This window comes from Streptomyces sp. DSM 116795 (assembly GCF_055792905.1).
The window spans coordinates 570,278-797,912 of sequence record NZ_CM147707.1 but is presented as its reverse complement, the minus strand read 5'-3'; the positions used below and the strand labels follow the sequence as shown (position 1 = coordinate 797,912).

Sequence of the window (227,635 nt, the reverse complement as noted above, 5' to 3'; positions counted from 1 at the left end):
GCAGCATCCCGCCGGCGGCGGACCCGGTGCGGAAAGCCGAGACGACGATCGCCAGGAACGGCGCGATCGTGCAGCCGAGCGAGGCGACGGCGTACGCACCCCCGAAGAGCGCCATGGACGGAACGGAACGGGTGACGCCGGGCGCGCGGCGGACCTTGGGAAGCAGCGTGGGCAGTTCACGCCCTGCCAGCAGCCACCCGCCGGCCCCCGCGAGCAGCAGCCCGAAGACCACCGTGAACCACGGCAGGTGCTGCTGCACCTGGCTCGCCACGGGGGCGACCACCAGACCGAAGACCCCGAAGACGGCAGCGAATCCCAGCGTCATGGCGGCGGTCGCCGCCAGCGCGCGCCCCACGGCGGCGCCCCGCGAAGGCGAATCGTCGCCCAGCACGAGCAGCGACAGATAGGCAGGCAGAAGCGCGAAGCCACAGGGATTCACCGCCGCGAGCATGCCCGCGGTCAGCGCCAGCGCGAAGGGCAGATCGGCCATGGGGCGTCGGGCGGTTCAGCCGGCGAGCCCGGCCACCTGCTTGGTCAGCTGGTCGGGACCGGTCGCCACTCCCGAATGGACCGTCTTGCCGTTCTTGTCGAGCATGACGTACGAACTCTGCTGCGAGATGCCGAACTTCTTCCAGACGGCACCCTTCTGGTCGTTGAGGTGGGGGAAGTTGCCGACCTTCTGCGCCTTGACGAAGTTGCGTATCGGGTCGGTCTTGTCCAGCCCGGCCACGCCGACGAAGTTGACCTTGCCCTTGTACTTGTCGGCGAGCTTCGCCGTCTGCGCCGCCTGGCCCTGGCACGTCCCGCACCACGGCGCCCAGAACCACAGCACCGACGGCTTGTCCGCCAGCGACGAGCCCTTGAACGCCTTGCCGTCGAGCGTCTGGCTCGCGAACTGCAGCTTCGCGGGGGCGCCGTCCGGTGCCTTCTCTCCCGGGGCGACGCCCTCCGGGGCGCCTTCGCCCTTGCCCTTGTCCTCCTCCGGCGCCTTCCCGGCGCCGTCCGCCGATCCCTTGTCCGCGGGCTTGGGGGACGCGGAGCCTCCGTCGTCCATGCCGCAGCCGGCAACGGACAGGGAGCTCGCCACGAGCAGGGCGGTGAGGGCCACACGGGTTCGACCGGCACGCATCATCTGAATCCTCTGGTGATGAATCGGGCTCATCACGCTAGGAGGTCCCGCACGGCGACGGACGGTCTTTAGCGGCAGCTGACTAATCCGGCCGGGGCGCCGCGCCCCCCGGAGGTCGCCGGCTACATGTCGTCGGGGAGCAGCCGGAATGCGGAGTGGCCCGTCAAGGGGCGCACCATCCGGAAGTGACGGTGATCGAGCGTCAGCAGGGAGTCCGTGTGGTATTCGGCCGCCATCACCATGTTCATGGTGGCCGTCAGACCGATCTGCGGGTAACGGCGCATCGTGACCAGCGCCGTGGAGAGGTGATGCTCGGTCTCCGGCACGGCATAGCGTCGCACCGCGGCGCGGTCACGGACATGGGCCAGCGCGCCTTGCGCCGCATCCGGGCCGATGCGCGTGCTGATCAGGTAGTCGAGTTCGGCCAGCACGAACGGCGTGACCACGAGATGGGATGCCGCCGCAACGGCCTTGCGGCACGCGCCGTGTTCGGGTGCGCTTCCGTCGAAGTGGGCGTACAGGCCCGAGGTGTCGGCGATCAGAACGGTCACGCGCCGAACCCTTCCAGATAGCTTCCGCGCCCGGCTGACCAGTCCACGGCGGAGCCGCTGTAGAAGACCGGGGCGTCCTCGTCATCTCCCATGGGGTCCGTCGGGTACGCGGCGACGGTCTCGGTCATGACGGGGGACAGTATGGCGACCGGCCGGCCGTTCTTGGTCACCGTGACGCGCTCACCGCCCTCGGCGGCGGCGAGGATTCTCGAGGCGTTCTGATTGAACTCACGCGCGGTGGTCTCCATGTACTACAACTTACTACGCCTGCGTGCCGGGCGGTAATCGATCTCTTGATCAACCGTAAGTACGGGGCCGAGCACAGAGGGTGATCCGCATATATTGCTGCGATGAGCCCCGAATCTGCCGATACGGTCACTTTGTCCCTGTGCGGTGACGTCATGCTCGGCCGCGGTGTCGATCAGATCCTTCCGCATCCGGGCGCTCCGGAGCTGCACGAGGGCTTCATGCGGGACGCGCGGGCCTACGTCGAGCTGGTGGAGGCCGTCAGCGGGAAGATCCCCGCGCCCGTGGAGCCCGCCTGGCCGTGGGGCGATGCCCTGGAGGTGCTGGACGAGGCCGCACCCGACGTGCGGGTGATCAACCTCGAAACCAGCGTCACCCGGCACAGCGGTTTCGACCCGCACAAGGGCGTTCACTACCGGATGACCCCCGGCAACCTCGGCTGCCTGAGCGCCGCACGGCCCGACGTGTGCGTACTGGCGAACAACCACGTGCTGGACTTCGGGCGGCCCGGCCTCGAGGAGACGCTGGACGCACTCGCGGAGGCGGGCCTGCGGACCGCCGGAGCGGGACGGGACGCGGACGAGGCGTGCGCTCCCGCGGTGGTCCCGGTCGGCGGACGGCGGCGAGTGCTCGTCGTCTCCATGGGGACGCCCTCCAGCGGCATCCCGCCGGAGTGGGCCGCGAGGCCGGACCGTTCCGGAGTGAACTTCCTGGCCCTGCCCACCCAGGCCGAAGCTGCCCAAGTCTCCTCCCGCATGCGGGAGTCGCGGCGCATCGGGGACGTCGTCGTCGCGTCGGTGCACTGGGGCTCCAACTGGGGTTACGGCGTGCCCGGTGACCAGAGGGCCTTCGCGCACGCGCTCATCGACGGCGGCGGCGTCGACGTCGTCCACGGGCACTCCTCGCACCACCCGCGCCCCGTCGAGGTGTACCGGGGCAAGCTCGTGCTCTACGGCTGCGGCGACTTCGTCGACGACTACGAGGGCGTCGAGGGTCACGAGGAGTACCGCGACGATCTTCGGCTGCTCTATCTCGTCTCCGTCGAGGCGGACACGGGTCGCCTGGCGGCCCTGCACATGGCGCCCTTCCAGTCGCGGCAGATGCGGCTGCGGCATGCGGCACCGCAGGACGCGGAGTGGCTGCGCGGTGTACTCGACCGCGTCAGCCGCGAGTTCGGCGTACGGGTCGAGAACGGCGAGAACGGCATGCTCACCCTCCGGGCGGTGGAGCAGCGCCACCCCGATGCGGCGGGCGGTCGCCCCGCCCACCCCTGACAGCGCGCTCACCACTCCGCGAACGCGCCGTCCCCGTGCCGCCAGACCGGGTTGTGCCAGCTCTCCGCCGAGCCGTCCGCCGCGCGTACGGCCTTCTCGTCGATCTCGACACCCAGCCCCGGCCCGGTCGGCCGCAGCAGATGTCCCTCCTCGAAGCGGAAGACGGACCGATCGGCGACGTAGTCGAGCAGTTCGGCCCCCTTGTTGTAGTGGATGCCGATGGACTGCTCCTGTATGAGGAAGTTCGGGGTGCAGAAGGCGAGTTGCAGGGACGCGGCGAGCGCGAGCGGACCCAGCGGGCAGTGCGGTGCGACCGACACGTCGAAGGTCTCGGCGAGCGTCGCGATGCGGCGGCACTCCGAAATGCCGCCCGCGTGCGAGAGGTCGGGCTGGAGCACGGCTGCTCCCGCCTGCAGCGCGGGCAGCACGTCCGTACGGGAGAAGAGCCGCTCGCCGGTGGCGACCGGCAGGGACGTCGCGTCGGTCACCCTCGCCAGAAGGTGCGTGTACTCGGGCAGTACGGGCTCTTCCACGAACATGGGCGCGTAAGGCTCCAGCACCCCGGCCGCCCTGACCGCGCCCGCGGTCGAGAAGCGGCCGTGGAAGTCGATCGCGAAGTCCCGCCCGGGGCCGAGGGCTTCACGTGCGGCCTCCGCCCTCGCCGCCACCTCGTTCAGCTCGGAGACGGTGGGAAGCCGGCTCATCCTGCCCGAGGCGTTCATCTTCACCGCGGTGAACCCGGCGTCCACCTGGGCGGCGACCTGGTCACGCACGGCGGCCGGCTCGTCGCCGCCCACCCAGCTGTAGGCGCGTGCACGCTCCCGCACCGGACCGCCAAGCAGCCGGTGCACGGGAGCGTCGAGCGCCTTGCCCGCGATGTCCCACAGCGCCTGGTCGATGCCGGCGACGGCGCTGGAGAGGACGGGTCCGCCGCGGTAGAAGGATCCCTTCGTCATGAGCTGCCACAGGTCCTCGATGCGCGAGGGGTCCGCGCCGACGAGGAACTGGTCGGCGAGCTCCTGCACGGCCGTACGCACGCTGTCGGCACGGCCCTCCACCACGGGCTCGCCCCAGCCGACGAGACCGTCGTCCGTCTCGATGCGGCAGAAGAGCCAGCGCGGCGGCACGGCGAAGGTCTCGACTCGGGTGATCTTCAAGTGGTGCTCCAGGTGGATCAGTTCGGGCTCAGGGCAGCCGGTGCGGAGGGTTCTGCGCCACTCACCCCTTCACGCTTCCCTCGGTGAGGCCGGTCCTCCAGTAGCGCTGGAGCACCAGCATCGCGATGGCCAGCGGGATGACGGAGAGGAAGGCGCCTCCGACGGTGTACTGGACGAGTTCGGGCACCCGGTCCGCTGCGGTCTGCCAGGTGGTCAGGCCCAGCGTGATCGGGTACTTACGGTCGTCGGAGAGCATGACCAGCGGCAGGAAGTAGTTGTTCCAGATGCCCACGAACTGGAAGAGGAAGACCGTCACCAGGGCGGGCGACATGATGCGCAGCACCAGTCCGAAGAAGATCCGCCCCTCGCGTGCCCCGTCCACCCGCGCCGCCTCCAGCAACGTGTCGTCGACCGCCGACGCGGCGAAGATGCGGCAGAGGTAGACGCCGAAGGGGCTGACGAGGCTGGGGATCAGCACCGCCCAGTAGGTGTTGACCAGGCCGATCTTGTTGAACATCAGGTAGAGCGGCAGAGCCAGCGCGGTGTGCGGCAGCAGCACACCCGCGAGCACGGCCTTGAACGCTGCTTCCCGGCCCCGGAAGCGGTACTTGGCGAGGGCGAAGCCCGCCGCGGCCGCGAGCAGAGTGGCGAGCGCGGCGCCGACTCCCGCGTACAGCAGCGAGTTCAGCACCCACTGCAGATAGATGTTTCCGTCGTAGGTGAGGATCTGTGTGATGTTGTGCAGCAACTGCGGGCTGTCGAACCAGAGTCCGGTGCTGCCGTAGAGGTTCGCCGTGCTCTTCGTCGCGGCCACGACCAGCCAGTAGACCGGCAGCAGGAAGTAGCCGGCGGCGATCGCGAGCGAGGCGACGAGCAGGATGCGCCCAGGCGACGGCATGCGGCGCGGCGCGGCCGGTGCCGCGGTCGCGGGGGAGGGCGGCCGTGCGGCCGGGACCGGTTCACTCGTGGTCGTCGCGCTCATCGCCCACTCCTCTCCTTGCGGGTGACGAAACTGAGGAAGCCGAACGACAACGCGCATGCGACAAGGGCGAGAATCACGGACTTCGCCGCGGCCAGATAGATGTTGGCGTTCGCGAAAGCGTCGTTGTAGGCACTGAGGTTGGGCGTGAAGCTGGCGGTCACCGCGGGCGCCAGCAGCCTGACCACGAGCGGCTCCGCGAACAGCTGCATCGTGCCGATGATGGAGAAGACGCAGGTGAGGACGAGTGCCGGGCGCACCAGCGGAATCTTGATCCGCAGCGCCGTCTGCCACGGTCCCGCTCCGTCGATCTTCGCCGCCTCGTACAGCTCCTGCGGTATGGACTTCAGCTGAGCGATGATGATCAGCATGTTGTAGCCGGCGAACTCCCAGACGACGATGTTCGCGATCGACCACAGCACGTTGTCGTAACCGAGGAAGTCGGGCGCGGCGCCGCCGAGCACCTCGGTGATGGGGCTGATCCCCGGCACGTACAGAAATCCCCACAGGATGGTCGCGATGACGCCGGGGATGCCGTACGGCATGAAGTACGAGGCGCGCAGCAGCCCTGCCCAGCGGTTCGAGACCTGGTCCAGCAGCAGCGCCAGCGTCAGTGCGAGCACCAGCATCACGGGCACCTGGACGATGCCGAAGAGCAGCACCCGCCCGAAGCTGTCGACGAAGTCGTCCTGCTGGAGGGCGAGGGTGTAGTTCTCCAGGCCGCCGAAGCCCACGCTCGGCGCGCCCAGGCCGAGCGGGCCGTGCCGTTCGACCTTGAGCAGGCTCTGGTAGACGGCGTAGCCGATCGGCAGGACGAAGGTGAAGACGAAGAGCGCGAGGAACGGACCGAGGAAGAGCCAGGCGGAGCGGTCGGGCCGCGAGGAACGCCGGGTGCCGCCGCGTACGGACATGCCGCCGGAGTTCCCGGTGTCTTTGGAGGAGGCAGCGGCGGCAGTGGCGTCCCTCCCGGCTGCCGGTTCGGCCTGTGTCGCCATCATGCGCTCCTCACCTTGAGCCCCTTGGCCTTCAAGTCGTCGACGACGCGGCCCTGTACGTCGCGCAGCGCGTCCATGAGGCTGACCTTCCCGGCGGCGGCGCGTCCGAAGGCGTCCTTGATGTGCTCGAAGGACTGGACAGTGGTCGGGGCCCACTTCCAGGAGGTGTCGACGCGGCGGTCGGAGGTCTGGAACACCTCGTTGTAGCGCTGGCCGCCGAAGAACGGATCAGGCTTGCCGAGTGCCGTCTCGTCCAGGTCTACGTTGGCGGCCGGCCATCCGTAACCGGCCTTGACCAGAAGGTCGATGCTCTTGGGGTCGGTGTTGAGCCAGTGCGCGAATTCGATGGCTTCGGCGGGGTGGCGGGTGCCCTGGAGTATCGCGGTGGACGAACCTCCCCAGTTGGCGGAGGCGGTCTGCCCCGCCTCCCACTGCGGAAGCTCCGTAACGCGCCATTTGCCTTTCGTGCCGGGGGCGTTGCCGCGCAGCAGCGCGTCTCCCCACTGCGCCGCGAGCCAGCTCACCAGCTGCCCGGACTGCACGGCCTTGTACCAGACGCTCTGCGTGTCCGGCATGACCGCGAGCAGCCCGTCCCGCAGCAATCCGTCCCAGAAGTCGGCGACTTCGAGCGATGCCTTGCTGTCGATGTCGACGATCCAGGTGTCGCCCTCGGAGCGGATCCACTGCGCGCCGCGCTGCCAGGGGAACGCGGCGTACCACTGGGCGTTGTTGGGCGGGAAGGCACAGATGTGGGCGCCGCCGCCGCGCTTGTTGACCTTGAGCGCGGCGGTGCGGAACTCGTCCCAGGTGCGCGGCACTTCGATGTCCCAGCGCTCGAAGAGGTCCTTGCGGTAGTAGTGGGCCATGGGCCCCGAGGCCTGCGGCATCGCGTGGACCCGGCCGCCGAAGACGCCCTGGTTCCACTGCCAGTCGACGTAGTCGTCCTTGAGCTTGTCGGCGCCGTGCTCGCTCAGGTTCGTCAGCCCGTTGACCAGCATGAATTCGGGCAGTGCGTAGTACTCGATCTGCGCCAGGTCCGGCGGGCTGCCGGCCTTCAGCGACGCATGCATCTTCTGGTAGCCGCCCTGGGTGTTGGCGGGCACGATCTGCACCTGTACGTGGATGTCGGGATGCGTCTTGTTCCACAGGGCGACCGCCTTCTGCAGCGGCACCCACGTCCAGAAGACGAGCTCGACCTTGCGGCCGTCCCTGCGCGGTGCCTGCTCGGTGAGCCGTGCGGCGCCGGCCGACTCGCCGCAGGCAGCGAGCGCGGGAGTCGCGGCAGCGGCGGCGCCCCAGGAGAGGACCTTCCTACGGACCGGCATCTGACCTCCTTGTGAGGGAGTCCCCCGGACCGGAGGTCCAGGGAGGGGGTCCCCCAGGCCGGAGGCCGAGGGGGACTGTCGGGCTCTCAGCGCTCCATGACCGCGACGCCGCGCGGCGGAAGCGACACGGAGGTGACCGCGCCGGAGCCCGGGCTCAGGCGGTCACGCATCGGTTCCAGCAGTTCGACGACGGCAGAGCCGTCGCCGTGGTTGAGCAGGAACAGGAAGCTGTGCTCGTCGTCCTCGCGGACCGTGGCCTGGACGCGGTCGGGCAGTCCGGGCAGCACGGGGCCCACCCCAGCCGACTGCCGCACGTGGTCCAGCAGACGGCGCATGGCCGCGTGTTCGAGGCGCGTGCCGGCATACCAGGCGGTGCCGCGGCCGTAGCCGTGCCGGGTGACGGCGGGACGTCCCGCCAACTCGCCGGCGCCGAAGACCGCCACGGCCTCCGCGCCCTCCAACTCCACCGCCTCCGACCACAGATCACCCTCGGCGCCCCGCTCCTCGACGGGCCCGCCCGGCGCCACACCCTCGACGGGCACGCTCTCGCCCTCGTCCAGCGGCCAGAACTCCTCGACGCGCAGACCGAGCAACTGCCGCAGCGGCGCCGGGTATCCGCCCTGGTGGACGCGGTCGCGCTCGTCGACGATGCCGGAGAAGAACGAGACGAGCAGGTGCCCGCCGTCCTCCACGTACTCCGCCAGCCGGCGGGCGTCGTCCTCACGGAGCAGATAGAGATTCGGGACGACGACGAGCTTGTAGCCGGACAGTTCACTCGCCGGCGGAATGATGTCGCAGGCCACGCCCGCATCGAAGAGCGCACGGTGGTGAGCGCGGTTGATCAGCGTCTGGTCGAGGGCGGTCGAGGGATGCGAGTCGAGTTCCAGCGCCCACCAGCTGTTCCAGTCCGTCAGCAGCGCCGCCTCCGCGCGTGAGCGGGTGCCCGCGATCTCCGGTACGGAGGCGAACTCGCGCCCGAGCCCGCTCACTTCGCGGAAGATGCGGGTGTCCGTGCCGCCGTGCGGCAGCATCGCGGAGTGGAACTTCTCGGCGCCGCCCAGCGACTGCCGCCACTGGAAATACATGATCGCGTCGGCGCCCTGCGCGACCGCCTGCCAGCTCCACAGCCGCATCGCACCGGGGGGCTTCGGGCTGTTGCGCGGACGCCAGTTCACCGCGCTGGGCGCCTGCTCCAGCAGCATCCACGGCTGCCCGCCGCGAGCCGAGCGCATGAGGTCGAAGTTGAACGCGGCGCCGAGGTGCGTGTCCGGATCGTAGGGGTCCTGGTAGAAGTCCAGGGACATCACGTCCTGGTGGCGTGCCCACTCGAAGGCGTCCACCGGCTTGTGGTGCGGCATCAGATTCGTCGTCACCCGTACGTCCGGGGTGAGACGGCGCAGCACGGCCAGCTCGGCGAGATAGCACTGGCGCAGCGCGTCGTCGCTGAAGCGCAGGTAGTCCAGCTGCTGGGAGGGGTTGGCGAACGTGGGCGCGAGGCGCGGCGGCAGCACTTCCTCGAAGGAGTCGTAGCGCTGCGACCAGAAGGCGGTGTTCCAGGCGTCGTTGAGGACGTCGACGGTGCCGTAGCGCTCGCGCAGCCAGCGGCGGAAGTCCGCGGCCGAGACGTCGCAGAAGCACTGGCGGATATGGCAGCCGTACTCGTTGCCGACGTGCCACACCTCAAGGGCCGGGTGCTGTGCGTAGCGGGTCGCGACCTGTTCGGCGAGCCGGGTGGCGTACTCGCGGTAGACGGGGCTGGAGGGGCAGTAGTGCTGCCTGCTGCCGGGCCACTTGCGGCGGCCGTCCTCGGTCTCGGGAAGGATCTCCGGGTGCATCCGCGACAGCCACGGCGGCGGCGACGCGGTCATCGTCGCCAGGCACACGCGGAGACCCGCCTGCGCGAGGTTGTCCATGACGCGGTCGAACCACCCGAAGTCCCATTCGCCGGGGCGCGGTTCGACCCTTGCCCACGCGAAGACCCCTGCCGTCACCAGGGTGACCCCGGCCTCCTTCATCAGCAGGGTGTCCTCGGCCCACACCTCCTCGGGCCACTGTTCGGGGTAGTAGTCGCCGCCGAAGTGGATCCGCCTGTCCGGCCCTTCAGGCCTGTCTGCCCTCATGCTGCTGCGCACCTTCGCCTCTCGGGTCGGTCGCTCTCGGACGCCAAGCGTGGTCAATCCATTAATTATGAATTAACGTAAGTGCAGCTCGGGTGGCGGTCAACCCTCCGGGCGACGGTCCGTACCGGAGGAGGGAGGAGCGCCATGACAGGTCCGACGACCGGGCCCACGACCGAGCCTGCGGACGAGTCCGCGGCCGGGGGCGGGGCCGAGGCGGGGACCCGTGCCGAGGCAGGGACTGAGGCCGCGTCCGCGGGAGCCGCGGGCCGCTTCCGCGGCCGCACCGCCGTCGTGACCGGCTCCGCCACGGGCATCGGCGCCGCCACCGCTCGCCGCCTGGCCGCGGAGGGCGCCGCCGTCGTCGTCGCCGACGTCGACGAGGCGCGGGGCGCACGGGTCGCGAAGGAGATACGCGAAGCCGGCGGCGACGCGGTCTTCGTGCAGGCGGACGTGGCGTCGCAGGAGGCGTGGGGGCGCATCCTCGAATCCGCCCGCGCCTACGGGCCCGTCGGCGTCCTGGTCAGCAACGCCGTGAAGGTGGAGGTCGCCCCCGCGCACGAGACGTCGCCCGACTCGTGGAACCGGCAGATCTCCGTCGGGCTCACCGCCGCTTTCCTCGGCGTACGCGCCTGCCTCGAAGATCTGCGTGCCGAGCGCGGAGCCGTCGTCCTCGTCTCCTCCGTACACGCGCACCGCGGAATTCCCGGCCATCCCGCGTACGCCGCCGCGAAGGGCGGACTGCTCTCCCTCTGCGGCCAGTTGACCGTCGAGTACGGGCCGCAGGTGCGGTTCAACACCGTGCTCCCGGGCCCGGTCCTCACCGGGCTGTGGGACCGCGTGCCGGAGGAGGAGCGGGCGGCCAGCGTCGCGGAGACCGCCGCCCGCCGGTTCGGCACGCCGGAGGAGGTCGCCTCCGCGGTCGCGTACCTTGCTTCGCCGGAGGCGTCGTACGTCACCGGCGCGAGCCTCCTCGTCGACGGGGGGTGGAGCGTCATGAAGTCCTCGGCATGAAGTCCCATTCATGGCAGGCATGACAGAAGTCCCTTTCGTGACAGGGGAGTCGGGGAGCCGGGCCCCGAAGCGGGGGACTGGGGGGAGCGGGGGACGACCAACGGGAGAGAGAGAAGGGTCAGGGCAATGTCCGGTTATGCGCGCCGCGGGGTACACGGCCAGACCGTCGAGACCATCGCGCACCGCGTGCTGAGCGGCCGTATCGGCGAGGGGGACACGCTCGACCTGGGCGCGCTTCAGACCGAACTCGGCGTCAGCCTCACCGCGTTGCGCGAGTCGCTGAAGGTGCTCGCCGCCAAGGGCATGGTCGACGCCCGGCAGAAGCGGGGCACGTTCGTACGGCCGCGCGCCGACTGGCACTTCCTCGACGCGGACGTGCTCCGCTGGCAGTTCGAGTCCGCGGAAGGTCCGGCCGCAGGCGCCGGCAACCCCCTGCTGCGGGACCTGGGCGAGGTGCGCGGCATCGTCGAACCGGCCGCGGTACGGCTCGCCGCGGAGCGCCGCACCGAGGCGGACCTGGCGGCACTGGACGACGCGCTGGAGGCGATGGCGCGGGCCTCGGAGGTCGGCGACGAGGCCGTCGACGCCGACCTCGCCTTCCACCGGGCCCTGCTCGCGGCATCGCACAACGAGATGCTGGAGCGCATGGAGATGGTCATCGCCACGGGCCTCGCCCACCGCGACCGGCTCGTCCACGCCTCCGGCCACCGGCCGCAGAATCCCGTGCCGAGCCACGGCGCCGTCCTCGACGCCGTACGGGCGCAGGACCCCGACGCTGCGGAGGCGGCCATGCGGGCCCTCCTGGAGCAGTCGGCCCGCGACCTGGAGGAGATCCGGAGAGCGGGGCGCACGGGCTGATCCGAGGCAGTACGAAGGGGTGGGGCATCCTGCCTTGTGGCCTTCCAATCACCGTTACGCTTATGGGAGTTGGGAGTTGGTCCACGCGGGGGCGCAAGTGGCGATCGGGGGACGTCCGCAGTGACAGTGCCAGAGGTAAGAGTCGAAACGGTTGCTCTCGATGCGGCCGGTTCCCGGCAAATCGGCACAAGAACACGTGCCTCCGAGTTGCTCGGCGAACGAGCGGCCGAGGTGCAGGAGGCCATCCTTCAGGCTTCCGCCCTCGCCCAGCAGTCGCTGTCCCGCGTGCCGCAGCGTGACGGATGGCGCGTCTCCAGCGCGGAGGTCGTCTTCGGGCTCACTCTCGGAGCTGAGGCCGGCGTAATCCTCTCCAAGGCGTCGGCGGAGGCGTCGTTCGAAGTCACCCTCACCGTGGAACGGGCTCCGGCAACACCATGACGCGCACCGGCTATTGGGTGGATCTCTACCAGTCGCGACGGCGCCTGGGTGCCGGGTTCCTGCTCACACGCCGGTACGTGCTCACCGCGCTGCATTGCCTACGAGGGCTGGACCCTCTTGACGACGCGGTGGAGATCGACGTCGTGGGGGAGCGCAGCGTGCGCGGTCATGTCTGCCGACGAGCGAAGGAGGCCGACCTGGCCCTGATCGAGATCGCCGAAGCACATGACGTCCCGCTGCCCTTGCCGGCAGCGGGAATCGCCAAGCGCGGAGACCGGTGGTCGGGTCCGTACCAGCCTGCCCCCGGGGATGCCAGGCTCACCGGAAGCGTCGACTATGGCGGAACCCGTCACACCTGCGAAGGCGGAGGCGTGATCGAGGCCCTGCAGCTGACCGCGGACCAGCATCTCGGCGACTATTCCGGCTATTCCGGAGGGCCGGTGGAACGCGGCTCCGATGAGCGTGAACCGACCGTCCTCGGCATCCTGTTGGAGCAGGTGCTCGACAGGCACTCCACCGAGCAGCGTGCGGCCAACGTACTCATCGCCGCGACGATCGCCGATGCCCTGCGGCGCTTCGACCAATTCGACGTCAGCCATCTCATCGACGTCATCCGGCCTCCCTCGCAGAACCACGACTCACCCGCCCGCCGGTGGGGAAGTCCGGAGACGGAGAGGTCGGAGCGCATAGCGGAGGGAGAATCGCTGCTGGTCGCCCTGCGGCAATGGTCAGAGCGCGGGCTCATCGACGCCACGCAGGCCGCCGAACTCCAGTCGCGTGTGGCGCAGCGAGTGATCGACGGCGAACTGGGGGGCGGCGGCCGTGCTTGAGTCGTGGGCAGAGGTCATCGTCTGTGCCGAGAACGCCGCATGCGGAGACGAAGCATCGCGCTCACGGCTCAAGACGCAGGCCTGCGCGTTCGTCGACCGGACCGAGACCGTGCTCGACCAGGAGACGCCCGGTCGCCTCGCCTACTTCGTCCCGCTGCTGGAGGCGGCGGGGCTCCAGAACGTCGCCCACGACGTCACGAACGTGCTGACGCGGTGGACCTTGGAGGGTCATCCCGTACCCCGGGCCCAACGCGCCGCTCTCAGTAACAAGTTGCTCATTCTGCTGGTCGACCGCGGTGACCTGGACACGGCACTGCGCATGCACCCGCTGACCACGCTGCCCACCGAGTCCGGGCCGTCCGATCGCGCCGACCGGGCCCGAGCCCTGGCCAACCACGCGGCGATCATGATGCGAATGGGCAACTCGGCCTCGGCCTACGATCTCGCAGACGCAGCCAGGTCCGAAGCCGGATCGATGGAGAACGGCACTCAGGAAGCACTGGAGACACAACTTCTGGCGCTCTCCGTGCAGTTGGAGGGGATCAACAGCCATCGGGCAGGGGCTGACTCGGATGTCGATTCGCTGGTGGACGAACTGGAGACCGTTGCCCGTCGCTTGGTCGCCTTGCTGGGGAACGAGCATCCACTGTCTCTGTCGGCGCTGATCACCCTCGCTTCGGCGGAACTCGAATCGGCACGAGTGGCTGACGCGACGGATCGCATGGAGCGTGCGACGGAAGTGCTCGCCATCGCGGCACAAAAGGCCTCCGCGAGGTACGGCCGGCGGCATCCGCAGGCTCGCGCCGCCTTCGCCGGCCTCGCATATGCGGAGTTCCAAACGGCGAGCCACGCAGGTACATCGGCCGGGCGCGCTCAGCACGCGGCAGACCTGCTCAGGACAGCAGCCTCGGAATTCCCGCTTCCGGGCCTGCCGGCGAATGTCACCGGACCTCGCACCCACCGGACACCGCTCAAGCAGGAGACCTCGGCCGCAGGGCCCGCCGCAGCCAGCTCGTCGAAGCTGCGCTTCTCCGTGCTCGGCCCTGTCCGGGTCTGGCGTGGTGATCAGGAGCTCAGCATGGGCTCGCCGCAGCAGCGAGCGGCCCTCGCCACTCTCCTGCTCAGAGGCGGGCATGTGGACGTCGAGGAGTTGAGCGACGCGCTCTGGGGCGACGACCCCCCTGACCAGGCCGCGGCCGCGTTGCGCACGTACACCAGCCGGATCCGGAAGGCACTGGGCAGTGACGCCGACCTCCTGGTGAGGGAGTCCGGCGGCTACGCGATCCGCAGGAACGGCGATGCCACTCTCGATCTCGACGTCGTCCTCGATCTTGCGGCGCGCGCCGAGAGGTCGGAAAGCACGGATCAGGCCCGCGCGCTCTACGACGCGGCGCTGAAGCACTGGGACGGCACAGCGCTGGCGCATGTTCCAGGTCCGTACGCGGAGGCGCAGCGTGCCAGGCTCACCGAGTGGCGGCTGAGTCTGGAGGAGCGCAGACTCGACCTCGACCTTCAGGCAGGCAGGTACGCGGAGGCCGTCTCAGAGCTGACCCACCTGACCGTCGCCCACCCGCTGAGGGAGCGGCTGCGCGAGATGCTGATGCTCGCCCTGTACCGCAGCGGCCGTCAGGCTGAAGCCCTCGCCGTCTACGCCGACACCCGGCGGCTTCTGGCCGATGAACTCGGCATCGACCCGCGCCCGGAGCTGAGCGACCTCCATCAGCGCATCCTGACGGCCGACGAAAGTCTCAACCACGGTCCTGACGAATCCACCGATGCCGACGTAGTACGCAGGCCGGCTCAACTGCCCGGGAGCGTCTTCGACTTCACCGGACGAGAGATGTTCGTCGAGGAGCTGGTGCGGCAGCTCGCCGAACCGGACTGCACTGTGACCGCCATTTCCGCGAATGCAGGCGTCGGCAAGACCACCTTGGCCGTACACGTGGCGAATGCGGCCGCCGAGTACTTCCCTGACGGTCAGCTCTACGTCGATCTTCAAGGGGCCGGGCCATCGGCTGCGGACCCGGGTGCGGTGCTGGGCGCCTTTCTGCGGTCGTTGGGCACCGCTGACGCCTCGGTACCGGACGGAGTGGCTGAACGCGCCGCCCTGTTCCGTTCGCTTCTCACGGGCAGGCGGGTCCTGATTCTCCTGGACAACGCCAGGGACGCCGCACAGGTACGCCCGCTGCTGCCGCCTGAAGGCAGCGTGGCACTGGTCACCAGCAGGACTCGCATGGTCGATCTGGCGGGTGCCTATCTGCTCGACCTGGACGTCATGAGTCCGGACGAGGCCATGACATTGTTCATGCGGATCGTGGGTGAGGAACGCGTTCTGAACGAACGGAAGGCGGCCATGGACGTCGTGGGCGTCTGCGGATTCCTGCCGCTGGCCATCCGTATCGCCGCGGCCCGGCTGGCAGCACGGCGTACCTGGACCGTGTCCGTGCTCGCCTCGAAGCTCGCTGACGGCCGGCGTCGCCTTGATGAACTCCAGGCCGGTGACCAGGCCATCAAGGCCACGTTCGAGCTCGGTTACGGACAGCTCGACCCGGAGCAGGCACGGGCTTTCCGACTGCTGGGTCTCGCCGACGGCCCCGATATCTCCTTGGACGCGGCAGCCGCCGTGCTCGACCTCTCTCCGGATACGACGGAATTCCTTCTCGAATCACTTGTCGACACTTCTCTGCTCGAATCCGCAGCACCCGGCCGCTACCGATTCCACGACCTGGTCCGGCTCTTCGCCCGGGCCTGCGCTGAACGCGACCAGCAACCGGAGAGTGCCCGGGAGGCGGCACTCTCCCGCCTGCTCGATTTCTACCTCGCGACGGCTGCGCAGGTGTACCGGTTGCAAAGGCCTCAAGAACGGCTCGTCAATCACCTCGAACCCACCACGGACACCGGCCTCGCCTTCACCGGTCAGAGCGCCGCCATCGACTGGCTCTTCACCGAGTCGGCCTGCTTCCTCTCCTGCATCCGCCAACTCGCCTCCGGTGCGACGCTGCGCCGGGCAGCCGACCTGTTGATGATCGCCAGCGACATCGTGGACGCGGGCTTCGGCACGAGTCAGTACGAGCAGGCCGCGGAGGCGGTCAAAGAGGGCGCGCAAGCGGCAGGAGACGTTCATGCGGAGGCTCGTGCTCGCTCCGTATTGTCGACGCTTTACATGAGGGCGGGCTTCTTCGGCCGCGCCGAAGCAGAAGCGCGCACGGCGGGCAATCTGGGGGCTGCCTCCGAGGATCCTGTTTCCTCCGCCTACGCGGCGAACAATCGTGGAATCATCGCCGATTTCCAGGGCAGGCATGCCGATGCGGAAGAATTCCTGGAACAGGCTCTTTCCTTGTTCCGCGAAAACAGCTATCAGCTCTCCGAAGCCGCGGCCCTGTGCGATCTTTCCCTGGTTCACGTCAGCCTGGACCGTGCCGACGGGGCGATGACGCTCGCAGAGGAAGCCCTGGCCGTCTTCCGGCGTTTTCCCGGCACAAGTGCGGCCAAGGGCCTCTACACGCTCGGCGTCGCTCTCACAGCGAACGGGGCATTGGAAGAGGCACAGCAGCAGCTGTCGGATGCGCTGGAGATGTTCCGCAGGAGCCGCCAGTCGCGATGGGAAGGCATGGTCCACTTCCGTCTTGCCGAAGTACACCTCGGGCAGGGCCGGTCCGCCGAAGCCGCCGGCCAGGCCGAACAGGCGCTGGCGATGCGTGGGATCGGTGGCGACTGGCACCGGGGAACCGTCCTGGTGACCCTTGGAAAGGCACTGCACGCCCTGGCGCAGCCGGGCCGCGCCAAGGCCTGCTGGCAGGAGGCACTCGCCATCTTCGAGGAACTGGCGACTCCGGAAGTCGCCGACGTCAGGCAGCTGTTGGCACGGAGCGAAGACAACGCCGTGGCCTAGGAGGTCCGACGGCGGCCGGTTCGCGCGCCTTGATGATCAACGCCTCGCCGAAGCGCGCCGGTTCGGGCGAGCAGGCGATCGTCAGTGCCGTGGCCACGAGGGCGAGGGCCAGGGTGGTGGTGCCGGTCGAGGAGCTAGCTCAGCAGCAGCGATGCGGCGGCCAGTTCACCCCGGCCCGTTCTCCGGCCCGCTCCCAGGGGGAACTCCCAGCGCGAGCACCGCCGTGTCGTCGACCAGGCCCTCGCCGAAGGCGTTCAGCAGCTCGGTCATGGCTGTGACGGTGACTCCGGCGGTGCAGGGCGCCAGAACGTCGGCGTAGCCGAGCAGCGCGTCGTCGCCGTAACGCTCGCCCGCGTCGGTGGCGGTGTGGGCCTCGGTGAGTCCGTCGGTGTAGAGGAGCAGGGTGTCTCCGACGGTCAGACGCACGGTGGCGGTGGCGACTCGCGGTTCCGCCAGCACGCCGACCAACTGGCCGCCCAGGGTCGGGATGTACGCCGCGGACCCTGAGCTGCGCAGCAACAGGGCGTTGGGATGTCCGCCGCTGGCCAGCGTGACGCGGAACGCTTTGCCTTCCTGCTTGAGCACGCCGAAGAGCACGGTGCAGAAACGGGGGTCGTGCTCGTAATCGGCCGTGTTCAGCACGGTGTTGAGGTTGCCGATCACCGCCCTGGGCTCGGGGTTGTAGACGGCCGCGGCCCGCAGCGTGTAGCGGGCGAGTGAGGCCAGCACCGCGGCAGGAGCTCCCTTGCCGCACACGTCGCCGATGAACAGCCCCCACGTATCGGCCGTGAGCGGGAACAAGTCGTAGAAGTCTCCGCTGACTTCGTCGGGGGAGGCGATGTGGTAGTGCGCTGTGACCTCCAGCCCTGGAGGAGATGCCAGGGCCGGTGGCACCAGGGTCTGCTGCAGCGTGCTGACCAGGTGCTGGGAGTGTTCGCGTTCGCGTTCGGCCTTCTCGCGGGCGCGCAGCAGTTCGGTCTCGTACGAGCGGCGGTCGCGCGCGTCGTTGACGGTGGTGCGGATCAGCTGCGGCTGTCCGGTGCTGTCCGTCTTGACGGCCGAGGTGACGAGGACGGGCAGCCGGGATCCGTCCGCGGTTCTCAACTCCAGGGCGATGCTGCTGACTTCATGCTGAAGGTGGAGGAGCGGGGCGAAGTGCGTCTCGTGGTACAGCTTCCCGCCGATCGTCAGCAGATCGGCGAAGCGCATACGGCCGATGACCTCGTCGGGTGAGCGGCCCAGCCAGTCCAGAAGCGTGCGGTTGGCCTTGACGATCTTCCCGTCCATCAGGGTGGAGAGATATCCGCACGGTGCGTTCTCGTAGAGGTCCTCCGGGTTGTCGTCCAGCAGTTCGGCGTGCGGGACATGCCCGGGTGCACCGCTGTCGGCGGGAGTGCGGCGCGCTCCCGGGGACTGTGGCCCTCCGCGTCCTGTCCCGGACATCATCACTCCCGTGCCGCGAACCCGCCGATCGCCTCGGCGGTGGCCTCCGGAGCGCTCAACTGCGGGCAGTGGCCCACCGCGTCGAGGGTCACCAGCTCGCTGCCGGGGATCGACTCATGCACGAACGCGCCGACCTCCCGTGGCGCGATCACATCCTGAGCGACCTCGATCACCCGGGTGGGTACGGTCACACGGCGCAGATCGGCGCGGTTGTCGGAGAGGAAGGTCGCGCGGGCGAACACCCTCGCGATGGCGGGGTCGATCCGGCAGAAGCTGTTGGTCAGCTCCTCGGTCAGTTCGGGGCGCTCCGGGTTTCCCATGACCACCGGAGCCAACGACTCCGACCAGCCCAGGTAGTTGCTGTCCAGCGACTCCAGCAGTTCGTCGATGTCCTCGGCGCTGAACCCGCCGCGGTAGCCCACGTCGTCGATGTAGCGCGGCGACGGCGTGAGCAGGACGAGCTTCTCGCACAGCTCGGGCTCCGACGCGGCGGCCAGTACGCCGAAGACGGCACTCACCGAGTGTCCGACGAGTACGAGGGGCCCGAGGGCGAGTTCGTGGCAGATCTCGAGGATGTCCTCCGCGTACGAGTCGAGCGAGGAGTACCGCTCGGCGCTCCACGCCGAGAGATCCGACTGGCCCGTCCCCACATGGTCGAACTGCACGATCTTGAAATCCCCGGCCAGCCGGGGCGTCACGAGCCGCCACATGTTCTGGTCGCAGCCGAACCCGTTCGACAGCATGATCACACGTCCGTCCTCCCGGCCAGTGATCACCACGTTGTTCCTGCTCACTACATCCATAACGCCTCCATTGTCCTACTAAGTCCTGTATGAGGCACAGGTGTGAGGCACAGGCTCTGCGCAGCGAGTGATCAACTCTCGCGCGGGGTTGATGAACGGGGCCGGACCAGATATGCATGAGTCATGCATGACGCCAATCGCACGGCCAACCTCCTCGGCGCCACCGCGCTCGCCGTGACCGACCTGACCCTCAGCGGAGCGACCGGCGCCGCCGGCACCAGCGCGAGCGGCGCGGCCGCGCTGGTGGTGCTCTCCGCCGCACCCGGTCTGAGCGTGACCGAACTGGGCCGCCGCGTCGGCCTGTCCCAGCCCGCCGCGGCCCGCATGGTCGACTCGCTCGAATCGGGCGGGCTTGTCGAGCGACGCCAGGGCCCCGGCCGCTGGGTCTCCGTGACGCCGACCGCCGCCGGCACCCGCACCGCCCGGACGCTGCTCGCCGCACGCGGCGCCCCGCTCAGCGGAATCGTGGACGTACTGGAGGAGGAGGAACGGGAGACGCTGGACGGCCTCCTCGCCAAACTGCTCAGCCGCCTCCATGGAGAGGTCGGCAACGCGGAGCTGCTGTGCCGACTCTGCGACCGCGCCGGATGTGTACGGGACGGCGCTGTCTGCCCCGTCGGACAGGCCGAGCGTGACGAGCAGAGCGGGAGGACCGGCAGCGGTGAGGGTGCCGGACCGCGCGGCAGCTGATGGGCCCGCTCCTCGCGCTCGGCTCCGCCGTCCTCTACGGCGTCGCCGACTTCACCGGCGGCCTGCTCGCGCGCCGCGCCGGCTTCGCCCTGGTCGCGCTCGCCGGACAGGCAGGGGGCCTGCTCCTCACCCTGGGGGCGGTGCCGCTGCTGCCGGACGCTGCGCCGGCCGCCGCCGATCTCGCGTGGGGTGCGCTCTCCGGGGTCGGAACCGGTCTCGGCATGGTCCTCCTCTACCGAGGGATGAGCCGCGGTGCGATGAGCGTCGTAGTGCCGGTCAGCGCGGTGGGAGGCCTGGCCCTGCCCGTACTGGCAGGCGTCGTACTCCTCGGGGACCGCCCGTCGGCGCTGTCCTGGCTGGGCGTGGTGGCCGCCGTGCCGGCCCTCTGGCTCGTGTCACGCAACGGTCCCGTGCACTCCGCATCGCCCGCCGCCAGGGGCGCGTCCCTGGACGGACTGGCCGCCGGCGCCGGGATCGCCCTGCAGTACGCGGCGCTCGCCCAGGCCGGTCAGGCATCCGGGATCTGGCCCGTCACCGCGGGGCGTCTCACCGCCATGGCCGTGATCCTGCCGGCCGCGCTGCCGGCGCTGCTGCGGGCCCTGCGCGGGGGGCGGCACCCCGAGCGGCGGACGCCGTCGGCACCGCGAACGCCGTCGGCACCGCGAACGCCGTCGGCACCGTGGACCCCGCCGGAGCCGCGGCTGCGTCCCGCACCGCGGCTGCGTCCCGCGCTGCGGACGCCGCCTGCCCTGCGGACGGTACTGCCGCCGCGGCACGCGGCCGGGGCCGCCGTCACAGGCATGGCGGCGGCGCTCGCTCTCGTGCTCTACCTCCTGGCCACCAGGGAGCAGATCCTCACCGTCGCCGTGGTGCTCTCCTCGCTCTACCCGGCGATCCCCGTGCTCCTCGGACTCACTGTCCTGCGTGAACGCCCCACCCGGCTGCAGGCCACAGGGCTGCTCGGCGCCGCCGCGGCCACCGGGCTGCTCACGGCGGGCTAGGGGGCCGGGGAAGACGGCGCTGCTTTGCGGACACGCCCTTGAGAGCCGCGCAACACCGGCCGCCACGTGTCGTACCGCCGTACAGGGGAACCCCGCGCACCGGAAGCTAGTGCCGTGACTGGCAATGTTCGCCCGTCAGGGAGCGTCGTCCGGTGCGTGCGATCGCAAGGCGGCCGGAAGTCCTTGTAGCGGAGCTACCAGGGCTTTTGGCCAACGCAGCGAGCGTGCGTGCAGGGCGGCGCGACAGGGCGAAGCTTGCCGGGAGGGGCACCGGATGCAGCCGACACAGCGTGGCCCGGCCATGTCGGGTCAGCGGGACGGATACCTATGACCAGCGGGTACATGGGTCCCGAGGACTTCGGCAGGGACCCGTTCGGAGAGTTCATCGCGCGCTTTCTGGGGGGCGCCGCCTCGTCCGGCGGCAGCGGCAGCCGGGACCCCCGCTACTACGACTTCCTCCGGCTGATGAGCGAGCCGGCCAGGCAACTCGTCTCGGAAGCGGCCTCGTACGCGGCACAACACGGCAGCAGCGACCTCGACACCGAGCATCTGCTGCGCGCGGCGCTCACCACCGAACCGACCCGCACGATGATCACCAGGGCCGGTGCCGACGCCGACGCGCTCGCGGAGAACATCGACCGGGACGTCGGAGAGGGCACGCCCCGCAAGTCCATATCCGTCAGCCCCGCCGTCAAGCGGGCCCTGCTGGACGCCCACGACATCGCCCGTACCCGCGGCGCTTCCTACATCGGCAGCGAGCACGTACTCATCGCGCTGGCCGCGAACCGCGACTCCACGGCCGGACAGATACTCGGCGCTGCCCACTTCGACCCGCGCTCGGCATCCTCCGGCTCCCTCCCCGGCCACCCGGGCCACCCCGGTCAGGGCGCCCCTGGCTACCCGGGCGCGCAGGGCCCCGGCCCCGAGGGACCGCCCGGCCGCGGACCGCAGGGCAAGCCGCGCACCGACACACCCACCGTCGACAAGTACGGCACCGACCTGACGGAGATGGCACGGGACGGCCGCATCGACCCCGTGATCGGCAGGGACGACGAGATCGAGCAGACGATCGAGATCCTCGCCCGGCGCGGCAAGAACAACCCCGTCCTCATCGGCGAGGCGGGCGTCGGCAAGACGGCAATCGTGGAAGGCCTGGCACAGCGCATCACGGAGGGGGACGTCCCGGACAACCTGCTGGGCCGGCGCGTCGTCCAGCTCGATGTCTCCGGCGTCGTCGCCGGCACCCGTTACAGGGGCGACTTCGAGGAGCGCCTCAGCAACATCATCGACGAGATCCGCGAGCACTCCAGCGAGCTGATCGTCTTCATCGACGAACTGCACAACGTCGTGGGCGCCGGCGGAGGCGGCACCGAAGGAGGCTCGATGGACGCGAGCAACATGCTCAAACCGCCGCTCTCCCGCGGCGAGTTGCACGTCATCGGCGCCACCACGCTGGAGGAGCACCGCCGTCACATCGAGAAGGACGCGGCGCTCGCCCGGCGCTTCCAGCCCGTTCTCATCCCGGAGCCGAGCGTGCCCGACGCGGTGGAGATCCTGCGCGGCCTGCGCGACCGCTACGAGGCGCATCACCAGGTGCGCTACACCGGTGACGCGCTCATCGCGGCCGTCGAGCTCTCCGACCGCTATCTGACGGGGCGCTATCTGCCGGACAAGGCCATCGACCTCCTCGACCAGGCGGGCGCCCGCGTACGGCTGCGCACCGCGACCCGCGGCACCGACGTGCGGGCCCTGGAGCGCGAGGCCGAACAGATCAGCCGCGACAAGGACCAGGCCGTGGCCGCCGAGGACTACGAGCGCGCCACGCAGCTGCGCGACCGCCTCGCCGAGGTGGAGAAGGAGATTACCCGGGACGAACACCGGCACCAGCCCAACGGCCGCATCGCCGAGGTCACCGTCGAGGACATCGCCGACATCGTCTCCCGTCAGACGGGCATCCCGGTCAGCAACCTCACCCAGGAGGAGAAGGAACGTCTGCTGGGCATGGAGGACCGGCTGCGAGAGCGCGTCATCGGCCAGGACGAAGCCGTCTCCGCCGTCTCGGATGCCGTGCTGCGGTCCCGTGCCGGTCTCTCCAGCCCGTCGAAGCCCATCGGCAGCTTCCTCTTCCTCGGCCCCACCGGCGTCGGCAAGACCGAACTGGCCCGCGCACTCGCGGAGTCGCTCTTCGGCACCGACGACCGCATGGTGCGGCTCGACATGAGCGAGTACCAGGAGCGGCACACCGTCAGCCGGCTCGTCGGCGCCCCTCCCGGTTACGTCGGGCACGAGGACGCGGGCCAGCTGACGGAGACCGTGCGCCGCAACCCGTACTCGCTGCTGCTCCTGGACGAGATCGAGAAGGCGCACGCCGACGTCTTCAACATCCTGCTCCAGGTGCTCGACGACGGCCGGCTGACGGACTCCCAGGGCCGGACCGTCGACTTCACCAACACGGTCATCGTGATGACCAGCAATCTCGGCTCCGAGGCCATCACGGGACGCGGCGCCGTCGTCGGCTTCGGCAGCGGTGACGAGGAGGACGAGGAGGAGGCACGCAGGGAGCGCGTGATGCGCCCGCTGCGCGAGCACTTCCGGCCGGAGTTCCTCAACCGCATCGACGAGATCGTCATCTTCCGCCAGCTCACCGACGAACAGCTGCGCACCATCACCGACATGATGCTCGACGAGACCAGGCACCGGGTGCACTCACAGGACCTGGCCATCGAGTTCGCCCCCGCCGCCGTCGACTGGCTGCTCCAGCGCGGCTACCAACCGGAGTACGGGGCACGGCCGTTGCGCCGCACCATCCAGCGCGAGGTGGACAACCAGCTCTCGCGGATGCTGCTCAGCGGTGAACTGAAGCCGCACACAAGGCTGATGGCTGACGTGGACGGCGGTGAGCTGGTCTTCCGTACGGAGGAGGACGCCGGAGCGGGCTCCGGGGGAGAGGGTGAGGGGTGAGGGGTGAACTGACCGTAAGGGGGCAAACGGCACCGCAACGGCCCGAGTCGAGGAGGCGATGATGCCGCTGACATTCCGCAGGAGCTTCCGGATACTGCCGGGCGTGCGGCTGAACATCAACCGCAGGTCGTGGTCCGTGACCACGGGCGGCAGGTGGGGGCCCCGCCGCACATTCGGCTCCACCGGCCGCCGCACGACGTCGGTGGATCTGCCGGGCCCGTTCGGCTACCGGCACACCAGCGCCCGTAGCAGCCGCCGGCACAGCAGGAGCGGACTCAGCAGCGAGCTGATAAGGCTGCTCAGGGGCGGCAGCGGGCACCGCGGCCGCGGCATGTGAGGCGGGCGTCCCCGGGAGTCAGCCGCCGGACGCCAGGCCCCGGACGGCGGCCATGGACCTCACGAGCGGCGCTTCGCGCCGGGGACCTCGCCGGTCTCCGTGACGATGCGCACGATCTCGCGCAGCTTGGTGTTCCGGTCTTGTGAGCTCTTCTTCAGCACGGCGAACGCCTGGTCCTCGTCGAGCTTGTACCGCTCCATCACGATCCCGATGGCCTCGCCGATGTTGTGCCGGGTCTCCATCGCGACGTGCAGCTGTGCGTGCGTACGGGCGCTGGAGAAGGCGACCGCGCTGTGCGACGCCAGCAGCCAGCCGACGTGCTCGGAGCGCTTGGTGAAGGCGTTCGGCGTGGACGAGTAGAGGTCGAGGGCGCCGAGGTTGTCGTCCTCGGTGTAGAGCAGGAAGCCCATCATGCTTCCGACGCCCAGCTCCCGTGCGTGGGGCGCGTAGCGCGGCCACCGCTTCACCGTCTCGGTCATGTCCGCGACGCGGTAGACCTCCTTCGGCGTACGGGCGGCGTCGAAGCAGGGGCCCTCGCCCAGCTCGCCCTGGATCCGGTCCGAGGCGCGTACCAGGTCGCTGGTCGTGGCGAGCGTCCTGACCTGCTTGTTCTCCACGGACATCACGCCGGCGGCCTCGCACCCGTCGACAAGCTCCACCGCGTGTTCCACGACACGGTCCAGCGTCTTCTGTACGGAGTCCTGAGCGAGGAGATCGCGGGCCATGCGCGCCAGACCTGTGGCGAATTCTTCCAGCTCATCGGCCGACATGCCCGTTCCTCCACCACTCGTCACCCGCAGGACAATACCGAGGCTCATCGCCTGGTGCACTGCCGGCCCTGAGCCCGGACTCCGGGCCCGCCCTCCGTTGGGCCGGCCCAGGGGCCCGGCCCCGGACCTGGCCCCGGGCCCGGCCCACGGGCTACTTGAGCAGTCGCGACATGCGGCGGTCCGCGAGCGGTTTGCCGCCGGTCTGGCAGGTCGGGCAGTACTGCAGGGAGGAGTCGCTGAAGGAGACCTCCCGGACGGTGTCGCCGCACACGGGGCACGGCTTGCCCGTACGGCCGTGCACACGCAGCCCCGTCTTCTTCTCAGACTTCAGTTCCCCGGCCGCCAGCCCGCGCGAGCGTTCGACGGCCTCGCGCAGGGTGGCCCGGAGCGCCTCGTACAGCCCGGTGATCTCCTCCTCGGAGAGCTCACCGGCGATCTTGAACGGTGAGAGGCGTGCGGCGTGGAGGATCTCGTCCGAGTAGGCGTTGCCGACACCGGCGATCACGCTCTGGTCGCGCAGCAGGCCCTTGATCCGGTGGCGTTCACCCCGTACGAGACCGGCGAAGACCTCCGCGGTGAACTCGTCGGCGAGCGGGTCGGGCCCCAGCCGTGCGACGCCCGGCACCTCCGAGGGATCGTGCACGCAGTAGACCGCGAGGCGTTTGCGGGTGCCGGCCTCGGTGAGGTCGAATCCGCCGTCGCTCCGGCCGCCCTCCTCGGACGCGGTCAGCGAGAGCCGGAGAGCCAGCGGGCCCTTGCCCGGGCGGGGCGGTGCCGGCGGAAACGACTCGCGCCAGCGCAGCCAGCCCGCCCGGGCGAGGTGGACGACCAGATGGAGACCGCCAGCCTTGAGGTCGAGGAACTTCCCGTGCCGGTACACACCCGTGAAGATCTGCCCCTCCAGCGCCGCCGGCTGCGGCTCGTACGTCTTGAGGACGCTGATGGCCAGCGGCGTGACGCGTTCCACCGTGCGCCCTGTGAGGCGGTCGTCGAGGAAGTCACGCAGCGCCTCGACCTCTGGCAGTTCCGGCATCTCTCCTCCGCTCCCGCCGGACCGGCACGCGGCCGGCCCGGCCGCGCTCAGCTCAGCTTGGCGGTCAGGGTGATGGTCGTGCCCGAAAGGGCCTGGGAGACGGGGCAGTTGGCCTTGGCCTCCTCGGCGGCGGCGGTGAAGGCGGCCTCGTCGACGCCCGGCACCTCGCCCTGCACCGTGATGTGGATGCCCGTGATCCCGGTCCCCGGCTGGAACGTCACATCCGCCTGGGTGTTGAGCCGGGTGGGCGGGGTGCCCGCGGAGTTGAGCCCGTTGGACAGCGCCATCGAGAAGCAGCTGGAGTGCGCAGCAGCGATCAGCTCCTCCGGGCTGGTCCTTCCGTTCGGCTCCTCGGCGCGTGAGGCCCAGGTGACGGCCTGCGTGCCGATTCCGGAGGAGTCGAAGGTGACCTCACCCGACCCCTGCTTCAGGTCCCCGTTCCACACCGTGTGAGCTGTGCGTGTCGTCGCCATGGTCGTACTCCTCCGTCGTGCGGTCGTCTCTACCAGTGTGACGGGTGCCCCGCGGCGCACCCGCACCGATCCTCCGCCCCCGGGCGCCGCCGCTACGGGGGCGACGCGCCGGAGCGCGCCGCCGGGCGCGCCCGCACCGTGACCCGGAGCGACCGATCGGCGCCCCACAGCGGGCCGTTCGGGGTACGGTGCGCCGCGTTACGGGTATCGGAACGGATGAGCGAAGCGCGGCCGGACTGCAGAAGGAGTCAAAGTGATCAAAGGCGTCGACGTCTCGTCGTACCAGCCGTCGGACTACAGCACGAAGGGTCTCGACTTCGTCTTCATCAAGATCACGGAGGGTACGTCGTACACGAACCCGAAGTGGGTCGACCAGCGTCAGACGGCGCGCGACGCCGAACTGGTCACCGGCTTCTACCACTTCGGGCGCGCCGGAAGCATGAAGGCGCAGGCGGACTACTTCATGTCGAAGATCAACCTGGTCAAGGGCGACATGCTCGTACTGGACTGGGAGGACTCCGCCGTCACCAACGCCGAGAAGGACGACTGGATCAAGTACGTGCAGAAGGAGCGCCCCCACACCAGGGTGCTGCTGTACTGCAACGTCAACTTCTGGCTCAACCACGACACGACGTCCTTCGCCGGCGACGGCCTGTGGATAGCCCACTACAACGGCAAGCCGGGCAAGCCCGGCATCGAACACCCGTGGCGCTTCCACCAGTACACGGACGACCCGATCGACACGAACCTCGGGAACTTCGACAGCCGCTCCGATCTGCGCAAGTGGACGCACAAGGAGCCGTAGCCGAGGGGAAGTTGAGCCCCCGGCCCGTCCCGTCCGGGATGAGCCCGGTATCGCATGCACCCGCGCGCGACAGCGGGTCCGAATGCGGATAACCTCCCGGCATGCCGGAAGCCAACATAAGCCCGCCGACCGATGACGAGACGACCGGACCCGAGGACGGAGCCGAGACCCGACCCGAGGGCGGCGCAGAGGAGCCCGGGGCCGGGCCCGCGCCGGGGGAGGAGCCGTCGGAGCAGGGCGTCCCGGCCGCCCGCACGGGCCTTACGCCGCGGCAGGCGCGCAGGGTCCGCATCATCGTCTCCGGCGTCGTCATGGCGGCCGTGGCGGTCGCGCTCGTCGTACGGCTGGGCAGCGCGCCCTCCGTGCTCACCATGGGCTTCTACGGCATAGCGCTCATACTCTCCGGCACCGCCATCGTGCTCAGCCGCCGTGGCCGCACCCGGGTCGCCACCGGAGTGCTGGTGCTGGGATTCGCGGCGGTGGCGCTGGCCGAGTGGCTGCTGGCGTCCGTCCAGTGAGCCGGCTGTGGCGGCCACTGCAGGTAATAGGCTGACTTCATGAGTGACGAGCTGCCCGAGGTGCGCGCTTCGGACGCGGAGCGAGAGCGGGTCGCCGAGGTGCTGCGTGACGCGCTGGCCGAGGGGCGGCTCGGCATGGAGGAGTTCCAGGAGCGTCTCGACAGCACCTACCAGGCCCGTACGCGCGGGGAGTTGGTCCCTCTCGTACGCGATCTTCCGCACCACGCCGGCGGGGACGCGGACGGGGCGGGCGCCTCCGCGGGCAGCCTGACGGACGTCGCCGGTGCGGAGGGTTCACCCGCTCCGTCGCCCGGCAGGCGGCGGCGCTGGGCGGAGCGGATCGGCGGAAGAGCCACCTCGCGCTGGGGCCTCGGCGTCATGGGCGGGTTCGGACGCAAGGGGGAGTGGACGGTGCCGCGTACCTTCACCGGCGTCGGCATCATGGGCGGCGGCGAACTGGACCTGCGGGAGGCCCGCTTCGAGGACCGGGACGTCGTCATCCGCTGCTTCGCGCTGATGGGCGGCTTCAGCGTCACCGTGCCGCCCGGACTGGGGGTCGAGGTGCGCGGCGTGGGCATCATGGGCGGATTCGACTCCTCGGCCTCGGGGTTCGGGGACCCCGACGCACCACGCGTGGTGATCACCGGTCTCACGATGATGGGCGGCGTCGGCGTCGTGCGGAAGCTTCCGCGGGCGGAGAAGCTGCAGTTGCGTGCCGAGCGGCGTGAACGGCGCGAGCTGGAGCGCCGTCAGCGCAAGGACGAGCGTGAACGCAGGAGCGGGCACGGGGACTTCGGCGGCCACGGGGGCAACGGAGGACACGGGGGCCACGGGGGACGCCGGGACGGTGGGGAGCACGGCGGGAAGTCCCTCTAGGGCGGCGGTGCTTGCCACCGGACGGGCTGACGCCGAGGCACCCAGGCCTCGGGGTGCATCAGGTGCGCGACTGCGGGCGTACGGGCGTGCCGATGGGCCGGCCGGTGGGCGGACCGTTCGTCCGGCAGCGGTTCACCACCAGGCGGCGGGATCCGCGCCCGGCACGCCGGGCGGTCGTGACCAGTCGGCAGGTGAACCTTCGTAGCCGACCGGCGGCAGCACATAGCGCAGCCGTCCGATCGGGCTGTCGGTCTCGGCCAGCCAGGCGGCGGGGTCGGCGGGACCGAGGGCTGCGGCCCCGGTGGCAGGCGGGCCGTCCGGCTGCGGACCGGATGTGTGCTGCGAGGTCAGCCCGTTGACGAGCCAGTCCGCGGTCTGGGCGAGCGCGAGCTGTACGAGCCGCGCACCGCACCGGCCACGCCGCTGCTCGGTGAGTGCCCGCATGACGGCGGCCGCGAGGAGATAACCGGTGCCGTGATCGAGGGCCTGCGCCGGAAGGGCCCCGGGCCTCTCCTCGCCTGCCTCGTCCTGCTGCCTCTCCGCGTGGGCGATGCCGCTCGCCGCCTGTACGAGGCTGTCGAAACCGCGCCTTCTGTGCCAAGGGCCGCACGCGCCCCACGCGCTGATCTGGCCCACGACCACTCCCGGCCGCCGGTCGGCCAGCGACTCCGGGGCGAGCCCGAAGCGGTCCAGCGCACCCGGGCGGTAGCCGGTGACGACGACGTCCGCCGCCGACAGCAACTCCTCGAAGGCCGCCTGACCGGAGCGTGAGGAGAGGTCGAGGAGTGCGGAACGCTTGCCCGCGGCCGTGGCCGCGTGCGTGTCCGGGTCCTCAGGGAGGTGCGGGGAGTCGATGCGGAGCACGTCCGCGCCGAAGAGCGCGAGGGTGCGGGTGGCGACGGGGCCTGCGAGGACCCGGGTGAGGTCCAGTACGCGAACCCCGTGCAGCGGGCCGTTTCCCGCCGGCTCTGGCAGCCTGCGGGGGAACGCCTGGTCCATGCGTGCGGTGGTGAGCAGCGGACGGCGCGCCGCCTGGGCGCCCTGCGAGTGGGCCGCCCACTCCTGAGGCGTACGGACGGCGACGGCGAGGCCGCCCGACGCGTGGACCGTCTCTTCGACCTCGGCGGCGTCGCGCCGGGCCAGTTCCGCGGCGACGGTCTCCACCAGAGCGGCGTCGTCGCCGTCCTCCGCGACGCCGAGGGCGGAGAGCAGCCGGGCGCGGTGGTGCGGGTAGTTCGCGTGGGTGCGCAGCCAGCCTTCCGTGGTGCGCCAGAAACGGGACAGGGGGGCGAACGTCACCGGCTCGCGTCCGTCCGTCCTCAGATGCCGCTCGCTGGTGAAGGCGGTGGCGACCGCCCCGTCGTCCACGTTCACGGACGGAACAGCGTGGCCGGTGCCGGCGCGGGTGCCGGTGCCGGTGCCGTTGACGGCATCGCTGACGGCCCCGTCGGAACGTACGGAGGACAGTTCGGCCGCGGCCAGCGAGCACACCGCCACCGAGGCGCGGGCCAGCTCCCGTACCGGCAGCCGCGCCGGCAGGACCGCGCGCGGCGTGCAGGAGATCCGTTCCAGCAGTGCGCTGTCGCCGCCGAGGGCCGCCCAGGCGTGTTCGGTGCCCGGGAGAGCGGCACTGGGGCCGGTCTCCCCGGTCTGTGCCGGGGCCGCGTCCGCGCTCAGTGGCTCATCGCGCAAGTGGTCGGACGTCCCGGCCGGGGCTGCGGTGCCGACTGCCGCTGATGAAGATCGTTCCATGCTGGGCATTCTGGCACTGGCCGTGCGATGTCCGGCGGCCAACGGACTCGAAGGACGGCCGCGTCGCACGCCACGACGTACGTGATCTCCTGGCGGGGCACCGGCACCACCACCGGCACTGGCACCGGCAGCCTCACTGGGCACGGGGCGCTAGCCCGCGCGCCCGGCGCTGCCGGTGCATCCGCGGGTCCCGGGTGGTCGTCAGCTGTCCGGCACGGGGGGCGAGGCCGTCACCACGCGCATGCCCAGATCGGCGAACTCCTGCCGTGCGGCCTCGTCCATGTCCGTGTCCGTGACGAGGGTGCCGAAGACGTCCGCGCCGCCGACGCGGGCGAAGCAGCGCAGGCCCAGCTTGGTGGAGTCCGCGACCACCACGGCACGGGCCGCCCGCTCGGCCATGAGCCTGTTCGTCGTGGCCTCGGCCTCGTCGTGGACGGTGCCGCCCCACTGCGCGTCGATGCCGTTCACACCGATGAAGGCGAAGTCCAGCGTGAGCTGACGCAGCACCATCTCGCTGAAGGGACCGGTGAGTTCGAAGGAACGGGAGTGGGCCACACCGCCCGTCAGGACGATCTTGATCTGCGGGCGGACCGCCAACTCGTTCGCGATGTTCAGCGAGTTGGTGACGATGGTCAGCCGGGCGCGGGGACCCGCTTCCGCGAGCTCCGGTCTGGTGGCCAGTGCCCGGGCGATCTCCGTCGTCGTCGTGCCCCCGCTGAGGCCCACGACGTCGCCGGGCCCGACCATGCCCGCCGCGGCCTCCGCGACGGCGTGCTTCTGCGCGGAATGGTGGCCGTGCTTGTAGCGGATCGGCAGGTCGTAGGTGACGGAGCTGAGGACCGCACCGCCGCGGGTGCGCTTGAGCAACTGCTGCTCGGCCAGGGCGTCCATGTCGCGGCGCATGGTCGCCGCCGACACCTCAAGTGACGTAGCGGCCTCCTCCACATCGAGACGCCCCCGCTCACCCAGCAGCTCCAGCAGGGCGTTCATGCGCTCGTGCCGCTTCATGACGCCGGCGTCCCGAGAAGGCGCAGCAGCCGTTCCGCCTCCCGCGACACGGCCTCGCGGGCGGGCCCCACGTACTTGCGGGAGTCGATGAGCGACGGACTCTCCGCGAGTGTCCTGCGCACCTCGTCGGTGAACACCGACACAAGGTGGGTCGAGATATTGATCTTCGTCATGCCGGCGGCGACGGCCGCACGCAGCTCCTCGTCGGGCACCCCCGAGGAACCGTGCAGAACCAGCGGCACGGGAAGCCGCTCGCGCAGTGCCCGGATCAGTTCCTTGTCGAGCACGGCCGTACGCTCCCGCATGGCGTGCGAGGAGCCCACCGCGACGGCGAGGGCGTCCACCCGGGTGTCCTGCACGAAGGCGAGCGCCTCCTCCGGATCCGTACGCGCACCGGGTGCGTGCACTCCGTCCTTGCCGCCCACCTCTCCCAACTCGGCCTCGACGTAGACCTGTTCGCGGTGGCACCAGCCGGTCAGTTCCGCGGTCGTGGCGACGTTCTCCTCGTACGGGAGAGCGGACGCGTCGATCATCACCGAGCGCACCCCCGCACCGACGCCCTCCCGCAGCAGGGCGGGATCGGTGACGTGGTCCAGGTGCACGGAGACGCCCGCGCCGGAGGCGTCGGCGAGCGCGAGAGTGGCGTGCAGCAAGGGCAGCAGACTCCCGTGATACCGGACGCAGTTCTCGCTGATCTGGAGGATGAGCGGAACGCCTGCGCGCTCCGCCGCGGCGACGAGGGCCTCGGCCGTCTCCAGATGCAGCACGTTGAAGGCAGGCGCACCGACGCCCGCCGTGCGTGCCGCATCGAGGACCGACGCGGTGGGGACAAGTGGCATGTTGCGACCTCCGTTGAGGCGGGCGAGGCGGGAAGGCCAGGCTGGGAGAACAGGGCCGGCGGGGCGGGCCGTCAGGGGGCGTCCAGCATGACCGAGCGGCTCAGGCTGCGCGGTGCGTCGGGATCGAGGCCGCGGGCCCGTGCCCGGGCCAGCGCCACGCGCTGCACCAGCACCAACTCGGCGAGCGGATCGCGCCCTTCGTGGTGCACGAACATGCCGCCCGTGCGCGCCACTTCCTGCTCCAGACCCTCCGGCGACGGCCCGAACAGCCATGTCACGCGCCCGGGAGCCGCGATGGATATCGGCCCGTGCCGGTACTCCATGGCCGGATAGGACTCGGTCCAGGACTGCGACGCCTCCCGCATCTTCAGCGCGGCCTCGTGAGCGAGCCCGACCGTCCAGCCGCTGCCCAGGAATGTGAACTGTCCGGCGTCCACCCACTCCGCCCGTACTTCGGCGGCCAGCGCCTCCTCGGCGTCCCGAACAGGCCCCGCTATGTCCTCGCCGAGATGCGCCCGGAGCAGAGCGAGCGCACTCGTGGCGAACCGCGTCTGCACGACGGACCGTTCGTCGGCGAAGGGCAGGGCGACCGTCTCGTCGGAGACAGCGGTGACCGGAGTGTCCGGGTCGCCGATGACGGTCACCGTGGGGATGCGCCCCCGTACCTCCTCCAGCAGGCGGAGGACTTCCGTGGTGGTGCCGGAGCGGGTGATGGCCAGCACCCGGTCGTAGCCCCGGCCGGCGTCGAGCCGCGCCTCGGATGCCGCGAACGCGTCCGTCACACCGAGCCCCGCGCTCTCCCGCAGGGAGGCGTACGCCTGAGCCATGAACCACGACGTGCCGCATCCGACGACTGCCACCCGCTCCCCGGAACGGGGCAGGGGGGCCGCCGCCTGCTGCGCGGCCGAGCGCCACGTCTCCGGCTGGCTGCGCAACTCACGCTCCATGTATGTGGTTTCGCTCATCGGACTCATCGGACCCCACCTCTCCGTGCCTCTCCGGCACCGCTGTCGGTCGGCTGCTCGGCTCGACCCGCGCTCGACGAGTGCGAAGCCGGCCTGAGAGAGCCGCCTGCGCCAGGCAATCTGCTCCAGGTCGACCCGGCGCCTTATGCACAAAGCTGCTCTTTCTCACCGCATTGCAATCAGTATTGCGCAGCCAGTCCAGGTGGCGCCATCGCACGTACGAGTGAGGAGCCATGCCCGCCCTCGACGCCCCTGCTGCTCCTGGGAAGGCCCGGTGCGGCGGATGTGGGCACGGTCCTGCGGGCCGCGCCTCCGTGTGGTGCATGCCACGGCGCGGCCGGTCTCCCGTCCCGCCGCCCGGGCTTGTGGAATGGGCCGGCCCTCCATAGCATCCTTGGTGTTACATCAGTTGTGTCAAACGGTCTGAGGACGGGCGATGACATCAGCCGCGTCGTACGGCGAGGGCCCGCTTCGCGGCGTACGCGTCGTGGAACTGGCCGGGATCGGCCCCGGGCCCTTCGCCGCCATGCTGCTCGGCGACCTGGGCGCGGACGTCGTACGCGTCGACCGCCCCGGCGGTGCCGCCCTGGGCATAGACCCGGCACGCGACGTCACCAACCGGAACAAGCGTTCCGTCACGCTGGACCTGAAGGACCCGGACGGCATTGCGACCGCCCTGGACATGGTCGAGCGCGCCGACGTCCTCGTCGAAGGCAACCGCCCCGGCGTCGCCGAACGGCTCGGTGTCGGCCCCGGCCCCTGCATGGAGCGCAATCCCGCGCTCGTCTACGCCCGGATGACCGGCTGGGGCCAGGACGGCCCGCTCGCCCAGCGCGCCGGACACGACATCGGCTACATCGCCCTCACCGGAGCCCTCGGGATGACCGGCCCCGCCGAAGGGCCCCCGTACGCCGCCGCCAACCTGCTGGGGGACTACGCCGGAGGTTCGCTCTATCTGGTGATCGGCGTCCTGGCCGCCCTGCAGCACGCACGCACCCCGGGCGGACGTGGCCAGGTCGTCGACGCCGCCATCGTCGACGGCACGAGCCACCTCACGGCCATGATCCACGGAATGCTCGCCGCAGGCGCCTGGCAGGACAAGCGGGGGGCGAACCTGCTGGACGGCGGCGCGCCCTTCTACGGCACGTACGAGACAGCCGACGGCGGCTTCATGGCCGTGGGCGCCCTGGAGCCGCAGTTCTACCGGGAGTTCACGAGGCTGCTCGGCATCGAGGACGAGGCGCCGGGACGCGAGGACCCGGCCGCCTGGGGCGAGTTGCGCGCCGTCGTCGCCGAGCGTTTCAAGGCTCGTACGAGGGACGAGTGGGACGAGGTCTTCCGCGACTCGGACGCCTGCGTCGCCCCGGTGCTCTCGCTGCGGGAGGCTCCCCGGCATCCCCATCTGGACGCCCGCGGGACCTTCGTCGAGCACGGCGGCATCACCCAGCCCGCGCCCGCGCCGCGCTTCTCCGCGACCCCCGCCGCCGTCACGCGCCCGCCCGCGCTGCCCGGCGCGGACGCCGCCGAGGTGGCCCGTGACTGGCAGCTGCCCGCACTCGCCGGGGCCGCACGTGCCGGTTCCGCCCACTCTGCAGACACCGCCCGCTCCGCCGACCCCGCCAAGGACAGTGACGCATGAAGATCGCGACGCCCCTCCAGTACGCCGACAACCCCCGCACGGCAGCCGAAGAGGTCGTGAAGCTGGAGGCCGCCGGCCTCGACGCGGTGTGGGTCGCCGAGGCGTACGGCTTCGACTCGCCAACCGTGATGGGCTACATCGCCGCACGCACCGAGCGCCTGCTCATCGGCGCAGGCATCCTCAACGTCTACTCCCGCACCCCCGCGCTCATCGCCCAGACCGGCGCCGGTCTCGACGTCCTCTCCGCGGGGCGCGCCCTGCTGGGCCTCGGTGCCTCCGGGCCGCAGGTCGTCGAGGGCTGGCACGGCAGGGCGTACGACAAGCCGCTGGGCCGCACCCGCGAGACCGTTGAACTGTGCCGGCGCATCTGGCGACGGGAGGTCATCGACCACCACGGCATCACCGACATGCCGCTTCCCGCCGAGAAGGGCGGCAAGCTCGGCAAGCCGCTGAAGTTCCTGAACCGCCCGCAGCGGGCGGAGATCCCGCTCTACATCGCCTCCCTCGGCCCTGCGAACGTCCGTATGACCGCGGAGATCGCCGACGGCTGGCTGCCGCATCTCTTCGTTCCCGAGAAGGCCAAGCAGGTGTGGGGCACCGCGCTGGCGGAGGGCACCGCGTTGCGCGCGCCGGAGCGCGGCCCGCTGGAGATCTCCGCCGGCACGCTTCTGGCCGTCGGCGAGGACGCGGCGGCGGTACGGGAGCACGTGCGCCCCCTCATCGCGCTCTACATCGGCGGCATGGGGGCCAAGGGGAAGAACTTCTACAACGACGTGGCCCGGGCGTACGGTTATGAAGAGGCGGCCGAGAAGGTGCAGGACCTCTACCTCGCGGGGAAGAAGAGGGAGGCGGAGGCCGCGGTTCCCGCCGAGTTCTGCGAGCTGGTCTCCCTCTGCGGCCCCGAGGGATATGTGCGTGAGCGCATCGAGGCGTTCCGCGAGGCCGGGGTGACGATGCTCAACGTCACGCCGGTCGGGCCCGACCCGGCCAAGCTGATCGAAAAGGTCAAGGGCTGGCTCTGACCCGGCCGCCGGCAGGCGGCGGCGCGGGGGTGGTCAGTCGCCGCCCCGCGCCACGACGCGGACAGGCGAGACGCGAAGCCCGAAGGGGAGCACCGACCACATGAAGCGCCAGATCTTCACCGAGGACCACGAAGCGTTCCGGCAGACCGTCCGCACCTTCCTCGCCAAGGAGGTGGAGCCGCACTACGAGCAGTGGGAGAAGGACGGCATCGTCTCCCGCGACGCGTGGCTGGCCGCCGGCCGTCAGGGCCTCCTCGGGCTCGCCGTCCCCGAGGAGTACGGAGGTGGCGGCACCGGTGACTTCCGCTACGCAGCCGTGCTCGGCGAGGAGTTCGCGCGCGCGGGCGCCGCCGGCATCGCCGTGGGGCTGCACAACGACATCATCGGCCCGTATCTGACGTCTCTCGCCACCGGCGAGCAGAAGCGCCGCTGGCTCCCCGGCTTCTGCTCCGGCGAGATCATCACGGCCATCGCGATGACCGAGCCCGGCGCCGGCTCCGACCTCCAGGGCATCCGCACCACCGCCGAGGACGCGGGCGACCACTGGGTGCTGAACGGCTCCAAGACCTTCATCTCGAACGGAATCCTCGCCGACCTGGTGATCGTCGTCGCCCGTACGAAGCCCGAGGGCGGCGCCAAGGGCCTGAGCCTCCTCGTCGTGGAGCGCGGCATGCCCGGGTTCGAGCGCGGCCGGAATCTCGACAAGATCGGGCAGAAGTCGCAGGACACCGCCGAGCTCTTCTTCAATGACGTGCACGTGCCGAAGGAGAACCTGCTCGGCGAGCTGCACGGCGCCTTCTTCCATCTGATGACCAATCTCGCCCAGGAGCGGCTGGCCATCGCCGTCGGCGCCATCGCCGGAGCCGAGGAGATCCTGCGGCAGACGACCGGGTACGTGAAGGAGCGGGAGGCGTTCGGCCGGCCGCTCGCCAGACTCCAGCACGTGCGTTTCGAGATCGCCGAGCTCGCCACGGAGTGCGCCGTCACCCGCGCCTTCCTCGACCGCTGCGTCGAGGACCACGCGAAGGGCGAACTGGACGCCGCACACGCCTCCATGGCCAAGTGGTGGGCTACGGAACTGCAGAAGCGCGTCACGGACCGCTGTCTCCAACTGCACGGCGGCTACGGCTACATGAACGAATTCCCCGTCGCCCGTGCCTACACCGACGGACGCATCCAGACCATCTACGGCGGCACGACCGAGATCATGAAAGAGATCATCGGCCGTTCGATCCTCGACTGAACCGACCCCGACCCGTCCGACCCCGTACGCACCGAAAGGCTGCCGATCTTGAGCACCGAAGCCTATCTCTACGAAGCCGTCCGCACCCCGCGCGGCCGCGGCAAGGCCAACGGCGCCCTGCACGGGACCAAGCCCATCGACCTCGTCGTCGGCCTGATCCACGAACTGCGCCGCCGCTTCCCCGACCTGGACCCGGGCGCGATCGACGACATCGTGCTCGGAGTCGTCAGCCCTCTGGGCGACCAGGGCTCCGACATCGCCAAGACCGCGGCGATCGCCGCCGGACTCCCCGACACCGTCGCCGGAGTCCAGGAGAACCGCTTCTGTGCCTCGGGCCTCGAAGCGGTCAACCTCGCGGCGATGAAGGTCCGTTCGGGATGGGAGGACCTCGTACTCGCCGGCGGCGTCGAGTCGATGTCCCGCGTGCCGATGGGCTCCGACGGAGGCGCCTGGGCCATGGACCCGATGACGAGCCTGGACACGGGCTTCGTGCCGCAGGGCATCGGCGCCGACCTCATCGCCACCATCGAGGGCTACTCCCGGCGTGACGTGGACGAGTACGCCGCACGCTCGCAGGAGCTGGCCACCGAGGCGTGGAAGGACGGCCGCTTCGACCGCTCCGTCGTCCCCGTCGTGGACCGCAACGGCCTCACCGTCCTCGACCGCGACGAGCACATCCGGCCGGGCACCACCGTCGACTCACTCTCCGGGCTCAAGCCGTCGTTCAAGGACATCGGCGAGATGGGCGGCTTCGACGCGGTGGCGCTGCAGAAGTACCACTGGGTGGAGGAGATCGACCACGTCCACCACGCGGGCAACTCCTCCGGCATCGTCGACGGCAGCGCCCTCGTCGCCGTCGGCAACGCGGAGGTCGGCGAGCGCTTCGGGCTGCGGCCGCGCGCACGCATCGTCTCCGCCGCCGTCTCCGGCGCCGACCCGACCATCATGCTCACCGGTCCGGCGCCCGCCTCGCGCAAGGCGCTGGCGAAGGCCGGGCTGACGGCCGCCGACATGGACCTGGTCGAGATGAACGAGGCGTTCGCCGCGGTGGTGCTGCGCTTCGCCCGCGACATGGAACTGCCGCTGGAGAAGGTCAACGTCAACGGCGGCGCCATCGCCATGGGCCACCCGCTGGGAGCGACGGGGGCGATGCTGCTGGGCACCCTCGTCGACGAGTTGGAGCGGCGCGACCAGCGCTACGGCCTGGCCACCCTGTGCGTCGGCGGAGGCATGGGAAGCGCCACCGTCGTCGAACGGCTCTGAACCAAACGGCTCTGAACCACGGGCCCGTCGGGGCCTGCCCCGTCTCCGGCGCCTGCCGCGCCTCCACCGCACCGCTTCACGTACGGAGAGAAAACCCACGATGTTTGAGCCCACGACGTCCACGACCATCCGCTGGGAGCAGGACGAGACCGGCGTCGTCACCCTCGTGCTGGACGACCCGGACCAGTCCGCCAACACCATGAACGCCGCCTTCAGGGTCTCGCTCGGTGCCGTCGCCGACCGCCTGGAGCGGGAGAACGAGGCGGGCAACGTCCGCGGCGTCATCTTCACCTCGGCGAAGAAGACCTTCTTCGCCGGCGGCGACCTCCACGACCTCATCAGCGCCCGCCCCGAGGACGCCGAGCAGGTCTTCGAGTCGAGCATGCAGATGAAGCGGGACCTGCGCCGCATCGAGACCCTCGGCAAGCCCGTCGTCGCCGCCATCAACGGCGCGGCGCTCGGCGGCGGTTTCGAGATCGCGCTCGCCTGCCACCACCGCGTCGCCCTCGATGTGAAGGGTTCCAAGATCGGCTGTCCGGAGGCCACGCTCGGTCTGCTCCCGGCGGGCGGCGGCGTGACCCGTACGGTCCGTCTCCTGGGAATCGCCGACGCGCTGCTGAACGTGCTGCTCCAGGGCCAGCAGTACTTCCCGGCCAAGGCCAAGGAGAAGGGCCTCGTGCACGAGGTCGTGGACAGCGAGGAGGCCATGCTGGCCGCCGCCCGCGCCTTCATCGACGGCAACCCGGAGTCAGCGCAGCCGTGGGACGTCAAGGGCTACAAGATCCCCGGCGGCACTCCCTCGAATCCGAAGTTCGCCGCCAACCTGCCTGCTTTCCCGGCCAACTTGAGGAAACAGACCGGCGGCGCGCCCTACCCCGCGCAGCACAACATCCTGGCCGCCGCCGTCGAGGGCGCCCAAGTCGACTTCGAGCTCGCCCAGGTCATCGAGGCCCGCTACTTCGTCGAGCTGGTCACCGGGCAGATCTCGAAGAACATGATCCAGGCGTTCTTCTTCGACATGCAAGCGGTCAACGCCGGACGCAGCCGTCCCAAGGGCATCGAGACCCGCCCCGTACGGAAGGTCGCGGTCCTCGGCGCCGGCATGATGGGCGCCGGCATCGCCTATTCCTGCGCCAAGGCCGGCATCGACGTCGTGCTCAAGGACGTGTCTCTCGAAGCCGCCGAGAAGGGCAAGAGCTACTCCGAGGGCCTGCTGGAGAAGGCGCTGAAGCGCGGACGTACGACGGAGGCGAAGCGGGACGAGCTGCTCGCCCGGATCACACCCGCCGCCGACCCGCAGGCGGTCGCGGGCTGCGACGCCGTCATCGAGGCCGTCTTCGAGGACCCGGCGCTCAAGCACAAGGTCTTCCAGGAGATCCAGGACGTCGTCGAGCCCGACGCCCTGCTGTGCTCCAACACTTCCACGCTGCCCATCACCGCACTCGCCGAAGGAGTCGAGCGCCAGGGCGACTTCATCGGGCTGCACTTCTTCTCGCCCGTCGACAAGATGCCGCTGGTGGAGATCATCAAGGGCCGCGCGACTGGGGACGAGGCGCTGGCACGCGCCTTCGACCTGGTGCAGCAGATCAAGAAGACCCCGATCGTCGTCAACGACTCCCGGGGGTTCTTCACCTCCCGCGTCATCGGCCACTTCATCAACGAGGGCGTCGCGCTCGTCGGCGAGGGCGTGGAGCCCGCCACCGTCGAGCAGGCCGCAGCCCAGGCCGGCTATCCCGCCAAGGTGCTCTCCCTCATGGACGAGCTGACGCTGACCCTGCCACGCAAGATCCGCGAGGAGACCCGCCGCGGCCTGGAGGCCGAGGGAACCGAGTGGAAGGCACACCCGGCGGACGCGGTCATCGACAGGATGGTCGACGAGTTCGGACGCACGGGCCGCAGCGGCGGCGCGGGTTTCTACGACTACGGCGAGGACGGCAAGCGCGGCAAGCTCTGGCCGGGCCTGCGCGAGCACTTCAAGAAGGAGGCCGACCCCGGCATCCCCTTCGAGGACATGCAGGAGCGGATGCTCTTCGCCGAGGCGCTGGACACCGTCCGGCTCTTCGAGGAGGGCGTGCTGACCTCCGTCGCCGACGCCAACATCGGCTCCATCATGGGCATCGGCTTCCCGCCGTGGACGGGCGGCGTGATCCAGTACATCAACGGATACGAGGGCGGCACGGCCGGCTTCGCAGCACGGGCCGGCGAACTCCAGGAGCGCTACGGCGACCGCTTCGCCGTGCCCGGCCTGCTCGCGGATAAGGCCGCCAGGGGCGAGACCTTCAAGGACTGACCCACGGCACCCCCTACTCGGAGGACTGCGGGGAGCGCCCGTTCGGGAACGAGCCCCGCAGTTCCTCCTTCAGCGAGCGCTGGAAGGCGGTCATCAGCGCCTGCACGACCATCGGCTGCATATGGGCCGACAGGGACTTCATCCGCTCGACCTGCTCCGGGTCGGTCTCACGCGCACGGTAGGGCTGCCACACCTCGTCCTTGAAGAGGCGGCTGAGCTCCCGGGCCGCCGCACGCGCGTGCTCCAGCATCGCCTCGCGTGCGGCCAGGATCGTCTCCTGCGACAGCGGCATGTCCAGCAGCCGGACGCCCAGATGCAGCAGCGCGGGATCGACCAGGAAGCGGCCGGGGTCGTCGGTGGTCTCCAGAACGCCCATCGCCGTCAGCCGCTCCAGATCGTCGCCCGTCAGCTCGCGCCCCACGCGCCGCTCCAGCACCTCGCGGGTGGCCTCGTCGACGGTGTCCGGCATCCAGGAGGCGACCATCGCGCGGTGGATGGCCAGATCGTTCGGGTCCGTGTCCTCCGGCAGGCGCCGCAGATAGCGCTCGATCGCCGACAGCGTCATGCCCTGGTTCTGCAGCTCCTCGATCAGGGCGAGCCGGGAGAGGTGGGCCGGGCCGTAGCGGCCGATCCTGCGCGGGCCGATGGTGGGCGGCGGCAGGAGACCGCGGGTGCTGTAGAAGCGGACCGTACGGACCGTGACGCCCGCCCGTGCGGCGAGCTGGTCCACGGTCAGGCTGTCCGTGCCGTCCTGGCCGCCCGGCTGCTGCTGCTCCATGCGCGTTCTCCCTGACACCGTCCGCTGAACTCGTTCAACAGTATTGCTGTCTCACCAGTCTTGTACTGCAATGCTCCAGTGGGAAATCCCGCACCGAGGAGCCGGTACGAGAGGCCCGGTGTGTGCCTGGCACAGCCGCACCCAGTCCGGAGGCCCGCCATGACCACCGTCCTGCGACTCCCAGCAGCCGACCCGGCCGAACTCACCGTCCCCGCCCTGCTGTTGCGCAACGAAGAAGATCACGGCGGTCTGCCCGCGCTCTCCTGGCAGCAGCAGAGTGAGAGTGAGGAGAGCCACTGGGCCACTCTGACCTGGACCGAGGTGCGCGAGCGCATCGCCCGGCTCGCCGCCGGCCTCGCCGCGCTCGGCGTCGAGCGCGGCGAGCACGTCCTGATGATGATGGGCAACCGCCCCGAGCACTGGCTGACCGACCTCGCCCTCGTCCATCTCGGTGCAGTCCCCGTCTCCGTCTACGGCACCGCCGCGCCCGCCCAGATCGCCCACATCGTCGAGCACAGCCGTGCCCGGCTCGCCGTGGTCGAGGGAGCGGACGAGGTGCTCATGTGGCAGCCGCTCATGGACCGCCTCGTCGTCGTGGAAGCGGACGCCGCAGCCGGGCACATCCCATTCGCCGAGGTGGAGCGCCCATACGACGCGGAGGTCTTCGAGCGCACGTGGCGGGCCGTGCGCGCCACCGACCCGGTGACCGTCGTCTACACCTCCGGCACCACCGGCGACCCGAAGGGCGTCGTCATCTCGCACCGCAACGTCGTCCTCAACGGTCTCGCGCTCGACGACGTCGTCGAACTGCCCGACCACGTCGAGCACATCTCCTATCTGCCGTTCGCCCACATCGCCGAGCGGATGCTCGGCATCTATCTGCCGGTGCACCGCGCCTCGCACGTCCACCTGTGCGCTGATCCCACCCAAGTCGCCGCGACGGCACGGGAGTTGCACCCGGTCCAGTTCTTCGGGGTGCCGCGGGTGTGGGAGAAGCTGGCCGCGTCCGTACGGGCGGCGCTCGCGCAGCTCCCCGAGGAGCGGCGACGGGCCGTGGAAGAGGCCGGCGACATCGGCCGGGAGTACGTCGCCCACCTCGAACGGGGGGAGGAGGTCCCGGCCGGGCCGGCCGCCTCCTACGAACGGGCCCGGAAGGAGATCCTGCAGCCGCTCCTGACCGCGGCGGGCTTCGACCGGCTGGTGTGGACGGCGAGCGCGTCGGCGCCCATGCCGCAGGACGTCGTCCGGTTCTGGGCGGGATTCGGCATCGTGATTATGGACGCCTGGGGGCTGACCGAGACGGTGGGCGCCGCAACCGCCAACAAACCGGCGGCGTTCCGGCTCGGCTCCGTCGGCAGGCCGATCGACGGCGTCGAGCTGCGCGTCGCGGAGGACGGCGAGATCGAGCTGCGCGGCCCCACCGTCTTCGAGGGGTATCTGCGCCCCGACGGTTCCGTGGAGTCCGCGACGGACGCCGACGGCTGGTTCGCGACGGGCGACATCGGACGGGTCGACGAGGACGGCTTCCTGTGGATCACGGACCGCAAGAAGGAAATGATCGTGACCTCGACGGGGAAGAACGTCTCACCCGCCCTGGTCGAGAACGCGCTCAAGGAACACCCGCTCATCGGCCAGGCGTTCGTGCACGGTGAAGGGCGTTCGTATCTCGTGGCCCTGCTGGTGCTGGACGCCGAAATGGCACCGGCCTGGGCGCAGGCCAACGGCATCGACGCCGCGCCCGCTGGGCTGCCCTTCCATCCCGCGGTCCTGGCCGAGACCGACCGCGCCGTCGCGGCGGCCAACGCCCGCCTCAACCGCACGGAACAGGTCAAGCGCCATCAGCTGCTCGGCGAGGAATGGGGGCCGCAGACCGGTGAGTTGACGCCGTCGCTCAAGCTGCGCCGCAGGGCCGTACGCGAGAAGTACGGGCAACTCATCGAGGAGCTGTACGACGGTCGGGGCGGACGGACGTCCGAGGACTGAGGCGCCGCTCGGTCACCGGCCGCCGCCCACGGCGGAGGTGGGAGTGAAGGTGACGGGCAGCGCCTCCAGACCGCGCAGGAACGGGGAGGGCCGCCACGCCAACTCCTCCTCGGGCACGGCCAGATCGACGTCCGGCAGCCTGTCCAGCAGCACCTCGATGCCCGTACGGGCGATGCCCTCGGCGATCTCCTGAGCGGGGTACGGGCAGCGGTGCGAGCCGTGCCCGAAGGAGAAGAAGGCGCTGTTGCCGCCGGTGAAGGAGTGCTGGTCGGGACGGATCTGAGGATCCGCGTTGGCGGCGGCGAAGCTGAGGACGAGCAGGTCGCCGCTCTGGATGCGCTTGCCGCCGAGCTGGGTGTCGCGGGTGGTCCAGCGGCCGGCGATGTTCTGCGTGGGCGTCTCCTCCCACAGCACCTCGTTCATGGCCTCGCCGACGCTGGCCCTGCCTCCGCCGAGGGAGGCGGCGAAGCGGTCGTCGGTCAGCATCAGCCGCAACGAGTTGCCGATCCAGTCCGCGGAGGGCTGATGGCCCGCGATGATGTTGACCATCATGTCCTCGAGGATCTCCTCCGAGGAGAACTCGCCCGAGCTCGGGTGCGTCTGCATCCGCGTGGCGACGTCGCCGGCGGGGGCGATCGCCCGCGAGCGCAGCAGCGATCCCATGGCGTGCTGGATGTGCTGCCTGCCCTCCAGGGCGCCCTCGCCGCCGTCGACGACCGCGTTGATCCGGGGGAGGAGCGTCGCCGCGTCCTCGTCGGAGAAGCCGAAGAGCCGGGCCAGCACGAGGGCCGGGAGCTTCTTGGCGTACTCGGCGACGAGGTCGGCCTCGGCACGTCCGCAGAAGGCGTCGATGAGTTCGTCCGCGTGCTGCTCGGAGTGGTGGCGCAGCTCGAAGGGGTCGACGTCGCGGAGCGCGTCGCTGACCAGGGCCGAGCGGCGCTCGTGGCGGTCGCCCTCCTCGTAGAGGATCGAGGGCTGCCTGCCGACCATCGGCGTCAGCGGCCAGTCGTGCGGTATCCGGTCCCACATGTTCCAGACGGACGAATCGCGGGTGAAGAGCCCCGGGTTGCCGGTGATCTGGTGCAGTTCGCGGTAGCCCAGCACCAGCCACGCGGGGATGTCGCCGATGAGGGTGACGGGGGCGATCGGGCCGTGCTGTTCGCGCATGTCGCGGTAGAGCTGTCCGCGGTCCTCGGAGATGAAGCGGGGCCCGAACATGGCGACGGCGTCGGGGTCCACGGGGCAGCCCGGCGGCGGTGCGGTCCGCCGTGCGTCCGGGTCTCCGGGCTCGGGGGACTCGTCCGGGTCGGACTGCGGGTGCGGCGTGGTCACGTAGCGCTCTCCCGGGCGGAGGAGGACAGGGCGTACAGGTGGTTGACGAGGGTGATCAGCACTTCCTTGCTGGACTCGCGGGAACGGGCGTCGCATTCGATCAGCGGGATGCCGTCGGGCAGGTCGAGGGCCTCGCGCACGTCCTCGGCCGAGTAGTGCGGACCGCCGAAGTCGTTGCGGGCCACGATGAAGGGCATGCCGTGCTGTTCCAGACGGTCGATCGCGTACCAGGAGTCCACGAGTCTGCGCGTGTCCACGAGGACGACGGCGCCGAGCGTGCCGGTGAAGAGCCGGTCCCACAGGAACCAGAAGCGTTCCTGGCCCGGCGCTCCGAACAGGTACAGCACCGTACGGTCGTTGAGGCTGATGCGCCCGAAGTCGAAGGCGATCGTGGTCGTCGTCTTGCTGGGTACGTCGTCGGCGTCGTCGACGCCCTCGCCCGCCCGCGTCATCGTCTCCTCGGTGTTGAGCGGACGGATGTCGCTGACGGAGCGGACCATCGTGGTCTTGCCGACGCCGAAACCGCCGACGATGACGATCTTGAGGCCGTTGTCGGCGGTGCTGCGCAGTGGCGGGCGGGTTCCGGTCAGATCAGAGGTTGCGGAGTCCAACGAGCACCTGCTTCAGGATTTCTGGATCGGGGAGTTGATCCGCGGATGTGGCCGTACGCGGATGACGGGCGGTGATCCGGCCTGCGGCGTGCAGGTCGCCGAGCAGGATCCGGACGATGCTCACGGGCAGCCCGAGGTCGGAGGCGATCTCGACCACCGCCGTCGGCGACCGGCAGATCCGCAGGATGGAGGCGTGTTCCGACTGCATCCCAGGGGTCGGCTCGGACTCGCTGACCACCAGCGTTACCAGGTCGAAGGCGTCGGTGCCGGACCGGCTGCGCCCACCCGTCACGGTGTACAGCCGGTCCGGGTCGTCGTCCCGGCCCGGCCGTTTCATGCGGGGTCTCTGGTCTCGTCCTGCTGCCTGGGCGGCGTGGTGAGGTACTCGCTCAGCTGCTCGACGAGTTCGTTCATGTTGTGGCCGATGAGGCCCACGTCCGAGTCCTCGGTCGCCACCACCGCGAGGTGGGCGCCGGAGCCCGCCTCGACGACGAAGAGGATGCCGCCGTAGAACTCGGCCATCGCCTGGCGCACGCCTCCGCTGCCGTTGCCGAACTCCACGGACGCGCCGTGGGAGAGGCTCTGGATGCCTGCGGAGATGGCGGCCAGCTGGTCGGCCTGGTCCATGTCGAGTTCGGAGGAGCTGCACAACTTGAGTCCGTCGCGGGAGAGCACCAGAGCGTGCCGTGCGCCCGGTGTCCGCCGCAGCAGACTCTCCAGCAGCCAGTCGAGCTTGCCGTCGGTGATCATTCGGTGTTGTCCTCCGGGCGGGACGAGGAGGGGGAGGGGGACACGGAAGAAGCGTCGTCGTCGGGTTTCTCTTCCTGGGCGGACGAACCGCCCTGCACGGCGCGGCGGAAGGCTCCGAACCGCGATCCCGACTGCGCGGCCGTTCTGGCCGCCTCTGCCGTACTGCCCGCTTGGGACGACGCGTTGCGCTGCTGGGCTGCGGCGAGCGTCTGTCCGCGTCGCCGCTTGGGCAGGCCGCTGGGGCCGGACTCCGCGACGGATGCGTGCTCGGGGGACGGTTCGGCGGCGGTGTGCGCGGAGGAGAGGTCCGCGCTGTCCTGGCCGGCCGTCTCGTTCACCGCGGCGGGCGCCGTGCGCCTGCGCCGCGGCAGTTCGCCCGTACCGTGCGGTTCCCGGGAGGACAGGGACGCCGCGTCGCCGTCTCGGGACCGGGCCACCGGTTCGGACGGCTGCGGCCCGGAAGCAGCGGAGGGCGCGGGTGCGCGGGCGGGTACAGACCGCGGTGCCGGGCCTGTACCGCTCTCGCGGGCCTGGGCTGGGGCCGGGCTCTCGGTCTCCCGCGCGGGCCGGGTGATCAGCGTCTGCGGAATCCTCAGCAGCACCCCCGTGCCTCCGTGCGCGGACGGACGGAACGAGACCGAGAGGCTGTGCTTGTGGGCCAGCCGCCCCACCACGGCGAGGCCGAGCCGCGTACCGGAGAGGTTGGTCAGGTCCAGGGACTCCGAGGAGACGGCCTGCTGGGCGCGTTCCAGGGCGACTTCACCCATGACGAGCCCGCCGTCCTCGACGGTGATGATGACGCCGGCCGACGCCTCCTCCACGTACACGTGCACTTCGGAGGTCGGCGGCGAGAAGTTGGCGGCGTTGTCCATGAGTTCGGCCAGCGCGTGCATCACGCCCTCGGCTGCGTGACCGGCGACGGCCAGTTCGCACGAGGAGTGCAGCCGGATGCGCTGATAGCCGCTGATGCGCCCCATCGCGCCCCGCAGGATGCTCTCCATCACGATGGGCTTGGCCCAGCGACGCCCGGTGCGGGCCCCGGTCAGCACGGCGATGGAGTCCGCGAGGCGTCCTGTCTGCGCCGTGCGGTGGTCCAGGTGCAGCAGGTCGCCGAGGACCTCCTCGTCGGAGTACCTGTGCTCCATCTCCCGCAGGTCCGCCGCCATGCTCGTGGCCAGCGCCTGTACGCGGCCCGCCGCGTTGGCGCACGCGGCCATCGCGGCGGCGCGCATTCCCTCGCCGCGGTGCACCTCGTTGGCCAGCGAGTGCAGTACGCGCTGGTGGGTGCTGTTCGCGACCGTCGGTACCGCGGCGAGTGCGGTCTGCGCGGAGGCGCCGGAGCGGAGCCGTTCCACCAGGATCGGGACGATGACGTCCGCGAAGTGCGCGGCGACCGCCCGCTCGGCCTCGGCGTCGGCGTTCTGCTGCTTGATGACGGCGCGCAGCCCGCGCGCTACGAGGATGCCGCGGGTGGCGAAGGCCACCGCGATGCTCAGCACGAGCGCGACCGAGCCGCTGCCCCAGGCGATGCCCGGGCGTATGGACTGCGGTGCCGCGTAGACGGCTATCAGACAGGCGGGGCCCGTGACGAGGACGGCTATCAGCAGGGCGAGAGCAGTGCCCGTACCCGCTCTGGGCTTCTTCGGCGGCTGCCCGGATCCTTGGGCGGCGGCGCCGTTGGCGGAGCGTTTGGGCGGTTGGGAGGTCTGGGGGGTCATCAATCAGGGTCCTTGTGGACAGGTCCGGGCAGACAGGTCGGGGAGCCGCGACAGTCCGGTCAGCGCCGCACCAATATAGGGGAGTCGCCGATCATTTAAAGCCGCAGGCCGAAAACATCTGATCAATCGCTCACCTACATCCGACTGTTCAGATCTGCCGGTACCGCAGGACCGTCCCGGGCGCCGGGCCGGTTCCCGAAAGTCCTGCCGATGATGTCCCGTTGGATCTCGATTGTGCCGCGCCGAACAGTGAATACCACGGCTGTACGCAAATGGCGTTCCATGTCGTTTTCGATCGCATAGCCATGACCGCCCATCATTCGCATGCCTTCTGGGCGGCGTGCCTGGCCAGTTCAGTGGTCCTCAGTCTGGCCATGGAAGCGCCCCGTGGGAAGAGCTCGTTCCGCTCGGTGTCGCAATGTGCCGCGGTGCCCGTACCGGAAGGTGCGTACACCCCAATTCGGTTGCCGGAACGGCCAGTCGGTGACGCGGGGTCCGGAAGGAACGGACAGGCCGCCAGGACTGCCCGCGCGCCGTTATCCATCCGGCTTTCGTATCCGAGAGTGCCGCCGGAATCACCCGTGGTGAACGGGGCACGGCCGGCAGGGGAAAGAGCCGCCGGGCCGACCGGCATTTCAGGCGCCGCTGTCGGTGGGGCCGTGCGGCGCCGCCCTCACATGCGTGCGTGGAAACGGCGAGCCAGCTCGACCATGCGGGAGGCCTTCGCGCGCGGGGTGGCGTACGACGTCAGATCCGCGAGCGGCGCGAAGCGCCGTACCGTGATCGCGTGCGGCGCCGCGAAGCTGCGCAGCCCTTCCGCGCCGTGCACCCGGCCGTATCCGGATTCGCCCGAGCCCCCGAAGGGCAGCGACGGGATCGCGGCGAAGCCGAGCACCGACCCCACCGACACGACGCCCGCGCGCAGCCTCGTCGCGGCCTCCTCCCCGGCCCGCCTGGAGCCGGTGAAGACGGCGGCGCCGAGCGCGTACGGGGAGGCGTTGGCGCGTTCGACGGCCTCGTCCAGGTCGCGCACCGGGTTCACCGCGACGAGCGGACCGAAGGTCTCCTCCAGCATGACGGCCGAGTCCTCCGGCACGTCCGCCAGCACGACCGGGTGCACGTACGGCGCACGCACCGACTCCGGCCCGCCGAGCAGCACGCGGGCACCCGCCGCGAGAGCCTCCTTCAGGTGGTGCTCGACCTTCCCGGGCTGCGAAGGGAGCGTCAGCGGACCGTAGTCGGGGTCCTGGCTGCCGGCCGCGGGCCCGGTCTCGGCCGGCTCCGTCTCCGCGGGCCGTGTCCCCGCCGGCCCTGTCCCCGGCGGCCTTGTCTGATCCGGCCCTGTGACGACCTGCTTCGCCCGCCGCACGATGCGCTCGCACAGGTCCTCGTGCACGGACGCCGCCGCGTACACCCGCTCCACGCCCGCGCAGGTCTGGCCCGCGTTCGACATGGCGCCCCACACGATGGCCTCCGCCGCCTGGTCCAGGCCCGCGTCGTCGAGGTCGCCGCCGACCAGTACCGCGTCCTTGCCGCCGCCTTCGGCCACCAGCGGAGTCAGGGACTCCGCGCAGGCGGCCGCGACCTTGCGCGCCGTGCCGGGCGACCCGGTGAAGGCCACCTTGTCCACGCCGGAGCGCACCAGCGCCTCTCCGGTAGGGCCCCGCCCCGTCACGGTGCGGAGCAGATCCGCGTGTTCAGGCAGCGTCTCGGCCCAGATACGCGAGAGCAGGACGCCCACGCCGGGCGTGAGTTCGGACGGTTTGAAGACCACGCCGTTGCCTGCCGCCAGCGCGTAGCCGATCGAGCCCATGGGTGTGTAGACGGGGTAGTTCCACGGACCGATCACGCCGGCCACGCCGAGCGGGCGGTATGCAAGCAGCGCCCGCTGATGTGCGGAGAGCAGCCCGGGGGCGACCCTGCGGCGGCCCAGCACGCGCCGGGCGTGACGGGCCGCCCAGTCAAGATGGATGACGGCCAGCAGCACCTCGCTGCGGGCGTCGTGGTCCGGCTTGCCGGTCTCGGCCGCGACGACCTCGGCGATCTCGCCGGTACGGGTGGCCAGCGCGCGCTTGTACGTGAGCAGAGCCGCCCGGCGCCCGTTCCAGCCCGCCCTCGCCCAGCCCTTGGCCGCCTCGCGGGCGCGGCGGACCGCCGCTGACACCTCCGCGGGGCCGTGCACCGGATATTCGGCGAGCTCTGCCCCGGTGGCGGGCGAAAGGGAGGCGAAACGTCCGGTATTGGTCATCGGCTTCCTCGGGTGGGAGGGGTGCGGGCGGTCGGTTCTGCACGGGCGGGGCGGCCCGGACCGCCGAGTGCGTGAGGCAGCCGGCGAAGGCGCACAGCGGCGCAGGCTACCAGCGGGGTGGCGCGGCAAGTGCCGTCGGCGACACGGCAGTTGACCCGTGCATGCCCGCCCGTCGTGTCTGGTCCGCTCGTGGAGCCCGTCCCGCTCGTGCCGCCAGGTCCGCCCGTCCCCGTCCCCGAGCCAGGCCCCACACCGGCCCGGCGGGGGAGCGGGCCGCGCACGCGGACACCGCTGGGAGCATCATGAACGGGATGAGCAGGAAAGAGCGCGACAGCAGCGACAGCAGCGAGAGCACCGGGACCACCCGCAGCGGTGCACCCACCCGGCCGCCCCGCGACGAGCCGGAGCCGCCCGAGCCGGGCGGGATGCTCTGGGATCTCGCGGGCGAGATCCGGATGCTGCTGACACTGCCGCCGGCCCTGGCCATGCAGGTGGCGCACCCCGCCGTCAGCGCCGGAGTCGACGAGTACTCCGTCTTCCGTACGGATCCCTGGGGCCGTGCCGAGCGCTCCCTGGCCAGCGTGCAGCTCTGGGTGTACGGCGGTGCCGGAGCCGCCGAGGAGGGACGGCGGCTGCGCGGCCTGCACCGCGGAATCGAGGGTGTCGACGCGCACGGCCGCGAGTACCACGCCCTGACCCCGGCCAACTACTCCTGGGTGCACGCCACGGGCTTCCCCGTCTACCGGCACGCGCAGCACTACCTCGGCAGCCGCCCGTACACGGACGCCGAGGAGCGGCAGCTGTACTCGGAGTGGCTCCAGGTGGGGCGCGTCCTCGGGCTGCGGGACCGGGACATGCCGCAGACGGTCCAGGAGTTCTGGCCGTACTACCGGCGGATGCTCTCCGAAGAGATCGAGAAGACCCTGGTGGTGGAGGAGTTGACCGACGTCGGGCGCCCGCTGCCGCCGCCCGACCGCGGGCCGCGCCCCGTACGCGCGGCGCTGCGGCTGCTGTGGCCCGTGCTGCGGCCCGCGTTCGCCCGTTTCCAGCGCTTCGTGACCATCGGGCTGATGCCGCCGGACGCGCGCGAGGCCATCGGTCTGCCCTGGACGCGGCGGCAGGAGCGGCGGCTGGTGCTGCTGGGGCGGGTGGTGCGAACTGTGGTGCCGATGCTGCCGGAGCGGCTCCGGTTCCTGCCCGCGGCGTACAGGGCCCGCAAGGCGTACCGCGCAGGGCTCAGGGGCTGACGGCGGCCCGCGCGCCCGGACCCGCCGCGACCCGCCTGGAGCCCCCTGGAACCCGGCGGGCCTCACCAGGACGAGGCGAAGAGGGGAGGCGGGTGAATTCCGCGGCGGCCCGGGCCGCAAGGCGGCGTGGCGGGAGCGGCCCGGCCCGGCGCTCTCGGCACAGTGACCGGCACCGAGTCCCCGACAAGGAGCTGCCATGCCCGAGGTAACTGAGAGGTACGAACCCGGCGTCCCGTGCTGGGTCGATCTGATGGTCCCCGACCAGCAGGCGGCCCTCGACTTCTACAAGGATCTCTTCGGATGGCAGGGCGAGGTCGGGCCGCCGGAGAACGGCGGCTACTCGGTCTGCACCCTGCACGGCAAGCCCGTCGCGGGCATCATGACGGCGATGGGCCAGGACGACCAGCCCATGCCACCGCCCGCGTGGACGATGTATCTCGCGACGGAGGACGCCGACGCGGCCGCGCACCGCATCACGGACAGCGGAGGCACCGTGATGGTGCCGGTGATGGACGTGATGGACCTCGGACGGATGGCCGTCGCGACGGACCCCGCGGGGGCCGTCTTCGGCCTGTGGCAGGCGAAGGACTTCATCGGCGCGCAGATGGTCAACGAGCACGGCGCCGTTATCTGGAGCGAGCTCAACACCGCGGGCATGGACGCCGCCAAGTCCTTCTACCGCAGCCTCGGCATCGAGACCAGGCCGATGGAGGGCGCCCCCGGCTACCACGCGCTCAGCGTGGGCGGCCGTACGGTCGGCGGTGCGCAGGGCTTGGAGAACTCGCCCCCGGGGACGCCTTCGCACTGGATGACGTACTTCGCGGTCGACGACACCGACAGCACGGTCGACGCCCTCGTCCGGGCGGACGGTTCGGTGCTCGTGCCGCCGTTCGACATGATGGCGGGCCGGATGGCCGTAGTTCAGGACCCGCAGGGTGCGGCGTTCGCGCTCATCAAGCCCGTACCGGTGGACGGAGCCTGAGCCGCACCGGCGCACAGCCGCGCGGCCGCACTGCCGGCTGAACACCACATGGCCCGGTCCCTGGGGCGGACGCGCTCCGGGGACCGGGCCTGTGTGTTCCCGCGTGTGTTCCGGCTTGCTTTCGGCGTGTGTTCCGGGCTCAGTGGTGGCGGTGGGCGCCGTGAACGGCCTGGAGTTCCTTCCACGACTCCGGGCGTTCCCGCTTGCCGCCGGCGGCTGCCGTGCCGCCGCCGAGAGCCGGCTTCCCGGGCTTCGAAGCCGTGCGGAGCCACGTGTCGAAGAGTGACCGGAGGGACTTGCCGGAGACCTTCTCGGCGTACTTCACGAACTGCCCGACGCGCGCGTTTCCGCCCTCGTGCTCGGCGGGCCAGCCCTTGAGGATCTTGAAGAAGTCCTTGTCGCCGGTCTTGTTGCGCAGCGCCTGCAGCGCCATCGCGCCCCGGTCGTAGACCGCGCCGTGGAACTGGTTCTTCGCGCCGGGGTCGGCCGGCTTGACCTTCCAGAACTCGTCGTCGGCCGGGTAGGAGTCGTAGACCTCGTCGGCGATCTCCTGTGCGGTGCCCTCGCCCTCCTTCTCCGACCACAGCCATGACGCGTACGTGGCGAAGCCCTCGTTGAGCCAGATGTCCCGCCAGTTGCGCACCGAGACGCTGTCCCCGTACCACTGGTGCGCCAGCTCGTGCACGACGACGGAGACGTCCGTGCCGGACTTGAAGCGCTCGTTGCCGTAGAACGGCCGGGTCTGCGTCTCCAGCGCGAAGCCCGCGCCGGTGGCGGGCACATAGCCGCCGACGGAGCTGAAGGGGTATTCGCCGAGGACGCCCTCCAGCCAGTCGGTGATCTCGGCCGTGCGCTCGATGCTGGCCCGCGCCGAACCGTCCTCGCCGCCCAGTTCCCTGCTGTAGGCATTGACGACGGGGATGCCGCCCTCGGTGCGGCTCTTGGTGACGTCGAACTTCCCCACGGCCAGTGTCGCCAGATACGTGGCCTGGGGCTCCCCGGAACGCCAGTTGGAGCGGACCCAGCCGTCGCCGGCCGGCTCCTCGGAGACCAGGTCGCCGTTGCTGAGGCTCTTGTAGCCCTTCGGGGCCGCGACGCTGATGTCGAACGTCGCCTTGTCGCTGGGGTGGTCGTTGCTCGGGTACCACCACCAGGCCGACTCGGGCTCGCCCGCCGCGACTCCGCCGTCCGGTGTGCGCTGCCAGGCCGTGTAACCGCCGACCTCCACCTCGGAGGGCACGCCCGAGTAGCGCACGACGACGCTGAAGTCCTCACCCTCGGCGAGCGGTTCGGCCGGGGTGACCCGAAGTTCGTGGGCGCCGGCCGTGGACACCTTCGCCTTGCGGCCGTTGACGTGCACCTCCTTCACATCGAGCGCGAAGTCCAGGTTGAAGCGGCTCAGGTCCTGGGTGGCCCTGGCGAGGACGGTCGCGGTGCCGCTCAACTCGTCCGTCTTCGGCTGGTACTTGAGCCTCAGGTCGTAGTGGGAGGCGTTATAGCCGCCGTTGCCGTAGTCCGGGTAGTAGGAGTCGCCCACGCCGGGTGCGCCCGGCGATGGTCCCGCGCCGGCGGCCGAGGCCGGAACCGTCAGCGTGAGGGCGGCCACCACCGCACCCGAAACGATGAGTCTTTGACGCACGAGTCCTCCAACTCCCTTGGCGCAGCGCCGAGATGGCGCGGTGCGATGCGACGCGAGTGCTCGAAAGGGTATGTACTCCGGTCGTCCGCCGTATCTGTTTCGTATGCATCTACACATGAATGCCATGCGGTTGCATCACGCGGCCCACCGCCGGATCGCGTACCAGGTGCCGCGTACCGCCTGCCGAACCGTGCGTCGCGTGCGTCAGCCGTCAGCCGCCAGCCGTCAGCAGCCCGCAGCCCGCTCTCCGCCGTCCCCGCTCTTCCCTGCCGGGCCGAGGAGCCGCACCGCCTCCAGCGCGCAGCCCCACGAGACCGTGACGCCCGCACCGCCGTGACCGTAGTTGTGCACGCACGGCGTGCCGTCCGGCAGCGTCTCCGTCTCCAGCCGTACCCGCGGCCGGTACGGGCGCAGACCCACCCGCACCTCGAGGATCCGCGCCTCGGCGAGCGCGGGGTGCACACGGGCGCAACGCTCCACGATGGCACGGGTCGTGGCGGGATCGGGTTCGGTCTCCTCCGCGCCCTCGTCGGCCGTGCCGCCCAGCAGCAGGCCGTACGGCTGCGGCAGCACGTACGTGGTCTCCGAGGACCCCGCCTCGGACGAGAGGAACCACTCCTCGACGCCCGGGTTCTCCACGACCACGATCTGCCCCCGCACCGGCTGCATCTCGCGGTCGCCGGCCAGCTCGCGCGCGCCCAGGCCGCTGCAGTCGACCACCGCCGACGCCTGCGCCGACGCCTCGCCGAGCGAGCCGATCGCGCGCTGCTCCCAGCTGCCGCCCGCAGCCGTCAACCGCCCCCGCAGATAAGGGAGATACGTCAGCATGTCGACAATGGGAGTGCGCGGCGGCGACCCGATCAGCGAGATCCACTCCGGCGGCACCGAGGCGGCCGCGCCGCCCTCCAGGGTGCCCCGCACCAGTCGCACCCCCGTGTGCGCCGGCTGTTCGGCGAGCCAGGCGAAGTTGCGGAAGGAACGCACCGCCCACTCAAGGGCCTTCTCCTGGGGCTCGATGCGGTAGGGCCAGCACAGCCCGCCGGAAACCCCCGAGGCCGTGTCCGCGTCCCGGTCCCGGCTCCACGCCCGTACGTTCAGGCCGCGCTCGGCGAGGAGCACGGCCGTCGTCAGTCCGCTCACCCCGCCGCCGACGACGATCACTTCATCCATGGAGCGACGTTATCCCGCGGCGCCGGCGGGCATTCTCCGGCGGGAAGAGTTCCCCGGAGGCGTGCTCGCGTACACGTACCTGCCGCAAAACACTCACGTCCTGCACATCCCTGTGAAGAACTCTTACGCGGCACACATGCAGCGGGCAGAATCCACGGCATGTCCCGTGCAGCCGCCACCGAACTCCTCGACAGCCTTGAGCCGCTCGCGTACCCGCAGCGCACACGGCTGGTCGCCGCCCACGCACGGGCCGTCGGCGATGAGGAGCTGACGGGGCTTCTGCACGGGCTGGAAGAGTACGGGATGTACGGGAAGCGGATCGCGATGATCGCCGCATGCGCCGCCCGCGACACCGACTATCTCTCCGCCCGGCTCGCGCACCCCGACCCCTTCGTCCGCGGCCACGCCCAGCGCGCCGCCCGCGCACGTTCCGCCGCCGTCAGCGACGACGCGCTGTGGGTGGCGCTGCACGACGCGCCGTCGGCCGTGCGCGCCCAGCTGACGCGCACCATCGTCCGCGGCCGCCGCACCGAACTCGCGGACGGTCTCATCGACGCCGTCCGCGCCCGCTGGGGCGACCCGGAGGCCGCCCGGCTGCTGCCGGGCTGCGGACCGGAGACCGTGACGCGGCTGCTGCCCGCCCTCTTCCACGCCGTCACCGCCTGGCGTTCGCTCGCGTCCCGCCACCCGGACCTCCTGCTGGCGGAGGCGGGACGGCAGCTCGAAGACCTGCCGCACGTACTGCGCGAGCAGTGGTGGCGGCGCTACGGCGCGGGCGTCGCCCGCATCTGCGTCAACCGGCCCCGGCGCGTGCTGGACCTGCTGGAGCAGTACCGCGAAGGGGGCCTGCTCACCCCGGAGTTCCTGCCGCACCTGGTACGGCTCGTCTCGGCCGACGCGGGGCGCGCCCTGCGGCTGCTGCTGCGTCCCGGGCAGGTCGCCGAGCTGCGCGAACTCGGCCTGCCCGTACAGGTGTTGAGGCGGCTGGTGCACACCGACCCGTCCGGGCTGGAGGATCTCGGACGGGTCTTCAGCGGCCGTCCCGACCGCTTCGCCCAACTGCTGCGCGCGCTTCCGCCGGGCCGCCGCGCCGAGTTCTACGACATGGTGACCGACGCCGAGGAACGCGCACACGGAGTCCTCCACGAGGACGTGCTCTCAGCGCTTCCGCACAGCCGCCGCGAGGAGGAGGCGCGGCGGATGGCCCAGCAGGCGCGCGCACGCGGAGCGCACTGGTCCACCGTGCTCGCCGCCCTGGCCCACCTGCCCGACGAGTCGGCGTACGCGGAGGTCACCGCCGCCACGCGCCGGCCCTCACCCGAGGACAGGGCGCGTGCCTGGCCGATGCTGATCCGGCAGGCCGCGCACACCGCCGACCGGCACGGCGGCAACAGGACCGTGGTGACGGCTCTCGTCGCAGACATGGCGCGGCTGCGTGACGAGCACGAGTCCGTACGGGCGGCGGCGCTCACCGCCCTCGCGGAACTGCCGGCGCGGCTCTTCGAGGACGAAGCCGTCGACCACCTGGACCGGGTCGCGGGCGACGCCGTAGGGGCACCGGGCTCCTCGCAGGAGAGCCGTGCCGCACTGGGCCGCCTCGCCCGTTCGCTGCTGCGCGAACACGTCGCCGGCAGCCGGCAGGGCCTGGTCGGCTGGGCGCTGCGCACGACCGTGCGGCTCTCCGGCAACACCGACGGAGCGGATCTCGGGCAGCTCGACCGGCGGCTCCCGCACGGTCAGGAGCACGCCGTCCACGAAGCGCTGCGGTACTGGCTGGAGGCGGGCGCCGAGAACGACGACCACGGACTCACGTTCGCGCTCGCACGTGCCGTCGGCCGGCGCGCCGCAGGCATGCCCGAACTGCAGCAACTGCTCTGGCAGGCCGTTCAGTTCGGCAGCGAGTCCACCGCCCGCACCGCGGTCGCCCTGTGGATGGACGATCCGGCGACCCGGGCGGCGAGAGCCGAGCAGGTGCTCGCGGTGGACGCATCCGCGGCGCTCCTCCCCAGCGTCTCGCGGACGATCACGACGCGGCGCACCGATCTGCTCGACCCCGTACTGGACGTCACTCCGCCCTACGGCCGGTTCCTCAGCAAGGAGAGCCGCCGCCCTCAGCCGCCCGTCGGGCGTTGCGCCGCGCGCTGGCTGCCCCGCCAGCAGCGGGCCGCCGCAAGCCTGCTGGCGCAGGAGGCGGACGACGACGGCAGCGAGATGCACGTCCGGCGCGAGGCGCTGCGGCAGCTCGCCACGATCCCCTGCGAGGGCGCGAGAGAGCTGCGGCTGTGGGCCAACGACCCCGTCGAGGCGGAGTCCGAGCTCGCCGACACGGCGCTGGCCGCGACGGCGCGTACCGACCGCCCCGACGAAGCGCTGCCCTTGCTGCTGGAGCACGTGCGCGACGGCCGCGCCCGCGTGGCCGTCCCGGCGCTGGCACGCGCGTTCCGCCACACGGACCCCTGGCGGCTCTCCGACGTACTGCACCGCCTGCTGCTGCCGCCGTCTCCTTCTCAGGCGACCGAGAAGGCGACCGCGAAGGAGACGGAGAAGGAGACGGAGGGGGCGGCGGGCGCCGCGGCCGCGGGCGGGAGCGACCGGAACGGCCAGGGCGCGGCGGAGCCGGTCGCCGGCCGCAAGGCGACGGTACGGATGGCCGCCGACTGCCTCCCGCTCGCCGAGGCGGCGGAGCTGCTGCTGAAGGTCTACTCCCTCCAGGGCCAGCACCCGGAGGTCAAGGGGGTCTGCGTCGAGTGCGCACCCCGGCTGCTCGACGACGACCGGGCCTGGGAGCTCGTCGAGTCGGCGGCGCAGGGAGTGCCCGCACTGCGGCACGCGCTGCTGCGCGTACGTCCCCTCGGACTGCCCGAGCGGCACCGGGAGAGGTACGCACGGCTGGTCTCCGGCCTGTGCCACGCGGACGACCGGGGCGTCACCGAGGCCGTCTACTCCTCGCTCGCCGACTGGGCACTGTGGGCGCCGGACGCGGCGGCCGTGCTCTCCACAGCCGTCACCGACCTCGGCAACCGCGGAACCTGGCGGCAGGCCGCCGAAGGACTGGTCGAGCTGGTCATCACGCTGCCGGGTACAGGCCGCGCCTTCGAGCAGGTGCTGTCCGGACTCATCGCGGCGGACTCCGCGCCGGACACCCCGGACGCCCGCGCCGACCGCGACCGCCCGGCCAGGCGCCGTGTCGAGCACATCGCCCTGACTCTCGGCGACTGCGCCCGCCGGCGGCGCATCGCCCGCCGCCTCGCCGGACGTACAGGCGTACTCCTCGCCGGACACGAGGAGTTCGTACCGCTGGCGGCCCGTCTGCTCTGCTCCGCCGTGACCCTGGAGAGCGACGCCGAGACCCTCGGCAGGCAGCTGCGCGGCATCGCCGGTCTGCACAGCCACCGGCCGGGGCTGGCGTGGCGCACCGCGGGCGAACTGCGCCGCTCGCTCGTGCCCGTACAGCGGCCGGCCGAGACCAGGGAACGGCTGCTGCCCGTCGCGCAGGACCTCGTCGCCGACGGTGGTACGGCGACAGGGCTGTTGGCCGTGACGCTGGCCGCCGCGGTCAACCCGGCGAGCGGCTGGCCCGAGCCGTGGCGTGAACTCCTGCGCTCGGTACGCCGCCACGAGGCGCCCGACGTACGGGCGGCGGCGCTGGAACTGGCCACGGACCCGGGGGAGTGACCGACCCGAGGGAGTGAGGGCCCGGGAGTGACCTGCGCGGCGCGCAGCACGCGGCGGACACCGGGCCGCACCGAACCCGCCGCAACGGTCCGCCCTGCACCAACTCGCCCCTCCCCGCCCGGCACCGCTCCGTCCGGCACTAACCGCCCCGCCCCGCCCCGCCTGCCGGGAAACTCATGCGACCCTCCGGCGGAATGCCCGTAGCATCGGCGGCCATGTCCGCCACTCTCGTCGCCAAGTCCCTCGCGGCCGGGCACGGTGACCGTCCGCTCTTCTCCGGCCTGGATCTCGTCGTCTCCCCGGGAGAGGTGGTGGGCCTCGTCGGGGTGAACGGCGCCGGCAAGTCCACGCTGCTGCGGATCCTGGCGGGCCTGGCGAAGCCGGAGGCGGGCAGCGTCGCACTCACACCGCCGACCGCGACCGTGGGGCACCTTCCGCAGGAGCCGGAGCGCAGGCCCGGCGAGACCGTCCGTGCGTTCCTGGAACGCCGCACCGGGGTGGCAGCTGCCCAGACCGCCCTCGACACGAGCACGCGCGCCCTGGAGGAGAACCGGCCCGGCGCCGCGGACGACTACGCCCTCGCGCTGGAGCGGTGGCTGGCCCTCGGCGCCGCCGACCTGTCCGAAAGAGCGGCCGAAGTCACCGCCCGGCTGGGCCTCGACGTGACCCTGGACCGGCCGGTGGCCTCTCTCTCCGGGGGACAGGCGGCCCGTACGTCCCTCGCGTCCCTGCTGCTCAGCCGCTACGACGTCTTCCTGCTGGACGAGCCGACGAACGACCTGGACCTGGACGGGCTGCACACTCTGGAGACCTTCGTCTCAGGGCTGCGCGCCGCCACCGTCCTCGTCAGCCACGACCGCGAGTTCCTGTCCCGGACGGTGGACACCGTGCTCGAACTCGACCTGGCACAGCAGCTCGTGGGCCGGTACGGCGGCGGATACGAGAGCTATCTGGCGGAGCGCGCCCGCGCCCGCAGACATGCACGTGAGGAGTACGAGGAGTACGCAAGGACCCGTGCGGGTCTGGAGGACAGGGCACGGAAGCAGCGCGGCTGGATGGACAAGGGCGTGCGCAACGCCCGCCGGAAGATGCCCGACAACGACAAGACCGTACGGAACGCCCGCATCGAGGCGACCGAGAAGCAGGCCGCCAAGGCGCGGCAGACCGACCGGATGATCGAACGGCTGGATGCCGACGCCGTCGAAGAGCCCCGCAAGGAGTGGCAGCTGCGCATGGAGATCGCGTCGGCACCGCGCTCCGGATCGGTCGTCGCCACCCTGCGCGGCGCCGAAGTGCGCCGCGGTGCCTTCCGGTTGGGGCCCGTGGACCTGCAGATCGACTGGCGCGACCGGGTCGCCGTCACCGGGCCCAACGGCGCCGGCAAGTCGACGCTGCTCGCCGCGCTGCTGGGCAGGACCGGACTCGACGCCGGGACCGCCTCCTCGGGCTCCGGCGTCGTGGTCGGCGAGGTCGACCAGGCACGGCGGCTCTTCCACGGCGAGGAGAGCCTGGTGGACGCCTTCCGGGACGCCACGTCGATGGAACCGCAGGAAGTACGCACGCTGCTCGCGAAGTTCGGTCTCTCGGCCCGCCATGTGCTGCGCCGCGCCGTGACCCTCTCACCCGGCGAGCGGACCCGTGCCGCGCTGGCGCTCCTCCAGGGGCGCAGCGTGAACCTTCTGGTGCTGGACGAGCCCACGAACCATCTCGACCTTCCGGCGATCGAGCAACTGGAGTCGGCTCTGGCCGACTACGAGGGCACGCTGCTGCTCGTCACCCACGACCGCCGGATGCTGGACGCCGTGCACACGACGCGGCACATCGAGGTGGTCGACGGCCGTGTGAAGGAACTTCAGCACCGGTAGCAGCCTGGGGCCACACCGTCGTGCGGTTTCGGTTGACGTCGACACACCATCAACTTGCTTACGCCGCAGCCGAATTGGACCCGAGGCCTCGACCGAGGCTCCAGGAGGCCGGGCAGCGCCGACCGCGGCCGGACCGCCGCGGATTCCCGCAGGGCGGCCCGGCCGCGTGCGCTCAGCGCTTCTTGCCGTCCCCGCCCAGCAGGCCGGCCCGGCGCAGCGCGTCCGCCATCTCGCTGTTGGCGGGGGCCGCGTCGCGGCGCTGCTGCCTGCCGGCACCGTTGCGGCCGCCACCCTGGTTGCCGCCGCTGCCGCTGCCGCTGCCGCTGCCGCTGCTGCCGCCGCCGCTCTGCTTCCTGGCGCCCTGGCGGCCGCCGCCCTGGTTCCCACCACTCTGCTTGCCGGCGCCCTGCCGCGGGCGCGGCGACCGCTCCGCACCGCCCTGACGCCGGCCGCCCTCCGCGCCCCCGGAGCCCTGCCCGGAGGTGTCGTCGTCGAGACGCATCGTCAGCGAGATCCGCTTCCGCGCGGCGTCGACCTCGCGGACCTTGACCTTCACGATGTCGCCGGGCTTGGCGACGTCCCGCGGGTCCTTCACGTACGTCTTCGACATCGCGGAGACATGGACGAGCCCGTCCTGGTGCACGCCGACGTCCACGAAGGCGCCGAAGGCCGCGACGTTGGTGACCACGCCCTCCAGGACCATTCCCGTCTCGAGATCCGTGAGCTTCTCGACGCCCTCCTTGAACTCCGCGGTCCTGAAGGCGGGACGCGGGTCACGGCCGGGCTTCTCCAGCTCCCGCAGGATGTCCGTGACGGTCGGCAGGCCGAACGTCTCGTCCACGAACTCCTTCGCGTCCAGGGAGTGCAGCACCGCCGTGTTGCCCACGAGCGTGGAGACGTCCGTGCCGGAGGCGCGCACCATCGTACGGACGACCGGGTAGGACTCGGGGTGCACGCTGGAGGCGTCCAGCGGGTCCTCGCCGTCGCGGATGCGCAGGAAGCCCGCGCACTGCTCGTAGGCCTTCGGGCCCAGCCTGGCCACGTCCTTCAGCTCGCGGCGGCTCTTGAAGGGGCCGTTGCCGTCACGGTGGGCGACGATGTTCTCCGCGAGCACCGTGCCGATGCCGGAGACGCGCGAAAGCAGGGGAGCGGAGGCGGTGTTGACGTCGACGCCGACGCCGTTGACGCAGTCCTCCACCACGGCGTCCAGCGAGCGCGACAGCTTCACCTCGGACAGATCGTGCTGATACTGGCCGACGCCGATCGACTTCGGGTCGATCTTGACCAGTTCCGCGAGCGGGTCCTGGAGCCGGCGTGCGATGGAGACCGCGCCGCGCAACGAGACGTCCAGTTCGGGCAGTTCCTGCGAGGCGAAGGCCGAGGCGGAGTAGACGGAGGCGCCCGCCTCCGAGACCGTGACCTTCGTCAGCTTCAACTCGGGCTGCTTGGAGATGAGTTCACCCGCCAGCTTGTCCGTCTCCCGGGAGGCCGTGCCGTTGCCGATGGCGATCAGCTCGACGGAGTGCTCGCGCGCCAGCGCCGCCAGCTTCGCCAGGGACTCCTCCCACTGCTTCTGCGGCGCGTGCGGATAGACGGTGTCCGTGGCGGCGACCTTTCCGGTCGCGTCGATGACGGCGACCTTCACGCCCGTACGCAGGCCGGGGTCGAGGCCGAGTGTGGAGCGTGTGCCGGCGGGAGCGGCGAGCAGCAGGTCACGCAGGTTCGACGCGAAGACCCCGACGGCCTCGTCCTCGGCCGCCGTCCGCAGCCGCAGCCGCAGGTCAAGGCCGAGCCGTACGAGGATGCGGGTGCGCCACGCCCAGCGCACGGTCTCCGCGAGCCAGGTGTCGGCGGGCCGGCCCTCGTCCCGTACCCCGAAGTGGTGGGCGATCGCGCTCTCGTACGCGCCCGGCGTACCGGGCGCGCCCTGCGCGGACTCCTCCTCCGGCTCCAGGGCGAGGTCGAGGATCTCCTCCTTCTCGCCGCGGAGCATGGCGAGCACCCGGTGCGAGGGCAGCTCGGTGAAGGCCTCCGCGTAGTCGAAGTAGTCCTTGAACTTCGCGCCCTGGTCCTCCTTGCCCTCCCGCACCCTGGCGGTGAGGCGGCCCCGCAGCCACATGCGTTCGCGCAGCTCGCCGATGAGGTCGGCGTCCTCGCTGAAGCGTTCGGCGAGGATCGCGCGGGCGCCCTCCAGCGCCGCGGCGGCGTCCTCGACGCCCTTCTCGGAGTCGACGAACGCGGCGGCCGCGGCCTCCGGTTGCACACCCGGGTCGGCCAGCAGCCCCTCGGCGAGCGGTTCCAGGCCGGCCTCGCGCGCGATCTGTGCCTTGGTGCGGCGCTTGGGCTTGAACGGCAGATAGATGTCCTCCAGACGCGCCTTCGTCTCGGCCGTCCGGATCTGCTGCTCCAGCTTCGGTTCGAGCTTGCCCTGCGACCGTACGGATTCGAGGACCGCCTCGCGCCGCTCCTCCAGCTCCCGCAGATAGCGCAGGCGTTCCTCCAGGGAGCGCAGCTGCGCGTCGTCGAGCATCTCGGTCGCTTCCTTGCGGTAGCGCGCGATGAACGGCACGGTCGACCCGCCGTCGAGCAGCTCGACGGCGGCCTTGACCTGGCGCTCCCGTACGCCGAGTTCCTCGGCGATCCTGCCTTCGATGGTCGTCGTCACGATGGTTGGTCCGCCTTCTTGGTGCTGGGTGTCCCCGGTGAGCCTGCATTGTGGCAGGTGGCACCCTCAGGCGGAGGCACGGACCGGGCCCGCGCACGGAAAGCTCCGCGCGCGGGCCCGGTCCGCCTGTCGTCTCCCGTCGTCACGGCGGGGTCGATACGGGGGCTTGGGGGTGTCCGGCGGATCCTCGCGGGCTCGCGACGCCCGGCACCGCACCTCTCCCCCGCTTCGCGGGTGGGGGTCCCCCCCAGCGGGGCGAGGGGGAGTGCCCCCAGCGTTGTCGGGCTCGTCCGAATACTCCCGCCCTGGGCTTCGCCATGGGGAACCCCAGCCCTCCGGCATGGGGAACCCCAGTATGAGAACGACCCTCCGCCTTGCGATGCGTCCCCTGGGCCTGCGGCCCGGGGAGGCCCCATGCACCGGACTCCCCCTGGCTTCGCCGGGAGGTGCCCCCCAGCTCGCTGATCCACGAAGATCCGCCGGACACCCCTAGACCCTCCGGCCTGCCCGCGATGCGCCGCCGAACAGGCGCGCCAGCAGGCGGAACGGCAGGGTCACTACGGTTGCGATGGCGCCCGCGATCATGCGGAGGCCGTCTGCGATTGCTCGGAACATGCAAGCCGGGTAGCCGTGGACGGCATCGGCAAACCGGCTGCGGCCCGTGAGCCGTGTGTGTGCCGCCGCGCCAACCGGTCCCCGGATCTCAGTCCTTGCCGAACAGGTCCTCGGGGAAGGCGCCCGCCTGCGCGGCCGACGCGGCGAAGCGCCCGGCCAGTTCGGTGAGCCGTGCGACACCCGCCTCCCCGAGGTGTTCGTACGGGCCGCCGTCCAGGCGGTCGGTGCTGTACTCCAGTTCCTTGCGCAACGCCGTGCCGTCCTCGGTGAGTTCGCCGTCGGCGTCCACCAATCCACGCTTCCGCAGCCGCTCCTGGGCCGCCGCCCAGTCCTGCTGGTTGTAACCGCGAGTGGCCAGCACCCACTTGGGTGCCATGCCGCGCCCGCTCGCGGTGTGGCTGACCAGCGCCTCCAGCGGGTCCAGGCCCTCCGAGAGCAGTACGGCTATGTGCGCGTCGCCGCGGTGCTCACGCAGCAGCGTGGCCGCGTGCCAGTACGCGAGATGCGGCGCTTCCGGTACGGGCAGGTCGGCGTTGGCGGCGTAGAGCGGGCGGCCCGGCCGTGTGCACGCCTCGGCGGCCTTCAGCGCGAGCTGAGCGGCCTCGGTCATCTCCGGTGAGGAGACGACCTCGTCGCCGAGCAGCTCGCGCAGCATCGAATCGACCGCTCGCAGCCGCGCGGCGAGCACCGTGGCGGGGGAGGCGGACTCCCACACCGCCGGCACGAAGCGTGCGACGAGCGTATGGCTGAAGTTGTAGAAGGTGGCCGTGACCGTGCCGGCGCTCGCCGCACCCAGGGGCGCGGCACGTCCGGCGAGGTAGACGGCGCTGGGGTCCTCGATGCCGTAAGGGGCGAGCTCCTTGCCCAGCGCGGGCGAGAAGTAGACGGCCGAGTGGAGCGGGTTGACCATGTTGTGGCACCGCCGGGCGGCGCGTTCCGGGAGAGACGTCATGCCACCACGTTACCCAGAGGTAATAGCAGTGTCCCGAGTGCTCCCGCACCGTCTCACGGAGACCAGCGGAAGCGCGGAGCACGCCGTTCCATGAACGCGGCCGCTCCCTCCGCCGCCTCGCCGCTCTCGGCGGCCACGCGCCGCCAGTGTTCGCTGCGGGACGGGTCGGGCGCCGGGCCGCTGAACTCCTTGGCGGCCGCCTGAGTCAGCTGCGAGCGCTCCACCAGCGTGCGCGTGAAGGCCGCGACCCGCTCCTGCAGGCTCTCCCGTGGGTGCACCTCGTCCACGAGCCCGGTGCGCAGCGCCCGGTCGGCATCGACCAACTCCCCGGAGAAGAGCAGGTACTTGGCCGTCGCCGGCCCCACGAGCCGCACCAGCCGCTGCGTGGACGAGACCGGGTAGACGATGCCCAGCTTCGCCGGGGTGACCCCGAACAGCGCGCCCTGTGCGGCGAACCGCAGATCGCAGGCGGCGGCCAGCTGGGCGCCGCCTCCCACGCAGTGGCCGTCCACGACGGCCAGCGTCGGCTTGGGGAAGGCGCTCAGCGCCTCCTCGGCCGCCACGGCCAGCCCTTGCGAGGACTCCACGGAGTCACGCAGCGTGGAGATGTCGGCGCCCGCGCAGAAGGTGTTCTCCGCGCCCGTGACGACGAGAACGCGGACGGACGCGTCGTCCGCGAGCCCCGCCAGCAGCCCCGGCAGCTCGCGCCACATGGCCTCGGTCATCGCATTGCGCTTGGCCGGGTTGTGCAGGACGAGGGTCGTCACGCCGTCGGCGTGCTCGGTGAGCAGCGCCGGCTGATGTGCTTGGCGGGCTTGCCGCGCGGCCCGGGTCCGCTGTGCGGGTCGTGCTCGTTCCATGTACGGATCGTAGCCGGGCCATGGTCATCGGCTGGCGCCACGTGGATGCAAGCTCTGTCACCGAGCCGTCCCTGGCGTAAGTCTTCTGTCAAATGCCATCGATAAGTGCCGACTTGCGGTCAGTGGGCCGGACCAGGCCTCTGGCATACCAACACTCGATGCACGTACATCTGCAAGTGCACCGGCATGCAAGAACATTCGGAGGAGAGGGGTGCGGGAGATGGAGAGCCGCGGGAGTGGTCCGCCCGGGCCGGGCGGAGTGTCCCCGGTCGCGCTGCCCGTGCAGGAACGGGACGAAGCTCGTACCCGCGAGGGGACCTGGCGGTTCACGGCTTCCGCGCTGGACTCCTCGGTGCCTCAACTGCGGCACGCGGTGCGGGATCTCGTCCGGCGCCAGGGCGCCGTGCCGGACGAGATCCTGCAGAACCTGCTGCTCATCCTCTCCGAACTGGCCACCAACGCGGTACGGCACGCGGCCCTTCTCTCACCCGAGATCGGAGTCGAGGTGCGGCTGCAGGGCGGATGGCTGCGCATCGCCGTCGAGGACAGCCATCCCTACAGACCCAAGGCCCTGGACGCCGACCCGGATCAGGAGCACATCGGCGGAAGAGGGCTGCTGCTGGTCAAGATGATCACAACCGAGTCGGGTGGGGTCTGCGACGTCGAACAGACCGGGACGGGAGGGAAGGTGATCTGGGCGGCCCTGCCGCTGCCGGTCGTCAGCGGCGCGCTTCCGCCGATGGTCACCAGCCGGCCGCCGCTCCCGTGACCTCGCCGATCGCGGGACGTGCCGCGTCGAGCACCGTCATGAACCAGGCGGAGAACGCCCCTTCGGCGTGCCGCCGCGCCAGCTCACCGGAGGTGACGAAGGCCGTCTCGGCGATCTCCTCGGGGTCGGGGCGCAGTTCGTCGCGTACGAGCCCGGCGAAGAGGTGGTTGTACTCCTGTTCCACCAGTCCCGAGTCGGGGTCGGGGTGGTTGTAGCGGACCGTGCCCGCCTCCCGCAGAAGTGCGGGCGCCACGCCCAGTTCCTCGTTCACGCGCCGCGCCGCGGCGGCGAACGGCGCCTCACCCGGAAAGGGATGGCCGCAGCAGGTGTTGGACCAGACACCGGGGGAGTGGTACTTGCCGAGTGCGCGGCGCTGCAGCAGCAGCCGTCCCGAATCGTCGAAGAGGAAGACGGAGAACGCGCGGTGCAGTCGGCCCGGTGCCACGTGCGCGGAGAGCTTCTCCGCAGTACCGACCGTGGTGCCGTCCTCGTCGACCAGTTCGAGCATGATCGGTGCCGCTGCGCTGTCCACCATGTTGACCCTTCTGTCGGGGCTGTACGCCGTCCCTCGTACGCCGTCCGCCCGGCCGCAATGTGCCCCAGTCTGCCGCAGATCAGTGGCACAACTTCGCTTCGTGGGCAGCATGTCCGCGCGGCTCCAGCTGGAACGTGCAGTGCTCCACGTCGAAATGGTCACCGAGGCAGAGCTGGAGGTCGTGCAGCACCCGTTCCTGTCCCACGGAGTCCAGGGTCTGCTGGGTGACCACCACGTGCGCCGAGAGCACCGGCATTCCCGAAGTGATCGTCCACACATGCAGGTCGTGCAGCCCCACCACGCCGTCCACGGCGAGGATGTGCTCGCGCACCTCGGCCATGTCCACATCCCGCGGGGCCGATTCCAGCAGTACGTCCAGCGCCTCGCGGGCCAGCCGGAGCGTGCGCGGGACGATCATCGCGCCGATGACGAGCGAGGCGACGGGGTCCGCGGCCTGCCAGCCCGTCGTCGCGACGACCAGGGCGGAGAGCAGCACGGCCAGCGAGCCCAGCGCGTCCGCCAGCACTTCCAGGAAGGCGCCCCGCACATTGAGGCTCTCGCGCTGGCCGCGCAGCAGCAGCGAGAGCGAAATGACGTTCGCCACAAGGCCGATGGCGCCGAAGACCGCGGTCAGAGCGCCGTCGGTGCCGGCCGGTTCGATGAAGCGCTCGACCGCCTCGAAGAGGATGTAGCCGCCGACCCCGAGCAGCAGCAGGCAGTTGGCCAGGGCGGCGAGGATCTCGGCGCGGGCGAGCCCGAAGGTGCGCCGTTCGCTCGCGGGCTTGTTGGCGAAGTGGATCGCGAGCAGCGCCATGCCGAGCCCGAGCGCGTCCGTGGCCATGTGCCCGGCGTCCGCCAGCAGCGCGAGCGAATCGGCGAGCAGCCCGCCGGTGATCTGCGTGACCAGCACGCCGAGCGTGATGAACAGCGCGACACGCAGCCGCTTGCGGTACGCCGCGGCAGCCGTGCCGCCCGCCGCCGGAGCGGGCCCTCCGTGAGCGTGCCCAGCGCCCATCGCTGCGAGCCTCCGCGTCCTCGGTCCCTGCGCCACGCGCCTGTCGGTGGCAAGTGAACTACGCCCGACGGGCGGGTGCAACGCGACGCTGAACACCGTTGTCATGTGCTGTGACCTGGGATTTCCGTCCGAGGTCAGGAGTAAGGGAGGCCGGGCGGGCACCGTGCCTGCTACGGCGGTGCCGCCGGGCCGGCGAGCGCCTGCCTGGTCAGCGCGCGCCGGGATGGCGCAGGCACCAGCCCTCCCAGGCGGACGCGATCATCTCCCGCACGCTCTGCCGGGCCGTCCAGCCCAGCTCCTTCTCCGCGAGCGCCGCCGAGGCGACCACGCGTGCCGGGTCGCCGGGCCGCCTCGGAGCGACCCTTGCGGCAGGGTCGCCCTTCCCCGTGACCTCGGCGACGAGGTCCGCCATCTCTCGTACGGACAGACCCCTGCCCGTACCGATGTTCACGGTGAGGTCGGCGCCGGCGTCGCCCGCCGGTGCGGAGAGCCGGCGTGCGGCGGCCAGATGCGCCTCCGCCAGGTCCTGTACGTGGATGTAGTCGCGCACGCAGGTGCCGTCGGGCGTCGGATAGTCGTCACCGAAGATCAGCGGCGCCTCGCCGCGGGTCAGGGCGTCGAAGAACATCGGCACGATGTTGAAGACGCCGGTGTCCGCCAGCCGCGGCTCGGCGGCGCCCGCGACGTTGAAGTAGCGCAGACAGGCCGTGGCGATGCCGGCGGCCCGGCCCGTGGAGCGCACGAGCCACTCACCGGTGAGCTTCGTCTCACCGTAGGGATTCATCGGCACGCACGGCGTCTCCTCGGTGACGAGGTCGACGTCCGGGGTGCCGTAGACGGCGGCGGAGGAGGAGAAGACGAAGCGGCGCACGCCTGCCGCGACCACGGCCTCCAGGAGCACCGTCAGCCCGTGCACGTTCTCACGGTAGTAGCGCAGGGGCTGCTCGACGGACTCGCCGACCTGCTTGCGGGCGGCGAGATGCACCACGCCCGTGACCTCGTGCTCGGCGAACGTACGGTCCAGCAGCGCCCTGTTCAGGACCGATCCCCGCACCAGGGCCGGGTCAGGCCCCGGCCCTGGCGTGCCCTCCAGACGCTCCGGCACCCCCGCCGAGAGATCGTCCAGGACGACCACCCGCTCCCCGGCCTCGACCATCGTCCGCGCCACGTGCGCCCCGATGTAGCCCGCCCCACCTGTGATCAACCACGTCATATCGGCAGCCTATCCGCCGCCGCGCAGCGCCCGTACGGGCGCGGAACCCGCTGTGCCCCCCCGGCTGAGCGGGCGGAGCGCTGCGGTCCTCCGACGCCGTCACCCGAACGAGGCGGGCGGGCCGTCCCGCCCTCGTCCCCGGCCGTCGGCCGAGGTCCGGGCCCCCCTGGGCCCGGCCCTCGGCGGGGGGATGCCACGGGGCCCCGGGTCCGTGGCCGTCTCCGCGACCGGGGCGGCGCCGAAGTGCGACCGGGCCGGCAGGCCGGGGCCGGGGGCCAGGGGCCCGGGCCGATCCCGGGCGCCGCGGGCCCGTGACCGGCAGCCGGTCACCGCATTTGTCGCACCGTCCAAGATCGACCATGCTGTGCCGCGGCAGTGCAACGCCCACGGGGTGAACGCGCGATGAAAGCCCGCCCGTTCGATCCGATAGCCTCTGCCGACGCGCCGCCCGCCACCGTACGGGCCAGGCGCACCCTGCCCGCTGCCCGGCCGGCCCCGGCCGCAGAACGCGCTGTGCCGGCGCCGCCGTGCCGGCGTCCAAGGAGTGAGTTCGACTGTCGACCGCCATCCTCACCGGTCCGCCGGTCGCGGGGTCGCCGCTGGAGAGCGACCTGCGGTCGCTGGGGTTCGACGTGCGCGTCGTGGCGGAGGCCGGCCAGGTCCCGGCGGAGGTCGCGGCCGTCCCCGCCGGTACCGGAGTGGCTCTCGTCGACCCGCACTTCGTCGGCCACGTCCACAGCCTGCGGCTCGCGCTGACCGATCCCCGCTTCGCGGCGGGAGCGGTCACCGGGGCGCTGTCCGTACGGGCAGAGGCGCGCGGCGCGCTCACCCGCGCCCTGCACGAGGCGGATTCCGCGAGCCCGGCCCGCACCCCCGAGGTGGCCACCGCCCGTACCGCTGACGACGAGGGCGCCGCCGTCACCGCACCGCCCCGCACCCTGCCGGACGCCGTGGCCGAGGCGCTGGCGGCGGACGGTCTCGACGTGCACCACCCCGAGCTGGGCCCGCTCGTCGCGTCCGTCCCCACGGACGACGAGGCCCGCGCCGCAGCCCGCGACGCCGTCGGCGGTGTGGATGACGAAGCGGTGCGCCTTCGCAACGCGGTGAAGCCTCGGGACGGCTTCTTCACCACCTTCTGCGTCAGCCCGTACTCCCGTTACATCGCCCGCTGGTGCGCCCGCCGTGGCCTGACCCCGAACCAGGTCACCACCGCGTCCCTGGTGACCGCGCTGATCGCCGCCGCTTGTGCCGCCACCGGCACGCGAGGCGGCTTCGTCGCGGCAGGCGTGCTGCTGATCGCGTCCTTCGTGCTGGACGCCACCGACGGACAGCTCGCCCGCTACGACCTGCAGTACTCGACCCTCGGCGCGTGGCTCGACGCCACCTTCGACCGGGCCAAGGAGTACGCCTACTACGCGGGCCTCGCCCTGGGTGCCTCCCGCGGCGGGGACGACGTATGGGCGCTCGCGCTCGGCGCGATGGTGCTGCAGACCGTCCGGCACGTCGTCGACTTCTCCTTCAACGAGGCCAACCACGACGCCGCCGCGAACACCAGCCCCACCGCGGCTCTTTCCAGCAGGCTCGACAGCGTCGGCTGGACGGTGTGGCTGCGCCGCATGATCGTGCTCCCTATCGGCGAACGCTGGGCGCTCATCGCGGTGCTGACCGCGTGCACCACACCCCGCATCACCCTCGTCGTGCTCCTCGTCGGCTGCGCGCTGGCCGCCTGCTACACCACGGCGGGCCGCGTGCTCCGTTCGCTGACCCGGAAGGCGCACCGGACCGACCGCGCCGCCCGTGCGCTGGCCGACCTCGCCGACAGCGGCCCGCTCGCGGCGGGTTTCGCGGACCTGGCCCGCCGCGTCCGCATCCGCCTGCCCGGATACGGGCCGCCCGCCGTCGCCTTCCTCGGTACGGCCGTGCTCCTCGCCACCGCGCTGTGGACGCCGCAGGGCAGCGTCTGGCCCTTCCTCGCCGCCCTCGTCTACGCGCTGACCTCGGGCTTCGCCGTCGCCGGGCCGCTGCGTGGGCCGCTGGACTGGCTCGCGCCGCCCTTCTTCCGTACCGCCGAATACGTGCTCGTGCTCGTCCTCGCGGTACGCGCGGAACAATCGGGGGTGAACGGCGCGCTGCCCGCCGCTTTCGGGCTGGTGGCGGCGGTCGCCTACCATCACTACGACACGGTGTACCGCATCCGCGGCGGCACCGGCGCGCCTCCCAGCTGGCTTGTCCGTGCGACCGGGGGGCACGAAGGACGAGCTCTGGTGGTCGCTCTCGCCTCGGCCCTCTGGGCGGCCGGCGAAGGCCGCGCCGACCAGGGCCCAGGTCTGACAGGTTTCACCATCGCGCTGACCACGCTCGCCGTGGCCATCGCGGCAGTGGTGCTCATCGAGAGCATCCGCTTCTGGGTGTCCTCCAAAGCACCCGCCGTACACGACGAAACAGGAGAACCCGCATGATCGGCCTCGTGCTGGCCGCCGGCGCCGGACGGCGTCTGCGCCCCTACACCGACACCCTCCCCAAGGCCCTCGTGCCGGTAGGCCCCGAAGGTGACGAGGAGTCCCAGACCGTCCTCGACATCGCCCTCGCCAACTTCGCCGCCGTCGGCCTCACCGACGTGGCCGTCGTCGTCGGCTACCGCAAGGAGGCCGTGTACGAGCGCAAGGAGGCCCTGGAGAAGAAGCACGGGGTCAAGCTCACCCTCGTCGACAACGACAAGGCCGAGGAGTGGAACAACGCCTACTCCCTCTGGTGCGCCCGTGACGTCATCAAGCAGGGCGCCCTGCTTGCCAACGGCGACACCGTCCACCCCGTCTCCGTCGAGAAGACCCTCCTCGACGCCCGCGGCGCCGGCAAGAAGATCATCCTCGCCCTCGACACGGTCAAGCCGCTGGACGAGGAGGAGATGAAGGTCGTCACCGACCCCGAGAAGGGCGTCCAGCAGATCACCAAGCTGATGGACCCGGCCACGGCGAACGGCGAGTACATCGGCCTGACCCTGATCGAGCCGGAGGCCGCCGAGGAGCTGGCCGACGCCCTGAAGACCACCTTCGAGCGCGACCCGCAGCTCTACTACGAGGACGGCTACCAGGAGCTGGTCAACCGCGGCTTCAAGGTCGACGTCGCCCCCATCGGCGACGTGAAGTGGGTCGAGATCGACAACCACGACGACCTCGCCAAGGGCCGGGGGATCGCATGCCAGTACTGACCCGCCTCATTCCGTCGCCCGTCGTCGTCGACATCAGCCGCGGCGCCCTGGACGACCTGGCGGGCCTGCTGGCCGATCAGCGGATCTCCTCCAACGGCAGGCTCGCCTTCGCCATCAGCGGTGGCTCGGGCGCGGCTCTGCGCGAGCGCTTCGCCCCCGCCCTCCCCAGCGCGTCCTGGTACGAGGTCGGCGGCGGCACCATCGACGACGCCATCAAGCTCGCGGACGCCATGAAGTCCGGGCGCTACGACGCCGTCGTCGGCCTGGGCGGCGGCAAGATCATCGACTGTGCGAAGTTCGCCGCGGCGCGCATCGGCCTGCCGCTGGTCGCCGTGGCCACCAACCTCAGCCACGACGGCCTGTGTTCGCCCGTCGCGACCCTCGACAACGACGCGGGGCGAGGCTCGTACGGCGTGCCCAACCCGATCGCCGTCGTCATCGACCTCGACGTCATCAGGGAGGCCCCGGCCCGGTTCGTACGCTCCGGGATCGGCGACGCCATCTCCAACATCTCCGCCGTACGTGACTGGGAACTGGCCCACACCGTGCGCGGCGAGGACATCGACGGCCTGGCCGCCGCCATGGCCCGCCAGGCGGGGGAGGCCGTGCTGCGCCACCCCGGCGGCGTCGGTGACGACGACTTCCTCCAAGTGCTCGCCGAGGGGCTGGTGATGACCGGCATCTCGATGTCCGTCGCCGGCGACAGCCGCCCGGCGTCGGGTGCGTGCCACGAGATCAACCACGCCTTCGATCTGCTCTACCCCAAGCGCGCGGCCAGCCACGGCGAACAGTGCGGTCTCGGGGCGGCGTTCGCCACGTTCCTGCGCGGCGACCGGGAGATGTCGATGCTGATGGTCCAGGTGCTCAAGCGCCACGGACTGCCCGTATTGCCTCACGAAATCGGCTTCGACGAGGACGAGTTCGTGAAAGTGGTCGAATACGCCCCGGAGACCCGGCCCGGGCGCTACACCATTCTGGAGCACCTCGACCTGTCCGCCGACCAGATCAGGGACGCATACCGCGACTATGCACAAGCCATCAGTAGCTGAACTCCGTCCGGTCGTTCATCCGGAGGGCGTGAAGGACCGGCGCAGCGGTGAGCACTGGGCCGGGCGGCTCTATATGCGCGAGGTCTCCCTGCGCATGGACCGGCACCTGGTGAATACGCGGGTCACGCCCAATCAGCTCACCTACCTGATGACTGTGGCCGCTTTCCTCGCCGCCCCGGCCCTGCTGGTGCCGGGGATCGGCGGGGCGGTGCTCGGCGTGGTGATGGTTCAGCTCTATCTGCTGCTCGACTGCGTGGACGGCGAACTGGCCCGCTGGAAGCAGCAGTACTCGCTCGGCGGGGTGTACCTGGACCGGGTCGGCGCCTACGTGTGCGACGCCGCCGTGCTGGTGGGTTTCGGCCTGCGCGCCGCCGACCTGTGGGGCGCAGGCCGGGTGGACTGGCTGTGGGCCTTTCTGGGCACCCTCGCCGCGCTCGGCGCCGTACTGATCAAGGCCGAGACCGACCTGGTGGCCGTGGCCCGCCACCAGAGCGGGCTGCCGCCCGTGAAGGAGTCCGCGAGCGAGCCGCGCTCGTCCGGTGTGGCGCTGGCCCGGAGGGCCGCCGCGGCGCTGAAGTTCCACCGGCTGATACTCGGGATCGAGGCGTCGCTGCTGATCCTGGCAGCCGCGGTCGTCGACACGATCGCCGGGGGCCTCTTCTTCACCAGACTCGGGGTCGCCGTGCTCGCCGGGATCGCCGTCGTCCAGACGCTGCTGCATCTGGTGTCCATCCTCGCCTCCAGCAGGCTCAAGTGACGGAGGGAGCCGCCACCATGCCGCAGCAGAGCCCGGAGCGCTCCGCGCAGACACCGAGGCTCGGCGCCGTCGTCCTCACGATGGGCAACCGCCCCGAGGAACTGCGGGCGCTGCTCGACTCCGTCGCCAAGCAGGACGGCGAGCCGGTCGAGACCGTCGTGGTGGGTAACGGCGCACCGCTGCCCGCGTTGCCGGAAGGTGTACGGACGGTCGAGCTTCCGGAAAATCTCGGCATCCCCGGAGGCCGCAACGTCGGCATCGAGGCCTTCGGCCCCTCCGGCGCCGAAGTCGACGCGCTGCTCTTCCTCGACGACGACGGACTGCTGCCGGCCACCGGCACCGCCGAGCTCGTACGGGAGGCCTTCGCCGCCGACCCGTCGCTGGGCATCATCAGCTTCCGCATCGCCGACCCGGAGACCGGCGAGACGCAGCGCCGTCATGTTCCCAGGCTGCGCGCCGCGGACCCGATGCGTTCCTCCCGGGTCACGACCTTCCTCGGCGGCGCCAACGCCGTACGTACGAAGGTCATCGCCGAAGTGGGCGGACTGCCCGACGAGTTCTTCTACGCGCACGAGGAGACGGACCTGGCCTGGCGGGCCCTGGACGCCGGCTGGTCGATCGACTACCGGGCCGACATGGTGCTGCACCACCCCACCACCGCGCCCAGCCGGCATGCGGTCTACCACCGCATGGTCGCCCGCAACCGCGTCTGGCTCGCCCGCCGGAACCTGCCGGTCCTGCTCATCCCCGTCTACCTCGGCGTCTGGCTGCTCCTCACGCTCGCCCGCCGCCCCTCACGCCCGGCACTGCGCGCGTGGCTCGGCGGCTTCAGGGAGGGGTGGACCAAACCGTGCGGCGCCCGCAGACCGATGCGGTGGCGTACGGTGTGGCGGCTGACCCGACTAGGTCGCCCGCCCGTGATCTGACAAGCTCGTCTCCAGCAGCACAATTTCTTCCAGTTCACCTGCGCGTGTGAGGACGAAAGTTTCCAACGTGACCGAGACAACGCACGGCGGTGCGGTGGGCGTGAAGCCCCCGCCCACCCCGGACGACCGTCTGTCCCCGGCCGATCTCGCGGCGAAATACGGCCTGTCGGTGAGCGGGGCGCGCCCCTCGCTGGCGGAGTACGTGAGGCAGTTGTGGGCGCGGCGCCACTTCGTCCTCGCCTTCTCGCGGGCGAAGCTCACAGCCCAGTACAGCCAGGCGAAACTGGGGCAGCTGTGGCAGGTCGTGACGCCGCTGCTGAACGCCGCCGTCTACTACTTCATCTTCGGCGTGATCATGGGCGGGCGGAACGGCATTCCGGGCGGGCAGGGCAACTACGTCCCGTTCCTGGTGACCGGCGTCTTCGTCTTCACCTTCACCCAGACCTCGGTGCTCAACGGCGTCCGTGCGATCTCGGGCAATCTGGGCCTGGTCCGCGCGCTGCACTTCCCGCGGGCCTCCCTGCCGATCTCCATCTCGCTGCAGCAGCTTCAGCAGCTGCTGTATTCGATGCTGGTGCTGGTGGTCATCCTCATCGGCTTCGGGCACTTCCCCGCCTGGTCATGGCTGTTGATCTTCCCGGCGCTCGCCTGCCAGTTCCTCTTCAACACCGGCCTGGCCCTGGTCATGGCGAGGCTGGGCAGCAAGACCCCGGACCTGGCACAGCTGATGCCGTTCATCACGCGGACCTGGCTGTACGCCTCGGGCGTGATGTTCTTCCTGCCGTACCAGCTCTCGAAGATCGACGCCCCGGTCTGGGCGGTCGACCTGCTGCAGGCCAACCCGGCAGCCGTGTACATGGACCTGATCCGTTTCGCTTTCATCGACGGCTACCCGGCGTCCTCCCTTCCGCCGCACGTCTGGGCCCTGGCGCTGGGCTGGGGGCTGTTGATCGGCATCGGCGGATTTGTTTTCTTCTGGAAGTCGGAGGAGCGTTATGGCCGTGGCTGAGGACACCCAGGAGGAGACGAAGACGGTCCAGCAGCAGGCGGGAGCGCCTGCCGAGCAGCAACCGTGGATTCCGACCGTCATCGCCGAGGACCTGCACATCGTCTACCGCGTCTACGGCGGCGCGAAGGGCAAGGGCAGCGCCACAGCGGCTCTGAACCGCATGATCCGCCGCAAGCCGGGCGGCGGCAGCGTGCGCGAGGTCCATGCGGTCAAGGGCGTCAGCTTCACCGCATACCGCGGCCAGGCCGTCGGCCTGATCGGCTCCAACGGTTCGGGCAAGTCGACGCTGCTGCGCGCCATCGCCGGTCTGCTGCCGGCCGAGAGCGGCCGCGTCTACACCAACGGGCAGCCGTCGCTGCTGGGCGTCAACGCGGCGCTGATGAACGATCTGACCGGCGAACGCAACGTCGTCCTCGGCGGACTGGCCATGGGCATGTCGCGTGACGAGATCGCCGAGCGCTACCAGGGAATCGTCGACTTCTCCGGCATCAACGAGAAGGGCGACTTCATCACGTTGCCGATGCGCACGTACTCGTCCGGCATGTCGGCCCGGCTGCGCTTCTCCATCGCCGCCGCCAAGGACCACGACGTGCTGATGATCGACGAGGCGCTGGCGACGGGCGACAAGAAGTTCCAGCGGCGCTCGGAGCAGCGCGTCCGCGAACTGCGCGAGGAGGCGGGCACGGTCTTCCTCGTGAGCCACAACAACAAGTCGATCCGCGACACCTGCGAGCGGACGCTGTGGCTGGAGAAGGGCGAGCTGGTGCACGACGGTCCGACGGACGAAGTGCTCAAGGAGTACGAGAAGTTCACGGGCAAATAGCAGACCGGCTCGCCCGCGGACAGACACATACGAAGCAGCGGCCGGCCCGGAGTCTCCCTCCGGGCCGGCCGCTGCCGCTCGTCCGAGTCGGACCGCTGCGCGTCAGACCCCCGCGGGCGTCCGCTCCCGTTCCTCCTCCGGCTCGGCCCGGGGCGCCGACTCCTCCAGGCCGACCTTGCGGTGCAGCTTCCGCAGCGCCCGCGGCGCGTACCAGGCGCCGCGGCCCAGCAGCCGCATCGCGGCGGGTACGAGCACTCCCCGTACGGCGACCGCGTCGATGAGGATCGCCAGTCCGCTGCCCAGCCCGAACATCTGCAGGAAGCTGATCTCGCTGGTCGCGAAGGCGAAGAAGCTCACCGCCAGCAGCCCGGCCGCCATCGTCACGATGCGTCCGGTCCGCGAGAGCCCGCGGGTGACGGCCTCCACGTTGGGCGCTCCCTCGTCGTGCAGCTCCTTGATGCGGCTGGTGACGAAGACCTCGTAGTCCATGGACAGCCCGAAGACGATGCAGAACATCAGCACCGTCATCGAGGTGTCCATCGGCATCTCCGTGAAGCCGAGGACGGACGAGAGATGCCCGTCCTGGAAGATCCACACCATCGCCCCGATCGACGCCGTAAGGCTCACCGTGTTCAGCGCGAGCGCCCGCAGCGGCTGGACGACGCTCCCGGTGAAGAGGAAGAGCAGCACGAACGTCGTGCCGACGACCATGCCGATCGCGCCCGGCAGCCGGTCCCCGATCGAGGCCTTGGTGTCCACGAGCTGTGCGTCGCGCCCGCCCACCAGCGCCTCACCGGTGCCGGGAGCGGTCAGGCCGCGGATGCTGCGCACCGTGTCCTGCCGCTCCTCCGTCCCGGCCCCGGTCTCCGGCGTGACGGTCAGGAGCTGCGCGTCCGGTTTGCCGAGCGGGGCCTGCCCACGTCCGGCCGGGGCCGCCTTCCCGTCGGTGTAGACGCCGCTGCTCGCCTGGACGCGGGCCACCCCGTCGAGGCGTGAGACGCGCTCCGCGTACGCGTCGAGCTCGTCCTCGGGCGCTCCGGCGGTGGTGACGATCTGGAGGGCGTCGGTGGAGCCGCCGGGAAAGTCCTTCTCCAGCGCCGTGCTGACCTGCCTGCTCTGCGCGTCCTCGGGCAGCACGCGCTCGTCCGGCATCCCGAAGCGGGCGCCCAGCAGCGGGCTCGCGGCGAGCAGCAGCACCGCCAGCACGGGCAGCGCGGTGAGTACGGGGCGGCGCATGACCGTACGGGCGATCCGTCCCCATACGGGTGCGTCGGGACGCCGCACGGCGTCGGCCCACGGCAGCCGTCCCTTGTTCACACGGTGCCCGAGCACAGCCAGCAGGGCAGGCACGACGATCAGCGCCGCGAGCGCCGCGACGGCGACTACCCCGATCCCGGCGTACGCGAAGGAGCGCAGGAAGAACGGCGGGAAGAGCAGCAGCGCGGCCAGCGCCGCGACGACCGTGGCCGCGGAGAAGGCGATGGTGCGTCCCGCCGTCGTCACGGTCGTGCGCAGGGCGTCCCCGACGTCGTCGCCCGCCGATAGCCGTTCACGGAAGCGGCTGACGATGAGCAGCCCGTAGTCGATGCCGAGGCCGAGCCCGAGCGCGGTGGTGAGGTTGACGGCGAAGACCGACACGTCGGTGACGCTGCCCAGGACGAACAGCTCGGCGAAGGTGCCCAGAATCGCGATCAGCCCGATGGCCAGCGGCAGCAGCGCCGCGACGAAACTGCCGAAGGCGATGACGAGCAGCACGAGCGTCAGGGGCACCGCGATGGCTTCCGCGACCGCCAGATCCGCGGACACCTGCCCGGAGATGTCGTTGTTGAGCGCCGCGCTGCCGCCCGCCCGCACATCGACGGGACCCTTGTCGCCGCTCCACTTGTCGGTGATCTCCTCGGCGTGATCGGCGACGTCGGTGCTGTCGCCCCGTACGTGCGCCAGCACGAGCGCCTGCGAGCCGTCACGGGAGGTCAACGCGGAGCCGCCGGCGTCCCAGTAGGAGGAGACACCGGAGATCTCCGGCTCCCCCTTCAGCTCCTTCGTCAGCTTCCGGCCCGCGTCGCCCACCGCGGCCGAGTCCAGGTCTCCGCCGTCCGCGCGCACCAGCAGCACGAGGTTGTCCTCGCCGCCGAACTTCTCCTCGATGAGGGTCTGTGCGCGGCTCGAAGGCGCGTCCGGGTCCTCGAAGCCGCCGGCCTGCAGCTTGCCGAAGGCGCCGAAACCGATGGCCCCCATGGCCACCACGGTGATCAGGCTGAGCAGGAGCAGCGCCCGTGGCCGGTGCAGGGCCAGCTCCGCGATTCGTCTTAGCACTGTCTTCGTCCCCCCATGAGACATCGATGCGCCGATGTTTACGGCGTCAACATAGACTCTCACAGGGGATGTTAATAGTGTCAACATCGGGCAGGATGAAAGCATGGCGGACATGGACGGCAGGACCGGTTCGAGTGCGCCCCGCACGGCCAAGGGCCCGGGGGAGGAGCGGAGCGATCGGCGCGGCAGCCGGACCGGCGGCGCCAAGGGCGCCTACCACCACGGCGACCTGCGCAACGCCCTGATCGAGGCGGCCACCGACCTCGCCCGCGAGGGCGGCCCCGAATCCGTGGTGCTGCGCGCCGCCGCACGACGTGTCGGCGTCTCACCGACGGCCGCCTACCGCCACTTCGCCGGCCAGGCGGAACTGCTCCACGCGGTCAAGGAGCTGGGCCAGGAGCGCCTGGCCCGCAGCATGGAGGCGGGCGGCCGCGCCGACCCCGGTGCCGTCTCCGGCAGCGGCCCCGAGGCGGCCGAGGCGCGAATGCGGGCGCTGGGTCACGGCTACCTCGCCTTCGCGCTCGCCGAGCCGGGTCTCTACCGGGTCGCCTTCTGCCGCGACGCGCTCCACCTGAACCTGTTCGACGGCGCCGTCGACCCGGACGGCGGCGCCGGTTCGTGGGAATTCCGCTCCTTCGAGATCCTCATCCAGGCCCTGGACGCCCTCGTCGAGCAGGGCCGTATGCCGGTGGAGCGGCGCACGGGGGCGGAGATCACGGCCTGGTCGACCGTCCACGGGCTGGCCATGCTCCTCCTGGACGGCCCTCTGGTGCACCTGTCACCCGAAGAGATCCACGCGGTGGCCGAGCGCACGTTCGACGTTCTCATCGCGGGACTCGCCGCGCCGCCCGCGCCGCACTGACGCGCCGCCGCCGGGCGTGAAGGGGTCCTGCCGGGCCGGATTCGCCCTCTCCTTCAGTGTTCTCGAGCCGTATTCAGGACCGCCACGGGCCGCCCGCCCGCCGCCGTGCCGGAGCGGCGTGTCCGAAATAGGATGTTTTCGCCCAGCGGTGTAGAAACGGAGATGTGACGGCAATGGCTTCTGGCAGCACGTGGTGAGCGCGGAGGCGGACGCGCATGCGCGTGCCGTCCTCGCCAAGGCCACGCGGGAGAATTTCCCAGTGGCGCCCGGATTCCTGCCGCGCGAATGGCGTTACGACCTGATGGCCGTGTACGGCTACGCCCGGCTCGTCGACGACATCGGCGACGGCGACCTCGCCCCCGGCGGCCTCGACGCGAAATACCTCGGACTCGGTCCCGCATGGGGGAGCGAACCCGGTGCGGACCGCCTCGCCATGCTCGACGCGTTCGAGGCCGACCTGCGCGGCCTCTTCGAAGACGCCAGTCCCGCCCCCGGTCACCCGCTGCTGCGGGCGCTCGCGCCCACCGTGCGCCGCCGCCGGCTCACGCCCGAACCGTTCCTGGCGCTCATCGAGGCCAACCGCCAGGACCAGAAGGTCCGCCGGTACGCCGACCACACCGAACTGCTCGAATACTGCGAGCTGTCGGCCAACCCCGTGGGCCACCTCGTCCTCGCCATCACCGGGACCGCCACCCCTGACCGGATCCGGTACTCGGACGACGTGTGCACCGCGCTCCAGATCGTCGAACACCTCCAGGACGTCGCCGAGGACCTGAGCCGCGACCGGATCTACCTCCCCGCCGCGGACATGGCCCGCTTCCACGTCACCGAAACCGACCTCGCCGCTCCGAGCGCCAACGCGTCGGTCCGTGCGCTGCTGGCCTTCGAAGCCGAACGGGCCCGGGAGCTGCTCTCGGCGGGAGACCCCCTCGTGGCCAGCGTCCGAGGACGTCTCAGGCTGCTGCTCGCAGGCTTCACCGGCGGTGGACGCGCCGTCCTCCGTGCCATCGGCCGTGCCGGATACGACGTACTCCCAGGACCTCCCCGGGCCACCACGCGCGGGCTGCTGCGCGAGGTGGCCGCAACCCTGCGACGAGAGGGGTGAGTGGACCGTGGACAGAGCCCGGCCCGTACCGTACGTGCCGCCGTCGGTGGCCGCCGCGTACGACTACTGCGAGTCCGTCACGGGCCAGCAGGCCCGCAATTTCGCCTACGGAATCCGGCTGCTGCCGACCGGGAAACGCCGGGCGATGTCCGCGCTCTACGCCTTCTCACGGCGCGTCGACGACATCGGCGACGGCCCTCTCGAACAGTCCGTCAAGGTGGCCCGGCTCGAAGAGACCAGGGAGCTGCTCGGCCGTATCCGGGACGGTGCGATCGACCAGGACGACACGGACCCCGTCGCGGTCGCCCTCAGCGACGCCGCCCGCTGCTACCCCGTCCCGATGGACGGGCTCGACGAGCTGATCGACGGCGTGCTGCTGGACGTACACGGCACCACTTACGGCAGCTGGGAGGAACTGGAGGTCTACTGCCGGTGTGTGGCCGGTGCGATCGGCCGCCTCTCGCTCGGGGTGTTCGGCACTCTGCCCGGCGTGCGTGACGCCGTCCGCGCCTCCGAATACGCCGACACCCTCGGACTGGCTCTCCAACTCACCAATATCCTCAGGGATCTTCGGGAAGACGCTGATCACGGACGTACGTATCTGCCTGCGGAGGATCTTGAAAAATTCGGCTGCTCCGCTGACTTCCGAAGTGACGATGCCCAGCCCGGTAGCGACTTCCACGGGCTCGTGCACCATGAAGTTCAGCGCGCCCGCGCCCTGTTCGCGCAGGGATACCGGCTGTTGCCGCTGCTCGACCGCAGGTCGGGTGCGTGTGTCGCCGCGATGGCCGGGATCTACCAGCGTCTGCTGGAACGTATCGCCGCCGACCCCCACGCGGTGCTGCGCGAGCGCGTCTCGCTGCCGAGCAGGCAGAAGGCGTACGTCGCCGTGCGCGGGCTCACCGGCATCGACGCCCGGCACGCTGCGAGGCGGAGCGCACGCACATGACCAGGGCTGACACCGGCCGCACGGCCGCTCGTGGCGACAGCGGCAGGAGCCGTGCCGCCGTCGTGGTCGGCGGCGGCATCGCCGGGGTCACCGCCGCGCTCCGGCTGGCCGACGCCGGCGTGCGCACGACTCTCCTCGAATCGCGCCCGCGCCTCGGCGGCCTGGCGTTCTCCTTCCGCCGCGACTCCCCGGCCGGGGCGCTCTCCGTCGACAACGGGCAGCATGTGCACCTGCGTTGCTGTGACGCCTACACCTGGTTCCTGCGGCGGATCGGCGGAGCGGGACTCGCACCGCTGCAACGCCGTCTCGATGTGCCCGTACTCGATGTGGCCCCCGCGCGGCCCCGGTTGAGCAGGCTGCGCCGCAACTCGCTGCCCGTACCGCTGCACTTGGCCGCCGGCCTGGCGAACTACCGCCATCTGACGCCTGTGGAGAGAGGGCTCGCCGCGCGCGCGGCGCTCGCCCTGCAGCGGCTCGACCCGGCCGATCCGGCCCTGGACGACGTCGACTTCGCGACCTGGCTGCACGCACAGGGCCAGAGCGGCCGTGCCATCCGTGCGCTCTGGGACCTGGTGGGCGCCGCCACGCTCAACGCCCGTGCCCCGCATGCCTCGTTGGGCCTCGCGGTGAAGGTCTTCCGGACGGGCCTGCTCTCCGCGCCGGGCGCCGCCGACATCGGGGTCTCCCGCGTACCGCTGGGGCATCTGCACGACACGCTCGCCCGCGAGGCCCTGCGGGCAGCCGGCGTACGGACCCTGACCCAGGCCAGGGCCCGCGCGCTCACCGCGGCACCCGGCGGCGGCTGGCACGTCTCCGCCGAGCACGGACAGACGACCACCGAGGAACACCGCGCCGACGCGGTCGTGCTCGCCGTGCCCCAACGCGAGGCACACGGTCTGCTGCCCGAAGGGGCGCTGCCCGCGCCCGGCAGGCTTCTGGAGATCGGCACCGCCCCGATCCTCAACCTCCACGTGGTCTACGACCGCCGCGTGCTGCGCCGTCCCTTCTTCGCCGCGCTCGGAACGCCAATCCAGTGGGTCTTCGACCGTACGGGCCCCTCCGGGCTCGGCCGTGGCCAGTACCTCGCGGTCTCACAGTCGGCGGCGCACGGGGAGATCGACCGGCCCGTCGCGGAGCTCCGGGAGCGCTATCTCCCGGAGCTCGAACGCCTGCTGCCCGCTGCACGAACCGCTCAGGTGGTCGACTTCTTCGTCACCCGCGAGCGCACCGCCACCTTCGATCCGCGCCCCGGCGTCGGCCGGCTGCGGCCCGCGGCCCGTACCGGGGCGCCCGGTGTCTGCCTCGCCGGAGCTTGGACCGATACTGGCTGGCCGGCGACCATGGAGAGCGCCGTACGGAGTGGAGCGACCGCCGCCAGGGAAGCCCTCACTGTCATGGGCCGCCCGTACGACAATGATCCGGTGCCCGGCACCACACGAAAGGGCGGTGGCATGAGCAGCGCCGACGCAGGCGGCACGTCCGAGGGCAGCAGACGGACGGCACAGCAGGATTCCCCCACACCACCACCGCGAGCAGCGGTACCCGCACGACCGGCACAGAACGCAGAGGAGACCCCGTGACAACGGCGAACCAGCACACCGTCGTCGACAACACGAGCGTCAGCGCTCTGCTGGAACGCGGCCGCAGGCTCGCGACTCCCATGCTGCGTGCCGCGGTCGACCGCCTTGCTCCACCGATGGACACCGTCGCCGCGTATCACTTCGGGTGGATCGACGAGGACGGGCGCCCCTCGGAGGCGTCCGGCGGCAAGGCCGTACGCCCCTCGCTGGCTCTGCTCTCGGCCGAGGTCACCGGAGCCGCACCGGAGACGGGCCTGCCCGGCGCCGTCGCCGTGGAGCTGGTGCACAACTTCTCGCTGCTGCACGACGACCTGATGGACGGCGACGAGCAGCGGCGCCACCGCGACACCGTGTGGAAGGTGCACGGCCCGGCCCAGGCGATCCTCGTCGGCGACGCGCTCTTCGCCCTCGCCAACGAAATACTGCTGGAGCCCGGCACGCCCGAAGCCGGCCGCGCGACGCGGCGGCTCACGCGGGCCACCCGCAAGCTCATCGACGGACAGGCGCAGGACATCTCCTACGAACACCGTGAGCAGGTCACGGTCGAGGAGTGCCTGGAGATGGAGGGCAACAAGACCGGCGCGCTGCTGGCCTGCGCCGTCTCCATCGGCGCCGTGCTCGGCGGCGCCGACGACCGCACCGCCGACGCCCTGGAGTCCTACGGCTACCACCTGGGCCTCGCCTTCCAGGCCGTCGACGACGTGCTGGGCATCTGGGGCGATCCCGGAGCCACGGGCAAGCAGGCCTGGAGCGACCTGAGGCAGCGTAAGAAGTCCCTCCCCGTGGTCGCCGCTCTCGCCTCTCCCGACCCGGCCGCCACACGCCTGGCCGACCTGATGCGGGCGGACGCGACGAAGAGCCAGGCGGAGTTCGAGGACTTCGACGAGGCCGAGTTCGCCACGCGTGCCGCGCTGATCGAGGAGGCGGGCGGCCGCGAGTGGACGTCCGCAGAGGCGCAGCGGCAGCACACGACCGCTCTCGCCGCCCTCGAACCCGTCGACATGCCCGCCCACGTGCGCGATCAGCTGACGGCCCTGGCCGACTTCGTCGTCGTACGACAGCGATGACCACCTGCCCCGGCGCTCACCGCGTCGCCGGACCTTCCCGAAGGGACTGAGATGACAGCGACGACGGACAGTGGCGCCGGGGCAGCCGCAACCGCCGAGGCGGGGAGCGCCGGGAGCCTCGCCGAGCGCGCGGAGCACACGGCCGCCCTCGCCGTGGAGAACCTGCTCGCCAGGCAGGACGCGGCCGGCTGGTGGAAGGGCGACCTGGAGACCAACGTCACCATGGACGCCGAGGACCTGCTGCTGCGCGAGTTCCTCGGCGTCCGCGACGAGACCACCACGCGGGAGGCGGCCCGCTTCGTGCGCTCGCAGCAGCGGGCGGACGGCACCTGGGCTACCTTCCACGGCGGGCCGGGCGACCTCTCGACCACCATCGAGGCGTACATCGCGCTCCGGCTCGCCGGTGACGCCCCGCAGGCACCGCACATGGAGCGGGCCTCGGCGTGGGTGCGCGAGCAGGGCGGTGTCGCCTCCAGCCGGGTCTTCACCCGCATCTGGCTGGCGCTCTTCGGCTGGTGGCGCTGGGCGGACCTGCCCGAGATGCCGCCGGAGATGATCTGGTTCCCGAAGTGGTTCCCGCTCAACATCTACGACTTCGGCTGCTGGGCCCGGCAGACGATCGTGCCGCTCACCGTCGTGTGCGCGAAGCGCCCCGTACGGGCGGCGCCGTTCCCGCTCGACGAACTGCACCGGGACCCGGCGTGCCCGAACCCTCCCCGCGGAATGGCCCCCGCAGCCAGCTGGGAGGGCTTCTTCCAGCGCCTGGACCGCACTCTGCACGCCTACCGCAAGATCGCCTCCCGCTCACTGCGCGCAGCGGCGCTGCGCAGCGCCGCGCGCTGGATCATCGAGCGGCAGGAGAACGACGGCTGCTGGGGAGGCATCCAGCCGCCCGCCGTGTACTCGCTGATCGCGCTGCGCCTCCTCGGCTACGACCTGGACCACCCGGTCATGCGCGCCGGACTGGCGTCCCTGGACCGCTACACGGTCCGGTACGAGGGCCGCCGCGAAGACCCGGACGCGGAAGACGCACCCGACGTCGGGGACGGTGCGGTGCGGATGGTCGAGGCCTGCCAGTCACCGGTGTGGGACACCTGCCTGGCCACCATCGCCCTCGCCGACGCGGGCCTGGCTCCCGACCATCCCGCGCTGCTCAAGGCAGCCGACTGGATGCTCGGCGAACAGGTGCTGCGGCGGGGCGACTGGTCGGTACGCAAGCCTCAACTGCCGCCGGGCGGCTGGGCGTTCGAGTTCCACAACGACAACTACCCCGACACCGACGACACCGCCGAGGTCGTCCTCGCGCTGCGCCGCGTACGCCACCACGATCAGCAGCGCGTGGACACCGCCGTACGCAGGGCCGTGCGCTGGGGCCTGGGCATGCAGTCCAGGAACGGCGCCTGGGGCGCCTTCGACGCCGACAACGACAGCGCCTTCCCCAACCGGCTGCCGTTCTGCGACTTCGGCGAGGTCATCGACCCGCCCTCCGCGGACGTCACCGCCCACATGGTGGAGATGCTCGCTGCCGAGGGGCGGCACGACGACCCCCGAGTGCGCAGAGCGGTCTCCTGGCTGCTGTCCGAACAGGAAGCCGGCGGCGCCTGGTTCGGCCGCTGGGGCGTCAACTACATCTACGGCACGGGCTCCGTGGTGCCTGCGCTGGTCGCCGCGGGTGTGTCCGCCTCCCATCCGGCCGTCCGCCGCGCCGTGAGCTGGCTGGAGAGCGTCCAGAACGGTGACGGCGGCTGGGGCGAGGACCTGCGTTCCTACCGCCCGGGCCATGAGCGCGAGTGGGCCGGACGCGGCACCTCCACCGCCTCGCAGACCGGCTGGGCCCTGCTCGCGCTGCTCGCGGCGGGGGAGCGGGAGTCCATGTCGGTGGAGCAGGGGATCAGCTGGCTCGTACGTACGCAGCGGGAGGACGGCTCCTGGGACGAGCCGCACTTCACCGGCACCGGCTTCCCCTGGGACTTCTCCATCAACTACCACCTCTACCGGCAGGTCTTCCCGCTCACCGCACTCGGCCGGTATCTGCACGGCACGGGTGCCGCTTCCGGGCGGCAGGAAGAGAGATGACGGTCTCCGGTGACCGCGGTCCCCTGCTGATCGCCTGCGCTCTGGGCATCGAACGGCTCGCGCTGCGGCGCTTCGGCGACGCCCCGGACGGGGCGGACGGGCGGGTCACCGTGGTGCGCACCGGGATGGGGGCGCAGGCGGCGGAACGCGCGGTCGCACGGGCGCTGCGCGACGAGCGGGAGGCCGGCAGCACCGCGGTCGTCGCCACGGGGTTCTGCGCCGGGCTTCTCCCCGGCATGCACCCCGGCGACCTCGTCGTGGCCGACGAGACGCGGGACGCCGACGGGCGTACGGAATGCACGGGGACGAAGCTGCTGGCCGACGCCCTGCGCCCGTACGGAACCGTGCACGTCGGACCGCTCGCAGGCTCCGCGCACATCGTGCACGGGCCCGCACGTGCCGCGCTGCACAGCACGACCGCGGCCGTGGCCGCCGACATGGAGTCGGCCGCCACGCTGCGCACCGCCAAGCTCCCTCTTCGAGGCGGGGCGACGGACGGGCCGGAGCGGAAGCGTCCCGTTGCGGCCGTACGAGTGGTGGTCGACGCCCCAGGACATGAACTGATCCGTCCCGGGACACTGCGAGGTGGAATATCGGCATTCCGCGTACTCCGCGGCGTTATGCCCGCATTCCTCGAATGGCACCGATCCTTGCTGCTCCCCTGGAGGTGAGCGAGTCATGGCCATGCCTCTGCGTCAGACCGTCCGAATCGGCACCTACCTCTTCCAGCAGAAGCTGCGAGGCCGCGAGAAGTTCCCGTTGATCGTGGAGCTGGAGCCACTGTTCGCGTGCAACCTGAAGTGCGAGGGGTGCGGGAAGATCCAGCACCCCGCCGGCGTCCTCAAGCAGCGGATGCCGGTCGCTCAGGCGGTCGGGGCGGTGACCGAGTCTGGCGCGCCGATGGTCTCCATCGCCGGGGGTGAGCCGTTGATGCACCCCCAGATCGGGGAGATCGTCCGCCAGCTCGTGGCGAAGAAGAAGTACGTCTTCCTGTGCACGAACGCCATGCTGCTGCGCAAGAAGCTGGAGGAGTTCACGCCGTCCCCCTACTTCGCCTTCGCGGTGCACATCGACGGACTGCGCGAGCGGCACGACGAGTCGGTGGCGAAGGAAGGTGTCTTCGACGAGGCGGTGGAGGCGATGAAGGAGGCCAAGCGGCTCGGATTCCGCGTCACCACCAACTCGACGTTCTTCAACACGGACACGCCTCAGACCGTCATCGAGGTCCTCGACTTCCTGAACGACGAGCTGCGGGTGGACGAGATGATGGTCTCGCCCGCCTACGCATACGAAAAGGCCCCGGACCAGGAGCACTTCCTCGGTGTGGAGCAGACCCGTGAGCTGTTCCGCAAGGCCTTCGGCGGGGGCAACAGGCGCCGCTGGCGCCTGAATCACAGCCCGCTCTTCCTCGACTTCCTCGAAGGCAAGGCCGACTTCCAGTGCACGGCCTGGGCGATCCCCAACTACTCCCTCTTCGGCTGGCAGCGGCCCTGCTACCTGATGAGCGACGGATACGTGCCCACGTACAAGGAACTCGTCGAGGAGACCGACTGGGAGGCGTACGGGCGCGGACGCGACCCCCGCTGCGCCAACTGCATGGCGCACTGCGGATACGAGCCGACCGCCGTGCTGGCCACGATGGGCTCGCTCAAGGAGTCGCTGCGTGCGGCCCGGGACACCGTACGCGCCTGAGCGAGGCCCGTATCCCTGCGGCCGCCCCGCGCCGGGCCGCACACCACGACGAGGAATCCGACACCGAGAAGGGGGCCGGGGGATGAGCGACTTCGACCTCAACGAGCTGCTGGCGGAACGCGGAGCCGAACGGTACGAGCTGCACGCAAGGCACCTGAACCACCAGCAGCCGCGGATGCTGCAGACCATCGGCTTCGACAAGGTCTACGAACGTGCCGAGGGCGCTCATCTCTTCGACGCCGAGGGACGCGACTACCTCGACATGCTCGCCGGCTTCGGCGTGATGGGAGTCGGGCGCCATCACCCCGTCGTGCGGCAGGCCCTGCACGACGTTCTCGAAGCGCAGCTCGCGGATCTCACCCGCTTCGACTGCCCTCCGCTGCCGGGGCTGCTCGCCGAACGGCTGCTCGCGCACGCGCCGGGCATGGAGCGTGTCTACTTCGGCAACAGCGGTACGGAGGCCGTCGAGACGGCTCTGAAGTTCGCCCGGTGCGCCACCGGACGGCGGCGGATCCTCTACTGCGACCACGCCTTCCACGGGCTCACCACAGGATCTCTGTCAGTCAACGGGGAGAACTCCTTCCGGCGCGGGTTCGGGCCGCTGCTGCCGGACACGGCCGTGCCGCTGGGCGATCTGGCGGCTCTGGAGCGGGAGTTGAGAAGCGGCGAGGTGGCGGCGCTCATCGTCGAGCCGATCCAGGGCAAGGGTGTGCACCCCACGCCGCCCGGCTTTCTGACCGCCGCCCGCGAACTGCTGCACCGGCACGGCGCGTTGCTGATCGCGGACGAGGTGCAGACGGGACTGGGGCGCACCGGCGACTTCTTCGCCTACCAGCACGAGGCGGATGTCCAGCCGGACCTGGTGTGTGTGGCCAAGGCGCTGTCCGGCGGCTATGTGCCGGTGAGCGCCACGCTCGGCAAGGAATGGATCTTCAAGAAGGTCTACTCGTCGATGGACCGGGTGCAGGTCCACTCGGCGAGCTTCGGTGCCAACGCGCAGGCGATGGCGGCCGGGCTGGCGACGCTGGCCGTACTGGAGAACGAGGACCTCACCGCGAGGGCCCGCCGCATCGGGGACGTGCTGCGCGGCAGACTCGCGGCCCTCGTAGGGGACTACGAGATGCTCAAAGAGGTGCGCGGACGCGGACTGATGATCGGCATCGAGTTCGGCAGGCCCAAGTCCCTCGGTCTGCGCGGTCGTTGGACGATGCTCCAGGCGGCCCGCAAGGGACTGTTCGCCCAGATGGTGGTCGTGCCGCTGCTGCAGCGGCACCGCATCCTCACGCAGGTCTCCGGCGACGAGCTCGAAGTCATCAAGCTCACGCCGCCGTTGGTGATCGGGGAGCCGGAGGCGGAGCGTTTCGTCAGCGCGTTCAAGGAGATCATGGACGAGGCGCACGACGGCGGGGGCCTGATGTGGGAGTTCGGCCGCAATCTCATCAAGCAGGCGGCGGCGAACCGCTGAGGAAGCCCGCAGGCGGTACCGCTCTCCGTAGGGACCGCCGTTCGAAAGGTGCCGGCGTCCGTACTTCCGTCAGCCGTCCTCCAGGAGCCTCTCCCGCAGGCGCTCGCGCGTGGCCGTCTCCAGGCCGAGCCCCTGCGTGAGGTACGCCTCGACGCCGCCCCACGTCTCCTCGATGGTGGTCATGGCGGCCGTGAGATAGGCGGTGCGCGCGTCGAAGAGCGGGGAGAGCAGCTCGGCCACCTCGGGGGACATGCCGCCCTGCGAACCGCGGTGCATCTTGTAACGGCGGTGGGGCGAGTTGGACTGCAGATAGTCGTCCTCGATCGCCTCCTGCTCCACGCCGAGCGCCATCAGGGTCACCGCGACCGACAGGCCGGCGCGGTCCTTACCCGCGGCACAGTGCATCAGGGCAGGCACGCTGTCCTCCGCGAGGGCGTGCAGGACCCTGCTGTGCTCGGCGGTGCGGTTCTTGATCATCGAACGGTACGAGGCGATCATGCGGGCCGCGCCCTGGCCGTCCGCGAGGACCGTCCGCAGCTGCTCCAGCTCGCCGTCGCGCACCATCTTCCAGAACTCCGCGCCGTCCGCGGGGTCGGACAGCGGGATGTTCACGTTGCGTACGCCCGGGAGCTCCACATCGGGGCCCTCAAGGGCCTGGTCGGCGGAGTTGCGGAAGTCGAAGACCGTGTGAAGTCCGAGGCGGCCGAGGAAGGCCGTGTCGTCCTCCGTCGCATGGGCGAGGTGGCCGCTGCGGAAGAGCACTCCGTGCCGCAGCCGGCGTCCGTCCGCCGTCGGTACTCCGCCGACGTCGCGGAAGTTGCGAACTCCGGTCAACGTGGGTTCGGTGGACTGCTGGCTCACGGATGCTCCTCGTCTGTAGCGACAGCCGGTGCCCGACCCGACGATACGACATGGGGCGGGGGTGACCGGTCGGGCGACGGCGAGGGATGGCTCACGGTGGCCGGCCGTTCGCGGTGCGTGCCGGCACCTTTTGTGATCTGCGGCGCCGAGTGCGCCGTCAGGGACGAATTCCGGCCCCATATCCGGAGTTGTGAGCGCGATGGGCGGCCAGGGGTGGCGCGGCGCGGGCGCGTGGCGGGCACGGCGGGGACGAGCCGCGAATATGCCTGCGTCAGCCGGAGGACACCGACCCCGCGCATTCCCGTATGTACCGTTCGACCGAATCGGGCCGCCGGCGAACAGGAGAACGCATTCCGTTTGTGAAACGGTTCATGGCCGCCTCGTCAGCGCGGCGCGAGTGACGGGCCGGCGGCCTCAACTCGTTTTCCACGGTGGCGAATTCGCAGGTCAGTGGGGTGATGCTGCGAACTCGGCGACGAGCGGGCCGAGTTGCCGCTCGCCGATGGGCTCCCACGTGACGAGGCCGGGTGGGTGGCGAAGAGTAACTGGGGGGCTGCGTAAGGGAGTTACGATCACACCGCGTGCCCGCACGTCCACGCTTGCGATCTTCACTCTTTAGGGGCTGGCGGAGGGTGGCGAATATGTCATCCGCGTCCGCGATGAGTGGTTGTGAGCATTAGCGTGGCCGTGGCGCTGCCAGAGCTGACGCGCGCTGTGCTCGTGCTTCGAAGAAGCCCACCAGCAGACTTCAAGTCAACCGAGGAATCCGATGCCTGAACCCCCGAGCCATGCGGTGCAGACAGGAAGGGGAACATCCGGTCCCGCACTCTCCTCAGGGCCCCGCCCCGGCAACGCCCCCCTTCCGGTCGCCACTCCGGGAGCAGTCGGCACCGCCCCGCAAGGAGCGCCGGCAGCTCCGGCGCCCGCGGTGACGGGGGCGGGCGGCTCCCGGCGACGGCACGGCCGTGTCCCGGCCCGGCAGAGCGCGGGCGACGCCGCACTCAGACGCCGCATGGTGCGCCTCGCCGTGATCCCCGCAGGCGTGATCGCCGTGGCCGCCGCCGCGGTGATCGCGTACGTGATGAGCGTCGAGGGCAGCGCGGACGCCTCGGGGGCACCCGCGCAGGGCACCGACGGCGTCGTGCTGTGGAGCATCCTCGGCGCGGCACTCCTGCTCGTCTGCGGCGTCATCTTCGGCGCAGCTCACTCCGCCACCGCCCAGGCCCGCCGTGCCCTCGACCGCCAGACCGTGCTGCGCCGGTCCGTGGCACGCGGACAGTCCGAGATCCGCGCCCTGCTCGGCAGCCTCGAACAGGGCGAGCGCCCGCGCCCCCGTCCCCGCCCGGCACTGCCGGAACCGGGCGCGCAGGCAGACGCGTTCGAGCTGCTCACCAATGAACTGGCCCATGCCCAGCACGCCGCAGAGACGGCCGTGACCGAGGCCGTGGCCCTCGTACGCAGCACCGCCAGCGGCAGCGAGGAGAAGGTCGAGGTCTTCGTCAACCTCGCCCGCCGTCTGCAGTCCCTCGTCCACCGGGAGATCGAGCTCCTGGACGAGCTGGAGAACGAGGTCGAGGACCCGGACCTGCTCAAGGGGCTCTTCCACGTCGACCACCTCGCCACCCGCATCCGCCGGCACGCGGAGAACCTCGCCGTTCTGGGCGGTGCCGTCTCCCGCCGCCAGTGGAGCCGTCCGGTCACCATGACCGAGGTGCTGCGCTCCTCCATCGCCGAGGTCGAGCAGTATCCGCGGGTCAAGCTCGTACCGCCGATCGAGGGCACTCTGCGCGGCCACGCCGTCGCCGACGTCATCCACCTGCTCGCCGAACTCGTCGAGAACGCCACGGTGTTCTCCGCTCCGCAGACCCAGGTGCTGCTCCGTGCGCAGCATGTGACGGCGGGTCTGGCCATCGAGGTCGAGGACCGCGGCCTGGGCATGCCCGCCGCCGAGCAGAACCGCATGAACGCGGTGCTCTCCGACCCCGAACGGATCGATGTCGGGGAGCTGCTGCAGGACGGGCGGATCGGGCTGTTCGTGGTCTCGGCGCTCGCGCAGCGGCACGGCATCGTCGTACAGCTGCAGAGCAACATCTACGGCGGTATCCAGGCCGTACTGGTGCTGCCCCGTGAGGTGCTCGGCGACGAGCCGGGAGCGGCAGAACGCTCGGGCGCCGCCGTCGGCAAGGCGGCGAACGGCGTGCACGGGGCGGCCGGTGCCAACGGAGCCGCCGTCGGCGCGGACCCCGCCGGTGCGACCCCGGCCGTAGTCGGTGCCCGGATGCCGCGCGTGCGGACGGAGAGCACGGAGCACCCGGAGCAGCAGCCGGCAGGCGCTCCGGAGACCGCGGGTGCGATTCCCGCACAGGCCCGGCCCGAGCCCGAGGCGCCGGCCCACAGGTCAGGGCACCACGGCGGGTCCTCGTACGAGCAGCAGCCGCACTCCCATGCCCGGCCGCAGGCGCAGCCCCAGCCGCAGTCGCGGCCCCAGCCCCAGTCGCAGCCCCAGCCTCAGGCGCATGGCTCTCCGCCCTCGCCTCCCGTGGCGCAGCCCGGTGCGCAGCCGCACCCTCAGACGCTCCCGCGGCGATCCGTACCGGCCGCCGGGGCGCACAACGGCGAGCGCCCCGAACTGCCCAGGCGCCGCCGCCAGGAGCACCTCGTGCCCGAACTGCGCGAGGCGCCCGCCGCACGCGGCGGCGAATCCGGGGAGGCCGGCTGGGACGAGGCGTCACAGGGCCACGACCCCGGCCTGCTCGCCGCATTCCGGCGCGGAACCAGCCTCGCCGAGGACTCCGACGGCACGACCGAAGGCACAGGGCCTGGTGCAGGCACAGGCACAGGCACAGGAACAGGCACAGGTCCTGGCACAGACACCGACGCCCCCCACCCCGCCAACTAGGGCTTCGCCGGTGCGTTTTCCGCGATCCTCCGGCCTTCGGCACGGGCGTCCCCACCCGCCCGCCGGTACGGCGGATCGGACGTCCCCGAGCCCGCGGCCCCACGCACCACACGCCGCGGGACCGACCCCAAGATTCCGACGGACCGGGCCCGGCAGGGCCATGGTCCCGCCCGCTCTCTGCGGTTCCCGCCCTGAAGGAGAAGAACGCGATCATGGTGAGCGAAGCCCCCATCGGCCACACGGCAGACCTCTCCTGGCTGCTGACCGGACTCGTCCAGCGCGTGCCCCACACGCGCAGCGCACTCCTGCTGTCCTCCGACGGACTCGTAAAGGCCGCACACGGCCTGGAGACCGACACAGCCGACCACATGGCTGCGCTCGCCTCCGGCCTGTACTCGCTGGCGCGCAGCGCCGGGGTGCGCTTCGGCGACGGCGGTGAGGTGCGCCAGGTGGTCGTGGAACTCGACACCTCGCTGCTCTTCGTCTCGACCGCCGGGCAGGGCGCCTGCCTCGCCGTGCTTGCCGGGCGCGACGCCGACGCCGCCGTTCTCGGATACGAGATGGCGATGCTGGTGAAGAGCGTCCGCCCGTATCTAGGTACTCCAGCGCGACAGCCGGCCGGTCACTGAGGCGGCCGGATGAGACAGGAGCCGTTAGAAGGCCCGTGGCTCGACGACGACGCCGGGCGGCTGATCCGCCCGTACACCGTCAGCAACGGACGCACGAAACCCTCGGCCAAGTTCGACCTGCTGACCCTGGTGATGGCCACCGGCGACCGGCCGCAAAGCTACCTGGGACCGGACCACAGCCATGTGCTGAAGCTGTGCGGCGGTCCGGTCTCGGTGGCGGAGATCGCCGCACAGATAGCCCAGCCCGCAGTGGTCACCAAGGTGCTGCTGTCCGACCTGGTGGACTGCGGAGCAATCACTTCGCGTGCCCCGGGACGGGTGCCGCTGGGAAACGACCCGACCGATCGAGACCTCCTGGAGGCGGTGCTGGATGGGCTCCGTAGACGACTCTGACCTGAGCCGTGCCGATCCGTTCCCTACCGCGCTGAAGATCCTCGTCGCCGGCGGCTTCGGCGTCGGTAAGACGACGTTCGTCGGTGCGGTGAGCGAGATCGAGCCGCTGAGTACCGAGGAGCTGCTGACTCAGGTCAGCGCCGCGACAGACAGCCTGGAGGGTGTCGAGGACAAGGCCACCACGACCGTGGCCATGGACTTCGGACGCATCACCCTCAGCGCTTCGCACATGCTCTATCTCTTCGGGACGCCGGGCCAGGAGCGCTTCTGGTTCATGTGGAACGAGCTCTCCGAGGGCGCGCTGGGTGCCGTGGTGCTCGCCGACACCCGGCGTCTCGAACACTGCTTCGCCGCCGTGGACTTCTTCGAACGGCGCGGGATCACCTTCATCGTCGCGGTGAACGAGTTCGACAACTCCTACCGCTACGAGCCGGACGAAGTGCGCGCCGCGATCGATCTCAAACCCGATGTGCCGGTGGTGCTGTGCGACGCCCGGCATGCGAGTTCCGGCACGCAGGCTCTCGTCTCCCTTGTCCAGCATCTGATCAACACGAGGAGCTCCCATGGCACCGATGTCGTTTGACCCCACCAGCCATCTGCTGCTGACGCCCGAGGACACCGAGGCTCCCAACAGGGTCGTGCGGCTGCGGGAGTTGGGCCTCGGCGAGGCGCCCGTCCCCGAGTTCGACGACTTCGCCCGTCATCTCGCGCGGGTCACCGGCGCTCCGTACGCCATGGTCAATTTCATCGAGGAGGACCAGCAGTACTTCGCGGGGCTGTACGCGCCCGGTGCCGACCAGGCCGTCGAGCTGGACCCCTCGTCGAACGCGGGCGCGTCCGTCGGCCGCGTGATGGCGCGCGACCACGGCTACTGCCCGCACGTCATCGTGCGGCGCAAGGCGCTTGTGCTGGAGGACGTCTGCGACTACCCGCGCTTCGCCGGGAACCCCGTCGTCGACGAGATCGGTATCCGCTCCTACCTCGGGGCCCCTCTGATAGACCGCACGGGCATGGCTCTCGGCACGGTGTGCGTGGTCGACCAGGAGCCCCGGCCGTGGGGACGGCAGGGGCTGGAGACGATCAAGTCGATGGCAGCGGACCTGGTGGAGCAGATCCACCGGCGGGAGCACCAGGGGCCCTGACTCGGGCAAGGCCCCTGGCGGACCGGGCGCGGACGGGCCCGCCGCGGTCCGCGGTGACGGCTCCGGCTCGGGCTCCGGTTCCGGCTCCCACCGCTCCTCCTGGTCAGCCGGCGGGTTCGGGTTCGAGACGTACGAGTTCGCTCAGCCGCTGGGACCAGGAGCCCTTGGCCGTGCCGAGGGCGAACTCGCCCAGGCGCAGCCGCTGGACGTCGGAGGTGCCGGCCGGAGCGAAGATGTGGTGCGCGTCGCGCAGATAGCGCTCCACGGGCCGGTCGGTGAAGAGCCCGCATGCCGCGTGGATCTCCATGGCGTCGCGTGCGGAGTCCAGCGCGTACTCCACGTTGACCAGCTTGGCGTTCATCAACTCCGCGTCGCAGGGCTGGCCTTGGTCGAGAAGGTGCACGGCGTGGTATGCGGCGAGACGTGCCGTCATCAGCCGCGACTGCATCTGGCCGAGCTTCAGCTTGATGGAACCGAGCTCGCCGAGCGGAGCTCCGTAGCGTTGCCGTTCGGCGCAGAACGCCGACGTCTCGTCGAGAATCGCCTGATGGATGCCGAGCGAGACGGCCGTGAGATTCGCGCGCCCGTACAGGACGCTGGAGGAGTAGGCCACGGCGAGGCCGTCCCCCTCGCCGCCCAGCCGGTTGGCCGCGGGCACCCGGCAGTTGTCGAAGGCCAGCTCGCCGAAGCTGAAGCCGTGGAGCCCCATGGCGGGCCGCTGGCGGCCGAGCGAGAAGCCGGGTGTGTCCGGTTCGACGAGGAAGGCTGTGAGGCCCTTGGAGCCCGGGCCGGTGCGGACCACGACGCCGTGCAGATCCCCGACGTGGGAGTTGCCGACGTAGACCTTGCTGCCGTTGAGGATGTAGTCGTCGCCGTCCCGGACGGCGGAGGATGTCATTCCGAGTACGTGGCCGCCCGACTCGGGTTCTGTCACCGCGATGGTCGGGAGGCAGTCGCCTGAGGCAATTGCCGGTAGCCACGTCTTCTTTTGCTCTTCGTTGCCGAAGTGAATGATCTTTGCGACGCCGAGCTGTGACGCCTGCACCATGGCGCCCATCGCGCCGCTCACCCTGGACAGTTCCTCGATCACCACGGTCTTGCCGAGATGACCGACGCCCATGCCTCCGTATCCGGGTGGCACGGTCGCTCCGATCCACCCCTGACGGGCGATCAGACGGGACAGTCCGACGGATGCCGAGCGGGTGGCTTCCATCTCGGCTATTCGGGGTGTGACCTCGGTCTTCGCGAACTCCCGGACCGCCGCGCGCAATGCCTCGTGGCGTTGGTCCGTGAAGTAGCGTCCCATGACGAGCCCTTCTCCGCGGGTGGCTCCGCTTCCGGTTGGGCGGAGGTCGTGCATCGGCAGCTGACCCGCCCCTGGCATAGGCCGACCGCATTATCCTCCACTGTTGCAGCGCCAGTTCAAGATCGCCCAGCCTATTTGGCCGAAAGCCTCCCTCTTGCAATCTCAACTGGCCTGTGCGGAGGGGTGTATGACGCCGGCGGCGAGCCGGCGCATGCGGGGACACCCCACCAGCACTACCCACTGGCATAGCACCGTTACCGCTTGCGGTCAGCAATTCCCGGCGATTGGCGGCAAGTCGACACCGGGGGAACCAAAACGGATTCGTGACGATGCGCTGCCGCTCGTCGACGTGTGTACCGGTATGGGCAGGGCTGATGGCGCTGTGCGGAGGCTCGGGACTCCGGCACGGACTCCACACCGACCGGCGCGCGCGGCGCACGTGCGACCCCAGGACGACAGCGAGCGCCGTTCAGGGGCCGGGAAGTACGCTCCCACCGCTGCACGGTGGCCTGAACTTTGCGATGACTACGGTTCGTACGCCGTGGATGAGACAGCCCGGCCGGCACACGCTGTACGCGCTCTCACCCCGGGGCGGTGACCTTCACGCCGAACGCGCCCGGCCAGTACGGTGACTCTCTGCGAGGAGCGAACAGGCCATGCGAGGAGGCGGACACGTGAGCGGCGTACGGCAGGACCACACGACGGCAGCCGACGGCACCCGGATCGCCACCTACACATGGCACCCCGACGACGCGGAGGGCGCGGGCCGTATGCCGCGCGCCCTGGTCCAGATCGCCCACGGCGCCGCCGAACACGCCCAGCGCTACGACCGGTTCGCCCGCTTCCTCGGCCGCTACGGCTACACCGTCGTCGCCTCCGACCACCGCGGCCACGGTGCCACCGCCGAGCACACGGGCGGCTACGGCGTGGTCGGCGAGAGCGGCTGGCGCGCCACAGTCGACGACCTGAAGACCGTAGGCGACCGCGTACGGGCCGAACTCCCCGAGGCCACGCCGTTCGTCTTCTTCGGGCACAGCATGGGCTCACAGCTCGCCCGCGACTACGTACAGGAGTACGGCGAGGGGGTGGCCGGGCTCATTCTCTCCGGCACCTTCCGCTCCCTGCCCGGCTGCGAGACGGAGACGGCCGTCCGGCAGCTGGAGGGCGAGATCGACAAGGGCGGCCGGGAGGCCGTCTCGGACTTCGTGCCCGATCTGTTCAGCTCGTTCAACGACCCCTACAGCCACCGCACCGGCTTCGAATGGCTCTCCCGCGACGAGGACGAAGTCGACGTCTATGCCGGCGACGAGCGCTGCGGCTTCGCCTTCAGCGCGGGGCTCTCCCTGGACTGGGTGACCGGCAGCCGCAAGATCAACGATCCCGCGCAGCTCGGACGTATCCCGCGCGACCTGCCGGTGCACATCGCCGTCGGCGACCAGGACCCCTGCAACCAGGGCATGACGCTCGTCTACGAACTCCTGGAGGACTTCCGTTACTTGGGGATGCGCGAGCTGGACTGGCGGGCGTACGCGGACGCGCGCCACGAGATCCTCAACGAGACGAATCGCGACGAGGTCCACACCGATCTGCTGCAATGGCTCAACGCGCACGTGTGAGGCGTGCCGAGCGTGCGCGCGGGAGCGGAGAGGGAGCAGGGGAGATGACGGACGGGGAGAGCGGCAGAGCCGGGGCGGTAACCGCCGCCGACGTCCGCGAGGTGGCCCTGTCGATGCCCGGTACGACGGAGAAACTCGCCTGGGGACAGCCGACGTTCCGCGTCGACGGCAAGATCTTCGCCTCGCTCGGCGACGACGACACCACCATCGGCGTGAAGTGCCCGAGGGAGGAACGGGCCGAACTGATCGCCGCCGAGGCCGGGAAGTTCTTCATCAAGCCCGGTCACGACGACAACTACGACTTTCTGCGGGTACGCCTGGCGGCACTCGACGACGTCGGCGAACTGCGGGCGATCCTGCTCGACTCCTGGCGGCAGGCGGCTCCCAAGCGGCTCGGCGGCTGAGAGAGAAGCGTTAGCCCGGCGGCTGGGCGGGCGGACCGCGCGCACCCTGGTTCCAGGGGCCAGCTCAGGCCAGATCGCGGGCGGTCAGGCCGGGTTGGGTCAGGTCGGGCGCGGCCAAGTCGGGTTGGGCCAAGTCGGGTTGGGCCAGGTCAGGGAATGACGGCGAAGCCCTGCTGGAAGCTGGACGCCGGACCGGGACGTGCGTAGTACCAGCCCTGCGCGGTGTCGCAGCCGAGGTCCCGCAGCTTCGACGCCTGGTGCTCAGTCTCCACGCCCTCCACGGTCACGGCGAGCCCGAGCGCGTGAGCGAGCGTCACGATGCCCTCGACGAAGGTGACGTCGGCCGGGTCCGCCGGGTGCTGCTGAAGCCCCTGGGTGAAGGAGCGGTCCAGTTTCAGTGTGGTGGCCGGCAGCCGGCGGAGATTGGCGAGGTTGGAGTAGCCGGTGCCGAAGTCGTCCAGCGCGATCTCGACGCCCAGCTCCGCGAGTTGGCGCAGCGGCTTCAGCTCGTCCTCGTCGGCGCCGATCAGCGCGCTCTCCGTCACCTCCAGGCAGAGCGAGGAGGGCGCCATGCCGGCCGCCTCCAGAACGGCCACCGTGTCCGGCACCAGATCGGGGTGGTGGAGCTGGCGCGGGGACAGGTTCACATTCACCCGCAGCGGCCTGCAGCCGTCGTCCGCTGTGCCGTTGCCCGCGCTCTTGCTCTTGCCCTTGCCCTTCCCTTTGCCTCCGCCGTTCTTCGAGGTGGCGCTGCGCTCCTCGTGCCAGGCGCACGCCTGCCGTACCGCCTGCTCCATCACCCAGCGTCCCAACGGGACGATGAGACCGGTGTGTTCGGCCAGCGGGATGAAGCGGTCCGGGCCGAGCAGGCCGTGCACGGGGTGCTTCCAGCGCACCAGGGCCTCGGCGCCGTCCACGTGACCGTCGCTCATGCGGATCAGGGGCTGGTACTCCAGGAAGAACTCGTCCCGCTCCAGCGCCGCCGGCAGCCGGTTGGTCAGGCTGTGCCGGTCTATGGCACGCGCGTCCGAGTCCGGGTCGGCCAGCTCGTACCGGTTGCCGCCGGCGTCCTTGGCCCGGTACATGGTGATGTCGGCGCTGCGCATGACCTCTTCGGGGCGCAACTCGCCGCTCGGGCCCTCGACGATGCCGATGCTCGCCCGTACGGACAGCTCACGCCCGTCGATGCCGATGGGCGTCGCCAGGGCCGCCAGCACCTGGCGGGCGAGTTCGGTGACGTCCTCCGGGCCGGACGGGTCGGTGACCAGGGCCGCGAACTCGTCGCCGCCGATACGGGCCACGAGGTGACCGGAGCCGGCGGTGCAGGACTGGAGGCGTTCGGCGACGGAGATCAGCAACTGGTCGCCGACGGCGTGCCCCAGGCTGTCGTTGACCGCCTTGAAGCCGTCGATGTCTAGATAGCACAGCCCGAACCGCTTCACGTCGCCGCTGGCCGACAGCAGCCGGTCGAGCCGCTCCGCGAACAGGGTGCGGTTGGGCAGCCCCGTCAGCTCGTCGTGCGTCGCCTCGTAGCGCAGGCGCAGATGCAGCAAACGGCGCTCGGTGATGTCCTCGAGCAGCGCGAGCTGGTAGCGCGGTTCGCCGTCGGCGTCGCGAAGGAGCGAGACGGTCAGGTTGGTCCACAGCACCGTGCCGTCGGGGCGCTGGTACGGCTTCTCCACGCGGAAGTGGTCGCGCTCGCCGCGCACCAACTGGCGGTGCATGCGCCACACTTGAGGAGCGTCGTCCGGGTGCACCCACTCGTTTACGTTCCGCCGGCGCATCTCCTCCTCGGAGCGGCCGAACATCCGGGCGAGCGCCTCGTTGGCGTCCCGGATGCGGCCGTCCATGTCGGCGATGGAGATACCGATGGTGGCGCTGTTGAAGACGGCTCGGAAGCGGGTCTCGCTGGCGTGCAGGGCCTCCTCCACGGCCGTCTGCGCGGCGAGAGCCGCCCGGGAGAGGGATTCCTGCTCGCTGAGGGTGCGGTCGCGCAGCGCCTGCGTGAAGCCCGCGGCGATGGAGTGCTGGAGGCGGGAGCAGCGGGCGCGGGCCTCGTCGACGTCGAGTGTGGTGCTCTCCGGGTCGCGTCCGTAGAGCACCAGATAGGAGTCGATGACGCCGAGCAGATGCGGCAGCGCGTCCGGGCTGGTGCAGTGGGCGTCCACGAGAGCCGAACCGACCTCACGGCCCACCGCGGGCGAGAAGGGGTGGGCGTGGAGCGCGTCGCAGAGCCGCACGGCCAACGGGTAGAGGTAGTCCTCCAGTTCGGCCCGCGTCATCGAGGTCTGCGTCGCCGGGTAGACGGCGCGGCTCCAGATGGTCGCGAAGCGCCGTAGTCCGTCCTTCTCGAGCCCTTCGGGCTCGTGCGGCCCGGAACTCACCCGACGCTTCCCGCCTTGCGGCCCACTCCCGCGTAGCCGCTCAGGAGGAGGGGGTCTTCTGTCTCGGGCATGTCCTCGGGGCGCCAGCGGGGCAGCGGAACCACTCCAGGTTCGACGATGTCGAAGCCGTCGAAGAACTGCTTGATCTCCGAGCGGCTGCGCGTGATCAACGGTGAACTCGTCTGTCTGTAGACGTCGCGGACGCCGGAGCCGACGCTGCGCATGGGGCCCTCGTCGGCCGAACTGTGCGACACCACAAGGAGACTGCCCGGTGCGAGCTCGTCACTGATCTCTCTGACGGTCTTCCAGGGATCGTCCTTGTCCTCGACGAAGTGCAGCAGCGCCACGAGCAGCAGGGCGACGGGCCGCTCGAAGTCGAGGAGCCGTTCGACTTCGGCGCTGTAGAGGATGTCCTGCGGGGAGCGGAAGTCCGCCGAGACGACGTCCGCGCCGACGTTGCCCTCGAGTACGGCGCGGCTGTGGGCGACGGCCACGGGGTCGTTGTCGACGTAGATCACGCGGGCCGAGGCGTCGGCGGATTGGGCGACTTCGTGGACGTTGCCGAAGGTGGGGATGCCCGAGCCGATGTCGAGGAACTGGGTGACGCCTTCGCCCGTCGCATAGCGGATTGCGCGGCGCATGAAGGCACGATTCGCCTGGATGATTTTCGGCAACCCCGGCCAGGCTTCGATGGCGCGCTTTCCGGCCTCGCGGTCCACCTCGAAGTTGTGCGAGCCGCCCAGATAGTAGTCGTACATCCGGGACACGCTCGGCACCGTCAGGTCTATGCCCTGCGGGGCCCAGGCAGGACGCTCCATCTGGGTCTCCAGCTCGTTCAGCTCCACGGCGGCTTGCCGTTGGGTCATGAGGCTACTGACAGGTGCGGGGCAGTTGGAAGGAATCGGTAACTCTACGGCTGGATCTTGTCCGCTGGTGCGGGAGTTTCCGGGGCATAGCACCCTGGCAAGTCACCCCCGGCCGGATGAGGACCCCGAGAACAGGACGAACTGGACGCCCCTGCCCCGGCGTTGGCCACCGATCGTCCGGCGGCGCGGGATGCGACGCGCGGATGCATGGCACCGTAACCCTCTTCGGCGGGTGAGCGCTGGGGAACGGGAGACCTTCGGTGCGAATTCCGTACGAGTCGGCAGGTGCGGCGTGATCCGTGTGTTCCGTGTAATCCCGCGCGAGGGGTGCACAGGGACGCACAGGGTGCGCAGGGGTGCACAGACCGGCCGGGGGCGGCGCCAACCGGGCGTGCTCCGGGGCCAGTTCGGGGTCGCCTGTCCGGAAGCGCCTGCCTGGAGCCCCCTGTCCGGAGTCGTGCAGGCGGCATCCGGTGAACACCCGGACGCGCGGTGGCCGGCGGTTCACCGGGTGCCGCCCCGGGTGGCGCCGTTTCCGCGGCCCCGGCGGTGGCACCCGGAAGCCGTGGCGGCGATCCCGCCGGGGGCCGCCACGGGCGGCGAGAGGGAGGCCGATCATGAACTGCTACGACTGTCTGACGCGGCAGGAGACCAGCGTCGCGGTGGCGGTCTGCAGCCGGTGCGGAGCGGGTCTGTGCCTGGACCATGCGCATGTGGCGCCGCAGACCGTCCACGAGGCCGCAGGTACGGGCAGGTCCACGCACACACCCGACGCACGGCGGCTCACCTGCGGCGTGTGCCACGAGGCCGAGATCTGAGCGGAGCTGCCCGGACCAGGGCACCCGCGCACCCGGGAGCCCTCGTCCGCGGTCCCGGACCGGCGCACAGGCGCACACTGGAAGTGGCAAACCCGACAGCGGGAAGAGGCGAGAGAGATGACGCTTCGCCGTCCCGGACGGCGGGCCGACGCACGGCGTCACGAGCCGCAGGGCGACGAGTCTCAGGGCCACGAGTCTCAGGGCCAGGAGTCGCCGCGCCCTGAACCGCCGCGCCCGGAGCCGCCGCAGCCCTTCGAGCGCTACTGGTCACGTACGGGCACCGAACCCGTCACCGCCCGTAGCGCGATGGGCGTGCGCCTGATACTCGCGGTGCTCTTCACGCCCGTCTTCCTGGCCGGAACCGCGCTGTTCTGGTTCTGGATGACTCAGACGGGCCCTGGTGATGTGCCGGGTGTGGACTCCCTGCGCAGCCTCACCGCGATCTGTGCGGGCCTGTCGCTGTTCGCTCTGACCGACCTGATCGTCGTGCTGCGCCGCAGGCGCAAGCGGCGGCCGACGCCCTCCCGATGAGGCACCGCATGCTGCGCACCGACGTTTTCCGCAGGCCCACACGGGTACCGCCGGGTGGCATGACTGAGGACGAAGGCCACGACCCGGGGGCGGAGCCGGAGGACGAGGGGATCCCCGACCTCCAGGACGACGGTCTGCCGGAGTCGGAGCTTGCCAGCGACCCCCAGCGGGCGTCCGTGCCGGGGGACGAGCCCGTGGCCGTCGAGAGCTACGGCACGACCTTCTCCGAACAGGTCGCAGGCGAGTCCCTGGACGATCACCTCGCCGAGGAGGAACCCGACGTCGGTGACGAGGCCGCGGAGGAGCCCGCCGATGAGCCGGCCGGGCAGTTGAGCGACGATCCGCTGTCGTGGCGGGCCGCCAACCAGGACACCTTCTCCACGGCCTCACCGGCGCAGGGGCTGTCGGGGGAGGAGGCGGCCATGCACGTCGCGGAGGACGACGAGCTCGAACTCGGCCTGGAACTGGAGAACATCGAGGAGGCCGCGGAGGGCACCGACCGGCGTGCCGCCCGTCCGGCCGGACCGCAGCAGGTCGACCTGGACACCGACGAGGACCAGTGACGTGACGGGTTCAGTGACGTGACGGGTTCAGTGACGTGACGGGTTCAGTGACGTGACGGGGTCTGTGACGCGACGGGGTCTGTGACGCGATGAGGAGCGGTGACTCCGGCGGCGGCAGCGGTGCCCGGTCTCCGTCACAGGCGCACGCCGCGCCCCCGGAGATAGCCGAGCGGGTCGATGTCGGTGCCGTACCCGGGGCCCGTACGGATCTCGAAGTGCAGATGCGGGCCCGTGGCGTTGCCCGTCGAGCCGGAGCGGCCCAGGCGCTGGCCGGGCGTGACGTTCTGGCCCGCGCGTACGGAGATCGCCGACAGGTGCCCGTACTGGCTGTACCGGCCGTCACGGTGCCGCAGTACGACCTCGTAGCCGTACGCGTCGGCCCAGCCCGCGGAGACGACCTTAGCGGCTGACACGGCTTTCACGGTGGTGCCCGTGGGGACGGGGAAGTCCACGCCGGTGTGGTGCCCGGACGACCAACTGCTCCCGGCGGCGCGGTACGCGGTGCCGGGACCGACGCCGCTGACCGGGGCCGACGCCGCGGTGGAGGCGGGCTTGCGGGCCGGCGCCGCGGCCTTCTGCTCCTTCTTATGTCCGGTCTTGGCGTCCGGCTTGCGTTCCGTCCTGCGGTCCGCGTGGTGTTCGGCTCCCGCCTTCTTCCGTTCCTCCGCCTTGTCGCCGGACTCCGCACCGGACTTGGGCCCGGACTTCGCTCCGGGCTTCGCTCCGGACTTTGCCCCGGCCCCGGCTCCGTTCCCCGGCTTGCCCGTACGCTGCTCGCCCTCCAGCTCCAGCCGCTGCCCGGGAAGGATGAGATCCGGGTCGCCGCCGACGGTCTTACGGTTGCGCTCGTACAGGCCCGGCCAGCCGCCCTTCACGCCGTGTTCGCCGGCGATGGAGGAGAGGCTGTCACCGCTCACGACCTCATAGGTCGTCGCCTTCTTCGAACGGTCCGCTCTTGCCCTTTCGGCTCTCTCCGCTCTCTCGGCCCGCTCCGCCTGCGCCGCGCGCCGCTCGCGCTCCGCGGTCTCGTTCTCCGCGTTCTGGTTCTCCGCGCGCCGCTCCGTGTCAGCCGCCGCCCGCGCCGCCTTCGGCTGTGCCCCTCCGCGTGGCTGTGCTCCTTCGCGTGACTGCGCTTCTTCGCGTGAAAGGCCGCTCCGCGGGCCGCAGTTCGGCCACGCCTTGGGGCCCTGACCCGCCAGCACCTTCTCCGCCACGGCTATCTGCTGGCCCTTCGTGGCCAGGTCGGCGCGGGCGGCGTAGGCGGTCCCGCCGTACGCCTCCCAGGTGCTCTGTGAGAACTGCAGGCCGCCGAAGTAGCCGTTGCCCGTGTTGATTTCCCAGTTGCCGCTGCTCTCGCACGCGGCGACCTTCTGCCAGGTGTCCGCCGGGGCGGCGTGTACGAACTGCGCCCCGACCAGGGGTAACGCGACGCCCGCACCGCCCGCGGTGACCTTGAGCGACGTACGGGAGAGCGTGCCGGTGCGGTTGCGGCGGTGACGTCCGCGAGCCATGGCGGGACCTCCGGTCAAGTGGGCACCCCGTCAAGGGAGTTACGGAGCGTCAGTGAAGTTACGGAGCGCGCCCACGATACGTTCGGCGCCCAGAAGGTCACAAGGGGTCACGACAAGTCGCACAGAGGCACTTCGTCCGTACCGAGCCGGACATGCCCGGCGCACGAGCGGTCAGGAACCGAAGCCGCGGTCACGCACCAGGCGGTTCACGGCGCGGTCGGCGAAGCCCTCTTCCAGGTAGACCTCGCAGACCAGGGCGCCTGTGCCGGACAGGTCGTGCTCCACCTCGTACAGACTGATCTCGGCTCCGTCGGCCAGCAGGAACGCGTGCTCGTAGACGGTGCACCACACCTGCCACTCGTGCGCCACCACCTGCGGCCTCGGTACGGGCAGGATCTCGTGGCCCTGCGCCGTCTCCAGCAGGCGTGCGACGTGCTCGCCCGGGCGGTCGGCGTTCTCGGCCCGCCGCAGCAGCCGGCGCGCGTGATCGGGGGAGTCGGCCTCGCTGTAGGTGCGGCGGCCGAAGGGATGGTCCGCCGTCAGCAGAAGCTCGAAGGGGACCTCGCGCCCGCCCCGCCGCCTGCCCCGCGGGCCGCGCGCCGCGGCCCGGTGCGCCTGCTGCACACGGTGCTCGGAGCGTACGAGGGCCTCTTCGCTCTCGTACACCTCATGCAGCACGTCGCCGCCGGCAGCGCCGTCGGCGGTGCCGGTGCCGCTGTCGTAGCTCAGCTCCCACAGCGACAGCAGCTCGCCGTCCGGCAGCAGGAAGACGTGACGGTGGCTGCTGCACCGCAGACTCGGAGCCGGTGCCTTGCGCTGCCGCCAGCCGTGCAGCTCGACGTGGCACACCACGGCGTCCGCGACCCGGGCGAGTACGGCGTCGGAGACGTCGAACGGATTCCGGGCCCGCGCCAGCAGTTCACGCACATGCACAGCAGGCGTCGGCACTGCTTCCATGCCCATGACGGAGCCCCTCCCCGGCCTATACCAAATGGCGACCCCCGCAGGCACACACCGTAGTCCTGAGGGCACGCTCGCGGGAGCGGATTCGATGGAATTCCGGTGCCGGAAGCGGAACTTCTGCGGTTCGGTCCTGTGTGATTCGTTTGAAGGCGGGTACCGCGGGCCTGAGAGCTCCTCGGGGTGGAGGGAGGCCGCCACCATGCAGTTCCGCGACCGCCGGGAGGCCGGCAAGGCCCTCGCCGAGAAGCTGACCGGGCAGCAGCGCGACGGACGACTGCCCGATCCCGTAGTCCTCGCTCTGCCGCGCGGCGGTGTGCCCGTCGCCGACGAGATCGCCCGCGTGCTGGGCGCCCCGCTGGACGTCGTCGTCGCCCGCAAGATCGGCGCTCCCTTCCAGCCGGAGCTGGGGGTGGGCGCGGTCGCGGGCGACGCTCCGCCCGTCTACGACCCCGGGCTGCTGCGGCAGTTGGGCCTGAGCGAGCGTGATCTCGCACCGACGGCCGAGCGCGAGCACGCCGAGTTGAAGCGGCGTGAAGAGGCATACAGGCGCGGCCGCGGCCGGCTCGACCTCTCGGGCCGGTCCGCCGTCGTGGTCGACGACGGCGTCGCCACCGGCTCGACCGCGCGTGCCGCGCTGCGCGCCGTACGGGAGGCCGGGCCGCTGCGCACCGTTCTGGCCGCTCCCGTGTGCTCACGGGAGGCGCTGGAGCAGCTGTCCGGGGACGCCGACGAGATCGTCTGCGCGTACGTGCCGCCCGCCTTCGGCGCGGTCGGCTTCTGGTACGAGGACTTCCCGCAGCTGAGCGACGAGGAGGTGCTGGGCATCCTGCACGTCACGAAGTGACGAAGCAGAATCCCGGCACCCCCGGAACGCTCGGGCCGCCCGCCGCCGGTTACGGCCGCAGGACCACCTTCACCGCGCCGTCCGCCTTCTTCTGGAACATCTCGTACGCCTCGGGCGCCTGCGCGAGCGGCAGGTGGTGGGTGGCGAAGTCGTCCACGCCCAGCACGTCCTCGTCCGAGAGCAGCGGCAGGATGTCCGGCACCCAGCGCTTGACGTTGGCCTGCCCCATGCGCAGCTGGATCTGCTTGTCGAAGAGCGTCAGCATCGGGAGCGGGTCGGCGGCGCCTCCGTACACACCGGAGAGCGAGATCGTCCCGCCCCGGCGCACGATGTCGATCGCCTGCTGGAAGGCCGAGAGCCGGTCCACCCCGGCCTTGGCGACGGCCTTCTCCGCCAGCTTCCCCGGCAGCATGCCGCCCACTGTCTGGACGAGCTTGCCCGCGACGTTGCCGTGCGCCTCCATGCCGACGGCGTCGATGACGGCGTCCGTGCCGCGGCCGTACGTCATCTCCCGTACCGCCTCGCCGATGTCGTCGTGCTCGGTGACGTCCAGCACCTCCGCTCCGCGGGCACGCGCCCGCGCGAGCCGCTCGGGCACCAGGTCGATGCCGATGACCTGACGGGCGCCGCGGTGCAGCGCGATGCGGCACGCCATGTCGCCGATCGGGCCGAGCCCGATGACGGCGAGGGTGCCGTCCTTGGGCACGTCCGCGTACTCCACGGCCTGCCAGGCGGTGGGCAGTACGTCGGAGAGGAAGAGGAAGCGGTCGTCCTGCGGTCCCTCGGGGACCTTGACGGGCCCGTACTGGGCCTGCGGAACGCGCAGATACTCGGCCTGCGCGCCGGGGACCGCGCCGTAGAGCTTGGTGTAGCCGAAGAGCGCCGCGCCCATGCCGTGCTCACGCACCTGCGTCGTCTCGCACTGCGTCTGCAGGCCCTGATCGCACATGAAGCAGTTCCCGCAGGAGATCTGGAAGGGAACCACAACGCGGTCGCCGGGCTTCAGGCCCTGCACCTTGGTGCCGACCTCTTCGATGACGCCGATCGGCTCGTGCCCGAGGATGTCCCCGGGTGTCATCAGCGGTGTCAGGACTTCGTAGAGATGCAGGTCGGAGCCGCAGAGTCCGCTCGACGTGACCCGGATGACCGCATCGGTCGGCTCCCGTACGGCGGGGTCGGCCACATCGATGACCTGTACGTCCCGCTTGCCCTGCCAGACGGCTGCCTTCATTCGTCATCACCTCCATGGGAGGCCGCCCGGGTGCCCGTGGCGCCGCCGCCGGACACGTACGCGGGCGGGGAATCGCGCCGTCACGCGTGACCCGCGCGGCGCCGGGAATCACAGCAGGGTCGAACGGCCCGACGGCGACGACTGCGCGACGGGGAGGACTGCCCGACGGCGACGACGGCGACGACGGCGACGCCTGCGATGACAGCAGCCGGGGGAGAGCAGGAACCGGGGGAGCAGGACCGGGGGGCGAGCGAGCAGCACGACCCGGACGAGCCGGATGAGCCGGCGAGCCGCGGACGACCAATGAGGAGCAGCGGTGACCACACTGCCCGTCGGTTACGAGTCCTACTGGATGCTGTCCGCAGCGGCCGCCCCCCATCCGCCCCTTCCGCCGGGGAGCGTGACGGAAGTGGACGCGGCGGTCGTCGGGGGCGGGGTCGCGGGCCTGTCCGTCGCCTGGGAACTGGCGCGGACCGGCCGGAGCGTCGCCGTACTCGAATCGGACCGCATCGCCGCGGGCGTCACCGGACACACCACCGGAAAGGTCTCCGCACTGCACGGTCTGGTCTATTCGTACCTGCGTGAGAAGCGTGGTGCCGCGGACGCACGCCTCTACGCCTCGTCGCAGCAGCAGGCGATCGAGCATCTCGCCGCTGTGGCAGGGGAGTTGGAGATCGACTGCGAGCTGGAGCGGGTTCCCGCCCACACCTTCGTCGAGTCCGGGCACCATGCCGACGAGATACGTGCGGAGGCCGAGGCCGCACGCGAGGCGGGCCTCTCCGCCTCCCTCGTCACGGAGACCGGGCTGCCCTTCCCGGTGTCCGCGGCCGTACGGGTCGAGGACCAGGCCCAGTTCCATCCGCGCAAGTACCTCCTCGCCCTCGCCGAGGACCTGCTGCGCCTCGGCGGCCGCATCCACGAACGCACCCGCGTCACCGGTCTGGACGAGGGCGAGCCGTGCCGCGTCGTCACCGAGAACGGCTCCGAGGTCGTCGCGCGGGATGTCGTGGTGGCCACCCATTACCCCGTCTTCGACCGGGCGTTGATGTTCTCCCGGCTCGAGCCCCGCCGTGAACTCGTCGTCTCGGCGCTGCTGCCAGGCGGACAGGACCCGCAGGGCGCCTACCTCACCCCGGAGCGGGGGACCCGCTCGGTACGCACCGCCCCCTACCCGTTCGGAACAGGGAAGCGGCTGCTGATCGTCACCGGGGAGAAGTTCACGCCCGGGACCGCCGGTCAGGGCTCGGTGAGCGCGGGCTACGAGCGGCTGGCGGCCTGGACGTACGAACGCTTCCCGGACGCGCGGCTCGTGCACCGCTGGGCGACGCAGGACAACGACACCACCGACCGCGTGCCCTACATCGGTGCCTTCCACCCCGCCTCGCAGCACACCTGGGTGGCCACGGGGTTCGGCGGCTGGGGCATGTCCGGCGGTGTGCTCTCCGGGCAACTGCTGACGGCGTACATCACCGGTGAACAGCTGCCCCCCTGGGCGGAGTTGTACGAGCCGCGCCGGCTGAGCCCCCGTGAGGCGCCCGCGATGCTGCGCTTCCAGTCGACGGTCGCGGGCAGGTTCGTCGGCGACCGGCTGCGGTCGTCGTACGCCGACTCCGTGGACGAGATCGCCCCGGGTATGGGCGCGATCGTGCGCGTGCGGGGGCGGCGCTGTGCCGTGCACCGCACGCCGGAGGGCGAGGTGCGCGCGCTCTCACCGCGCTGCACACACCTCGGATGCCTCGTACGGTTCAACGACGCCGAGGGTGCCTGGGAGTGTCCCTGCCACGGCTCGCGCTTCGACACCGAGGGACGTGTCATCCAGGGACCGGCGACGAGACCGCTGGAGCGGCGCGACGACGTGACATGAGCCGAGGGGAGCGGCGGACCCGCGCCGGGACGTATGCGGTCGGACGGGGACGGACGGGCGCTGGCGGGTGCTGCCTGGTGCCGACTGGGGAGGGGCAGACTGGCGTTCATCTGACCGGGTGACCCGGACGGGTGGCCCGACGTATCGCCGGGGTCTGGATACGGGCCGTGCCTAGCATGCGGAATCCCATATTCCGCGGAGGTGCACAGGCTCATGTCCCCCCTCTCCCGCCTCGCCCGGTCCCCGCGCTCGCGCCGCACGCTCGCCCTCTCCTGCGCCGTCTGCGCAGCCCTCACCTGCGGCGCCGGACCTGAGCCAGGGTCCGCCGCCACGAACGCGCCCGCGCCGCCCGGCGGCTTCGACCGCGTACGCGACGCCTTCGACAAGGTCCCCGCAGCCGGCCGTCCCGCACGCGGCCCCGGCACCAACATCCTCATCGCCGGCCTCGACCGGCGGGAGGGCCTCTCCCAGAAGACGAAGAACAGGCTGCACGTGAACGGCGAGCAGTGCGACTGCACCGACGTGCTGATGCTGCTCCACATCTCCGCCGACCGGGACCGCGTGAGCGTGGTGGGCATCCCCCGCGACTCCTACGTGCGCTTCGCCGAACACCGTGACCACGGCAAGGGATTCGGCAAGATCACAAAGCGCTCCACCCGCCATCTCGGCAAGATCAACAGTACGTACGCACACGGCGGCCCCGCCCTCACTGTCCGCACCGTCGAGCAGGCCACAGGGGTGCGCGTCGACCACTACGCCGAGACCGACTTCCCCGGCTTCGAGAAGACCGTGAACCGGCTCAAGGGTGCGGAGGTGTGCACCCGCAAGCCGCTCCAGGACAAGAACAGCGGCCTGAAGCTGGACAAGGGCACGCACGTCCTGAACGGGAACGACACGCTGCGGTTCGTACGTGCCCGGCACGTCGACCCGCCCGGCGACCTCGGCCGGATGCGCCGGCAGCAGCATGTGCTCGGCGAGCTGCTGCGGACGCTGACCGGCGAGCGCATGTCGGGGAACCCGCTCGAAGTGGTGCGCGCCGCCGCCGCGTTGAGCGATTCGGTCCGCCGGGACAAGGGCTTCACGACGGCACGGCTGGCACGGCTGGTCCGTGATCTGCGTGGACTGACGCCGGAGCAGACCGAGTTCGCGACCGTGCCGATCCTCGAGTTCGACCACCGCGCGCCCGTGTGGGGCTCGACCCTCAGATGGGACGGCCCGCGCGCACGCGCGCTCTTCGCCGATCTGCGCGCCGACCGGCCCGTCACCGGCAACCCGGCGACGGGACCCGCGCCGGGCGCCACTCCCGTCCCGTACCGGCCCGAGGACGTCAGCGTCCGGGTGCAGGGGAGCGGCGAGACCGCCGCGCGCATCGCGCAGGACCTGCGGGACGACGGCTTCAAGGTCCTGGACGCACAGCGCGGCGCCGCCGCCGGGCCGCGGGGCGGACGTACGGAGATCACCTACGACGAGCACTGGCAGCGCAAGGCGAGCACCGTCTCGGCGGCGATGCCCGGCGCCGTGCTGCGCCCCAAGAAGGTGGCGGGCAGCAAGCATTCGCAGGTCTTCACCGTGCGGCCCGGCACGGAGGGCACCGACGTGGCGGACGTCGTCTACGACCGCAGCAGCGTGGAGGGCGCCCCGGTACGGGGTGACGACCTCGACTGCGACGGCCGGACTCCGCACAACAGGAGCTGAACCGAAGGCAGTTGCGCTCTCCTGCCGGCGGCGCGGGCCCGGCGAGTCCGGGCCCGCGCCGTGGTACGGGAGCCGGGGCGCCGGAGTCCTAGGGCGTGTCCGCAAAGTCCCTCCCCCAGACTCCGTCTGGGTGGGGGTCCCCCCAGCGCAGCGTGGGGGAGTGCCCCCAGGACCGCGGGGCCTGGCACGCGCCCTCTCCCCCACTTCGTGGGAGGTGCCCCCAGCGTTGTCGGTCGTCGGCGCAGCCCTCCCCCTGGGCCTGGGCGGCCCGGGTGGTACCCCCAGCGCTCTCGCCCCCTGGGCCTGCCGGCCCGGGTGGTACCCCCACCCTCCGCCTTGCCATCGCACGCACCAGACCCCGCGACCCCCGCCCTACTGGGGGCACCTCCCGGGCCGAAGGCCCAGGGGGAGGACGACGCTACTTTGCCGACACGCCCTAGAAGCAGTCGGGGTCCGCGTCGAGGGTCGTCGTGTCGAGCGAGTCCAGCAGGTCGAACTGGGGCCCCGTACGGGGCAGTTCGTGACGGAAGAAGTAGCGGGCCGCCTGCCGTTTGCCCTGGTGGAAGCTGTCGTCGTGCCCGGCCGTGGCCAGGAACTGGCCGAGCCATATCCACGCGACGACCGTGTGCCCGACGGCCTCCAGATACACCGACGCGTTCGCCAGCGCCACCGAAGGATCGCCCGTGCCCCACAACCGCGAGGTGACCTTCGCGACGCGTTCCCACGACTCCTGCAGGGCGGCGCCGAGTTCGGCGGACTCGCCACCTGTCGCGAGCGCGCGCTCGGCCGTCTTGCCGATGGTCTCGCCCAGCGCCACGAGACCGGCTCCTCCGTCCATGACGGCCTTGCGGCCGAGCAGGTCGAGCGCCTGGATGCCGTGCGTGCCCTCGTGGATGGGGTTGAGCCGGTTGTCGCGGTAGTGCTGCTCGACGTCGTACTCACGGGTGTAGCCGTAGCCGCCGTGCACCTGGATGGCCAGGCTGTTGGCCTCCAGACACCACTGCGAGGGCCAGCTCTTCGCGATCGGGGTGAGCACGTCCAGCAGCATGCGGGCGTGTGACCGCTCCTCCTCGCGCTCGGCGGTCTGCTGTTCGTCGACGAGCCGCGAGCAGTACAGCAGCAGGGCCAGTGCGCCCTCGACGTACGACTTCTGCGCCAGCAACATCCGCCGCACGTCGGCGTGTTCGATGATCGGGACCTGCGGTGCGGTCGCGTCCTTGGCCGCGACGGGCCGGCCCTGCGGGCGTTCGCGCGCGTAGGCGAGGGACTTCAGATAGCCGGTGTAGCCAAGCGCCATCGCTCCCGCGCCGACGCCGATGCGCGCGCCGTTCATCATGTGGAACATGTACGAGAGGCCGCAGTGAGGTATGCCCACGATCTGCGCGGCCGCGCCCGGCTTCCCGTCCGGAGTGTGTGCGCCCTCACCGAAGTTGAGCAGCGTGTTGGTCGTACCGCGGTAGCCCATCTTGTGGTTGAGCCCGGCCGTCACGACGTCGTTGCGCTCGCCGACGCTCCCGTCGTCCCCGACCAGGTACTTGGGCACGACGAACAGGGAGAGCCCCTTGACGCCGGGAGGCGCTCCGGGGATGCGGGCCAGGACGAGGTGGACGATGTTCTCCGCAAGCTCGTGGTCGCCCGCAGAGATCCACATCTTGCTGCCGAAGAGCCGGTAGGTGCCGTCCGGCTGGGGTTCGGCGCGGGTGGTCACATCCGCCAGCGAGGACCCGGCGTGCGGCTCCGACAGGCACATGGTGCCGAAGAACCGGCCCGCGAGCATGGGCCGTACGTACGTGTCGATCTGCTGCTGCGAGCCGTGCTCGCACAGGAGCCTGGCGTTGCCGAGGGTGAGGAAGACGTACGCGGAGGTGCCGACGTTGGCGGCCTGGAACCAGCTGAAGCACGCGGTCGTCAGCAGCTGGGGCAGCTGCATGCCGCCCAGCTCCTCGTCCATGGGGGCGGCGAGCAGGTCGGCACCGGTGAAGGCGTCCAGCGCCTGCTTCGCCTCGGGCACGGTGTGCACGCGCTCCCCGTCGAAGTGCGGCTCCTGCTGGTCGTTCTTCTTGTTGTGCGGTGCGAAGTGCCGCGTGGCGATCTGCTCGCTGAGGTCGAGCACGGCGTCGAAGGTCTCGCGGGAGTGCTCCGCGAAGCGCGGGCGCCGGGTCAGCTCCTCCGCGTCGAGCCACTCGTGGAGCAGGAAGTCGAGATCCCGGCGGGAGAGCAGGAGCGACGATGTGGCCATGTGGCGTGATCCGATCACGGTCGGCGGCGTACGGGCGCGTACCTAAGCGCCCGCTTATCCTGCGTCCGTCCGCCGTCCCCTGTCAACGGCACCTGCCCCGGGCTCAGGGCTTGCGGGCCACTCCCGCGTAGCTGGGGACGTCCGCACCGGTCAGACGCGCGGGGGTGTCGGGGTCCGGGTGCCAGCGGTGGGGGAGCACGAGACCGGGGTCGGCCATCTCCAGGCCCTCGAAGAAGCGGGCCACCTCCCGGCGCGTACGGGGCCGCAGCGGGGAGCCGCCCTTCTCGTACGTCTCCAGCACCTCCCCGGCCCGCTCCGCCTGCGCGGCGTCCAGGAAGTCGGCCGTGGTGTGCGTGAGGACGAGATGACTGCGCGCGGGAAGCGCGCCGAGCAGCGTACGGACGATGTCGTACGGATGCTGCTCGTCCCCCACGAAGTGCATGACGGCGCCCAGGGAGAGGGCCACGGGGCGGCCGAGGTCGATCGTGTCGCTCAGCCCGGGCGCGTCCAGGATGCTCTCCGGATCGGTCACGTCCGCGTGCACATACGCGGTGTGCCCCTCGGCGTCGCCGCCCAGCATCGCGTCGGCGTGCCGCAGGACGAGCGGGTCGTTGTCGCTGTAGACGACCTTCGCCTCGGGCGAGACCTCCTGGGCGACCTGGTGGAGACAGGGCTCGGTCGGAATGCCGGACCCTATGTCCAGGAACTGCCGGACGCCGCGCTCCGCCGCCAGCCAGCGGGTCGCCCTGACCATGAAGTCCCGGTTGGCGCGTGCCGCCGTCCGCACGGCGGGCTGGGCCGTCGCCACCGCCTCCGCCGCTCGCACGTCGGCTTCGGAGTGATCACGGCCGCCCAGGTAGTAGTCGTACATGCGGGCCGGGTGCGCCCTGCCTGCCTCGGCCGCCTCCGTCGCGGACGCCGCCTCCGCCGGTGCCGTTTCCGCCGCACGGGCTCTGCCCCCGCGGCTCCCGCTGCCGCCGCCGCGGGCCGTGCCTGCCGGCCACGCCTGCCCCGTACGTCCTGTCCAACGCGTCGTTCCGGTCACTCCAGTCAACGGTGTCTCCGTTTCCGTCCTGGGCGGTCGTGTTCATCCGTGGGTGAGCAGGAAGTCGGCTTCTCCGCGTTTGGCGCCGCGTATGAAGATGTCGATCTCAGCGGGGTCGTATATCAGGGCGGGCCCGTCCGGGTCGTTGGACTGCCGCAGTGCGACACGGCCGTCCGTGAGTTGCATGACCTCCAGGCAGTTGCCGCCGTTCGGGCCGCTCCACGGCTTGTGCCAGCCCTCGGCGCCGAGTTCGCGGGAGGGCATGCCGTTGTAGATGTGCTGTGTCGTGTCGAGGCCCATGCAGTCAGAACTCCTTGCGGATCTCACCGAGGAGAGCCTCGGTGCGTTGTGCGGGTGCGGCCTGCGCACCAATGCGGTCCAGTGCCTCCAGGAAGACGGCGGTGTCGCGGCGTTCGTCGTGGTAGACGGCGCCGCTGAGGCTCTCGGCGTAGACGATGTCGGGCAGCTCCGGGATCTCGAACCGGAAGAGCTGGAACGGCCCGAACATGGCGGGATGCGGGCCGGAGGCGTAGGGGATGATCTGCACGGTCACATGCGGCAGGGCCGCGGCCTCGACGAGACGGTCCAGCTGGGCGCGCATCACGTGCGGCGCACCGACGTGCCGCCGTACGACCTGCTCCTCCAGCAGCACCCACAGCCGCGGAGCGTCCTTCCGGCGCAGCAGCTCCTGACGCTCCATGCGCAGGGCGACGCGGCGGCCGAGCTCCTCGTCGCTCGCGTTGGGGAATCCGGTGCGCAGCAGCGCACGCGCGTACTCCTCGGTCTGGAGCAGCCCGTGCACGCAGTGCGGCTCATAGGCACGGATGAGGCTCGCCTCGCCCTCCAGGCTGACGTAGAGGCTGAACCAGGACGGCAGTACGTCGCGGAATCCGTGCCACCAGCCGGGCCGGTTGGCTTCGTCCACCAGCTCCAGGAACGCTGTGATCTCGTTCTCCGGGATGGCGTACGTTTTGAGCAGCTTCTCCACATACGGAGGCTTCAGTCCGACTTCTGCCTTTTCCATGCGCCGGACTGTTGTGGTGTTGACGCTCAGTGCGCCGGCCGCTTCGGCGAACGAGTATCCGGCGGCTTCCCGCAAGTCCCTCAGTCGCAGGCCGAGGACCATCTGGCCCACGGTGGGTGCGGCGCGGCCGTCAGCCAAGACGCCTCCCTTCCACCGGACTTGCTGCGCTAGAAGTGTGCCACGTGATCAGTGCACCGGCCACACTGTTCCTGCGATTCTGCAATTCGCAGACCGCCTCTTGCCAACTGAGACGGGCGCGGAGCATAGTGATGTACGTGATACAGCTCATGACCCGCATCGTGCTGCTTCCGCGCCCTGTCCCTTCGTCCAGCGGGTAGTCGGAAGGCATCTCCCACCGTGGCTCTGTCCCGCCCCGCCATACCGTTCACCCCGTCCGGACCGGTCGGGGCTGCTGTGCGCCATGAGGGATTCGAGCTGCCGGCTCATGCGACGGCCGTGGCCGATGCCCGGGAGAAGGTGCGCGGACAGGTGCGCAACTGGGGCCTTCCGGAGGAGCTGGGCCGCGCGGCGCAGCTGGTCGTCTCGGAGTTCTTCACCAACGCCGTCGTCCACACCGAGAGCTGCCGCGTCCGCTGCAGACTCCAGGTCAGCGGGCAGCGGCTGCGTATAGAGGTGTGGGACGAGGGCGACGAGTGCGGTCAGGTCACGCCCCGCCAGGCCGCGGCGGAGGACGTGAACGGCCGAGGGCTCCAGCTCGTGAGCGCCCTCGCGGAGACATGGGGTGTGCGCTCGGAGGACTCGGACTCCGGGCGCGTCGTATGGGCGGAGCTGACTCTCCCCGGGTTGTGACCGCGGGTCACGCTCGTCACTGGCGTCCCTGGCGCCGCACCAGTCGCATTTCTTGCGAATTTCCTTTCCCTACTGGGCAGTTGAGGTGCTCTGCGCCACATCACCGTGCCATGCTTCGCCGTAACGGATCGTGTACGCAACGGGACGCGTTCACAGCGAGACGGTGAGGCACGCATGGGCGAGGACGAAGTCGCGGTGGCTGGGGGAGTGGACGTCAACACCCCCAGTGTTGCGCGGATGTACGACTACTACCTGGGCGGGAAGGACAACTACGAGGTCGACCGCCGGGCCGTCGAGGAACTCGACAAGGTCGTGCCGAGCACCCGGCCGCTGGCCGTCAACAACCGCCGCTTCCTGCAGCGCGCCGTCCGCGTCCTCGCCGAGGACTACGGCGTGCGGCAGTTCCTCGACCACGGTTCAGGGCTGCCCACCCAGGACAACGTGCACCAGGTCGCCCAGCGGGTCGACCAGCAGGCAAGGGTCGTCTACGTCGACAACGACCCCATCGTGCTTGCGCACGGACGGGCGCTGCTGGAGGAGAACACCAACACGGCGGTCATACAGGCGGATCTGCGGGACACCGAGGAGATCTTCGCGGCCCCCGACGTGCGCCGGCTGATAGATCTCTCGCAGCCCGTCGGTGCGCTCTTCGTCTCCGTGATGCACTGCATCCCCGACTCCTCCGACCCGGCGGGCGTGCTGCGCGGGATCATCGAACGCCTGCCCTCCGGCAGCTTCCTGGTGATCAATCAGCTGGTGAGTGAGGACAAGGCCACGCGGGACTTCGTCACGGACTTCATGGCGAAGGCCACCGGCGACCGGTGGGGCAGGGTGCGTCAGGCACACGAGGTCGAGCGTTACTTCGACGGTCTGGAGGTCCTGGAGCCGGGCCTCGGGGAGATCAACGACTGGCGGCCGGACTCCGACCTCGGACCGAAGCAACTGACCGACGAGTGGTACGAGTTCGGCGGCGTGGCCCGCAAGCCCTGACGACAGGAGCGGCGTGGCGGACCGGGGCTCTGTTCCGCGCCACCACGCCGCCCCCCGGCAGTGCCGGACGGGACGGCGCCGGCCCTGGCTCCTGAGGTTTGCCTGACCCCTAGCCGGCCTGGCCCTCGAACCGGCTGAGCAGGCGCTCCAGGAACTCGACTGTCATGGAAGGCGGTTCGGCGGTGGCGCACAGGCGGTCCATCACCACCATGTAGTTCTCCACCTCTTCGCGTTTCTCCAAGTACAGCGAGGAGGTGAGCTGTTCGAGATAGACGATGTCGGGCAGGTCCGGCTCCAGGAAGCGGAGTATCGTCACCGGTCCGCCGGCCGCCGCGAGGCCGCCGATCGCGAACGGGGCGATCTGCACTGTGATGTTGGGCTGTTCCGTCGCCCACAGCAGCCGCTTGATCTGCTCGTGCATCACGGCGCCCCCACCGAGCGGACGCTGCAGCGCCGCCTCGTCGACGACGACCCACAGCTTCGGGCTGTGCGGCCGGGTGAGGATGGCCTGCCGGTCCTGGCGGAGCTCGACACGGCGCTCGATCTCTTCCGTCGACGCCCGCGGATGGCCCAGTCTCATCACCGCGCGGGCATAGTCCGGCGTCTGCAACAGGCCCGGGACGAACTGCACTTCGTACATGCGGATCACGGAAGCCGCTTCCTCCAGGCCGATCAGCCTGTCGAACCACGGCGACATGACATCGCTGTACTTCTGCCACCAGCCAGGCGTGTTGGCGTGGCGGGCCAGCACCAGATATTCCTCGCGCTCTTCCGCGTCCGTGACGCCGTAGAGCCCGAGCAGGTCGGCGACGTCCCGCTCCTTGCAGCCCACGCGGCCCAGTTCGAGACGGCTGATCTTGGCGTGCGATCCGCGGATCGCGTCGCCGGCGGCCTCACGGGTGATGCCGCACTCCTCGCGGAGCCTCCGCAGCGCGGTCCCGAGCACGATGCGCAGAATCGTCGGCCCACCGCGCGGGTGGTCGAGGATTCGCCTGACCGACGAATCGCCTTCCTGCTGTGCTGACATCAGGTCTTCCCTGCTCCCGTGAGTTACGAGTCGAGCGCTCAGTGTCCCACTAGGCGAACGGCCCGTACAGTCATGCTGGTTGCACATACCCCGGCCATGTGCCGGTGCCATGGCGGCCCCGTACACGGCCGGGGTCGTGAAACCCCCCGCTGTGCGCTTGCCTCAGTGCCGGTTCAGCCTTCCGCGGTCAGCAGGTCGTCGAAGTCGCCGTCCTTGGCGCCCTGTACGAACGCCGCCATCTCCGCCGGGGTGTAGATCAGTGCTGGGCCCGAGGGATGGCGCGAGTTGCGCACAGCGACATGACCGCCGGGCAGGCCGGCCAGTTCCACACAGTTGCCGTTCGGGTTGCTGCGCGAGCTCTTCCGCCACACGGCGTTCTCTATCCGGGTCGCCTCTGTGCCGTTCTCGATCTGCATCAATGCGTCTCCGTCACTTCCATCTGACAGGCGTACTGGGGGTGTTGGCTCAGTACTGTCTCACAGCGGAGCGTTCTTGCATCTGTAATTGCAGATGTACTTGCAGCAGTGAGTATGTGCATGGAGAATGGCGGGCGCAGCGGTACTTGAGCGGTGAACATGCCCTGGTGGCACCGCAGTTCGGCTCATCTGTCCCTCACCCTGGAGTCCTGGTGACCTCATTCGGATTCGAACGTCCCGCCACGGCCGGGCCGGTGGACGCACACCAGGCCGCCATCGCGGAACTCGAACACTGCGACTGGGACGACCCGTTGACGCGCCTCCTGCTGCTGCTGGAGATCGCCGACCGTCCCGCCTGGCTGCAGGAGGTCGCCCGCACCGCACAGCGCGACGGCTCCGGCAGGTCCTCGGACCGCTGACCGCGCCGGCTCGGGAGGCAGCCCCTGCCCGGGCCCGGAGCAGAGGCTCCTGCTCCGCTCTCCCCACCACGCGTCAGTCCACTCGGCGTCACCCTGGCGCGCCCGGCACCACTTCGCTCACCGCTTCAGTTGCTGCGCGCCGCCTTCTCCCGGCCTTCGCCCGAATCCCGCACACTGGGACACACGGACGAGCCGACGCGAGGAGAGCCCCCAGATGAATGACCGCTCCGCAGCCCCTGCCGCCGAAGGCCGCGTGGTCGTCGGCGTGGACGGATCAGAACCTTCCCTGCGCGCCCTCGACATGGCCGCCGAGGAGGCCGGCCGGCGCGGTGCCACCCTCGAAATGGTGTATTCGGCCGGATGGCCCCGCCGCTCGCGTGTCCCCGTGACGGAGGCCGACACCGAACGCATGCGTACCGCCGCGGCAGAGGTCCTGGACGAGGCGGGGCAGCGCGCCCACGAGCACGTGCCAGGACTGCACGTGGTGGCGCAGGTCCACACCGAGGCCCTCGCGGCCGACGTCCTCGTCAAGGCCTCCCGCAGCGCCGCGCTGACCGTGGTCGGCACCCGCGGGCACGGCGGATTCGCCGGGCTGCTCGTCGGCTCCGTCAGCCTCCGTGTCGCCACCCACTGCGAGGGCCCGCTGCTGGTCGTGGGCGACAGCAGGGACCGGGGCGGCCCCGAGCGCGAATCCGTCCTGGTGGGCATGCACACCGACGCGGACGTACCGGCGCTGCGCTTCGGCTTCGAGGAGGCGGCCCGCCGCGGCTCGTCCCTGCGCGTGCTCCACGCCTGGAGCCAGCCACGCATGCCCGGCGTTCTCCAACTGCCGCCCAACGAGGCCCGGAAGGCCCGCTCCGCGGCGTCGGATCTGCTTCGCGAGACGGTCGGTCCCATCAGCAAGGACCACCCCGGCGTCGAGGTCAGCTCCGAGGAGAAGAGCGGCAGTCCCGCCGCCACACTCATCGAGGCGAGCCGGGCCGCCGACATCCTCGCGATCGCGGTGCACCGCCGCGCGCCCCGCCGTCTCGGCCTGCAGCTCGGTCCCGTCGCGCACGCGGTGCTGCACCACGCGCACTGCCCGGTCGTGCTGCTGCCCACCCAGGTGAGCTGACAGTCGGGTGAGCTGAGGCGCATCGCAACACGGTGTGCGTACTCCACCGGCCTTCTGCGCCGTTTACGCCGGGCGTCTGCGCGCACCCGCAGCACACCCCAGCACCCAGCACGTGGAGGCCGACATGACAGCCGACGAGTACGACGTCATCGTGGTCGGAGCCGGCCCCGTCGGGGAGAACGTCGCGGAGCGCGCACACGCCACGGGGCTCAGTGCGGTCGTCGTCGAGAGCGAACTGGTCGGCGGCGAATGCTCGTACTGGGCGTGCATGCCCAGCAAGGCGCTGCTGCGCCCCCTCGCGGCACTCGCCGACGCCCGCCGTGTCGCCGGCGCCGCGCAGGCCGTCGACGGCGGACTCGACGCCGAAGCGGTCCTGGCGCGGCGCACCTCCTTCACCTCGGACTGGCAGGACGGGAGCCAGGCCGACTGGCTGGACTCGGTCGCGGTGGACCTCGTACGAGGGCACGGCCGTCTCGACGGCGAGCGCCGCGTGACGGTCGAGACCCCGGACGGCTCGGAGCGGACGCTCACCGCCCGCCACGCCGTCGCCGTCTGCACGGGCAGCCGCGCCGCGGTGCCGGACCTGCCCGGCATCGGTCAGGCACGTCCGTGGACCAGCCGGGAGGCGACGTCTTCCAAGGAGGTGCCGCGGCGGCTCGCGGTGGTCGGCGGGGGAGTGGTCGGAGCGGAGATGGCAGCCGCATGGCGTGCGCTGGGTTCCGAGGTGACCATGCTGGTACGCGGAGAGCGGCTGCTGCCCCGCATGGAGCCGTTCGCGGGCGAACTCGTCGCCGAGGGGCTCGCGGAGGCCGGTGCGCAGGTGCGTACGGGCATCTCCGTCGAGAGCCTGGAGCGGCCCTCGCCGGACCGGCCCGTCACGCTCTCGCTCAGCGACGGCGGCCGGCTGGAGGCCGACGAGGTGCTCTTCGCCACCGGCCGGAAGCCGCGCACGGACGACCTGGGCCTGGAGACGGTGGGCTGCGAGCCGGGGAGCTGGCTGACGGTCGACGACAGCCTCCGCGTGGAGCGCGTGCACGGGGGCTGGCTGTACGCGGTGGGCGACGCCAACGGACGCGCCCTCCTCACCCACCAGGGCAAGTACCAGGCGCGCATCGCGGGCAGCGCCATCGGTGCGCGAGCCGCGGGCGTGCCGCTGCTGGAGACCGACCGCTGGGGCGCGCACGCGGCCACCGCCGACCACGACGCCGTGCCGCAGGTCGTATTCACCGATCCCGAGGCCGCCTCGGTCGGGCTGACCGCGGCGGATGCGGAGGACCGCGGACTGCGGGTACGGGTGGTCGACCAGGAAATGGGCGAGGTCGCCGGCGCCGCGCTGTACGCCGACGGCTACCGGGGTCGTGCCCGCATGGTCGTCGACCTCGACCGCGAGGTGGCCGTGGGCGTCACCTTCGTGGGGCCGGGCGTCGCCGAACTGCTGCACTCCGCGAGCATCGCCGTCGCCGGTGAGGTGCCGCTGGAGCGCCTGTGGCACGCCGTCCCCTCGTATCCGACGGTCAGTGAGGTGTGGCTGCGGCTGCTGGAGGGCTACCGGGGGTGAGACGGTGCCCGCGTGAGGGCGGCGCCCGCGCGGGGCGCCTCAGGCCGCCGGCTCCGGACTGCCGGTCGGCCGGGTCGCCAGCCGGCAAGCCCGCCGGCCCGCCGGTCCGGCCCGCCGGCCCGCCGGTCCGGCCCGCCGGCCCGCCGGTCCGGCCCGCCGGTCCGGTCCGCCTGTCCGTCAGACCCTGTCGGACAGGCGCCGGTCCGCGGCCCGTACGGACCGGCCCCGGGCGCTCGAACCCGCCCACGGGTCGGCCTCGCGCAGCCGCCCGGCGATGTTCCGCACCGTCCAGCGGTCGGGCCGCAGCTCCGGATCGTCCAGTTCCGACCAGGCGATCGGCGTGGCCACCGGGGCGCCCGGCCTGGCCCGTACCGCGTAGGGCGCGACGGCCGTCTGCGCGTAGGCGTTGCGCTGGATGTCGAGATAGATGCGGTCGCCACGGTCCGCCTTGCGGGGCTCGTCGGTGAGCCGGCCGGGGTGGCGCCCCACGAGCACCTGGGAGACCCGGCGTGCGAAGGCACGCACCGTGTCGAAGTCCGACTTGCGGTCCAGGGCGGCGATGACGTGGATCCCGCGCGAGCCGGTCGTCATCAGCTGGGTCGGCAGCTCCACCGTCTCCAGCAGCCCGCCCACGCATGACGCCGCCCACCGCACGTCGTCGAAGTCCGCGCTGCCGCTGGGGTCCAGGTCGAAGACGAGCAGGTCCGGGTCGTCGGGCCGGTCCGTCTTCGACAGCCAGCGGTGCGGGGTGACGCACGCCTGCCCGGCGAGATACACCAGCGTGTCGGCGTTGTCGCACACGGCGTGCCGCACCGTGCCGCCCTGTTTGGGCAGTTCGGCGGTACGCACCCAGTCGGGGAAGTAGCCGGGGACGTTCTTCTGCATCAGCGGCTCACCGCCGATGCCGTCCGGATGGCGTTCCATCATCAGCGCACGCCCCCGCAGCCGCGGCACGGCACGGGACGCCACCCGCCGGTAGTACCCGGCGAGTTCGCTCTTGGTGATCCCATCGTCGGGGAAGAGAACCTTCTCCGGTCTGCTGATCCCGATGTCCCTCACACCGCGCCGAGTTGACAGCTCCGAGCTGCGTAAACCGCCCGTCCGCGCACTCTCGTGGCGGTCTTCGGCGCGGCCCCGGTTTCACCCTGGCCGACGCTGCCGTCTTGCGCCGCGCGCGTCCCCGAAGCAGTCTCGGACTCCTCAGGACTTACGCACACGCACCGCTCCGTATCCGACAGGAGGCGCCGGATCCGATGGATGCCGTGCTGAACGAGGACGAAGCAGCCGCATACGTCGGCGGGATCTGTTTCAAGACGGGCCCGCCGCGCAGGGTCGGGGTGGAGCTGGAATGGCTCATCCGGGACCGCTCAGCGCCGTCCCGCGCAGTCCCTCCAGGACGCCTCGAGAAGGCGCTGGCTCCGCTGTGGGCCCGTGGTCTGCCCGGCGGCAGCAGACTCACACGGGAACCCGGCGGACAGCTGGAGGTCTCCTCCCCGCCGGGCGAGACACTCGCAGAGTGCATCGCCACCACGACCGCCGATCTGACCGTACTGCGCAACCGCGTGCGCCGCTCCGGCGCACTGCTCTACGGACGGGGTCTCGACCCGTATCTCAGTCCGCCGCGGGTGCTTGAAGACCCGCGATACCGCGCCATGGAGGCGCACTTCGACCGTTCCGGCCCGTGGGGCCGGATGATGATGAGAGCCACCGCCGCGGTCCAGGTCAGCCTGGACGCCGGTGACGACTCCGAGGGCCCCACCGGCTACCGCCACCGCTGGCGGCTCGCCCACCGGCTCGGCCCCGTACTGGTGGCCGCTTTCGCCAACTCGCCGCTGTGGCGCTCCCGTCCGACGGGCTGGGTCTCCACCCGGCAGAGCGTGTGGGCACGCGCGGACCCCGGACGCACCAGCCCCCCTCGGTCGCACAGCGACCCGCGTGAGAGCTGGGCCCGCTACGCGCTCGATGCCGAACTGCTCTGCCTGCGCCGCGATCCGCCCGCCGAGTGGACGGCACCGCCCCGGCTCTCCTTCCGCGCATGGCTGCGGGGCGCGCACCGCGAACGCCCGCCCACCCGCGACGACCTCGACTACCACCTCGGCACGCTCTTCCCACCGGTGCGTCCGCGTGGCTGGCTGGAGTTGCGGATGATCGACGCGCAGTGCGGTGACGGCTGGATCGCGGCGACCGCGGTCGCCGCGACCCTGCTGGACGACCCGGAGGCCGCGGAGTCCGCCTGGGACGCCACCGAGCCGCTGGAAGGCGACTCGACGGTGTGGCAGCGCGCCGCGCGGGACGGGCCGGCCGATCCGCTGCTGGGTCCGGCGGTGCGCCGTTGTGTCGCCGCCGCCGAGTCCGCGCTGTCGCGCAACGGGCACGGCAGCGCGGTCCACGACTCCGTCGCCGGGTTCGCCGAGCGCTACTCAGAGCGCGGACGCTGCCCCGCCCACGACCAGTTGGACGCGATGCGCGGCTGAGCCCCGCGGCTGATCAGCCGCGCGCACCTTCGCGCCCGTACGTGCACAAAGGACCGTGCACGTAACGACGTTCACGTCACGACGAGCTCGCAAGCACGTGCACGCGAGGACGTGCACACAGGAGAGGAGAGACCCGAGGATGTCCGACCCCGCAGCCGCGCATGCCACCGCCACCCATGCCGTACGCGGCGGCCGTGAGCAGGCCCTCGCCGCGCTGGAGCGCGCGCGGCGGCGCACCGAGGCCCTCACGGACTGCCTGGACGAGGCCGAACTGACCGCACAGCACTCCAAGTTGATGTCACCGCTCGCCTGGGACCTGGCGCACGTGGGAAACCAGGAGGACCTCTGGCTGCTGCGCGAGGCGGGCGGCACGAGCGGGGTGCGTCCCGACCTGGACGCCGTCTACGACGCGTTCCGCACCCCGCGCGCCGACCGGCCCGCCCTGCCGATGCTCTCGCCCGGCGAGGCCCGCGCGTACATCGCCGAGGTGCGTGCCCGCGCGCTGGACGTGCTCGCGTCGCCCCCGCCCGAGGGCGTCGACGGCGCGCTCTTCGAGGGCGACTTCGTCTTCGGCATGGTCGCCCAGCACGAGCAGCAGCACGACGAGACGATGCTCGCCACACACCAGTTGCGCCGCGGCCCCGCGGTGCTCGACGCTCCCGACCCGCCGGCGCCCACCTCACGGGCCAGGGACGAGAGGCACGGCGAAGTGCACGTCCCGGCGGGGCCGTTCACCATGGGAACCTCCACCGAGCCCTGGGCACTGGACAACGAACGTCCCGCCCACACCGTCGACTTGGCCGCCTTCGACCTGGATGCCGTGCCGGTGACGAACGGCGCGTACCAGCGCTTCATCGAGGACGGCGGCTACCGGGACCCGCGCTGGTGGCACCCCGAGGGCTGGGCGTACGTGCAGAAGGCGGAGCTGAGCGCGCCCCTGTTCTGGCGACGGGACGGGGAGACGTGGCTGCGGCGGCGCTTCGGGTACACCGAGCGGGTCCCGCCCGGCGAGCCGGTGATGCACGTGTGCTGGTACGAGGCGGACGCGTACGCCCGCTGGGCCGGCCGCCGTCTGCCGACGGAGGCCGAGTGGGAGAAGGCGGCACGCCACGACCCGGAGACCGGCCGGTCCCGCCGCTACCCGTGGGGCGACGACGGACCCGACGATGGCCGCGCCAACCTGGGCCAGCGGCATCTGCGTCCCGCGCCCGCGGGCGCCTACGCGGCCGGGGCCGCACCGTGCGGTGCGCGGCAGCTCATCGGCGACGTGTGGGAGTGGACGTCCTCGGACTTCACGGGCTATCCCGGATTCAGGGCCTTCCCCTACCGCGAGTACTCCGAAGTCTTCTTCGGCAGCGAGCACAAGGTGCTGCGCGGCGGGTCGTTCGGCACCGACGAGGTCGCCTGCCGCGGCACGTTCCGCAACTGGGACCTGCCGGTGCGCCGGCAGATCTTCGCGGGCTTCCGCACCGCGCGCAGCAACCCCGGAGCGGACTGATGTGCCGCCATCTCGCCTATCTGGGACCGCCGTCGTCCCTGGCGGACATCGTCGTCCGTCCCGCGGGCGGGCTGTACGAGCAGTCCTGGGCACCACGCATGCAGCGGTACGGGACCGTCAACGCCGATGGTTTCGGGCTGGGTTGGTACCCCGGGCCGCACGCCGAACGGGACGGCCACGAACAGCCCCCGGCACGCTATCGCCGTGCGGTTCCCGTCTGGGCGGATGTGAACCTCCCCGATCTCGCGCGCGCCGTTCACAGCACGGCCGTGCTCGCCGCCGTGCGTGACGCCACCGAGGGCACGGCGCAGGACGAGACGGCCGCGGCACCGTACGCCGACGGCCGCCTGCTCTTCAGCCACAACGGGGCCGTACGCGACTGGGAACGGCTCGTGGAGGACCTCGGAGCGCCGATGGAGCCGGCGGAACTGCTCGGCCTGGAGGCCCGCTGCGACTCCGCGCTGCTGTGGGCCCTGCTCGCGCGCCGGATCCGTACGGGCGAGCCGCCCGAGGACGCCCTGGCGTGGCTCACGGCCCGTGTCGCGGAGATACGCCCCGGTGCCCGGCTCAACTTCCTTCTCACGGACGGCCGCACGATCTGGGCGACCCGCTGCGGGGACACCCTCTGGTACCGCACCGGCCGGGGCAGTGTGCGCGTGGCCTCCGAGCCCGACGTCGCATCCCTGGACGACTCGGAGGCCGGATGGCAGGAAGTCCCCGACGATTCGCTGCTCGTGGCGACCGTCTCGTCCGTACGCACGGTCCCGCTGGCCAACGCGGCCGGCCGGCCCGCGGCGCAGACCTCCGGAGGCGCACAGGACGACGACCACGCCCCCCACGACACTCGCGGCACCGATGGCACCCCCCACGGCGCCCATGGCACCGATGACGCCCACGGCGTTCACGGCATCCAGGCAAGGAGAACCCGATGACGGGCCACTTCGACCTCACCCGCCGTCTGCCCGGCGGATACTTCACCGACGCGCTCCACACCGACGTGCTCAAGGGCCTGACCGGCCGCCCCAAGACCCTGCCGCCGAAGTGGTTCTACGACGGCCGCGGAAGTGAACTCTTCGAAGAGATCACGCAGTTGCCCGAGTACTACCCGACACGGGCCGAGCACGCGATCCTCCGGGAGCGGCGTGACGAGATCGCCGCCGCCACCGGCGCCCGTACCCTCGTCGAGCTGGGCTCCGGCTCGTCCCGCAAGACGCGGCTGCTCCTCGACAGCCTGCTGCGGCACGGCACTCTGGAGTCGTACGCTGCGCTCGACGTGAGCACCGACGCCCTGCGTGAGGCGGGCGAGCAGCTGTGCCGCGAGTACCCGGGCCTGAACGTGACGGGCTGTGTCACGGATCTGGAGACCGATCTCGGGATGCCGGACGGCGCCCCGGGGCCGCGTCTGGTGGCCTTCCTCGGGGGCACCCTCGGCAATCTCGACGGCGACGCGCGGGCGGCCTTCTACGCCGCGCTGCGCAGTGAACTGGGCCCGGGGGACGCGCTGTTGCTCGGCGCCGACCTGGTGAAGGATCCGGGGGTCCTCGTCCGGGCCTACGACGACGCCCAAGGTGTGACCGCCGAGTTCAACAAGAACGTCCTGCGGGTGCTGAACCGCGAACTCGGCGCGGACTTCGACCCGGACGCCTTCCAGCACGTCTCGGTGTGGAACGAGGGGGAGGAGCGCGTCGAGATGCGGCTGCGGTCACGCCGTGCGCAGACCGTCGAGCTGCCCGCCCTGGAGATGACCGCCGAGTTCGAGGCGGGCGAGGAGATCCTCACGGAGATCGCGGTGAAGTTCCGGCGTGCCTCGCTCACCGCCGAACTCGCCCGCGGCGGCTTCGAGTTGAGCCACTGGTGGACGGACGAGGAGCAGCGCTTTGCCCTCCTTCTCGCCGAGCCGGCGGCGGACCGGCCCGGCGCTCGGCCGCTCAGCCTGTGAGGCTCCACGAGAACGACTGGTCCGCGGCGGCGACCGATGCGAGGACGATCAGGTCGGCGGCGCCGAGTGCCAGCCCGAGGAAGGCCCGGCCGCGGCGCTTCGTGCCGCGCATCAGGGCGAGACCCGCGAGCACGAGGGCGCAAGGCCCGAGGAGGACGTTGAAGACCAGGAGCCCGGTCAGGCCCATCACGAACGAGGCGACGGCCATGCCGTCCGCGTCACGCATGCGCGCAGTGGGCCCGGTGGACCCGGCGGGCGCCTTGGGCGCGGCGGAGTCGGTGGACGCGGTGTGCGGCTGCTCGTCCGTCTCCCCGGCTGCGGCGGATGCCTGCGAGCCCGAAGTCCGGGGGCGGACAAGGGTGTTGATGGCGTTCACGGTCAGCTCCCTTGACGGTGGTGCTTGCGCTCACGGACGGCGAAGACCAGCAGCCAGGCACCGATGGCCGCGGCTGCGGCGAGGGTCGCGGGGACCGGTATGTGCGCCGCGGTTCCCACCAGAAGTCCCAGCAGGAGGAAGGCGGCAACGATGAAGAGCATGTGAGGCCCTTTCGTTTCGGAGATTCTCAGTGAACAGTTGGGAGTACAACTGTTCACTGAGAACAGCTTACCTTGGCACCGAGCCGCGAACACCTGTTTACTCAATGACATGAGCCACACCCCCTCGCCCGCACCGACCGCCCGCGAGGCCCAGAAGGCCAGGACCCGGCGCGCGCTCCTCGACGCGGGCCTGCGGCTGCTGGAGCACCAGAGCCTCAGCAGTCTCGGACTGCGCGAGGTGACCCGGGTCGTGGGGGTGGCACCCGCGGCCTTCTACCGGCACTTCAGAGACATGGGCGATCTGGGCGTCGCCCTCGTCGAGGAGTCGCTCGGCAGCCTCCACGGGGTCGTACGCGAGATCCTCGCCGGTCCCGCGGACGAGGAGGCGCGCATCGAGCGCACCGTCTCCGCCATCGCCCGCTACGTGCGCGAACACCCCACGCACATCCGCTTCGTCGTACGCGAACGACACGGCGGCGTCCCGGCCGTACGCGCCGCGATAGGAGGCGAACTGGACCGCTTCGCCGACGAGGTGGCGGGGGCGCTGGCCGCCGACGAGGTGTCCGAGGGCTGGAGTGCTCAGGACATGCGGATGCTCGGCGAACTCTTCGTCGACCACATGGTGATGACGGCGTCGGCGTTCCTGGACGCGGCTCTCGGCGAAGGGCCCGACGAGGAGAGCGTCGCCCGCACGGCACGCCGGCGGCTGCTGCTCATCAGCACGGGCCGCCGGCACTGGCTCGACCGCTGAGCCGCCGTCAGCCGTGGGCCCGGGGCCGCCGTCAACCCGGCGCTCAACTACCGGAGTTGACGCGGAAGGTCTTCACCGCCACGTCGAAGTACTTCTTGCATGCGGCCCAGTCGGCGTCGGGTGCGGACAGATAGATCGCGTAATGCTGCTCGCCCTCCTTGCCGAAGCCGAGGTCGACGGCGTGGTACGGGCGCGCCCGGCCCTGCCAGGTGTACTCCCAGATCGCGGCGTCCTGCCCCTGGTAAGTCGTCGCGTTCATACGGAGGTTGCGGTAGCCCGGCGACTTCTGGCGCACCTCGGGCTCCAGCCGGCGCCAGTGTTTGAGAGGGCTGTCGCCCGCGAAGTCCAGCACGCTGAACTTCAGGCCCGTACGCCGCGAGGGAGAGAGATAGTCGACCTGCTGTCCGCCCGCCGTCTCCTGCCGCGTCCAGGTCTCCGGTACGTCGACCGAGAAGCCGAGTTCGTCCTTGACGCGCTTGTAGCCGTCCGCGACAGGGGGACGCGGGCCGGGGCCGGACGCGGACGGGCTGGGGGACTCGGGTGTGGAGGTGCCGCCCTCGCCCGGATCCTCCCCTCCGCCCTGGTCCTCCCGCGTCAGCCACCACCCGCCGCCCAGGACGGCGGCAGCGGCCACCACGGCGGATACGGCCCAGATCACCGCTCGCCGCCCGCGCCGCCGTGCGGAGACGGGAGGCGCCGGTGCGGCGGCCGGCGGGGGCGTGGCCGTGGCTGCCGGCGCAGGCTCCGGTGACGAAGCCTGCGCCCGTGCCTGAGTCCGGACAGGCGCCGGTGCCTGAGTCTGGACAGGCGCCGGTGCCGGAGTCTGAGCCGGCACCTGTGCATGTGCCTGCTCGTGCTCCTGCAGCCTGCCCTCCGCCGGCTCCCGCTCGCCCCACGGCGCACCCGACGGCATCGCCACCGTGCCCACGGTGCCGGCCAGCCACTCCTCCGCCTGCGGAAGCGTCAGCCGCTCCTGGGTGTCCTTCTCCAGCAGTCCTTCGATCAACTCGCCCAGGACACCGGCCCGTTCCATCGGGCGGGGCGGTTCGCTCGCGGTCGCATAAGCCGTCTCCACCCAGGTGCTCCTGCGGAAGGGCGCAACGCCTTCGACCGCCTCGTAGAGCGTCGCGCCGAGTGCCCACGCGTCCGCGGCCGGGCCCGACTCACCGCCCTGCATCCGTTCCGGGGCCGCGTAGTTGATGGACCCGACGAACTCGCCGGTGCGGGTCAGCGTGGCCGTGCCGGAAGCGGCGGCGATGCCGAAGTCGGTGAGGACGATGCGCTCCTGGTCCTCCGACAGCAGTACGTTGGCCGGCTTCACGTCACGGTGCAGCACCCCCGCCGCATGAGCGGCACGCAGCGCCGACGCCATCGCCACTCCCGTACGGGCCGCGTCCTGAGGCGTCAACGGGCCGTCCTCGCGCAGGACATCGCCGAGGGAACGCGAAGGCACGTACTCCATGACGATGCACGGCCGCCCCTCCTCCTCGACGACGTCGTGCACGACGATGACGCCGGGGTGGCTTATCCGGGCCGCGCTGCGCGCCTCACGGCGCGTGCGCTCGTGGAGCCGCGCCCGCTCGTCGTCCTCCAGATGCGGCGGCACATGCAGCTTCTTGACGGCGACACGCCGGTCCAGCAGCGCGTCCTGCGCCAGCCACACGGTCCCCATGCCCCCGCGGCCGAGCTGACGCGAGAGCCGGTACCTCCCCGCCAGCAGCCCGTCCTCGTCGGTCACCTCGAACTCCTGGTCCCCCTGTGCACACCCGTTTCAGAGGTGAACCCTAGCTGCCCGCACCGTGATTGCGACGGCGGAGTACCCAGCCGGTGCCGGCGGGGCCGGTCCGGACGGAGGCGCGGACGGAGACGCGGACGGTGTCAGGCGCCGGTGCGCTTCGCCCTGCTCGGCTGCACGCGCTTGGGCTCGCCCTTCACCTTCGGATGCTCCGGCGGGTAGGGCAGATCGCCGAGACCGTGCTCGCGCTCGTCCCTGTTCGCCAGTTCCAGCGCGGCGTCCAGCCGGCAGCGGTGCGCGTCCATCTCGGCGTGCACATCGCCCACTTCGGCATAGCGCAGCGGCATCGTCACCACGTCGAAGTCGTCGGGATGCGCACTGCCCAGCTCCTCCCAGCGCAACGGCGCGGAGACGGTCGCACGCTGGTTGGGACGTACGGAGTAGGCGCTGGCGATGGTGCGGTCCCTCGCCGTCTGGTTGTAGTCGACGAAGATGCGGCTGCCGCGCTCCTCCTTCCACCACGCGGTGGTGACGCGGGACGGGTCGCGGCGCTCCAGCTCCCGCCCGACGGCGATGGCGCAGCGGCGTACCTGCGCGAAGTTCCACTCGGGCTCGATGGGCACGAAGACGTGCAGCCCCCGCCCGCCCGAGGTCTTCGGCCAGCCCTGCAGCCCCAACTCCTCCAGGAGCGGCCGGAGTTGCTGCGCCGCCCGTACGGCGTCGTCGAAGTCCGTGCCCGGCTGCGGGTCGAGGTCGATGCGCAGCTCGTCGGGGTGGTCGGTGTCGGCGCGGCGCACCGGCCACGGATGGAAGGTCAGACAGCCGAGGTTCGCGGCCCACAGCACCGCCGCGGCCGAGGTGGGGCAGATCTCGTCGGCATGCCGTCCGCTGGGGAAGCTGATCCGCGCGGTGGGGATCCAGCCGGGGAGGTTCTTGGGCGCCCGCTTCTGGAAGAACGACTCGCCGCCGATGCCCTCCGGATAGCGCTCCAGCGTCGTCGGCCGCTCGTGCAGGGCGCGTGCGATCCCGTCGCCGACGGTCACGTAGTACCGGGCGACGTCCAGCTTGGTGAGCCCGCGCTCCGGGAAGTAGACCTTGTCCGGGCTGGACAGCCGCACCTTCTGTCCGCCGACCGTCAGTTCCACCGCCTCACCCATGCCGCCACGTTATGCGGGCGGACGCGGCGCCGCCTCCCGGCGGACGGTAAAGCTTTGCGGCTGCCGCCGCAGTCATCGGACGTCACGCCGAGAGCGCCAAGAGACGAGAGCACCAAGAGAGGGGTGCGGGGGCACGGTGCCCCCGCACCGCCGGTGGTGAGCGTCAGATGCCGAACGGCGCGGCGTAGCACACCGTCCCGCCCGGCAGCCGGTGTCCGCCGTCGAGGGCCAGGGCCATCAGCGCCTCGTCCGGGACCTCGATGGTGAGGCCGATGCCGTGACCGGAGGCACGGGTGAAGCCGAACCTGGGGTAGTAGGCCTGGTGCCCCAGGACGACCACGTACCGCTCACCCATGTGCCTCGCCGCCCGCAGGACGGCGTGCACGGCCGCGGAGCCGGCCCCGCCCCGCTGCCGCTCGGGCAGGACGGCGACGGGCGCCAGACACAGCGCCGGCACGTCGTCGATGTGGCACCGGGTCAGCAGCGCGTGGCCGACCGGGCTGCCGTTCTCGTCGGCCGTGAGGACGGACAGACCGTCGATCCATGCGTTCTCGTCGGCGCGCAGTGCGTCCACGAGGTCGGCCTCCTCCGCGCTGGGGAAGGCCGCGAGGCAGATCTCGCGGACGGCGTGGATGTCGGCGCCGGTCTCGGCGCGCGTGGTCCAGGTATGGCGAATGCTCATGGTGGATGAAGATCCGTTCCGAGTGATGTCCGTGTGCGGATGTCGCCTCGGGGGCTCACGCTCCCGCCGAGGGTGTGCAGGCCGAGGTCAGGCCACGTCCCGGGACGTGAGGAGGACCCGGGCGCTGCGTACGGATGCGGCCGCCGGAGCGGTCATCGACCTCACCTCCCAGCTCCTCGGTTCCGGCCGGACACGAACGGACTCCACTGTAGGGAGTCTTCACCGGCCCCGCGTGCTGCCCGTCGCACCCGTCCGTACGGTCCGCAGAAGCCGGTGCACGAGAACAGGCGGGCGCACGCACGCGCGAATAGAGTGCTCGCCATGGACCTGCCGGTGATGCCGCCCGTGAAACCGATGCTCGCCAAGCTCGCCTCGAAGATCCCGGCGGGCATGCAGTACGAGGCGAAGTGGGACGGCTTTCGCGCCATCGTCTTCCGCGACGGCGAAGAGACCGAGATCGGCAGCCGCACGGGCAAGTCGCTCAAGCGCTACTTCCCCGAGCTGGTCACGGCGCTGCAGGAGAACCTGCCCGAGCGCTGCGTCGTGGACGGAGAGATCGTCCTCACGCGGAACGGCAGGCTCGACTTCGACGCCCTGTCCCAGCGCATCCATCCCGCCGACTCACGTGTGCGGAAGCTCGCGGCGGAGACCCCGGTGTCCTTCGTGGCCTTCGACATGCTCGCGCTCGGCGACGACTCGCTCATGGAGACGCCCCTGCGGGAGCGCCGGGAGATCCTTCAGCGCGCCATGAGGCCGGCGCGCGACCCGGTCTTCCTGGCGCCCGCGACGTCCGACATCGAAATGGCCCGGCAGTGGTTCGACCAGTTCGAAGGAGCCGGCCTGGACGGGCTCGTGGCCAAGGCGCCCGACTTGCCGTACCGGCCGGACCAGCGCCTCATGGTGAAGGTCAAGCACGAGCGCACCGCGGACTGCGTGCTCGCCGGGCTGCGCCCCCACAAGAGCGGCGAGGGAGTCGGCTCCCTGCTGCTCGGCCTGTACGACGGGTCCGGCACGCTCCAGCACGTGGGCGTGTGCGCCTCCTTCACCATGAACCGGCGCCGGGAGCTGATGACAGAGCTGGAACCGCTGCGCATGTCCGACCCCGCGGACCATCCGTGGGCGCGCTGGCAGAGCGAGGAAGCCCATATGGAGAGCCGGATGCCTGGCGCTCCGAGCCGCTGGACGGGCACGAAGGACCTCTCGTGGGTGCCGCTGCGCCCGGAGCGCGTCTGCGAGGTGGCCTACGACCACATGGAGGGGGACCGCTTCCGGCACACCACGCAGTTCCGGCGCTGGCGCACTGACCGCGACCCGCGCGGATGCACCTACGCCCAGCTCGAAGAGCCCGTCAGTTACGACCTGTCCCGCATGCTGACCGACGCGCCCGAAACCCCAACCTGAGTACGTGAGAAGGGACGACGCCATGGGCCACCCGATGTGCCGCGGCAGCCGCCACCGGCGCGCTCACCGCATCCACAGCACCCGGCACGACCTCGGACTCCTCGCGCTCCGCCTCGGCACCGGCGGCGTGCTCTTCGCGCACGGCACGCAGAAGCTCTTCGGCTGGTTCGGCGGTCACGGCCTGGAGGGGACCGGTGGTTTCATGGCGCAGCTCGGCTTCCGGCCCGGGCGCCGCAACGCCCTCGCCTCCGGCCTCGGTGAGGCCGGCGGCGGGACGCTGCTCGCCCTCGGCCTGGCGACGCCGGGAGCCGGCGCCGCCGTGGCCGCGGCGATGGCGGGGGCCGCGTCGATCCATGTCCCGGCGGGATTCTTCAACGACCAGGGAGGGCTTGAGTTTCCGGCCTATCTGGGCCTCGCCGGAACGGCACTCGCCCTCTCGGGGCCGGGGCGCCTCTCCCTGGACCACGTACTGGGGCACCGGCTCAACCAGCCCTGGATGCTCGGGGTGATGTTCGCCGCCGCGGCTGCCGGGGCCACGCTCGTCGTCTCCCGGCGGCAACGGGTCCTGAGGGACGAGCAGCGCGCTCAGCCGGGCTGACCCGGGGCGCCGGACCGGCCGTCGTCGCCGGGGGCGTCCTCCGGGGTGGCCGCGGACTGGCGTACCTCTTCCATGTCCAGGCCGCGGGCCTGGCCGATCAGGTCCTCGAGGGCGGCCTCCGGCAGCGCTCCCGGCTGCGAGAAGACGACGATGCGGTCCCGCACGATGGCCAGCGTGGGGATCGACTGGACCTCGAACGCGGCGGCCAGCTCCTGCTCGGCCTCGGTGTCCACCTTCGCGAAGGTCAGATCTGCGTGGCGCTCGGCGGCCGCCTCGTAGACCGGAGCGAACTGCCGGCACGGACCGCACCAGTCCGCCCAGAAGTCGATCAGTACGAAGCCGTCGTCCGCGACGACGTCGTCGAAGTTGTCCTTGGTGAGCTCCGTGGTGCTCATGTGCTCTCCTGCTGTTGAGACGGTGTCGGACCGTGGCGGCCCTCAGTCGGCCCGACGGGTGATGCTTGCCGGGAGTCCCGGATCGCGTTCCCACCGTCGCACGCGGCGTAAACGCCTCGTCCGGGGCCGATGTTCTGCAAGCGCTGTCGCCAATCGGTGCACGCCTCTTGACCGAGGGCAGACAATCGCTATGGTCTAGACTAATGGCGAGCGTGAATACCGGGTCCCCCAGCTCGAAGCCGTCAGAACCTCCTACCGCGGCTGGTACTCGCCGCTGGTGGGGCGTGCCTTCACATCGCCTCCGCGTTCAACGAGGCCGTCCGTAAGGGTGAGCGGCACCGTGTGCCCTCCCCTCCTCGCCGCTTGCCGGCGGCCCGGACCGTGAAGGAGCAGGAATGAACCTCAAGAGAAAGCTCGCGGCGGGAATCGGTGCGGGGATGGCGCCAGTCCTCGTGCTCACACTGCCGGCTTCCCCGGCGAGTGCGCACGGCTACGTGGACTCGCCGCCCAGCAGGCAGGCGCAGTGTGCGGCCGGCACCGTCGACTGCGGACCCATCAAGTGGGAGCCGCAGAGCGTCGAGGGTCCCAAGGGCCTTACGAGCTGCAGCGGCGGCAACGAGCAGTTCGCCGAGCTCGACGACGACAGCAAGGGCTGGGCGGTCACCCCGGTCGGCAGCTCGACGAGCTTCAAGTGGCGCCTGACGGCGCGTCATTCGACGAGCACGTGGCAGTACTTCGTCGGCGGCTCGAAGATCGCGGAGTTCGACGACGGCGGGGCGCAGCCCGGCGAGACGGTCACGCACCAGGTCGACTTCGGAGGCGTGAGCGGCAAGCAGAAGGTGCTCGCGGTCTGGAACATCGCCGACACCGCCAACGCCTTCTACGCCTGCATCGATGTGAACATCGGCGGCTGACGGCTGACGGCTGACGGCTGACGGCTGACGGCTGACGGCCGGCGGTCGGCCGGCCTCGCACGCGGTGCCGCCGGGGGTGTGCCTCCGGCGGCACCGTGCCGTCCGCGTCCTTGTACCTCCCGGCGCCCTCCCGGCGCCCTCCCGGTGCTCCCTCCGGCCCCCGCTCGTCCCGTCATGCCGCGCGACCATGGAAGGAGACCCCGTGGGAGACTGTCCGGACTCTGTAGTTCAAGGATGAACTACATGTGGCCGAGTCGCCTGCCGGAGCGAACGAGAGGGTGAGAGTGGTGCAGTTCGGGATCTTCACCGTCGGGGACGTCACGACCGATCCCACCGACGGGAGCACGCCGAGCGAGCACGAGCGGATCAAGTCGATGGTCGCCATCGCGCTCAAGGCCGAGGAGGTTGGGCTCGACGTCTTCGCGACCGGCGAGCACCACAACCCGCCGTTCGTGCCGTCGTCGCCGACGACCATGCTCGGCCACATCGCCGCCCGTACCGAGCGTCTCGTCCTGTCCACCTCGACGACGCTGATCACCACCAACGACCCGGTGAAGATCGCCGAGGACTACGCGATGCTCCAGCATCTCGCCGACGGCCGGGTCGATTTGATGATGGGCCGTGGCAACACCGCACCCGTCTATCCCTGGTTCGGGCAGGACATCCGGCAGGGCATCCCTCTCGCCATCGAGAACTACGCGCTGCTGCACGAGCTCTGGCGCAAGGAGGTCGTCGACTGGGAGGGCCGCTTCCGCACGCCGCTGCAGGGCTTTACCTCAACTCCCCGCCCGCTGGACGGCGTGCCTCCGTTCGTCTGGCACGGGTCGATCCGCAGCCCGGAGATCGCCGAACAGGCCGCGTACTACGGCGACGGCTTCTTCGCGAACAACATCTTCTGGCCCAAGGAGCACTACATGAAGCTCATCGGGCTGTACCGGCAACGCTTCGCGCACCACGGGCACGGCACCCCTGAGCAGGCGATCGTCGGTCTCGGCGGCCAGGTGTTCATGCGCAGGAACTCCCAGGACGCGGTACGGGAGTTCCGCCCGTACTTCGACAACGCGCCCGTCTACGGACACGGGCCCACGCTGGAGGAGTTCACCGAGCAGACGCCGCTGACGGTGGGCAGCCCGCAGGAGGTCGTCGACAAAACCCTCACCTTCCGCGAGGCCTTCGGGGACTACCAGCGGCAGTTGTTCCTCATGGACCACGCGGGTCTGCCGCTGAAGACCGTGCTGGAGCAGCTGGACATGCTCGGCGAGGAGGTAGTGCCCGTGCTGCGCAAGGAGTTCGCCGCGCGCCGGCCCGCCGGAGTGCCCGACGCTCCCACGCATGCGTCGCTGCTCGCGCGGCGCGGCTGAGGCTGGTCGCGGGCTGGTCCAGTCCTTTTTTCGGGCAATCCCCGCAGGCGCATTGTGGGGGGTGTGACGGGGTGACATCCTCAACGGCATTACCGGGAAGTAGCCCTACAGAGGAGCACCCGTTGAGCAGTACCCACCCCCACACCCCGCCCTCCGGCGGACCTCCGGAGGACACCCCGCCCACCTCTCAGGACCCGCGGAGAAGCAGCCGCCGTACGGTGCTGCGCGCAGGCGCGGCGCTGACGGGACTCGGCCTGGCCGGGATCACGCCGAGTGCCCGGGCCGGACAGGCGGACCAGTTGGCAGCAGCCCCCGCCGCGGCCGCCGGCGGCTACCGCGTGGGCCGCGGCGTCGCCGACGCCACCGGTGAGATAGCCGAGGTCGGCATGATGGGCTACGGCCGCGTCGACCAGCAGGCCCAGGGCCTTCATACGCGCCTGCGTGCCCGCGCGTTCGTCTTCGCCGACGAGGAGAGCGACGAGCGCGTGCTCCTGGTCGTCGTCGACACGGCGATGATCTTCGAGAGCGTGCACCAGGCCGTCCTCAAGAGACTCGCGGAGAAGTACGGCGACCTCTACACCCACCGCAACGTCATGCTCACCGCCACCCACACCCACTGCGGTCCGGGCGGCTCCTCGCACCACTTGCTCTACAACCTGACCTCGCTGGGCTTCCACGAGAAGACCTTCAAGGCCATGACGGACGGCATCACCGAGGCCGCGACGCGCGCCCATGACGACCTCGCGCCGTCCGAACTCACCCTCACCCACGCGGAGTTGCGCGGCACCAGCGCCAACAGGTCCCGCGAGGCCTTCGAGCGCAACCCGTCGGACCTGCGCAGTCACTTCCCCGAGGGCATCGACCCGCAGAGCACGCTGCTGCGCATCGAACGCGACGGGCGCGCGGCCGGAGCGGTCAACTGGTTCGCCGTGCACGGCACCAGCATGTCCGGCGAGAACAAGCTGATCAGCGGGGACAACAAGGGCTACGCCGCGTACCACTGGGAGCGGGAGGTGGAGGGCGCGGACTATCTCGCGGACACGCCGCCCGACTTCGTCTCCGCGTTCGCACAGACCAACGCGGGCGACATGTCCCCGAATCTGGATCTCAAGCCGCCGACGACTCCCGCCGACTTCGGGAACACCCGCGAGTGCGGCCTGCGCCAGTACGAGTCCGCGGCAGGCCAACTCGACGGGCGCGGCACGAAGCTGACGGGCGGTGTGGACTCACGACTCGTCTACATCGACCTCTCGGACGTGACCGTCGAGCCCGAACACACCGGCGACGGCAAGCAGCACAAGACCTCCAAGCCCGCCATCGGCGCGGCGATGGCGGCCGGCAGCCTCGAGGACGGGCCCGCCTTCCCCGGATTCGACGAGGGCGAGAACCCGCTGTGGGACGCGATCTCGGACTCCGTCATCTACGAGGCGTCACCCGAACTGCGCGAGGCGCAGGCACCGAAAGGCATCTTCGCGCCCGTCGGCGCGATGAACGCCGTCTATCCGTGGGTTCAGGAGCAGGTGCCCGTACAGCTGCTGCGCATCGGGCAGTTGTACCTGATCGGCGTCCCCGGCGAGGTGACCGTGTGCGCCGGGCTGCGGCTGCGCCGCACGGTGGCGGAGACGGTCGGCGCGGAAGTGCGTGACGTACTCGTCGCGGGCTACGCCAACTCCTACTTCCACTACCTCACCACGCCCGACGAGTACGACTCCCAGCAGTACGAGGGCGGCAGCACGCTCTTCGGGCGCTGGCAGCTGCCGGCCGTCGAGCAGACGGCGGCGCAGCTCGCACGAGCCATGCGGGACGGGAAGAGCCTGCCGATCGGGCCGGTCGCCCCGGACATCTCCGGGAAGACGATCTCGCTGCAGCCGCCGATCGTGCTGGACGCGCCGCCGCTGTCGCACGAGTTCGGAGACGTGCTCACCGCTCCGCGCGCCAACTACCGCCCGGGGGAGCGGGTGACGGTGGTCTTCGCGGGCGCCCACCCCGGCAACGTGCTGCACCGGGGCGGGACCTACCTCCGCGTGGAAGCGCGGAAGGACGGCGAGTGGCGCACCGTCGCGGACGACGGCGACTGGTCGACGGCCTTCCGCTGGGAGCGTTACGGCGTCGCCGCCTCGAAGGTGACGGTCACCTGGGACATTCCCGGGGGAACGGCCTCCGGCGAGTACCGGATCACCTACGAGGGCGATGCCAAACCGGTCGCGGGCGACCCGAAAGCCATCACGGGAACCTCTTCGGGTTTCACCGTGAGCGGCTGACGGATCGCCCGTCGGGGCGGCCGGTCAGTGCTTACTGGAACGAGCCCTGTTCCTGCTCCTGGCTCTGTTCCTGTTCCTGTCCGGCCTCCCCGCCGCCGGCGCCGATCTCCGCTCCGGTGGCCTCCAGCGCGTCCGTGACCGGCTGGAAGAAGGTCTCGCCGCCCTGCGTGCAGTCGCCGCTGCCGCCGGAGGTCAGACCCACGGCCTGGTCCTCGGAGAACATCGCGCCGCCGCTGTCGCCGGGTTCGGCGCAGACGTTCGTCTGGATCATCCCGTTGACGACGTCGCCGCCGCCGTAGTCGACGGTGGCGTCCAGAGCCGTGACCTCGCCGTCGGTGACGCCGGTCGTGCTGCCGCTGCGCTGCACCTGCATGCCCACGGCGGCCTCGGCGGCTCCGGTGATCTCCTGCGTCCCGCCCTGGCCCTCGCCCAGCGGGTCGAGGTTCACGGAGCTGGGCGCCTCGGCGTTCGCGTCGTCGAGAGTGGCGATCGCGAAGTCGGTCTCCGGGAACTGCGAGTCCGTGATCGTGCCGAGCGCGTTGGCGCCGGCCTCGTCGGACGTCCAGGCCTCTGCCGCGTTGCCGCAGTGGCCCGCGGTAAGGAAGCCAGGCGCGCCGTCGACCGTCACGTTGAAGCCGAGCGAACACCGGGTGCCCGCGGCGAAGATGGCGTCGCCGCCCTGTACGCCTTCGGCGGCCGCCTGGCCGCCCTCGCCGGCGCCCGCGCCTTCGTCACCCGCACCGGCGCCGTTGCCGGCGCCCTGGTCACCCTGGTCGCTCTGGCCGGCACCGCCGTTGCCGTGGAACTTCTGGAACTTACCGGCGGTGCGCTTCACCGACATCATGCCGTCGGCGCCGGCCTCCGTCTTCTTGAGCGACGCCCACTCTTCGCTGTCGACCGTGCTGTCGGCCAGCACGGAGACCTTGTTCGTACGGGGGTCGACCGACCAGGCCGAGCCGGCGACCGAAGCGCCGTTCGCCATCGTGTCGCTGACCTTCTTCAGCTCCGCCTTGGAGTTCTGGACGAGTCTGGCCTCGGCACCGCTCTCTTCGACGCGCTGCGCGGTCTCCTCGTCGGTGACGTTCATGACCAGCTTTTTCGCCTTGCTGTCGATGAACCAGCCAGCTGTGCTCGACTCGTTCGCGTCGGCCAGCTTGGTGCCCATCGCGGCGGCCGCTTTGGCGCTCATCGTCCGCGGACCGGTCTCGTCCTGTCCAGCGCTCGCGTACGGCAGCGTCACGGCGGCCAGTGCCAGTGCAGCCGTTCCTGCGCCGGCTATCACATACGCCCGCTTGCTGTCCTTGCGTCGATGGCTCAACTCACTGACCTCCCTGGGTGGTGGACCGGCGCCTCGTTGCCGGTTCGGCGCAGTGGCACGCCATGGTCCTCCACAGGTACTCCGTCCCGCCGTTTCGTAGTTGAGACCACTCAATGTCCGTGACTTTCCCCCGCCGATGCGGCTGAGGCGGTAGGGTCAGCGGGTTCCAGCGGGAACGGGCGGGCAGCCACCGGACCGCACGGGGGAGCGCATTCGCATCACACGCCACCACGCCTGAACTGCCCCTTTTGCAGGGCCTCTTGGTCATTCGGGGGGCGGGCGCGACCAGTGATGTACCGGGGAGTACCGTGCTGTCCTCGCACGCGCTCTTCACCACTTCTTCATCCTCAGAGGGAGATCATGACAGCTATACGCCAGAGATGGCAGCGCTCCGCCGCCGTCGCCACGGGTGCCGCCGCTCTCGTCGGCACAGGGATGTTCGTCGCCTCTCCCGCCTCGGCGCACGTGCCGGGCTGGAAGGTGGACTGCTACTCGACGAGCATCCACCTGGAGAACTACAGCGAACAGGGCAACACCATCAAGATCACCGCGGGTGACAAGACCCTGGTGGACGAGAAGTTCGGCCGCACCTTCGACAAGAAGGTGGCCCTGCCCAAGCACACGTCTCCGCTCGACGTGCGCCTGGTGATCGACGCCGTTGACGACGACAAGTTCGACGTCAACGAGACCAAGACCTCGCCGGTCTGCGAGGAGTCCCCCTCGCCCACGCCCACCGAGTCCTCGCCCGCTCCCTCGCCCAGCGAGTCCAGCAGCGAAGCCCCGGCGCCGTCCGAGGAGCCCAGCACCGCGCCGAACGGCGGAGGCGACGACCTCGCCGAGACCGGTGCCTCCAGCGCCACCCCGATGATCGCCGGTGCCGCCGGTGTCGTCCTGGTCGCGGGTGCCGGCCTGGTCGTGGTGGCCCGCAAGCGCCGCTCGGCCGCGCAGGACTGAGCGCGCAGGACTGAGCGCGCAGCGCCGGCCTACGGGCGCCCGGCGCGCCCTTCAGTAATCGAGCAACAGCCCGACGAGGGCCCGGCAGCGATCCACCGCTGCCGGGCCCTCGTCGTATGTGCGGGCGCCGTGCCTGAACGGTGCCTGCGCTCAGACCGCGGCCGCGGCCGCTCTCGCACCCGGGGCCGTCTGCGTCTCCGGTGAACTCCGGTCGTGGTCGGGCCGCTTGAGCAGCAGCAGCATGCAGCCCAGCGTGAGGAGCACCTGGAAGACCGCGTAGCAGATCACCGCGGTGATGGAGCCCGTACGGTTGAGAAGGAACTGCCCGATGACGGGTGTGGTGCCGCCGAGGAGAGTGCCGCACAGCTGGTAGCACAGTGAGATGCCGGTGTAGCGCACGTTCGCGGGGAAGCGGCTCGCCAGCATGCCCGCGAGCGCCGCGTAGTAGAGGCAGTGCGGGACGGTCGCCACGGACACGCCGAGCATCGCGAGGCCGTAGTTCTCGGTGCTGATCAGGATGAACATCAGCGGCATCAGGGCCAGTTCGGGTACGAGCATGACGCAGACCGCACGCGAGAGGCTGCGCATCCGCGTCGCCAGTACGGCGCCGAAGGGCTGCACGAAGATCTGGGTGACGTTGGCGACGAGGATGATCGTGAGGAACGAACTCCGGTCGAAATCAAGGCTGGACGTCGCCCACGACAGCGCGAACGTCGACTTGAAGTAGGTGGCCGACAGGCCGATCGTGCAGGCCCCGATGCCGAGTGCGATGAGGCCCGGGCAGGTGCGCAGCACCTCCTTCAGTGGCAGTTTCGCGACGTCCTTCTTCTCGATCAGCCGGGCCATCGCCGGAGATTCGGTGACCTTCATCCGCAGGAAGAGGCCGACGACGACGAGCAGCGCCGAGGCGAGGAAGGGTATCCGCCAGCCCCAGCTGAGGAAATCGGGCTCCGGGAGCGCGCTCACGCCGAGAAAGGCCACCGTGCTCAGGGTGTTGCCGACGGGTGAGCCCTGCTGCGCGAAGGCGCCGTAGAGGATCGACTTGCCCTTCGGGGCGTGTTCGGAGGCGATGAGAACCGAACCGCCCCACTCGCCGCCCAGTCCGATGCCCTGGATCATCCGGATCGTGACGAGCAGGACGGGAGCGGCGACACCGATGCTGGCGTAGCCCGGCAGCACGCCGATCAGGGTGGTGGAGACGCCCATCAGCAGCAGAGTGATGATCAACGTCTTCTTGCGGCCGAGCCGGTCGCCGAAGTGCCCGAAAACGATGCCGCCCAGCGGCCGGGCGAGGAAGCCCACCCAGAACGTGGCGAAGGCGACGAGTGTGCCTATGGCGCCCTCGAGTTCGGGGAAGAAGACCTTGTCGAAGACGAGAGCCGAGGCGGTTCCGTAGATATAGAAGTCGAACCACTCGATCGTGGAGCCGATGAAGGCTCCGAATCCCGCGCGGTTCGCGGTCCTTCTCTGCTCCTGGGTGAGCGGGGCGCTCATGCGGCGGCTCCGGATGAGGACATGGACGGGCGGCGGTGCTCGGGCACGCTCGCGTCCCGGTGTGCGGGTGGGATGGCGGAAACCGTGCCAGCACCGACCTAGACGGGTCCAATACCGAATAACTGCCACAGTGAGACTGCTCGGATATCAATAGCGCTCGAAGACGGCTGCGAGGCCCTGCCCGCCGCCGATGCACATCGTCTCCAGTCCGTACCGGGACTGCGTGCGCTGCATGTGATGAGCCAGCGTGGTGAGGATGCGCGCACCGGTGGCACCCACCGGGTGGCCCAGGGAGATGCCGGAGCCGCAGACGTTGACCCGTTCCTCGTGGTCCTTGTCCGTGAGCCCCAACTCGCGTGTACAGGCGAGCACTTGGGCGGCGAAGGCCTCGTTGAGCTCGATCAGGTCCATATCGGCGAGTGACAGCCCGGCACGCTCCAGGGCCGTCCTGGACGCCCCCACCGGGCCGATTCCCATCGTCTTCGCCGGAACGCCCTTACGAGCGAAGGAGACCAGCCGCACCAGCGGCGTGAGTCCGAGGCGTTCGGCCGTGGCGGCCGTGGTGACCAGGCATGCCGCGGCGGCGTCGTTCTGGCCGCTCGCGTTCCCGGCGGTGACCGTCGCCTCCGGATCCGTCTTGCCCATCACCGGACGCAGCGCGGCCAGTTGCTCCGCCGTCGTGTCCGGACGCGGGTGCTCGTCGACGGATACGGTGCTCTCGCCCTTGCGCCCGCGCACCGTCACCGGCACGGTCTCCTGCGCGAACCAGCCCTCGTCCGCCGCTCGGGCGGCACGCTGCTGCGAGCGCAGCGCCAGGGCGTCCTGATCGGCGCGCGAGATGCCGTACTCGCGGCGCAGGTTCTCCGCCGTCTCGATCATGCCGCCCGGCACGGGGTGGTGCTCGCCGCCTGCCGTGACGCGGCCGCGTGCGAGGGCGTCGTGCAGCTGGAGCCCGGGGCCCTTGATGCCCCAGCGGCCCTCGTGGGTGTAGTACGGGGCCGCGCTCATCACGTCGACGCCGCCCGCGATCACGACCTCGCTGAAGCCGGCCCGTATCTGCATGGCGGCGTCCAGCACCGCCTGGAGGCCGGAGCCGCAGCGGCGGTCGGTCTGGATGCCCGTGACCGAGTCGGGGAGCCCCGCGTCGAGCGCGGCCACCCGTCCGATGGCAGGGGCCTCGGCGCTGGGATAGGCGTGCCCGAGGATCACCTCGTCGACCTGCGAGCCGTCGACGCCGCTGCGTGCGACCACCTCGGAGATGACGCGCGCCGCGAGGGCGGCGGGGCGCTGGCCCGCCAGGGCGCCGCCGAAGCGCCCGATCGGAGTGCGCAGCGGAGCGCAGATGACGACGTCGGTCTGAGCCGGCATGCGGGCTGACATGGGGAGGCCTTCCTGGCTGGTGTCGCTGGCTGGTGTCGCTGGGTCGTCCTGGTCGGGAGCGGGAGCGGGAGCGGGAGCGGGAGCGGGGTCGGGGTCGGGAGGCGCGGCCGGGGATCCGGGGCTCGCGGTCGCCGTGGCCAGGACCGGCTGACGCCGTCGTACGACCCTTCCACCGCGCACTATTCCGGTCCAATATCCGATTCGCCTCGCACTGATACGCGGGCGTACTCAATCGGTGGCGGCGGCTGCTGCGTCCTCCGGCGGCGGCAGCGTCTCGGCAGCGACGTCCAGGACGCTGTGCAGCGCCGCCGACGGGTTGTCCGTACGCCACGCGAGGGCCGAGTGCAGCGCCACCGGCGGCCCGGCCAGCGGCCGGTAGACGAGCCCGGTCTGCTGGATGTGCATGCAGGAGGTGAGTGTGAGCGTCACCCCGACACCCATCGCGACCAGCGCCAGGATCGTGTACGAGTCGGGGGCCTCCTGCACGATCCGCGGGTGGAACCCGGCCCGCTCGCACGCGTCGAGGGTGACGTCGCGGAGGCTGGAGCCGGCGCGGGCGGGGAAGCTGACGAACGGCTCCTCGGCCAGATCGCCGATGGTGATCCTTTCGCGGCGGGCCAGCCGGTGGTCCGAGGGCAGGGCGCAGACCAGTTCCTCCTCGGCGATCACCCGGTGCTCGACGCCCGGCACGCTGACCGGCAACCGCACGAAACCCAGGTCGAGGGTGCCGTCCGCGACCCGCGTCAGGGCGCGGTTGGCGTAGGTCTGGCCGAGCATGACCAGCTCGATGCCGGGGTGTGCCGCCCGTACGGCACGGGCGAGCCGGGGCAGGGTCGCGTGGCTGGACGCACCGGCGAAGCCGACGCTGACACGCCCGTACTCGCCGCGGCCGGCGGCCTTGGCGACGCGGGTGGCGATGTCGATGTCCTCCAGGACCGTGCGGACGGGCTTGAGGAAGGCCTCGCCCGCGCTGGTCAGGCGCACCGAGCGGGTGCTGCGTTCGAAGAGCTGAACGCCCAGCTCCTTCTCCAGTTGCCGGATCTGCTGGCTCAGCGGCGGCTGTGCCATCTGCAGCCGCTTGGCGGCACGGCCGAAGTGCAGCTCCTCGGCGACGGCGACGAAGGAGGAGAGATAGCGCAGTTCCACGTCAGGTCCCGTCCATCGGCTGACCCCTCGGCCAGTTATCAGTTTCGCGTCTCAAACTGACCTTAATTCGGTATTGGACGCCAATCAATGGACGGTGGGAACGTAGGCGGGGCACCGCGGCCCGGGCCCGGGCTCGGGCCGGAGCCCGTGTCCAGCCGGGCCGGCCCCGGACATGCCGCGACGAGCCGCACCGAGGAGATGTGGAGATGGCCGTGGAAACCGCGACCGACAAGACGATGACGATGCGGGAGGCCGTCGGCGCATACGTACGGGACGGCGACACGGTCGCCCTCGAAGGCTTCACGCACCTCATACCGACCGCGGCCGGTCACGAGATCATCCGCCAGGGCCGCCGCGGCCTGACCGTGGTCCGTATGACCGCCGACATCGTCGTCGACCAGATGCTCGCCGCGGGATGTGTCTCCCGGCTGGTCTCCTCCTTCGTCGGCAACTCCTCCGCGGGTTCGCTGGGCGAGCTGCGCCGCCGCGTGGAGCGCGCGGACCCCGAGCCGCTCGCATTCGAGGAGTACAGCCACTACGGCATGATCTGCCGCTACATCGCCGGCGCTCAGCGGCTGCCGTTCTACCCGCTGCGCAGCTACGGCGGCAGCGACCTGCCCGGCGTCAACCCGGCGATGCGCAAGGTCACTTCGCCCTACCCGGGTCCGGACGGCGACAGCGAACAGATCTATGTCGTGCCGCCCGTCAACCCGGACGTGACGATCGTGCACGCACAGCGCGCCGACCGCTCCGGCAACACCCAGATCTGGGGCCTGACCGGAGTCCAGGCCGAAGCCGTCTACGCGGCAGTCAAGGCCGTCGTCGTCGTGGAGGAGATCGTCGAGGACGAGGTCGTACGCTCCGACCCGAACCGCACCGTGATCCCGGCGCACGCCGTGGACGCCGTCGTCGTCTGCCCCCGTGGCGCCCACCCCTCCTTCGCCCAGGGCTACTACGACCGGGACAACGCCTTCTACCGCTCCTGGTCGGCGATCAGCAAGGACAAGGAACGGCTGACCGCATGGCTGGCGGAGTGGGTGCACGGGACCCGCGACCACGCCGAGTACGTCGCGAAGCTCGGCGAGGAGTTCTGGGACGGGCTGGCCGTCGGAGATGCGATGAGCCTGCCGGTGAACTACGGGCGCCGGCTGTGACCCCGCGCCGCCCCCACCGTCCGGCCCGTCCGGCCCGTCCCGACCGCCCCGCCGTCCCGAGTGCACGGAAGTGAGCCCCAGATGACCACTGGAACCAGCGAGAACACCGGATCCGCCGCAGCCGTGACCTCCTCCGAGCTGCTCTCCGTCGTCGCCTCCCGTGAACTGGCGGGCAAGCGGGCCGTGTTCGCAGGAATCGGACTTCCCACGCTCGCCGCCTCCCTCGCGCATCTCACCGTCGCGCCCGGTCTGGAGATCGTCTACGAGTCCGGGGTGTGCGGCGCGCACCCATCGCATCTGCCCGAGACCATCGCGGACGCCGTGCTCATCACCGGTGCCGAAGCGGTGATTCCGATGCCCACGCTCTTCGGCTCCGTCCTGCAGGGCGGCCACATCGACGTCGGCTTCCTCGGCGCCGCCCAGATCGACAAGTGGGGCAACCTCAACTCGTCCGTCATCGGCGACTGGCACCACCCCAAGGCCCGGCTGCCCGGATCGGGCGGTGCGAACGAGGTCATGGCCAACTCCCGTGAGGTCTTCGTGGTCATGCGCCGCCACGATCCGCGCTCCTTCACCGAAGAGCTCGACTTCTGCACCTCGCCCGGGCCGGACCGGGCGCTCGCCGACGGCATACGACCGCTGGGTGCTGGTGTCACCCGGGTCATCACGGAGTTGGGCATCCTGGCCCGCGATGGCGTCGGCGAGGAGCTGAAACTGACCGCCCTGCACCCGGGCGTGACGGCCGAGGACGTGAAGGCCGGCACCGGCTGGGACCTCCGGGTCGCCGACGACCTGAGCGTCATCGAGCCGCCCGGGGACAGCGAACTGGCCCTGCTGCGTGAGGATGTGGATCCCGAGCGCGTATATCTGCGCTGACCGGACGGTCCCGGCGCCAGGTACGGCGCACGCACGGCGAAGGCACGGATGCGGCGCATGGGCGCCGGGGGAGTGGAGGCTGGAGAGGACATGCGCATCAGAATCGTCGGTACGGGCGTCATGGGCCGCGGCATCGCCCAGTTGGCCGCGACGGCCGGCCACACCGTCGAACTCGCGGACGCACGCGAGGAGTCGGTCACCGAGGCGGTCGCGTTCGTGACCGGCATGCTGGAACGGGCCGCGCAGAAGGGGCGGTTGACTCCGCACGACGCCGCCTCCGCCGGGGAGCGACTGGTGCCCCTCGTCTCGCCGTTCGCGGCACCGGACGGTGAACACGCCGCTCCCGCCGTCGTCATCGAGGCCGTACGCGAGGACCTGGAGACGAAGGCCGCCGTGTTCACGGAGCTTGCGAAGGTGCTCCCGGACACCACCGTCTTCGCCACCAACACCTCCTCCCTGTCCGTCACGGAGATCGGTGCGCGGCTGGCCGATCCCTCCCGCCTGGCAGGGCTGCACTTCTTCAACCCCGTACCCCTGATGAAGATCGCCGAGGTCGTGCCGGGCGCGGCGACCCGCGAGGACGTCCCCGGCTTCCTCACCGGGTTCGTCGAGGGCTGCGGGCACCGGGCCGTGACGGTGGCGGACACCCCCGGGTTCCTCGTCAACCACGCGGGGCGCGGGCTCGTCACCGAGGCGCTGGCACTGCTGGAGGAGTCCGTCGCGCAGCCCGCGGACCTCGACGCGATCGCCCGGGACGTACTCGGCCTGCGCATGGGCCCGTTCGAACTCATGGACCTCACCGGTCTCGACGTGACCGCGTCCGTCATCGAGACCGTCTGGCGCGGCTTCCGCCACTCCGACCGGCTGCGGCCCTCGTACCTCACCGCGAACCGGGTCGCCGCCGGGCTGCACGGCCGCAAGACCGGGCGCGGCTTCTACCCCTACGGCCCCGAGGCCCCCGGCGACGCCGCGGCGCCCACGCCGCCACCCGCCGGCGGCGACGCCGCACGCCCGGTCACGGTCGTGGGCGAGGGGCTTCACGCCGACGCGGTGCGCGCCCTGCTGGACGGCCGCACCTCGCCGGGCGGCGAGCGCCGGGACGGCGGCGGGAGCGGAGACGGCTCCCGCCCGGAGCCCCTGCTGCTCGTCCCCACCTGGGGCGGCACCGTCGCCGCGACGGTCGCCGGACAGGGCCTGCCCGCCGGCCGCACCCTCGGCATCGACCCGCTCTCCGCGGACACCGGCCGCCTCGTGCTCGCCGTGACGCCTGCTTCCGGGCCCGGAGCGGTACGCGACGCGGCAGCCGTCCTCGCCGCCACCGGCGCGGATGTCAGCGTCGTACGGGACACCGCGGGCTCCGTCGCGCAGCGCCTGCTCGCCTCCGTCGTCTCGGTCGCCGCCTCCATCGCCGAGCGTCACATCGCCGCTCCCGCGGACATCGACCTGGCGGTCACCGCAGGCCTCGGCTACCCGTACGGGCCGCTGGCCTGGGGCGAGCGGATCGGTGCCGCCCGGATGCTCGGCCTGCAGCGGGCGCTGCTCGCGACCACCGGCGATCCCCGCCACCGGCCGACGCGCTGGGTGGCCGAGCGCGCGCAGCTCGGCCTGCCGCTCACCGCTCCCGACCTGCCGCTCGCCGGGCACGCAGAGGAGAACTCCCCATGACGGGACGGGACTTCACCGGCCGGGACTTCGGTCTCACCGAGACGCAGCGCGACATCCGCGCCATGGCCGCCGACTTCGTCGATGCCGAGATCGCACCGTACGCGCGCGAATGGGACCGCGCCGAACGCGTCGACCCGGGCATCGCCGGGCGGCTCGGAGAGCTGGGCTTTCTGGGCCTGACCGTTCCCGAACGCTACGGCGGAACCGAGGTGGATCTGCTCTCCTACGTCCTGGCCACGGAGGAGCTGGGACGTGGTGACTCCGCGGTGCGCGGCATCGTCTCCGTCTCACTCGGCCTCGTCACGAAGACCATCGTCTCCCACGGTTCCGAGGCCCAACGCGAGGAGTGGATACCGCGGTTGGTCCGCGGCGACGCCCTCGGCTGCTTCGCGCTGACCGAACCCGGCACCGGTTCCGACGCGGGCTCTCTGAGCACCCGGGCGAGGCGCGACGGCGGCGACTGGATCATCGACGGCAGCAAGATGTTCATCACGAACGGCACCGTCGCCGACGTCGCGCTGACCTTCGCCCGTACAAGCGAGAACGGCATCACCGCGTTCCTCGTGCCCACCGACGCCCCCGGCCTGACCGCCACGGAGATCCACGGCAAGCTCGGCCTGCGCGGACAGGCCACCGCCGAACTCGCCTTCGACGGCCTACGGGTGCCGGACTCCGCCCGCCTCGGCGAGGCTGGGCGAGGACTCGGCATCGCGCTCGGTGCGCTCTCCCGCGGACGTGTCTCCGTCGCGGCCGGTGCGGTCGGCCTCGCACAGGCTGCGCTCGACGCGGCCGTCGAATACGCGACGCAGCGCGAGCAGTTCGGCCGGCCCGTCGCCTCGTTCCAGCTGGTGCAGGAGCTGCTGGCCGACTCGGAGGTGGACATAAGGGCGGCCCGGCTGCTCACCCGCCAGGTTGCGCGCATGGCCGACGCGGGCGCCTCACCGAAGGAGTACGCGACGGACGCGTCCGTCGCCAAATACCACGCCAGCGAGACGGCCGTGCGAGTCACGAACAACTGCCTGCAGACATTCGGCGGTTACGGCTTCATAGACGAGTACCCCGTCGGCAAGTACCTGAGGGACGCCCGGGTGCTCACTCTCTACGAGGGCACCAGCCAGGTCCAGAAGCTGATCATCGGCCGCGCGCTCACCGGCGTCGACGCGATGACGTGAGATCGCGGGGGAGAATGCGTGAGAGCGCGTCTTCCGGCCGGATCAGGGGCTGTTCGGGCGGCCCATCGGTGAGAAGGTATGTCGCCGGCGACCGCGCGCACAGGGGAGAGCAGTGACCGCCAACGACGAGATCGACACCAGCAGGCCCCACCCGGCACGTGTCTACGACTACTGGCTGAACGGCAAGAGCCACTACGAGGCGGACGCGGTCGCGGCCGAACGGGTCGTGAGCGTGTGGCCCGGAGTGGTGCTCGGAGCCCGGCTCAACCGCGAGTTCATGCACAGAGCGACTCGCTGGCTCGCGAACGAGGCGGGCGTGCGCCAGTTCCTGGACATCGGCTCGGGCATACCGACCGAACCCAACCTCCACCAGGTCGCCCAGGCGGTCGCCCCCGAGACCAGGGTCGTCTACGTCGACAACGACCCGATCGTGCTCGGGCACGCGCAGGAACTGCTGAGCAGCACCCCGCAGGGCCGTACCGCTTACCTGCAGGCCGACTTCACCGAGCCCGAGAGCATTCTCGGATCCGCCGAGCTGGGGGAGACGCTCGACCTCGGCCGGCCGGTCGCGCTGTCCCTGGTCGCGCTGCTGCACTTCATCACCGACGAGCGGGGCGCGTACGACATCGTGCGCAGGTACATGGACGCCCTGCCGTCGGGCAGCTATCTGGTCGTCTCGCACGCGACCGCCGACTTCGACCCGGATCTGCTGACGCGCGTCGCCGAGGCGTACCAGTCGACGGTGGCGGAGGGCCAGATCCGCTCCAGCTCGGAGGTGAGCCGCTTCTTCGAAGGGCTGGAACCCGTCGACCCGGGCGTCGTCGTGGCGCACAGGTGGCGGCCGGACGGCGATGAGGCGCAGCCGGACATCACCGACGCGGAGTTCCCCGTCTACGGCGGGGTCGCGCGTAAGCCCTGATCACGCGGGGGTGAGGCCGCGGAACGGCGGCGCATGCTTCGTACCACCGGGGGTAACTGCAGGCCAGACAGTGCCGAGGCCCTCCGGGGGTGCGAGCAGGTGCAGAACTTTCTGAACGGGATGACGGAGAAGGCGAAGGCGGCGGCCGGCAGGCCGGGCCGGAGCGCGGGGAGCGGGACGGTGCCCCGGAAGCAGGCCGGGAAGAAGACGGCGGCGGGCAAGCCGAAGCAGAAAGCGGCGGACAAGACCGGCACGGACAAGAACGGCGCGAAGAGGGCGGCCGGCACGAAGAAGGCGACCGGAGGGAAGGCGACCGGAAAGAAGCCGGAAACGAAGACGGCGGCCGTGAAGAGGACTGCGGCGAGGAAGTCACCCGCGAAGAAGCCGCCGGCGAAGAAGAAGGCGGCGGCCGCGACCCGGAAACCGTCCGTGCTGGACGCCTCGCTCACGCAGCACCAGTTGCCCGTCGTCTGGCGGGTGCTGATCCTGCTCGCGGCATTCGCCGCGATGGTGGGCTTCGCCGTCGTTCTGTCGAAGCTGACGCTGGCGCCCTCGGCCGCGTCCGAGTCGCTCGTGCACAGCAACCTGCGCCCCGGTGACTCGATCCGCAACTACCTCGCGCAGCCGGCCCTGCGCGACACCGTCAAGCAGCTCGGCGGCAACGTCGTGCTCGGAATGCCCTTCGGCGCGCTGCTGCCCGCTCTGGTACCGCGCACCCGCGGGCTGCTGCGGGTGATGGTCGCGACGGCGCTGGTCATGCTGCTGGTGGAGCTGGTGCAGGGGGCCGTCGTTCAGGGCCGGGCCTTCGACATCGACGACGTCATCCTCAACACCACGGGCGCCCTGCTCGGTTACCTGATCATCGGGCGCCGGCTCGGCCGCGCCGTGCACCCGCGCCGGCGCCACTGGTGGCACCGCAAGGCGGCCACTGCTTCCCGTGGCCGCCCGTGAAACCGGACCGGCAACAGCCGTGCGGGGGCCGGGCCGCCGGTTGCGCTCAGCCGAGCGCGAAGACCTGGTCCACGAAGTCGTTGGCGAAGACGCGCCCCGGGTCCCGTTCCCGTACCAACTGCCGGAAGTCCGGGGCCCGTTCGTACAGTGACGCGATCCGTTCCGGTTCCATGGCCGTGAGCTTGCCCCAGTGGGGCCGGGCGCCCAGCGGCAGCAGTTTCTCCTCGACGGCCGCAACCACCGGCAGTACGGCCCCGGGGTCCTTGACCCAGGTGAAGTGGAAGGCGACGCAGTCACGTCCGAAGGCGGGGCTCAGCCACAGGTCGTCGGCGGCGACGGTGCGTATCTCGGAGATCTGCAGCACAGGCGCGACACGGTCCCCGAGCGAGCGCAGCGCCTCCAGCGCCTCCGGTGCGGCGGCGCGGGGCAGCAGCACCTCCGACTGCAGCTCGTCGCCGTTGCTGGGCGTGAAGTCCGGCCGGAAATGCGGCAGCCGCTCGTACCAGGGGCCGGGCACGCCGAGCTGCTCGGTGCAGTGCGTGGCGGGGATGCCGGGGATGGGGTGGTGGGCCTCGTCCGCGGGGGTCTCTCCCTCCCAGCCGGGCGGCCGCACGCGCCCGTCCCGTTCCGCCGTACGGCGCTTGACCCATACGCGTGCCTCGCCGCTGCGGTAGTCGGTGAACGCGCTGACGCTGTAGGCACATCCGTAGATCTCGTCGAAGCGTGCCGCCACCTCCGTGAGGGCGACGCCCGTGTAGATGTGCTGGGATACCTCGAAGGCGGGCTCGACGCGGAGCGTCAGCCGGGTGACGATGCCCAGGGCACCCAGTGCGACGACGGTGCCGGGGAAGCGTTCCGGGTCGCTCTCCGGGCTGAGCAGCGACAACTCACCGTCCGCGCCGACGAGTTCGATCTCCGTCACCGCAGCCGCGAGGCACTTCTCCGAGTCGCCCGAGCCGTGGGTGGCGGTCGCGCAGCAGCCCGCCACGGAAATGTGCGGCAACGACGCCAGATTGGCCAGCGCATGGCCGGACTCGTGCAGGACGGCGCTCACTTCGCCGTACGGCATCCCGGCGCCGACGGTGACGGTGGAGGACTCCTCGTCGACGTCCACGACTGGCGGCAGGCCGTCCAGCCGCACCAGATCGCCCCGGGTGTCGGCGACGCGGTTGAAGGAGTGGCCGCTGCCGAGCGCGCGCACCCGGTGTGCGGCACCGACGATGTGCTGCAACTCCTCGACGGATTCGGGGCGTTGGACCCGCCGGGCACTGAAGACGGTGTTGCCCGCCCAGTTCCGGACGGGACGGCCGGATGCGGGGCCGGAGATGGTCATGGGCGTTCCTGGATGTGAGTGCTGATGGCTGCGGATTGAGCCCGCGGGACGTCAACGGGCCTTTCCCGCGGCCGGAATTGCTCGGGGTTGTGCGGACTGCGGACCATGAGGAAACATTTTCGGCCGCTGGGATTGGCCGATCCACGCCACACAACGTACATTCCTTCCCTTGTGCAACATGCGCAACGGTCTCGCCCTCCAGTGACCCGGTGGCGGGGACTGGACAGGGGCATGTGCGGGAATGAGGACGGACAGTGCCGTGGAAACGTACCCCTCGCGCGGCGCGAGGAGGAGTGGACCGGAGCGGATACGCACGGTCACCGTGGCGAGACCTTTGCGTTCACAGCACGGGGAGCTGAGGCATGCGCATCACTGAGATTTCGGGCGGCCTGCCCGACCGCCGCATACCGGACCGGCCACCGGGGCCCGCCGTGCCCCGCCTGGTGCTGGGAGAGCGGCTGCGCAAACTGCGTGAGGCACAGTACATATCCCGCCAGGAGGCCGGGGAGGCCATCAGGACCTCCGAGGCCGCCATCGCCCAACTGGAGCGTGGCCGCAGGGGTTTCCACGAGCGGGACGTGACCGACCTGCTGACGATCTACGGAATCACCGACGAGACCGAGTACGCCACGCTGCAGACCCTGGCGGCGCAGACGAACGCGCCCGGCTGGTGGCACGCCTACCAGGACATCGTGCCCGACTGGTTCCGCACGTACCTCGGGCTGGAGCAGGCCGCGGGCGTCATTCGCACCTACGAGGTGCAGTTCGTCCCCGGGCTGCTGCAGACCCCGGAATACGCCCGCGCCGTCGTCGGACTCGGACGTACGGCCGGCCCCGGCGCGCAGATCAGGCGGCGCGTCGAGCTGCGCATGCTGCGCCAGCGCATCCTCCACTGCTCACAGCCCCCGCACCTGTGGGCCGTCATCGACGAAGCGGCGCTGTGCCGCCGCGTCGGCGGCACCGAGACCATGCGCGGCCAGCTGGAACATCTCATCGCCGCGTGCGAGCTGCCGCACGTCACGATCCACATCATGCCGTTCGCGGCCGGGGGGCACGCCGCGGCCGGCGGGCCCGTGACGCTGCTGCGGCTGCCCGAGCGTGAACTGCCCGACGTGATCTACCTGGAGCAGCTCATCGGCGCCGCCTACCCGGCCGAGCGGGAGGAGGTCGAGTACTACCGCCAGGTCATCGACCGTCTGGTGACCGACGCGGCACCGGCACGGGAGACGCGCCCGATCCTGCTCGGGATGCTCGACGAGCTCTGACGACGCCGGCTTGGGCGGGCGCCCGGGCGACCCGTGGGTGAACCGGGCGATCCCGCGGAACCTGCCGACCCCGCGCCCAGCGCCGCTGCCTCGTGTCGTTCAGGACTGCCGCACCGGAGCCGGGGGCCCCGCCGGCGTGGCGTGCCGCCCGTCGGCCAGGCCGCGCCACCACGGCGAGCCGGGCAGCGCGGGCGCGGACGGTTCGAAGCTGCCGCCCGGCAACGGCAGCGCGGCCCGTACGCCGGCGTCCGCCGCGGCAGCCAGGACGCGCTCACCGGGCTCGGCCCAGGGGTGCGGGGCGAGATTGAAGGTGCCCCAGTGGATCGGCAGCATGGCACCGGCCGGGCCGGTCAGGTCGAGGTGGGCGCGCAGCCCGTCCTCGGGCGTCATGTGGATGTCGGGCCAGAACTCGCTGTACGCGCCGACCTGGATCATCGTGGCGTCGAACGGTCCGTACTCGGCGCCGATCTCGGCGAACCCGGGGAAGTAGCCCGTGTCGCCGCTGTGGAAGATCCGGTGCTCCGGGCCCGAAACCGTCCACGACGCCCACAGGGTGCGCTGCTTGTTGCGCAGCCCTCTGCCGCAGAAGTGCCGTGCCGGGGTGGCCGTGAGCCTCAGCCCGGCGATCTCCGTCGACTCGTGCCAGTCCAGTTCGGTGAACCGCTCCGGTGGCACGCCCCACCTCTCCAGGTGCGCACCGACGCCGAGGGTCACCGCGAATGGCACGTCGCTCGCGGCGAGTTCACGGATGGTCGGGAGATCCAGGTGGTCGTAGTGATCGTGCGAGACGACGACGGCGTCGAGCCGCCCGAGTGAGGCGAGCGGCACGGGAGCGGCGTGCAGACGACGCGGCCCGATGAACGAGAAGGGCGAGCAGCGCATGCCCCACATCGGGTCGAAGAGCACACGTCTGCCGTCGATCTCCGCGAGGACGGTGGCGTGGCCGAGCCAGGTCAGACGCAGCCCCGACTCCGGCGGCGCGGCCAGATCCGGACGGGAGAGGGGAATGGGACCGCCGGGTCTGCGGCCTTCGCGGCTGAGCAGGGCCTTCAGCATCGCCCGTCGGCCCCGTACGGCCCTCGGTGTGGTGCCCGCGGGCAGCGGATTACGGAAGGCTCCGAGCTCGGTGTCGTAGTTGGGCGACCGCTCGATGCGGGCCAGCCGCTCGCCCGAGGGCTCCGCGCCGAAGGCGAGAGGGTTGAAGCCGAGTACGCCGCTCATGAGGTCTCCCGTTCTGTCGATGTCACGACAACGCCACCTGGTGCCCGGTTTGTTCCCCGGTGATGAGTTCCACGGATCCGGCCGGTCCCCACATGAGACCGGCGGAGGAGAGCCCGTGGTATCCCCGCTCAGCTGGGACACCGGGCCCCGCCCGGTCCCGTAAGCCCCCCGGAGGAAGAGATGAGTGGACGGTGACGACGATGCTTGATCTGGGACCGCAGGCGCGCGAGGTGAAGGCGCTGCTCGACGGGGTCCGTGACGACCAGCTCGCGGCGGCGACGCCGTGCGAGACCTATTCCGTACGGGAGCTGCTGGGTCATTTGGCCGGCCTGAGCCGGGCGTTCACCGACGCGGCCGCGAAGAACCTGGGCCCCGGCACGGACCAGGACCCCGGTGCGTCCCTTCCGCGGCTGCCGGACGACTGGCGCAGCCGGCTGCCAGTACAGCTCGACGAACTCGCCGCCGCCTGGCGCAGCGAGTCCGCCTGGGAGGGGGAGACGCAGGCCGGCGGCGTCATGCTGCCGGGCGAGATCGCCGGCCTGGTCGCGCTGAACGAACTCGTACTGCACGGCTGGGACCTGGCACAGGCCACGGGACAGGTGTACCGCGGCGACCCCGACAGCCTGCGGGCGTCGATCGGCATGCTCTCGCAGTCGCAGTCCGCGGAGGAGAGGGGCACGCTCTTCGGCCCGGTCGTCGAGGTGCCCGATGACGCCCCGCTCCTGGACCGCGCCGTGGCCCTCGGCGGCCGGCGGCCGGACTGGAGCCCGGAGGTTCGCTGATCGCGGGGCGCACGCCTTCTGCCTTCCCGGCGTGGACCGGCCACCAGGGGTGTCCGGCGGATCCTCGCACGCCCGCGGGTCCCGCGGTGTCCGCAGTCGCACGGTGAGGCGCCGGCCGGTGGGAGAGCGGAGGCGGGAAGAGGGGTAAGGACCGGGGGGAGGTGACATGACAAGCGACACGAATCCCCGCCCCGGAACCGCCCGCCGCTCACGCCCTGACACTCCACTGCTTGCCGGCATCGACATAGGGAGCACCCACTGCAAGGCGCTGCTGTGTACTCCCGACGGCACCGTGCTGGCCCGCGGCCACCGCGCGACCCCCGGCGTTCCCGGTCAACACACGTACGACGCCGATGAGTTGACCGGAGCAGCACTCGACGCGCTCACCGACTGCGTAAGGGCGGCGGGCCGCGCGCCCACCACCATCGGACTGACCGGCATGGCCGAGACCGGCGTACCGCTCGACCGGCACGGGGCGCCCCTCGGCCCCGTACTCGCGTGGGACGACCCGGCTCCCGCCGCGCATGCCGAAACGTTGCGCCGCAAGTACGGCGCGGCCGAACTGCACGCACGCACCGGCGTGCTGCCCAGCTCCAAAGTCCCACTGGCGCGCTGGTGCTGGCTGCGCGAACACCACCCGGAACGGCTGAGCCGCATGCGGCAGTGGGCAGGCGCGGCGGACCTCGTGGCCCGGGCACTGACCGGACGGGTGGGCACCGACGCCACGTTCGCCCAGCGCAGCATGGCCTGGGAACCCGGAACTGACGGCGCCGGACAGGGACGGTGGAGCACCGAACTGCTCGCCGAGGCCGGGCTGACACCCGCTCACATGCCGCACGTGCATCCTCCGGGCCGTCCCGTGGGTGCCGTCACACGCGCCACGGCACGCCGTCTGGGGCTGCGCGCGGGCGCACACGTCGTCGTCGCCGGGCACGACCATCTCGTCGGCGCATGGATCGCGGGCGCACGCAGCGCGGGCCTGGCGGCCGACTCCATGGGCACCGCCGAGGCGGTGCTCACGATCTCGGCAGAACCCCCGGACCGTCCCGCCGCGGCGGCCGAAGGGATGTCCTGGGGGCGGCACGCGGACGGCGAACACTGGGTCACCCTCGCGGGGATGGCGAGTTCGGGGGCCCTGGTGGAGTGGTTCTGCGAGCGCTTCCTCCACGGGCCGGGGACCGGGCGGGCGGGGGGACCGGCTGAATCAGCCGAACCGGCAGCAGCGCGCTACGAGGAGTTCGCCCGTCTCGTCGAACGCTGTGGCCGCCGTCCGCACGGACGGACCCCCGCGTTGCCCAGCGGCATCACCGTCGAGCCCTACCTCCAGGGGCGCAGTGCGCCGCACCCCGACCCCGCCGCACGTCTCGCCGTGCACGGCATGGCCGCCCGCCACGGGCCCGCCGACCTGGCGCTCGCCCTGCTAGAGGGAGCCGCATACCAGGCACGCTGGATGGCCGACGTACAGGCCGAGTTGACGGGCGCCCCGCCGCAGGCGGTCACGCTCCTCGGCGGCTCCACCCGGCAGCGCACATGGACCGCGCTGAAGGCCGCCGTCACGCCGTGGGCCACCGAGGTCTGCACCGAGCCCGAAGCCGCCGCTCTGGGAGCCGCCGCATGGGGAGGCGCCGCCATCGGCATCGCTCCCGCCGGCATCCGGCCCGCGAGCACATCCGTACGCGCCCATGACCTGGCCGCCGAGGCACACCGGGACGCCTACCGGGACCGGTTCCTGCCGAGGGTGACCCGGCAGTCCACGGGTGGCCCCCGGCGTCAGCACCCGCCTGAGAGATCGCCGGCGGTCCCGCAGGAAAGACAGGAAAGAGAGCAAGAGCAAAGAGAGCAAAGAGAGGCAGAACTACCATGAGCGGCCGCCGGGTCGCGCTCGCGCCGGACCGGACGGGCGCGGCCGCGGAGCCAGACGTGAACGCGGCGGAGGGGACCGGTATCCCGGTGCTCAGCTCACCGCGCAGCGGAACGGCCCGATTCGCCGCGGTCCGCGGATACTTCGGCCCTCGCGGACGGCAACGGGCCGTGGGCCGCCGCAGGCCCGGCGGACGATCTCAACGGGCCGGTCTCAGCCGCTGCAGCTCAGGTCCGACTGGCGCATGTGGCCCAGCGGTTCTCCGGTGCCGGCGGCGTACACGCGCCACAGGCGGACGGACCCCGTGGCGGCGACCTCCTCGCCCGCCCGCATCGTGCCGAGGACCTTGCTCCCGGTCCGGTCGGCCGCGTAGCGCGGTGCGTAGTCGTGCACCACCTCGCAGATCGCTCCCGCCTGCGCTGTGCCGCCGACGGAGGGGAGGGCGATGGCGGCGACGGCGAGTGCGCAGGGTGCGGCGAGACGAACCGCCAGTTTCCGTTTCTTCATCCTTCTCCCCGTATCGGTACGGCTCGGTGCACATCCACACCTCCATCGTGCCAACACCTCGCCCCGGCAGGCACGTTAGGGGGTGGATTAGGCACTCTGTGCCACACCGGACGACTCTGTCGCCGCCCTGCCGACGGCCAGGGCCGTGGCCATGATCGTCAGCTGCGGATTCACCTCCGGGCAGCTCGGAAGCGCCGACCCGTCGGCGATCACCACCCCTCGCACACCGCGCAGTCGCCCCTCGGTGTCCGCCGGAGCGGTCTGCGGATCGGCGCCCAGTGCCACCGTGCCGGTGGGGTGAAAGGCCGACAGATGCAGCTGCTTCGCGCTCAACCCCCGCAGAATCTCCCGGAGTTGATCCTGCGAGTACGCCTTCGGCGCGGTGGGGATCCCCGTGAGGACCTCATCCGCGCCCGCCGCGAAGAGCACCCTTCCCATCGCCTCGACGGCGCGCATCAGCCGCTCCCCGTCCCGGCGGGCCAGGTCGTAGCGCAGCAGCGTACGCCTGGCTCCCAGGACGCGGCCCGACGGCAGATCCGCGATCATAGCGCCCAGCGTCGCGAGCGACTCGGCCCCGTCCAGCTCCCGGCGCAGGGCGCGTCCCACCCCGGGAAGCACGAACGACCCCATGCCGGGGGGCCCGGCCGTTGCCTCGATGAGGATGCCGTCGCCGTGCAGCTCCTCCACGCCGACGCTCTGCAGCACGCCCCGCCAGGCGGTGACCGGCTCGGCGAAGCGTCCCGCCACGCTGGCCGCGGGGTGGATCGCGAGGTTGCGCCCGAGGCGGGGATGGCCGCCCAGCCCGGAGCGGCGCAGCAGCGGCGGCGAGTGAAGGGCGCCCGCGGCGACCACCACGAGGGGGCTGAGGATCTCCAACTCGCTGCCGTCCGGGCGGCGTACGGTCACGCCGCACGCCCGAGGACCGCCCGGCCGGTCCTTCTCGACGAGGATGCGCTGCACATACGCTTCGGTGACGATCCGCGCTCCCGCCGCGCAGGCGTCGGGCAGCACCGACAGCTGCACGCTCTGCTTCGCGCCCGTCGGGCATCCCACGACGCACTGGCAGGAGCCCTTGCAGCCGGTCGCGTTGCGGCGCAGCGGCGCCGCCTGCCAGCCCAGACGTTCGGCTCCGAGCAGTGCGGTGCGTCCGTTGCGGCCGAGTACGTCGAGCGGGGCGGTGGCGACCTGCAGGGTGCGTTCCACCTCGTCGAGACATTCGCCGAACGCGCTCCCGTCGGCGAGGGACAGCCCGTACGAATCGCGCCAGCGGGCCAGCACGCGGTCCGGAGTGCGGTAGCACGTACCGGAGTTGACGACGGTGGTCCCGCCGACGGCGCGGCCGACGGGCAGCACGACCGGCGGGTTGCCGAGCGCCACGGTGCCGCCGCCGTCGCGGTAGAGCTCCCCGAAGCGGTCGAGCGGCGCGCGGCGGCCGAAGTCGGCGGTGGTGTGCCGCCGCCCCTCCTCCAGCACGAGGACCCGCATCCCGGCGCGCGCCAGCGTGCGGGCCGCGATGGCACCGCCCGCACCGGAGCCGATGACGACGGCGTCGGCCGAGGATCTGTCCGGCCACTCCACGGACGGCACGCAGTCCAGCGGCGGATCGGCGGGCGGCGGTGCCGGCTTGGCGGGCGCGGGCTCTTCGTGGAGCATCCGCTCCGTGCCGGCGGCGAGCATCACCGGCACCTTCACGGCGTCCAGCACCTGCAGCAGCGACGGACGGGCCGCCAGTGAGGCCAGCACCGTCTCCCGCTCGTCCGGGGTGAGGCCGCGCATCCGGCGGCCGGTGCGCAGCGCGGCGTAGGCGTCGACCGCGGCGGCGGCGGCGCGGACACCGGCGCGTGCGGGTACGGGCATCGTGCCGAGGACGGAGCCGAGGCGGCGGGGCACGGCACCCGGCCAGGCCTTGCTGCCGTCGTCGGCGAGAAGCGCGGCGACGAGGCCGCCGAGCCGGTCGGGCCGGCTGCTCACGGGACCGCTCACGCTCACTGGTCCGCCCGCCTGTCCGCTCACCTGTCCGTCCGCGGGCCCGCTCAGGGGTTCGGCCACTCGTCCGGTCACATGTCCGTTCTCCGGTGTGCTTCCGGGCGCGCTCATCGGTCACCCACCTCCGCGTGCGCCGTGCCGTCCAGCGACCACTCCGCTTCCGTACGCCAGCGCCCCCACCACCGCTCCAGCAGGATGTGCGCGTCCGCCGTCTCGCTGTTGCGGCACACGGCACCGCTCCCGTCGGGATCGGTGTAGTCGAGCGCCAGGGTGCGCTCCTCGGGCTGGGTGACCTGGACCCGTATACGGCGCAGTCCGCAGTGGCCGGTCACCGTCCAAGCGGGCAGCGCCACACGCGCCTTGAAGCGTCCCGGTCCCGCCCAGCCGAGCGCGGTCCGCTCGGGCCGCCGGGGCCAGGTGCGGCCGTCCTTGCGCAGCCGCAGGAACACCAGCGGAGGCAGCCTTCGCAGCCCTGGACGCATCGAGGTCGCCGCGACGATCTCCAGTACGTCACCGCCGCCGAGGTCCGCGTGCAGCCACGCCCAGCGGCGGGCGTTGCCGTGCCCGTAGATCCTCGCGGTCGCCCCGTGGGCGCCGTCCAGCCGCAACTCGCCGCCCTCGTAGGCGAATGTGCCCGTGTACGAGGCGTGGGGCGCGGGCACGATCTGCGCCGCCGGCAGCAGCTGCCTACGCCAGGACCAGCGAGGGAAGGTGAACAGCGGCTCGTCCAGCGGGTGTTCGGCCAGCTCCCAGCGGAACGGGCCCGCCGCGCCGCGGAGTCCGCCCGGACCGGCCTCGATGCCGGCGGCCGTGAAGCCGTGTCCGGCGGGCTGCGGTCTCCACGGCTCGGGCCCGAACCGCGCGTGCTCGACGGGCCCTTCGCCGTCGGCGGGGAAGCGGGCCACCCAGCCGTGCGCGTACGCGTCAGAGCCGTCGGCCGGTGCGACGAGTTCGTGGTGCAGCCACAGTCCGGTGCGGGTGGCCGGGTCCGTGACCGTCGTGTACCAGACCTCCGTACGGCCCGGGGCGCCGTCCCAGCGCGGTGCGAGCTGCGCCGCCGCGCCGCCCCCGGCGCGCGGGAAGCGGAAGCTGGTGAGGAAGGGCAGGAGCTGCGTGGTGAGGGGGAAGCGCAGCGTTCCTCTACCGGCGGTCCGGTCGCCCCCGGCCTCACTTCCTTCGCTCCCTTCGCTCCTTGCGCCCTCCTCGCCGTCCACGCTCTTCTCGCCATCCACGCCGTGCTCGCCGTCCTCGCCGTCTTCGAGGAGGGAGAACGGCAGGACCGTCATCGACTTCACGGGGCGGCCGAGGGATATCGACTTCCAGCCGTCGAGGAGGTAGCGGCGGTTCTGCGCCCAGAAGCCGATCCGGTAGCGGATGCGGCGCCGTGCGAGTGGCGAGATCTCCAGCTCGCCCGTGGCCTGGGCGTCGTCGGCCAGCCCGGCGATCCGTACCCTTCCGGTCACGGCGGCCTCGGTGGTGCGGTGCGGGAGCAGCACGTCTTCCGCCCGTACGGACAGGTCCAGGCGCATCGCCCGGGGCGCGCTCTCCCCGGCCAGACGCACGGAACCGGCCATGACCTCCGAGAACGCGGTACCCCTGCCGGCACCCATCAGGCGATCCCGAGGCCGTCGAGCATGATGCGTTCGGTGGCGGCGAGATAGGCGTCAGCCGCCTCCCGCGCCCCTTCGCGTCGCCCTCACCGACCGCCGAGACCACGGGCGCGAGCCGCCCGTGTGCCACATCCGGGTCGAGGAACGGGCCGACGAGATGGGCGCGCATCGGCACGTACGCGTTGAAAAGGGTGTTGGTCAGCAGCGTGTAGACACGGTTGCCGGTCGCGCGGGCGAGCGCGCGGTGCACCTCGATGTCGGCGAGCTGTACGTCGCCGCCGCCCTCGGCCTCGCCGACGGCCGCCAGCAGTCCGCGCAGTTCCGCACGCTGCTGCGCGGTGGCCTTCATCGCGGCCCGCTCGGCGATCAACGCCCCCACGCTGCGCCGCACTTCGAAGATCTCGCCGAGCCACTCAGGGCTGTGCCGCACGAGCATGGGCAGCAGGTCCGCGCCGCCGAGGCGTACGAAGTCCCGTACGCGCGTGCCCACTCCGTGCCGGGTCTCCAGCAGCCCGGACTGCACGAGGCGGCCGAAGGCGTGCTTGAGGGTGGTGCGTGTGACGCCGTAGCCGTCGGCCAGCTCGCGCTCGGGCGGCAGATAACTCCCCGCCGGATGTGACCCGGTGAGGATCTCCTCGCGCAGCTTGTTCTCCAGTACGTCGACGATCGTCTCGCGGGGGAGAGTCTCCACGGCCCGGCACCTTCCTCAGCGGCTCAGTGTTCCTCAGTGACTCAGTGGATGAGCCACTGAATCACGTACAGTCCGACGGGACAAGAGGCAGGCGGTCACGAAGGTTGCTACGGGGGCCGAGATCAAGGCGGCGGCGAGGACGGGGACGAGGGCGGGGGCGAGGAGGGCGACGAGGTGTGCTGGACGCCTCAACGCCGCCCCGGTTAACGTGCGTTAGCCATGCGCGGGTGTTGGCCAGGGCCGACCGCGCCGTCCGGATCCGCACAAGTAGGAGCCCGCCGTGCCCGAGCTGACCGCCCACGAGCTGCTGACCACCACCCGAAGCGTCCGCAAGCGGCTGGACCTTCAGCGGCCGGTGGACCCCGCCCTCGTTCGTGAATGCATCGAGACGGCCCTGCAGGCGCCCAGCGGCTCCAACGCGCAGCGCTGGCACTGGCTCGTCCTCACCGACCCGGAGATCCGGCGGGAGGTGGGCGCGCTCTACCAGAAGTCGTGCCGCGCCTATCTCGACTCGCCGAACGCCGCCGGCCGCCTGTACGCGGACGACCCGGAACGCTCACGGGTGCAGGCCCGCGTCAACGACAGCGTGGCTCATCTGGCAGACCGCATGGGCGAAGTCCCCGTGCTGGTGATCCCGTGCCTCCAGCTCCCGTCCGGGACCCTGCCCGAGGGCAACCAGGCGGGCCTGTGGGGCTCCCTCCTTCCGGCGGCCTGGAGCTACATGCTCGCCGCTCGCGCCCGCGGCCTCGGCACCGCCTGGACCACGCTGCATCTGCGGTACGAGGACGATGTCGCCCGCGTCCTCGGCCTTCCGGCGAACGTCCGCCAGGCCGCCCTCATCCCGACCGCCCACTACACGGGCGACACCTTCAAGCCGGCGCCCCGTGCGCCCCTGTCCGAGGTGCTGCACGAGAACGGCTGGTGAGGCAGGCGCGCTCGCGCAGCAAGGCTCGTGGCACGGCTCGCGTCACACGGCTCACGTCACGCGGCTTCCGTCACGCCGCTTCCGCCGCAAGGCGGTTCAGGGCGATCCGCCAGCAGCCGTCACGGGCCTCGGCCAGTTCCTCCAGGCTCACACCGTCGAACGCGGCCGCCACCTCGTCCTCCAGCTTGCTCACGAGTCCGCGCATCCTCCGGCGGCCTTCCTCCGTCAGCCGGCAGACGGCCGTCCCGGCGCCTGCGTCCGCGGACTCCGCAGCCGCCGACTGTGACACCAGGCCGGCCTGCGACAACTCCTCCAGCACCCGTGGTCCCTCGCGCCCCAGCGCGTCCTCGATCGCCGAACGCTCCATTCCGTGGCCCTCCGGAACGCCGTGGAGCCACCACGCCGGCAGGGCCCGGAGGCCTGCGGGCACGGCGCGCGGCAGTGCCGAGAGGGCCATGCCCAGCGTGTAAACCGTCTCCGTCGCGAGCATCGCGTCGGGCTCCAGCGGGCCCATGAACTCCCGAAAGTTGGTCACATAGAGACGCTCCTGCGCGTCCCGTGCCGGCTGCCACCCGCGTACGTCGGACACGGCGGCCGGGGACGGCTCCGCTACGGGCCGTTCCTCCAACCGCTCCTTGTTCCGCACCGCTTGCACGCACACGTGGCGGACGACTGCGGCCTGCCCGGGACGGATGTCCGCGAGCAGAACCTGGTTGTCTGCGGCCATGTGCCGCACGTGCTCGTCCATGGCGAGCTGACCCCGGTCGCTCAGCCTGAGCCGGATCGAGCCGTCGTCGCCGCGCCATCTGACCAGCTCCCCGGTGCGCTCCAACTCTTCGAAGACCGACGACAGTTCGTCGTAGGGCTCACTCATGCGTACGCACAGTTCGGCGAGCGTCAGGCCGTCCCGGTGTTCCCGCAGGGGCCAGAGCGGGGGCGTGCCGTCACTCCGCCGCTCCTTCCCCGTGCGGCGGCCCGAGTGGTCCGCGGCCATGTTGACGGAGCGCATCGCCACGGCCGTCTCGTAGCCGGCGAGCGTCCAGGGCCCGAGCGCCGGCCCGACCATCTGCCGGATGCCCTCCTGGTACAGGAGGCCGCTCCCGCTGACGGCGAGTCCGAGGTCGCGGGGCGATACGTCCCGCGCACGCGGCCGGACGCGTCCGCGTGCCCTGCCCGGCGCTGCCGCCGAACGAACCGATGAGCCCTCAGTGGCCGGCGAGCCGTCGGCGGCCTCGTCGTCCCCCTCGGCCCCGGCGGCCGGCTCCGGATGGCGCAAGGGTTCGAGCCGTCCGCCGACTCCCGCCTCGTCCAGGGCGGAAAGGAGGGTCGCGGCGATCAGGTCGATGTGACCGGCGCCGTCCTTGGCGTCCATGTGCAGCACAGCGAGCCCGTCCTCGAGTGATGCCTCGCACCAGTTGGGCAACCCGTCGGAGGGTTCCACCGGATTCGGTATGGCCCAGACCGCCTCCGCGGCCTTCTCGAGCGCCGCGAGCGCCGCATCCGTGTCAGGTTCCCCTCGCAGCACCAGCCGGGCCTGGTCGTAGTGGTCCACCAGGTACCCGATCAGCTCCTCGTCCGCTCTTCGCACCATGTCGCGGAGCGTAGGGGAGGGCTGTGACAGCCGGCCCGGGAGCGGCGAGCGGCCTCACCGCTTGGGCCAGTGCCAGGGCGGTTCGTCCAGCGGGCCTTCGCGGCCTGCGATGTCCGTCCGGCCGGACTCGTCCTTGATGAGCTCGACCGAATTCACATCGAGCCGTTGGCGCACGGCTCCCCGGTCCAGGTGCCGGGCGAGATCCGTCGCGTGTGTGACCACGACGATCTGCGTGTCCTGGGCCGCGGTGACGATCAAGTCGGCCAGCGGCGCGAGCAGTTCGGGATGGAGGCTGGCCTCCGGCTCGTTGAGTACGAGGAGCGCGGGCGGGCGCGGAGTGAGCAGCGCCGCCGCCCACAGCAGATAGCGCAGCGTGCCGTCGGAGAGCTCGGCAGCGGTGAGGGGACGCAGCATGCCCGGCTGACGGAGCGCCAGCTCGAACCTGCCACCCTGGCTGCCGATGCTCAGCGAACTGCCGGGGAACGCCGCGTCGACGGCCTCTCCCAGGGCCTTTCCGTCTCCCACCTCTTGGATCGTCCGGAGCGCGGCGGCCAGGTCGGCTCCGTCGTGACCCAGCACGGGTGTGCGTGTGCCGATCTGCGCACTGCGGGCCGGTGCATGCATGTCGGTGCGCACGTGGTCGTAGAACCGCCAGGACCTGATGTGTTCCCGCAGCCGCAGCAGGTCGGGCGCGAGCTGCGGGTCGGCGAACTCGCTCAGCATGCTGTCGTAGGGGCGCAGTTCGCCCGCGGAGCGGTGCCAGTCGCCGTCAGCCGTACGGGTCCGTACGGCGGGGCCCTTGCGCTCCGAGAGCACCGCGGCCGGACGGAGAACGGGGCCCGCCCATGTGGACTCGGCCTTGATCTCCGGATCCAGGTCGAAGAGGGAACTGACAGGTATGGGATGCCCGAAGTCGACCGCATACCCGAACTCGTCCCCGGCGAAGCCCAGCCGCAGCCCGACCGGCCCGCTGCGGCCCGCGCCCTGGGCGGGAGACTCCGTCCCGGCCCACAGGGTGGAACGCAGCCCGCCCTCGCGTGCCAGCGCCGCGACGGCACCTCCCCGTGCGGCGTCGGCAAGCAGCCGCAGCGAACGGTAGAGGCTGGACTTTCCTGACCCGTTGGCGCCCGTGACGACGTTCAGTCTCTCCAGCGGCACGATGAGGCGGCTCAGGGAGCGGTAGTTCTCGACGGCGAGAGTGGTGATCATGTGGGGGCTCTCTGCGTTCGGTCCGGTGGCTCTTCCGGACAGTGTGACCCCCGGCCCTGACAACCGGCCGCCGCGCTACCCCTTGCGGCCCAGTCCGCAGAGCGAGGCGATGTCGGCGGGCGAGTCCGTGACCTCGCCGTCGGGACGCCATCGCGGGCCGGGGACCACGCCCGGTTCGACGAGTTCCAGGTCCGAGAAGAACTCCCGGACCTGCTCCGGGCTGAGCAGCCGGTAGGGGACGCCGCCGTGCTCGCCGACGCGCCGCTCGGCTTCTACCAGATCCGGGTCGCCGTCGGTGCCGGTGTACAGCGCGAGATGGCTGCCGGTGGCCAGGCCGTCCATCAGTTCGCGGGCGATCGAGAGGGCCTTGGCGTGCTCGGGCACGTGTCCGACGATGCCGAACATGATCAGTCCCACGGGTTGGGACAGGTCGAGTGTCTGCGCGGCCTCTTCCAGGATCGGCGCGGGCTCGTTCACGTCCGCGTGCAGGTAGTCGGTGGCGCCCTCCGGCGAGGAGGTCAGCAGCGTACGGGCGTGCGTGAGCACCAGCGGGTCGTTGTCGACGTAGACGATGCGGCTCGCGGGCGCGATCCGCTGGGCGATCTCATGGGTGTTGTCGGCGGTGGGCAGCCCCGTGCCGATGTCGAGGAACTGCCGGATGCCGGCCTCGGATATCAGATACCGCACAGTGCGGCTGAGCAGCGCCCGGCTGGTCCGCGCGATGTCCACGATGCCGGGGTAGGCCCCGCGTGCCTGCTCGCCGGCCTTCCGGTCGGCCTCGTAGTGGTCCTTGCCGCCGAGCCAGTAGTCCCACATCCGCGCCGAGTGCGGCACGTTGCTCGAGATCTGCGGTACGTCACGGCTGACGATCAGCGGGGCGTCACCCTGGGCCTCGCCCGTGCCGTCGGCGCCTGCCATCTCCCCACGCTCCTTAGTGTGTTGATCGTCACGTGATGCTAACCCAACGCGGCACTGGCGCAGTTGGTCCTACGGGGCGCCCCTGCGCCGGTGCATGCGGCCGCTGCGGATGCGGCGCGGGTACGTATGCTGACTGCCCGACAGGCGAGGGCGCGCCGAGACGATGCTGGGGGACGACATGAACGCCGAGGTAGATGCGACGGGGCTCCATGGGCCGGGCCGGTCCGCTCACCGCCGAGCGGGGACGCCGCTCGTGCAGTTCGTGACCGGAAGCTGATCAGCGATCGTGTCCGATGACATCCAGCAGTCTCCCTTCTCCGCCACCCTGCGGGTGCTTCTGGGCGTGATGGGCGCAGGCGCGTTCGGTACGGGGGTGCTCGCGGTGTTCATCACGGAGAACGGCACGGGGACCGGGGTGCTGCTGATCGTCGGCAGCGCCCTGCTCGTCGTCGCCCTGCTCGGAAACCGCATCGAGAGCCTCGAGTTCGGGGGCGCCAGGCTCAAGCTCCGCGCAGCCGCCGCCGAGAGGTTCGCGCTGGCTGAGGAGTCCGCACGCCGGGGCGACGACGACGCAGCCGACCGGCTGCGAGCGGAGGCTCAAGCCCTGCTCGACGCCGCAAGTCCGCTCGCCGCCGAATACCGTTCGGTGCGCGGCTCGATGCGTGCGGGCCCGGAACGCACGCGCCTGATGTCGGGAATCGTCGCGCGGGCCCGCCAGGCCGCCACGGAGCAGTCCTTCGAACCGGAGGAGGTCCTGCGCTGGTTCCAGGAGGGCAGCGAGGAGAAGCGCATCACCGCCCTGGGGATGATGCAGGCCGAGCCTCGACTGCGAAGCTTCGAGGCCGCGTTGGCGGGTATCGAGCACTCGCGCAGTGCCTTCGAGCAGTTCCACGCGCTGGCTCTCGCCTCCCAGATGCTCGACGTCCTGGACGAGGCACAGCGCAGGCGGCTCGTCGAGGCCGTGGAGTCCCAGGGAGACCGGCACTTCCGGCATGACTCCTCGCGCTGGGAGCTCGGTCAGCAGATCCTGAGGCGTGCGGCCGAGCACTCGGACACCCGGGGAGAGTGAGCACCCCCCCGCTTCGCCACCGCTCTGGGGCCGGAGAAGTCGCGGACGGCAAACGTCGGCGGGAGGTACCACGGCCGAACGGCCGGACAGGGACGTGCACGACGGGGCCCGGCCGCATCCGGCCGGGCCCCGCTGACCCCGGGCTCCAGGCCCGGCATCGACTGCGCCTGCGCTACAGCTCCTTGATCCGCACGTCCCGGTACGAGATCACGTCCGTGACGCCGTGGACCTGCAGGCCGATGTAGCCCGAGGCGTAACGGCGGCCGTCCGTGCCGGGGTCGTCGTCCCGTGGCGGCTCGAAGACCTGCCCGCCCGAGTTGTCGAACTCGTTGATCAGCTCTCCGTTCCGGTAGACCGAGTAGTGCTGGCCGACGACCTTGATCTCGTAGTCGTTCCACGTGCCCTTCGGGGTGACGCCCGCGCCGGCCAGGCCGACCCGGTCGAAGCCGTAGACCGAGCCCGTCTTGTACATGTCGCCGTCGGGCCTGTCGAGGATCTGCAGCTCGTGCCCGAACTTGATGGCGACCCACTCGGGCCGCGGCTCTTCCGGGTTGTCGTGAACGTACGGGAAGCGGGCGAAGACACCGGAGTTGGCGTTGCCGTCACCCGGGGCGTCGTCCCGGAACTGCAGCTTCAGCGAATAGTCGGAGTACTTCCGCTTCGGATACCACAGCATGCCCATGCCCTCGGTCTCGGTGCTGCTGGTCATGCTGCCGTCCCCGTTCAGGCCGAAGGCGCCGCCGCCGACGTGCTGCCAGCGCTCGAAGGACTCCTTCGTACCGTCGAAGAGCTTCTTGTAGCCGGTCTGCTGACCGGGCTCCCCGATGCCGGAGTCCTTCGCCGCCCGGTTGATCAGCCTCCGCTCCCGGGCGTCGAGCACCTTGTCCTTGAGCAGCGCGTCGGTGACCTCCGTGACGTGCTTGAGGAACAAGGCGTGCGAGGACCAGTCCTTCTCGTCCTCGATCAGCTCGCCCACGGTGCAGCGCTCGCGCGTCATCCTGTTCGGGACGCCCGTGTCGATGTCGCCGACGAAGACCGTCTCCCGCTCGTCGTACTCGGGGCAGTCCGGAGCGGGCACGCCACCCCCGGGCACCACGTCGAAGGACTCGGCGACGGCCTGCGAGGTGTTGCCCGCCTTGTCGGTGGCGCGGTGGGCGACGCTGTGATGGCCCGTACGGTCCACCACGACCGGATCGGAGTACGCGAGGAACGGGCCGCCGTCGAGGGAGTATTCGGTCTTCTCGACGCCCGAGCCCTCATCCGTGGCCGTGAGCGTCACGGTGGCCTTGCCGATGTAATCGCCGTCGGAGTTGCGCTTCCCTTCCGTCTCCGCCGTCGTCTCCGGCGGCGTGGTGTCCTCCTCGGGCTGCTCGACGACCGTGAACTCGACCGACTTGGCCGTGGCGGCGTTGCCCGCCTTGTCGGTCGCCTTGTAGCGGACGGTGTGCGTGCCCGGCTCGTGCACCATGACCGGTGCCGTGTACGGCTGGAACTCCCCGTCGCCCAGGGCGAATTCGATCGTGTTGACGCCCGATCCCGCGTCGGACGCGGTGACGGTGACCGTGGCCATGCCGATGTACGCGCCGCCGGCGTCCTGTTCGCCGTCGACGGTCGCGGAAGTCTCGGGCGGTGTCGTGTCGTCCGTGGGCGGTGCGACGACGGTGAACTCCACCGTCTTCTCCTCCGCGACGTTGCCCTCCTCGTCGGTGGCTCTGTAGCGGAAGGTGTGCGTGCCGGTTTCGTGCACCATCACCGGCTCGGTGTAGGCCTGGTAGCCGCCGTCGCCCAGGGCGTACTCGACGGTGTCGACGCCCGATCCGGCGTCGGAGGCGGTGACGGTGACCGTGGCCATTCCCACGTACGCGCCGTCGGCGTTCTGGTCGCCGTCCACCTTCGCCGACGTCTCCGGCGGCGTGGTGTCATCGCCCCCGCCGCCGTCGGTGACGACGAGAGTGCCCTGCATCTGGCCGTGTCCGGGGATCGTGCAGTGGTACTTGTACGTCCCGGGGGTGAGGGTGACCTCGACGGAATGCTTGCCCCCCTGCGCGTCCGAGGGGTTGGCGAGGATGTTGACGTCGACGTCGTCGTTGTAGTCGGGGTCGCTGGTGACGAACGTCAGCGTGTGCGGCATGGAAGTGGTGTTGCCCGTCGCCTCGCTGTTCTCGAACTCGATCGTCGCCGCACCCGCCACCGCCGTCGTCGGCGCCGAGGTGTAGCGGGTGATGTCGTCGGACGCGGTCCAGCGCAGCAGCTGTTCGGCCGCCGGGCCGGCCCCGCCCGACGGCGGGGCCTGCTGCCCGTAGGCGGGTGCGGCGGTCAGGCCCAGCACCATCAGCAGCGACGCGAACAGCGCCGTCACAGCGGTACGGAGGGCGCGCCGCCGGCGGGCGGCCGGCGTCCTGCGCCTGCACGTGCGTGCGGATGTGCGTGTTCGTGCGCCCGTCATCGTGACGCCCCCTTCGCGGACTTGCCGACCACGTCGCCGGCCGCCGGAGTGGCCTTGCCGCCCTTGTAAGTGACGTGCCACAGCGCGGACTTGTCATCGGAGGTGAAGAACCCACGCCCGTAGTCGAGGACGTAGAGCGAACCGTCCGGAGCGAACTTCCAGTCCATCAGGTTGCGGATGCCGTCCTCTCCGATGGGGATGATCTTGCGGAGGCTCTCGGCGTGCACCGGCAGCGCACCGGGCTCGTCGCCGTCGGGCATCACCACGGCGTGCCGGGGCTGTTCGGCGTCGTAGAAGTCGCCGACGAACCACTTGCCGTCCCAGTAGGCGGGCCATTTGTCCTTCGACGCGACGTCCGCGTCGAAGCGGTAGACGGGCCCGTTCATCGTGGCCTGGCCGCCGCCCTTGAGCCACGGCAGCCGCAGCTCCTGCTCGTCGAGCTTGTAGCTGGGGACGCCGTTCTCGTCGCGTGGGTAGTCGGGGCCGCCGCCCTGCGGCGAGTACCAGATGTTGTTCGGCTGTGCGGGCGGGATGTTCACCAGCCCGTCGTTGTTGGGGGACTCGTTCTTGAGGTTGTCGCAGTCGTACCAGCCCAGCGGCTTGTCCGGGTCCGGCAGATTGCGGTCGCGGTACGGCTGCTCGTTGCCCATGCAGTACGGCCAGCCCTGGTTGCCGGCCTTCGTGATGCGGGCGAAGGTGTCGTACTTGGCGGGCCCCCACGTGGTGCTGGGCTCGCCGGCGTCGGGTCCGACCCAACCGGCGTACAGGACATCGGTCCTGGGGTCGATGGAGATACGTGCGGGGTTGCGCACGCCCATCACATAGATCTCACCGCGGGTCTTGCCGCCGCCCTCGTCGGGCTCCTTCCCGGTGAAGAGGTTCCCCTCGGGAAGGGTGTAGGTCCCGTCGTCCTCGGGGTGGATACGCAGGATCTTGCCGTTGAGGTTGTTGGTGTTGCCCGCGGTACGGCGCGCGTCGGCGAACGAGACGCCCTTGAAGCCGGGTTCGGGATTGTTGCCCGAGTAACCGTCGCTGAACCGCGAGGAGTTGTTGTCGCCGGTGGCGACGTAGAGATTCCGCTTGGAGTCGAAGGCCATGCCGCCGCCCGCGTGGCAGCAACTGTGCACCTGCACGGGCCACTTGAGCAGCACCTTCTCCGAGGACTCGTCGAGCTTTCCGGTGCCGGCGTCCACGGTGAAGCGGGAGACGCGGCGCTCGGCCATGTGCTTGTCCCGGTCGAGCTGCGAGTGCGGCGTCCAGTGCAGATACATCCACCCGTTGTCGGCGAAGTCCGGGTCGAGGGCGATGCCCAGCAGCCCCTCCTCGACCTTGACGAGCTCGTCGCCGCCGCCCTTGTTGCCGAACACGGTGAGCGAGCCCACGAGTTGGACCTTCTTCGTGGCCGGGTCGTACACGTGGACCGTGCCCTGGCCCTTGCCGATCCCGGGGTTCTCCCAGTCGGTCTCCACGGGCGCCTCGGCGTCGCCGCCGCCGCGTCCGATGTAGAAGACCCGGCCGTCGTCGGCGGTGACCAGTCCGTGCGGCTCGCCGATCTGGTCGGACTGGCCGGGCTGGTTGGGTGAAGTGACCCGTTCTGCCTTGTAGTTGGAGGTGATGGCCGCCTTGCAGTCGGCTCGCGCCAGCCGCGTCGTCCACAGCAGGGCGCCGCGCAGATGGGTGCGGAAGTCGGCCTCCTGGAAGCTGTCGGCAGTGCCGCCCATGCCGGTGTAGAAGGAACGGCCTCCGTCGTAGTCGCGGCACCAGGACACCGGGTGGTCCCAGCCCATCGCGCCCTCGCCGGGGTCGTAGCTCTTCTCCCGTACGCGGGCGACGGTGTGCACCGAACCGCTCGGATTCTCCTTCCAGTTGAGCCACTTGTCGGGGCGCTTCCACTCCGCCGGCAGGCCCTTGGTGGCGGGGTTGCGGCGGTCGCCGGTCTCGACGGTCGCGCGCTGTGCCTTCGGAGGGCTGTCCGCGGCGGGACGCGCGCCGACCAGGCCGGAGAACCACTCGGAGTACGGCTCCGCGCGTGCCGCATCGTGGAGGCCGAGGAAGCCGCCCCCGGCCTCCATGTAGCTTTCGAGGCCCGCTTCCTGCGCCGGGTCGAGTACGTCGCCGCCGCCGGTGAGGAAGACGACGGCGTTGTACCGTCCGAGCCTCTCCGAGGTGAACACGGACGGGTCGTCGGTCGCCGTGATCGTGAAGTGCTGTGCCGCGGGACCGCTCCGGCCGATCTTCTCGACGGCCTCGATTCCGGCCTCGACGGTGGGTGGTTCCTCCCCGGCGGACCCGTGGAAGACCAGCACGCGGACGTCCTCCCCGCCCGGCGGGCTGGGGAGCTGGAGCTTGGGAACGGACGGTTCGGGTGGCGTGCCCGCGAGGGCCGGGGTGCCGAGCAGGGAGGCCGAGACCGCCCCCGCCAGCAGCGCCGCGAGCCACGTGCGCCGGTACGCACGCCGGGTCTTGAGCCTTGTCCTGCGCAGCCCTCTCAGGTGTGAGGGCTTTTGATGCGGTTCGAGCCGCATGACTGATCCACCCCTCTTAAGTCACCGAAACGACGAAGAAGTTAGACCTCTTTCGGTGGAACGCCAAGAGCTATGACCGCAATTCAACGAACTTTGTCCTGGATATGGATAAACGACGCCCGTAGCGCTACGGTCCTTGTCGGTTCAACCTCAATGCCCAAGCACGCAGGGGCAGTTCAGACGTTCATGCCCCGAGCGCACCCAGGCACCAGGCACCCAGGCAGTCCCGGCAGACGCCGAAGGGAGACCGATGTCCGAGAGGTCAGGCAGCCCCCTCGCCCGCCGCAGCTTCAGCAGACGCCTTCTCGCCGGTTCGGCGGCGGCCGCGCTCGGCCCCGCCGTGCTGAACTCGCCGCCCGCTGCCGCGGCTTCCGCCGCGCCGGCGCCCGCCGCCGCGGCCGCCGTCCGCCGCGCCGGACCCGGCGGCGAGGTCCGCCACATGAAGCTCTACGCCCAGAGGCTGGCGGACGATCAGATCGGTTACGGTCTTGAGAAGGGCAAGGCGACCGTCCCCGGTCCGCTCATCGAACTGATCGAAGGGGACACCCTCCACATCGAGTTCGAGAACACCACGGACACCACCGTCAGCCTCCACCCCCACGGAGTGGACTACGACAGGGCCAACGACGGCACCAAGATGAACGACAGCGTCGTCGAACCGGGCGGAACCCGCACCTACACCTGGCGCACCCACGCCCCGGGCAAGCGAAAGGACGGCACCTACCGCCCCGGAAGCGCCGGCTACTGGCACTACCACGACCACATCGTCGGCACCGAGCACGGCACAGGCGGTATCCGCGCCGGCCTGTACGGACCGCTCGTCGTGCGCAGGGAAGGCGACATCCTGCCGGACGAGCAGTTCACCGTCGTCTTCAACGACATGACCATCAACAACCAGCCCAAGGGACCCGACTTCAAGGTCACCGTGGGGGACCGCCTCGAGATCATCATGATCACGCACGGCGAGTACTACCACACGTTCCATGTGCACGGGCACCGCTGGGCCGACAACCGTACGGGCCTGCTGGAGGGTCCCGGTGACCCCAGCCGGATCGTCGACAACAAGATCACCGGCCCTGCGGACTCCTTCGGCTTCCAGATCATCGCGGGGGAGGAGGCGGGCGCCGGCGCGTGGATGTACCACTGCCATGTGCAGAGTCACTCCGACATGGGCATGGCCGGGTTGCTGCTGGTGGCCAAGCCGGACGGCACGGTGCCGGGCCACGACGGTCACCACTGAGACCGACCGTGTGCGCTCCGGGTGTCTGAGGTGTGCTAAGTTGCACGAGTTGCAGTTTTGGTACCCATTACTTTGTGCGCCTGACGGTTGTGACCATCAGGCGCATTTCTGTTTTCCGGTGTTTCTGGATGGGGTCAGGGCGGCGACGGAGTTCCGCGAGGTGCGGCGCTCCAGTTTTGCCTCAGAAGGAGATCGACATGGCATCCGGCACCGTGAAGTGGTTCAACTCGGAAAAGGGCTTCGGCTTCATCGAGCAGGAGGGCGGCGGCGCCGACGTCTTCGCCCACTACTCGAACATCGCAGGCCAGGGCTACCGGGAGCTCACCGAGGGCCAGAAGGTGAACTTCGACGTCACGCAGGGCCAGAAGGGCCCGCAGGCGGAGAACATCACCCCCGCCTGATCCGCGCAGACATCTGACGGGGCCCGCACCGGAAGGTGCGGGCCCCGTCTTGTGTGCGCGCACTGCCGCACTGCGGGCGCAACACCGGTCAGCACAGGGCGAGTTCGGACAATGTCACAGTCATGTTCCTATGTCCGGTACGGCATGATGAGTACGGTCTGATCCGGATACTCTCGGCGACCTCCTGTTACAACGAGCGCCCCGAGAGGCACACGTGAACATATTCAGATCCGTCACCGTCACCGCCGGCGCCCTGGCGCTGGCCCTCGCACCGTCCGCAGCGCTCGCGCACGACGGCAGCCACCCGTTCGAGAACTGCACCGCCGCCTACGACGCCGGTTACTCCAACATCCGCGCGGTTGACGGGCATTACGGCAAGCACCTGGACCGGGACGGCGACGGCGTCGGCTGCGACCAGCCCCCTGCCGGCTTCGTGCCGGCCAAGGACCACGCCAAGGACGACGACGGCCCCAAGGACGGCGACTCGGGCGAGGAGTCCGCCGGCCAGGACGAGGGCGCCGGCCTCGCCGAGACCGGCGGCAGCGGCACGACCCCGTACATCGCGGCCGGGGGCGGACTGGTCGTGCTTGCCGGCGCCGGAGTGCTGGCGGCGGTCCGCAGGCGCCGTACGGACGGCTGACCCTTCCGCACCTCTGACACAGCGAGGCCCCGCCGGCTCCGGCGGGGCCTCGCGTGTGCCAGGGGCGATCGCCCGGAGCGGGCAGGCGAGAGACGAATCACGTTCCGGCCGAGTTGGGCTCCCGGTCTCGGGGTTACGCAGGAACCCTGGCCCTGACGGTTGAAAGGGAGACGACGTGAGTCGCAAGAACATCTTCGTGATCGGTGTCGACGAGGCGAACCTGCAAGTGCTGCGCGACGTGCCGCACTCGGACGGCTACTCCTTCCACCCCCTGCTGGACCCCGTGGAACTGCAGGAGGGGGAGGTGTCCGTGCCGGATCTCCTGGCGAAGGCCCGTGAGCAGCTGCAGGCCTTCGACGGGAGCATCGACGCCGTCGTCGGCTACTGGGACTTCCCCGTCAGCACCATCGTGGCGACCCTCAACCGCGAGTACGGACTGCGCGGCGCGAGCCTGGAAGCGATCGTCAAGTGCGAGCACAAGTACTGGAGCCGCCTGGAGCAGCAGAAGGTCATCGGCGAGCACCCGCGCTTCGGACTGGTCTCCCTGGAGGACGGGAACCCGCGGCTGCCCGAAGGCATGCAGTTCCCGGTCTGGCTGAAGCCCGTCAAGGCCTACTCGTCCGAACTCGCCTTCGGCGTCAAGGACGAGGCGGAGTTCCAGGAGGCCGTCGCCGAGATCCGCGACGGGATATCCCGCGTCGGGCGGCCGTTCGAGTACATCCTCGACCAGCTCGACCTGCCGCCGGAGATCGCCGCTGCCGGCGGCCAGGCGTGCCTCGCCGAGGAGTCCCTGAACGGTGTGCAGTGCGCCGTCGAGGGCTATGTGCGCGAAGGGGAGATCACCGTCTACGGCGCGCTGGACTCCATCGACTACCCGGACAGCTCCTGCTTCCTGCGCCACCAGTACCCCTCGCAGCTTCCGGAGCCGGTCCAGCGCAGGCTCAAGGACGTCTCCAAGCGTGTGATCGGGCAGATCGGCATGGACGACGCCACATTCAGCATCGAGTTCTTCTACGACCCGCAGACCGACGACATCAATCTGCTGGAGATCAACCCGCGGCACTCCCAGTCGCACGCCGAGCTCTTCGAGTACGTCGACGGCGTCTCCAACCACGACTGCATGGTCAGCCTGGCCCTCGGCCGGGAGCCGAGCCTGCTGCCCGGGCACGGCCGCTACGCGATCGCCGCGAAGTGGTACCACCGCTGGTTCACCGACGGCGTCGTGCAGCGAGCGCCCTCGCAGGAGGAGATCGAGCGGGTGGAGCGCGAGATCCCCGGTGTGAAGATCGACGTGGTCCCGGGAGAGGACAAACTGCTCTCCGAGGCCCCCGGACAGGACAGCTACAGCTATGAACTGGCCCATGTCTTCGTCGGGGCAGACAGCGAGGAGGAGCTGCGCGAGAAGTACGAACGCGCCCTGGGCGCGCTGCCCTTCCGCATCGAGGAGCCGGCGGCCGCCGCCGGTTGACCCGCCCTCCCGGCAGATCAGCGGACCAGCGGCTCACAGACGAAATCACCGAGTCGCCGAGTCACCGAGTCCCACCGAGTCACCGACGAACGCGAACGCGTCAGCAAGGGAGCGTGCCGCCATGCGCTTCGTGAGCAACCTGCCCTGCAAGACGGAGGAAGTGGAACACCTCTGGATCCCGGTCTCCGACGGCACCCGCCTCGCGGCCCGGGTCTGGCGACCGGTCTCCGCCGAGGAGGAGCCGGTGCCGGCGGTGCTGGAGTACATCCCGTACCGCAAACGCGACCTCACGGCGGTGCGCGACTCCATGCACCACCCCTACATCGCCGGTCACGGCTATGCCTGCGTACGAGTGGACGTGCGCGGCACGGGCGAGTCCGAGGGCGTTCTGAAGGACGAGTACCTGGAGCAGGAGCAGGCCGACGCAGAGGACGTTCTCGCATGGCTCGCCGCGCAGCCCTGGTGCGACGGCAACACCGGCATGATGGGCATCTCCTGGGGCGGCTTCAGCGCGCTCCAGGTCGCCGCGCGCCGTCCGCCGAGCCTGCGCGCCATCGTCATCGCGTCCTTCACCGACGACCGCTACGCCGACGACATGCACTACATGGGCGGCTGCCTGCTCTCGGACAACCTGGCCGAAGCGGGCACCATGTTCGCCTACGCCACCTGCCCGCCGGACCCGGCGCTGGTGGGGGAGCGGTGGCGCGCGATGTGGCTCGAACGCCTGGAGAACACCCGCCCCTGGGCGCTGGAGTGGCTGCGCCACCAGCGCCGCGACGAATACTGGCGGCACGCTTCGGTCTGCGAGAACTACCAGGACGTCCAGTGCCCGGTGCTGGCCTCCAGCGGATGGGCCGACGGCTACTCCAACGCCGTCACCAGGCTCCTCGGCAACCTCGACGTGCCCCGCAGGGGCCTCGTCGGCCCGTGGTCGCACAAGTTCCCGCATCTGGGAGAGCCGGGCCCCGCCATCGGATACCTCCAGGAGGTCGTGCGCTGGTGGGACCACTGGCTCAAGGGGGCCGACAACGGCGCCATGGACGGGCCCATGCTCCGCACCTGGATGCAGGAGAGCGTCCCGCCCTCGACCTCCTACGAGGAGCGCCCCGGCCGCTGGGTTGGCGACCCGTCCTGGCCCTCCCCGGGCATCGGCCGGGTGGCGCATCCCCTGAGCAGGCACCGTATCGGGGAGCCCGGCGAGAAGGCCGCCGGGCAGGCGGGCGAGGCGGCGGAGGCCGGGGACGCCGGGCAGGCCGAGGAGGAGCTGACCGTGCAGTCGCCGCTGTCCGTCGGCCAGTTCGCGGGCAAGTGGGCCTCGTACAACGCGCCTCCCGACCTGCCCTACGACCAGCGCGAGGAGGACGGCGGATCGCTCATCTTCGACACCGAGGCACTCACCGAGCGCGTGGAGATCCTCGGTTCGCCGACCGTCGAGCTCGACTTCTCGGTGAGCGAGCCCGTGGCGATGGTCGCCGCCCGCCTCTCGGACGTGGCACCCGACGGCGCCACGACCCGTGTCACATACGGGCTGCTGAACCTCACCCGCAGAGGTTCCGACGGCCAACCGGTCGCCTCCGCACCGGAGTTGCTGGAGCCGGGCCGCCGCTACCGCGCCACGGTCCAGCTCAACGGCGTGGGCCAGGCGTTCCCGCCGGGGCACCGCATCCGGCTCTCCCTCTCCACGTCGTACTGGCCGCTGGCATGGCCGCCGCCCAGGCCCGTACTGCTGAGCGTGTACGCGGGCAGCAGCACCCTGACTCTGCCCGTGCGCCCGCCCTCGGAGGACGGGGAGCTGCGTACGCGGCCGTTCGGTGAGCCGGAGGGCACGCCGCCGCTGGAGGCCACTCAGGTCGCCTCCGTCGACACTCGCTGGGAGGTCCGCCGCGACCTGGTGGATTACAACTCCGCACTGGAGATCGTCAAGGACGCCGGGACGGTGCACTTCGAGGACATCGACCTCGATGTGAGCCGCCGTGCCTGCGAGCGGTACGACTCCGTGGCCGACGACTTCGGATCGGTGCGCGGCGAGTCCGCGTGGACCATGGCGTTCGGGCGTGACGGGTGGAACGTGCGCACGGAGACCCGGACCGTACTGCGCTCGACCGAGAGCGAGTTCGTACTGGACGCCACGCTCGACGGCTACGAGGGCGAGCGGAGGGTCTTCTCACGCACGTGGAACGAGCGTGTCCCGCGCGACCACCTCTAGAAACACGCTTCTACGAACACGCCTCTTGGCACATGTCGGCGGGCACCCCGAGGCCCCTAGCGGGACGGGCCCCGGCCGCCGTCCGGCGTCACATAGACGCGGTAGCCCGGCAGTTCGCGCAGCGTCGCCGACGGCCAGTCGCGTGCCCAGCTCGGTGGGGGGCGGTGATTGCGGGTGGTGACGGCCAGCGGCTCGTGCCGCAGGGCGAGCCGGCGCAGACCGTCGGCGGTGATGCTCACGTCGTGGCCGTTCGACTGCCGCGAACTGCAGCCCGCGTAGTGGCTCATGGGCACCGCCAGCGGGCCCGTGACCGTGCACGGCCGGCGCAGGCCGAGCCGGTGCATGGCGTCCGCGGCCTCCGTGAGCTGAGCCGTCATGTTGTGGTTGCGTTCCAGCACCGCGCCCAGCACCTGGTACTGGACGCCGAAGTGGCTCCCGAGCAGCAGCGCCGGCAGCAGGATCAGGAGCAACGGGCGCCGCCCGTACGGCCCTTGCGTGAAGGTCCGCCGTACGCACTCGCCGACGGGGAGCGCGAGCAGGGCGTAGGAGGGCAGCAGGAAGCGGGGAGCCGCGTAACCCATCAGGAAGAGGTACGGGACGGCGAGCACGACGGCGGTCACGGACGCCAGTACGGCGGTGTCCCTCCGGCCGGCGCGTACGGCCGCGGTGATGCCCGCCCCTGCCAGCAGCGGCATCGCGAACCACCACACCGCGGTCTGCGGCTCCTCCCAGGCCATGTCGCACGGCCGGCACAGCATCCTGCCCTGCAGGGCGCGCACGTGATCGCCGATCGCGATGTTCCAGCCCATGCCGCCCTGGATCTCGCTGGCCCGGTCCAGCCGCGTGAGGAGCCCTCCGTACGCGGTGTACGCCTCGACGATCCAGGGTGCGACGCCGAGCACGGCGCCGGCGGCCAGCGCGGCGAAGAGCGCAGGGCGCCGCCATGCCCCTACCACGAGGGCGGCCGCGGCGAGGGCGAGCACCAGCCAGGCGGCGTCCGGCGGACGCATCACCGCCACCACGCCCACGGAGATGCTGAGCCCGGCCAGCGCGCGCCGGTCGCCCTCCCGGCGTGCGCAGCGCAGGAAGCAGCCCACGGCCGCCAGCGAGCCGAAGGCGCACCACAGGTTGGGCATGGCCTGCGGCCCGTAGTAGAGGCTGATCCACAGGCCGGCGAAGAGGGCACCGCCCCAGGCGAGCACCGGCACGGGGAGCAGCCGGCGCCAGATCCACAGTGCGGCCAGCAGCGCCGCCCCGGACACCACGGCGAGGAAGATGCGCAGGAGGGTGGTCGAGGAGGTGAACGAGACCAGGGGCGCGACGAGGTAGGAGATGCCGCGTGCGCGGGGAGCGCTGAAGTAGGCGACGGGGTCCTCGGCGTCGACCTGGCTGACGTAGACCGACTCGTCCCAGCCGAGGCCGGTGCCCGGCAGCACGAGCAGGATCTGTACCAGGGTGTAGAGCGCCGCGACCGCCCCGAGGTGGAGCAGGGGGCGGCCGGACGGTCCGGGCCCGTACTCGGGGAGGCGCTTGAGGCGGTCGGTGACTGGTGCGCTCGGAGCTGCAGGCAGCACGTACATGGCCGAACCTCGTCCCGCTTGTGAAACCTGTGAAACCGGCAGTCGGATCTGTGGGCGAGATCTATGCGTAACACCCGATATGTCGGTTTTGCGGTAATGGTGGCCCCGGCCCGGTCACTCACGGACGGCCGCATACGATCGTCCGTATGAGCTCTTCAGTACCGTCCGCGCGCATAGCGGTGATCGGCGGCGGCGCGGTCGGCGGCCTCACCGCCGCCTTCGCCCAGGAGGCCGGTCACGACGTGACCCTCTGCCTGCGAGCGCCGCTCGACGAACTGACGCTGGACACGGACGGTGAAGTGCTCCGCCCGGCCCTGCGCTTCGTGACCGCACCGGAGGAAGCGGCCCAACACGACTGGGTCTTCCTGACCACCAAGGCCCAGGACACCGAGGGCGCCGCGGCCTGGCTGAACGCCCTGTGCGGGCCGCACACCGTCGTCGCCGTCATCCAGAACGGCATCGACCACACCGAGCGCGTCGCACCGCTGCTGCCCCAGGGCGCGGAGGTTCTGCCGACCCTGGCCTACATGGCCGTCGAACGGGTCGCACCGGGCCGGATCGTGCACCACTTCTCCAGCGAACTGCACGTCCCCGAGGGCCCGTCGGCACAGCGGTTCGAAGCCCTCCTCGCGGACAGCCGGCTGAAGGTCCGCGGCGTCGCGGACTTCCGTACGGCGGCATGGCGCAAGCTGTTCACCAACGTCGCCGCCAATCCGCTTACCGCGCTCCTCAAGCAGCGCATGCACATCCTCAGCGACCCCGAGATGTACCTGCGCGCCGAGGAGATCCTCATGGAGGCGCTCGCCGTCGCACAGGCGGAGGGCGCGCAGGTGGGCGAGAAGGACGTGCAGCGGGCGCTGCGGTCGAACCTCGCGGTGGGGCCCGAGGGCGGCACCTCCACCTTCTACGACCGGCTCGCCGGGCGGCCCCTGGAGCACGAGCACATCACCGGTGCGGTGGTGCGCGCCGCCGACCGGCACGGCATCGCCGCACCGCTCAACCGCCTGCTGCTGGCCATGCTGCGCGCCGCGGACCGCGAACTGCGCGAGGGCTGACACGGGCCCGGCTGTCCGGGCGGGGTGGCGGCCCGGAGGTCCGGACCTTCAGTGGGTGCCGCGGCGTGAGCCGGCGGCCGGCCCGCGCAGGCGTTCCATCTCGCGCCGGTCGCGCTTCGTCGGGCGCCCGGCTCCGCGGTCGCGGCGGCCGGCCGGTGCGACGGCCTCACGCGGCGGCGGGGGCGGGCTGTGGTCGGTGTAGCACTCCACGGCGACCGGCGCACCGACCCGCTTGCGGATGATCCGGGAGACCACGACCACGCGCTCCCGGCCGCCGGCCTGCCGCACCCGCACCTGGTCTCCTGCGCGCAGCGCATGTGCGGGTTTGACGCGTTCCCCGTTCACCCGCACATGACCGGCGCGGCATGCCGACGCGGCCGCCGAACGGGTCTTGGTGAGCCGTACGGACCAGATCCACACATCGACCCGTACGGTTCCTGCGTCTTCAGCCATGACCTCGACTCTAGGGCGCGCCGCGCCTCGGGTCAGCGGCGTGCGAGACGGCGCTCGCCGCCGGAGCCCGTCTCGTAGTCGAGTTCGTAGTGCTCGAAGACCGCGCGCTCGTCCTCGGCGGGCAGTTCGCCGTCGGTCTCGATCGAGGGGGCGGCGCGCACATCGCTCTTGCCGTAGGCGACCCGTACGTACTCCGGGCCGACCGTCGCTCCCGCGAGCGGTACGAAGACGAGCTTGCGCCGTGTGGGCATTCCCATCGTGAGGGTGGCGAAGAAGGGCTGGTCGGTGCGCGTATCGACGTAGACCGCCTCCAGTTTGCCGATCTTGCTGCCGCCGGGATCGACCACGTCACGGTCCCGCCACTCGCGGATGTCGCCTGCCTCGAACATCTCCGGTCATCCCTCCGCGCTTTCGGTCGGACGACGGGTGCCGCACACCGTCGGTGCCACCAGCGTGCCGCATTCGCCCAGGTTTGGCACCGGGCGCATGGGTGGTACTGGGGCGGGGTGGATTCCCAGCTCACCCTCCGGGTCGACGGAGAAGCACGGTCCCTGACCGTCGACACACGCACCACGCTCCTCGACGCCCTGCGCGACCGGCTGTCCGTCACCTCCCCCAAGAAGGGCTGCGACCACGGCCAGTGCGGTGCCTGCACCGTGCTGCTCGACGGAAGGCGCGTCCTCAGCTGCCTGACATTCGCCGTCGCCCACGAAGGAGCCGACGTGACCACGGCCAAGGGACTCGCCTCCGCGGACGGCGAACTCCACCCGCTCCAGCGGGCGTTCCTCGACCACGACGGCTTCCAGTGCGGCTACTGCACGCCCGGACATATCTGCTCGGCGGCGGGCATGCTCGCCGAAGCGGCCGCCGGGCACCCCAGCGCGGTCACTCCGGCCACGGACGACGGGCCGGGCGGCCAGGGCGGCGGGGGTGGTCAGGGCGAGTCCGGGGGCGCGCTCAGCGACGACGAGATCCGCGAGCGTATGAGCGGCAACCTGTGCCGCTGCGGCGCGTACGTGAACATCGTCGCCGCCATTCGGGAGGTGTCCGCGAAATGATCCCCTTCGACTACGCCCCCGCCTCCGACCCGGGCAGCGCCGTCGCGACCGTGGCGGCGCGCCCCGGCGCCGCGTTCCTCGGCGGCGGAACCAACCTCGTGGACCACATGAAACTCGGCGTCGCCACTCCCGATCTCCTCGTCGACGTGACGCGGCTGCCGCTCGACCGGATCGAGGAACTGCCCGACGGGGGCCTGCGCATCGGCGCCACCGTGCGCAACAGCGACCTCGCCGCGCATCCGGCGGTGCGCCGGCGTTGCCCCGTCCTCTCCCAGGCGTTGCTGGCCGGCGCCTCCGGCCAGTTGCGCAACTCGGCGACCACCGCCGGGAATCTGCTCCAGCGCACCCGCTGCGGCTACTTCCAGGACGTGACCACGCCGTGCAACAAGCGTGAACCCGGCACCGGTTGCGCGGCGGTCGGCGGCTGGAACCGGTATCACGCCGTGCTGGGCGCCTCCGAGCACTGTCTCGCCGTGCACCCGTCGGACATGGCCGTCGCCATGAGCGTCCTCGACGCCGTGGTGACCGTGCTCGGCGAGGACGGTGAACGGCGCGTCCCGCTACGGGAGTTCCACAGGCTGCCCGGGGAAACACCCGAGCACGACACGGTCCTCGCGCACGGCGAACTCGTCACGTCCGTCGAACTCCCGCCGCTGCCCGGCGGATCGCGCTCCGGCTATCTGAAGGTGCGGGACCGTGCGTCGTTCGCCTTCGCGCTCGTCTCCGTCGGTGCCGTCCTCGCCGTCGACGGGGGCCGGGTACGCGAGGCACGCATCGCGTTCGGCGGCCTCGCGCACAAGCCCTGGCGGGCCACGCACGCCGAGGCGGCACTGCTCGGTGCTACCCCGGCCGAAGAGGCCTTCCGGCAGGCAGCCGACGCCGAACTTCGCCATGCGCAGCCGCTTCCCGGCAACGGCTTCAAGATCCCGATGGCGCGCAACGCGCTCGCCGCCCTGCTGCGCGAGCTCGCCACGGAGGGGCAGCGATGAGCCGGGCGGATGGCGACGACTCCGCGCAGACCGCTCGGCCCGTCCGGCCCACGCAGTCCGCGCAGCCGCTGAAGCCACTCGACGTGCGCTCCATTGGGACTTCGCCGCAGCGCCTGGACGGACCGGCGAAGGTCACCGGCACCGCGCCCTACGCCTGGGAACACGCCCTGCCGGACCCGGTGTTCGTACACCCGCTGCAGGCCGCCGTCGCGCGTGGACGGGTCGTGGCGATGGACACCGGGCAGGCCGAGGCGCTCGACGGAGTCCTCGCCGTGCTCACCCCGGACAACGCTCCGCGGCTCGCCGACACGGGCGACGCGGAGCTGGCGGTGCTGCAGTCCCACGAGGTCGCCTTCCGCGGCCAGTTCGTCGGCGCCGTCGTCGCCGGGACGGCGGAGGTGGCGCGGCACGCCGCCCAGCTTGTCGCCGTCGAGTACGAACAGCTGCCGCACGACACGGAGTTGAGCGCCGACCGGCCGGATCTCTACCGCCCGGAGACCGTCACGCCCGCCTATCCGCCGGACTCCGACGACGGTGACGTGGAGGCCGCTCTCGCCGCCGCGCCCGTCGCGGTGGACGTCATCTACAGCACCCCCATGGAGCACAACAACCCGATGGAGCCCCACACTTGCGTCGCGGTGTGGGAGGCGGGGGAGGAGGACGCGGCTGCCGTCGCACGTCTGACGCTCTACGACTCCACGCAGGGCGCGCACCAGGTCAGAAAGACCCTGGCGCCGCTGTTCGGACTTCCTCCGGAGCGTGTCCGGGTCGTCTCACCGCACGTCGGCGGGGCTTTCGGCTCCAAGGGGTTGCCGCACGCGCACAACGTCCTCGCCGCTCTCGCGGCGCGCGTGTGCCACGGACGCCCGGCCAAACTGGCGCTCACCCGGCAGCAGATGTTCTCGCTCACCGGGCACCGCACCCCCACGCTGCAGCGTGTACGGCTCGGGGCGGACACCCGGGGGCGGCTCACCGCCCTCTGCCACGACGTCGTCGAACAGACCGCCAGGATCAAGGAGTTCGCGGAGCAGACGGGCGTGCACGCCCGCTCCATGTACGCCGCCGGCAACCGCCGCACCACGCACCGGCTGGCGGCCCTGGACACCCCCGTACCGTCCTGGATGCGGGCCCCGGGCGAGGCACCGGGGATGTTCGCGTCGGAAGCCGCCATGGACGAACTCGCCGTCGCCTGCGGCCTCGACCCCATCGAGCTGCGCGTGCGCAACGAACCGGAGACCGACCCGTCGACCGGCAGACCGTGGTCCGCGCGGCACCTCGTGCAGTGCCTGCGCCTCGGGGCCGAGCGCTTCGGATGGGACCGGCGCACCGATGCCGGCACCCGGCGCGAGGGAGACTGGCTGGTCGGGCTCGGGGTCGCCGCCTCCACATACCCCGTGTACGTCATGCCGGGGACCGAGGCCGAGATCGAGCGCCGCGCGGACGGCGCCGGCTCACCGGACGGGTATGCGGTGCGCGTCGGCGCCGCCGACCTGGGGACGGGCACCTGGACCGCCCTCACGCAGATCGCCGCCGACGCACTCGACTGCTCCTACGGCGAGGTGCACTTGGAGATCGGCGACACCGACCTGCCGCCCGCGAGCGTCGCCGGTGCCTCGTCCGGCCTCACCACCTGGGGCACCACCGTCGTGGCCGCCGCCCGCGCCTTCAGGGAGGAGCACGGCGCCGACCCCGCCCCCGGTGCGCGGACCCGCGCCGCCACGCCCTCCGACCCCGACCTGGAGAACTACGCCGCGCACTCCTTCGGCGCGCAGTTCGCCGAGGTCCGTGTGCACTCCGGCACCGGCGAGGTCCGGGTGCCGCGCATGCTGGGCGTCTTCTCCGCCGGGCGCATCATCAACCCCCGTACCGCACGGTCCCAGTTCATCGGCGGCATGGTGATGGGGATGTCGATGGCGCTGTTCGAGGAGGGTGTCTTCGACCACGGCACGGGTCACGTCATCAACCACGACTTCGCCCAGTATCACGTCCCCACCTGCGCCGACGTCCTCGACATCGACGCCGTGTGGCTGGACGAGCCCGATCCGCACGCGAACCCCATGGGTGCGAAGGGCATCGGCGAGATCGGCATCGTGGGCTCGCCGGCCGCCGTCGTGAACGCCGTGCACAACGCCACAGGAATCCGCGTCCGCGACCTGCCGGTCACACCGGACAAGCTTCTCCGGTCCTGAAACGGACCGGCTCCGCCGGACACGGACCGCGACGTCCGGCCTGCGCGCGCCAGTCACACACGATTCACCCGTGACGCCCCGCAACCGGCGTGCCTGCGGGTATCTTGCGGAACATGCCCCCGGAACAACCCGGTCCCCAAGAGGCGGACGCAGTACCGCCCCCGCCGTCGGGGTACCAGCTCAAGGCGGTCGTCTTCGACGTCAACGAGACGCTCAGCGACATGACGCCGCTGCGCGGCCGCTTCGAGGACGTGGGCGCGCCCGCGGACCTCATGCCGACCTGGTTCGCCGGAGTGCTGCGTGACGGCTTCGCGCTGGCCGCCGCCGGCGCGTACGCGGACTTCGCCGACATCGCATCGGACGGGCTGCGGGCCCTGCTCACCGCCCTCGACGGACGCGGCACCGGCGAGGCGGACGAGGCCGCCCGGCACATCCTCGCCGGCATGGACGAACTGCCCGTGCACCCCGATGTCCCGGGCGGTGTCCACGCGTTGCGCAGAGCCGGGTTCAGGCTGGTGACCATGACCAACGGATCGCCCGAACTGACTCACGGACTGCTCGTACGCGCGGGGGTCCGCGACCAGTTCGACGCCCTGCTGGGCGTGAGCGGGCCCCGCTGCTGGAAGCCGGCGCCCGAGGCGTACCGGTACGCGGTGCGCAGGGCCGGGGTGCGGCCGGCCGAGGCCCTGCTCGTCGCCGTACACCCGTGGGACGTCGACGGGGCGCAGCGCGCGGGACTCGCAGGTGCCTGGCTGAGGCGGGGCACGGACCCCTACCCGGAGACGATGTCGCGGCCCAAGTGGACCGCGGAGGACCTGGAGGAGCTCGCCGGGACTCTCGCGGCCCGCGGCAACGGGCAGGGGCAGAGCTAGCCGGACACTCCCTCGGCCGGCCGGGGCCTCAGGAGGCCTGCCGGTCGCCGCCGAACCGCAGCGTGCGGCAGGCCAGTTGGACCACGAGCCGGTGATCGGGGAGTGCGAGGTTCACATCGAGCAGGCTCTCCACGCGTGCGATCCGCTCCGCGACGGTGTTGCGGTGGATGCCCAGATGGGCAGCCGTCGACGAGGCTGACGACTCGTGTTCGAGGTACGCCTCGACCGTACGGATCAGCTGCGTTTCGCCTCGGTCATGGAGCGGCTTGAGAATCTGCCGTGCGTACGTCTGGAAGGACTCCAGGCTGTACCAGTCGGCGAGCAGCTGCTGCAGGTCCAGCTCGTCGATGTGCGCGACGCGCACGCTGCGTGCTCCCGTACCGGCCAGCAGGCATGCCTGCCGTGCCTCGGTCAGGGTCCTGGCCAGGCCCTCCGGCCCCTTGCGCGGGCGCCCCACCCCGGCGGTCAACGGGGCCTCGCCGGACAGCGAAGTCAGCGCGGCGCGGAGCGGCTTGACCACTTCCCTGGAGGACGAATGTGCCGGCTCGCGGTCCACCGTCGCCCAGAAGGCCCAGCCCTCGCCGCGTTCGACGAGGTGGCCGCCCAAGCCTTGTTCGCAGAGCGCGGCGTTGAGGACCTCCGTCATGCGACGGCGGTTCGATGGGGAGCGCATCGCGCGCAGGTGGACGCCGGTGTGCCAACCGTGCATCTGCCAGCCGAGTCTGAGGCCGCTCTCCGCCACCTCGCGGTCGGGATGGTTCGGGTTCTTCAGCAACTCGGAGAGCAGATCACGGCGTTCGCGCCCTTCGCGTTCTCCTTCCAAGCGGCGCCGGGCCGCCCAGCCGGTGATCGCGGCGGCGGCGAGCACGGTGGCCTGCTCCGCTGTGGCCGTCCACGTCCGGGGGCCCGGCGGCAGCTGCACCGCGAGCCACATGTCAGGGCCTGACTGGGCGTCGAGGACGACGGGAACGAGCACGAGGTCGCCGTCCCGGCCCTCCGCGGCACCAGACACCGTATGCGGGGAGGGGTCCGTCAGCGCGCCCTCCGGCAGCGCGAGAGTGGATCCCGAGAGCACGGCACCGACGGGGCTGATCAGCCCGGCCTGTCCGCTGAGCATGCGCTCCAGAGTGTCCAGGACCGGGCCGGGTTCGGCGTGACGGCGACGCAGGTGCCGGCCGAGTTGACTCAGCACGTCCGCCCGTACCAGTTCGGGCGCGTGGACGACGCAGTCGAGCTGCCGCGCCAGCTGAAGCGGGTCCTTGAAGGTGGCGACGAGCAGCGGCATGCCCAGTTTGCCGGCCAGCCGGGTGGCGGAGCCGACCAGGTGCGGTCCGTTCGTCACCACGAACCCGACCGCGCCCGCGGCGCGTACGGCACTGAGCATCATGTCCAGGACGACGAGTTCGGTCTCGCCGGGAGCTGCAATGACGAGCGCGCCGGGAGTGACCGATTCCGCACTCGCCAGGGTCGAGACGACCTCGATCGAGCGCACCTCTTGGTCGAGACCCGCCTCTCCGGCGGCGAGATGCGCGCCCACCAGCCCCTCCAGCCCGCACAGCATGCGGACCGTCACCGGCTGCCAGGACGCCGTCACTTGGCAGCCCCCTCCAGCGGTACGTAGTCCATGTCGTAACCGAACGCACGGGGCCCGAGCAGTTCCAGCCCGGCTTCACTGCGCCACTGCGGATCGCAGGGGATCGCCAGCACCTCGACCCACAGGCCGTAGCGCACACGCTCAGCCGTCAGACATCTGCCCGTCTCCTGCTCCAGGACACAGATCAGGTCCGGTACGCAGGCCTTGATGCGGCCGTCCTCGAGTGCGACGAGGTACTCGTTCTGCATCTCGATGCGCAGCGCACGGTCGGGCTGTTCACTGTGCTCGACGACGACGGTGCCCGTGGTGGACTGGCCGAGGTGCCGCCGCGGTACTTCGACGACCTTGCCCTCGAAGAGAGTCCGTGCCCCGTAGCCGGCCGCCAGCCCTTCCCGGTCGCGGTCCTCGAGCAGGCGTCCCATCTCGACCGCCCTGGTGTACGAGCCGACCAGCATGCCTTTGGTGATCTCGTCCGTGGAAAGCGGCCGCCAGGCCATTCCTGCCCAGCCGCCCATCGCCGGCATCGACAGCCGGATCACCGATTCCGCGTCGGCGCTGTTCACCCCGTCCACCAGGAGGTTGGACCCCTTGTCGGCGGTGAAGGCCGCCGGGGTGAGATCGATCCCGGCCATCGTCAGCGTGGTCTGGCTGAGCTTGGTGACACCCCGCCCCGTGCCGTCGGCGTCCACGAGCGGCAGCCCGAGCTGCGCGGCTGCTATGACCGGGACGACGGCCATGATGCCGGTCATGGCCACCCCCGTCACCGCCTGGACCGTCACGCCGGTGTGCCGTTCGACTCCTCGTATCGCGCGGACGATCTCGCTGCCCTCGTACGGCTTTTCATGCATGACCGTTCCGGAGCCGACGAAGCCGACCGGCACCGCAAGGCTCTCGGGCGGCAGTTCGCCGGGTCGCACCACCTGGACCGGACCGTGCTCCCGTAACGCCCGCCGGAGGATGGGCTCCACGAGCTCGGTGCCGGTGCCGCCCCCGCCGCCTGTGCCGAGCAGCATCGCCGCCCGGGACAGTGCCGGCACATCCTCGATCGTGAACTGCCACATGTGACCATTGTGCTGTCGCTCACCGAGCCGAAGCGGTCAATGGCCGAAATGAAATATGCCTATGGAACCGGTGCGACGGGACGGTAGTCCTCGTCGAGGCCGAAGGCCCGCGGCCCGAACGCCGCGAGCGCCTCCGGGGTGCACAGCCGGTCCGGAGCCGAGATCACGAACACCCGCACGCGCTGTCCGAAAGACAGTGCCTCGGTGGTGACCGGCTGCCCCGACTCCGCGTGCAGGACGGTGACGAGATCGGGTACGACGGCGACAGTCCGGCCGTCGATCCGTGCCAGGAGATTCTCATTCTGGAAGACGAGTTCGCATGCGCCTTCGGTGCCTCCGGTGTCTTCCGTGCCGTCGGCGGCGACGCAGGCACGACCCCGGGCGAAGCCGTCCGTCGTGCGGCGGTCCACATCGACGACCTTGCCGGAGAACACGACCCTCCCGTGCCGGTACACCGTGCGCGACAGCGTCTCCGTCAGCTCCGCGAACGGATCACGGTGACCCTCCCGCGCCTCGCGCACCGCCCGTCCCAGCTCGAGGGCCGTGCTCACGGTGCGCGGCACTGCCGTACGGCGGACGTCGGCGCCGCTCATGGGATAGAGCGCCATCCACGCCGAGGCGCCCATGCTGACGGCAAGGGCACGGGCAAGCGACTCCAGCCGCCGGTTTTCCGGTCCGGTGTCGACGACCGCCACGCTGCCCTGCTCGTCCGCGATCGCCATGGGAGAGCCGGGCAGACCGCTCGCGCCGAAGGTCGTCATAGACAACTCGGGGAACGCGCGGCCCATTCCGTCGGCATCGACGACGGGCAGCCCGAGCTGAGCGGCGGCGAGCAGCGGGACCATCGAATTCATTCCGCCGCACTCGGCGGGCATCACAGCTGTGACGGGCCGGCCCAGGTGGCGCTCCAACGCCCGCAGTGCGATGGCCGCTTCCGTGCCGTTCGGCAGCTTCTCCACGACGACGGTCGGTGCTCCCATCATGGCGGCGGTGACGACGAGAGCGTCCTCGTCCAGCTCCTCCGGATCGAGGAACTGAACGCGCCCGTCGGCCGCTGCGAGGGAATCGGCTGCCAGCGCTTTCCCCAGGTACGGGTCGCCTCCGCCGCCGGTGCCGAGCAGCGCGGCTCCCCAGGCCAGATCCGGCAGATCAGCGAGGGTCAGGTCCCAGGGCATCACCGGACTCCGCGGCCGCGTGCCGCCGGGGAGGGCGCGGAGGCGTCCCGGGCCAGGTCCCCGACGGCCTTGACGCGTATACGTGTTGCGTTGCCCGGGAGGTAGGCGAGCGGGATCTCCTCGACCTCGACGATCTCGACAGTGCCCGGGCCGGCGCCGGCGATGAGAGCCCGGTCGGTGGCTTCCTGCTTCGCGGTGTCCAGTGCGGCGTCCCGCCGGCCCGGCTGGATCGCGAAGATGCGGTCCACATCCCCGCTGATCTGGGCGATGGCGGCACCGACCGCGTTGGCGACGGCGAACTGCTCCGGACGCAGCACCGAGGACGCCAGCGGAAGCTCCTCGGGCAGCAGGACACTGCCGCCCCCCACGAGGACCACGGGGACCGGTGCCCGGCTGGTTCGCATCCGGTCGATCGTTCCCGTGATCCGCTCCGTCACATAGCCGAGCCCGGCGGTCACCAGGTCACGGTCCAGCGCCTTCACCGGTTCGGGGTCGCCGATCTGTGCGCGGCCGGCGGCCACGACGAGATCCGTGGCGGTGAGGGTCTTCCCTCCGAACACGAGCGCCTCGTCCTGCAGCCGGTATCCGACGCTGTCCGGGCCGACTTCGACCTTCCCGTCGTCCTGGCGTACGACGCTGCCCCCGCCGACACCGAAGGAAAGCACGTCGGGCATGCGGAAGTTGGTGCGGATGCCGCCGACGCTCACTTCCGTACTGGCTTCCCGCGGAAACCCGCGGTGCAGGATGCCCACGTCCGTGGTCGTGCCCCCGACGTCGACGACGGCGCAGTCGTCGACGCCGGAGAGATAGGCCGCACCCCGCATCGAGTTGGTCGGCCCGGACGCGAACGTCATGACGGGATACCGGCGGGCGTAGTCCACACCCATGAGCGTGCCGTCGTTCTGGCTGAGATACAGCGGCGCATGCAGGCCGACGGCGCGCAGCGTCGCGACCATGCCGTCGCAGATCCGTTCCGCGAGCTCGCCGAGCGCGGCATTGATCACCGTGGCGTTCTCCCGCTCGAGCAGGCCCGTGCGGCCGACTTCGTGGGAGAGGCTCACCCGCAGCCCGGGCACCCGCTGGGTGAGGATCTCCGCCGCCTCCAGCTCGAACTCCGCGTTGACGAGGGAGAAGACGGACGTGACCGCGACCGATCGGACCTCCTTGACGGCGAGTTCGTCGGCGATCCGGTGCAGTTCCCCGGGGACGAGCTGGGAGATGACGCGCCCGTCGTACTCGTGCCCGCCGTGACACAGATAGGTGTGGCCGCCGATGGCGTTCACCAGGTTCTCGGGCCATTCCACCAGCGGGGGCAGCGACTGAGTGGCCGGCAGCCCGAGACGTACGGCGGCGGTGGGCGCCAGGTCACGCGCCTCGACGATCGCATTGATGAAATGGGTCGTCCCGAGCATCACGCCGGTGAGCCCCGCCGGGTCGAAGTCCCGCAGCGTCTTGAGCTCTTGGACCGCCCGCACGATTCCGTCGGTCACATCGGGGGTGGTGGTGACCTTCGCATCGGCCAGCACGGAGTCGCCGTCCATGAGTACGGCGTCCGTGTTCGTTCCGCCGACGTCGATACCGATCCGCATTTGGTGAGAACTCCTTGGTCATTGATGCGCCGCTTCACCGACGGGCAGGGGAGCCGGGGTACGTGCCGGGTCCACCATGTTCTAGGACGGGTGGAGCCGGGGGAGCGGCCGCAGCGGAATACCGGGCAGAACGGACGGCTGCCCGAAGCAGATATGGCGGGACCGGTTCGGAGGGCTGCGAGCGAATTCCCGAATTGTAGACGTGGATTCCTGCCTCATGCAGTGGACACCGGCGGGCACTCTGCCAGGACTCGTTCATCCGCCTGTGCATGGTGCACAGTGCGGCGGTCCGTGTGAATCGCTTCAACGTCGACGGGCGGCGAACGAGGCCGTGCACACTGCCGGTTCGTGCGCCTGGCGCGGGCACTGTGACACTTCCTCCGGGCTCCGCGAATGCCTACCCTGAGGGTTTGGCGGGAAGGGATCCTGCTGCAACGAAAGCCACGGAGCGCGCAGATGACCACTCGCCGCCGATCGCCTGACGTTGTAGAGGAAGAAACACCAGAGTCTGCGCGCCCCCGCACCGTCACGGCTTTCGCCGAGCCCCTGCCGCATTCCGCGTCCGTCATGGTGCCCCCACCCGGAGACGACAGAATCCTCGAACTGGTTGAATTCCTGACCCCCGTTCCTGAAGCGGTCCCCGCGGCGCGCCGCCACGTCACGCGCCTGCTGCGCGAATGGGGCTTGAGCGCACTGACCGATAGCGCCGCCCTGTTGGCGTGCGAACTCGTCTCGAACGCCGTCAAGCACGGGAGTCCGGCCGCCGGGACTTCGGGCGGCGGCAGCGTGCAGCAGATCGTGCTGACAGTGCGCTACCACGACGCCTTGTTCATCGAGGTCTGGGATCCCGGTTCGAAGGGGCGGCATCCCCACGTGCGCATCGCGGCGCCCCATGACGAGGTCGGCCGTGGGCTGCGGCTCGTCGACACCCTGAGCCGCGAGTGGGGGCACTACACCCCGGCGTACGGCGGCAGGACGGTCTGGTGCGAAGTGGTGTCCCCGGCGTATGGCCAGGGGCCCGGCCGCGGGCCTCGCTGAGCCCGGCCGCGGCCGCTCCGCCCGCCGCACACCAGGTGATCCAGTCCTCTCCCGCCTGCCCGGATGCCACCGGGCCGGCCCTCGCCGCACACCCTTGACAGGCAGATCGGGTTGCTGGATTACTGGACCGCGCCGCGGCGGTGACCGAATGGTCGGTCGGCGGAGCGAGTACGAGAGCCGAGAGCGTGGGACGCATGACGCAAGCCATGAGCGACGGGGCGGCGCAGGCGATGTTCGCCGAGGACCAGGCGTCACGGGCGCTGGGCATCACGCTGCTGGAGGCCGCGGAGGGCGCCGCGAGGCTGCGTATGACGGTGACCGCGGACATGGTCAACGGTCACGGCATCGCACACGGCGGCTATCTCTTCCTCTTCGCCGACACGGCGTTCGCCTGCGCCTGCAACAGCCACGGCCCCGTCACCGTCGCCTCCGGCGCCGACATCTCCTTCGTCAGGCCCGCACGGGAGGGCGATACGCTCACGGCGCTCGCCGAGGAGCGCACCAGCTACGGCCGCAGCGGGATCTACGACGTGAGCGTCCTGCGCGACGGCGAGGTCATAGCCGAGTTCCGCGGCCGCAGCCGCACAGTAGGGCGCGTGGAGGGTTCCCCATGACGACGAGCGAGACCCCGGCTCCGGCCGGAGTGCAGCGCAGGACCGGCGAGCCGCTGCCCTCGGAGCTGCGCGACGCGGGCGAGCGGATGGACGCCGAGGAGCTGCGCGCGTACCAGCTCACGAGGCTCCAGCGGACGTTGCGCACCGCCTACGACGAAGTCGAGCTGTACAGAAGGAAGTTCGACGAGGCCGGAGTACGCCCCGAGGACTGCCGCACCCTTGAGGACCTCACCCGCTTCCCCTTCACGACCAAGGCGGATCTCCGGGAGACCTACCCGTTCGGGATGTTCGCCGTGCCGATGACGGACGTGCGCCGCATCCACGCCTCCAGCGGCACCACGGGCCGTCCGACGGTGGTCGGTTACACCGAGGGCGACATCTCGATGTGGGCCGACATGGTCGCCCGCTCCATCCGGGCCGCGGGCGGGCGCCCCGGGGACAAGGTCCATGTCGCTTACGGATACGGCCTGTTCACCGGCGGACTCGGCGCGCACTACGGAGCGGAACGCGCAGGCTGCACCGTCATCCCCGTCTCCGGAGGCATGACGGCCCGCCAGGTCCAGCTCATCCAGGACTTCCGGCCCGAGATCATCATGGTCACTCCGTCCTACATGCTCACGCTGCTGGACGAGTTCGAGCGGCAGGGCGTCGATCCGCGCGGCACCTCGCTCCGGACGGGCATCTTCGGCGCCGAGCCGTGGACGGAGGAGATGCGCGCGGAGATCGAGGAACGCGTCGGCATCCACGCCGTCGACATATACGGGCTGTCCGAGGTGATCGGCCCCGGCGTCGCGCAGGAGTGCGTGGAGAGCAAGGACGGGCTGCACATCTGGGAGGACCAGTTCTATCCGGAGATCGTCGACCCCGTCACCGACGTGCTCCAAGCACCGGGCGAGGAAGGGGAGTTGCTCTTCACCTCCCTCACCAAGGAGGCCATGCCCGTCATCCGCTACCGCACCCGCGACCTGACGCGGCTGCTGCCCGGGAGCGCACGCCCGGCCTTCCGCCGCATGGAGAAGGTCACCCGGCGCTGCGACGACATGATCATCCTGCGTGGCGTCAACATCTTCCCCAGCCAGGTCGAGGAGATCCTGCTGCGCACACCCGGCCTCGCGCCCCACTTCCAGCTGCGGCTGGGCACCCGCGGCCGCCTCGACCACATGACCGTCCGTGTGGAGAGCCGGCCCGGCACCGCGGCCGGGCAGCGCGAGGCCGCCGGGCAGTCGGTCGCGAGGGCGGTCAAGGACGGCATCGGGCTGAGCGTCGAGGTCGAGATCGTGGATCCGGAGACGCTGGAGCGCTCGGTCGGGAAGATCCGCCGCGTCGTCGACGAGCGCTCACGGAACTGACGGGCCCGGATCCCCGCGGTCGTCCCGGGCGCCGAAGTTGTCCGTCGTGAACTGCGCGTTGGCGAGGAGGAATCCGCCGTCCACGGGGTACGACTGGCCGGTGGTGTAGGACGCCGCGTCCGAGGCGAGCCATGCGATGAGCGAGGCGACCTCGCGCGGGTCGCCGGGGCGGGGCACTGGCAGCGCCGGGCGGTGGAGAGTGCGGACGTCGGCGTCCTCCAGGCCCGACATCCGGGTGGCGATCAGGCCCGGGGCGACGGCGTTCACCGTGATGCCGTGCTTGGCCAGTTCGACCGCCATCGACTTCGTCAGTCCGCCCAGTCCGTGCTTGGCGGTGTTGTACGCGGCCGACAAGGGCAGCGGCGTGTGCTCGTGCACGGACGTGACGTTGATGATGCGGCCCCCGTGCCCCTGGCCGATCATCCGGCGTGCGGCGCGCTGGCTCAGCAGCAACGGCCCTTCCAGGTCCACCCGCATCACATGCCGGAAGTCCTCGAAGGCGATCTCGGTGAACGGGGCCGAACGGTTGGTCCCGGCGGCATTGACGAGGACGTCCAACCGGCCGAAGGCGTCCGCGAATTCGTCGACGACCGCCTCCGGTCCGGGGAGCCGCGTCAGGTCGAGGTGACGTACCTCGGCACGCCGTCCGTGACCGCGCACCTGATCCGCGGTCTCACGCGCGTCCGCCTCGTCCGCGAACCAGGTCACGCCGACGTCGAATCCGTCCCTGGCCAGCGCGGCGGCGGTCGCCCTGCCGATGCCCGACTCCGAGCCGGTGACGACGGCGACCTTGCCTCCGGGGGTGCCGGAGCTGCCGGGGCTGCCGGGGGTGCCGGAGCTGCCGGGGGTGGGGTCGTGGTTCATGGGGGTGCTGCTCCTCGTCCGCGAGACCGGGCACCGGGGGTCCGGTGACACTGCCGGTGCTGGAAGAGTGCCCGGCAACGGCCCTGTTGACCGTCCCGCGCCGTCCCTGCGGCCGGCGGGCGCAGGTCGGTCCGCGGCACCGGTCAGGCCGCGGCCTCCAGGCCCAGCAGGGTCCGTTTGGCCTCGGCTCCGCCCGCGTAGCCGCCGGCTGAGCCGTCCGAACGGACGACGCGGTGGCACGGGACGACGACCGGCAGGGGGTTGGTCGCGCAGGCGGTGCCGACGGCGCGTACGGCTCTCGGGCTGCCCGCCGCGGCCGCCACCTGTGCGTAGCTCTCGGTCCGTCCGTAGCCGATGTCCGGCAGGTGCGTGATCACCTCCCGCCGGAACCCCCTGGCCAGCCGCAGATCCAGGGCGAGCTCGAAGCGGGTGCGCCGCCCCTCGAAGTACTCCTCGATCTGCCGCACGGCCTGCGCCAGCCGTGCGGGTGCCAGCAGCACGCGAGGGCTGACACGGTCCGCGAGATCCGCCAGCACGGCGTCATGGTCCTGTACGTCGTAGGCGACGCGGACCAGACCCTGTTCCGTGGCGGCGAGCAGCAGGGACCCGACGGGCGTCTCCAGCGTGCGGTAGGCGACGTCCAGGACCCCTTCCCGCTCCGCGGACGCGGCCAGACGGGCATGGAGACGCTCGTGTGCCGCGGCGTCCGTGGCCGGCAGGGCCGCGAACAGATCGAGGCCGGCTCCGGTTCCGTGTGCTGAGGCCACGCCGGACTCGCCGGTCGGCCCGGTCTTGTCGCTCGGGGGCGTCGTCATCGTTCCTCGCCTCTCTCCTCCGTATGGCGCGTAAGACTTCTGCGCAGGGATTTGACGCCGTCAGCCGCGGCCCTGCGTGCCGCGTCGGTGCTGCCGCCCGTGACGGCCGCGATCTCCTTGTAGGGCAGGCCGGCCAGATAGTGGTAGGCGACCGCCGCGCGCTGCCGCTGCGGCAGCGCCTTCAGGGCGTCCCACAGCTCCCCGTCGCGCTGCCACTCCGGCGCCGGCTGCTCCTGCGCGCCGGACGCAGCGGCGGGCTCCGGGACCTCGGGCACCGCGAGGGGACGCCGTGCGCCGGCCCGCGCCGCGTCGATGGCCTTGCGGTGCGCGATCGTCACCAGCCACGCCTCGACGCGGGCGTCCTCCGGCAGCCGCGGGTACGCCTTCAGGGCGGCGAGGAACGTCTCCGACCAGGCGTCCTCGGCGTCCGACGGGCCGACGACGGCCCGGCACACCCGGAGCACCATCGGGCCGTACTCGGTGACGATCTCTTCGAAAGGTCTCAAGCTCACACTCACACCCCGTAGGCGAATCACGGCCCGCCGGCCGCCGGACGAGACGGCCCCCGCCGGAAGGGGCCCTCAGAAGAGCCGGGCGGTCCTCGTCACCGATCCGGCACCTTCCAGCTCCAGCAGGAACCGCTTGCGCTCCAGCCCGCCCGCGTAACCCGTCAGGGAACCGTCGGCGCCGACGACGCGGTGGCAGGGCACGATCACGGACAGCGGGTTGCGGCCGTTGGCGGCGCCGACCGCTTGCGCCATGGCCGGGTCGCCCAGCTCCCGGGCGAGCTGTCCGTACGAGCGGGTCTCCCCGTACGGGATCTGCCGCAGCAGCCGCCACACACGCTGCCGGAAGGGCTCACCGCGCGGTGCCAGCGGCAGGTCGAAGCGCTGCCGCTCTCCCGCGAAGTACTCCTTGAGCTGCTGTTCCGTCTCGCTGAAGCCGGTCTCGTCGCGTGGTCCGAGCGCGTGCGGGGACGGACCGCGCAGGTGGTCCTCGAAGTAGACGCCGGTCAGGGCTTCGCCGTCCGCGACTAGCGTGAGCGCACCCAGCGGTGAGCCGACGACGGTGTGCCTGACGCGCCCGGTGGCCGCCGCGTCGCCCGGGCTCCCGGGGTACGCCGTGCCCTCCGCGTCCGTGGCGCCCGTCGCGTCCGTCGCGTCCGTCGCGTCCGTCGAACCCGAGGCACCCGTGGCGTCCTCCGCGTCGCCGGTGTGGCCGGCGTCCGTCTGTGCTGTCATGGCCCCGCTCCCTTCCGTGCCGCGTGGGCCGATTCTTCCGGTCCACACAAGGAAGACGTCGCGGAAGGCCCGGACGTGAGACGAGGCGCGGAGAAATCTCCGGATCTCTCGTCACTCCCGGAAGCTCAGCCGGACCCGGCCTCCGCGGCCACCTGTTTCAGCGTCCGGCCGCTGCGCGCCGAGCGGGCCCGCTGCGGATCGGGAGTGCGGCCCTCGCGCGCGGCCCGCGCGTCGTTCTCCTTCACCAGCAGCCATGCCTCGCGGCCGTCGTCGCCGGCTCCGCCGCCGCGGAAGCGCGTGAGCGCGTAGCCGCCCCGGAGCTTCGCGCCGTCCAGCCAGAACGTGGCATGACCGCGCCGCAGCGCGTCCGCGAAGTCGTGGGAGAGCGGCCGGTAGGTGCCCTCGTCCCAGACGATGACGGCGCCCGCCCCGTACTCCCCGGAAGGGACCACGCCCTCGAACTCCCGGTATTCCAGCGGGTGGTCCTCCGTCGGCATCGCCAGCCGCTTCTCGCGCGGATCGGGCGAGGGGCCCTTCGGGACGGACCAGGACTTCAGTACGCCGTCCACCTCCAGCCGGAAGTCGAAGTGCAGGGTGCTCGCGTCGTGGATCTGTACGACGAAGCCGACGGCGGTGTCGGACGGTGCGGTGTCGGACGGTGCGGTGCCGGACCGGGCGGTGGCGTCGCCGCGCGGCTCGGCGGTCCTCGCGAAGTGCCGCTTGCCGCGGTAGCTCCGCAGAGCGTCCGGCTCCGGGCGCTTCCCGCCGCTGCCGCGCTTCCCGCCCTTCCTGCTCTTGTCGCTCACTGCCGCTCCTTCCGGTGCGCGGACACCGCGTACGGGTGCCCACGAGCGCCGCCTCACGCACCCGTACGCGTCACGGGCGACGGGCAACCGGCACCGAGCGGGCCCCGAGGGAAGACCGCGGCGTCCCGGTGCGCTGTAGTGAACGGCGCGAAACCGGGTACCTCCGCCGTCCGGGGCCACCCGCGCGCACACCGAGACGCGAACCGAAGGGAAGCAACCACCGTGAAATTCGGCGTATCGACCTTCATCACCGATCAGGGGATCGCTCCCGACGCCCTGGGCCGCGCCGTCGAGGAGCGCGGCTTCGACTCGCTGCTGATCGCCGAACACACCCACATCCCCGTGGACCGCCGCTCGCCCTACCCCGGAGGCGGGGACCTGCCGGAGATGTACTACCGCACCCTCGACCCTTTCGTCGCCCTCAGCGCCGCCGCCGCAGTCACCGACCGGCTGCTGCTGGGCACCGGCATCGCGCTGGTGGCGCAGCGGGACCCGATCGTCACGGCGAAGGAAGTGGCATCGCTCGACCTCGTCTCCGGCGGGCGTGCGGTCTTCGGCGTCGGCGTCGGCTGGAACCGTGAGGAGATGGAGAACCACGGGACCGACCCGTACACGCGCGGGCGCCTCGCCGACGAGCGGCTGCGCGCGATCCGCGAGCTGTGGACCGCGGAGAAGGCCGAATTCCACGGGGAGTTCGTCGACTTCGACCCGGTCTACTCGTGGCCCAAGCCCGTGCAGCGTCCGCATCCGCCCGTCTGGGTCGGCGGCGCCGAGGGCGCCTTCAAGCGGATCGCCGCCCTCGGGGACACGTGGCTCGCCAACCGGACCTCGCCCGAAGAGCTGGGGCCGAAGATCGAGCGGATGCGCGCGATCGCCGGCCGGGAAGTGCCGGTGACGGTGTACGCCACTCCGGACGACCCCGCGGCGATCGAGGGCTACGCACAGCTCGGCGTCGAGCGCCTGCTGCTGTATCTGCCGACCCGTCCCGAGGGCGAGTCGCTGGAGGTTCTCGACCGGCTCGCGGCGTGCGCCGACCGGTTCCGTTGAGCGGCGGCCCGCCATGCCGAAGATGACGGGCGACGAGGCGCGGGAACGCTTCGCGCGGGCGCGTGCCGCCACCCTGGCCACCGCCGACGAGGCCGGACGCCCGCACCTCGTGCCCGTCACCTTCGCCCTCACCGGGGACGTCATGGTCTTCGCCGTCGACCACAAGCCGAAACGGTCGCAGCGGCTGAAGCGGCTCGCCAACATCCGCGCCAACCCGGCGGTCGCCCTCCTCACCGACGCGTACGACGAGGACTGGGAGCGGCTCTGGTGGGCGCGCGCCGACGGCACGGCGCGCGTCCTGCCGGCGCCGGACAGCTCCACGGCGTCCGCCGGATACGCGGAGCTGCTCACCCGGAAGTACGCCCGGCAGTACGGGCCGAGGCCGCCGCAAGGGCCCGTCGTCGAGATCGCGGTGACGCGGTGGACCGGCTGGCGGGCCGTGTGACACCCGGCGGAGCGGGACGGTCAGCTCGCCGGAGCTGCCCTCTCCGTCAGCCGGAGCGACCCGCCCGTCCGTGAGCCGGAGCGGGCGGGTCCGCTTGCGGGCCCCGCCATTCCCGCTGCTCGGTGAACGTGCAACGATCCGCCTCATGGCGACAGTGAGTGAACTCCTCCCCAGTGACGCCGTGAGCCTTGAGGCCCCGGCAGCGGACTGGCGGGAGGCCGTCCGGCTCGCCGGCGAGCTGATGACACGGACCGGGACCAGCACAGGCGACTACACCGCCGAGATGATCCGGAACGTCGAGGAGAACGGTCCGTACATCGTCATCGCGCCCGGCTTCGCGCTCGCGCACGCGCGCCCGTCACCCGCGGTGCTGAGAACCGGCATGTCGTGGGTGCGGCTCGCGGAACCGGTGGAGTTCGGGCACGAGTCGAACGATCCCGTGGAACTGGTCGTCGGCCTCGCCGCCGAGGACCAGGGCGCCCACCAGGCGGCACTCGCGGGGCTGGCGAAGCTGCTGGCCGACCCGGCGACGGCGCGGGCGCTGAAGGACGCCGCCTCGCCGGACGCGCTGCTCGCCGTCCTCGCAGGCGGGCACGGGGGCGGGAACGGGGGCGGGAACGCCGGGCGTTCGGGCCGGCGCAAGGCGGCGGCCCGGGACGAGAGCAGTGCCACCGTGCACAAGATCCTCACGGTGTGCGGCAACGGCCTGGGCACGAGCCTGTTCCTGAAGAACACCCTGGAGCAGGTGCTGCAGCGCTGGGGCTGGACCGCCCACGTCACCGTGGAGGCCACGGACACCGTCTCGGCGAAGGGCAAGGCCTCGGAAGCCGTCGCCGTGTTCACCTCCCGCGAGATCGCGGCGGCCCTGGCGGACGTGGGCGTCCCGGTCCGGATCATCGAGGACTTCACCAGCACCGCGAGGTCGACGGTGCTCTTCGCGACACCTACGACGTCTGACGACGGGAAGGGAGCAGGCGGCACCATGGGCCCGCTCATCTCCACCGCCGAGTTTCTCGTCAACGAGATCCTCAGCCAGCCTCCGTATCTGATCGGGCTGATCACGGCCGTCGGCCTGATCGCGCTGAAGAAGCCGGCCGGCCAGGTCGTCGGCGGCGCCATCAAGGCGACCCTCGGCTTCCTGCTGATCAATGCCGGCGCCGGCCTCGTCGTCGACTCCCTCGCACCGCTGGGCGAGATGATCCAGGGCTCGACCGGCGCACACGGCGTGATCCCCACCAACGAGGCCATCGTCGGCATCGCGCAGGAGCAGTTCGGCGCCCGCGTCGCCTGGCTGATGATCACCGGATTCGCGCTGAGTCTGCTGCTGGCCCGCTTCACGCCGCTGCGGTACGTCTTCCTGACCGGCCATCACATCCTGTTCATGGCCACGCTGACGACCATGGTGCTGGCCACGGCCGGGCTCTCGCCGGTGGTCGTCGTCATCGTCGGCGGAGTGCTGCTGGGCATCATGCTCGTCTCGATGCCCGCCTTCGCCCATCCGTGGACGAAGCGGATCACGGGCAACAACAGCATCGCCGTCGGGCACTTCGGCACTGCGGGCTACGTCGCCGCGGGCGCCACCGGGCAGCTCATCGGCAGGCGCAGCCGCAGCACCGAGGAGATGAACCTGCCCGAGGGGCTGCGTTTCCTGCGTGACTCGATGGTCGCCACCGCCCTGTCCATGCTGCTGATCTACGTGATCATGGCGCTGGTCCACCTGGCGAAGGCAGGCCGGGAGACGGCGTTCAAAGCGTTCGCGGCCGGCGGGGGAGAGGTGGCGACCGACGTCGGCAACTACGTGATGAGCGCCGTGATGCAGGGCCTGCAGTTCGGCATCTCCGTCGCCGTCATCCTCTTCGGCGTCCGTACGATCCTCGGCGAACTCGTCCCTGCCTTCCAGGGGATCGCCGCAAGGGTCGTGCCCGGTGCGGTGCCGTCCCTGGACGCGCCGATGGTCTTCCCGTACGCGCAGAACGCCGTGCTGATCGGCTTCATCGCCAGCTTCACCGGTGGGCTGGCCTCGCTGGGACTTCTCACCGTCGTCTTCGGCCCCGCCTTCGGGCTCGCGCTGGTACTGCCGGGGCTCGTGCCGCACTTCTTCACCGGCGGTGCCGCAGGCGTCTACGGCAACGCGACGGGCGGCAGGCGCGGCGCGGCAGTCGGCGCCTTCCTCAACGGTGTCCTCATCACCTTCCTGCCGGCGCTGCTGCTGAAGGTGCTCGGCGCCTTCGGCGAGGAGAACACGACGTTCGGGGACGCGGACTTCGGCTGGTTCGGCATTCTCATCGGCAACGCCGCCAAGGCGGGCGAGACCGCGGGTGTCGTACTGATGCTGCTGATCGGCGCCGTGGTGCTCGGCGGCGCCGTGCTGATGCAGAAGCGCGTGGTGGAACCCGGCTGGAACCCCGGCGCACGCCGCGACGCCCTGCTGCCGCCGCAGCAGGACGACGCGGGCGGCCCCGCGACGGCCGGCGCCGCCGCCGGCATCCCCGCCCAGTCGGCAGGACCGGCGGCGGAGACGGGTGCGGGTGCCGGTGCGGGTCACGTGCAGGGGCAAGCGCAGGGCCAAGCCCAGGGGCAAGCGAAGATCGCTCCGCCCCGCGGCGCACCGGCTCCGCCACCTCCTCCCGCGAAGGGGGAGTGACCCGCCGCCGCAGCAGCCCTGCCGCCGCGGCTCATCCGGATCGCCCTCGACCTCGCCCTCGCGCCCTTCGCGGATCGCCCCCGCCGTTCAGACCGCCGGGGCGAGTCCGCGAGGGGCCGTGCCGGCCGGCGCCGGGGTCACCGCAGCGAGGCTGTCCACGAGACGCGCGGCCGTCTCCGCCACGCCGTCCGCCGCCTCCGCGGCGACGACTCCGGCGCCCTCCGCCTCCGGTGAGACGTGCCGGTCGAGCACGAACCAGCCGCGCAGCACGTTGTCCGTACCGAGCGAGGTGAGGACCGGCCGCAGGGCGTAGTCGATCGCCAGTACGTGCGCGGAGCTGCCGCCGGTCGCCAGCGGCAGCACCGTCTTCCCGGCCAGGGCGAACTGCGGCAGCAGATCGAGCAGAGTCTTCAGCAGCCCGCTGTAGGCGGCCTTGTAGACGGGGGTGCCGACGACGAGGGCGTCGGCCCGGTCGATCGCCTCGACGGCCTCCCGGATCGCAGGATGTGCGGCGTTCCCCGCGAGCAGTGGTTCGGGAGGCAGGTCGCGTACGGCGAGATGCCGTACGTCGTGGCCTTCGGCCGTGAGCAGGTCGCCGACGTGACGCACCAGCGAGGAGGTGCGTGAACGGGCGGACGGACTGCCGGAGATGGTCAGGATGCCGGGCATTGCGGTTCTCCTTGGAAGCTCGGAAAGCGTGCGGGATGCGGGCGGGACGCGGGCGGGCGGGCCACGGGCCCTGTCAGCCGGACAGCGGGGCGGGCGCGTCCCGCGACCGCTGCGCCCCGGCCGTCTCGCCGGGCTCGCCGGGCTGTTCGGCCTCGGGCTCACCGGACTCGGGCTCGTTGGGCTCGCCGGGGGCGGGATTCCCGCCGCGTGGGCCGCCGCCGGTGACCACGTACAGGTCCCGCTCGCGCAGCCGCGAAGTCGCCCACATGCTCACGAGCGCCGTCAGCGCCAGATAGCCGCACGCCGCCCAGGGAGCGCCGTCGCCGAGAGCCAGCAGCGCGGTCATGATCAGCGGCGTGATGCCCGAGGCGAAGATGCCGGACATCTGGTAGACGAACGACATGCCGGTGTAGCGCACCTGCGTCGCGAACAGCGCGGCGAACAGGGTGCCTTGGGCTCCGTAGAAGTAGGCGTGCACCAGCCCGAGCGTCACCACGAGCACTGCCGCGAACCCCCAGGGCCCGCCGAAGGAGAAGACCCAGAAGGCGGGGAAGACGGACAGCGCGAAGAGGCCCATGCCCGCGAAGTAGACGCGGCGCGCGCCCTGACGGTCCGTGAGCGCACCCGATATCGGTATCACCACCGCCATCACGACCGCCGCCGCTGTGACAGCCAGCAGCACCGCGGTGCGGTCCAGCTTCAGCGTCGCCGTCGCGTAGGTGAGGGCGAAGACGGCCCACGTGTTGAAGGCCGCCCCCTCGCCCCAGCGGGCCAGCATGCCCAGCCCGACATGACGCCGGGACGGACGCTCACGCAGCAGCGCCACCAGCGGGGCCGACTGCGGTAGTTCCCGCAGCCGCCGCACGGCGAGGAAGGCGGGCGTCTCGTCGATCTTCAGCCGTACGGTCAGGCCGACGGCCACGAGCACCAGCGACACGAGGAACGCCACGCGCCACCCGTATCCGAGGAACGCCTCGTCGCTGAGCACGTTGTTCAGCAGCGCGAACGCGCCCGTGCCCAGGGCGAGTCCGAGCGCCAGCCCGATCTGCGGATAGCTGCCGAAGCGCCCCTTGCGGCCCTTCGGTCCGAACTCCACTGCCAGCAGCACCGCGCCGGCCCACTCGCCGCCCAGCGCCACACCCTGGGCGACCCGCAGGACCAGCAGCAGCGCGGGAGCGAGGACGCCGACCTGCTCGTACGTCGGGAGCAGGCCGATCAGCGCGGTCGAGACGCCCATCAGGCTCATCGTGAAGGCGAGGGTGCGTTTGCGTCCGATGCGGTCGCCGATGTGCCCGAAGAGCAGGCCGCCGACGGGTCGTGCGAGGAAGCCCACGGCGAAGGTCGCGAACGACAGCATCGTGCCGACCGTGCCGTTCGTCGTGGGGAAGAACAGTTCGCCGAAGACCAGTCCGGCGGCGGTGCTGTAGAGGAAGAAGTCGTACCACTCGACCGTCGTGCCCAGGAGGCTGGAGAGCACGACCGTCCTGAGCTTGCGGGGCTCTGTGGGTTCGGGGGATTCCGTGAGTTCGGTGGGTTCGACGGATGCAGTGGGTTCGGTGGGTTCGGTGGATCCGGGGGACTCCCCGGTTTCCGTGGGAGCGGTGGAGGCCGGGCTCGCCGGCTGTTCCGCGCTCACCGGCCCGCGAACGGGACGATGCCCGCCTCGGCCGTACGGGCACCGTCCGGGTGCTGCCACAGTCCGCGCTGCCGCAGCAGGGGCAGTACGCCCTCGCCGAACCAGTACGCCTCTTCCAGGTGCGGGACACCGGAGAGGACGAACTCCTCGATGCCGAGGCGGTGGTACTCCTCGATGAGGTCCGCGACCTCGGCGTGACTGCCCACCAGCGCCGTGCCGGCGCCGCCGCGCACCAGCCCTACACCGGCCCACAGGTTGGGGTAGATCTCCAGCCCGTCGCGGTCGCTGGTGCCGCTGCCGTGCAGTTCACGCATCCGCCGCTGGCCCTCCGACTCGCTTGCGGCCAGGCCTTCTTGTACGGCCTTGATGCGTTCCGGGTCCATCCCTGCCAGAAGGCGGTCCGCCTCCGCCCAGGCCTGTGCGGAGGTGTCACGGCTGATGGTGTGCAGGCGTATGCCGAAGCGCACGTCGCGTCCCTGCGCGGCGGCGAGCGAACGCACCCAGTCGATCTTCTGCTTCACCTGCTGCGGCGGCTCGCCCCAAGTGAGGTACACATCCGTGTGCCGGGCGGCGATTTCGCCCGCCGCGGGGGAGGAGCCGCCGAAGTACACCCTCGGTGCCGGTTCCGGAAGACGGCTCAACTCCGCGCCCTCGACGTGCAGATGCTCGCCGTGGTGGTCGACCTTCTCCCCGGCCCACAGGCGGCGCACGATGTCGAGGAACTCGCCCGTGCGCGCGTAGCGTTCGTCCTTTCCGAGGAAGTCGCCGTAGGCACGCTGCTCGGCCGACTCCCCGCCGGTGACGACGTTGAGGAGCAGCCGGCCGTGCGACTGGCGCTGGTAGGTCGCGGCCATGTGGGCGGAGAGGGTCGGGGAGATCTGCCCCGGCCGGAAGGCGACGAGGAACTTCAGCCGCTCGGTCACCTGCGTGAGCATCGCGGTGGTGATCCACGCGTCCTCGCACCACGCCCCGGTCGGGGTGAGCGCGCCGGAGAAGCCCAACTGCTCGGCGGTACGGGCGATCTGGCCGAGGTACTCGACGGACGCGGGACGGTGGCCGCCGGCCGCCCCGGGCGTGGATCCGTGACCGCCGCCGACGACGTGGCGGCTGTCGCCCGTGGTCGGCAGGAACCAGTGGAACGTCAGCGGTGCCGACGGCGGCGAGACGGACGGCTCGGAAGCGGAGGAAGACGAGGAAGGCGAGGAAGGCGAGGAAGACGAAGGCGAGGAAGACACGGAGACTCCAGGGAAGGAAGGACAGTTCGAAGGACGCTGCGGCAGCGGGCAGCGGGCAGCGGGCAGCGGGCAGCGCAGGGCGAATCCCCGCCCGGGGTACGGGCCGAGGCACAGGGACGCACGGCTGCACCGTGGACGGCACCCGGGCGCGCATGACGCGAACCCGTCGCACGGCACGGGAGTGTGAGCTGTGTTCAGCCGCGGAAGACCAGCCCGGAGGATCAGGCCGCGAGGCGAACGTGGGGACGGCGGGCGGGAGAAGCCCTGCCGGAGAGTCAGCTGTTACAGGTCGCGCTGGACTGGCGGCACAGGTCGACGTGGAGGCGTTCCACGAGGAGTCCGGCGGCAGCTGTCATGTTCCGCATTCTCTGGGAGCCACCCCACCCGGTTCAACCCCTAGCGGTTGACGTTTCAGCAGGTGAGACGGATGGCACGCACGGGGGAAGCGATGAGGAGCCAGCCTCCAGGGCGTGGCGGTCCGCGTGGCGGTCCGTGTGCGGGCGATGCGGCGGCGCCCTCAGCCGGCGTCCAGGACGCCTGTGGCGGCCTTGAGTTGCAGCTCTTCGAGGGTCCCGCCCTGCTCGCGCGCACGGCGGAGAAGCTCTGTGAGCTGCTCCTCGTCGAGGACGGCCGACCGCGGTCCCTCAAGAGCGCGCAGCGCCTGCCACATCAGCCTCTTGCCCTCCACTCCCACGCGCAGCGCCTCCAGTTCGAGGACGCTGCTCAGCGGTGCCCTGCGTACGAGGAATCCGTTGGTCTTGGCCCTGCCCGCCTTCTCCAGCAGCCACCCGGCTGCCGTCTTGTAGCGGCGCACGGGTACGCCGAGGCCGTGCATGATCCGCAGCAGCGCGGCCCGGTCCTGCGCGATCTCGTCGGCGACGCGGAGGAGCGGCGCCCCCGCCGGCGACATGGCGTGCCGCTTGGCGACGCGGCGCGCGAGCTCACTGCCGCTGGTCGCCCCGAGGAGATGGTCGTTGAGGTAAATGGCCAGCGGTTCCGTCATCGGTCCGGCGAAGCCGGCTGCCGCGGCCTCGTCGGGCCCGGTGGCGAAGCCGGTCGCGGTGTTCGCGGCACGTGTCATGGAGGGCTCCCGTCGGGGGACGAGGTGAGGGTCTGTCGTCCGGATCAGGCCGCGAGCCCGGCAAGATCCGAGCGAGAGGCCCCGGGCACCTGCTCCTCCCAGGCTCGCACCCGGCGGTGCGCTGTCAATTCGCGGCTGCGCCGCCCGCGCGGCCCCCGGGCGGCTGCCACCTGTGGTGATCCGTCCAGGTGCGCGTTCGCCCGGTCGGAGTACAGGCCCGTTTGATGATCGCGGAGTGCTCCGGTGAAGTGGGGGTGGAGGAGGTTTCCGGCCTTCCGCTCCACGCCGGGCGCCTCCCGCTCCGGACCGCCACGCGAGACGGGAAGACCATGACCGACACCGCCCCCATCAGCACCCCCTTCACCGCCGACTCCACCGCCGAAGAGGTCATCGGCGGCATCGACCTGACCGGACGGCGGGCCGTCGTCACCGGCGGCTCCTCCGGCATCGGCGCGGAGACCGTCCGCGCGCTGGCCGGTGCGGGTGCGCAGGTGACCCTCGCCGTACGGGACACGGAGGCGGGGCGGCGCACGGCCGCGGAGCTGGCCGCCGCCACCGGCAGCGAACAGATCCGCGTCGCCCGGCTCGACCTGGCAGACCGCAGGTCCGTCGCGGGGTTCCTGGCCGCGTGGGAGGGCCCGCTGGACATCCTGGTCAACAACGCCGGGGTGATGGCGTCGCCCGAGGTGCATACGTCCGAGGGCTGGGAGCAGCAGTTCGCCACCAACCATCTGGGTCACTTCGCGCTCGCCGTGGGGCTGCACCGTGCGCTGGCGGCGGCTGGCGGTGCACGCGTCGTGTCGGTCAGCTCCAGCTCACACCTGCGTTCACCGGTCGTCTTCGAGGACATCCACTTCCGCAGACGTGCATACGATCCGTGGATCGCGTATGCGCAGTCCAAGACGGCCAACGCCCTCTTCGCCGTCGCCGCGTGGGAGCGCTGGGAGAGCGACGGCATCGCCGTCAACTCCCTGACGCCGGGCACCATTCGCACCCGTCTGCAGCGCCACGTCACCGAGGAGGAGCTGGAGAAGGTCCGCGCCGAGGCCGGCGGCGGGGCCGGGGCGTGGAAGACGCCCGGACAGGGCGCGGCCACGTCGGTGCTCCTCGCCACGTCTTCGCTGCTGGAGGGCGTCGGCGGCCGGTACTTCGAGGACTGCAACGAGGCGCCGCTGCACGAGCCGGGCTCCGGGCGGGGCGTGGCTCCGCACGCCGCCGATCCCGAAGCGGCTGCGCGGCTGTGGCAGGTCTCCGTCGAGACCCTGACGGCCTGAAGGGGGCAGGCGGCGGCCACCGCGCTCGCCTGCACTGACGGCCCTTCACCTTCAATGGGCGCACCTGCGGAATCCGCGGGGGCTGCGTGCAGGCACACGTCGCACTTCTCCGCGAGGCCCGATTCCGCTTGTGATCATCGGGTGAAGGTCCGTACACGGGGGCGGTGTTCCCGAGGAGGGCGGTTCCAGGATGTGGCTGCTTCGGGCCGATGGCCCGGGCGAGGGTGCGAACGACGTGCCCTGAAACATCCTCCCCCCACCATGAGGAGCGGAATGACTCTGACGTCCCTCAGCCGGCGCGCACGCGTCTCGCTTGCCGCCGTGGCGGCCGGCAGTGCCGCCGTTCTGGGCTTCGCGGTACTGCCGTCGTCCGCGACGGCGACCCCCGCCGAGAAGCCCGCCCAGGTCGCGGCCAAGAGTGAGAAGTCGGCCAAGGCCGATGCGATCACGCGGGCGCAGATGCTGGAGCGCGCGGCCACCTGGCTGACCGCCGACAACGGCGCGCAGGTTCCCTACAGCCAGACCGAGGTCTGGTCCGACGGGTACCGGCAGGACTGCTCCGGCTACGTCTCGATGACGCTGGGCCTGTGGAAGTCCGGACCGAACACCGTCGAGTTGGCGGGCAACCGGGATCTGACCACCCCGATCAACGTGGGTGACCTGAAGCCCGGTGACCTGCTCATCGACGCCGACGGCTCCAACACCACGCGCCACGTGGTGATCTTCGAGAAGTGGACCGACGGCTCGCACACCGCCTACTCGGCGTTCGAGCAGCGCGGCGGCCACGGCACGGACCACCGGGTGCTGGACTACGGCCTGGATTCCGGCAGCGAGTACAAGGCCTACCGTCCGAACAACCTGACGGACTGAGAGGGTTCGGGCCGCACGGCCCGTCCCGTACGACGGAGCGCTCCCGCCCTTCCTCTCGTGGGCGGGAGCGCTCCGCGTCGCGCCGGAGCGCTCATTCCTTCACTGCTCACTCCGTCGCGGCTCACTCCTTCACGGAGCCGGCGTTCGCCCCGCGGATGAAGTGGCGCTGGAAGCAGAAGAAGAGCACCGCCACCGGAATCGTCGACAGCAGAGCCGCACCCAGCTTCAGCGGATACTGCGTGCCCTGACCCAGGCCGCCGGAGACGAACCGCGCCAGACCGGTGGTGAGCGTCTCGTAGTCGCTGGACTGCGTCGACACCAGGAAGTGCGTGAACTCGTTCCACGAGCCCTGGAACGACAGCAGGGTGACGGTGATCAGCGCGGGCCGCGACATCGGAAGCACCACGTACCAGAAGATCCGGGCCACGCCCGCGCCGTCGATCCGCGCCGCCTCCTCGACCTCCCGCGGGATGGACTCGAAGAACTGCTTCATGATGAAGATCCCGGCCGCGTCGAAGAGCAGCGGCACGATCATCCCGGTGTAACTGTCGAAGATTCCCAGCGTGTTGAGGACCAGGAACTTCGGGATGAGCAGCACGACCGGGGGTACGGCCATCACCGCGATGAGCAGGATGGTGAGCACGGCACGGCCGCGGAAGCGCAGCCTGGCCAGCGCGTAGCCCGCCGCCGAGTCGAACAGGACGCGGCCCAGCGTCACCACGACCGTCACCAGGGTGCTGTTGCCCAGCCACCGCATGAACGGCACACTGCCGGCCTCGCCGGAGCCGCTGAGCTTGTCGAAGACGGCCGTGGTGGGGGACTGGGGCAGCAGCGACAGGGGGTATGACGCGGCCTCGGGGTCGGTCTTGAAACTCGTCGACAGCTGCACCAGGAACGGCAGCGCGTAGAGCAGTGCGAAGCCGAGCAGCAGCGCGTAGCCGGCCAGCCGGGCGGGCCGCGGGAACCGCGCCAGTACGGGCCGTTCGTCCGTGGAGAGCGGCTTCTCAGTCGTGCGCACGGTGCGCCTCCTTACCCTCGCCGGCACCGGGCTGCCGGGCGGCGGCCGTGGCGAGACGCTGCCTCAACTGCCCCCGCACACCGCGCTCGCGCAGCAGGAAGCGCTGAATTCCCGTCATCACCAGGACGATCCCGAGCAGGATGAACGAGATGGCGGCGCCCTGTCCGAACTCCGCGTTGTCGAACCCGTAGGAGTAGGACAGAAAAGCGGGCGTGAGGGTGCTGTTGGCGGGCTCGCCCTGGCCCATCACGTACACCTGGTCGAAGACCTGCCAGGTGGCGATCAGACCGAGTGTCGTCACCAGGAACAGCACCGGACGCAGCGCCGGAAGATACACATGGCGCAGCACATGGCGGCGGCCCGCCCCGTCGAGGGCCGCCGCCTCCTCCAGTTCGCGGGGGATGTTCTGGAGCGCCGCGAGGAAGATGAGCATGAAGGTGCCCGAAGTCGTCCATACGGCAAGCAGGATGAGCGTGCACATGGCCACCGAGGGCCCGGCGAGCCACTCCACCCAGGGAAGCCCCATGAGGCGGTGCTCGCCGAGCGCCCCGCCGGGGCGGCCGTCGACGATCCCCAGCGCGTCGAGCAGCACCCACAGGACGCCGCGCGAATCCTGGAACCAGTTCGGGCCCTTGATCCCGATCCAGCTCAGCATCCGGTTGACGGCGCCGCTGCCCTGGAAGAGGAAGAGGAAGACCGTGGCCACGGCGATCGAGCTGGTGACGGAGGGGAAGTAGAAGGTGGTCCGGAGCATGCTGCGGCCGCGCAGCATGCGCTGGTTGACGATGATCGCCAGGGTGAGGGACAGCGCCGTCTGAAGCGGGACGGTCAGCAGCACGTAGTACACGTTGTTGCGCAGCGACGTCGCGAGCAGCGACTGCGCGAGCCCCTCCTCGGCGAGCAGGCTGCGGTAGTTGCCGAGCCCGACGAAGTCGGCGTCCGGAGTGAACGGGTTGGACTGCCCGTCCCAGTTCAGCAGACTGACCCACGCGGCCATCAGGATGGGCAGCGCCATGAACAGCCCCAGGCCGACGACCATGGGGGAGACGAACAGCCAGCCCCACAGTCCCTCACGTCCGCGGGTCGTACGGGAGCGCCCGGGGCGGCCGGGCCGCCGCTTGAGGGGCGGCGGCTCCGGGCGCTCGGTTACAGAGGTGGACACGGTGGACATGGGGCCGTCAGTCGCCCTTCTTGATGGCCTGCTCGCCGTTGCGCTGGAGCGTGGAGAGGATGTCGGCGGGTGATCCCGTACGCAGCCCCTGAAGGTCGGCGTTGAACTGGTCTGCGACCTTCGTGAACCCGGGCACGGTCACCGGGCTCTGCGCGTAGGAGTTCCCCTCGACCCATGCCTTCGACTCCGGGTGCTCCTTCGCGAAGGTCTTCAACACGCTCGTACGTGACGGCATGACGCCGATGGCGTCGGAGGAGGCCAACTGCTCCTTCGCTGACGTCAGATGGCGGACCAGGTCGACCGCGGCCTCGCGGTGGGTGCTCTCCTGGGCCACGCCCCAGCAGTTGCTGAAGGCGAGCGTGCCCTTGCCTGCGGGGCCGGCGGGCAGCGGGACCACCTTGTACTCGACGTCGGGGAAGTCCGCCTTCATCCCGCCGTCGAGCCAGTTGCCCTCGATGATCATGGCTGCCTTGCCCTTGCCGAGCGCCTCGCCTGCCCAGCCCGTGTCCACCTGCTTGGCGAACTTCATCGAGCCGGAGCGCAGCATTTTCTTGGCGAAGCCGAGGCCTTCGGCGTTCTCCTTGCTGTCCGCGGTCATCTTCGACTCGTCGGAGTTGGTTATCCAGCCGCCGGCCTGCTTCATGAACACACCGAGCCGCTGGTACTCGTTGGTCGTGACCAGCCCTGTCGTCTTGCCCGATGTGAGCTTGTCGGCGACCTTCTCAAGCTCGTCCCACGTGGTCGGGTAGTCCTTCGAAGTCAGCCCGGCCTGCTTCCACTTGTCGGTGTCGATGGCCAGACCCAGCGTCGAGGAGTCCTTGGGCAGGCACATCAGCTTGCCCTCGTAGGTGAACGCCTTGCGCAGCTGAGGTTCGAAGTCCTTCGCGTCCGGGATCTTGTCGCCGTACGGGTACAGCGAGCCGCCCTTCGCATAGTTGGCGAACTGGTCGGAGTTGACGTAGAAAGCGTCCGGCGGGCTGTTGCCGGCGAACGCCTGGGCGAGCTGCTGGTCGATGTCCTTGGCGAGCTGCACGTTGACCTTGTTGCCGGACTTCTTCTCCCAGGCGGCCGTCGCCTTCTTGACGGCCTGGGTCTCGGCGTCACCGGAGGTGCCGATCAGCACGCGCAGCGACTGCTTCTTGCCGGTGTCCTGCTCGGGTCCGTTCTTGTTCTTGTCGAACCCGGACGAACAGGCTGTCGCGGTGGTGGCCAGCACCGCGCATGCGGTGACTGCCACGGTGGAGCGACGGAACATGCGGGCCTCCTGGGGGAGTTGATGCGAGGGATTCGGGACGGTGGGGACGGGCGGACCGCGCAGCGGCCGCCTTCAGCCGGAAGCGGCACCGAGGCTTGCTCGTACGACGAGAGCGGGCGGCAGCAGCACCCGTTCGGGAGGTTTCGCGGGATCGGACATGCGGGCCAGCAGCAGACGCATCGCCTCGCGGCCCACGTCGCCGAGCGGCTGCGCGACGCTGGCGAGGCCGGGGGAGAGGAGCGGCGCGACCGAGGAGTCGTCGAAGCCCACGACGGACACCTCGCGACCGGGGGTCCAGCCCGCGTTGGAGACCGCCCGGTAGCAGCCCAGGGCGAGCGTGTCGCTGGCGGCGACCACCGCCGTCACACCGGCGTCGAGCAGCGGCTGGACGGCGCGGGCCGCGGCTCCGACGTCCTCGACGCTCTCGGCACGCAGTCCGGGCGCCTCCAGACCGTGTGCGCGCAGCGTCCGCTGCCAGCCCTCGGCGCGGTCGTCGCCGGAACCGGAACCCGGCGGCCAGCCGAGGAAGCCGATGCGCCCGTGCCCCTCGGACACCAGCCGCTCCACCGCGGAGGCGGTGCCGGCGGCGCCGTCGACGTCGACCCAGTCGCCGACGTCGTGCCCCGACCACATCCGGCCGAAAGCGACGAAGGGGATGCCGCGTTCCTCCAGCCACGCCTGGCGTGGGTCGCCGTGCCGCGTGTTGCTCAGCACGAACGCGTCGACGCCGTGTTCGCCCAGCAGCTCTTCGTACGAGGACAGTTCGCGCTGCCCGGAGGCCGCGGCGAACAGCAGCAGCCGGTATCCGGCGGCGTCCGCGGTCTCCGACAGGGCGTGCAGGAAGCGGTCGAGCACGAGGTTGCCGGGGCCGGCCGGCTCGATGCCGAAGCCGATGAGCCGGCTGGCACGCGTACGGAGTGAACGGGCCGCGCGGTGCGGGCGGTAGCCCATCTCGTCCACGGCGCGGCGTACGCGCTCCAGGGTCTCCGGCCGCAGCAGTTCCGGGGTGTTCAGTGCGTTCGAGACCGTCTGCGTCGAGACTCCCGCCCGTCGCGCGACCATCGCCATCGTCACGGAACCCGAGCCCTGGGCGGGCACGGGCGGCGACGGGTCGGGGCCTGGCGGCATGACGTGAGCTCCCGGGAGCGAGCGGCGGCGGACAAAGGTGAGCGAAGATGGACGATCTCCCGTGCAAAGAGGGCAATTTGGGCCCTTGACCTCTTTGCTAGGGTCTTTTTTGATCGATCCAATGGCTGAGAGGTTGCGCCCACGTGGAGACAACTGTCAAGACTCATGACGGCAACGGCACGAGGAGCGCGCCCGCACCGCCCGCGGAACTCCAGCCGTTCCTGCACGACGCCTGCGTCACGCTCTGCGCGCCGAGCATGGCGGTCTCCCGCCCGGACGGTCAGATCACCGACGGCTGCGACGGCTTCTACCACGGCGACCGCAGGGGCCTGTCATTCCTGACAGCCCTCGCCGAAGACGTTCCCAACGCGCCCATCAGCGGCGGGCCCGACAGCGCCGGGCGTGCCTCGTTCCGTACGGTGCTGCGCGGGCTCGCCGAGCACAGCCCGGACCCCGCCGTCACCCTGGAGCGCCGCCGCTCCGTCGAACCGGGCGAGTTGAGCGAGACGCTCACCCTCCACAACGCCGGGCTGACCTCAGTGTGCGTGCGGCTCACGCTGCGCGCCGCGAGCGACCTCGCCTCCCTGGAGACCGTCAAGTCCGGGCGCACCGTCCCCGTCGTCGCCCCCGCCGTCGAGCCGGACGGGCTGACCTGGAGCGACGGGGAGCTGACGGCGCGGCTCGCGTGCACACCCGCACCGGACGCCGCCGGGCAGGCACCCGCCGACGCCGCCGAGCTGCGCTACAGCGTCGAACTCGGCCCCGGGGAGCGCTGGCAGGCCACCCTGAGCTGCACCGTCGAGGACGACAAGGGTGACGCGTTCCGGCCGGCCGCTCCCCGCACACGCGCCGCGCTCGCCTCCGGTGCCGCTCTCACCACGGCCGACCGCGGACTCGACCACTGGTTCGCGCGCTCCCGCTCCGACCTCGGAGCGCTGCTGCTCGCCGACCCGCTGGACGAGAACGACACCTTCCTCGCGGCCGGCGCCCCCTGGTTCCTCACCCTCTTCGGGCGGGACTCGATCTGGGCCGCCCGCATGCTGCTGCCGCTGGGCACCGAACTCGCCGCGGGCACGCTGCGTACGCTGGCACGCCGTCAGGGCGCCGCGAACGACCCGGCGACCGAGGAGCAGCCCGGCAAGATCCTGCACGAAATACGCCGCGACGGACTGCACTTCGGCGACGGACTGTCCGTACCGCCCTGCTACTACGGCACCGTGGACGCCACCCCGCTGTGGGTGACGCTGCTGCACGACGCATGGCGCTGGGGCATGCCCGCCGAGGAGGTCGAATGCCTCCTGCCGCACGCCGAGTCGGCGCTCACATGGATGGAGGAGCACGGCGACGCCGACGGCGACGGGTTCCTGGAGTACGTCGACAGCACCGGGCGCGGGCTGGCCAACCAGGGCTGGAAGGACTCGGGCGACGCGGTGCGCCGCCGCGACGGCAGCCTCGCCGAACCGCCCGTCGCGCTCTGCGAGGTGCAGGCGTACGCACACGAAGCAGCCGTTGCCGCCGCCGCGTTGCTGCGCGCCTTCGGCCGCCCGGGCGCGGACCGCTGGGAGGAGTGGGCGCAGGGGCTCAGGCGCCGCTTCCGCGAGCGGTTCTGGGTCGAGGACGCCGACGGCCCCTACCCGGCCATTGCGCTGGGCAGCGACAAGAAGCCGCTGGACGCGCTGACTTCCAACATCGGCCATCTGCTGGGGACCGGCCTGCTGGACGAGGAGGAGAGCCGCCTCGTCGCCGGGCGCCTGGCCGGTGAGCCCCTCGACTCCGGCTTCGGGCTGCGTACGCTCGCTGCCGGCTCCGGCGGTTTCAGCCCTCTCGGCTACCACATCGGGACGGTGTGGCCGCACGACACGGCGATCGCCGTCCAGGGGCTCGTACGCGACGGGCACTTCGCCGCCGCGGAGTCGCTGGCCGCCGGACTCGTGCGCGCCTCGGCCTCCTTCGACGGCCGGCTGCCGGAACTCTTCGCCGGTCACGGCGCGCGCACCGACAGCCGGCCCGCTCCGTATCCGGCGGCGTGCCGGCCGCAGGCGTGGTCCGCCACGTCGTCGGTGGCGGTGCTCCAGGCGGTGCTCGGGCTTGAGGCGGACGCGCCGGGCGGCCGGCTCACCGTACGTCCGCGCATGGCGGGCCGGTATCTGCCGCTGCGGGCGAGCGGACTGCGCCTGGGGGAGCGGGAGTTCGACGTGACGGTCGACGCGGACGGTACGCCGCGGGTGACCGGACTGCCCGAGGGCTCCGTGACGGTGGAGACGGACGCGGCGCCGCAGGAGCGGTGAGGGGCCCCGGGGTCCCGGAACCCCGGGCCCTGGGACCTCGGCCCGCTCTGGGACCCCGGTCCTGGAACCTCCGCGTCCTCTGGCGCACGTACCCCTGCAGAGGTGATGGTGGAGGTCCAAACGGACAACGGGGGGGGGTCTTGATGATGTTCGTTCTCGTCCTCGGCGCCGTACTGCTGCTGATCATCGGGCTGTTGGCGTGGGCGCTGGTCCGGCGGGAACGCCGTCGGCGTGGCGCCGCCCTCAGCCCCGACGGGATGCGCATCGAGGCGGCCGCGAGCGCCGAGTGGCGCGAGGGCCGGCGCCGGACCCGAGCCGGGCGCGACATGAGGGCCGTCTCCACGGCCCCGTACCTGCGTCAGCGCGACAGGTGACAGCGCGACAGGTGACAGCGCGGCACAACGGGCGATGGGCCTGAACCGGCGGGTTTCCGCCCGCACTTGACAGCGGTCGCGGCCGGCCCGTCAGAGATGTGCGCCGGGTGCCCCCGCGAGATCCGCGAAGTCGGCGAGCATGCGCAGGCTGTCGGGCTCCAGCCCGGTGAACAGGCGCAGCGCGTCGGCCGCTTGGAACACGGCCATGCCTCCGCCGTCGAGCACGCGGCAGCCACCGGCGCGCGCCGCGCGGGTCAACTCGGTCTCCAGCGGCCGGTAGACGACTTCGGCGACCCACAGCCCCGGGTGCAGTGTGCCGGCCGGTACGGGCAGCCCGGGGTGCGCCGCCATCCCGGTGGGGGTGGCGTGCACCAGGCCGTCCGCGCGAGCCAACAGGGCACCCGTCTCCCGGAGTTCGGCCGTCGTCGCACGCCCCGCGCCGAAGTGGCGGGTCAGCGACTCCGCGAGGCCGGCCGCGCGTTCGGCCTCGGCGTCGACGATCGTGAGGTGCCCGGTGCCGAGCCCGAGCATCGCGTGTGCGACGGCCGCCCCGGCGCCCCCGGCTCCGAGCAGCACGACCTCCTCGATCCCGGCGTCCGGCAGTCCGCGCGCGAAGGAGGCCGCGAAGCCGGTGACGTCGGTGTTGTGCCCGATGGCGCGGCCGCCGTCGAAGACCACCGTGTTGACGGCGCCGAGCGCCTCCGCCTGGGGCGCGAGTTCGTCGAGATGGGGGAGGACGGCCTGCTTGCAGGGATGGGTGATGTTCAGCCCGTCGAAGCCCAGTTCACCGGCCGCGCGTACGAGAGTGCCCGTACGCTCGGGGGCGGCTTCCCCTGGGCCTGGCGGCCCCGGAGACACGCCTGTGCTGTCGAGGTCGACGAGCCGGTACACGTAGCGCAGCCCCAGCCGCTCGGCTTCCCGCTCGTGCAGGGCGGGGCTGAGTGAGGGGCCGATGCCGGTGCCGACGAGCCCGACGAGGTAGGTCCGCTCCGCGCTCACCGCTTCTCCCGCACGAGCGTGGCCGCGTGGGCCAGCGCCAGGGCGTACCCGTGGGCGCCGGCGCCGCAGATCACGGTGTCGGCGACGGCGGAGACGTAGCTGTGGTGGCGGAACGCCTCCCGCTTGTGGATGTTGGAGAGATGCACCTCGACGACCGGCAGCTCCACTGCCGCGAGCGCGTCGCGCAGCGCCACGGAGGTGTGGCTGTAGCCCGCGGGGTTGATCACGATCGCGCGGTGCTCCGTGCGGGCCTCGTGAACGGCGTCGATGAGGGCGCCCTCGTGGTTGCTCTGCCGGCAGTCCGCCCGCAGCCCGTGTGCCGCCGCCGTCTCACGGCAGAGCTCCTCGATGCCGGCGAGGGTCTCCTTGCCGTAGATGTCGGGCTCACGCAGGCCGAGGAGATTGAGATTCGGGCCGTTGAGCACGAGCACGGGGATCTCGTGGGGCCCGGGCCCGCCGGAGGAGTGCGGCATCTGTCGCTTCCCATCAATGTACGAACTGGTTCGTTAGTCATATCAAGCGCGTGCTCCGCTGTGAAGTCCCGGCAGGACGGGCCCGCCGGAGCGCGCCCTACAATCGCTGGACTGCAGCGACCCCCGCCGAGGAGCCGGATGACCACCGCGGAAGACCCGGCACAGCCTGCCGGACGCGTACGTGACGCCGCCCGTACCCGGGCCGAGATCATGGACGCCGCCACCCAGGAATTCGCCCGCGCCGGCTACGCGGGAGCCCGTGTCGACGAGATCGCCGCCCGTACGCGCACCACGAAGCGGATGATCTACTACTACTTCGGCGGCAAGGAGCAGCTGTTCACCGCGGTGCTGGAGCGCGCGTACTCCGTCATCCGCGAAGCCGAACAGAAGCTGGACGTCGAGCATCTGGACCCGGCCGCGGCCATCCGCCGCCTCGCCGCGGTCACCTTCGACCACCACGAGGCGCACCCGGACTTCATCCAGCTCGTCAGCATCGAGAACGTCTACGGGGCGGAGCACATCTCCGGCTCGGAGGAACTGCGCCGGCTCAGCTCGCCCGCGATCGACGTCATCCGGCGCATCCTCGACGCCGGCCGTGCCCAGGGGGTCTTCACGGCCGACGTCGACGCCGTGGACCTGCACGCGATGATCAGCTCCTTCTGCTTCTTCCGCGTCGCCAACCGCGACACCTTCCGGGCTCTCTTCGATCGCGACCTGCTGGAGGCGGGCCGCCGCGAGCACTACCGGACGATGCTCGCGGACATGGTGATCGCATATCTGACGAGGAGTGAGAAGGGCTGAACCCCGGACGCGGCGAAGAAAGCCCGTTCCCGGCCCCTTGACACAAGCGGAATGCGGTCGCAGCATCCGTAGCCACCCACTATTAACTATCTGGTGGGTTAATTAGGAGCCGCGAGGACGCCCCGAAGGAGCACGCCGTGACCGCCGACAACGAGTCCGGCTCTGCCGCCGCACCGGCACAGCCACGCAAGGCCGCCATAGCTGCCGCGGTCGGCAGCGCACTGGAGTACTACGACTTCTTCATCTACGGCAGCGCCGCCGCGCTGATCTTCCCGGAGATCTTCTTCGACGACTCGGACCCGGCCGACGCCACCCTGCTCTCCCTGGCCACCTTCGGCGTCGCCTACGCCGTCCGCCCCCTGGGCGCCCTGCTGCTCGGGCACATCGGGGACCGCTTGGGACGGAAGAAGATCATGCTCTTCACGCTGCTCCTGATGGGTGTGGCGACCTTCCTCATCGGCTGTCTGCCCACGCGCGGCCAGATCGGCGCGGCCGCACCGGCCCTGCTGGTGCTGCTGCGCGTCATGCAGGGCCTGTCGGCCGCCGGCGAGCAGGCCAGCGCCAACTCGATGAGCCTGGAACACGCGCCACCGGACAGGCGCGGCTGGTTCACCAGCTTCACGCTGGGCGGGACCCAGGCCGGACAGCTCCTGGCGACCCTGGCCTTCATTCCCGTGGCGGCGCTTCCGGAGGAGCAGATGCTCAGCTGGGGATGGCGCATCCCGTTCCTGCTGAGCGCCGTGGTGGCCTTCATCGGGTACTTCATCCGGCGGACCCTGCACGAGACGCCCGTGTTCACGAAGCTGGAGGCTGCCGGCGAGGTAACGAAGCTGCCGCTGGTGACGCTGGTGCGCGGACACTGGCCGGCGGTGCTGCGGGTCGTCAGCGGTGCCCTGGTCGCCTCCGTCAGCACCATCTTCACGGTCTGGGCGCTGTCGTACGCGACGAGCGACTCGGTCGGCATGGACCGTTCCGGAATGCTGTGGGTCGGTGCGCTCGCCAATCTGGCCGCGCTGGGGGCCATTCCCCTGTGGGCGCGGCTGTCCGACAGGATCGGCCGCAGGCCGGTCTTCCTCGCGGGGGCGGCGGGCAGCGCGGTGACGATGTTCGTGTATCTGTGGGCGATCTCCACCGGCAACTTCCCACTGACGCTCCTGACCGGGATCCTCTGCTTCGGCGTCGTCTACAGCGCAGCCAACGGCGTGTGGCCTTCCTTCTACGGTGAGATGTTCCCGGCGTCCGTACGGCTCTCGGGCATGGCCGTCGGCACGCAGATCGGCTTCGCCATCTCCGGCTTCGCCGTGACGTTCGCCGCCGCCATCGCCGGGCCCGGGGGTGACGGCTGGGTCGGCGTCGCGCTGTTCACCGCGGCGCTGTGCGCGCCGCCCGTGCTGGCCGCGGTCTTCGCCCGGGAGACCGCGCACGTCCCCACCGAAGAGCTCGGGGTTCCCGCGGACCGGAGCGCCGGAGGGCCGGCGGGGGACGTGCCGCAGCGAACGGCCGAGCGCGCCTGACAGCGGTCCCCGGTCCCGGGTCCCGTTCCCGGGACCCGGGACAGGCCTCCTGGTGCCCTCCGGGGACGCGGTCCCCGGAGGGCACGACGGCTGAGGATTCCGGCAGGGCCCGACCGCCGGACGCCGGTGGACTCCGTCCGCCAGAATCGGTCCATGGCGACCAACGACACCGGTCACGGCTACCTCCTGGACAACCGGCAGCCGGAAGCAGGCACCCGCTTCGGCGCTCTCGGCGAGCTGCTCGACCCGGTGACCTTCCGGCACGTCGACGAGATCGGGATCACCGCCGGCATGCGGTGCTGGGAGGTCGGCGCCGGGGGAGCGTCCGTACCCCTCGGCCTGGCGGAGCGCGTCGGCCCCGCCGGGAGGGTGGTCGCCACCGACATCGACGTGTCCTGGACCCGGGAGGTCGCCGGTGACGTGGTCGAGGTGCTGTGCCACGACGTGGCGGCCGATCCGCCGCCGCCCGGCGGCTTCGACCTCGTGCACGCGCGCCTCGTCCTGCTGCACGTGACCGACCGCGCCGAGGCGCTGCGCCACATGGTGCGGGCGCTGAAGCCCGGCGGCCGGCTGCTGCTGGAAGAGGCCGACCCCGCGTTGCAGCCTCTGCTGTGTCCGGAGGACTCGGGTCCCGGGCAGCAGCTCGCCAACCGGCTGCGCTCCGGCTTCCGCACCCTGATGGCTGCGCGCGGCGTGGACCTCGCGTACGGGCGTACCCTGCCCAGGCTGCTGCGCGAGGCCGGTCTGGACGACGTGCGCGCCGACGCCTACTTCCCGATCACCGCCCCGGCCTGTGCCGTCCTGGAGACGGCCACCGTGCAGCAGATCCGCCGCGGCCTGGTCGCGGAAGGGCTTGCCACCGACGAGGAGATCGACCGTCACCTCGGGAACGTGGCGGCCGGAGGCCTCGACCTGGCCACGGCGCCGATGATCTCGGCGTGGGGACGCCGTCCATGACGTGACCGCGATCGCCCGCCCTTGGAAGCAGATGCGGCCCGCGGGAGCGGCAGCCACCTTCCCGCGGAGCGGGAGCCACCTCAGGCGGCGCTCTCACCCGCGCCCAGCCGGCGCACGGCTTTCTCCAACTCTGCGATGCGGTCGGAGAGTTCGGGCTCCTCGGACGTCTCACGCTCGCGCAGCATCATCTCGATCTGCACGAGCCGTTCGGTGATCTCCGCGAGCTGCTCCGCGCCGCCCTTGCCGGCCCCCATTCCGTCCCCCCGCCCCGTACCGGACCAGGTTCCCTCCAGCGGCCCCTCCGCCGCGGCCACGCCGCCCGGGGCGCCGCCGGAGCGGGGTGAGTGCTCGGCGACCAGGAGGCGGCGCAACTGTTCGGCCTGGACGGCGAGTTGCCGGTTCTTGCGGTCCAGGTCGAGGAAGACGTTGACCTTCGTGCGCAGCACCCACGGGTCGATGGGTTTGGAGAGGAAGTCGGCCGCGCCCAGCGCATAGCCGCGGTAGGCGTAGTCGGCGTCCACGTCGGTGCCGGTCAGCAGGATGATCGGCACGTCCTTGGTCTGGTCGAGACGTTTGATGTTGCTCGCGGTCTCGAAGCCGTCCATGCCGGGCATCAGTACGTCCAGCAGCACGACCGCGAAGTCCTGCCGGAGCATCGCCTTCAGCGCGTCCTCACCCGAGCGCGCGGTGACCAACTGCTGGTCCAGGGGCCCGAGTACGGCCTCCAGCGCGATGAGGTTCTCCTCCATGTCGTCGACGATGAGGATGCTCGACCTGTCGGGAAGCGGGGCACTCATGTCGTACGCCCCGGCGGCTCGGCTTCCGCGTCGTCCCCGGGCGGACCGCTGTGATGCTCATGGCCCCCGCTGCCGTCCGGCGAAGCGGTGGTGTGCGGTTCACCGGGTCCGGGCTGTGCGGGTCCGGGCTGTGCGGGCGCGCCCGTCTCGGGTGCCGCACCGTCGCCTTCCTCACCGGCCTTCGCGCTGCCGCCCTGGGTGAGCAGGTCGTACATGGACTGCAGCAGCTCGTCCAGGTCGACCGGCTTGGCGACGTACACGTCGGCCCCGCTGTCGAGGGCCTTCTTGCTGTCGCCGGACATGGCCTTGGCGGTGAGCGCGATGACGGGCAGGCCCGCCAGGCGCGGTGTGTGCCGGATGGTCCGGATCGCCTCGTACCCGTTCATCTCCGGCATCATGATGTCCATCAGGACCATCGACACCTCGGGGGAACGGTCCAGCACGTCGAGACCTTCGCGGCCGTTCTCGGCGTACTTCACGGAGATGCCGACTCGTCCGAGGACGTGGGTGAGCGCGAAGACGTTGCGGATGTCGTCGTCGACGATGAGCACGTGCGTGCCGGCGAGGACCTGGCCCCGCGTGCCGCTCAGCCACTGTTTGAGCTGCGTCGTCTCCGGCCAGGCGTCCTCGTGGCCTTCGGCCGTGGTACGCGGCTCGGCTTCCGCCGCCCGCTCGGGGCCCACCGGCTCGACCTGCGGTGACTGTGCGGACGGCGCGGGCGCGGACTCCGAGGCCTCCGGCCACGCCGCGGGAGTGGGCTCGGCCGGTGCCGCCGGCGCCGAGGGTTCCGCGGTCGTGGCGGCGCCCGCGGGCCCGAGCGGCTCCGGCTCGGGCAGCGCGGCGGGCGGCGGCGGTGGTGCCGGCGCGATGGCGGCGCCCGTTCCCGAGTCGGGGCCGGCGACGCCGGGGGTGGACGTGGCGGGCACCGGGGCGGCGGAGGGAACGCTGCCCGGGTAGACCGCCGGGATGTAGAGCGTGAAGCGCGAGCCCACGCCCTCCTCGCTCGCGACGTCGATACGGCCGCCCAGCAGGCCGGCGATCTCGCGGCTGATGGACAGGCCGAGGCCGGTGCCGCCGTAGCGGCGGTTCGTGGTGCCGTCGGACTGCTGGAACGCCTCGAAGATGACCGCGAGCTTGTCCGGGGGGATGCCGCTGCCGGTGTCCTTCACGGAGAAGGCGAGCACGGTCTCCGCCTCCCGCAGCGTGGGCTCGTTGAACTCCGTGCACGTGACCCTCTCCACGCGCAGTTCGATCCCTCCGCTGGAGGTGAACTTCACGGCGTTGGAGAGCAGGTTGCGCAGCACCTGCTGGATGCGCTGCTCGTCGGAGTACAGCTCGCGCGGCACGTTCTCGCCGACGGCGATCTCGAAGCCCAGCCCGCGGTCGATGGTCATCGGACGGAACGTCGCGTGCACGTAGTCCATCAGCTTCGTCAGCGGCAGCTTCCGCGGCCGTACGTCCATCCGTCCGGCTTCGACCTTGGACAGGTCCAGGATGTCGTTGATGAGCTGCAGCAGGTCCGAGCCCGAGCGGTAGATCGTGGTGGCGAAGTCCACCTCCTGATCGGAGAGCCGGCCGTCGGGGTTGTCGGCGAGCAGCCGCGCCAGGATCAGCAGCGAGTTCAGCGGCGTACGCAGCTCGTGCGACATGTTCGCCAGGAACTCCGACTTGTACTGGGAGGACGTGGCGAGGAGCCTGGCCTTCTCCTCCAGTTCGACGTTGGTGCGCTGCAGTTCGTCCGAGCGCTGCCGCAGCTCCTTCGTCAGCCGCTGGGACTCCGAGAGCAG

The 227,635-nt window shown here is 71.1% G+C and carries 197 protein-coding genes and 2 pseudogenes (2 of these 199 cut by a window edge); 103 read left to right on the top strand and 96 right to left on the bottom strand.

Annotated features, from left to right (window positions below; genetic code table 11):
- From ACSMXX_RS03450 to ACSMXX_RS03435, 4 genes are all read right to left on the bottom strand, one after another.
- Positions 1–490, bottom strand: the 5' portion of a protein-coding gene (locus ACSMXX_RS03450; protein ID WP_473182547.1) for a cytochrome c biogenesis CcdA family protein. 410 nt of this gene lie to the left of the window's left edge; only the first 490 of its 900 coding nucleotides appear in the window; its start codon is at positions 488–490; the stop codon falls past the left edge of the window.
- 15 nt (positions 491–505) lie between these two features.
- Positions 506–1,132: a redoxin family protein gene (locus ACSMXX_RS03445; RefSeq protein ID WP_473182546.1), complete on the bottom strand. Its 627-nt coding sequence runs from the start codon at positions 1,130–1,132 to the stop codon at positions 506–508.
- Between the two features lie 119 nt (positions 1,133–1,251).
- Entirely contained in the window at positions 1,252–1,680 is a 429-nt protein-coding gene (locus tag ACSMXX_RS03440; protein ID WP_473182545.1) for a PIN domain-containing protein, read from the bottom strand.
- A complete protein-coding gene (locus tag ACSMXX_RS03435; RefSeq protein WP_473182544.1) occupies positions 1,677–1,928 on the bottom strand; it encodes a type II toxin-antitoxin system Phd/YefM family antitoxin in 252 nt (83 codons plus the stop codon). Before ACSMXX_RS03435 ends, ACSMXX_RS03440 begins: the two co-directional genes overlap by 4 nt.
- Positions 1,929–2,030: 102 nt before the next feature.
- On the opposite strand from ACSMXX_RS03435, the gene ACSMXX_RS03430 reads away from it, so the two are divergent.
- Positions 2,031–3,200, top strand: coding sequence for a CapA family protein (locus tag ACSMXX_RS03430; protein ID WP_473182543.1), 1,170 nt, complete (start codon positions 2,031–2,033; stop codon positions 3,198–3,200).
- An 8-nt stretch (positions 3,201–3,208) separates the two neighbouring features.
- On the opposite strand, the gene dgoD is transcribed toward ACSMXX_RS03430, so the two are convergent.
- The 5 genes from dgoD to ACSMXX_RS03405 form a co-directional block, all read right to left on the bottom strand.
- Positions 3,209–4,357 carry a galactonate dehydratase gene (gene dgoD / locus ACSMXX_RS03425; RefSeq protein ID WP_473182542.1) on the bottom strand — a complete coding sequence of 383 codons (1,149 nt, stop codon included), beginning with the start codon at positions 4,355–4,357 and terminating at the stop codon, positions 3,209–3,211.
- 61 nt (positions 4,358–4,418) lie between these two features.
- Complete coding sequence (locus tag ACSMXX_RS03420; RefSeq protein ID WP_473182541.1) at positions 4,419–5,339, bottom strand: carbohydrate ABC transporter permease; 921 nt, start codon at positions 5,337–5,339, stop codon at positions 4,419–4,421.
- On the bottom strand, positions 5,336–6,247 hold the full coding sequence (locus tag ACSMXX_RS03415; RefSeq protein WP_473184613.1) for a carbohydrate ABC transporter permease: 912 nt from the start codon (positions 6,245–6,247) through the stop codon (positions 5,336–5,338). The genes ACSMXX_RS03420 and ACSMXX_RS03415 overlap by 4 nt, the downstream gene beginning before the upstream one ends.
- Before the next feature lie 83 nt (positions 6,248–6,330).
- Positions 6,331–7,656 (bottom strand): ABC transporter substrate-binding protein, encoded by a 1,326-nt coding sequence (locus tag ACSMXX_RS03410; RefSeq protein ID WP_473182540.1) that lies wholly within the window; start codon positions 7,654–7,656, stop codon positions 6,331–6,333.
- An 86-nt stretch (positions 7,657–7,742) separates the two neighbouring features.
- Positions 7,743–9,776, bottom strand: a complete 2,034-nt coding sequence (locus ACSMXX_RS03405) for a beta-galactosidase (RefSeq protein WP_473182539.1) — start codon at positions 9,774–9,776, stop codon at positions 7,743–7,745.
- 144 nt (positions 9,777–9,920) lie between these two features.
- On the opposite strand from ACSMXX_RS03405, the gene ACSMXX_RS03400 reads away from it, so the two are divergent.
- The 5 genes from ACSMXX_RS03400 (at position 9,921) to ACSMXX_RS03380 (ending at position 16,805) form a co-directional block, all read left to right on the top strand.
- Positions 9,921–10,787, top strand: coding sequence for an SDR family NAD(P)-dependent oxidoreductase (locus ACSMXX_RS03400; RefSeq protein WP_473182538.1), 867 nt, complete (start codon positions 9,921–9,923; stop codon positions 10,785–10,787).
- A gap of 126 nt (positions 10,788–10,913) precedes the next feature.
- Complete coding sequence (locus ACSMXX_RS03395; protein WP_473182537.1) at positions 10,914–11,645, top strand: FadR/GntR family transcriptional regulator; 732 nt, start codon at positions 10,914–10,916, stop codon at positions 11,643–11,645.
- Positions 11,646–11,681: 36 nt separating this feature from the next.
- Entirely contained in the window at positions 11,682–12,083 is a 402-nt protein-coding gene (locus tag ACSMXX_RS03390; RefSeq protein WP_473182536.1) for a CU044_2847 family protein, read from the top strand.
- The gene (locus ACSMXX_RS03385; RefSeq protein WP_473182535.1) at positions 12,080–12,913 is read left to right on the top strand and encodes a serine protease family protein; all 834 of its coding nucleotides are present in this window, start codon (positions 12,080–12,082) and stop codon (positions 12,911–12,913) included. Before ACSMXX_RS03390 ends, ACSMXX_RS03385 begins: the two co-directional genes overlap by 4 nt.
- Positions 12,914–13,841: 928 nt before the next feature.
- Positions 13,842–16,805, top strand: coding sequence for an AfsR/SARP family transcriptional regulator (locus ACSMXX_RS03380; RefSeq protein ID WP_473184612.1), 2,964 nt, complete (start codon positions 13,842–13,844; stop codon positions 16,803–16,805).
- 165 nt (positions 16,806–16,970) lie between these two features.
- Here ACSMXX_RS03380 and ACSMXX_RS03375 read toward each other — a convergent pair whose 3' ends face one another.
- On the bottom strand, positions 16,971–18,251 hold the full coding sequence (locus ACSMXX_RS03375; RefSeq protein ID WP_473182534.1) for a PP2C family protein-serine/threonine phosphatase: 1,281 nt from the start codon (positions 18,249–18,251) through the stop codon (positions 16,971–16,973).
- Positions 18,251–19,051, bottom strand: coding sequence for an alpha/beta fold hydrolase (locus ACSMXX_RS03370; protein ID WP_473182533.1), 801 nt, complete (start codon positions 19,049–19,051; stop codon positions 18,251–18,253). Before ACSMXX_RS03370 ends, ACSMXX_RS03375 begins: the two co-directional genes overlap by 1 nt.
- 123 nt (positions 19,052–19,174) lie before the next feature.
- Here ACSMXX_RS03370 and ACSMXX_RS03365 point away from each other — a divergent pair, with 123 nt between their 5' ends.
- The 4 genes and pseudogenes from ACSMXX_RS03365 to ACSMXX_RS03350 form a co-directional block, all read left to right on the top strand.
- Complete coding sequence (locus tag ACSMXX_RS03365) at positions 19,175–19,741, top strand: MarR family winged helix-turn-helix transcriptional regulator (RefSeq protein ID WP_473182532.1); 567 nt, start codon at positions 19,175–19,177, stop codon at positions 19,739–19,741.
- Positions 19,741–20,742, top strand: coding sequence for an EamA family transporter (locus ACSMXX_RS03360; protein ID WP_473182531.1), 1,002 nt, complete (start codon positions 19,741–19,743; stop codon positions 20,740–20,742). Before ACSMXX_RS03365 ends, ACSMXX_RS03360 begins: the two co-directional genes overlap by 1 nt.
- Positions 20,743–21,069: 327 nt before the next feature.
- On the top strand, positions 21,070–23,703 hold the full coding sequence (locus ACSMXX_RS03355; protein WP_473182530.1) for an ATP-dependent Clp protease ATP-binding subunit: 2,634 nt from the start codon (positions 21,070–21,072) through the stop codon (positions 23,701–23,703).
- 61 nt (positions 23,704–23,764) lie between these two features.
- A pseudogene (locus ACSMXX_RS03350) lies at positions 23,765–23,959 on the top strand (DUF4236 domain-containing protein); the annotation flags it as partial.
- A 140-nt stretch (positions 23,960–24,099) separates the two neighbouring features.
- On the opposite strand, the gene ACSMXX_RS03345 reads toward ACSMXX_RS03350, so the two are convergent.
- The 3 genes from ACSMXX_RS03345 to ACSMXX_RS03335 form a co-directional block, all read right to left on the bottom strand.
- The gene (locus ACSMXX_RS03345; protein WP_473182529.1) at positions 24,100–24,810 is read right to left on the bottom strand and encodes a GAF and ANTAR domain-containing protein; all 711 of its coding nucleotides are present in this window, start codon (positions 24,808–24,810) and stop codon (positions 24,100–24,102) included.
- A gap of 151 nt (positions 24,811–24,961) precedes the next feature.
- Entirely contained in the window at positions 24,962–25,843 is an 882-nt protein-coding gene (locus ACSMXX_RS03340; protein ID WP_473182528.1) for an Fpg/Nei family DNA glycosylase, read from the bottom strand.
- Positions 25,844–25,890: 47 nt separating this feature from the next.
- Positions 25,891–26,316: an OsmC family peroxiredoxin gene (locus tag ACSMXX_RS03335; protein ID WP_473182527.1), complete on the bottom strand. Its 426-nt coding sequence runs from the start codon at positions 26,314–26,316 to the stop codon at positions 25,891–25,893.
- 253 nt (positions 26,317–26,569) lie between these two features.
- Here ACSMXX_RS03335 and ACSMXX_RS03330 point away from each other — a divergent pair, with 253 nt between their 5' ends.
- The 3 genes from ACSMXX_RS03330 (at position 26,570) to ACSMXX_RS03320 (ending at position 28,515) form a co-directional block, all read left to right on the top strand.
- Positions 26,570–27,121 carry a glycoside hydrolase family 25 protein gene (locus tag ACSMXX_RS03330; RefSeq protein WP_473182526.1) on the top strand — a complete coding sequence of 184 codons (552 nt, stop codon included), beginning with the start codon at positions 26,570–26,572 and terminating at the stop codon, positions 27,119–27,121.
- Positions 27,122–27,222: 101 nt separating this feature from the next.
- On the top strand, positions 27,223–27,639 hold the full coding sequence (locus ACSMXX_RS03325) for a hypothetical protein (protein ID WP_473182525.1): 417 nt from the start codon (positions 27,223–27,225) through the stop codon (positions 27,637–27,639).
- Positions 27,640–27,678: 39 nt separating this feature from the next.
- On the top strand, positions 27,679–28,515 hold the full coding sequence (locus ACSMXX_RS03320; RefSeq protein WP_473182524.1) for a DUF1707 SHOCT-like domain-containing protein: 837 nt from the start codon (positions 27,679–27,681) through the stop codon (positions 28,513–28,515).
- Positions 28,516–28,647: 132 nt separating this feature from the next.
- On the opposite strand, the gene ACSMXX_RS03315 is transcribed toward ACSMXX_RS03320, so the two are convergent.
- The 4 genes from ACSMXX_RS03315 to ACSMXX_RS03300 all read right to left on the bottom strand — a co-directional run bounded on the left by ACSMXX_RS03315 (position 28,648) and on the right by ACSMXX_RS03300 (position 33,079).
- On the bottom strand, positions 28,648–30,267 hold the full coding sequence (locus ACSMXX_RS03315) for a CoA transferase (RefSeq protein WP_473182523.1): 1,620 nt from the start codon (positions 30,265–30,267) through the stop codon (positions 28,648–28,650).
- Positions 30,268–30,468: 201 nt separating this feature from the next.
- The gene (locus ACSMXX_RS03310) at positions 30,469–31,275 is read right to left on the bottom strand and encodes a DeoR/GlpR family DNA-binding transcription regulator (RefSeq protein ID WP_473182522.1); all 807 of its coding nucleotides are present in this window, start codon (positions 31,273–31,275) and stop codon (positions 30,469–30,471) included.
- Positions 31,272–32,114: a class II fructose-bisphosphate aldolase gene (locus tag ACSMXX_RS03305; RefSeq protein ID WP_473182521.1), complete on the bottom strand. Its 843-nt coding sequence runs from the start codon at positions 32,112–32,114 to the stop codon at positions 31,272–31,274. The genes ACSMXX_RS03310 and ACSMXX_RS03305 overlap by 4 nt, the downstream gene beginning before the upstream one ends.
- A gap of 71 nt (positions 32,115–32,185) precedes the next feature.
- Positions 32,186–33,079 carry an SIS domain-containing protein gene (locus ACSMXX_RS03300; RefSeq protein ID WP_473182520.1) on the bottom strand — a complete coding sequence of 298 codons (894 nt, stop codon included), beginning with the start codon at positions 33,077–33,079 and terminating at the stop codon, positions 32,186–32,188.
- Positions 33,080–33,515: 436 nt separating this feature from the next.
- On the opposite strand from ACSMXX_RS03300, the gene ACSMXX_RS03295 reads away from it, so the two are divergent.
- The 5 genes from ACSMXX_RS03295 to ACSMXX_RS03275 all read left to right on the top strand — a co-directional run bounded on the left by ACSMXX_RS03295 (position 33,516) and on the right by ACSMXX_RS03275 (position 40,536).
- Positions 33,516–34,718, top strand: coding sequence for a CaiB/BaiF CoA transferase family protein (locus ACSMXX_RS03295; RefSeq protein WP_473182519.1), 1,203 nt, complete (start codon positions 33,516–33,518; stop codon positions 34,716–34,718).
- Positions 34,715–35,740 carry an LLM class F420-dependent oxidoreductase gene (locus ACSMXX_RS03290; RefSeq protein ID WP_473182518.1) on the top strand — a complete coding sequence of 342 codons (1,026 nt, stop codon included), beginning with the start codon at positions 34,715–34,717 and terminating at the stop codon, positions 35,738–35,740. The genes ACSMXX_RS03295 and ACSMXX_RS03290 overlap by 4 nt, the downstream gene beginning before the upstream one ends.
- Positions 35,741–35,840: 100 nt before the next feature.
- Entirely contained in the window at positions 35,841–36,983 is a 1,143-nt protein-coding gene (locus tag ACSMXX_RS03285) for an acyl-CoA dehydrogenase family protein (RefSeq protein ID WP_473182517.1), read from the top strand.
- A gap of 48 nt (positions 36,984–37,031) precedes the next feature.
- On the top strand, positions 37,032–38,246 hold the full coding sequence (locus tag ACSMXX_RS03280; protein ID WP_473182516.1) for an acetyl-CoA C-acetyltransferase: 1,215 nt from the start codon (positions 37,032–37,034) through the stop codon (positions 38,244–38,246).
- 100 nt (positions 38,247–38,346) lie between these two features.
- Positions 38,347–40,536, top strand: a complete 2,190-nt coding sequence (locus ACSMXX_RS03275) for a 3-hydroxyacyl-CoA dehydrogenase NAD-binding domain-containing protein (protein ID WP_473182515.1) — start codon at positions 38,347–38,349, stop codon at positions 40,534–40,536.
- 13 nt (positions 40,537–40,549) lie between these two features.
- On the opposite strand, the gene ACSMXX_RS03270 is transcribed toward ACSMXX_RS03275, so the two are convergent.
- A complete protein-coding gene (locus tag ACSMXX_RS03270; RefSeq protein ID WP_473182514.1) occupies positions 40,550–41,314 on the bottom strand; it encodes a MerR family transcriptional regulator in 765 nt (254 codons plus the stop codon).
- 159 nt (positions 41,315–41,473) lie between these two features.
- On the opposite strand from ACSMXX_RS03270, the gene ACSMXX_RS03265 reads away from it, so the two are divergent.
- Positions 41,474–43,297, top strand: a complete 1,824-nt coding sequence (locus tag ACSMXX_RS03265; RefSeq protein ID WP_473182513.1) for an AMP-dependent synthetase/ligase — start codon at positions 41,474–41,476, stop codon at positions 43,295–43,297.
- A gap of 12 nt (positions 43,298–43,309) precedes the next feature.
- Here the strand turns inward: ACSMXX_RS03265 and ACSMXX_RS03260 are convergent, their stop codons facing one another.
- From ACSMXX_RS03260 to ACSMXX_RS03230, 7 genes are all read right to left on the bottom strand, one after another.
- On the bottom strand, positions 43,310–44,629 hold the full coding sequence (locus ACSMXX_RS03260) for a cytochrome P450 (RefSeq protein ID WP_473182512.1): 1,320 nt from the start codon (positions 44,627–44,629) through the stop codon (positions 43,310–43,312).
- The gene (locus ACSMXX_RS03255) at positions 44,626–45,240 is read right to left on the bottom strand and encodes a GTP-binding protein (protein WP_473182511.1); all 615 of its coding nucleotides are present in this window, start codon (positions 45,238–45,240) and stop codon (positions 44,626–44,628) included. Before ACSMXX_RS03255 ends, ACSMXX_RS03260 begins: the two co-directional genes overlap by 4 nt.
- On the bottom strand, positions 45,221–45,577 hold the full coding sequence (locus tag ACSMXX_RS03250; protein ID WP_473182510.1) for a DUF742 domain-containing protein: 357 nt from the start codon (positions 45,575–45,577) through the stop codon (positions 45,221–45,223). The genes ACSMXX_RS03255 and ACSMXX_RS03250 overlap by 20 nt, the downstream gene beginning before the upstream one ends.
- On the bottom strand, positions 45,574–45,990 hold the full coding sequence (locus ACSMXX_RS03245) for a roadblock/LC7 domain-containing protein (protein ID WP_070010021.1): 417 nt from the start codon (positions 45,988–45,990) through the stop codon (positions 45,574–45,576). The genes ACSMXX_RS03250 and ACSMXX_RS03245 overlap by 4 nt, the downstream gene beginning before the upstream one ends.
- Complete coding sequence (locus tag ACSMXX_RS03240; protein ID WP_473182509.1) at positions 45,987–47,708, bottom strand: sensor histidine kinase; 1,722 nt, start codon at positions 47,706–47,708, stop codon at positions 45,987–45,989. Before ACSMXX_RS03240 ends, ACSMXX_RS03245 begins: the two co-directional genes overlap by 4 nt.
- A 134-nt stretch (positions 47,709–47,842) precedes the next feature.
- The gene (locus tag ACSMXX_RS03235; RefSeq protein WP_473184611.1) at positions 47,843–47,992 is read right to left on the bottom strand and encodes a hypothetical protein; all 150 of its coding nucleotides are present in this window, start codon (positions 47,990–47,992) and stop codon (positions 47,843–47,845) included.
- A 389-nt stretch (positions 47,993–48,381) separates the two neighbouring features.
- The gene (locus ACSMXX_RS03230; protein ID WP_473182508.1) at positions 48,382–49,956 is read right to left on the bottom strand and encodes an aldehyde dehydrogenase family protein; all 1,575 of its coding nucleotides are present in this window, start codon (positions 49,954–49,956) and stop codon (positions 48,382–48,384) included.
- Between the two features lie 425 nt (positions 49,957–50,381).
- Between ACSMXX_RS03230 and ACSMXX_RS03225 the strand changes: the two genes are divergently transcribed.
- The gene (locus ACSMXX_RS03225) at positions 50,382–51,203 is read left to right on the top strand and encodes an oxygenase MpaB family protein (RefSeq protein ID WP_473184610.1); all 822 of its coding nucleotides are present in this window, start codon (positions 50,382–50,384) and stop codon (positions 51,201–51,203) included.
- A gap of 196 nt (positions 51,204–51,399) precedes the next feature.
- Positions 51,400–52,185 (top strand): VOC family protein, encoded by a 786-nt coding sequence (locus ACSMXX_RS03220; RefSeq protein ID WP_473182507.1) that lies wholly within the window; start codon positions 51,400–51,402, stop codon positions 52,183–52,185.
- A 139-nt stretch (positions 52,186–52,324) separates the two neighbouring features.
- Here ACSMXX_RS03220 and ACSMXX_RS03215 read toward each other — a convergent pair whose 3' ends face one another.
- Complete coding sequence (locus ACSMXX_RS03215) at positions 52,325–53,824, bottom strand: M1 family metallopeptidase (RefSeq protein ID WP_473182506.1); 1,500 nt, start codon at positions 53,822–53,824, stop codon at positions 52,325–52,327.
- A gap of 225 nt (positions 53,825–54,049) precedes the next feature.
- Entirely contained in the window at positions 54,050–54,994 is a 945-nt protein-coding gene (locus ACSMXX_RS03210; RefSeq protein WP_473182505.1) for an FAD-dependent oxidoreductase, read from the bottom strand.
- 159 nt (positions 54,995–55,153) lie between these two features.
- On the opposite strand from ACSMXX_RS03210, the gene ACSMXX_RS03205 reads away from it, so the two are divergent.
- Both ACSMXX_RS03205 and ACSMXX_RS03200 read left to right on the top strand, forming a co-directional pair.
- Positions 55,154–58,669 (top strand): hypothetical protein, encoded by a 3,516-nt coding sequence (locus ACSMXX_RS03205; RefSeq protein ID WP_473182504.1) that lies wholly within the window; start codon positions 55,154–55,156, stop codon positions 58,667–58,669.
- 215 nt (positions 58,670–58,884) lie between these two features.
- Positions 58,885–60,534: an ABC-F family ATP-binding cassette domain-containing protein gene (locus ACSMXX_RS03200; RefSeq protein ID WP_473182503.1), complete on the top strand. Its 1,650-nt coding sequence runs from the start codon at positions 58,885–58,887 to the stop codon at positions 60,532–60,534.
- Between the two features lie 172 nt (positions 60,535–60,706).
- Here ACSMXX_RS03200 and ACSMXX_RS03195 read toward each other — a convergent pair whose 3' ends face one another.
- From ACSMXX_RS03195 to ACSMXX_RS03180, 4 genes are all read right to left on the bottom strand, one after another.
- Positions 60,707–63,199 carry a Tex family protein gene (locus ACSMXX_RS03195; RefSeq protein WP_473182502.1) on the bottom strand — a complete coding sequence of 831 codons (2,493 nt, stop codon included), beginning with the start codon at positions 63,197–63,199 and terminating at the stop codon, positions 60,707–60,709.
- A 489-nt stretch (positions 63,200–63,688) separates the two neighbouring features.
- Positions 63,689–63,814 carry an LPFR motif small protein gene (locus tag ACSMXX_RS03190; protein WP_253186427.1) on the bottom strand — a complete coding sequence of 42 codons (126 nt, stop codon included), beginning with the start codon at positions 63,812–63,814 and terminating at the stop codon, positions 63,689–63,691.
- Positions 63,815–63,902: 88 nt separating this feature from the next.
- Positions 63,903–64,766 carry an SCO6745 family protein gene (locus ACSMXX_RS03185; RefSeq protein WP_473182501.1) on the bottom strand — a complete coding sequence of 288 codons (864 nt, stop codon included), beginning with the start codon at positions 64,764–64,766 and terminating at the stop codon, positions 63,903–63,905.
- Positions 64,767–64,819: 53 nt separating this feature from the next.
- Positions 64,820–65,626: an enoyl-CoA hydratase/isomerase family protein gene (locus tag ACSMXX_RS03180; RefSeq protein WP_473182500.1), complete on the bottom strand. Its 807-nt coding sequence runs from the start codon at positions 65,624–65,626 to the stop codon at positions 64,820–64,822.
- Positions 65,627–65,846: 220 nt separating this feature from the next.
- Here ACSMXX_RS03180 and ACSMXX_RS03175 point away from each other — a divergent pair, with 220 nt between their 5' ends.
- A complete protein-coding gene (locus tag ACSMXX_RS03175) occupies positions 65,847–66,395 on the top strand; it encodes an ATP-binding protein (RefSeq protein ID WP_473182499.1) in 549 nt (182 codons plus the stop codon).
- Here ACSMXX_RS03175 and idi read toward each other — a convergent pair.
- From idi to galE, 3 genes are all read right to left on the bottom strand, one after another.
- Positions 66,370–66,930 carry an isopentenyl-diphosphate Delta-isomerase gene (gene idi, locus ACSMXX_RS03170; protein ID WP_473182498.1) on the bottom strand — a complete coding sequence of 187 codons (561 nt, stop codon included), beginning with the start codon at positions 66,928–66,930 and terminating at the stop codon, positions 66,370–66,372. The genes ACSMXX_RS03175 and idi overlap by 26 nt on opposite strands.
- 79 nt (positions 66,931–67,009) lie before the next feature.
- The gene (locus ACSMXX_RS03165; protein ID WP_473182497.1) at positions 67,010–67,945 is read right to left on the bottom strand and encodes a cation diffusion facilitator family transporter; all 936 of its coding nucleotides are present in this window, start codon (positions 67,943–67,945) and stop codon (positions 67,010–67,012) included.
- A 208-nt stretch (positions 67,946–68,153) separates the two neighbouring features.
- Positions 68,154–69,158: a UDP-glucose 4-epimerase GalE gene (gene galE / locus ACSMXX_RS03160; protein ID WP_473182496.1), complete on the bottom strand. Its 1,005-nt coding sequence runs from the start codon at positions 69,156–69,158 to the stop codon at positions 68,154–68,156.
- Between the two features lie 554 nt (positions 69,159–69,712).
- Between galE and ACSMXX_RS03155 the strand changes: the two genes are divergently transcribed.
- The 7 genes from ACSMXX_RS03155 (at position 69,713) to ACSMXX_RS03125 (ending at position 76,930) form a co-directional block, all read left to right on the top strand.
- Positions 69,713–71,617 carry a DUF5941 domain-containing protein gene (locus ACSMXX_RS03155; protein ID WP_473184609.1) on the top strand — a complete coding sequence of 635 codons (1,905 nt, stop codon included), beginning with the start codon at positions 69,713–69,715 and terminating at the stop codon, positions 71,615–71,617.
- The gene (locus ACSMXX_RS03150) at positions 71,614–72,366 is read left to right on the top strand and encodes a phosphocholine cytidylyltransferase family protein (RefSeq protein ID WP_473182495.1); all 753 of its coding nucleotides are present in this window, start codon (positions 71,614–71,616) and stop codon (positions 72,364–72,366) included. Before ACSMXX_RS03155 ends, ACSMXX_RS03150 begins: the two co-directional genes overlap by 4 nt.
- The gene (locus tag ACSMXX_RS03145) at positions 72,354–73,415 is read left to right on the top strand and encodes an iron-containing alcohol dehydrogenase family protein (protein ID WP_473182494.1); all 1,062 of its coding nucleotides are present in this window, start codon (positions 72,354–72,356) and stop codon (positions 73,413–73,415) included. The genes ACSMXX_RS03150 and ACSMXX_RS03145 overlap by 13 nt, the downstream gene beginning before the upstream one ends.
- Positions 73,393–74,172 carry a CDP-alcohol phosphatidyltransferase family protein gene (locus ACSMXX_RS03140; protein ID WP_473182493.1) on the top strand — a complete coding sequence of 260 codons (780 nt, stop codon included), beginning with the start codon at positions 73,393–73,395 and terminating at the stop codon, positions 74,170–74,172. Before ACSMXX_RS03145 ends, ACSMXX_RS03140 begins: the two co-directional genes overlap by 23 nt.
- A gap of 17 nt (positions 74,173–74,189) precedes the next feature.
- Positions 74,190–75,098: a glycosyltransferase family 2 protein gene (locus tag ACSMXX_RS03135; RefSeq protein WP_473182492.1), complete on the top strand. Its 909-nt coding sequence runs from the start codon at positions 74,190–74,192 to the stop codon at positions 75,096–75,098.
- Positions 75,099–75,165: 67 nt separating this feature from the next.
- Positions 75,166–76,107 (top strand): ABC transporter permease, encoded by a 942-nt coding sequence (locus ACSMXX_RS03130; RefSeq protein ID WP_473182491.1) that lies wholly within the window; start codon positions 75,166–75,168, stop codon positions 76,105–76,107.
- Positions 76,094–76,930 carry an ABC transporter ATP-binding protein gene (locus tag ACSMXX_RS03125; protein WP_473182490.1) on the top strand — a complete coding sequence of 279 codons (837 nt, stop codon included), beginning with the start codon at positions 76,094–76,096 and terminating at the stop codon, positions 76,928–76,930. The genes ACSMXX_RS03130 and ACSMXX_RS03125 overlap by 14 nt, the downstream gene beginning before the upstream one ends.
- Positions 76,931–77,032: 102 nt before the next feature.
- Here the strand turns inward: ACSMXX_RS03125 and ACSMXX_RS03120 are convergent, their stop codons facing one another.
- On the bottom strand, positions 77,033–79,246 hold the full coding sequence (locus ACSMXX_RS03120) for an MMPL family transporter (RefSeq protein WP_473182489.1): 2,214 nt from the start codon (positions 79,244–79,246) through the stop codon (positions 77,033–77,035).
- A 103-nt stretch (positions 79,247–79,349) separates the two neighbouring features.
- On the opposite strand from ACSMXX_RS03120, the gene ACSMXX_RS03115 reads away from it, so the two are divergent.
- The 9 genes from ACSMXX_RS03115 (at position 79,350) to ACSMXX_RS03075 (ending at position 90,042) form a co-directional block, all read left to right on the top strand.
- Positions 79,350–80,108, top strand: coding sequence for a TetR/AcrR family transcriptional regulator (locus ACSMXX_RS03115; protein WP_473182488.1), 759 nt, complete (start codon positions 79,350–79,352; stop codon positions 80,106–80,108).
- Between the two features lie 190 nt (positions 80,109–80,298).
- Complete coding sequence (hpnC, locus tag ACSMXX_RS03110) at positions 80,299–81,213, top strand: squalene synthase HpnC (RefSeq protein ID WP_473182487.1); 915 nt, start codon at positions 80,299–80,301, stop codon at positions 81,211–81,213.
- A gap of 7 nt (positions 81,214–81,220) precedes the next feature.
- Complete coding sequence (gene hpnD / locus ACSMXX_RS03105) at positions 81,221–82,162, top strand: presqualene diphosphate synthase HpnD (protein WP_473182486.1); 942 nt, start codon at positions 81,221–81,223, stop codon at positions 82,160–82,162.
- Positions 82,159–83,742 carry a hydroxysqualene dehydroxylase HpnE gene (gene hpnE / locus ACSMXX_RS03100; RefSeq protein ID WP_473182485.1) on the top strand — a complete coding sequence of 528 codons (1,584 nt, stop codon included), beginning with the start codon at positions 82,159–82,161 and terminating at the stop codon, positions 83,740–83,742. The genes hpnD and hpnE overlap by 4 nt, the downstream gene beginning before the upstream one ends.
- Positions 83,739–84,809 carry a polyprenyl synthetase family protein gene (locus ACSMXX_RS03095; protein ID WP_473182484.1) on the top strand — a complete coding sequence of 357 codons (1,071 nt, stop codon included), beginning with the start codon at positions 83,739–83,741 and terminating at the stop codon, positions 84,807–84,809. The genes hpnE and ACSMXX_RS03095 overlap by 4 nt, the downstream gene beginning before the upstream one ends.
- 51 nt (positions 84,810–84,860) lie before the next feature.
- On the top strand, positions 84,861–86,885 hold the full coding sequence (shc, locus tag ACSMXX_RS03090) for a squalene--hopene cyclase (RefSeq protein WP_473182483.1): 2,025 nt from the start codon (positions 84,861–84,863) through the stop codon (positions 86,883–86,885).
- Positions 86,882–87,556 carry a phosphorylase family protein gene (locus ACSMXX_RS03085; protein WP_473182482.1) on the top strand — a complete coding sequence of 225 codons (675 nt, stop codon included), beginning with the start codon at positions 86,882–86,884 and terminating at the stop codon, positions 87,554–87,556. Before shc ends, ACSMXX_RS03085 begins: the two co-directional genes overlap by 4 nt.
- Before the next feature lie 7 nt (positions 87,557–87,563).
- Entirely contained in the window at positions 87,564–88,577 is a 1,014-nt protein-coding gene (gene hpnH / locus ACSMXX_RS03080) for an adenosyl-hopene transferase HpnH (RefSeq protein ID WP_473182481.1), read from the top strand.
- An 82-nt stretch (positions 88,578–88,659) separates the two neighbouring features.
- On the top strand, positions 88,660–90,042 hold the full coding sequence (locus tag ACSMXX_RS03075) for an aspartate aminotransferase family protein (RefSeq protein ID WP_473182480.1): 1,383 nt from the start codon (positions 88,660–88,662) through the stop codon (positions 90,040–90,042).
- Positions 90,043–90,111: 69 nt separating this feature from the next.
- Here ACSMXX_RS03075 and ACSMXX_RS03070 read toward each other — a convergent pair whose 3' ends face one another.
- Complete coding sequence (locus ACSMXX_RS03070) at positions 90,112–90,903, bottom strand: tyrosine-protein phosphatase (RefSeq protein WP_473182479.1); 792 nt, start codon at positions 90,901–90,903, stop codon at positions 90,112–90,114.
- 1,012 nt (positions 90,904–91,915) lie between these two features.
- Between ACSMXX_RS03070 and ACSMXX_RS03065 the strand changes: the two genes are divergently transcribed.
- The 5 genes from ACSMXX_RS03065 to ACSMXX_RS03045 all read left to right on the top strand — a co-directional run bounded on the left by ACSMXX_RS03065 (position 91,916) and on the right by ACSMXX_RS03045 (position 95,966).
- A complete protein-coding gene (locus ACSMXX_RS03065) occupies positions 91,916–93,802 on the top strand; it encodes a sensor histidine kinase (protein WP_473182478.1) in 1,887 nt (628 codons plus the stop codon).
- A 212-nt stretch (positions 93,803–94,014) separates the two neighbouring features.
- The gene (locus tag ACSMXX_RS03060) at positions 94,015–94,431 is read left to right on the top strand and encodes a roadblock/LC7 domain-containing protein (protein ID WP_473182477.1); all 417 of its coding nucleotides are present in this window, start codon (positions 94,015–94,017) and stop codon (positions 94,429–94,431) included.
- A 9-nt stretch (positions 94,432–94,440) separates the two neighbouring features.
- Complete coding sequence (locus ACSMXX_RS03055; RefSeq protein WP_473182476.1) at positions 94,441–94,824, top strand: DUF742 domain-containing protein; 384 nt, start codon at positions 94,441–94,443, stop codon at positions 94,822–94,824.
- On the top strand, positions 94,802–95,407 hold the full coding sequence (locus tag ACSMXX_RS03050) for a GTP-binding protein (protein ID WP_473182475.1): 606 nt from the start codon (positions 94,802–94,804) through the stop codon (positions 95,405–95,407). Before ACSMXX_RS03055 ends, ACSMXX_RS03050 begins: the two co-directional genes overlap by 23 nt.
- Positions 95,397–95,966, top strand: a complete 570-nt coding sequence (locus ACSMXX_RS03045; protein WP_473184608.1) for a GAF domain-containing protein — start codon at positions 95,397–95,399, stop codon at positions 95,964–95,966. The genes ACSMXX_RS03050 and ACSMXX_RS03045 overlap by 11 nt, the downstream gene beginning before the upstream one ends.
- Positions 95,967–96,069: 103 nt before the next feature.
- Here ACSMXX_RS03045 and ACSMXX_RS03040 read toward each other — a convergent pair whose 3' ends face one another.
- Positions 96,070–97,272 carry an acyl-CoA dehydrogenase family protein gene (locus ACSMXX_RS03040; RefSeq protein ID WP_473182474.1) on the bottom strand — a complete coding sequence of 401 codons (1,203 nt, stop codon included), beginning with the start codon at positions 97,270–97,272 and terminating at the stop codon, positions 96,070–96,072.
- Between the two features lie 656 nt (positions 97,273–97,928).
- Between ACSMXX_RS03040 and ACSMXX_RS03035 the strand changes: the two genes are divergently transcribed.
- Positions 97,929–98,888 carry an alpha/beta fold hydrolase gene (locus ACSMXX_RS03035; RefSeq protein WP_473182473.1) on the top strand — a complete coding sequence of 320 codons (960 nt, stop codon included), beginning with the start codon at positions 97,929–97,931 and terminating at the stop codon, positions 98,886–98,888.
- Positions 98,889–98,932: 44 nt separating this feature from the next.
- Entirely contained in the window at positions 98,933–99,292 is a 360-nt protein-coding gene (locus tag ACSMXX_RS03030) for an MmcQ/YjbR family DNA-binding protein (protein WP_473182472.1), read from the top strand.
- A 149-nt stretch (positions 99,293–99,441) separates the two neighbouring features.
- Here ACSMXX_RS03030 and ACSMXX_RS03025 read toward each other — a convergent pair whose 3' ends face one another.
- Positions 99,442–101,676, bottom strand: a complete 2,235-nt coding sequence (locus ACSMXX_RS03025; protein ID WP_473182471.1) for a putative bifunctional diguanylate cyclase/phosphodiesterase — start codon at positions 101,674–101,676, stop codon at positions 99,442–99,444.
- Complete coding sequence (locus ACSMXX_RS03020; RefSeq protein WP_473184607.1) at positions 101,673–102,494, bottom strand: SAM-dependent methyltransferase; 822 nt, start codon at positions 102,492–102,494, stop codon at positions 101,673–101,675. The genes ACSMXX_RS03025 and ACSMXX_RS03020 overlap by 4 nt, the downstream gene beginning before the upstream one ends.
- 665 nt (positions 102,495–103,159) lie before the next feature.
- Between ACSMXX_RS03020 and ACSMXX_RS03015 the strand changes: the two genes are divergently transcribed.
- The 3 genes from ACSMXX_RS03015 (at position 103,160) to ACSMXX_RS03005 (ending at position 104,454) form a co-directional block, all read left to right on the top strand.
- Positions 103,160–103,360, top strand: coding sequence for a DUF2180 family protein (locus ACSMXX_RS03015; RefSeq protein ID WP_473182470.1), 201 nt, complete (start codon positions 103,160–103,162; stop codon positions 103,358–103,360).
- A 117-nt stretch (positions 103,361–103,477) separates the two neighbouring features.
- Positions 103,478–103,891 carry a DUF6343 family protein gene (locus ACSMXX_RS03010; protein ID WP_473182469.1) on the top strand — a complete coding sequence of 138 codons (414 nt, stop codon included), beginning with the start codon at positions 103,478–103,480 and terminating at the stop codon, positions 103,889–103,891.
- A 59-nt stretch (positions 103,892–103,950) separates the two neighbouring features.
- Complete coding sequence (locus ACSMXX_RS03005; protein ID WP_473182468.1) at positions 103,951–104,454, top strand: DUF5709 domain-containing protein; 504 nt, start codon at positions 103,951–103,953, stop codon at positions 104,452–104,454.
- Between the two features lie 134 nt (positions 104,455–104,588).
- Here ACSMXX_RS03005 and ACSMXX_RS03000 read toward each other — a convergent pair whose 3' ends face one another.
- Entirely contained in the window at positions 104,589–105,965 is a 1,377-nt protein-coding gene (locus tag ACSMXX_RS03000) for a transglycosylase family protein (RefSeq protein WP_473182467.1), read from the bottom strand.
- 171 nt (positions 105,966–106,136) lie between these two features.
- Positions 106,137–106,928 carry a DUF6227 family protein gene (locus ACSMXX_RS02995; RefSeq protein WP_473182466.1) on the bottom strand — a complete coding sequence of 264 codons (792 nt, stop codon included), beginning with the start codon at positions 106,926–106,928 and terminating at the stop codon, positions 106,137–106,139.
- Positions 106,929–107,127: 199 nt separating this feature from the next.
- Here ACSMXX_RS02995 and ACSMXX_RS02990 point away from each other — a divergent pair, with 199 nt between their 5' ends.
- Positions 107,128–107,772, top strand: coding sequence for a phosphoribosyltransferase (locus tag ACSMXX_RS02990; protein ID WP_473182465.1), 645 nt, complete (start codon positions 107,128–107,130; stop codon positions 107,770–107,772).
- A gap of 49 nt (positions 107,773–107,821) precedes the next feature.
- Here the strand turns inward: ACSMXX_RS02990 and ACSMXX_RS02985 are convergent, their stop codons facing one another.
- Entirely contained in the window at positions 107,822–109,003 is a 1,182-nt protein-coding gene (locus ACSMXX_RS02985; RefSeq protein WP_473182464.1) for an alcohol dehydrogenase catalytic domain-containing protein, read from the bottom strand.
- 316 nt (positions 109,004–109,319) lie between these two features.
- On the opposite strand from ACSMXX_RS02985, the gene ACSMXX_RS02980 reads away from it, so the two are divergent.
- Positions 109,320–110,867: an FAD-dependent oxidoreductase gene (locus ACSMXX_RS02980; RefSeq protein ID WP_473182463.1), complete on the top strand. Its 1,548-nt coding sequence runs from the start codon at positions 109,320–109,322 to the stop codon at positions 110,865–110,867.
- 213 nt (positions 110,868–111,080) lie between these two features.
- The gene (locus ACSMXX_RS02975) at positions 111,081–112,562 is read left to right on the top strand and encodes an LCP family protein (RefSeq protein ID WP_473182462.1); all 1,482 of its coding nucleotides are present in this window, start codon (positions 111,081–111,083) and stop codon (positions 112,560–112,562) included.
- Positions 112,563–112,998: 436 nt separating this feature from the next.
- Here ACSMXX_RS02975 and ACSMXX_RS02970 read toward each other — a convergent pair whose 3' ends face one another.
- The 4 genes from ACSMXX_RS02970 to ACSMXX_RS02955 form a co-directional block, all read right to left on the bottom strand.
- Entirely contained in the window at positions 112,999–114,819 is a 1,821-nt protein-coding gene (locus ACSMXX_RS02970) for an acyl-CoA dehydrogenase (protein WP_473182461.1), read from the bottom strand.
- An 85-nt stretch (positions 114,820–114,904) separates the two neighbouring features.
- Positions 114,905–115,846 (bottom strand): SAM-dependent methyltransferase, encoded by a 942-nt coding sequence (locus ACSMXX_RS02965; RefSeq protein WP_473182460.1) that lies wholly within the window; start codon positions 115,844–115,846, stop codon positions 114,905–114,907.
- Between the two features lie 42 nt (positions 115,847–115,888).
- Positions 115,889–116,146, bottom strand: coding sequence for a DUF397 domain-containing protein (locus ACSMXX_RS02960; protein WP_473182459.1), 258 nt, complete (start codon positions 116,144–116,146; stop codon positions 115,889–115,891).
- A 4-nt stretch (positions 116,147–116,150) separates the two neighbouring features.
- Positions 116,151–117,008, bottom strand: a complete 858-nt coding sequence (locus ACSMXX_RS02955) for a helix-turn-helix domain-containing protein (protein ID WP_473182458.1) — start codon at positions 117,006–117,008, stop codon at positions 116,151–116,153.
- Positions 117,009–117,284: 276 nt separating this feature from the next.
- Between ACSMXX_RS02955 and ACSMXX_RS02950 the strand changes: the two genes are divergently transcribed.
- Complete coding sequence (locus ACSMXX_RS02950; RefSeq protein ID WP_473184606.1) at positions 117,285–117,680, top strand: ATP-binding protein; 396 nt, start codon at positions 117,285–117,287, stop codon at positions 117,678–117,680.
- A gap of 174 nt (positions 117,681–117,854) precedes the next feature.
- A complete protein-coding gene (locus tag ACSMXX_RS02945; protein ID WP_473182457.1) occupies positions 117,855–118,670 on the top strand; it encodes an SAM-dependent methyltransferase in 816 nt (271 codons plus the stop codon).
- 109 nt (positions 118,671–118,779) lie between these two features.
- Here the strand turns inward: ACSMXX_RS02945 and ACSMXX_RS02940 are convergent, their stop codons facing one another.
- Positions 118,780–119,697, bottom strand: a complete 918-nt coding sequence (locus ACSMXX_RS02940) for a helix-turn-helix domain-containing protein (protein ID WP_473182456.1) — start codon at positions 119,695–119,697, stop codon at positions 118,780–118,782.
- Positions 119,698–119,870: 173 nt separating this feature from the next.
- Complete coding sequence (locus ACSMXX_RS02935) at positions 119,871–120,113, bottom strand: DUF397 domain-containing protein (protein WP_473182455.1); 243 nt, start codon at positions 120,111–120,113, stop codon at positions 119,871–119,873.
- Positions 120,114–120,325: 212 nt separating this feature from the next.
- Here ACSMXX_RS02935 and ACSMXX_RS02930 point away from each other — a divergent pair, with 212 nt between their 5' ends.
- The 3 genes from ACSMXX_RS02930 to ACSMXX_RS02920 all read left to right on the top strand — a co-directional run bounded on the left by ACSMXX_RS02930 (position 120,326) and on the right by ACSMXX_RS02920 (position 123,204).
- Positions 120,326–120,532 (top strand): hypothetical protein, encoded by a 207-nt coding sequence (locus ACSMXX_RS02930; protein WP_473182454.1) that lies wholly within the window; start codon positions 120,326–120,328, stop codon positions 120,530–120,532.
- Positions 120,533–120,746: 214 nt separating this feature from the next.
- On the top strand, positions 120,747–121,646 hold the full coding sequence (locus tag ACSMXX_RS02925; RefSeq protein WP_473182453.1) for a universal stress protein: 900 nt from the start codon (positions 120,747–120,749) through the stop codon (positions 121,644–121,646).
- Positions 121,647–121,770: 124 nt separating this feature from the next.
- Positions 121,771–123,204, top strand: coding sequence for a dihydrolipoyl dehydrogenase family protein (locus ACSMXX_RS02920; RefSeq protein ID WP_473182452.1), 1,434 nt, complete (start codon positions 121,771–121,773; stop codon positions 123,202–123,204).
- A gap of 177 nt (positions 123,205–123,381) precedes the next feature.
- Here the strand turns inward: ACSMXX_RS02920 and ligD (ACSMXX_RS02915) are convergent, their stop codons facing one another.
- The gene (gene ligD / locus ACSMXX_RS02915; RefSeq protein WP_473182451.1) at positions 123,382–124,263 is read right to left on the bottom strand and encodes a non-homologous end-joining DNA ligase; all 882 of its coding nucleotides are present in this window, start codon (positions 124,261–124,263) and stop codon (positions 123,382–123,384) included.
- 194 nt (positions 124,264–124,457) lie between these two features.
- Between ligD (ACSMXX_RS02915) and egtA the strand changes: the two genes are divergently transcribed.
- From egtA to egtD, 4 genes are all read left to right on the top strand, one after another.
- Positions 124,458–125,678, top strand: coding sequence for an ergothioneine biosynthesis glutamate--cysteine ligase EgtA (gene egtA, locus ACSMXX_RS02910; protein ID WP_473182450.1), 1,221 nt, complete (start codon positions 124,458–124,460; stop codon positions 125,676–125,678).
- A 139-nt stretch (positions 125,679–125,817) separates the two neighbouring features.
- Entirely contained in the window at positions 125,818–127,176 is a 1,359-nt protein-coding gene (egtB, locus tag ACSMXX_RS02905) for an ergothioneine biosynthesis protein EgtB (RefSeq protein WP_473182449.1), read from the top strand.
- A complete protein-coding gene (gene egtC / locus ACSMXX_RS02900) occupies positions 127,176–128,108 on the top strand; it encodes an ergothioneine biosynthesis protein EgtC (RefSeq protein ID WP_473182448.1) in 933 nt (310 codons plus the stop codon). The genes egtB and egtC overlap by 1 nt, the downstream gene beginning before the upstream one ends.
- Positions 128,105–129,115, top strand: coding sequence for an L-histidine N(alpha)-methyltransferase (egtD, locus tag ACSMXX_RS02895; protein WP_473182447.1), 1,011 nt, complete (start codon positions 128,105–128,107; stop codon positions 129,113–129,115). The genes egtC and egtD overlap by 4 nt, the downstream gene beginning before the upstream one ends.
- On the opposite strand, the gene ACSMXX_RS02890 is transcribed toward egtD, so the two are convergent.
- Both ACSMXX_RS02890 and ACSMXX_RS02885 read right to left on the bottom strand, forming a co-directional pair.
- Positions 129,105–129,482: a hypothetical protein gene (locus ACSMXX_RS02890; protein WP_473184605.1), complete on the bottom strand. Its 378-nt coding sequence runs from the start codon at positions 129,480–129,482 to the stop codon at positions 129,105–129,107. The genes egtD and ACSMXX_RS02890 overlap by 11 nt on opposite strands.
- Positions 129,483–129,493: 11 nt before the next feature.
- Entirely contained in the window at positions 129,494–129,652 is a 159-nt protein-coding gene (locus ACSMXX_RS02885; RefSeq protein WP_473182446.1) for a hypothetical protein, read from the bottom strand.
- 109 nt (positions 129,653–129,761) lie between these two features.
- Here ACSMXX_RS02885 and ACSMXX_RS02880 point away from each other — a divergent pair, with 109 nt between their 5' ends.
- The gene (locus ACSMXX_RS02880; protein ID WP_473182445.1) at positions 129,762–130,403 is read left to right on the top strand and encodes a TetR family transcriptional regulator; all 642 of its coding nucleotides are present in this window, start codon (positions 129,762–129,764) and stop codon (positions 130,401–130,403) included.
- A 43-nt stretch (positions 130,404–130,446) separates the two neighbouring features.
- Here the strand turns inward: ACSMXX_RS02880 and ACSMXX_RS02875 are convergent, their stop codons facing one another.
- From ACSMXX_RS02875 to ACSMXX_RS02865, 3 genes are all read right to left on the bottom strand, one after another.
- Positions 130,447–132,141 carry a serine/threonine-protein kinase gene (locus tag ACSMXX_RS02875; RefSeq protein WP_473182444.1) on the bottom strand — a complete coding sequence of 565 codons (1,695 nt, stop codon included), beginning with the start codon at positions 132,139–132,141 and terminating at the stop codon, positions 130,447–130,449.
- A gap of 140 nt (positions 132,142–132,281) precedes the next feature.
- Positions 132,282–133,295, bottom strand: coding sequence for a non-homologous end-joining DNA ligase (gene ligD / locus ACSMXX_RS02870; protein WP_473182443.1), 1,014 nt, complete (start codon positions 133,293–133,295; stop codon positions 132,282–132,284).
- A 163-nt stretch (positions 133,296–133,458) separates the two neighbouring features.
- Entirely contained in the window at positions 133,459–133,977 is a 519-nt protein-coding gene (locus tag ACSMXX_RS02865) for a GNAT family N-acetyltransferase (RefSeq protein ID WP_473182442.1), read from the bottom strand.
- 321 nt (positions 133,978–134,298) lie between these two features.
- Between ACSMXX_RS02865 and ACSMXX_RS02860 the strand changes: the two genes are divergently transcribed.
- Together ACSMXX_RS02860 and ACSMXX_RS02855 are read left to right on the top strand one after the other, a co-directional pair.
- On the top strand, positions 134,299–135,378 hold the full coding sequence (locus ACSMXX_RS02860; RefSeq protein WP_473182441.1) for an ATP-dependent DNA ligase: 1,080 nt from the start codon (positions 134,299–134,301) through the stop codon (positions 135,376–135,378).
- Between the two features lie 34 nt (positions 135,379–135,412).
- Positions 135,413–135,976: a DoxX family protein gene (locus ACSMXX_RS02855; RefSeq protein ID WP_473184604.1), complete on the top strand. Its 564-nt coding sequence runs from the start codon at positions 135,413–135,415 to the stop codon at positions 135,974–135,976.
- On the opposite strand, the gene trxA is transcribed toward ACSMXX_RS02855, so the two are convergent.
- Positions 135,964–136,371 carry a thioredoxin gene (trxA, locus tag ACSMXX_RS02850; RefSeq protein ID WP_473182440.1) on the bottom strand — a complete coding sequence of 136 codons (408 nt, stop codon included), beginning with the start codon at positions 136,369–136,371 and terminating at the stop codon, positions 135,964–135,966. The genes ACSMXX_RS02855 and trxA overlap by 13 nt on opposite strands.
- A 395-nt stretch (positions 136,372–136,766) precedes the next feature.
- Here trxA and ACSMXX_RS02845 point away from each other — a divergent pair, with 395 nt between their 5' ends.
- From ACSMXX_RS02845 to ACSMXX_RS02835, 3 genes are all read left to right on the top strand, one after another.
- Positions 136,767–137,285, top strand: coding sequence for a lytic polysaccharide monooxygenase auxiliary activity family 9 protein (locus tag ACSMXX_RS02845; protein ID WP_473182439.1), 519 nt, complete (start codon positions 136,767–136,769; stop codon positions 137,283–137,285).
- Positions 137,286–137,572: 287 nt separating this feature from the next.
- Entirely contained in the window at positions 137,573–138,646 is a 1,074-nt protein-coding gene (locus ACSMXX_RS02840) for an LLM class flavin-dependent oxidoreductase (protein ID WP_473184603.1), read from the top strand.
- 122 nt (positions 138,647–138,768) lie between these two features.
- Positions 138,769–140,907 carry a neutral/alkaline non-lysosomal ceramidase N-terminal domain-containing protein gene (locus ACSMXX_RS02835; protein ID WP_473182438.1) on the top strand — a complete coding sequence of 713 codons (2,139 nt, stop codon included), beginning with the start codon at positions 138,769–138,771 and terminating at the stop codon, positions 140,905–140,907.
- A gap of 31 nt (positions 140,908–140,938) precedes the next feature.
- Here ACSMXX_RS02835 and ACSMXX_RS02830 read toward each other — a convergent pair whose 3' ends face one another.
- Positions 140,939–142,225: a S1 family peptidase gene (locus tag ACSMXX_RS02830; protein WP_473182437.1), complete on the bottom strand. Its 1,287-nt coding sequence runs from the start codon at positions 142,223–142,225 to the stop codon at positions 140,939–140,941.
- A 360-nt stretch (positions 142,226–142,585) separates the two neighbouring features.
- Here ACSMXX_RS02830 and ACSMXX_RS02825 point away from each other — a divergent pair, with 360 nt between their 5' ends.
- Positions 142,586–143,179 carry an LAETG motif-containing sortase-dependent surface protein gene (locus ACSMXX_RS02825; protein ID WP_473182436.1) on the top strand — a complete coding sequence of 198 codons (594 nt, stop codon included), beginning with the start codon at positions 142,586–142,588 and terminating at the stop codon, positions 143,177–143,179.
- A 150-nt stretch (positions 143,180–143,329) separates the two neighbouring features.
- Here the strand turns inward: ACSMXX_RS02825 and ACSMXX_RS02820 are convergent, their stop codons facing one another.
- From ACSMXX_RS02820 to ACSMXX_RS02810, 3 genes are all read right to left on the bottom strand, one after another.
- Positions 143,330–144,673, bottom strand: a complete 1,344-nt coding sequence (locus ACSMXX_RS02820) for an MFS transporter (RefSeq protein ID WP_473182435.1) — start codon at positions 144,671–144,673, stop codon at positions 143,330–143,332.
- A gap of 147 nt (positions 144,674–144,820) precedes the next feature.
- Positions 144,821–146,041: an acetyl-CoA C-acetyltransferase gene (locus tag ACSMXX_RS02815; protein WP_473184602.1), complete on the bottom strand. Its 1,221-nt coding sequence runs from the start codon at positions 146,039–146,041 to the stop codon at positions 144,821–144,823.
- A gap of 240 nt (positions 146,042–146,281) precedes the next feature.
- Positions 146,282–147,199, bottom strand: coding sequence for a LysR family transcriptional regulator (locus ACSMXX_RS02810; protein WP_473182434.1), 918 nt, complete (start codon positions 147,197–147,199; stop codon positions 146,282–146,284).
- Between the two features lie 206 nt (positions 147,200–147,405).
- Between ACSMXX_RS02810 and ACSMXX_RS02805 the strand changes: the two genes are divergently transcribed.
- The 6 genes from ACSMXX_RS02805 to ACSMXX_RS02780 all read left to right on the top strand — a co-directional run bounded on the left by ACSMXX_RS02805 (position 147,406) and on the right by ACSMXX_RS02780 (position 153,936).
- Positions 147,406–148,353 (top strand): CoA transferase subunit A, encoded by a 948-nt coding sequence (locus ACSMXX_RS02805; protein WP_473182433.1) that lies wholly within the window; start codon positions 147,406–147,408, stop codon positions 148,351–148,353.
- 81 nt (positions 148,354–148,434) lie between these two features.
- Entirely contained in the window at positions 148,435–149,229 is a 795-nt protein-coding gene (locus ACSMXX_RS02800) for a CoA-transferase subunit beta (protein ID WP_473182432.1), read from the top strand.
- Between the two features lie 90 nt (positions 149,230–149,319).
- Complete coding sequence (locus tag ACSMXX_RS02795) at positions 149,320–150,894, top strand: 3-hydroxyacyl-CoA dehydrogenase NAD-binding domain-containing protein (RefSeq protein ID WP_473182431.1); 1,575 nt, start codon at positions 149,320–149,322, stop codon at positions 150,892–150,894.
- Positions 150,891–152,066 carry an acyl-CoA dehydrogenase family protein gene (locus ACSMXX_RS02790; RefSeq protein WP_473182430.1) on the top strand — a complete coding sequence of 392 codons (1,176 nt, stop codon included), beginning with the start codon at positions 150,891–150,893 and terminating at the stop codon, positions 152,064–152,066. The genes ACSMXX_RS02795 and ACSMXX_RS02790 overlap by 4 nt, the downstream gene beginning before the upstream one ends.
- Before the next feature lie 112 nt (positions 152,067–152,178).
- Positions 152,179–152,985 (top strand): SAM-dependent methyltransferase, encoded by an 807-nt coding sequence (locus ACSMXX_RS02785; RefSeq protein ID WP_473182429.1) that lies wholly within the window; start codon positions 152,179–152,181, stop codon positions 152,983–152,985.
- Between the two features lie 99 nt (positions 152,986–153,084).
- Positions 153,085–153,936 (top strand): VanZ family protein, encoded by an 852-nt coding sequence (locus tag ACSMXX_RS02780; protein ID WP_473182428.1) that lies wholly within the window; start codon positions 153,085–153,087, stop codon positions 153,934–153,936.
- 46 nt (positions 153,937–153,982) lie between these two features.
- Here ACSMXX_RS02780 and ACSMXX_RS02775 read toward each other — a convergent pair whose 3' ends face one another.
- The gene (locus tag ACSMXX_RS02775; RefSeq protein WP_473182427.1) at positions 153,983–155,269 is read right to left on the bottom strand and encodes an FAD-binding protein; all 1,287 of its coding nucleotides are present in this window, start codon (positions 155,267–155,269) and stop codon (positions 153,983–153,985) included.
- Between the two features lie 362 nt (positions 155,270–155,631).
- Here ACSMXX_RS02775 and ACSMXX_RS02770 point away from each other — a divergent pair, with 362 nt between their 5' ends.
- A complete protein-coding gene (locus tag ACSMXX_RS02770) occupies positions 155,632–156,534 on the top strand; it encodes a helix-turn-helix domain-containing protein (RefSeq protein ID WP_473182426.1) in 903 nt (300 codons plus the stop codon).
- A gap of 99 nt (positions 156,535–156,633) precedes the next feature.
- Here the strand turns inward: ACSMXX_RS02770 and ACSMXX_RS02765 are convergent, their stop codons facing one another.
- Positions 156,634–157,755 carry an MBL fold metallo-hydrolase gene (locus ACSMXX_RS02765; RefSeq protein WP_473182425.1) on the bottom strand — a complete coding sequence of 374 codons (1,122 nt, stop codon included), beginning with the start codon at positions 157,753–157,755 and terminating at the stop codon, positions 156,634–156,636.
- Between the two features lie 200 nt (positions 157,756–157,955).
- Here ACSMXX_RS02765 and ACSMXX_RS02760 point away from each other — a divergent pair, with 200 nt between their 5' ends.
- A complete protein-coding gene (locus ACSMXX_RS02760; protein WP_473184601.1) occupies positions 157,956–158,537 on the top strand; it encodes a TIGR03086 family metal-binding protein in 582 nt (193 codons plus the stop codon).
- Between the two features lie 166 nt (positions 158,538–158,703).
- Positions 158,704–160,401: an FGGY-family carbohydrate kinase gene (locus tag ACSMXX_RS02755; RefSeq protein ID WP_473182424.1), complete on the top strand. Its 1,698-nt coding sequence runs from the start codon at positions 158,704–158,706 to the stop codon at positions 160,399–160,401.
- A gap of 210 nt (positions 160,402–160,611) precedes the next feature.
- Here the strand turns inward: ACSMXX_RS02755 and ACSMXX_RS02750 are convergent, their stop codons facing one another.
- The 4 genes and pseudogenes from ACSMXX_RS02750 to ACSMXX_RS02735 all read right to left on the bottom strand — a co-directional run.
- The gene (locus tag ACSMXX_RS02750) at positions 160,612–160,905 is read right to left on the bottom strand and encodes a hypothetical protein (RefSeq protein WP_473182423.1); all 294 of its coding nucleotides are present in this window, start codon (positions 160,903–160,905) and stop codon (positions 160,612–160,614) included.
- 87 nt (positions 160,906–160,992) lie between these two features.
- Complete coding sequence (locus ACSMXX_RS02745) at positions 160,993–163,002, bottom strand: GMC family oxidoreductase (protein ID WP_473182422.1); 2,010 nt, start codon at positions 163,000–163,002, stop codon at positions 160,993–160,995.
- Positions 162,999–164,501 (bottom strand): hypothetical protein, encoded by a 1,503-nt coding sequence (locus ACSMXX_RS02740; protein WP_473182421.1) that lies wholly within the window; start codon positions 164,499–164,501, stop codon positions 162,999–163,001. The genes ACSMXX_RS02745 and ACSMXX_RS02740 overlap by 4 nt, the downstream gene beginning before the upstream one ends.
- Before the next feature lie 130 nt (positions 164,502–164,631).
- Positions 164,632–165,192 (bottom strand): annotated as a pseudogene (locus tag ACSMXX_RS02735) (FadR/GntR family transcriptional regulator); the annotation flags it as partial.
- A 280-nt stretch (positions 165,193–165,472) separates the two neighbouring features.
- Between ACSMXX_RS02735 and ACSMXX_RS02730 the strand changes: the two are divergent.
- Positions 165,473–166,117, top strand: a complete 645-nt coding sequence (locus ACSMXX_RS02730) for a nitroreductase family protein (protein ID WP_473182420.1) — start codon at positions 165,473–165,475, stop codon at positions 166,115–166,117.
- Positions 166,118–166,187: 70 nt separating this feature from the next.
- On the opposite strand, the gene ACSMXX_RS02725 is transcribed toward ACSMXX_RS02730, so the two are convergent.
- The 3 genes from ACSMXX_RS02725 to ACSMXX_RS02715 form a co-directional block, all read right to left on the bottom strand.
- Positions 166,188–167,708: a hypothetical protein gene (locus ACSMXX_RS02725; protein WP_473182419.1), complete on the bottom strand. Its 1,521-nt coding sequence runs from the start codon at positions 167,706–167,708 to the stop codon at positions 166,188–166,190.
- 54 nt (positions 167,709–167,762) lie between these two features.
- A complete protein-coding gene (locus ACSMXX_RS02720; protein WP_473182418.1) occupies positions 167,763–168,917 on the bottom strand; it encodes an AAA family ATPase in 1,155 nt (384 codons plus the stop codon).
- A gap of 75 nt (positions 168,918–168,992) precedes the next feature.
- Entirely contained in the window at positions 168,993–169,835 is an 843-nt protein-coding gene (locus ACSMXX_RS02715; protein ID WP_473182417.1) for an SAM-dependent methyltransferase, read from the bottom strand.
- Between the two features lie 286 nt (positions 169,836–170,121).
- Between ACSMXX_RS02715 and ACSMXX_RS02710 the strand changes: the two genes are divergently transcribed.
- Positions 170,122–170,904, top strand: coding sequence for a hypothetical protein (locus tag ACSMXX_RS02710; protein WP_473182416.1), 783 nt, complete (start codon positions 170,122–170,124; stop codon positions 170,902–170,904).
- Between the two features lie 172 nt (positions 170,905–171,076).
- On the opposite strand, the gene ACSMXX_RS02705 is transcribed toward ACSMXX_RS02710, so the two are convergent.
- The gene (locus ACSMXX_RS02705; protein ID WP_473184600.1) at positions 171,077–173,236 is read right to left on the bottom strand and encodes an OmpL47-type beta-barrel domain-containing protein; all 2,160 of its coding nucleotides are present in this window, start codon (positions 173,234–173,236) and stop codon (positions 171,077–171,079) included.
- Between the two features lie 110 nt (positions 173,237–173,346).
- On the bottom strand, positions 173,347–175,875 hold the full coding sequence (locus tag ACSMXX_RS02700) for a ThuA domain-containing protein (protein ID WP_473182415.1): 2,529 nt from the start codon (positions 175,873–175,875) through the stop codon (positions 173,347–173,349).
- A gap of 250 nt (positions 175,876–176,125) precedes the next feature.
- Here ACSMXX_RS02700 and ACSMXX_RS02695 point away from each other — a divergent pair, with 250 nt between their 5' ends.
- The 5 genes from ACSMXX_RS02695 (at position 176,126) to ACSMXX_RS02675 (ending at position 181,830) form a co-directional block, all read left to right on the top strand.
- Positions 176,126–177,115, top strand: a complete 990-nt coding sequence (locus ACSMXX_RS02695) for a multicopper oxidase domain-containing protein (RefSeq protein ID WP_473182414.1) — start codon at positions 176,126–176,128, stop codon at positions 177,113–177,115.
- Positions 177,116–177,312: 197 nt separating this feature from the next.
- A complete protein-coding gene (locus tag ACSMXX_RS02690) occupies positions 177,313–177,516 on the top strand; it encodes a cold-shock protein (RefSeq protein WP_070009937.1) in 204 nt (67 codons plus the stop codon).
- 214 nt (positions 177,517–177,730) lie between these two features.
- Entirely contained in the window at positions 177,731–178,156 is a 426-nt protein-coding gene (locus ACSMXX_RS02685) for an excalibur calcium-binding domain-containing protein (protein WP_473182413.1), read from the top strand.
- 175 nt (positions 178,157–178,331) lie between these two features.
- A complete protein-coding gene (locus tag ACSMXX_RS02680) occupies positions 178,332–179,624 on the top strand; it encodes an ATP-grasp domain-containing protein (protein ID WP_473182412.1) in 1,293 nt (430 codons plus the stop codon).
- 121 nt (positions 179,625–179,745) lie between these two features.
- Entirely contained in the window at positions 179,746–181,830 is a 2,085-nt protein-coding gene (locus ACSMXX_RS02675; RefSeq protein WP_473182411.1) for a CocE/NonD family hydrolase, read from the top strand.
- A 56-nt stretch (positions 181,831–181,886) separates the two neighbouring features.
- Here ACSMXX_RS02675 and ACSMXX_RS02670 read toward each other — a convergent pair whose 3' ends face one another.
- Positions 181,887–183,410 carry a hypothetical protein gene (locus tag ACSMXX_RS02670; RefSeq protein WP_473182410.1) on the bottom strand — a complete coding sequence of 508 codons (1,524 nt, stop codon included), beginning with the start codon at positions 183,408–183,410 and terminating at the stop codon, positions 181,887–181,889.
- Positions 183,411–183,556: 146 nt separating this feature from the next.
- Here ACSMXX_RS02670 and ACSMXX_RS02665 point away from each other — a divergent pair, with 146 nt between their 5' ends.
- Positions 183,557–184,465 (top strand): 2-dehydropantoate 2-reductase, encoded by a 909-nt coding sequence (locus ACSMXX_RS02665; protein ID WP_473182409.1) that lies wholly within the window; start codon positions 183,557–183,559, stop codon positions 184,463–184,465.
- Between the two features lie 48 nt (positions 184,466–184,513).
- Here the strand turns inward: ACSMXX_RS02665 and ACSMXX_RS02660 are convergent, their stop codons facing one another.
- Together ACSMXX_RS02660 and ACSMXX_RS02655 are read right to left on the bottom strand one after the other, a co-directional pair.
- Complete coding sequence (locus tag ACSMXX_RS02660) at positions 184,514–184,918, bottom strand: RNA-binding S4 domain-containing protein (RefSeq protein WP_473182408.1); 405 nt, start codon at positions 184,916–184,918, stop codon at positions 184,514–184,516.
- Positions 184,919–184,950: 32 nt separating this feature from the next.
- Positions 184,951–185,307 (bottom strand): PRC-barrel domain-containing protein, encoded by a 357-nt coding sequence (locus ACSMXX_RS02655; RefSeq protein ID WP_473182407.1) that lies wholly within the window; start codon positions 185,305–185,307, stop codon positions 184,951–184,953.
- A 117-nt stretch (positions 185,308–185,424) separates the two neighbouring features.
- On the opposite strand from ACSMXX_RS02655, the gene ACSMXX_RS02650 reads away from it, so the two are divergent.
- From ACSMXX_RS02650 to ACSMXX_RS02635, 4 genes are all read left to right on the top strand, one after another.
- Positions 185,425–185,976 carry a (2Fe-2S)-binding protein gene (locus ACSMXX_RS02650; RefSeq protein ID WP_473182406.1) on the top strand — a complete coding sequence of 184 codons (552 nt, stop codon included), beginning with the start codon at positions 185,425–185,427 and terminating at the stop codon, positions 185,974–185,976.
- The gene (locus ACSMXX_RS02645) at positions 185,973–186,965 is read left to right on the top strand and encodes an FAD binding domain-containing protein (RefSeq protein ID WP_473182405.1); all 993 of its coding nucleotides are present in this window, start codon (positions 185,973–185,975) and stop codon (positions 186,963–186,965) included. The genes ACSMXX_RS02650 and ACSMXX_RS02645 overlap by 4 nt, the downstream gene beginning before the upstream one ends.
- A 68-nt stretch (positions 186,966–187,033) precedes the next feature.
- Positions 187,034–189,154, top strand: a complete 2,121-nt coding sequence (locus tag ACSMXX_RS02640) for a xanthine dehydrogenase family protein molybdopterin-binding subunit (RefSeq protein ID WP_473184599.1) — start codon at positions 187,034–187,036, stop codon at positions 189,152–189,154.
- 113 nt (positions 189,155–189,267) lie between these two features.
- Positions 189,268–190,026 carry a haloacid dehalogenase type II gene (locus tag ACSMXX_RS02635; protein ID WP_473182404.1) on the top strand — a complete coding sequence of 253 codons (759 nt, stop codon included), beginning with the start codon at positions 189,268–189,270 and terminating at the stop codon, positions 190,024–190,026.
- 28 nt (positions 190,027–190,054) lie between these two features.
- On the opposite strand, the gene ACSMXX_RS02630 is transcribed toward ACSMXX_RS02635, so the two are convergent.
- Genes ACSMXX_RS02630 through ACSMXX_RS02615 form a run of 4 tightly spaced genes read right to left on the bottom strand, consistent with a single transcriptional unit; the run spans position 190,055 to position 195,445 of the window.
- Positions 190,055–191,620 carry a helix-turn-helix domain-containing protein gene (locus ACSMXX_RS02630; RefSeq protein ID WP_473182403.1) on the bottom strand — a complete coding sequence of 522 codons (1,566 nt, stop codon included), beginning with the start codon at positions 191,618–191,620 and terminating at the stop codon, positions 190,055–190,057.
- Positions 191,617–192,681: a DUF917 domain-containing protein gene (locus ACSMXX_RS02625; protein WP_473182402.1), complete on the bottom strand. Its 1,065-nt coding sequence runs from the start codon at positions 192,679–192,681 to the stop codon at positions 191,617–191,619. The genes ACSMXX_RS02630 and ACSMXX_RS02625 overlap by 4 nt, the downstream gene beginning before the upstream one ends.
- Positions 192,682–192,740: 59 nt before the next feature.
- Positions 192,741–193,856 (bottom strand): DUF917 domain-containing protein, encoded by a 1,116-nt coding sequence (locus tag ACSMXX_RS02620; RefSeq protein WP_473182401.1) that lies wholly within the window; start codon positions 193,854–193,856, stop codon positions 192,741–192,743.
- Entirely contained in the window at positions 193,856–195,445 is a 1,590-nt protein-coding gene (locus ACSMXX_RS02615; RefSeq protein ID WP_473182400.1) for a hydantoinase/oxoprolinase N-terminal domain-containing protein, read from the bottom strand. Before ACSMXX_RS02615 ends, ACSMXX_RS02620 begins: the two co-directional genes overlap by 1 nt.
- 567 nt (positions 195,446–196,012) lie before the next feature.
- Between ACSMXX_RS02615 and ACSMXX_RS02610 the strand changes: the two genes are divergently transcribed.
- From ACSMXX_RS02610 to paaK, 3 genes are all read left to right on the top strand, one after another.
- Positions 196,013–196,483, top strand: coding sequence for an ATP-binding protein (locus ACSMXX_RS02610; protein ID WP_473182399.1), 471 nt, complete (start codon positions 196,013–196,015; stop codon positions 196,481–196,483).
- Between the two features lie 194 nt (positions 196,484–196,677).
- Positions 196,678–197,097 carry a hydroxyphenylacetyl-CoA thioesterase PaaI gene (gene paaI / locus ACSMXX_RS02605; protein WP_473182398.1) on the top strand — a complete coding sequence of 140 codons (420 nt, stop codon included), beginning with the start codon at positions 196,678–196,680 and terminating at the stop codon, positions 197,095–197,097.
- Positions 197,094–198,446: a phenylacetate--CoA ligase PaaK gene (gene paaK / locus ACSMXX_RS02600; protein WP_473182397.1), complete on the top strand. Its 1,353-nt coding sequence runs from the start codon at positions 197,094–197,096 to the stop codon at positions 198,444–198,446. The genes paaI and paaK overlap by 4 nt, the downstream gene beginning before the upstream one ends.
- Here the strand turns inward: paaK and ACSMXX_RS02595 are convergent.
- From ACSMXX_RS02595 to ACSMXX_RS02575, 5 genes are all read right to left on the bottom strand, one after another.
- Complete coding sequence (locus ACSMXX_RS02595; protein WP_473182396.1) at positions 198,435–199,310, bottom strand: SDR family oxidoreductase; 876 nt, start codon at positions 199,308–199,310, stop codon at positions 198,435–198,437. The genes paaK and ACSMXX_RS02595 overlap by 12 nt on opposite strands.
- Before the next feature lie 143 nt (positions 199,311–199,453).
- A complete protein-coding gene (locus tag ACSMXX_RS02590; protein WP_473182395.1) occupies positions 199,454–200,125 on the bottom strand; it encodes a methylated-DNA--[protein]-cysteine S-methyltransferase in 672 nt (223 codons plus the stop codon).
- The gene (locus ACSMXX_RS02585; protein ID WP_473182394.1) at positions 200,122–200,631 is read right to left on the bottom strand and encodes an RNA polymerase sigma factor; all 510 of its coding nucleotides are present in this window, start codon (positions 200,629–200,631) and stop codon (positions 200,122–200,124) included. The genes ACSMXX_RS02590 and ACSMXX_RS02585 overlap by 4 nt, the downstream gene beginning before the upstream one ends.
- A 75-nt stretch (positions 200,632–200,706) precedes the next feature.
- Entirely contained in the window at positions 200,707–201,177 is a 471-nt protein-coding gene (locus ACSMXX_RS02580; protein WP_473184598.1) for a methylated-DNA--[protein]-cysteine S-methyltransferase, read from the bottom strand.
- A 314-nt stretch (positions 201,178–201,491) separates the two neighbouring features.
- The gene (locus ACSMXX_RS02575) at positions 201,492–202,172 is read right to left on the bottom strand and encodes a DNA polymerase ligase N-terminal domain-containing protein (protein WP_473182393.1); all 681 of its coding nucleotides are present in this window, start codon (positions 202,170–202,172) and stop codon (positions 201,492–201,494) included.
- A 222-nt stretch (positions 202,173–202,394) separates the two neighbouring features.
- Between ACSMXX_RS02575 and ACSMXX_RS02570 the strand changes: the two genes are divergently transcribed.
- From ACSMXX_RS02570 to ACSMXX_RS02560, 3 genes are all read left to right on the top strand, one after another.
- Positions 202,395–203,219: an LLM class F420-dependent oxidoreductase gene (locus ACSMXX_RS02570; RefSeq protein WP_473182392.1), complete on the top strand. Its 825-nt coding sequence runs from the start codon at positions 202,395–202,397 to the stop codon at positions 203,217–203,219.
- A 13-nt stretch (positions 203,220–203,232) separates the two neighbouring features.
- On the top strand, positions 203,233–203,664 hold the full coding sequence (locus tag ACSMXX_RS02565) for a TIGR03668 family PPOX class F420-dependent oxidoreductase (protein WP_473182391.1): 432 nt from the start codon (positions 203,233–203,235) through the stop codon (positions 203,662–203,664).
- Between the two features lie 145 nt (positions 203,665–203,809).
- A complete protein-coding gene (locus ACSMXX_RS02560) occupies positions 203,810–206,308 on the top strand; it encodes a PTS ascorbate transporter subunit IIC (RefSeq protein WP_473182390.1) in 2,499 nt (832 codons plus the stop codon).
- An 87-nt stretch (positions 206,309–206,395) separates the two neighbouring features.
- On the opposite strand, the gene ssuE is transcribed toward ACSMXX_RS02560, so the two are convergent.
- The 5 genes from ssuE to ACSMXX_RS02535 all read right to left on the bottom strand — a co-directional run bounded on the left by ssuE (position 206,396) and on the right by ACSMXX_RS02535 (position 210,929).
- A complete protein-coding gene (gene ssuE, locus ACSMXX_RS02555; RefSeq protein WP_473182389.1) occupies positions 206,396–206,977 on the bottom strand; it encodes an NADPH-dependent FMN reductase in 582 nt (193 codons plus the stop codon).
- A 73-nt stretch (positions 206,978–207,050) separates the two neighbouring features.
- A complete protein-coding gene (locus ACSMXX_RS02550; protein WP_473182388.1) occupies positions 207,051–208,613 on the bottom strand; it encodes an MFS transporter in 1,563 nt (520 codons plus the stop codon).
- Positions 208,610–209,758 carry an LLM class flavin-dependent oxidoreductase gene (locus ACSMXX_RS02545; RefSeq protein ID WP_473184597.1) on the bottom strand — a complete coding sequence of 383 codons (1,149 nt, stop codon included), beginning with the start codon at positions 209,756–209,758 and terminating at the stop codon, positions 208,610–208,612. Before ACSMXX_RS02545 ends, ACSMXX_RS02550 begins: the two co-directional genes overlap by 4 nt.
- Before the next feature lie 365 nt (positions 209,759–210,123).
- A complete protein-coding gene (locus ACSMXX_RS02540) occupies positions 210,124–210,204 on the bottom strand; it encodes a putative leader peptide (RefSeq protein WP_343070933.1) in 81 nt (26 codons plus the stop codon).
- A gap of 161 nt (positions 210,205–210,365) precedes the next feature.
- On the bottom strand, positions 210,366–210,929 hold the full coding sequence (locus ACSMXX_RS02535; protein ID WP_473182387.1) for a hypothetical protein: 564 nt from the start codon (positions 210,927–210,929) through the stop codon (positions 210,366–210,368).
- A 329-nt stretch (positions 210,930–211,258) separates the two neighbouring features.
- On the opposite strand from ACSMXX_RS02535, the gene ACSMXX_RS02530 reads away from it, so the two are divergent.
- Together ACSMXX_RS02530 and ACSMXX_RS02525 are read left to right on the top strand one after the other, a co-directional pair.
- Positions 211,259–212,203 (top strand): SDR family NAD(P)-dependent oxidoreductase, encoded by a 945-nt coding sequence (locus ACSMXX_RS02530; RefSeq protein WP_473182386.1) that lies wholly within the window; start codon positions 211,259–211,261, stop codon positions 212,201–212,203.
- A 273-nt stretch (positions 212,204–212,476) separates the two neighbouring features.
- Positions 212,477–213,073 (top strand): NlpC/P60 family protein, encoded by a 597-nt coding sequence (locus ACSMXX_RS02525; RefSeq protein ID WP_473182385.1) that lies wholly within the window; start codon positions 212,477–212,479, stop codon positions 213,071–213,073.
- Positions 213,074–213,194: 121 nt separating this feature from the next.
- Here the strand turns inward: ACSMXX_RS02525 and ACSMXX_RS02520 are convergent, their stop codons facing one another.
- The 4 genes from ACSMXX_RS02520 to ACSMXX_RS02505 form a co-directional block, all read right to left on the bottom strand.
- Positions 213,195–214,091 (bottom strand): carbohydrate ABC transporter permease, encoded by an 897-nt coding sequence (locus ACSMXX_RS02520; protein WP_473182384.1) that lies wholly within the window; start codon positions 214,089–214,091, stop codon positions 213,195–213,197.
- Positions 214,078–215,262 (bottom strand): carbohydrate ABC transporter permease, encoded by a 1,185-nt coding sequence (locus tag ACSMXX_RS02515; protein ID WP_473182383.1) that lies wholly within the window; start codon positions 215,260–215,262, stop codon positions 214,078–214,080. Before ACSMXX_RS02515 ends, ACSMXX_RS02520 begins: the two co-directional genes overlap by 14 nt.
- A gap of 7 nt (positions 215,263–215,269) precedes the next feature.
- Positions 215,270–216,517 carry a sugar ABC transporter substrate-binding protein gene (locus ACSMXX_RS02510; protein WP_473182382.1) on the bottom strand — a complete coding sequence of 416 codons (1,248 nt, stop codon included), beginning with the start codon at positions 216,515–216,517 and terminating at the stop codon, positions 215,270–215,272.
- A gap of 72 nt (positions 216,518–216,589) precedes the next feature.
- Positions 216,590–217,645 carry a LacI family DNA-binding transcriptional regulator gene (locus ACSMXX_RS02505; RefSeq protein ID WP_473182381.1) on the bottom strand — a complete coding sequence of 352 codons (1,056 nt, stop codon included), beginning with the start codon at positions 217,643–217,645 and terminating at the stop codon, positions 216,590–216,592.
- A gap of 143 nt (positions 217,646–217,788) precedes the next feature.
- Between ACSMXX_RS02505 and ACSMXX_RS02500 the strand changes: the two genes are divergently transcribed.
- Together ACSMXX_RS02500 and ACSMXX_RS02495 are read left to right on the top strand one after the other, a co-directional pair.
- Complete coding sequence (locus ACSMXX_RS02500; protein WP_473182380.1) at positions 217,789–219,933, top strand: amylo-alpha-1,6-glucosidase; 2,145 nt, start codon at positions 217,789–217,791, stop codon at positions 219,931–219,933.
- Positions 219,934–220,076: 143 nt separating this feature from the next.
- Entirely contained in the window at positions 220,077–220,307 is a 231-nt protein-coding gene (locus ACSMXX_RS02495) for a hypothetical protein (protein WP_473182379.1), read from the top strand.
- A 90-nt stretch (positions 220,308–220,397) separates the two neighbouring features.
- Here ACSMXX_RS02495 and ACSMXX_RS02490 read toward each other — a convergent pair whose 3' ends face one another.
- Together ACSMXX_RS02490 and aroQ are read right to left on the bottom strand one after the other, a co-directional pair.
- The gene (locus tag ACSMXX_RS02490; protein ID WP_473182378.1) at positions 220,398–221,306 is read right to left on the bottom strand and encodes a shikimate dehydrogenase; all 909 of its coding nucleotides are present in this window, start codon (positions 221,304–221,306) and stop codon (positions 220,398–220,400) included.
- The gene (gene aroQ, locus ACSMXX_RS02485) at positions 221,303–221,779 is read right to left on the bottom strand and encodes a type II 3-dehydroquinate dehydratase (protein WP_473182377.1); all 477 of its coding nucleotides are present in this window, start codon (positions 221,777–221,779) and stop codon (positions 221,303–221,305) included. The genes ACSMXX_RS02490 and aroQ overlap by 4 nt, the downstream gene beginning before the upstream one ends.
- Before the next feature lie 138 nt (positions 221,780–221,917).
- Between aroQ and ACSMXX_RS02480 the strand changes: the two genes are divergently transcribed.
- The 3 genes from ACSMXX_RS02480 to ACSMXX_RS02470 all read left to right on the top strand — a co-directional run bounded on the left by ACSMXX_RS02480 (position 221,918) and on the right by ACSMXX_RS02470 (position 225,051).
- Entirely contained in the window at positions 221,918–222,580 is a 663-nt protein-coding gene (locus tag ACSMXX_RS02480; RefSeq protein WP_473182376.1) for a TetR family transcriptional regulator, read from the top strand.
- A 137-nt stretch (positions 222,581–222,717) separates the two neighbouring features.
- Complete coding sequence (locus ACSMXX_RS02475; protein ID WP_473182375.1) at positions 222,718–224,094, top strand: MFS transporter; 1,377 nt, start codon at positions 222,718–222,720, stop codon at positions 224,092–224,094.
- Positions 224,095–224,247: 153 nt separating this feature from the next.
- The gene (locus ACSMXX_RS02470; RefSeq protein WP_473182374.1) at positions 224,248–225,051 is read left to right on the top strand and encodes a class I SAM-dependent methyltransferase; all 804 of its coding nucleotides are present in this window, start codon (positions 224,248–224,250) and stop codon (positions 225,049–225,051) included.
- A gap of 80 nt (positions 225,052–225,131) precedes the next feature.
- Here ACSMXX_RS02470 and ACSMXX_RS02465 read toward each other — a convergent pair whose 3' ends face one another.
- Positions 225,132–225,848 (bottom strand): response regulator, encoded by a 717-nt coding sequence (locus tag ACSMXX_RS02465; RefSeq protein WP_473182373.1) that lies wholly within the window; start codon positions 225,846–225,848, stop codon positions 225,132–225,134.
- Positions 225,845–227,635, bottom strand: the end of a protein-coding gene (locus ACSMXX_RS02460) for a HAMP domain-containing protein (RefSeq protein WP_473182372.1). 2,637 nt of this gene lie beyond the right edge of the window; only the last 1,791 of its 4,428 coding nucleotides appear in the window; the start codon falls outside the window, past its right edge; it ends in the stop codon at positions 225,845–225,847. Before ACSMXX_RS02460 ends, ACSMXX_RS02465 begins: the two co-directional genes overlap by 4 nt.

Excerpts from the sequence above, each read along its gene's own strand:
- ACSMXX_RS03445 (WP_473182546.1), bottom strand. The coding sequence starts at position 1,132 with ATGATGCGTGCCGGTCGAACCCGTGTGGCCCTCACCGCCCTGCTCGTG.
- ACSMXX_RS03435 (WP_473182544.1), bottom strand. The coding sequence starts at position 1,928 with ATGGAGACCACCGCGCGTGAGTTCAATCAGAACGCCTCGAGAATCCTC.
- ACSMXX_RS03430 (WP_473182543.1), top strand. The coding sequence starts at position 2,031 with ATGAGCCCCGAATCTGCCGATACGGTCACTTTGTCCCTGTGCGGTGAC.
- ACSMXX_RS03420 (WP_473182541.1), bottom strand. The coding sequence starts at position 5,339 with ATGAGCGCGACGACCACGAGTGAACCGGTCCCGGCCGCACGGCCGCCC.
- ACSMXX_RS03415 (WP_473184613.1), bottom strand. The coding sequence starts at position 6,247 with ATGTCCGTACGCGGCGGCACCCGGCGTTCCTCGCGGCCCGACCGCTCC.
- ACSMXX_RS03410 (WP_473182540.1), bottom strand. The coding sequence starts at position 7,656 with ATGCCGGTCCGTAGGAAGGTCCTCTCCTGGGGCGCCGCCGCTGCCGCG.
- ACSMXX_RS03405 (WP_473182539.1), bottom strand. The coding sequence starts at position 9,776 with ATGAGGGCAGACAGGCCTGAAGGGCCGGACAGGCGGATCCACTTCGGC.
- ACSMXX_RS03400 (WP_473182538.1), top strand. The coding sequence starts at position 9,921 with ATGACAGGTCCGACGACCGGGCCCACGACCGAGCCTGCGGACGAGTCC.
- ACSMXX_RS03395 (WP_473182537.1), top strand. The coding sequence starts at position 10,914 with ATGTCCGGTTATGCGCGCCGCGGGGTACACGGCCAGACCGTCGAGACC.
- ACSMXX_RS03385 (WP_473182535.1), top strand. The coding sequence starts at position 12,080 with ATGACGCGCACCGGCTATTGGGTGGATCTCTACCAGTCGCGACGGCGC.
- ACSMXX_RS03375 (WP_473182534.1), bottom strand. The coding sequence starts at position 18,251 with ATGATGTCCGGGACAGGACGCGGAGGGCCACAGTCCCCGGGAGCGCGC.
- ACSMXX_RS03370 (WP_473182533.1), bottom strand. The coding sequence starts at position 19,051 with ATGGATGTAGTGAGCAGGAACAACGTGGTGATCACTGGCCGGGAGGAC.
- ACSMXX_RS03365 (WP_473182532.1), top strand. The coding sequence starts at position 19,175 with ATGCATGACGCCAATCGCACGGCCAACCTCCTCGGCGCCACCGCGCTC.
- ACSMXX_RS03360 (WP_473182531.1), top strand. The coding sequence starts at position 19,741 with ATGGGCCCGCTCCTCGCGCTCGGCTCCGCCGTCCTCTACGGCGTCGCC.
- ACSMXX_RS03355 (WP_473182530.1), top strand. The coding sequence starts at position 21,070 with ATGACCAGCGGGTACATGGGTCCCGAGGACTTCGGCAGGGACCCGTTC.
- ACSMXX_RS03345 (WP_473182529.1), bottom strand. The coding sequence starts at position 24,810 with ATGTCGGCCGATGAGCTGGAAGAATTCGCCACAGGTCTGGCGCGCATG.
- ACSMXX_RS03340 (WP_473182528.1), bottom strand. The coding sequence starts at position 25,843 with ATGCCGGAACTGCCAGAGGTCGAGGCGCTGCGTGACTTCCTCGACGAC.
- ACSMXX_RS03335 (WP_473182527.1), bottom strand. The coding sequence starts at position 26,316 with ATGGCGACGACACGCACAGCTCACACGGTGTGGAACGGGGACCTGAAG.
- ACSMXX_RS03325 (WP_473182525.1), top strand. The coding sequence starts at position 27,223 with ATGCCGGAAGCCAACATAAGCCCGCCGACCGATGACGAGACGACCGGA.
- ACSMXX_RS03320 (WP_473182524.1), top strand. The coding sequence starts at position 27,679 with ATGAGTGACGAGCTGCCCGAGGTGCGCGCTTCGGACGCGGAGCGAGAG.
- ACSMXX_RS03315 (WP_473182523.1), bottom strand. The coding sequence starts at position 30,267 with ATGGAACGATCTTCATCAGCGGCAGTCGGCACCGCAGCCCCGGCCGGG.
- ACSMXX_RS03310 (WP_473182522.1), bottom strand. The coding sequence starts at position 31,275 with ATGAAGCGGCACGAGCGCATGAACGCCCTGCTGGAGCTGCTGGGTGAG.
- ACSMXX_RS03305 (WP_473182521.1), bottom strand. The coding sequence starts at position 32,114 with ATGCCACTTGTCCCCACCGCGTCGGTCCTCGATGCGGCACGCACGGCG.
- ACSMXX_RS03300 (WP_473182520.1), bottom strand. The coding sequence starts at position 33,079 with ATGAGCGAAACCACATACATGGAGCGTGAGTTGCGCAGCCAGCCGGAG.
- ACSMXX_RS03295 (WP_473182519.1), top strand. The coding sequence starts at position 33,516 with ATGACATCAGCCGCGTCGTACGGCGAGGGCCCGCTTCGCGGCGTACGC.
- ACSMXX_RS03290 (WP_473182518.1), top strand. The coding sequence starts at position 34,715 with ATGAAGATCGCGACGCCCCTCCAGTACGCCGACAACCCCCGCACGGCA.
- ACSMXX_RS03285 (WP_473182517.1), top strand. The coding sequence starts at position 35,841 with ATGAAGCGCCAGATCTTCACCGAGGACCACGAAGCGTTCCGGCAGACC.
- ACSMXX_RS03275 (WP_473182515.1), top strand. The coding sequence starts at position 38,347 with ATGTTTGAGCCCACGACGTCCACGACCATCCGCTGGGAGCAGGACGAG.
- ACSMXX_RS03270 (WP_473182514.1), bottom strand. The coding sequence starts at position 41,314 with ATGGAGCAGCAGCAGCCGGGCGGCCAGGACGGCACGGACAGCCTGACC.
- ACSMXX_RS03265 (WP_473182513.1), top strand. The coding sequence starts at position 41,474 with ATGACCACCGTCCTGCGACTCCCAGCAGCCGACCCGGCCGAACTCACC.
- ACSMXX_RS03250 (WP_473182510.1), bottom strand. The coding sequence starts at position 45,577 with ATGAAACGGCCGGGCCGGGACGACGACCCGGACCGGCTGTACACCGTG.
- ACSMXX_RS03245 (WP_070010021.1), bottom strand. The coding sequence starts at position 45,990 with ATGATCACCGACGGCAAGCTCGACTGGCTGCTGGAGAGTCTGCTGCGG.
- ACSMXX_RS03240 (WP_473182509.1), bottom strand. The coding sequence starts at position 47,708 with ATGACCCCCCAGACCTCCCAACCGCCCAAACGCTCCGCCAACGGCGCC.
- ACSMXX_RS03235 (WP_473184611.1), bottom strand. The coding sequence starts at position 47,992 with ATGGAACGCCATTTGCGTACAGCCGTGGTATTCACTGTTCGGCGCGGC.
- ACSMXX_RS03230 (WP_473182508.1), bottom strand. The coding sequence starts at position 49,956 with ATGACCAATACCGGACGTTTCGCCTCCCTTTCGCCCGCCACCGGGGCA.
- ACSMXX_RS03225 (WP_473184610.1), top strand. The coding sequence starts at position 50,382 with ATGCTCTGGGATCTCGCGGGCGAGATCCGGATGCTGCTGACACTGCCG.
- ACSMXX_RS03220 (WP_473182507.1), top strand. The coding sequence starts at position 51,400 with ATGCCCGAGGTAACTGAGAGGTACGAACCCGGCGTCCCGTGCTGGGTC.
- ACSMXX_RS03210 (WP_473182505.1), bottom strand. The coding sequence starts at position 54,994 with ATGGATGAAGTGATCGTCGTCGGCGGCGGGGTGAGCGGACTGACGACG.
- ACSMXX_RS03205 (WP_473182504.1), top strand. The coding sequence starts at position 55,154 with ATGTCCCGTGCAGCCGCCACCGAACTCCTCGACAGCCTTGAGCCGCTC.
- ACSMXX_RS03200 (WP_473182503.1), top strand. The coding sequence starts at position 58,885 with ATGTCCGCCACTCTCGTCGCCAAGTCCCTCGCGGCCGGGCACGGTGAC.
- ACSMXX_RS03190 (WP_253186427.1), bottom strand. The coding sequence starts at position 63,814 with ATGTTCCGAGCAATCGCAGACGGCCTCCGCATGATCGCGGGCGCCATC.
- ACSMXX_RS03185 (WP_473182501.1), bottom strand. The coding sequence starts at position 64,766 with ATGACGTCTCTCCCGGAACGCGCCGCCCGGCGGTGCCACAACATGGTC.
- ACSMXX_RS03180 (WP_473182500.1), bottom strand. The coding sequence starts at position 65,626 with ATGGAACGAGCACGACCCGCACAGCGGACCCGGGCCGCGCGGCAAGCC.
- ACSMXX_RS03175 (WP_473182499.1), top strand. The coding sequence starts at position 65,847 with ATGGAGAGCCGCGGGAGTGGTCCGCCCGGGCCGGGCGGAGTGTCCCCG.
- idi (WP_473182498.1), bottom strand. The coding sequence starts at position 66,930 with ATGGTGGACAGCGCAGCGGCACCGATCATGCTCGAACTGGTCGACGAG.
- ACSMXX_RS03165 (WP_473182497.1), bottom strand. The coding sequence starts at position 67,945 with ATGGGCGCTGGGCACGCTCACGGAGGGCCCGCTCCGGCGGCGGGCGGC.
- galE (WP_473182496.1), bottom strand. The coding sequence starts at position 69,158 with ATGACGTGGTTGATCACAGGTGGGGCGGGCTACATCGGGGCGCACGTG.
- ACSMXX_RS03150 (WP_473182495.1), top strand. The coding sequence starts at position 71,614 with ATGATCGGCCTCGTGCTGGCCGCCGGCGCCGGACGGCGTCTGCGCCCC.
- ACSMXX_RS03145 (WP_473182494.1), top strand. The coding sequence starts at position 72,354 with ATGCCAGTACTGACCCGCCTCATTCCGTCGCCCGTCGTCGTCGACATC.
- ACSMXX_RS03140 (WP_473182493.1), top strand. The coding sequence starts at position 73,393 with ATGCACAAGCCATCAGTAGCTGAACTCCGTCCGGTCGTTCATCCGGAG.
- ACSMXX_RS03135 (WP_473182492.1), top strand. The coding sequence starts at position 74,190 with ATGCCGCAGCAGAGCCCGGAGCGCTCCGCGCAGACACCGAGGCTCGGC.
- ACSMXX_RS03125 (WP_473182490.1), top strand. The coding sequence starts at position 76,094 with ATGGCCGTGGCTGAGGACACCCAGGAGGAGACGAAGACGGTCCAGCAG.
- ACSMXX_RS03115 (WP_473182488.1), top strand. The coding sequence starts at position 79,350 with ATGGCGGACATGGACGGCAGGACCGGTTCGAGTGCGCCCCGCACGGCC.
- hpnE (WP_473182485.1), top strand. The coding sequence starts at position 82,159 with ATGACCAGGGCTGACACCGGCCGCACGGCCGCTCGTGGCGACAGCGGC.
- shc (WP_473182483.1), top strand. The coding sequence starts at position 84,861 with ATGACAGCGACGACGGACAGTGGCGCCGGGGCAGCCGCAACCGCCGAG.
- ACSMXX_RS03085 (WP_473182482.1), top strand. The coding sequence starts at position 86,882 with ATGACGGTCTCCGGTGACCGCGGTCCCCTGCTGATCGCCTGCGCTCTG.
- hpnH (WP_473182481.1), top strand. The coding sequence starts at position 87,564 with ATGGCCATGCCTCTGCGTCAGACCGTCCGAATCGGCACCTACCTCTTC.
- ACSMXX_RS03075 (WP_473182480.1), top strand. The coding sequence starts at position 88,660 with ATGAGCGACTTCGACCTCAACGAGCTGCTGGCGGAACGCGGAGCCGAA.
- ACSMXX_RS03065 (WP_473182478.1), top strand. The coding sequence starts at position 91,916 with ATGGTGCGCCTCGCCGTGATCCCCGCAGGCGTGATCGCCGTGGCCGCC.
- ACSMXX_RS03060 (WP_473182477.1), top strand. The coding sequence starts at position 94,015 with ATGGTGAGCGAAGCCCCCATCGGCCACACGGCAGACCTCTCCTGGCTG.
- ACSMXX_RS03055 (WP_473182476.1), top strand. The coding sequence starts at position 94,441 with ATGAGACAGGAGCCGTTAGAAGGCCCGTGGCTCGACGACGACGCCGGG.
- ACSMXX_RS03050 (WP_473182475.1), top strand. The coding sequence starts at position 94,802 with ATGGGCTCCGTAGACGACTCTGACCTGAGCCGTGCCGATCCGTTCCCT.
- ACSMXX_RS03045 (WP_473184608.1), top strand. The coding sequence starts at position 95,397 with ATGTCGTTTGACCCCACCAGCCATCTGCTGCTGACGCCCGAGGACACC.
- ACSMXX_RS03040 (WP_473182474.1), bottom strand. The coding sequence starts at position 97,272 with ATGGGACGCTACTTCACGGACCAACGCCACGAGGCATTGCGCGCGGCG.
- ACSMXX_RS03035 (WP_473182473.1), top strand. The coding sequence starts at position 97,929 with ATGCGAGGAGGCGGACACGTGAGCGGCGTACGGCAGGACCACACGACG.
- ACSMXX_RS03030 (WP_473182472.1), top strand. The coding sequence starts at position 98,933 with ATGACGGACGGGGAGAGCGGCAGAGCCGGGGCGGTAACCGCCGCCGAC.
- ACSMXX_RS03020 (WP_473184607.1), bottom strand. The coding sequence starts at position 102,494 with ATGGAGCGTCCTGCCTGGGCCCCGCAGGGCATAGACCTGACGGTGCCG.
- ACSMXX_RS03015 (WP_473182470.1), top strand. The coding sequence starts at position 103,160 with ATGAACTGCTACGACTGTCTGACGCGGCAGGAGACCAGCGTCGCGGTG.
- ACSMXX_RS03010 (WP_473182469.1), top strand. The coding sequence starts at position 103,478 with ATGACGCTTCGCCGTCCCGGACGGCGGGCCGACGCACGGCGTCACGAG.
- ACSMXX_RS03005 (WP_473182468.1), top strand. The coding sequence starts at position 103,951 with ATGACTGAGGACGAAGGCCACGACCCGGGGGCGGAGCCGGAGGACGAG.
- ACSMXX_RS03000 (WP_473182467.1), bottom strand. The coding sequence starts at position 105,965 with ATGGCTCGCGGACGTCACCGCCGCAACCGCACCGGCACGCTCTCCCGT.
- ACSMXX_RS02995 (WP_473182466.1), bottom strand. The coding sequence starts at position 106,928 with ATGGGCATGGAAGCAGTGCCGACGCCTGCTGTGCATGTGCGTGAACTG.
- ACSMXX_RS02990 (WP_473182465.1), top strand. The coding sequence starts at position 107,128 with ATGCAGTTCCGCGACCGCCGGGAGGCCGGCAAGGCCCTCGCCGAGAAG.
- ACSMXX_RS02985 (WP_473182464.1), bottom strand. The coding sequence starts at position 109,003 with ATGAAGGCAGCCGTCTGGCAGGGCAAGCGGGACGTACAGGTCATCGAT.
- ACSMXX_RS02975 (WP_473182462.1), top strand. The coding sequence starts at position 111,081 with ATGTCCCCCCTCTCCCGCCTCGCCCGGTCCCCGCGCTCGCGCCGCACG.
- ACSMXX_RS02960 (WP_473182459.1), bottom strand. The coding sequence starts at position 116,146 with ATGGGCCTCGACACGACACAGCACATCTACAACGGCATGCCCTCCCGC.
- ACSMXX_RS02945 (WP_473182457.1), top strand. The coding sequence starts at position 117,855 with ATGGGCGAGGACGAAGTCGCGGTGGCTGGGGGAGTGGACGTCAACACC.
- ACSMXX_RS02940 (WP_473182456.1), bottom strand. The coding sequence starts at position 119,697 with ATGTCAGCACAGCAGGAAGGCGATTCGTCGGTCAGGCGAATCCTCGAC.
- ACSMXX_RS02935 (WP_473182455.1), bottom strand. The coding sequence starts at position 120,113 with ATGCAGATCGAGAACGGCACAGAGGCGACCCGGATAGAGAACGCCGTG.
- ACSMXX_RS02925 (WP_473182453.1), top strand. The coding sequence starts at position 120,747 with ATGAATGACCGCTCCGCAGCCCCTGCCGCCGAAGGCCGCGTGGTCGTC.
- ACSMXX_RS02920 (WP_473182452.1), top strand. The coding sequence starts at position 121,771 with ATGACAGCCGACGAGTACGACGTCATCGTGGTCGGAGCCGGCCCCGTC.
- egtA (WP_473182450.1), top strand. The coding sequence starts at position 124,458 with ATGGATGCCGTGCTGAACGAGGACGAAGCAGCCGCATACGTCGGCGGG.
- egtB (WP_473182449.1), top strand. The coding sequence starts at position 125,818 with ATGTCCGACCCCGCAGCCGCGCATGCCACCGCCACCCATGCCGTACGC.
- egtC (WP_473182448.1), top strand. The coding sequence starts at position 127,176 with ATGTGCCGCCATCTCGCCTATCTGGGACCGCCGTCGTCCCTGGCGGAC.
- egtD (WP_473182447.1), top strand. The coding sequence starts at position 128,105 with ATGACGGGCCACTTCGACCTCACCCGCCGTCTGCCCGGCGGATACTTC.
- ACSMXX_RS02885 (WP_473182446.1), bottom strand. The coding sequence starts at position 129,652 with ATGCTCTTCATCGTTGCCGCCTTCCTCCTGCTGGGACTTCTGGTGGGA.
- ACSMXX_RS02880 (WP_473182445.1), top strand. The coding sequence starts at position 129,762 with ATGAGCCACACCCCCTCGCCCGCACCGACCGCCCGCGAGGCCCAGAAG.
- ligD (WP_473182443.1), bottom strand. The coding sequence starts at position 133,295 with ATGGGTGAGGCGGTGGAACTGACGGTCGGCGGACAGAAGGTGCGGCTG.
- ACSMXX_RS02865 (WP_473182442.1), bottom strand. The coding sequence starts at position 133,977 with ATGAGCATTCGCCATACCTGGACCACGCGCGCCGAGACCGGCGCCGAC.
- ACSMXX_RS02860 (WP_473182441.1), top strand. The coding sequence starts at position 134,299 with ATGGACCTGCCGGTGATGCCGCCCGTGAAACCGATGCTCGCCAAGCTC.
- ACSMXX_RS02855 (WP_473184604.1), top strand. The coding sequence starts at position 135,413 with ATGTGCCGCGGCAGCCGCCACCGGCGCGCTCACCGCATCCACAGCACC.
- trxA (WP_473182440.1), bottom strand. The coding sequence starts at position 136,371 with ATGAGCACCACGGAGCTCACCAAGGACAACTTCGACGACGTCGTCGCG.
- ACSMXX_RS02845 (WP_473182439.1), top strand. The coding sequence starts at position 136,767 with ATGAACCTCAAGAGAAAGCTCGCGGCGGGAATCGGTGCGGGGATGGCG.
- ACSMXX_RS02825 (WP_473182436.1), top strand. The coding sequence starts at position 142,586 with ATGACAGCTATACGCCAGAGATGGCAGCGCTCCGCCGCCGTCGCCACG.
- ACSMXX_RS02820 (WP_473182435.1), bottom strand. The coding sequence starts at position 144,673 with ATGAGCGCCCCGCTCACCCAGGAGCAGAGAAGGACCGCGAACCGCGCG.
- ACSMXX_RS02815 (WP_473184602.1), bottom strand. The coding sequence starts at position 146,041 with ATGCCGGCTCAGACCGACGTCGTCATCTGCGCTCCGCTGCGCACTCCG.
- ACSMXX_RS02805 (WP_473182433.1), top strand. The coding sequence starts at position 147,406 with ATGGCCGTGGAAACCGCGACCGACAAGACGATGACGATGCGGGAGGCC.
- ACSMXX_RS02800 (WP_473182432.1), top strand. The coding sequence starts at position 148,435 with ATGACCACTGGAACCAGCGAGAACACCGGATCCGCCGCAGCCGTGACC.
- ACSMXX_RS02795 (WP_473182431.1), top strand. The coding sequence starts at position 149,320 with ATGCGCATCAGAATCGTCGGTACGGGCGTCATGGGCCGCGGCATCGCC.
- ACSMXX_RS02790 (WP_473182430.1), top strand. The coding sequence starts at position 150,891 with ATGACGGGACGGGACTTCACCGGCCGGGACTTCGGTCTCACCGAGACG.
- ACSMXX_RS02775 (WP_473182427.1), bottom strand. The coding sequence starts at position 155,269 with ATGACCATCTCCGGCCCCGCATCCGGCCGTCCCGTCCGGAACTGGGCG.
- ACSMXX_RS02770 (WP_473182426.1), top strand. The coding sequence starts at position 155,632 with ATGCGCATCACTGAGATTTCGGGCGGCCTGCCCGACCGCCGCATACCG.
- ACSMXX_RS02765 (WP_473182425.1), bottom strand. The coding sequence starts at position 157,755 with ATGAGCGGCGTACTCGGCTTCAACCCTCTCGCCTTCGGCGCGGAGCCC.
- ACSMXX_RS02760 (WP_473184601.1), top strand. The coding sequence starts at position 157,956 with ATGCTTGATCTGGGACCGCAGGCGCGCGAGGTGAAGGCGCTGCTCGAC.
- ACSMXX_RS02755 (WP_473182424.1), top strand. The coding sequence starts at position 158,704 with ATGACAAGCGACACGAATCCCCGCCCCGGAACCGCCCGCCGCTCACGC.
- ACSMXX_RS02750 (WP_473182423.1), bottom strand. The coding sequence starts at position 160,905 with ATGAAGAAACGGAAACTGGCGGTTCGTCTCGCCGCACCCTGCGCACTC.
- ACSMXX_RS02745 (WP_473182422.1), bottom strand. The coding sequence starts at position 163,002 with ATGAGCGCGCCCGGAAGCACACCGGAGAACGGACATGTGACCGGACGA.
- ACSMXX_RS02740 (WP_473182421.1), bottom strand. The coding sequence starts at position 164,501 with ATGGGTGCCGGCAGGGGTACCGCGTTCTCGGAGGTCATGGCCGGTTCC.
- ACSMXX_RS02725 (WP_473182419.1), bottom strand. The coding sequence starts at position 167,708 with ATGGTGCGAAGAGCGGACGAGGAGCTGATCGGGTACCTGGTGGACCAC.
- ACSMXX_RS02720 (WP_473182418.1), bottom strand. The coding sequence starts at position 168,917 with ATGATCACCACTCTCGCCGTCGAGAACTACCGCTCCCTGAGCCGCCTC.
- ACSMXX_RS02715 (WP_473182417.1), bottom strand. The coding sequence starts at position 169,835 with ATGGCAGGCGCCGACGGCACGGGCGAGGCCCAGGGTGACGCCCCGCTG.
- ACSMXX_RS02705 (WP_473184600.1), bottom strand. The coding sequence starts at position 173,236 with ATGGTGCTGGGCCTGACCGCCGCACCCGCCTACGGGCAGCAGGCCCCG.
- ACSMXX_RS02700 (WP_473182415.1), bottom strand. The coding sequence starts at position 175,875 with ATGCGGCTCGAACCGCATCAAAAGCCCTCACACCTGAGAGGGCTGCGC.
- ACSMXX_RS02695 (WP_473182414.1), top strand. The coding sequence starts at position 176,126 with ATGTCCGAGAGGTCAGGCAGCCCCCTCGCCCGCCGCAGCTTCAGCAGA.
- ACSMXX_RS02690 (WP_070009937.1), top strand. The coding sequence starts at position 177,313 with ATGGCATCCGGCACCGTGAAGTGGTTCAACTCGGAAAAGGGCTTCGGC.
- ACSMXX_RS02675 (WP_473182411.1), top strand. The coding sequence starts at position 179,746 with ATGCGCTTCGTGAGCAACCTGCCCTGCAAGACGGAGGAAGTGGAACAC.
- ACSMXX_RS02670 (WP_473182410.1), bottom strand. The coding sequence starts at position 183,410 with ATGTACGTGCTGCCTGCAGCTCCGAGCGCACCAGTCACCGACCGCCTC.
- ACSMXX_RS02665 (WP_473182409.1), top strand. The coding sequence starts at position 183,557 with ATGAGCTCTTCAGTACCGTCCGCGCGCATAGCGGTGATCGGCGGCGGC.
- ACSMXX_RS02660 (WP_473182408.1), bottom strand. The coding sequence starts at position 184,918 with ATGGCTGAAGACGCAGGAACCGTACGGGTCGATGTGTGGATCTGGTCC.
- ACSMXX_RS02655 (WP_473182407.1), bottom strand. The coding sequence starts at position 185,307 with ATGTTCGAGGCAGGCGACATCCGCGAGTGGCGGGACCGTGACGTGGTC.
- ACSMXX_RS02645 (WP_473182405.1), top strand. The coding sequence starts at position 185,973 with ATGATCCCCTTCGACTACGCCCCCGCCTCCGACCCGGGCAGCGCCGTC.
- ACSMXX_RS02635 (WP_473182404.1), top strand. The coding sequence starts at position 189,268 with ATGCCCCCGGAACAACCCGGTCCCCAAGAGGCGGACGCAGTACCGCCC.
- ACSMXX_RS02625 (WP_473182402.1), bottom strand. The coding sequence starts at position 192,681 with ATGTGGCAGTTCACGATCGAGGATGTGCCGGCACTGTCCCGGGCGGCG.
- ACSMXX_RS02620 (WP_473182401.1), bottom strand. The coding sequence starts at position 193,856 with ATGCCCTGGGACCTGACCCTCGCTGATCTGCCGGATCTGGCCTGGGGA.
- ACSMXX_RS02615 (WP_473182400.1), bottom strand. The coding sequence starts at position 195,445 with ATGCGGATCGGTATCGACGTCGGCGGAACGAACACGGACGCCGTACTC.
- ACSMXX_RS02610 (WP_473182399.1), top strand. The coding sequence starts at position 196,013 with ATGGTGCCCCCACCCGGAGACGACAGAATCCTCGAACTGGTTGAATTC.
- paaI (WP_473182398.1), top strand. The coding sequence starts at position 196,678 with ATGACGCAAGCCATGAGCGACGGGGCGGCGCAGGCGATGTTCGCCGAG.
- paaK (WP_473182397.1), top strand. The coding sequence starts at position 197,094 with ATGACGACGAGCGAGACCCCGGCTCCGGCCGGAGTGCAGCGCAGGACC.
- ACSMXX_RS02595 (WP_473182396.1), bottom strand. The coding sequence starts at position 199,310 with ATGAACCACGACCCCACCCCCGGCAGCTCCGGCACCCCCGGCAGCCCC.
- ACSMXX_RS02590 (WP_473182395.1), bottom strand. The coding sequence starts at position 200,125 with ATGACGACGCCCCCGAGCGACAAGACCGGGCCGACCGGCGAGTCCGGC.
- ACSMXX_RS02565 (WP_473182391.1), top strand. The coding sequence starts at position 203,233 with ATGCCGAAGATGACGGGCGACGAGGCGCGGGAACGCTTCGCGCGGGCG.
- ACSMXX_RS02560 (WP_473182390.1), top strand. The coding sequence starts at position 203,810 with ATGGCGACAGTGAGTGAACTCCTCCCCAGTGACGCCGTGAGCCTTGAG.
- ssuE (WP_473182389.1), bottom strand. The coding sequence starts at position 206,977 with ATGCCCGGCATCCTGACCATCTCCGGCAGTCCGTCCGCCCGTTCACGC.
- ACSMXX_RS02540 (WP_343070933.1), bottom strand. The coding sequence starts at position 210,204 with ATGACAGCTGCCGCCGGACTCCTCGTGGAACGCCTCCACGTCGACCTG.
- ACSMXX_RS02535 (WP_473182387.1), bottom strand. The coding sequence starts at position 210,929 with ATGACACGTGCCGCGAACACCGCGACCGGCTTCGCCACCGGGCCCGAC.
- ACSMXX_RS02530 (WP_473182386.1), top strand. The coding sequence starts at position 211,259 with ATGACCGACACCGCCCCCATCAGCACCCCCTTCACCGCCGACTCCACC.
- ACSMXX_RS02525 (WP_473182385.1), top strand. The coding sequence starts at position 212,477 with ATGACTCTGACGTCCCTCAGCCGGCGCGCACGCGTCTCGCTTGCCGCC.
- ACSMXX_RS02515 (WP_473182383.1), bottom strand. The coding sequence starts at position 215,262 with ATGTCCACCGTGTCCACCTCTGTAACCGAGCGCCCGGAGCCGCCGCCC.
- ACSMXX_RS02510 (WP_473182382.1), bottom strand. The coding sequence starts at position 216,517 with ATGTTCCGTCGCTCCACCGTGGCAGTCACCGCATGCGCGGTGCTGGCC.
- ACSMXX_RS02505 (WP_473182381.1), bottom strand. The coding sequence starts at position 217,645 with ATGCCGCCAGGCCCCGACCCGTCGCCGCCCGTGCCCGCCCAGGGCTCG.
- ACSMXX_RS02495 (WP_473182379.1), top strand. The coding sequence starts at position 220,077 with ATGATGTTCGTTCTCGTCCTCGGCGCCGTACTGCTGCTGATCATCGGG.
- aroQ (WP_473182377.1), bottom strand. The coding sequence starts at position 221,779 with ATGCCGCACTCCTCCGGCGGGCCCGGGCCCCACGAGATCCCCGTGCTC.
- ACSMXX_RS02480 (WP_473182376.1), top strand. The coding sequence starts at position 221,918 with ATGACCACCGCGGAAGACCCGGCACAGCCTGCCGGACGCGTACGTGAC.
- ACSMXX_RS02470 (WP_473182374.1), top strand. The coding sequence starts at position 224,248 with ATGGCGACCAACGACACCGGTCACGGCTACCTCCTGGACAACCGGCAG.
- ACSMXX_RS02465 (WP_473182373.1), bottom strand. The coding sequence starts at position 225,848 with ATGAGTGCCCCGCTTCCCGACAGGTCGAGCATCCTCATCGTCGACGAC.